Origin of the sequence: Alicyclobacillus tolerans, assembly GCF_048984885.1 — a bacterium.
Taxonomy (GTDB): Bacteria; Bacillota; Bacilli; order Alicyclobacillales; family Alicyclobacillaceae; genus Alicyclobacillus_I; species Alicyclobacillus_I tolerans.
Genome location: NZ_JBMGNK010000002.1, coordinates 871,371 through 1,102,056, shown reverse-complemented (window position 1 = coordinate 1,102,056; position 230,686 = coordinate 871,371). Strand labels below are relative to the sequence as shown.

At 45.0% G+C, this 230,686-nt stretch carries 204 protein-coding genes, 2 tRNA genes, 1 other RNA gene, 6 pseudogenes and 2 riboswitches (2 of these 215 only partly in view); of the genes and pseudogenes, 62 read left to right on the top strand and 151 right to left on the bottom strand.

Going from position 1 to position 230,686, the window contains the following annotated elements; translation table 11 throughout:
* Positions 1-223, bottom strand: the beginning of a protein-coding gene (locus tag ACOJUR_RS05450) for an RNA polymerase sigma factor (RefSeq protein WP_420949470.1). Its footprint begins 365 nt before the window's first position; only the first 223 of its 588 coding nucleotides appear in the window; the start codon lies at positions 221-223; its stop codon lies beyond the left edge, outside the window.
* Between the two features lie 265 nt (positions 224-488).
* Between ACOJUR_RS05450 and acs the strand changes: the two genes are divergently transcribed.
* Complete coding sequence (gene acs / locus ACOJUR_RS05445; RefSeq protein WP_306953166.1) at positions 489-2,444, top strand: acetate--CoA ligase; 1,956 nt, start codon at positions 489-491, stop codon at positions 2,442-2,444.
* Between the two features lie 124 nt (positions 2,445-2,568).
* On the opposite strand, the gene ACOJUR_RS05440 is transcribed toward acs, so the two are convergent.
* The 15 genes from ACOJUR_RS05440 to hisC all read right to left on the bottom strand — a co-directional run bounded on the left by ACOJUR_RS05440 (position 2,569) and on the right by hisC (position 15,893).
* Complete coding sequence (locus ACOJUR_RS05440) at positions 2,569-3,996, bottom strand: NAD-dependent succinate-semialdehyde dehydrogenase (protein ID WP_420950507.1); 1,428 nt, start codon at positions 3,994-3,996, stop codon at positions 2,569-2,571.
* A gap of 77 nt (positions 3,997-4,073) precedes the next feature.
* Positions 4,074-4,484, bottom strand: a complete 411-nt coding sequence (locus ACOJUR_RS05435) for a thioesterase family protein (protein WP_420949469.1) — start codon at positions 4,482-4,484, stop codon at positions 4,074-4,076.
* Positions 4,485-4,516: 32 nt separating this feature from the next.
* A complete protein-coding gene (locus ACOJUR_RS05430) occupies positions 4,517-5,302 on the bottom strand; it encodes an enoyl-CoA hydratase-related protein (RefSeq protein ID WP_072872786.1) in 786 nt (261 codons plus the stop codon).
* A 54-nt stretch (positions 5,303-5,356) separates the two neighbouring features.
* Positions 5,357-6,130 (bottom strand): enoyl-CoA hydratase-related protein, encoded by a 774-nt coding sequence (locus tag ACOJUR_RS05425; protein WP_420949468.1) that lies wholly within the window; start codon positions 6,128-6,130, stop codon positions 5,357-5,359.
* A 3-nt stretch (positions 6,131-6,133) separates the two neighbouring features.
* Positions 6,134-6,442, bottom strand: coding sequence for an EthD family reductase (locus ACOJUR_RS05420; protein ID WP_072872784.1), 309 nt, complete (start codon positions 6,440-6,442; stop codon positions 6,134-6,136).
* 87 nt (positions 6,443-6,529) lie between these two features.
* Positions 6,530-7,846 carry a phenylacetate--CoA ligase family protein gene (locus ACOJUR_RS05415; RefSeq protein ID WP_420949467.1) on the bottom strand — a complete coding sequence of 439 codons (1,317 nt, stop codon included), beginning with the start codon at positions 7,844-7,846 and terminating at the stop codon, positions 6,530-6,532.
* A gap of 36 nt (positions 7,847-7,882) precedes the next feature.
* Positions 7,883-8,353 (bottom strand): 1,2-phenylacetyl-CoA epoxidase subunit PaaD, encoded by a 471-nt coding sequence (paaD, locus tag ACOJUR_RS05410; RefSeq protein ID WP_072872782.1) that lies wholly within the window; start codon positions 8,351-8,353, stop codon positions 7,883-7,885.
* Between the two features lie 29 nt (positions 8,354-8,382).
* A complete protein-coding gene (paaC, locus tag ACOJUR_RS05405) occupies positions 8,383-9,174 on the bottom strand; it encodes a 1,2-phenylacetyl-CoA epoxidase subunit PaaC (RefSeq protein ID WP_420949466.1) in 792 nt (263 codons plus the stop codon).
* On the bottom strand, positions 9,171-9,536 hold the full coding sequence (locus ACOJUR_RS05400; protein WP_072872780.1) for a hypothetical protein: 366 nt from the start codon (positions 9,534-9,536) through the stop codon (positions 9,171-9,173). Before ACOJUR_RS05400 ends, paaC begins: the two co-directional genes overlap by 4 nt.
* A gap of 84 nt (positions 9,537-9,620) precedes the next feature.
* Positions 9,621-10,565 (bottom strand): 1,2-phenylacetyl-CoA epoxidase subunit PaaA, encoded by a 945-nt coding sequence (paaA, locus tag ACOJUR_RS05395; protein ID WP_420949465.1) that lies wholly within the window; start codon positions 10,563-10,565, stop codon positions 9,621-9,623.
* A 6-nt stretch (positions 10,566-10,571) separates the two neighbouring features.
* Complete coding sequence (locus ACOJUR_RS05390; protein ID WP_278247825.1) at positions 10,572-11,141, bottom strand: TetR/AcrR family transcriptional regulator; 570 nt, start codon at positions 11,139-11,141, stop codon at positions 10,572-10,574.
* 140 nt (positions 11,142-11,281) lie between these two features.
* On the bottom strand, positions 11,282-12,598 hold the full coding sequence (locus ACOJUR_RS05385; protein WP_420949464.1) for a dihydrolipoamide acetyltransferase family protein: 1,317 nt from the start codon (positions 12,596-12,598) through the stop codon (positions 11,282-11,284).
* Entirely contained in the window at positions 12,595-13,581 is a 987-nt protein-coding gene (locus ACOJUR_RS05380; RefSeq protein ID WP_304503215.1) for an alpha-ketoacid dehydrogenase subunit beta, read from the bottom strand. The genes ACOJUR_RS05385 and ACOJUR_RS05380 overlap by 4 nt, the downstream gene beginning before the upstream one ends.
* The gene (gene pdhA / locus ACOJUR_RS05375; protein ID WP_420950506.1) at positions 13,578-14,618 is read right to left on the bottom strand and encodes a pyruvate dehydrogenase (acetyl-transferring) E1 component subunit alpha; all 1,041 of its coding nucleotides are present in this window, start codon (positions 14,616-14,618) and stop codon (positions 13,578-13,580) included. Before pdhA ends, ACOJUR_RS05380 begins: the two co-directional genes overlap by 4 nt.
* A gap of 147 nt (positions 14,619-14,765) precedes the next feature.
* Positions 14,766-15,893 (bottom strand): histidinol-phosphate transaminase, encoded by a 1,128-nt coding sequence (hisC, locus tag ACOJUR_RS05370; RefSeq protein WP_420949463.1) that lies wholly within the window; start codon positions 15,891-15,893, stop codon positions 14,766-14,768.
* 262 nt (positions 15,894-16,155) lie between these two features.
* On the opposite strand from hisC, the gene ACOJUR_RS05365 reads away from it, so the two are divergent.
* Both ACOJUR_RS05365 and ACOJUR_RS05360 read left to right on the top strand, forming a co-directional pair.
* Complete coding sequence (locus ACOJUR_RS05365; protein WP_072872775.1) at positions 16,156-17,952, top strand: peptide ABC transporter substrate-binding protein; 1,797 nt, start codon at positions 16,156-16,158, stop codon at positions 17,950-17,952.
* Positions 17,953-18,191: 239 nt separating this feature from the next.
* Positions 18,192-19,964 carry a peptide ABC transporter substrate-binding protein gene (locus ACOJUR_RS05360; protein WP_072872774.1) on the top strand — a complete coding sequence of 591 codons (1,773 nt, stop codon included), beginning with the start codon at positions 18,192-18,194 and terminating at the stop codon, positions 19,962-19,964.
* Between the two features lie 132 nt (positions 19,965-20,096).
* Here the strand turns inward: ACOJUR_RS05360 and ACOJUR_RS05355 are convergent, their stop codons facing one another.
* The 3 genes from ACOJUR_RS05355 to ispG form a co-directional block, all read right to left on the bottom strand.
* Complete coding sequence (locus ACOJUR_RS05355) at positions 20,097-20,849, bottom strand: gamma-glutamyl-gamma-aminobutyrate hydrolase family protein (RefSeq protein ID WP_306953190.1); 753 nt, start codon at positions 20,847-20,849, stop codon at positions 20,097-20,099.
* Positions 20,850-21,064: 215 nt separating this feature from the next.
* A complete protein-coding gene (locus tag ACOJUR_RS05350) occupies positions 21,065-22,654 on the bottom strand; it encodes an APC family permease (protein WP_203114572.1) in 1,590 nt (529 codons plus the stop codon).
* 207 nt (positions 22,655-22,861) lie between these two features.
* Entirely contained in the window at positions 22,862-23,971 is a 1,110-nt protein-coding gene (gene ispG, locus ACOJUR_RS05345; RefSeq protein WP_420949462.1) for a flavodoxin-dependent (E)-4-hydroxy-3-methylbut-2-enyl-diphosphate synthase, read from the bottom strand.
* A gap of 221 nt (positions 23,972-24,192) precedes the next feature.
* Between ispG and ACOJUR_RS05340 the strand changes: the two genes are divergently transcribed.
* From ACOJUR_RS05340 to acnA, 6 genes are all read left to right on the top strand, one after another.
* Positions 24,193-25,260, top strand: coding sequence for a class I fructose-bisphosphate aldolase (locus ACOJUR_RS05340; RefSeq protein ID WP_420949461.1), 1,068 nt, complete (start codon positions 24,193-24,195; stop codon positions 25,258-25,260).
* A 106-nt stretch (positions 25,261-25,366) separates the two neighbouring features.
* Positions 25,367-25,573 (top strand): YjzC family protein, encoded by a 207-nt coding sequence (locus tag ACOJUR_RS05335; RefSeq protein ID WP_072874813.1) that lies wholly within the window; start codon positions 25,367-25,369, stop codon positions 25,571-25,573.
* Between the two features lie 166 nt (positions 25,574-25,739).
* A complete protein-coding gene (locus tag ACOJUR_RS05330) occupies positions 25,740-26,945 on the top strand; it encodes an ornithine--oxo-acid transaminase (RefSeq protein WP_420949460.1) in 1,206 nt (401 codons plus the stop codon).
* Complete coding sequence (locus ACOJUR_RS05325; protein ID WP_306953201.1) at positions 26,942-27,907, top strand: MraY family glycosyltransferase; 966 nt, start codon at positions 26,942-26,944, stop codon at positions 27,905-27,907. Before ACOJUR_RS05330 ends, ACOJUR_RS05325 begins: the two co-directional genes overlap by 4 nt.
* A gap of 103 nt (positions 27,908-28,010) precedes the next feature.
* Entirely contained in the window at positions 28,011-29,177 is a 1,167-nt protein-coding gene (locus ACOJUR_RS05320) for a THUMP domain-containing class I SAM-dependent RNA methyltransferase (protein ID WP_072874816.1), read from the top strand.
* Between the two features lie 105 nt (positions 29,178-29,282).
* Positions 29,283-31,994: an aconitate hydratase AcnA gene (gene acnA / locus ACOJUR_RS05315; RefSeq protein WP_072874817.1), complete on the top strand. Its 2,712-nt coding sequence runs from the start codon at positions 29,283-29,285 to the stop codon at positions 31,992-31,994.
* Between the two features lie 80 nt (positions 31,995-32,074).
* Here acnA and ACOJUR_RS05310 read toward each other — a convergent pair whose 3' ends face one another.
* Positions 32,075-32,581, bottom strand: a complete 507-nt coding sequence (locus tag ACOJUR_RS05310) for a hypothetical protein (protein WP_072874818.1) — start codon at positions 32,579-32,581, stop codon at positions 32,075-32,077.
* A 168-nt stretch (positions 32,582-32,749) separates the two neighbouring features.
* On the opposite strand from ACOJUR_RS05310, the gene ACOJUR_RS05305 reads away from it, so the two are divergent.
* Positions 32,750-33,943, top strand: a complete 1,194-nt coding sequence (locus ACOJUR_RS05305; protein WP_203114579.1) for a G1 family glutamic endopeptidase — start codon at positions 32,750-32,752, stop codon at positions 33,941-33,943.
* Positions 33,944-34,401: 458 nt separating this feature from the next.
* On the opposite strand, the gene ACOJUR_RS05300 is transcribed toward ACOJUR_RS05305, so the two are convergent.
* Entirely contained in the window at positions 34,402-35,568 is a 1,167-nt protein-coding gene (locus tag ACOJUR_RS05300) for an iron-containing alcohol dehydrogenase (RefSeq protein ID WP_420949459.1), read from the bottom strand.
* 299 nt (positions 35,569-35,867) lie between these two features.
* Here ACOJUR_RS05300 and ACOJUR_RS05295 point away from each other — a divergent pair, with 299 nt between their 5' ends.
* Positions 35,868-36,797, top strand: coding sequence for a DMT family transporter (locus ACOJUR_RS05295; RefSeq protein ID WP_420949458.1), 930 nt, complete (start codon positions 35,868-35,870; stop codon positions 36,795-36,797).
* Positions 36,798-36,838: 41 nt separating this feature from the next.
* Entirely contained in the window at positions 36,839-38,122 is a 1,284-nt protein-coding gene (locus ACOJUR_RS05290) for a BaiN/RdsA family NAD(P)/FAD-dependent oxidoreductase (protein WP_420949457.1), read from the top strand.
* Here the strand turns inward: ACOJUR_RS05290 and ACOJUR_RS05285 are convergent.
* Complete coding sequence (locus ACOJUR_RS05285; protein WP_203114582.1) at positions 38,070-39,218, bottom strand: MFS transporter; 1,149 nt, start codon at positions 39,216-39,218, stop codon at positions 38,070-38,072. The genes ACOJUR_RS05290 and ACOJUR_RS05285 overlap by 53 nt on opposite strands.
* Positions 39,219-39,344: 126 nt before the next feature.
* Positions 39,345-39,542, bottom strand: a complete 198-nt coding sequence (locus ACOJUR_RS05280; RefSeq protein WP_072874823.1) for a hypothetical protein — start codon at positions 39,540-39,542, stop codon at positions 39,345-39,347.
* 98 nt (positions 39,543-39,640) lie between these two features.
* On the opposite strand from ACOJUR_RS05280, the gene ACOJUR_RS05275 reads away from it, so the two are divergent.
* Complete coding sequence (locus ACOJUR_RS05275; RefSeq protein WP_420949456.1) at positions 39,641-40,291, top strand: Maf family protein; 651 nt, start codon at positions 39,641-39,643, stop codon at positions 40,289-40,291.
* A gap of 22 nt (positions 40,292-40,313) precedes the next feature.
* Here ACOJUR_RS05275 and ACOJUR_RS05270 read toward each other — a convergent pair whose 3' ends face one another.
* Positions 40,314-41,471, bottom strand: a complete 1,158-nt coding sequence (locus ACOJUR_RS05270; RefSeq protein ID WP_420949455.1) for a trans-sulfuration enzyme family protein — start codon at positions 41,469-41,471, stop codon at positions 40,314-40,316.
* A 136-nt stretch (positions 41,472-41,607) separates the two neighbouring features.
* Between ACOJUR_RS05270 and ACOJUR_RS05265 the strand changes: the two genes are divergently transcribed.
* Positions 41,608-42,570: a DMT family transporter gene (locus tag ACOJUR_RS05265; protein WP_420949454.1), complete on the top strand. Its 963-nt coding sequence runs from the start codon at positions 41,608-41,610 to the stop codon at positions 42,568-42,570.
* Here ACOJUR_RS05265 and ACOJUR_RS05260 read toward each other — a convergent pair.
* Together ACOJUR_RS05260 and ACOJUR_RS05255 are read right to left on the bottom strand one after the other, a co-directional pair.
* The gene (locus ACOJUR_RS05260; RefSeq protein ID WP_420949453.1) at positions 42,514-43,605 is read right to left on the bottom strand and encodes an HD-GYP domain-containing protein; all 1,092 of its coding nucleotides are present in this window, start codon (positions 43,603-43,605) and stop codon (positions 42,514-42,516) included. The two genes, ACOJUR_RS05265 and ACOJUR_RS05260, sit on opposite strands and share 57 nt — an antisense overlap.
* 27 nt (positions 43,606-43,632) lie before the next feature.
* Positions 43,633-44,013, bottom strand: coding sequence for a DUF423 domain-containing protein (locus tag ACOJUR_RS05255; protein WP_420949452.1), 381 nt, complete (start codon positions 44,011-44,013; stop codon positions 43,633-43,635).
* 212 nt (positions 44,014-44,225) lie between these two features.
* Here ACOJUR_RS05255 and ACOJUR_RS05250 point away from each other — a divergent pair, with 212 nt between their 5' ends.
* Positions 44,226-45,365, top strand: a complete 1,140-nt coding sequence (locus ACOJUR_RS05250; protein ID WP_420949451.1) for a glycosyltransferase family 2 protein — start codon at positions 44,226-44,228, stop codon at positions 45,363-45,365.
* A 137-nt stretch (positions 45,366-45,502) separates the two neighbouring features.
* Here ACOJUR_RS05250 and ACOJUR_RS05245 read toward each other — a convergent pair whose 3' ends face one another.
* Entirely contained in the window at positions 45,503-46,300 is a 798-nt protein-coding gene (locus tag ACOJUR_RS05245) for a polyadenylate binding domain-containing protein (RefSeq protein WP_072874828.1), read from the bottom strand.
* Between the two features lie 89 nt (positions 46,301-46,389).
* The gene (trxB, locus tag ACOJUR_RS05240; protein ID WP_072874829.1) at positions 46,390-47,364 is read right to left on the bottom strand and encodes a thioredoxin-disulfide reductase; all 975 of its coding nucleotides are present in this window, start codon (positions 47,362-47,364) and stop codon (positions 46,390-46,392) included.
* Positions 47,365-47,545: 181 nt separating this feature from the next.
* On the opposite strand from trxB, the gene ACOJUR_RS05235 reads away from it, so the two are divergent.
* Positions 47,546-48,205, top strand: a complete 660-nt coding sequence (locus ACOJUR_RS05235; protein ID WP_420949450.1) for a hypothetical protein — start codon at positions 47,546-47,548, stop codon at positions 48,203-48,205.
* A gap of 152 nt (positions 48,206-48,357) precedes the next feature.
* On the opposite strand, the gene ACOJUR_RS05230 is transcribed toward ACOJUR_RS05235, so the two are convergent.
* The 15 genes from ACOJUR_RS05230 to glpK form a co-directional block, all read right to left on the bottom strand.
* A complete protein-coding gene (locus ACOJUR_RS05230; protein WP_420949449.1) occupies positions 48,358-49,107 on the bottom strand; it encodes an NAD-dependent protein deacylase in 750 nt (249 codons plus the stop codon).
* A 35-nt stretch (positions 49,108-49,142) separates the two neighbouring features.
* Positions 49,143-51,587: a GNAT family N-acetyltransferase gene (locus ACOJUR_RS05225; protein ID WP_420949448.1), complete on the bottom strand. Its 2,445-nt coding sequence runs from the start codon at positions 51,585-51,587 to the stop codon at positions 49,143-49,145.
* 45 nt (positions 51,588-51,632) lie between these two features.
* A complete protein-coding gene (locus tag ACOJUR_RS05220) occupies positions 51,633-52,862 on the bottom strand; it encodes an aminopeptidase (RefSeq protein ID WP_420949447.1) in 1,230 nt (409 codons plus the stop codon).
* Between the two features lie 31 nt (positions 52,863-52,893).
* Complete coding sequence (locus ACOJUR_RS05215; RefSeq protein WP_420949446.1) at positions 52,894-55,380, bottom strand: EAL domain-containing protein; 2,487 nt, start codon at positions 55,378-55,380, stop codon at positions 52,894-52,896.
* Positions 55,381-55,565: 185 nt separating this feature from the next.
* Positions 55,566-56,255, bottom strand: a complete 690-nt coding sequence (bshB2, locus tag ACOJUR_RS05210; RefSeq protein WP_420949445.1) for a bacillithiol biosynthesis deacetylase BshB2 — start codon at positions 56,253-56,255, stop codon at positions 55,566-55,568.
* Positions 56,256-56,312: 57 nt separating this feature from the next.
* Positions 56,313-56,663, bottom strand: a complete 351-nt coding sequence (locus tag ACOJUR_RS05205) for a YojF family protein (RefSeq protein ID WP_420949444.1) — start codon at positions 56,661-56,663, stop codon at positions 56,313-56,315.
* Between the two features lie 190 nt (positions 56,664-56,853).
* Entirely contained in the window at positions 56,854-57,750 is an 897-nt protein-coding gene (gene gnd / locus ACOJUR_RS05200; RefSeq protein WP_072874837.1) for a phosphogluconate dehydrogenase (NAD(+)-dependent, decarboxylating), read from the bottom strand.
* A 148-nt stretch (positions 57,751-57,898) separates the two neighbouring features.
* Positions 57,899-58,159, bottom strand: coding sequence for a hypothetical protein (locus tag ACOJUR_RS05195; protein ID WP_072874838.1), 261 nt, complete (start codon positions 58,157-58,159; stop codon positions 57,899-57,901).
* Positions 58,160-58,369: 210 nt separating this feature from the next.
* Positions 58,370-58,507 (bottom strand): hypothetical protein, encoded by a 138-nt coding sequence (locus ACOJUR_RS05190; protein ID WP_165612011.1) that lies wholly within the window; start codon positions 58,505-58,507, stop codon positions 58,370-58,372.
* Between the two features lie 191 nt (positions 58,508-58,698).
* Positions 58,699-59,544 carry a C40 family peptidase gene (locus ACOJUR_RS05185; protein WP_420949443.1) on the bottom strand — a complete coding sequence of 282 codons (846 nt, stop codon included), beginning with the start codon at positions 59,542-59,544 and terminating at the stop codon, positions 58,699-58,701.
* A gap of 2 nt (positions 59,545-59,546) precedes the next feature.
* Positions 59,547-59,714, bottom strand: a riboswitch (cyclic di-AMP (ydaO/yuaA leader).
* Between the two features lie 161 nt (positions 59,715-59,875).
* Positions 59,876-60,862 carry a 2-hydroxyacid dehydrogenase gene (locus ACOJUR_RS05180; RefSeq protein WP_420949442.1) on the bottom strand — a complete coding sequence of 329 codons (987 nt, stop codon included), beginning with the start codon at positions 60,860-60,862 and terminating at the stop codon, positions 59,876-59,878.
* Positions 60,863-60,926: 64 nt separating this feature from the next.
* Positions 60,927-62,189, bottom strand: coding sequence for an FAD-dependent oxidoreductase (locus ACOJUR_RS05175; RefSeq protein WP_420949441.1), 1,263 nt, complete (start codon positions 62,187-62,189; stop codon positions 60,927-60,929).
* Between the two features lie 296 nt (positions 62,190-62,485).
* Positions 62,486-62,560: transfer RNA gene (locus ACOJUR_RS05170), tRNA-Gly, on the bottom strand.
* A gap of 35 nt (positions 62,561-62,595) precedes the next feature.
* Positions 62,596-62,671: transfer RNA gene (locus ACOJUR_RS05165), tRNA-Phe, on the bottom strand.
* Positions 62,672-62,819: 148 nt separating this feature from the next.
* A complete protein-coding gene (gene glpK / locus ACOJUR_RS05160; protein ID WP_420949440.1) occupies positions 62,820-64,322 on the bottom strand; it encodes a glycerol kinase GlpK in 1,503 nt (500 codons plus the stop codon).
* A 485-nt stretch (positions 64,323-64,807) separates the two neighbouring features.
* On the opposite strand from glpK, the gene ACOJUR_RS05155 reads away from it, so the two are divergent.
* Positions 64,808-65,815: a transposase gene (locus tag ACOJUR_RS05155; protein WP_420949438.1), complete on the top strand. Its 1,008-nt coding sequence runs from the start codon at positions 64,808-64,810 to the stop codon at positions 65,813-65,815.
* A gap of 268 nt (positions 65,816-66,083) precedes the next feature.
* Here the strand turns inward: ACOJUR_RS05155 and ACOJUR_RS05150 are convergent, their stop codons facing one another.
* The gene (locus ACOJUR_RS05150) at positions 66,084-67,082 is read right to left on the bottom strand and encodes a fatty acid desaturase (RefSeq protein ID WP_420949439.1); all 999 of its coding nucleotides are present in this window, start codon (positions 67,080-67,082) and stop codon (positions 66,084-66,086) included.
* A 224-nt stretch (positions 67,083-67,306) separates the two neighbouring features.
* On the bottom strand, positions 67,307-67,501 hold the full coding sequence (locus ACOJUR_RS05145) for a cold-shock protein (RefSeq protein ID WP_072874784.1): 195 nt from the start codon (positions 67,499-67,501) through the stop codon (positions 67,307-67,309).
* 472 nt (positions 67,502-67,973) lie between these two features.
* On the opposite strand from ACOJUR_RS05145, the gene ACOJUR_RS05140 reads away from it, so the two are divergent.
* Positions 67,974-68,981, top strand: a complete 1,008-nt coding sequence (locus ACOJUR_RS05140; protein ID WP_420949438.1) for a transposase — start codon at positions 67,974-67,976, stop codon at positions 68,979-68,981.
* A 323-nt stretch (positions 68,982-69,304) separates the two neighbouring features.
* On the opposite strand, the gene ACOJUR_RS05135 is transcribed toward ACOJUR_RS05140, so the two are convergent.
* Complete coding sequence (locus ACOJUR_RS05135; protein ID WP_420949437.1) at positions 69,305-69,847, bottom strand: hypothetical protein; 543 nt, start codon at positions 69,845-69,847, stop codon at positions 69,305-69,307.
* A 155-nt stretch (positions 69,848-70,002) separates the two neighbouring features.
* Between ACOJUR_RS05135 and ACOJUR_RS05130 the strand changes: the two genes are divergently transcribed.
* Positions 70,003-70,173: a hypothetical protein gene (locus ACOJUR_RS05130; RefSeq protein ID WP_420950566.1), complete on the top strand. Its 171-nt coding sequence runs from the start codon at positions 70,003-70,005 to the stop codon at positions 70,171-70,173.
* A 35-nt stretch (positions 70,174-70,208) separates the two neighbouring features.
* Here ACOJUR_RS05130 and ACOJUR_RS05125 read toward each other — a convergent pair.
* Positions 70,209-71,374 (bottom strand): IS3 family transposase gene (locus ACOJUR_RS05125; protein ID WP_420949436.1). Its coding sequence is split into 2 segments (ribosomal slippage): positions 70,209-71,116 and positions 71,116-71,374, totalling 1,167 coding nucleotides; the frame shifts between segments, so codons are not numbered across the junction.
* A gap of 120 nt (positions 71,375-71,494) precedes the next feature.
* Between ACOJUR_RS05125 and ACOJUR_RS05120 the strand changes: the two genes are divergently transcribed.
* The 3 genes from ACOJUR_RS05120 (at position 71,495) to ACOJUR_RS05110 (ending at position 72,726) form a co-directional block, all read left to right on the top strand.
* Positions 71,495-71,719 (top strand): hypothetical protein, encoded by a 225-nt coding sequence (locus tag ACOJUR_RS05120; RefSeq protein WP_420949435.1) that lies wholly within the window; start codon positions 71,495-71,497, stop codon positions 71,717-71,719.
* A gap of 198 nt (positions 71,720-71,917) precedes the next feature.
* On the top strand, positions 71,918-72,370 hold the full coding sequence (locus ACOJUR_RS05115) for a DinB family protein (RefSeq protein ID WP_420949434.1): 453 nt from the start codon (positions 71,918-71,920) through the stop codon (positions 72,368-72,370).
* A gap of 86 nt (positions 72,371-72,456) precedes the next feature.
* Positions 72,457-72,726, top strand: a complete 270-nt coding sequence (locus ACOJUR_RS05110; RefSeq protein WP_420949433.1) for a transposase — start codon at positions 72,457-72,459, stop codon at positions 72,724-72,726.
* 134 nt (positions 72,727-72,860) lie between these two features.
* Here ACOJUR_RS05110 and ACOJUR_RS05105 read toward each other — a convergent pair whose 3' ends face one another.
* From ACOJUR_RS05105 to tnpA (ACOJUR_RS05095), 3 genes are all read right to left on the bottom strand, one after another.
* Positions 72,861-73,082, bottom strand: a complete 222-nt coding sequence (locus tag ACOJUR_RS05105; RefSeq protein ID WP_420949432.1) for an IS66 family transposase — start codon at positions 73,080-73,082, stop codon at positions 72,861-72,863.
* 61 nt (positions 73,083-73,143) lie between these two features.
* Positions 73,144-73,398 (bottom strand): IS66 family insertion sequence element accessory protein TnpB, encoded by a 255-nt coding sequence (tnpB, locus tag ACOJUR_RS05100; RefSeq protein ID WP_420950505.1) that lies wholly within the window; start codon positions 73,396-73,398, stop codon positions 73,144-73,146.
* Between the two features lie 202 nt (positions 73,399-73,600).
* Positions 73,601-73,711: an IS66 family insertion sequence element accessory protein TnpA gene (gene tnpA / locus ACOJUR_RS05095; RefSeq protein ID WP_420949431.1), complete on the bottom strand. Its 111-nt coding sequence runs from the start codon at positions 73,709-73,711 to the stop codon at positions 73,601-73,603.
* Positions 73,712-73,931: 220 nt separating this feature from the next.
* Here tnpA (ACOJUR_RS05095) and ACOJUR_RS05090 point away from each other — a divergent pair, with 220 nt between their 5' ends.
* The 4 genes from ACOJUR_RS05090 to ACOJUR_RS05075 all read left to right on the top strand — a co-directional run bounded on the left by ACOJUR_RS05090 (position 73,932) and on the right by ACOJUR_RS05075 (position 76,213).
* Entirely contained in the window at positions 73,932-74,138 is a 207-nt protein-coding gene (locus ACOJUR_RS05090) for a helix-turn-helix transcriptional regulator (RefSeq protein ID WP_420949430.1), read from the top strand.
* Positions 74,139-74,631: 493 nt separating this feature from the next.
* Positions 74,632-75,159: a transposase family protein gene (locus ACOJUR_RS05085; protein WP_420949429.1), complete on the top strand. Its 528-nt coding sequence runs from the start codon at positions 74,632-74,634 to the stop codon at positions 75,157-75,159.
* A 12-nt stretch (positions 75,160-75,171) separates the two neighbouring features.
* Entirely contained in the window at positions 75,172-75,408 is a 237-nt protein-coding gene (locus ACOJUR_RS05080; RefSeq protein ID WP_420950504.1) for a transposase, read from the top strand.
* Positions 75,395-76,213, top strand: coding sequence for a transposase (locus ACOJUR_RS05075; RefSeq protein WP_420949428.1), 819 nt, complete (start codon positions 75,395-75,397; stop codon positions 76,211-76,213). The genes ACOJUR_RS05080 and ACOJUR_RS05075 overlap by 14 nt, the downstream gene beginning before the upstream one ends.
* Positions 76,214-76,387: 174 nt before the next feature.
* On the opposite strand, the gene ACOJUR_RS05070 is transcribed toward ACOJUR_RS05075, so the two are convergent.
* The 10 genes from ACOJUR_RS05070 to ACOJUR_RS05025 all read right to left on the bottom strand — a co-directional run bounded on the left by ACOJUR_RS05070 (position 76,388) and on the right by ACOJUR_RS05025 (position 92,051).
* Entirely contained in the window at positions 76,388-77,608 is a 1,221-nt protein-coding gene (locus ACOJUR_RS05070; RefSeq protein WP_420949427.1) for an IS256 family transposase, read from the bottom strand.
* Between the two features lie 274 nt (positions 77,609-77,882).
* Positions 77,883-78,137 carry a hypothetical protein gene (locus ACOJUR_RS05065; RefSeq protein WP_420949426.1) on the bottom strand — a complete coding sequence of 85 codons (255 nt, stop codon included), beginning with the start codon at positions 78,135-78,137 and terminating at the stop codon, positions 77,883-77,885.
* Positions 78,138-79,061: 924 nt separating this feature from the next.
* Positions 79,062-79,730: a UPF0489 family protein gene (locus ACOJUR_RS05060; protein ID WP_074693226.1), complete on the bottom strand. Its 669-nt coding sequence runs from the start codon at positions 79,728-79,730 to the stop codon at positions 79,062-79,064.
* 67 nt (positions 79,731-79,797) lie between these two features.
* Positions 79,798-82,563, bottom strand: coding sequence for a TrlF family AAA-like ATPase (locus ACOJUR_RS05055; RefSeq protein WP_420949425.1), 2,766 nt, complete (start codon positions 82,561-82,563; stop codon positions 79,798-79,800).
* Positions 82,564-83,047: 484 nt separating this feature from the next.
* Complete coding sequence (locus ACOJUR_RS05050) at positions 83,048-85,687, bottom strand: restriction endonuclease (protein ID WP_420949424.1); 2,640 nt, start codon at positions 85,685-85,687, stop codon at positions 83,048-83,050.
* Positions 85,677-85,991 (bottom strand): HEAT repeat domain-containing protein, encoded by a 315-nt coding sequence (locus ACOJUR_RS05045; RefSeq protein ID WP_420949423.1) that lies wholly within the window; start codon positions 85,989-85,991, stop codon positions 85,677-85,679. The genes ACOJUR_RS05050 and ACOJUR_RS05045 overlap by 11 nt, the downstream gene beginning before the upstream one ends.
* Positions 85,992-86,014: 23 nt before the next feature.
* The gene (locus tag ACOJUR_RS05040; protein WP_420949422.1) at positions 86,015-87,595 is read right to left on the bottom strand and encodes a site-specific DNA-methyltransferase; all 1,581 of its coding nucleotides are present in this window, start codon (positions 87,593-87,595) and stop codon (positions 86,015-86,017) included.
* A gap of 139 nt (positions 87,596-87,734) precedes the next feature.
* A protein-coding gene (locus tag ACOJUR_RS05035; RefSeq protein ID WP_420949004.1) for an IS3 family transposase occupies positions 87,735-88,999 on the bottom strand; the annotation gives its coding sequence in 2 pieces (ribosomal slippage) (positions 87,735-88,678 and positions 88,678-88,999; 1,266 coding nt in all).
* A gap of 36 nt (positions 89,000-89,035) precedes the next feature.
* The gene (locus ACOJUR_RS05030) at positions 89,036-89,209 is read right to left on the bottom strand and encodes a hypothetical protein (protein WP_420949421.1); all 174 of its coding nucleotides are present in this window, start codon (positions 89,207-89,209) and stop codon (positions 89,036-89,038) included.
* A 22-nt stretch (positions 89,210-89,231) separates the two neighbouring features.
* Positions 89,232-92,051 (bottom strand): SNF2-related protein, encoded by a 2,820-nt coding sequence (locus ACOJUR_RS05025; protein ID WP_420949420.1) that lies wholly within the window; start codon positions 92,049-92,051, stop codon positions 89,232-89,234.
* 422 nt (positions 92,052-92,473) lie between these two features.
* On the opposite strand from ACOJUR_RS05025, the gene ACOJUR_RS05020 reads away from it, so the two are divergent.
* Positions 92,474-92,875 carry a hypothetical protein gene (locus tag ACOJUR_RS05020; RefSeq protein WP_420949419.1) on the top strand — a complete coding sequence of 134 codons (402 nt, stop codon included), beginning with the start codon at positions 92,474-92,476 and terminating at the stop codon, positions 92,873-92,875.
* 99 nt (positions 92,876-92,974) lie between these two features.
* Here ACOJUR_RS05020 and tnpC read toward each other — a convergent pair whose 3' ends face one another.
* From tnpC to rnr, 6 genes are all read right to left on the bottom strand, one after another.
* Positions 92,975-94,561, bottom strand: a complete 1,587-nt coding sequence (gene tnpC / locus ACOJUR_RS05015) for an IS66 family transposase (RefSeq protein WP_420950503.1) — start codon at positions 94,559-94,561, stop codon at positions 92,975-92,977.
* Between the two features lie 64 nt (positions 94,562-94,625).
* Entirely contained in the window at positions 94,626-94,988 is a 363-nt protein-coding gene (tnpB, locus tag ACOJUR_RS05010; RefSeq protein ID WP_072875299.1) for an IS66 family insertion sequence element accessory protein TnpB, read from the bottom strand.
* Entirely contained in the window at positions 94,982-95,326 is a 345-nt protein-coding gene (tnpA, locus tag ACOJUR_RS05005; protein ID WP_072875300.1) for an IS66 family insertion sequence element accessory protein TnpA, read from the bottom strand. The genes tnpB (ACOJUR_RS05010) and tnpA (ACOJUR_RS05005) overlap by 7 nt, the downstream gene beginning before the upstream one ends.
* Positions 95,327-95,590: 264 nt before the next feature.
* Positions 95,591-95,969, bottom strand: a transfer-messenger RNA (tmRNA) gene (gene ssrA, locus ACOJUR_RS05000).
* A 261-nt stretch (positions 95,970-96,230) separates the two neighbouring features.
* A complete protein-coding gene (gene smpB, locus ACOJUR_RS04995; protein WP_072874807.1) occupies positions 96,231-96,698 on the bottom strand; it encodes an SsrA-binding protein SmpB in 468 nt (155 codons plus the stop codon).
* 91 nt (positions 96,699-96,789) lie between these two features.
* Positions 96,790-99,273, bottom strand: a complete 2,484-nt coding sequence (rnr, locus tag ACOJUR_RS04990; RefSeq protein WP_420949418.1) for a ribonuclease R — start codon at positions 99,271-99,273, stop codon at positions 96,790-96,792.
* Positions 99,274-99,572: 299 nt separating this feature from the next.
* On the opposite strand from rnr, the gene ACOJUR_RS04985 reads away from it, so the two are divergent.
* The gene (locus ACOJUR_RS04985; protein ID WP_420949092.1) at positions 99,573-100,946 is read left to right on the top strand and encodes an IS1182 family transposase; all 1,374 of its coding nucleotides are present in this window, start codon (positions 99,573-99,575) and stop codon (positions 100,944-100,946) included.
* Positions 100,947-101,134: 188 nt separating this feature from the next.
* Here ACOJUR_RS04985 and secG read toward each other — a convergent pair whose 3' ends face one another.
* From secG to ACOJUR_RS04960, 5 genes are all read right to left on the bottom strand, one after another.
* A complete protein-coding gene (secG, locus tag ACOJUR_RS04980) occupies positions 101,135-101,374 on the bottom strand; it encodes a preprotein translocase subunit SecG (RefSeq protein ID WP_072874779.1) in 240 nt (79 codons plus the stop codon).
* 67 nt (positions 101,375-101,441) lie between these two features.
* Positions 101,442-102,725: a phosphopyruvate hydratase gene (gene eno / locus ACOJUR_RS04975; RefSeq protein ID WP_420949417.1), complete on the bottom strand. Its 1,284-nt coding sequence runs from the start codon at positions 102,723-102,725 to the stop codon at positions 101,442-101,444.
* A gap of 49 nt (positions 102,726-102,774) precedes the next feature.
* Positions 102,775-104,340 carry a 2,3-bisphosphoglycerate-independent phosphoglycerate mutase gene (gene gpmI / locus ACOJUR_RS04970; RefSeq protein ID WP_072874777.1) on the bottom strand — a complete coding sequence of 522 codons (1,566 nt, stop codon included), beginning with the start codon at positions 104,338-104,340 and terminating at the stop codon, positions 102,775-102,777.
* The gene (gene tpiA / locus ACOJUR_RS04965; RefSeq protein ID WP_072874776.1) at positions 104,337-105,107 is read right to left on the bottom strand and encodes a triose-phosphate isomerase; all 771 of its coding nucleotides are present in this window, start codon (positions 105,105-105,107) and stop codon (positions 104,337-104,339) included. The genes gpmI and tpiA overlap by 4 nt, the downstream gene beginning before the upstream one ends.
* A gap of 23 nt (positions 105,108-105,130) precedes the next feature.
* On the bottom strand, positions 105,131-106,324 hold the full coding sequence (locus ACOJUR_RS04960) for a phosphoglycerate kinase (RefSeq protein ID WP_420949416.1): 1,194 nt from the start codon (positions 106,322-106,324) through the stop codon (positions 105,131-105,133).
* A 153-nt stretch (positions 106,325-106,477) separates the two neighbouring features.
* Here ACOJUR_RS04960 and ACOJUR_RS04955 point away from each other — a divergent pair, with 153 nt between their 5' ends.
* The 3 genes from ACOJUR_RS04955 to ACOJUR_RS04945 all read left to right on the top strand — a co-directional run bounded on the left by ACOJUR_RS04955 (position 106,478) and on the right by ACOJUR_RS04945 (position 110,733).
* A complete protein-coding gene (locus ACOJUR_RS04955) occupies positions 106,478-107,998 on the top strand; it encodes a spore germination protein (protein WP_420949415.1) in 1,521 nt (506 codons plus the stop codon).
* 179 nt (positions 107,999-108,177) lie between these two features.
* Positions 108,178-109,038 (top strand): pyrroline-5-carboxylate reductase dimerization domain-containing protein, encoded by an 861-nt coding sequence (locus tag ACOJUR_RS04950; RefSeq protein ID WP_420949414.1) that lies wholly within the window; start codon positions 108,178-108,180, stop codon positions 109,036-109,038.
* Between the two features lie 159 nt (positions 109,039-109,197).
* Positions 109,198-110,733 carry an ATP-binding protein gene (locus ACOJUR_RS04945; protein WP_420949413.1) on the top strand — a complete coding sequence of 512 codons (1,536 nt, stop codon included), beginning with the start codon at positions 109,198-109,200 and terminating at the stop codon, positions 110,731-110,733.
* A gap of 158 nt (positions 110,734-110,891) precedes the next feature.
* Here ACOJUR_RS04945 and pepF read toward each other — a convergent pair whose 3' ends face one another.
* Positions 110,892-112,757, bottom strand: coding sequence for an oligoendopeptidase F (gene pepF / locus ACOJUR_RS04940; RefSeq protein WP_420949412.1), 1,866 nt, complete (start codon positions 112,755-112,757; stop codon positions 110,892-110,894).
* Between the two features lie 13 nt (positions 112,758-112,770).
* Positions 112,771-114,513, bottom strand: coding sequence for a thymidine phosphorylase (locus ACOJUR_RS04935; protein ID WP_420949411.1), 1,743 nt, complete (start codon positions 114,511-114,513; stop codon positions 112,771-112,773).
* Positions 114,514-114,709: 196 nt separating this feature from the next.
* Here ACOJUR_RS04935 and ACOJUR_RS04930 point away from each other — a divergent pair, with 196 nt between their 5' ends.
* Entirely contained in the window at positions 114,710-116,056 is a 1,347-nt protein-coding gene (locus ACOJUR_RS04930; protein WP_420949410.1) for a lipopolysaccharide biosynthesis protein, read from the top strand.
* A gap of 3 nt (positions 116,057-116,059) precedes the next feature.
* Here ACOJUR_RS04930 and ACOJUR_RS04925 read toward each other — a convergent pair whose 3' ends face one another.
* The 9 genes from ACOJUR_RS04925 to ACOJUR_RS04885 all read right to left on the bottom strand — a co-directional run bounded on the left by ACOJUR_RS04925 (position 116,060) and on the right by ACOJUR_RS04885 (position 122,883).
* Entirely contained in the window at positions 116,060-116,869 is an 810-nt protein-coding gene (locus ACOJUR_RS04925; protein WP_072874769.1) for a class II aldolase/adducin family protein, read from the bottom strand.
* Positions 116,870-116,999: 130 nt separating this feature from the next.
* Positions 117,000-117,278: a hypothetical protein gene (locus ACOJUR_RS04920; RefSeq protein WP_072874768.1), complete on the bottom strand. Its 279-nt coding sequence runs from the start codon at positions 117,276-117,278 to the stop codon at positions 117,000-117,002.
* Between the two features lie 22 nt (positions 117,279-117,300).
* Positions 117,301-118,827 carry a fumarate hydratase gene (locus ACOJUR_RS04915; protein ID WP_420949409.1) on the bottom strand — a complete coding sequence of 509 codons (1,527 nt, stop codon included), beginning with the start codon at positions 118,825-118,827 and terminating at the stop codon, positions 117,301-117,303.
* 65 nt (positions 118,828-118,892) lie between these two features.
* Entirely contained in the window at positions 118,893-119,822 is a 930-nt protein-coding gene (locus ACOJUR_RS04910; protein WP_072874766.1) for a DMT family transporter, read from the bottom strand.
* Between the two features lie 95 nt (positions 119,823-119,917).
* Entirely contained in the window at positions 119,918-121,243 is a 1,326-nt protein-coding gene (gene lysA / locus ACOJUR_RS04905; RefSeq protein WP_420949408.1) for a diaminopimelate decarboxylase, read from the bottom strand.
* A 156-nt stretch (positions 121,244-121,399) separates the two neighbouring features.
* Positions 121,400-121,705, bottom strand: a complete 306-nt coding sequence (locus tag ACOJUR_RS04900; RefSeq protein WP_072874765.1) for a spore coat protein — start codon at positions 121,703-121,705, stop codon at positions 121,400-121,402.
* Between the two features lie 24 nt (positions 121,706-121,729).
* The gene (locus ACOJUR_RS04895) at positions 121,730-122,008 is read right to left on the bottom strand and encodes a hypothetical protein (protein ID WP_083574311.1); all 279 of its coding nucleotides are present in this window, start codon (positions 122,006-122,008) and stop codon (positions 121,730-121,732) included.
* 228 nt (positions 122,009-122,236) lie between these two features.
* Positions 122,237-122,554: a thioredoxin family protein gene (locus tag ACOJUR_RS04890; RefSeq protein WP_072874764.1), complete on the bottom strand. Its 318-nt coding sequence runs from the start codon at positions 122,552-122,554 to the stop codon at positions 122,237-122,239.
* 206 nt (positions 122,555-122,760) lie between these two features.
* Entirely contained in the window at positions 122,761-122,883 is a 123-nt protein-coding gene (locus ACOJUR_RS04885) for a hypothetical protein (protein WP_255567414.1), read from the bottom strand.
* Between the two features lie 157 nt (positions 122,884-123,040).
* Here ACOJUR_RS04885 and ACOJUR_RS04880 point away from each other — a divergent pair, with 157 nt between their 5' ends.
* The gene (locus tag ACOJUR_RS04880) at positions 123,041-123,997 is read left to right on the top strand and encodes a ring-cleaving dioxygenase (RefSeq protein WP_420949407.1); all 957 of its coding nucleotides are present in this window, start codon (positions 123,041-123,043) and stop codon (positions 123,995-123,997) included.
* Here the strand turns inward: ACOJUR_RS04880 and ACOJUR_RS04875 are convergent.
* Positions 123,980-125,248: a LysM peptidoglycan-binding domain-containing protein gene (locus ACOJUR_RS04875; protein ID WP_420949406.1), complete on the bottom strand. Its 1,269-nt coding sequence runs from the start codon at positions 125,246-125,248 to the stop codon at positions 123,980-123,982. The genes ACOJUR_RS04880 and ACOJUR_RS04875 overlap by 18 nt on opposite strands.
* A gap of 67 nt (positions 125,249-125,315) precedes the next feature.
* A pseudogene (locus ACOJUR_RS04870) lies at positions 125,316-127,466 on the bottom strand (thioredoxin domain-containing protein).
* Between the two features lie 263 nt (positions 127,467-127,729).
* On the opposite strand from ACOJUR_RS04870, the gene ACOJUR_RS04865 reads away from it, so the two are divergent.
* Positions 127,730-128,164 (top strand): NUDIX hydrolase, encoded by a 435-nt coding sequence (locus ACOJUR_RS04865; protein WP_420949405.1) that lies wholly within the window; start codon positions 127,730-127,732, stop codon positions 128,162-128,164.
* On the opposite strand, the gene ACOJUR_RS04860 is transcribed toward ACOJUR_RS04865, so the two are convergent.
* The 4 genes from ACOJUR_RS04860 to ACOJUR_RS04845 all read right to left on the bottom strand — a co-directional run bounded on the left by ACOJUR_RS04860 (position 128,161) and on the right by ACOJUR_RS04845 (position 132,306).
* Positions 128,161-128,706, bottom strand: a complete 546-nt coding sequence (locus ACOJUR_RS04860; RefSeq protein WP_420949404.1) for a histidine phosphatase family protein — start codon at positions 128,704-128,706, stop codon at positions 128,161-128,163. The two genes, ACOJUR_RS04865 and ACOJUR_RS04860, sit on opposite strands and share 4 nt — an antisense overlap.
* Before the next feature lie 302 nt (positions 128,707-129,008).
* The gene (locus ACOJUR_RS04855) at positions 129,009-130,487 is read right to left on the bottom strand and encodes a transposase (protein ID WP_420948996.1); all 1,479 of its coding nucleotides are present in this window, start codon (positions 130,485-130,487) and stop codon (positions 129,009-129,011) included.
* 529 nt (positions 130,488-131,016) lie between these two features.
* Positions 131,017-131,532, bottom strand: a complete 516-nt coding sequence (locus ACOJUR_RS04850; RefSeq protein WP_420949403.1) for an IS3 family transposase — start codon at positions 131,530-131,532, stop codon at positions 131,017-131,019.
* Between the two features lie 201 nt (positions 131,533-131,733).
* A complete protein-coding gene (locus ACOJUR_RS04845) occupies positions 131,734-132,306 on the bottom strand; it encodes a GNAT family N-acetyltransferase (RefSeq protein ID WP_420949402.1) in 573 nt (190 codons plus the stop codon).
* Between the two features lie 515 nt (positions 132,307-132,821).
* Here ACOJUR_RS04845 and ACOJUR_RS04840 point away from each other — a divergent pair.
* Positions 132,822-133,001 (top strand): hypothetical protein, encoded by a 180-nt coding sequence (locus tag ACOJUR_RS04840; protein ID WP_420950565.1) that lies wholly within the window; start codon positions 132,822-132,824, stop codon positions 132,999-133,001.
* Between the two features lie 170 nt (positions 133,002-133,171).
* On the opposite strand, the gene ACOJUR_RS04835 is transcribed toward ACOJUR_RS04840, so the two are convergent.
* The 8 genes from ACOJUR_RS04835 to ACOJUR_RS04800 are packed head-to-tail and all read right to left on the bottom strand — an operon-like array spanning position 133,172 to position 139,205.
* Positions 133,172-133,909, bottom strand: coding sequence for a 4'-phosphopantetheinyl transferase family protein (locus ACOJUR_RS04835; protein WP_420950502.1), 738 nt, complete (start codon positions 133,907-133,909; stop codon positions 133,172-133,174).
* Between the two features lie 5 nt (positions 133,910-133,914).
* Positions 133,915-134,610: a hypothetical protein gene (locus ACOJUR_RS04830; protein ID WP_420949401.1), complete on the bottom strand. Its 696-nt coding sequence runs from the start codon at positions 134,608-134,610 to the stop codon at positions 133,915-133,917.
* 25 nt (positions 134,611-134,635) lie between these two features.
* Complete coding sequence (locus ACOJUR_RS04825) at positions 134,636-135,364, bottom strand: SDR family oxidoreductase (protein ID WP_420949400.1); 729 nt, start codon at positions 135,362-135,364, stop codon at positions 134,636-134,638.
* Positions 135,365-135,381: 17 nt separating this feature from the next.
* Entirely contained in the window at positions 135,382-136,620 is a 1,239-nt protein-coding gene (locus ACOJUR_RS04820) for a 1-acyl-sn-glycerol-3-phosphate acyltransferase (RefSeq protein ID WP_420949399.1), read from the bottom strand.
* Positions 136,617-137,273 carry a 3,4-dihydroxy-2-butanone-4-phosphate synthase gene (gene ribB, locus ACOJUR_RS04815; RefSeq protein ID WP_420949398.1) on the bottom strand — a complete coding sequence of 219 codons (657 nt, stop codon included), beginning with the start codon at positions 137,271-137,273 and terminating at the stop codon, positions 136,617-136,619. The genes ACOJUR_RS04820 and ribB overlap by 4 nt, the downstream gene beginning before the upstream one ends.
* A 2-nt stretch (positions 137,274-137,275) precedes the next feature.
* Positions 137,276-138,175: a glycosyltransferase family 2 protein gene (locus ACOJUR_RS04810; RefSeq protein ID WP_420949397.1), complete on the bottom strand. Its 900-nt coding sequence runs from the start codon at positions 138,173-138,175 to the stop codon at positions 137,276-137,278.
* A complete protein-coding gene (locus ACOJUR_RS04805; RefSeq protein WP_420949396.1) occupies positions 138,172-138,933 on the bottom strand; it encodes an SDR family NAD(P)-dependent oxidoreductase in 762 nt (253 codons plus the stop codon). The genes ACOJUR_RS04810 and ACOJUR_RS04805 overlap by 4 nt, the downstream gene beginning before the upstream one ends.
* Before the next feature lie 5 nt (positions 138,934-138,938).
* Positions 138,939-139,205 carry an acyl carrier protein gene (locus tag ACOJUR_RS04800; protein WP_420949395.1) on the bottom strand — a complete coding sequence of 89 codons (267 nt, stop codon included), beginning with the start codon at positions 139,203-139,205 and terminating at the stop codon, positions 138,939-138,941.
* 174 nt (positions 139,206-139,379) lie between these two features.
* Here ACOJUR_RS04800 and ACOJUR_RS04795 point away from each other — a divergent pair, with 174 nt between their 5' ends.
* From ACOJUR_RS04795 to ACOJUR_RS04775, 5 genes are read left to right on the top strand one after another with little or no spacing between them, the layout of a single operon-like run.
* Complete coding sequence (locus tag ACOJUR_RS04795; protein WP_420949394.1) at positions 139,380-140,381, top strand: ABC transporter ATP-binding protein; 1,002 nt, start codon at positions 139,380-139,382, stop codon at positions 140,379-140,381.
* A 15-nt stretch (positions 140,382-140,396) separates the two neighbouring features.
* On the top strand, positions 140,397-141,548 hold the full coding sequence (locus ACOJUR_RS04790) for an ABC transporter permease (RefSeq protein WP_420949393.1): 1,152 nt from the start codon (positions 140,397-140,399) through the stop codon (positions 141,546-141,548).
* A gap of 27 nt (positions 141,549-141,575) precedes the next feature.
* The gene (fabZ, locus tag ACOJUR_RS04785) at positions 141,576-142,058 is read left to right on the top strand and encodes a 3-hydroxyacyl-ACP dehydratase FabZ (protein WP_420949392.1); all 483 of its coding nucleotides are present in this window, start codon (positions 141,576-141,578) and stop codon (positions 142,056-142,058) included.
* On the top strand, positions 142,055-143,089 hold the full coding sequence (locus ACOJUR_RS04780; RefSeq protein WP_420949391.1) for a beta-ketoacyl synthase N-terminal-like domain-containing protein: 1,035 nt from the start codon (positions 142,055-142,057) through the stop codon (positions 143,087-143,089). Before fabZ ends, ACOJUR_RS04780 begins: the two co-directional genes overlap by 4 nt.
* Before the next feature lie 17 nt (positions 143,090-143,106).
* Positions 143,107-144,288 carry a beta-ketoacyl-[acyl-carrier-protein] synthase family protein gene (locus ACOJUR_RS04775; RefSeq protein ID WP_420949390.1) on the top strand — a complete coding sequence of 394 codons (1,182 nt, stop codon included), beginning with the start codon at positions 143,107-143,109 and terminating at the stop codon, positions 144,286-144,288.
* A 39-nt stretch (positions 144,289-144,327) separates the two neighbouring features.
* Here the strand turns inward: ACOJUR_RS04775 and ACOJUR_RS04770 are convergent, their stop codons facing one another.
* The 9 genes and pseudogenes from ACOJUR_RS04770 to ACOJUR_RS04730 form a co-directional block, all read right to left on the bottom strand.
* Complete coding sequence (locus ACOJUR_RS04770) at positions 144,328-144,954, bottom strand: response regulator (protein WP_420949389.1); 627 nt, start codon at positions 144,952-144,954, stop codon at positions 144,328-144,330.
* Entirely contained in the window at positions 144,926-146,623 is a 1,698-nt protein-coding gene (locus ACOJUR_RS04765; RefSeq protein ID WP_420949388.1) for a sensor histidine kinase, read from the bottom strand. The genes ACOJUR_RS04770 and ACOJUR_RS04765 overlap by 29 nt, the downstream gene beginning before the upstream one ends.
* A gap of 658 nt (positions 146,624-147,281) precedes the next feature.
* Positions 147,282-147,692: a GNAT family N-acetyltransferase gene (locus ACOJUR_RS04760; protein ID WP_420949387.1), complete on the bottom strand. Its 411-nt coding sequence runs from the start codon at positions 147,690-147,692 to the stop codon at positions 147,282-147,284.
* Positions 147,693-147,853: 161 nt separating this feature from the next.
* Complete coding sequence (locus ACOJUR_RS04755; RefSeq protein WP_420949386.1) at positions 147,854-148,510, bottom strand: class I SAM-dependent methyltransferase; 657 nt, start codon at positions 148,508-148,510, stop codon at positions 147,854-147,856.
* Positions 148,510-148,695 carry a hypothetical protein gene (locus tag ACOJUR_RS04750; RefSeq protein WP_072874756.1) on the bottom strand — a complete coding sequence of 62 codons (186 nt, stop codon included), beginning with the start codon at positions 148,693-148,695 and terminating at the stop codon, positions 148,510-148,512. The genes ACOJUR_RS04755 and ACOJUR_RS04750 overlap by 1 nt, the downstream gene beginning before the upstream one ends.
* 25 nt (positions 148,696-148,720) lie before the next feature.
* Positions 148,721-149,041, bottom strand: a complete 321-nt coding sequence (locus tag ACOJUR_RS04745; RefSeq protein ID WP_420949385.1) for an ArsR/SmtB family transcription factor — start codon at positions 149,039-149,041, stop codon at positions 148,721-148,723.
* Between the two features lie 206 nt (positions 149,042-149,247).
* Positions 149,248-150,023: pseudogene (locus ACOJUR_RS04740) on the bottom strand (SDR family oxidoreductase).
* A gap of 572 nt (positions 150,024-150,595) precedes the next feature.
* On the bottom strand, positions 150,596-150,820 hold the full coding sequence (locus ACOJUR_RS04735) for a transcriptional regulator, SarA/Rot family (protein ID WP_420950501.1): 225 nt from the start codon (positions 150,818-150,820) through the stop codon (positions 150,596-150,598).
* 134 nt (positions 150,821-150,954) lie between these two features.
* Positions 150,955-151,326: a GNAT family N-acetyltransferase gene (locus ACOJUR_RS04730; RefSeq protein WP_420949384.1), complete on the bottom strand. Its 372-nt coding sequence runs from the start codon at positions 151,324-151,326 to the stop codon at positions 150,955-150,957.
* Positions 151,327-151,856: 530 nt separating this feature from the next.
* Between ACOJUR_RS04730 and ACOJUR_RS04725 the strand changes: the two genes are divergently transcribed.
* The 8 genes from ACOJUR_RS04725 to ACOJUR_RS04690 all read left to right on the top strand — a co-directional run bounded on the left by ACOJUR_RS04725 (position 151,857) and on the right by ACOJUR_RS04690 (position 161,429).
* Positions 151,857-152,882: a polyprenyl synthetase family protein gene (locus tag ACOJUR_RS04725; RefSeq protein ID WP_420949383.1), complete on the top strand. Its 1,026-nt coding sequence runs from the start codon at positions 151,857-151,859 to the stop codon at positions 152,880-152,882.
* Between the two features lie 42 nt (positions 152,883-152,924).
* Complete coding sequence (locus tag ACOJUR_RS04720; protein WP_420949382.1) at positions 152,925-153,902, top strand: phytoene/squalene synthase family protein; 978 nt, start codon at positions 152,925-152,927, stop codon at positions 153,900-153,902.
* Entirely contained in the window at positions 153,899-155,401 is a 1,503-nt protein-coding gene (gene crtI, locus ACOJUR_RS04715; RefSeq protein ID WP_420949381.1) for a phytoene desaturase family protein, read from the top strand. Before ACOJUR_RS04720 ends, crtI begins: the two co-directional genes overlap by 4 nt.
* A 13-nt stretch (positions 155,402-155,414) precedes the next feature.
* A complete protein-coding gene (locus ACOJUR_RS04710; RefSeq protein WP_420949380.1) occupies positions 155,415-156,728 on the top strand; it encodes a cytochrome P450 in 1,314 nt (437 codons plus the stop codon).
* The gene (locus ACOJUR_RS04705) at positions 156,725-157,540 is read left to right on the top strand and encodes a lycopene cyclase domain-containing protein (RefSeq protein WP_420949379.1); all 816 of its coding nucleotides are present in this window, start codon (positions 156,725-156,727) and stop codon (positions 157,538-157,540) included. The genes ACOJUR_RS04710 and ACOJUR_RS04705 overlap by 4 nt, the downstream gene beginning before the upstream one ends.
* Positions 157,541-157,550: 10 nt before the next feature.
* Positions 157,551-158,129 (top strand): glycerol-3-phosphate acyltransferase, encoded by a 579-nt coding sequence (locus ACOJUR_RS04700; RefSeq protein WP_420949378.1) that lies wholly within the window; start codon positions 157,551-157,553, stop codon positions 158,127-158,129.
* Positions 158,130-158,143: 14 nt separating this feature from the next.
* A complete protein-coding gene (locus tag ACOJUR_RS04695; protein WP_420949377.1) occupies positions 158,144-159,313 on the top strand; it encodes a glycosyltransferase family 2 protein in 1,170 nt (389 codons plus the stop codon).
* A gap of 145 nt (positions 159,314-159,458) precedes the next feature.
* Positions 159,459-161,429 (top strand): EAL domain-containing protein, encoded by a 1,971-nt coding sequence (locus tag ACOJUR_RS04690; RefSeq protein ID WP_420949376.1) that lies wholly within the window; start codon positions 159,459-159,461, stop codon positions 161,427-161,429.
* 98 nt (positions 161,430-161,527) lie between these two features.
* Here ACOJUR_RS04690 and ACOJUR_RS04685 read toward each other — a convergent pair whose 3' ends face one another.
* The 3 genes from ACOJUR_RS04685 to ACOJUR_RS04675 are packed head-to-tail and all read right to left on the bottom strand — an operon-like array spanning position 161,528 to position 164,659.
* Positions 161,528-162,850, bottom strand: coding sequence for an ABC transporter substrate-binding protein (locus ACOJUR_RS04685; protein WP_420949375.1), 1,323 nt, complete (start codon positions 162,848-162,850; stop codon positions 161,528-161,530).
* A gap of 31 nt (positions 162,851-162,881) precedes the next feature.
* Positions 162,882-163,769, bottom strand: coding sequence for a carbohydrate ABC transporter permease (locus tag ACOJUR_RS04680; RefSeq protein WP_203115212.1), 888 nt, complete (start codon positions 163,767-163,769; stop codon positions 162,882-162,884).
* The gene (locus ACOJUR_RS04675) at positions 163,748-164,659 is read right to left on the bottom strand and encodes a carbohydrate ABC transporter permease (RefSeq protein WP_420949374.1); all 912 of its coding nucleotides are present in this window, start codon (positions 164,657-164,659) and stop codon (positions 163,748-163,750) included. The genes ACOJUR_RS04680 and ACOJUR_RS04675 overlap by 22 nt, the downstream gene beginning before the upstream one ends.
* Before the next feature lie 279 nt (positions 164,660-164,938).
* Here ACOJUR_RS04675 and ACOJUR_RS04670 point away from each other — a divergent pair, with 279 nt between their 5' ends.
* Positions 164,939-166,312: an IS1182 family transposase gene (locus tag ACOJUR_RS04670; protein WP_420949092.1), complete on the top strand. Its 1,374-nt coding sequence runs from the start codon at positions 164,939-164,941 to the stop codon at positions 166,310-166,312.
* A 146-nt stretch (positions 166,313-166,458) separates the two neighbouring features.
* Here ACOJUR_RS04670 and ACOJUR_RS04665 read toward each other — a convergent pair whose 3' ends face one another.
* The 14 genes from ACOJUR_RS04665 to ACOJUR_RS04600 all read right to left on the bottom strand — a co-directional run bounded on the left by ACOJUR_RS04665 (position 166,459) and on the right by ACOJUR_RS04600 (position 180,412).
* Positions 166,459-167,820 (bottom strand): MFS transporter, encoded by a 1,362-nt coding sequence (locus tag ACOJUR_RS04665; protein WP_420949373.1) that lies wholly within the window; start codon positions 167,818-167,820, stop codon positions 166,459-166,461.
* Positions 167,765-169,369 carry a PEP-utilizing enzyme gene (locus tag ACOJUR_RS04660; protein ID WP_420949372.1) on the bottom strand — a complete coding sequence of 535 codons (1,605 nt, stop codon included), beginning with the start codon at positions 169,367-169,369 and terminating at the stop codon, positions 167,765-167,767. Before ACOJUR_RS04660 ends, ACOJUR_RS04665 begins: the two co-directional genes overlap by 56 nt.
* The gene (locus tag ACOJUR_RS04655; protein WP_420949371.1) at positions 169,366-170,229 is read right to left on the bottom strand and encodes a PEP/pyruvate-binding domain-containing protein; all 864 of its coding nucleotides are present in this window, start codon (positions 170,227-170,229) and stop codon (positions 169,366-169,368) included. Before ACOJUR_RS04655 ends, ACOJUR_RS04660 begins: the two co-directional genes overlap by 4 nt.
* Positions 170,230-170,495: 266 nt before the next feature.
* Complete coding sequence (locus ACOJUR_RS04650) at positions 170,496-171,239, bottom strand: SDR family NAD(P)-dependent oxidoreductase (RefSeq protein WP_420949370.1); 744 nt, start codon at positions 171,237-171,239, stop codon at positions 170,496-170,498.
* A 73-nt stretch (positions 171,240-171,312) separates the two neighbouring features.
* The gene (locus ACOJUR_RS04645; protein WP_203115207.1) at positions 171,313-171,948 is read right to left on the bottom strand and encodes a MarC family protein; all 636 of its coding nucleotides are present in this window, start codon (positions 171,946-171,948) and stop codon (positions 171,313-171,315) included.
* Between the two features lie 172 nt (positions 171,949-172,120).
* Entirely contained in the window at positions 172,121-173,668 is a 1,548-nt protein-coding gene (locus tag ACOJUR_RS04640) for an aldehyde dehydrogenase family protein (RefSeq protein WP_420949369.1), read from the bottom strand.
* Between the two features lie 113 nt (positions 173,669-173,781).
* The gene (locus tag ACOJUR_RS04635; RefSeq protein WP_420950500.1) at positions 173,782-174,372 is read right to left on the bottom strand and encodes a sterol desaturase family protein; all 591 of its coding nucleotides are present in this window, start codon (positions 174,370-174,372) and stop codon (positions 173,782-173,784) included.
* Positions 174,373-174,828: 456 nt separating this feature from the next.
* Positions 174,829-175,605 (bottom strand): SDR family NAD(P)-dependent oxidoreductase, encoded by a 777-nt coding sequence (locus tag ACOJUR_RS04630; protein ID WP_072873929.1) that lies wholly within the window; start codon positions 175,603-175,605, stop codon positions 174,829-174,831.
* Positions 175,606-175,614: 9 nt separating this feature from the next.
* Positions 175,615-176,268: a thiamine phosphate synthase gene (thiE, locus tag ACOJUR_RS04625; protein WP_242650268.1), complete on the bottom strand. Its 654-nt coding sequence runs from the start codon at positions 176,266-176,268 to the stop codon at positions 175,615-175,617.
* Entirely contained in the window at positions 176,265-177,170 is a 906-nt protein-coding gene (thiD, locus tag ACOJUR_RS04620; protein WP_420949368.1) for a bifunctional hydroxymethylpyrimidine kinase/phosphomethylpyrimidine kinase, read from the bottom strand. Before thiD ends, thiE begins: the two co-directional genes overlap by 4 nt.
* Before the next feature lie 24 nt (positions 177,171-177,194).
* Positions 177,195-177,401, bottom strand: coding sequence for a heavy-metal-associated domain-containing protein (locus tag ACOJUR_RS04615; RefSeq protein ID WP_072873927.1), 207 nt, complete (start codon positions 177,399-177,401; stop codon positions 177,195-177,197).
* A 45-nt stretch (positions 177,402-177,446) separates the two neighbouring features.
* Complete coding sequence (locus ACOJUR_RS04610; protein ID WP_420949367.1) at positions 177,447-179,636, bottom strand: heavy metal translocating P-type ATPase; 2,190 nt, start codon at positions 179,634-179,636, stop codon at positions 177,447-177,449.
* Between the two features lie 22 nt (positions 179,637-179,658).
* Positions 179,659-179,937 (bottom strand): metal-sensitive transcriptional regulator, encoded by a 279-nt coding sequence (locus ACOJUR_RS04605; protein ID WP_072873925.1) that lies wholly within the window; start codon positions 179,935-179,937, stop codon positions 179,659-179,661.
* A gap of 259 nt (positions 179,938-180,196) precedes the next feature.
* Positions 180,197-180,412 (bottom strand): hypothetical protein, encoded by a 216-nt coding sequence (locus ACOJUR_RS04600; RefSeq protein ID WP_420949366.1) that lies wholly within the window; start codon positions 180,410-180,412, stop codon positions 180,197-180,199.
* Here ACOJUR_RS04600 and ACOJUR_RS04595 point away from each other — a divergent pair.
* Positions 180,405-182,057: a cupredoxin domain-containing protein gene (locus tag ACOJUR_RS04595; protein ID WP_420949365.1), complete on the top strand. Its 1,653-nt coding sequence runs from the start codon at positions 180,405-180,407 to the stop codon at positions 182,055-182,057. The two genes, ACOJUR_RS04600 and ACOJUR_RS04595, sit on opposite strands and share 8 nt — an antisense overlap.
* Before the next feature lie 99 nt (positions 182,058-182,156).
* Here the strand turns inward: ACOJUR_RS04595 and ACOJUR_RS04590 are convergent, their stop codons facing one another.
* The 8 genes from ACOJUR_RS04590 to ACOJUR_RS04555 form a co-directional block, all read right to left on the bottom strand.
* A complete protein-coding gene (locus ACOJUR_RS04590) occupies positions 182,157-183,263 on the bottom strand; it encodes an adenylate/guanylate cyclase domain-containing protein (protein ID WP_238413642.1) in 1,107 nt (368 codons plus the stop codon).
* 48 nt (positions 183,264-183,311) lie between these two features.
* Positions 183,312-188,618, bottom strand: coding sequence for a trifunctional serine/threonine-protein kinase/ATP-binding protein/sensor histidine kinase (locus ACOJUR_RS04585; RefSeq protein ID WP_072873922.1), 5,307 nt, complete (start codon positions 188,616-188,618; stop codon positions 183,312-183,314).
* Between the two features lie 116 nt (positions 188,619-188,734).
* Positions 188,735-190,012, bottom strand: a complete 1,278-nt coding sequence (locus ACOJUR_RS04580; protein ID WP_072873921.1) for an MFS transporter — start codon at positions 190,010-190,012, stop codon at positions 188,735-188,737.
* Between the two features lie 35 nt (positions 190,013-190,047).
* Positions 190,048-190,512: a Crp/Fnr family transcriptional regulator gene (locus ACOJUR_RS04575; RefSeq protein ID WP_072873920.1), complete on the bottom strand. Its 465-nt coding sequence runs from the start codon at positions 190,510-190,512 to the stop codon at positions 190,048-190,050.
* Between the two features lie 126 nt (positions 190,513-190,638).
* On the bottom strand, positions 190,639-192,654 hold the full coding sequence (locus ACOJUR_RS04570; RefSeq protein ID WP_420949364.1) for a hypothetical protein: 2,016 nt from the start codon (positions 192,652-192,654) through the stop codon (positions 190,639-190,641).
* A 93-nt stretch (positions 192,655-192,747) separates the two neighbouring features.
* Positions 192,748-194,160 carry an FAD-binding oxidoreductase gene (locus ACOJUR_RS04565; RefSeq protein WP_420949363.1) on the bottom strand — a complete coding sequence of 471 codons (1,413 nt, stop codon included), beginning with the start codon at positions 194,158-194,160 and terminating at the stop codon, positions 192,748-192,750.
* 112 nt (positions 194,161-194,272) lie between these two features.
* The gene (locus tag ACOJUR_RS04560) at positions 194,273-194,647 is read right to left on the bottom strand and encodes an ArsR/SmtB family transcription factor (protein ID WP_306955188.1); all 375 of its coding nucleotides are present in this window, start codon (positions 194,645-194,647) and stop codon (positions 194,273-194,275) included.
* 33 nt (positions 194,648-194,680) lie between these two features.
* Positions 194,681-195,961: an MFS transporter gene (locus ACOJUR_RS04555; protein WP_420949362.1), complete on the bottom strand. Its 1,281-nt coding sequence runs from the start codon at positions 195,959-195,961 to the stop codon at positions 194,681-194,683.
* A gap of 400 nt (positions 195,962-196,361) precedes the next feature.
* Between ACOJUR_RS04555 and ACOJUR_RS04550 the strand changes: the two genes are divergently transcribed.
* The 3 genes from ACOJUR_RS04550 to ACOJUR_RS04540 all read left to right on the top strand — a co-directional run bounded on the left by ACOJUR_RS04550 (position 196,362) and on the right by ACOJUR_RS04540 (position 197,268).
* Positions 196,362-196,628 carry an AbrB/MazE/SpoVT family DNA-binding domain-containing protein gene (locus tag ACOJUR_RS04550; RefSeq protein ID WP_083574171.1) on the top strand — a complete coding sequence of 89 codons (267 nt, stop codon included), beginning with the start codon at positions 196,362-196,364 and terminating at the stop codon, positions 196,626-196,628.
* Entirely contained in the window at positions 196,625-197,014 is a 390-nt protein-coding gene (locus ACOJUR_RS04545) for a type II toxin-antitoxin system death-on-curing family toxin (protein WP_420949361.1), read from the top strand. Before ACOJUR_RS04550 ends, ACOJUR_RS04545 begins: the two co-directional genes overlap by 4 nt.
* 71 nt (positions 197,015-197,085) lie before the next feature.
* The gene (locus ACOJUR_RS04540; protein ID WP_420949360.1) at positions 197,086-197,268 is read left to right on the top strand and encodes a hypothetical protein; all 183 of its coding nucleotides are present in this window, start codon (positions 197,086-197,088) and stop codon (positions 197,266-197,268) included.
* Between the two features lie 91 nt (positions 197,269-197,359).
* Here ACOJUR_RS04540 and kynU read toward each other — a convergent pair whose 3' ends face one another.
* From kynU to ACOJUR_RS04520, 4 genes are all read right to left on the bottom strand, one after another.
* Positions 197,360-198,658: a kynureninase gene (kynU, locus tag ACOJUR_RS04535; RefSeq protein WP_420949359.1), complete on the bottom strand. Its 1,299-nt coding sequence runs from the start codon at positions 198,656-198,658 to the stop codon at positions 197,360-197,362.
* 60 nt (positions 198,659-198,718) lie between these two features.
* Positions 198,719-200,527, bottom strand: a complete 1,809-nt coding sequence (locus tag ACOJUR_RS04530; protein WP_420949358.1) for a M3 family metallopeptidase — start codon at positions 200,525-200,527, stop codon at positions 198,719-198,721.
* Positions 200,528-200,634: 107 nt separating this feature from the next.
* Positions 200,635-201,603 carry a tRNA glutamyl-Q(34) synthetase GluQRS gene (gene gluQRS / locus ACOJUR_RS04525; RefSeq protein WP_420949357.1) on the bottom strand — a complete coding sequence of 323 codons (969 nt, stop codon included), beginning with the start codon at positions 201,601-201,603 and terminating at the stop codon, positions 200,635-200,637.
* Positions 201,604-201,617: 14 nt separating this feature from the next.
* Positions 201,618-202,232, bottom strand: a complete 615-nt coding sequence (locus ACOJUR_RS04520; RefSeq protein ID WP_420949356.1) for a DedA family protein — start codon at positions 202,230-202,232, stop codon at positions 201,618-201,620.
* 100 nt (positions 202,233-202,332) lie between these two features.
* Here ACOJUR_RS04520 and ACOJUR_RS04515 point away from each other — a divergent pair, with 100 nt between their 5' ends.
* Positions 202,333-202,971, top strand: coding sequence for a phosphatase PAP2 family protein (locus ACOJUR_RS04515; protein WP_420949355.1), 639 nt, complete (start codon positions 202,333-202,335; stop codon positions 202,969-202,971).
* A gap of 61 nt (positions 202,972-203,032) precedes the next feature.
* Here the strand turns inward: ACOJUR_RS04515 and ACOJUR_RS04510 are convergent, their stop codons facing one another.
* The 5 genes from ACOJUR_RS04510 to ACOJUR_RS04490 all read right to left on the bottom strand — a co-directional run bounded on the left by ACOJUR_RS04510 (position 203,033) and on the right by ACOJUR_RS04490 (position 208,432).
* Positions 203,033-203,908: a hypothetical protein gene (locus ACOJUR_RS04510; RefSeq protein WP_420949354.1), complete on the bottom strand. Its 876-nt coding sequence runs from the start codon at positions 203,906-203,908 to the stop codon at positions 203,033-203,035.
* Positions 203,905-204,312, bottom strand: coding sequence for a hypothetical protein (locus tag ACOJUR_RS04505; protein WP_420949353.1), 408 nt, complete (start codon positions 204,310-204,312; stop codon positions 203,905-203,907). Before ACOJUR_RS04505 ends, ACOJUR_RS04510 begins: the two co-directional genes overlap by 4 nt.
* Positions 204,312-204,848, bottom strand: a complete 537-nt coding sequence (locus ACOJUR_RS04500; protein WP_072873909.1) for an RNA polymerase sigma factor — start codon at positions 204,846-204,848, stop codon at positions 204,312-204,314. Before ACOJUR_RS04500 ends, ACOJUR_RS04505 begins: the two co-directional genes overlap by 1 nt.
* 114 nt (positions 204,849-204,962) lie before the next feature.
* Positions 204,963-206,720 (bottom strand): phosphomethylpyrimidine synthase ThiC, encoded by a 1,758-nt coding sequence (thiC, locus tag ACOJUR_RS04495; protein ID WP_420949352.1) that lies wholly within the window; start codon positions 206,718-206,720, stop codon positions 204,963-204,965.
* 413 nt (positions 206,721-207,133) lie between these two features.
* A complete protein-coding gene (locus tag ACOJUR_RS04490; protein ID WP_420949351.1) occupies positions 207,134-208,432 on the bottom strand; it encodes an IS110 family RNA-guided transposase in 1,299 nt (432 codons plus the stop codon).
* A gap of 183 nt (positions 208,433-208,615) precedes the next feature.
* A riboswitch (TPP riboswitch) is annotated at positions 208,616-208,723 on the bottom strand.
* Between the two features lie 232 nt (positions 208,724-208,955).
* Here ACOJUR_RS04490 and ACOJUR_RS04485 point away from each other — a divergent pair.
* A complete protein-coding gene (locus ACOJUR_RS04485) occupies positions 208,956-209,132 on the top strand; it encodes a transposase (RefSeq protein ID WP_420950499.1) in 177 nt (58 codons plus the stop codon).
* A gap of 4 nt (positions 209,133-209,136) precedes the next feature.
* Positions 209,137-209,475, top strand: a pseudogene (locus ACOJUR_RS04480) (IS3 family transposase); the annotation flags it as partial.
* Positions 209,476-209,651: 176 nt separating this feature from the next.
* On the opposite strand, the gene ACOJUR_RS04475 reads toward ACOJUR_RS04480, so the two are convergent.
* On the bottom strand, positions 209,652-209,840 hold the full coding sequence (locus ACOJUR_RS04475; protein WP_420949350.1) for a winged helix-turn-helix domain-containing protein: 189 nt from the start codon (positions 209,838-209,840) through the stop codon (positions 209,652-209,654).
* A gap of 234 nt (positions 209,841-210,074) precedes the next feature.
* Here ACOJUR_RS04475 and ACOJUR_RS04470 point away from each other — a divergent pair, with 234 nt between their 5' ends.
* The gene (locus tag ACOJUR_RS04470; protein WP_420949349.1) at positions 210,075-210,698 is read left to right on the top strand and encodes a hypothetical protein; all 624 of its coding nucleotides are present in this window, start codon (positions 210,075-210,077) and stop codon (positions 210,696-210,698) included.
* 201 nt (positions 210,699-210,899) lie between these two features.
* On the opposite strand, the pseudogene ACOJUR_RS04465 reads toward ACOJUR_RS04470, so the two are convergent.
* The 3 genes and pseudogenes from ACOJUR_RS04465 to ACOJUR_RS04455 all read right to left on the bottom strand — a co-directional run.
* Positions 210,900-211,238: pseudogene (locus tag ACOJUR_RS04465) on the bottom strand (IS3 family transposase); the annotation flags it as partial.
* A 4-nt stretch (positions 211,239-211,242) separates the two neighbouring features.
* Entirely contained in the window at positions 211,243-211,419 is a 177-nt protein-coding gene (locus tag ACOJUR_RS04460; RefSeq protein WP_420950499.1) for a transposase, read from the bottom strand.
* A gap of 54 nt (positions 211,420-211,473) precedes the next feature.
* Entirely contained in the window at positions 211,474-211,938 is a 465-nt protein-coding gene (locus tag ACOJUR_RS04455; RefSeq protein WP_420949348.1) for an IS110 family transposase, read from the bottom strand.
* A gap of 166 nt (positions 211,939-212,104) precedes the next feature.
* Between ACOJUR_RS04455 and ACOJUR_RS04450 the strand changes: the two genes are divergently transcribed.
* Positions 212,105-212,929, top strand: coding sequence for an HNH endonuclease (locus ACOJUR_RS04450; protein ID WP_420949347.1), 825 nt, complete (start codon positions 212,105-212,107; stop codon positions 212,927-212,929).
* A gap of 1,130 nt (positions 212,930-214,059) precedes the next feature.
* On the opposite strand, the gene ACOJUR_RS04445 is transcribed toward ACOJUR_RS04450, so the two are convergent.
* The 5 genes from ACOJUR_RS04445 to kdpF are packed head-to-tail and all read right to left on the bottom strand — an operon-like array spanning position 214,060 to position 220,856.
* Positions 214,060-216,318: a histidine kinase gene (locus ACOJUR_RS04445; RefSeq protein WP_203115185.1), complete on the bottom strand. Its 2,259-nt coding sequence runs from the start codon at positions 216,316-216,318 to the stop codon at positions 214,060-214,062.
* A 28-nt stretch (positions 216,319-216,346) separates the two neighbouring features.
* A complete protein-coding gene (gene kdpC / locus ACOJUR_RS04440) occupies positions 216,347-216,925 on the bottom strand; it encodes a potassium-transporting ATPase subunit KdpC (protein WP_420949346.1) in 579 nt (192 codons plus the stop codon).
* A 22-nt stretch (positions 216,926-216,947) separates the two neighbouring features.
* Positions 216,948-219,008, bottom strand: a complete 2,061-nt coding sequence (kdpB, locus tag ACOJUR_RS04435) for a potassium-transporting ATPase subunit KdpB (RefSeq protein ID WP_072873906.1) — start codon at positions 219,006-219,008, stop codon at positions 216,948-216,950.
* A gap of 25 nt (positions 219,009-219,033) precedes the next feature.
* Positions 219,034-220,746: a potassium-transporting ATPase subunit KdpA gene (kdpA, locus tag ACOJUR_RS04430; protein WP_420949345.1), complete on the bottom strand. Its 1,713-nt coding sequence runs from the start codon at positions 220,744-220,746 to the stop codon at positions 219,034-219,036.
* Positions 220,747-220,778: 32 nt separating this feature from the next.
* Entirely contained in the window at positions 220,779-220,856 is a 78-nt protein-coding gene (kdpF, locus tag ACOJUR_RS04425) for a K(+)-transporting ATPase subunit F (RefSeq protein ID WP_072873950.1), read from the bottom strand.
* Positions 220,857-221,177: 321 nt separating this feature from the next.
* Between kdpF and ACOJUR_RS04420 the strand changes: the two genes are divergently transcribed.
* Both ACOJUR_RS04420 and ACOJUR_RS04415 read left to right on the top strand, forming a co-directional pair.
* On the top strand, positions 221,178-222,812 hold the full coding sequence (locus ACOJUR_RS04420; RefSeq protein ID WP_420949344.1) for an ATP-binding protein: 1,635 nt from the start codon (positions 221,178-221,180) through the stop codon (positions 222,810-222,812).
* A complete protein-coding gene (locus ACOJUR_RS04415) occupies positions 222,809-223,507 on the top strand; it encodes a response regulator (RefSeq protein WP_203115183.1) in 699 nt (232 codons plus the stop codon). Before ACOJUR_RS04420 ends, ACOJUR_RS04415 begins: the two co-directional genes overlap by 4 nt.
* Positions 223,508-224,031: 524 nt before the next feature.
* On the opposite strand, the gene ACOJUR_RS04410 is transcribed toward ACOJUR_RS04415, so the two are convergent.
* The 3 genes and pseudogenes from ACOJUR_RS04410 to ACOJUR_RS04400 form a co-directional block, all read right to left on the bottom strand.
* Positions 224,032-224,223, bottom strand: coding sequence for a hypothetical protein (locus ACOJUR_RS04410; protein WP_420949343.1), 192 nt, complete (start codon positions 224,221-224,223; stop codon positions 224,032-224,034).
* Between the two features lie 884 nt (positions 224,224-225,107).
* Complete coding sequence (locus tag ACOJUR_RS04405; protein ID WP_420949092.1) at positions 225,108-226,481, bottom strand: IS1182 family transposase; 1,374 nt, start codon at positions 226,479-226,481, stop codon at positions 225,108-225,110.
* A gap of 137 nt (positions 226,482-226,618) precedes the next feature.
* Positions 226,619-227,826: pseudogene (locus tag ACOJUR_RS04400) on the bottom strand (IS110 family RNA-guided transposase).
* Positions 227,827-228,306: 480 nt separating this feature from the next.
* Between ACOJUR_RS04400 and ACOJUR_RS04395 the strand changes: the two are divergent.
* Both ACOJUR_RS04395 and ACOJUR_RS04390 read left to right on the top strand, forming a co-directional pair.
* A pseudogene (locus tag ACOJUR_RS04395) lies at positions 228,307-229,452 on the top strand (IS3 family transposase).
* Between the two features lie 169 nt (positions 229,453-229,621).
* Positions 229,622-230,686, top strand: the 5' portion of a protein-coding gene (locus ACOJUR_RS04390) for a glycosyltransferase (RefSeq protein ID WP_420949342.1). It continues 54 nt past the right edge of the window; 1,065 of the gene's 1,119 nt are visible here — the first part of the coding sequence; it begins with the start codon at positions 229,622-229,624; its stop codon lies off the right edge, out of view.

Below are 230,686 nucleotides of genomic sequence, written 5' to 3'. Positions count from 1 at the left end.
ACCAAGTAGAAAAGCGACTAAGTTCTGGTTGATAGACAGCCTTGGTTCTCCATAATCTGAGAAAAACATCCTGAGTTATCTCACTGGCTAAATCGGGGTTACCACAGCACCTGAGAGCAAACGTATATACCAATGAACTATATTGATGATATAGTCGTTCAAACGCAGTCTTATCTCCATGTTGAAGCGACTGAAATAATAAAGCATCTTCATTCAAATCCACAGTCCCGTTCACTCCCCGATGGATAGCCCAATGCGTCTATTATACGACACGATTCAGCATTCTTTTCTGCCATCCATCAGCCGGGACGGAAATCACTGTATCCCCTTGAAAACATGCATGAAATGGTTCTATGAATTATACGTTAGAAATACTGTACTGGTTTTCTGCTGAAGATTTTTTCAGAATGATCTCACCTATCAAACAAGGATTTTCATATTAACTCTACGAATTTTTGAATATATCTGAATCAAGAGGAGGGAATGGAATGGAAATACCAGTTTTTTTAGCATCTGACGAACATTATCATCCATCTGACAAATATCGTAATTCGTCTTACATACAAAACATGCAGGAATATTTGCAACTCTACCAAGAATCGATTGAACACCCCGAACAATTTTGGAATCGCATTGCAGATGAATTGCGTTTTTTGGATCGAAAGAGTACGGTATGGAGCGGAAGTATGCCCAATTTTTCCTTTTTTCCTGAAAGTCTTCTCAATGTCTGCGACAACTGTGTCGATCGTCATGCCGAAAATCCTGCATTTCGAAATAAGGTTGCACTTTTTTGGGAAGGAGAACCGGGCGACAAAGATTGTTTGACCTACGCTATGCTGCAGCAACAAGTTTCAAAATTCGCCAATGTCCTTCGCTCTCTAGGACTTCAACCCGGCGATGTTGTAAGCGTATACATGCAAAATTTGTTAGAGACTTATGTTGTCCTTCTCGCCTGTCTGCGTATAGGCGTTGTCTACAATACAGTGTTTGCAGGATTTTCAGCCGAAGCACTGCGCGAACGAATTGTCGCATCGAAGGCAAAATTGGTAATCTGCTCTAATGCCAGTTATCGACGTGGAAAAGTTCTGCCTCTTAAGGACACTGTCGATCTTGCCTTACAAGGAGTGGACAGCGTCGAGCACGTGATTGTTTTTCGCCGTATACAAAACTTAGCTACGCCAATGACCACAGGTCGAGATCTCGATTATGAAGAGTTGATGAAAGGTTCCAGTCCTGACTGCCCTGTCACACCTATGGAAGCCAATGCTCCAGGATTATTAATCTTTACCAGTGGCACAAGCGGCAAACCGAAAGGTATTGTGCACGCAGGTGGCGGTTTCTTGTTGGGAACGTATGCTTACAGCAAATATCAGTTAGACTTGCAACCACAAGATATCTACTGGAATACGGCTGACATTGGCTGGTTAACATCTCACATCTTTGTACTCGTAGGCGGCTTGGCCATGGGCGCAACGACATTGCTTTATGAAGGCGCACTGGATTATCCGTATCCTGGTCGACTCTACGAAATGATAGAACGCTATCAGGTCAACAAACTTTTTTCCGCACCTACTGCTTACCGCATGCTGATGAAACACGGTGAAGATCTTGCCAAATCCTATCAGCTTGATCACGTCCAATTGCTTGCTTCCGTAGGCGAACCTCTCAATCCGGAGGCTTGGCATTTTCTGCGGCGCGTATTTGGCCAAGGTCAAGCAGTCATCAACAACACGTGGGGACAGACAGAGACAGGTGGTACGCCTCTTGCTTCGCTACCGGGTGCGGTTGCCATGCGTCCTGGATCCTGCGGTGTACCTTTCTTTGGACACCATCTGGACATTGTTGACCAAAATGGATGCTCCTTGCCGGACAATACTCCTGGTTTTTTGGTCATTCGCAGCATTTTTCCAACATTGGCGCGCGATATTTTTGGCGATCGCCATAGATACTTGCAATCTTACTTTTCACAATTGCCGGGCGCTTATTTCACTGGAGACAGCGCTATCCGTGACTCATTCGGTCACTACTGGGTACTCGGCAGAGTAGATGACGTGATTAATGTGTCAGGCCATCGAATCAGCACCATGGAAATGGAGAGCGCCTTGATTCAACATCCCGCCGTGGTGGAGGCAGCTGTAGTAGGAGAACCTGATTCACTCAAGGGCATGGTGCCTGTTGCCTTTGTGACACTCGACAAAGCCTATTCAGTATCGGAAAACATCGCAGATGAATTGAAAGAAAAGATTGTACAAGACATTGGTGCTTTTGCGCGTCCATCCCAAATATTGTTTGTCGATGTCATGCCAAAAACGAGATCGGGCAAAATTATCCGCCGCATGCTGCGTGAAATTCTCCAAACCGGTGATGTGAAAGGCGATGTTACAGGATTAGAAGACGTCGACGTGCTTGAAACTTTGCTCGAACAGATGCAACGCCCATTGTAAAATTCATCAACATAACAACCGGCATGCCAGCGAAATCGTGCTCAGCATGCCGGTTGGATCAGGTATCTAAACCCAAGATGAAAAATGAGCGGCCACTCTATGCTCAGAGTTACAATAGACAGGTTTAATCAAGCGCAATGGAGACCATTTTGACTTCCAAAAATTCATCCATAGCATGATGTCCGCCTTCTCTTCCCAAACCACTCTCTTTAAAACCGCCAAACGGTGCCTGCGTTTGTGTGAATTCTCCATCATTGACTCCCACCATGCCATACTCCAATTTCTCCGATACACGCAAAGCGCGACTGAGATTGTTAGTATAAACATAAGCCGCCAAACCGTAGTTGGTATGATTCGCACGCTCTATCGCTTCATCTTCTGTCTGAAAGCGAAGAACGGGCAAAACAGGTCCAAACGTCTCTTGCTGGCAGACGAGCATGGTCTCATCCACATCCGTCAAAAGTGTCGGTGCCATAAAATGTCCCTGGCTATAGGCTCCTTCGGTCAAACGGTGACCGCCAACAACGGCTTTGGCTCCTTTGCTCACTGCGTCGTCCACATGCTGCATCACTTTCTCTACCGCAGCAGCATTGACGAGCGGACCAATCTCTACTCCCTTTTCGCGGCCATCTCCAACTTTAGCGGCAAGAATTCGCTCTTTCAGTTTTTCTACAAAAGCATCATGTATACTGTCTTCTACGTACAGGCGATTGGCACAAATGCACTGCTGTCCAGAGGTGCGATACTTGCTTTCAAAAACCCCATGAACCGCTTGATCGAGATTCGCATCGGCGAAGACCAGCACAGGTGCATGCCCACCTAGTTCAAGACTGACCCGTTTAACAGTACGCGCTGCGCCAGCCATCAATAATTTGCCCACACGGGTCGATCCGGTAAAGGCAATCTTGCGCACATGCTCACTTTCCAAGAAAGCTTCTCCGATGGCTGCCGGATTGCCAATGACAAGATTAGCCACACCAGCTGGAAAACCGGCTTCTTCCATTAACTCAAACAAGCGAATCGCAGAAAGAGGCGTAGATTCAGCAGGTTTAAGGATTACTGTACAACCAGCAGCAAGCGCTGGAGCCAGTTTCCGCGCCACCATATTGACAGGAAAATTCCAAGGGGTGATAGCGGCGACAACCCCCACTGGTTGACGCAGGACAAAAAGACGTTTGCCAGGGACGGAACTTGGTATGGTTTCTCCATAAACTCGTTTCGCTTCTTCGGCATACCAAAGAAAATTGTCCGCAGCCCCGAGTACTTCCCCTTTAGCCTCACGCAACGGTTTACCCATCTCCGCCGAGATGCGTTCAGCCAAATCATCGCGATTGGCACGCACTAAATCATGCAATTTAAGCAGATATTTGGCACGTTCTCTAGGTGTCAGACCAGACCACGCAGGAAACGCTGCATGTGCAGCAGCAATGGCCTGATTCGCTTCAACACCGCCACCAAACGCTACCTCACCCACCAATTCGCCGGTTGCTGGATTATGAACTTTCCAAGTGCCAGCGTCTACAGCCGCTATCCATTCACCATTGATATACATTTTGCCAATTTCCAAAGCCAATCGCTCCTTTATTCCGATTCATCATTCACCTTACCCGTCGATTTGCAAAGCCTCAGTCAATGCGATTCCGAGCAAATTCGCATTCCATCAATTCGCTCCAAAATTTTTTCGCGAGGTAAAATAGCTTGTACAACCGAACCGTATCCTACCTGAGCCAATTTGTGCTCTGCGCTAACCTTGCAGATGACTTTACTCTGACTACATTCCGTTACTTCGGCAAGAAGCCGTACACGCGTACCTACCGGAGCTGGCGCCGCATGACGGACTTCCACAGCCGCACCTATTCCTTCTTCATGGGGTTCCAGAAAAGGTAAGATAACTCGTCTTGCCACCCATTCCATATAATAGACAAGAGAAACGGTGGAGAGTGTAGCATGGACACGTTGACCGCCAAACTCAGGACACATGTCCTCCGTCACATCAAATTCAAGCGTTTCTTGATAGCCTACGTAGAGTCCAGACTTCATTTCGCTCCTCCTCTCCCCATGCGTGCGGCGCTTTATTTTCCTTGAAAATGCGGTTTGCGTTTTTCCAGAAATGCCGCAACTCCTTCAGCGTGATCGGTTGTAAGACCTGCCTTTCCCTGCCACTTGGCCTCTGCATCAAGCGCCTCAGCAAGCGGTAAAGAGAGTGCCTGATGCATGGCAGCTTTGGTCATGGCCAGAGCTGCTGTTGGTAAAGTAGCTATCTGATGGGCAAATTGAAAAGATTCCGCAGCAAAATTCTCATGGGTAAAGATACGCGCTACCATTCCCCATTGCTTAGCTTCTGCTGCAGTCAGACGTTCACCGAGAAAGGCGAGTTCCTTGGCTTTATGCAGACCAAATATTCTTGGCAAAAACCAGGTGCCTCCGGAATCCGGCACCAACCCAATTGCAGTAAAGGCCTGAATAAAGACAGCCGACTCTGCAGCCACCAACAAGTCACAAGCGAGAGCTAGATTCGCTCCTGCACCTGCTGCAACGCCATTGACAGCAGCAATGACTGGCTTGGGACAAGCAGCAATGCCTTGCACTACCGGGTTGTATCCCTCACGAACGACTTGTTCAAAATTCACGGGCTGATTTCCCTGTACCGCAGCTAAATCTTGACCAGCAGAGAATCCACGTCCAACTCCTGTCAGTAAGACCGCGCGGACATCATCGTGTTCTGCACACTTAGCGATGAGAAGAGCGAGTTGATGCAGCATGTCCATGGTCAGAGCGTTCAATTTCTCAGGCCGGTTTAGCGTGATGGTAGCCACGCCCTGGGATATTTCAAAAAGAACATCCTGGTGTTCAGCCATCCTTCTTCCCCCATTCTCTGAATGAAGCGTGGCGAGACGGACAGACGTTGACGGTCAACGGCCTGTAAAGCGCGGCGCACGTTTCTCGCGAAAAGCTGACATTCCTTCGCGGCTATCTTCGCTGGAAAATAGTTGATAAAACAGGTTGCGTTCCATTTCCATGCCCGCCAGCAAAGGGATATCGATACCATGCCATACAGCTTCCTTAATGGCTCGAATCGCAAGCGGCGCCCCCTGGGCCAGACGTTTAGCAAAATCTATCGTCTCGTTCAGGCATTCCCCTTCTTGTGCCACACGATCGACAAAACCGAGTTGAAAACCTTCTTCTGCTTTGACAGAATCTCCTGTCCAAAGCAGAGAAAGCGCTTTTCCAGCGCCGATTTTACGGGCTAAGCGTTGTGTTCCGCCTGCACCAGGCATAAGGCCAAGTTTGCATTCCGGAAATCCAAACGTCGCTTTAGGATCGGCAAAAATCATGTCACAGAGCAGCGCCAGCTCAAACCCGCCACCCAAAGCATAGCCACGCACGGCTGCTAAAAGTGGTTTAGGAAACCAAGCCATCCGATCCCAATCGCGAAATTGATTTTTCAATTTCATTTCCATCAAACTGAGGTTTTCCATTTCCGAAATATCAGCGCCTGCAGCCAGTGCACGTTCCCCGCCTGTCAGTACCACAACCCGGACTTCCGGCTGTTCCGACAAGCGATCTAAGCAATCCACAATTTCTTTAATACCCGCAATGGAAAGAGGATTCAGCCCATCTTCGGTGCCGATGGACAGCAGTGCTACACCATCATGCGGGAAGGATACCTTTGTAAACGATTGCATAGTTTACACCTCGACCGTCTCGCCAATCACCATTTGAACAATTTTCCCGGCAAATCCCATCAGATCTTTGGCTGCCGCTTTTCCCTCTGGAGAGCGCATAGCAGACTGCAACTCAGCTTGACTCTTAAAATACATTTCGGCTAAAAGATAGTATTCACTTGGTTGACCCATTGCGTCACTTTCAATCCGTGTCACCTCAATCTTTTCTAACCCAGGCATTTTCATGGCAAGCGGTGCATGTATGTTTTGATAGTGATCCTCAAAAGCTTTTACATCTTCAGGTTGACGATAAATGGCAATTAATTTGGCCATGGTTTTTCCTCGCTTTCGTGGGCTTGGCCCGGTTTTCAAAATTCATAGCTTGCTAATCTATCACTGCATCATCATTCATAGATAGGTTTATGAGTGACGTTCTTCCACCAATCGTACAGCTTTCCCCTCACTGCGCGGCAATGTACCCGGAGGGCAGATTTTCACTTCGACTTTAATTCCCAGTGTATTGTAAAGCTTCTCTGCCACCTGGCGAGAGAAAGCATCTGACTTGAAGGATGCAGCCGCGGCTAATTCAACACTGGCAGCACTCGAATCAGCCACCTCTACATGAACTTCAAGTTGCTCCAAATGGCCTTGATACACACGACGGATCTGATAATGAGCGGAAAGCTCAGGGCACTCAAGAATCACTCGCTCAATTTCTGATGGATAGACGTTGACTCCGCGTACAACCAACATATCATCGCGCCGTCCAAGCAGCCTCTCCATTCGCCTGTGTGTTCGACCGCACGAACACGGCTCACTCTTCAAACGAGTGATGTCTCCTGTTCGATAGCGAATAATGGCCATCGCTTCCTTGCTCAGAGCGGTCAGTACCAGTTCCCCATATTCACTCTCAGGAACGGGATCGCCCGTATCTGGATGACAAATTTCCGCGTAAAAATGGTCTTCTGCCAAATGCAAACCGTTCTGCTCTTCAAAACATTCTATGGCTACTCCCGGTCCCATCAATTCAGACAAACCATACACATCGCAAGCTGTCAATCCATAGATATCCTCAATCTGCTTACGCATAGACTCGGACCAAGGCTCGGCGCCAAAAATACCATAGCGAATCCCAAGACTCTTGGGTTGTATGGAGTGTTGAAGCATCACATCCGCCAATGTCATGGCATACGACGGTGTACAACAAATTCCCTGTGGACGCAAATCTTGCATCAGCGTCACTTGCCTGACAGTTTGGCCGCTCGAAGCAGGCACAACGGTAGCCCCAAGATGTTCTACACCAGCATGAAAACCAAGACCGCCTGTAAAAAGCCCATAGCCATAAGCCACATGAATGGTGTCCTGCGGCGTCGCTCCAGCTGTTACGAGCGAACGCGCCAAGAGATTGGCAAAAACCTGCAAATCATGAGCCGTGTATCCCACCAGCGTAGGTTTGCCTTTGGTTCCAGAAGAAGCGTGAAAACGAGCGATTTCTTCCCGTTCAGCAGAAAAAAGTCCAAATGGATATTGTTCGCGCATGTCTGATTTTTGCAAAGTGGGTAAGTAGCGAATATCAGCAATGGAACGAATATCTTGTGGGACTAAACCGCGACTCTCCATTTTCCGGCGATAAAAGGGCACTTTTTCATAAGCGCGTTGCACTAGCTGACGCAGACGTCGACTTTGCAAATCCGCTAACTCGTCCCGACTCATGCTTTCCACTTGCGGCTCAAACATGGTGACCCACTCCCCAAATAGAAATTTCGTCTTCAGTCAGAGTGTTTTAAAAACTTCAAACGGCTGCTGACAATGGTGACAGTAAGCCACCATTCGGCAAGGAGCTGGTCCAAATCGACTCGTCAATTCTGTCTCCACAGAATCGCAGTAGGGACAAACGGGTTGCGCTAAACTTGGCGGGGCAATGCCATACCGCTTCAGTGCCAGCTTTCCGCGCTCAGTTAAGCGTTCTGACGTCCAAAGGGTGTCATATACAAATTGAACATCAACAGATTCTACGCCATCCAGAGAACGAAGCTCTCTAGCGACGACATCTGCTATCACAGAAAGAGCCGGACATCCGATAAAGGTAGGCAGCAATTCAACTTTCACGCGATTCTCTTCTGTCTCCACACGATGGACGATACCAAGATCGACCAGACTGACGGCTGGCAATTCCGGATCGGCAATATTTTCTAAATGTTTCCACACAGCTTGCGAATGATTGTTACCAAGCGCTGCATCCACATCCGAAGCCTCCTTTCCGGTTGGACTGGTTACCAGGACACTTCTGGAAGCCAACGAGAAACTTCTGTCATGGTACTGAGCAACTCTTGCATATCTTCTGTATGTCGCCCCATGCGACCGCCGGATTGAGGTTCGGGCCATGCTGGACAAACCAACCGCAACGCTTCCAGCCGTTCAGCAACCTCTTTTTTCCATTCATCCCGCAATGAATGAATATCCACACCCAGTAACTCTGGTAAAACGAAGTTTGCCGATCCAAAATCAGCGAGATCGGCTAAAGCAGGGAAACTATGAGCCAAAGCGGTAGTCAGTCGGACGCGCGCTTCACCACCACTGGCTAGACGCTTCATCCAGGCTCGCGCGTGCTCAAGATGGTACTCTTCCTCACGAAGCATCTTCTTTGCACCTACAGCCAACGGTGCAAACGAGCATGATGCGAGCGCTTTCAAACGGATGGCATCCCACTCGTCATAAAGCCATACACGCAACATCGCTTCTGCAAAATCCCCTCGCACTCGTTCCAAGAATACTGCATTGCGCCAGTCTGCTGAAGGGCGTCTAAAGACAAACGCATCCACATCCGTATTTTCGAGTCGAGCAAGCCATTGATAATAAAAGCGCGCATGCCCCAATTCGTCTTGAGCAATCGAAGCAAAGGCGATATCCTCTTCAACACTCGGCGCCAAACCAAGCCACTCTGATGCCCTATGTCCAGCCGCCAATTCATCATCGGCGAGTATCAACAAAACGGTTTGCCAAGCCTCTCTCTGCTCTTTGGGCAATCGTTCAAGAGAGATTTCTGCCGCTGTAGAATCCTTCATGGTGTACGCACATCCTCTATAACTTCTTCAAGTGTCAGCGCTTTCGCTTTAAACGCTTTCCAACGCGCAGCATTATCAGCATAACCGCGAACCTCCCGATAACTGCGGTCAAATTCGCGCTTTAAAAAAGCCCCATCCCCGGAGTCTTTTACGATAAAGGCCGATCGCGGTACAACCCAGAGACTGACTGCCTTGTCACGCCGCAGAAAATTTTCTCTTGCCAGGAGCATGGCCATAGTGTCATCTGGTGCAAGTAAGCTGCCTACGTGTTGATGCGCCTCTTGATGATTGGATTGCACAAACACTTCATAGATTTGTTCGCCAGTAACGGGTGCAGACTCATTATGTGAAGTGTGGCTCATACTGTATCACTCGCTTTCATAGGCCTAAGAAAAATCTCGTAAGAATAGGCCACTTGCTTTCGGACTGCGGAAAGCTGGGACGGCTTAGCCAATCACTCGTGCCCACGCTTGTTCTTCATGTGCTTGACGGCGCAAAGCCACTCGTTCCGCTGATTTGGGACCGTTGTTCTCGCGAACCATGCGACCAAAATATTCCCAATCGGGCGCCGTGTACGTCCACTCGCCTTTCTTCTCGTCATAGGCTAGTTGATGATCTGGAATGGTCAACCCGATGGCACGAATACGCGGTACGTAACGAGAAAGAAATTTCTGACGTAACTCTTCATTCGTGCGTTCACGAATTTTGTAACGAATCATTTTGCGAACCGGATCGGACACCTCAGTTGGGCCAAAAAAGAAAAGCAGGGACGGCCACCAACGATTGAGCGCCTCCTGGAGCATATTTCTCTGCTCCTTGGTTCCTTCTGCCAATGTGAGAATAATGGACTCTCCATGTTGCATATGAAAACTTTCTTCTGCGCAGATGCGGCGCAATACACGCGTGTACGGCGCATATGAACCGTCAAGAAGAGCCGTTTGTGTAATGATGGCCGCACCATCCACCAACCAGCCAATCACTCCTGCATCCGCCCAACTGGGGGCTTCCATATGAAAGACATTGTGAAATTTCACTTTGCCCGTAAATACGTCAGTCATCAGTGACTCCCGCGTGCCTCCAATCGGCGCTGCCAAATCTTCAGCAACACGTAAGAGCAACTGACCATGGCCCATTTCATCTTGAACTTTTGCGAGCAATGAGAGTTTACGAGCTAAAGTAGGAGCTTTGGGAACCCACTCTTTTTCCGGATAAGCCCCCATAATTTCACTGATGCCATGCATGTGGATGAGACGCAGCAAAAGCAACCGATATTCCAGGGGCATCCAATCCGTCGACTCTATTTTCTCCCCCGCATCAATGCGAGCAAGAAAATGCTCCATTTTTTGTGCATCATCCGCAACTGATTGGGCTCTATCGAGCGATGTCGACATGCCGATTCACCTCCGTCCAAGTTTATCTTCATGGTTTGCAGCAATTCCATGCAAAATCAATGCAGAGAATTGATGGGCAATTTGCTCTGGACTATGACTGCCGTTGGGACTGTACCATTGATAGACCCAGTTGGCTACGGACAAAATCAATAAGCGGGCAAACCGCGCGCCATCTGCCGAAAATTCCCCTTGACTTATACCCTGTTGAAGAATTTCATCCCACATTGCTTCATAGCTCAGACGCTTTTCCAGTATTTCTTGACGCCGTTCCTTACCCAGTGCATGCCATTCATGGAAAAAAACGCGGGCTGCTTCCAAGCGATGAGCAATGACACCAATATGCGCCGCCAAGCCAAGACGAAGTTTTTCAGCAGCCGACACATCTTTTTCAAGCACTGGAGTCAATGCGTCTATGAAAGCGTTGGCACCTTCATCTGCAATAGCAAAAAGTAAATCTTCTTTTGAATCAATGTGGGCGTATAAACTGCCTGACAGTATGCCCCGCTCTTCTGCTATTTCGCGAATCGTCGTACCGTGATACCCTTTTTCGCTAAAGAGCTTACGGGCAGCAGCCAGAATAGATTCTCTTGCCTTCTCCTTTGTACCGCTTTCACGTAGACTGTCCTTTGCCGATGTTATCGCACCTCATCTCTTCCCAAACAAGCGCTTGCTTGTTTTTATAGTATGCTGAAGCCACCAGTCTGTAAAGTATTTTTTTATCTCAAGTTCAGCAGCCAATGCTCCGGTTCCTCCAGCAGTTGCTTGACACGATTGGTGAACCGAACTGCCGTAGCACCATCCAAAAGTCGATGATCAAATGAGAGTGACACATTCATCATCTTGCGAATGACCATCTCTCCGTCTCTTACCACTACACGCGGTTCCATGCGGTGCAAGGCAAGAATCGCCGCCTCAGGATGACGAATAATAGGAGTTGCATGTTGGCTTCCAATCCCACCCATGTTACTGATGGTAAAAGTGCCACCAGCAGTATCCCCTAATCCCAACTTGCCTGTACGAGCTTTTTCTGTGAGAGACTGAATTTGCTGAGCAATCTCGAGCACACTCAAATTCTCTACACCCTTTACCACAGGTACCAAAAGTCCCGCATCTGTATCGGTTGCAATGCCCAAATTGACATAAGACTTAAGCACAATCTCGTTTTTTTCTTCATCAATGGAACTGTTGATATAGGGGTACTCACGAATAGCCAAAGCAACTGCTTTTGCCATAAAAGCAAGCAATGTTAAACGGATTTCTTGACTTGCAGCCGCTTTTTTCGCTTTTTGCCATATATCCGATATAGCGTCCATCTCAATTTCATCGGAATGCGTTACATGTGGAATGGTACGCACAGAGTGAACCATATGCTCAGCAATCTTTTTACGAATACCCGTAAATGGAATTCGTTCTTCTCTGGGCACAGAAGTGGCTTGCTGTTGCAAATTAAGTTTAGATTTCTCCTGACCGGTTTGTTCGGACAATTGGCTCGTGTGAAGCACATCTGCTTCCGTAATGCGTCCCTCTTTCCCGGTAGGCACAACGGTCAACAAATCAACTCCCAGTTTGCGCGCCAATTTCCGCACATATGGAGTAGCTCGCACCATCGCCGTTTGGCCTGACATGGGACTGCCATTTACTGTATCTTGTGCCTGAGGAACGTCCCCCAACATTCGGTCAGCTTTCATGGAAGATACAGTTGCCTGCGGGGGAGTTTCTGCCGTTGAAGCTTTGCTTAGAGCGTTATCATCTGCCTTGGAGTGTGTACGAATTTTAACGAGCACTTCGCCCACTGATAAACTGGCTCCTTCTGGCGCCGCTAATTCTACTATCTCTCCGGCTACTGGCGAAGGCAGTTCAGCTGTTACTTTGTCCGTTTCAACCAGTACCAAAGGTTCATCCAAAGCCACTTTTTGCCCCTTTTCAACCAGCCAACGCGCAATGGTAGCTGTATGAACGCCTTCACCAATATCGGCCAGTCGAAATTCATAAATACCCGTCGTCTCGCCATTTTGAATCATTGTAGTGCTCATTCAGCCATCACCACTTCCTTCAGTCCTGCCAAAACGCGTTCTGCTGTTGGTAAATACGCGTCTTCCACAGAAAAAGGAGGCACGGGTACATCAAAACCCGCTACCCGTTTGATCGGCGCCCTTAAACACCAGACCGCCTCATCTGCCAAAAGTGCAGCAATTTCTGCACCCAGTCCAGCTGTTTGATGCGCTTCATGCACAATCACAGCACGACCAGTTTTCTCTACAGAAGAAAGAATGGTCTCCTTGTCAAGCGGCATCAAAGAACGCAAATCAATCACTTCTGCGCTCAATCCTTGCTCTTTCTCCAATTGTTCCGCCGCTCGCAACGCTACAGGTACCATAGCTCCCCAAGCAAACAGCGATACATCTCTACCTTCCGTCAAACGTTCAGCCTTCTCAAGCGACACACGATAGCTGCCTTCTGGAACATCACGTGTCCCTGCTCGGTAAAGCCGAGTTGGCTCAAGGAAAATGACCGGATCGTCCACTTCCATTGCGGATATCAACATGCCCTTAGCATCATAAGGATTGCTTGGCGCAACCACACGCAGACCTGGCGTATGCGCAAATAAACTCTCTAAACTTTCTGAATGTAATTCAGGCCCGCGAATACCAGCGCCATAAGGAGCACGAATGACAAGAGGAGCTGTAAAGCGCCCTCGAGTGCGATAACGCATTCTGGCTGCATGAGCAAAAACTTGTTCTAAACCTGGAAAAATGAAAGCTAAAAACTGAATTTCTGCTACAGGCCGAAATCCGTTTAAGGCCAACCCAATAGAAGAACCAATGATACCCGATTCGGCCAGCGGCGTATCAATGACCCGTTCAGGACCATATTTATCCTGCAGTCCGTCCGTGGCTCGGAAAACTCCGCCGTTGACACCCACATCTTCACCAAGCACTAATACGCGGTTGTCTTCTGCCAATTTGACGTCCAGTGCGTCACGAATAGCTTGAACCATATTCAACATCCGAGTCACGCCAGTCCACCTCCTGCTAACAATTTTTTCTGTTCCTCCAAGTGCGCAGGCATTTTACTATAGACATGGTCAAACATCTCTATGGGCTCAGAGAACGGCATTGCCACCGCTTCTTCCCAAGCATTCACCAGTTCATTTCCCACTTTGGCAATCCATTGTTCTTCGCGATTGTCATCCCATAGACCCTTGGACGTCAAAAGCAAACGCAGACGTTGCACAGCATCGCGCTCGCGGCGCCATTCTTCGTTCATAGCTGCCTGATCGCGATAGCGAGTTGGATCATCTGCTGTCGTGTGCGCGCCAAACCGCTGCGTGACTGCCTCAATCAGAGTAGGTCCGCCACCATTGCGCGCCTTGTGAATAGCTGTCTGACAAGCAAGATACACTGCAACTGCATCATTTCCATCCACACGAATGCCATCCATACCATACGCGGACGCCCGCTTGGCAATTGTAGGGGACGCAGATTGACGAGCAAAAGGTACACTGATGGCAAAACCGTTGTTCTGGCAAAAGAATACCACTGGCAGATGAAAGACTCCGGCGAAATTAAGCGCCTCGTGAAAATCACCTTCTGAAGTAGCACCATCACCGAAATAGCAGAAAGAGACCGTATCTTCGTCACGCAATCGAGCTGCCCAAGCTGCTCCGACACCATGCAGTAAATGGGTAGCAATCGGAACGCACGGCGGGAGAATATTCAACTCGTCCGGTACACTAAAACCGTCCATCTGTCCCATCCAGTAGCGATACACCGTCTGCATAGGCAATCCCCGAGTCATGGCTGCAGCGTGATCGCGGTAAGTAGGAAACATCCAATCTTTATTTGTCAGGCATACGGCGCTCGCCACTTGCGCAGCTTCCTGCCCTTCAAAAGGAGCGTAAGTGCCCATCTTCCCTTGGCGTTGCAGAGCGATACACTTGCGATCGAACAGACGAACGCGCAGCATCTGCTGATACATAGCTATCAATTCTTCATCAGAAACCCGAGATAAAAGTTCCTCATTCGCTTGACCATCTGGTTGGACCACACGCAAAGCAGGTAAAGCGGTCAATTCAGCGGCACTCGTAAAACCCGGATGTTGTAAGAGTTCATTTTCTGCCAACACTCACGGACCACTCCTTTCATCATTGTAAAGATAAGTTCTCAAGGTGAACTGATAAACGCTTCATCTAATCATCTTTCAAGACAATTGGAAAGTTCCATCCTGATAGAGAGAATTTATAGATTCCAGAAGAAAATCGTTTTCTTCGGGTGTGCCGATAGTGATACGTAGAGTCTGAGGATCCGCTTCCAATTGTTGACCCGCTCGTATTACGATCCCTTTACTGAGCAACGCCTGGAACCATTTCATACCATCTTCCTGTACTTTGGCCATCACAAAATTCGCTTGCGATGGATATACATCCCAACCTTTGTCAAGCAAAATCCGACTCACCCGCTCTCTCTCTTGGGCGTTCTCCAGTCGACATGCTTGAACAAAAGCTTGATCGTCTAACGCGGCAAAAGCGGCTACCTGTGCGACTCGACTCGTATTGAATGCATCTTTGACTCGCACCAAGGCTCCCGCAATATCCGGGTGCATCAAACCGTAACCTATACGCAATCCAGCAAGACCATATATTTTGGAAAAGGTTCGGAGAATAACTAGATTGGGGTGATTCTGCAATAGACGCGCGCTTTCCAGAACTTCTTCTGTCACATACTCGATATACGCTTCATCGAGTACCAGCATGATGTTCTCAGGAACCGCTTGAATAAATTCCAGAAGCTGATGATGGTCGACCACAGTACCTGTAGGATTGTTTGGATTGCAGACAAAAACCATTTTCGTTCGTGAGCCCATACACTCCAACATTGCTGCCAAGTCATGAACACCATTTTTGAGAGACACAGTTCGTACTGTTCCACCTTCAATACGTACGTTGGTCGGATATCGCGGGAACGTAATATCCGCCATGACCACCTCATCTCCAGGCTCAATATAAGCGCGAGTAAGGAGTCGAATCAGTTCGTCTGATCCGTTTCCAATGAGTACCTGTTCTTCCGACAGTTGCTCACGTGCTGCTATTTTTGCGCGCAATTCCGGTCCAAGCGCTTCAGGATAGAGCGAGGCACGCTGCATTTCACGCACCACAGCTTCAGTAGCTCGTGTTGAACAACCCCGCGGATTTTCATTTGAGGCTAATTTGATGATACGTGAGATCCCATAACGTCTAGCCACTTCTTCAATGGGCATTCCCGGAGCATACACACCTAAACCGTGCAGTTGTGGCCGCATGGATACAGGATGCTGAGTTGTCAAATTCATCCCCTCCATCAGGAAACAAGCGCTTGCTTGCTTTCCTTAATGTTAACGCTTTCAAAGCAAACTTCGCAAGTCTCTTCACAAAGATAAAAATATATAAAATATTGAGAATACCAGATGAATTCAGAGACAGAATATGATAGATTAAATAACACCATTCTTTCAGAAAGAATGGCCAGCTGTCCTATACAGCAAGAAAGCTAAACGCACGGTCATCCAAGTAGCGTCTAAGCTTATAAAATTTAGAAACCATGGGGGTCAACAAATGTCAAAACGCAAGTCACACACAGCATCTTGGTACAAAAGAAAATCCACTTACACATTGGGCGCAGCTGCCATTGGTTTGATGATGACCGTGGCTGGTTGTGGTACGGCAAGTAACACCAATTCGTCAACCGGAAGCTCTTCCAACAGTCAGCCAACACCCGGAGGTACGATTACTTTTGCGGTGGCTCCACAAACCAATCTGGATTGGTTTTTCCCTATTTCTAACGCCGCTGCGGACAGCGTGGCCAACTTCCAGCTTATCTATCAAATGTATAAACCGCTCATTTGGATTGACAACAACTATAACATCAACTGGAATTCATCGATTGCCAGTAAGATAACTTACAACAAAAAAGGTACGGTATATCATGTTTTCTTAAACCCCAAATGGCACTGGTCTAACGGCCAACCTATCACTTCTAAAGATGTTCTCTTCAGTTGGAATGTGATTAAGGCAGCTAGCGCCAATAACGCACCTAACCCATGGCCGTATGTTGGAGTTGGAACTGGCGATATTCCAAACGGAGTAGCCAGTGTTGTTGCCAACAGCCCGTACGAGGTAACTTTCACTTTAGATAAGCCTGCCAACCAGCATTGGTTTATTTACAACGGTTTAATTCAAATCATTCCAATGCCAGCATCTGCATGGAATAAATATCCCAACAATATCACTGAAGAAATTAAGTATTTGGGCGCCAACGCCACCAATCCTATGTTTGATTCCGTGGTAGATGGACCATTTATGATGAAGAACGCTGTGCCAAACCAATCTTGGACACTCGTTCCTAACCCCAAATACGACGGGCACAAGAGTATTATTCATAAGCTGATTTTTGCTTATGAAGCTTCCAATGCCGCTGAGTTTTCGGCACTTGAATCTGGTACTGTCAATGTCGGATACCTAGACCTAAGCCAATACGGTTCGCGCCAAGCTCTTCTTTCAAAAGGCTATACCATTACACCTGAATACAGTTTCGGATACTACAACACACAATTAAACATGTTCCCGGGCGCAAAAACAGCCCCTATTTTTGATCAACTATACATTCGCCAAGCTATTGATATGGGTATTGATCGCAACGCTATTGATCAGTCAGTCTTCCATGGTTACGGGGCACCAGCATACGGTCCAATTCCAACCGTGCCTAAAACACAATTCCTCGACCCGACCCTGACGCACAATCCTTACCCCTACAACCCGGCGGCTGGAAAAAAACTTTTAGAAGAACATGGCTGGCATGAAGTAAACGGTGTAATGACGAAAGGTAATCAAAAGCTAAAATTCACCATGCTTTATGTGAGTGGTACCACATCAGGACAGGACGAAGCCGAACTCATGGTTCAGGGCTGGGCTCAAGAAGGCATTCAAGTCACCCTTAAACCCATGCCTTTCTCCACACTTATTTCGGTCACAAGCAATCCTAAAGATCCGAATTCTTGGCAGATGGCCACGGGTTCAGGCTGGTTCTACAATGGACCTGGTTTCTACCCAACAGGCGGTCAACTTTATGCAACCAATGCACCATCCGGGTTTGGTTACAGCAATCCAGAAGAAGATGCTTTAATCGCGGCTACCCATCAACCATATAGTACAGACGCTCAAAACATGAAAGCTTTCTTTGCTTATGAAGAGTTCACGGCCAAACAATTGCCTATTATTTGGAATAACAATGTGGCTACATTAGTAGTTTCTGCGTCCAATGTTCACAATGTGCAACAATATTACAATGGCGCAACTGATTTCCCACAAATGCAATATTGGTGGGTATCGGGTCAAAGCAACAGCAGCAATTAATGTGTCTCATTTCTATCTATTTGGTGAATTTGTCATACAAATTCAAAAAAATATTTTGCGAATCATGATGAAATATACGTGATTTTGTGATAGTTTCATATACGGCATGAAAATCAGTCTGCGCCTCCAATTAGGAGGCGTGCTGTTTTGCCGGGCTGCTTGAGAATTACAGCGGCTATTCAAGGGAATCATGATTTACGACACCATAAAAAGGGGCGATATGTGTGAAGAGAAAGCTAATGGCTGTTCGCAAAAGCCGTCGAGCCATGCTCGCGGTTGGCGCACTTTCTACAGGTTTACTGCTGGCTGTCTCAGGTTGTGGAACATCCCCAACCAACAGCAGTCAGGGTGCAGGTTCGAGTTCCAACCTTACACCTCAAAAAGGTGGAACCATAACGTACGCATTGCCTGCTCAAACCAACTTAAACTGGTTTTTGCCTATCACCAATGCGGCAAACGACAGTGTTTACAACACTCAGCTAGTCGATCAATTATATAAACCGATGCTCTGGATCAACAACGACTATACAATCAATTGGAATTCTTCAATTGCACAAAAAATTGTAGCGAATAGTCAGGGTACCGTTTATCATGTGTATCTAAATCCTAAATGGAAATGGTCTGACGGCCAACCTGTCACTTCCAAAGACGTTTTGTTTACTTGGAATGTGATTAAAGCGGCAAGTGCAAGTAACGCACCAAGTCCTTGGCCTTTTGTAGGTGCAGGTACGGGTGATATTCCAAATGGTGTAAAGAGCGTTGTAGCGAATGGGCCTTACGAAGTCACGTTTACTTTGAAAAAACCGGCCAACCAGCAATGGTTTGAATATAATGGCATTATTCAAATTACACCTATGCCGGCGCATGCCTGGGATAAATATCCTAACAATATGACCCAAGAGATTAAATACTTGGGAAGCAACGCAACGAACTTAATGTTTGATACTGTTGTCGATGGGCCCTTTGAACCCGTCAGCGCTACTCCAAACCAAGAATGGGTCATTAAGCCCAACCCAAACTATCCTGGTCATAAGAGCTTGGTAGATAAGATTATCTTCCAGTACGAAGCTTCTAATACTGCCGAGTTTGCCGCTTTACAATCTGGCAACATCAATGTAGGCTATATTGACCCGACTCAATTGGGCGAAAAAGGCGCTTTAACTTCTAAAGGTTACACCATTACGCCAGAATATCCGTTTGGTATTTTCTGGACAGAAATGAACATGTATCCTGGCGCAAAAAATGCACCTATCTTTGACAAATTATACGTGCGTCAAGCTTTGCAGATGGCCATTGACAATGAAAGTGCGGCCAAGGATATCTATAAAGGATACGCTCAACCGCTCTTTGGTCCAATTCCGCCTGTTCCACAGACGAAATTCCTTGATCCTAACTTGCAAAATCCGTATCCATACAACCCAACGAAAGCTAAGCAATTGCTTGAGCAACACGGTTGGAAAGAAGTTAATGGTGTTATGACCAAAAATGGCCAACAGATGAAGTTTACCATGATTTACGCTAGTGGTAGTACTTCTACTGAAGACCAGGCTGAGTTGATGAAAGAAGACTGGGCTCAAATTGGTGTAGATGTCACATTGAAACCTATGCCATTCTCCACCTTCTTGACCGTTACTGCAAACAGCAAAAACCCAACAGGATGGGATTTGGCATTTGGTACAGGTTGGGACTATAACGGCCCTGGTTTCTATCCAACTGGCGGTCAGCTGTTCAAGACGGGTGCACCTTCTGGAACAGGATTTAGCGATCCGCAAGAAGACAAGTTAATTTCCGAAACTCATCAACCATATCCTACGGAACAACAGACCATGCAGAATTTCTTCCAATATGAAGACTACACAGCGCATGTGTTACCGTTCCTTTGGAACTTGAATATTGCTTCTTTAGTGGTAACTTCATCCAACGTCCATAACGTTCTGCAGTATTTGGACGCTGCAACAGCTTTCCCACAAATGCAATACTGGTGGGTTTCCAATAGCTCCAATCAGAGCTAAGGCTACCTAACCGAAATATTTTCTCAGTATCGTCAAAACCTCCCGGTATTCTGCTCAATGACAGAAAATCGGGAGGTTTTCATTCATATTGAGCGTTTAGTTTTAAGAAACTGGACATATCTTGTTTGAAATTTAGAACTTGGTTTTTCTCTCAGCGGCAGCATCTACAAGTAATCGGAAGAGGCCTAAAAAGACAGGATAATCACGCCACAAGTTTTCTGGATGCCACTGCACAGCAAACATCAGCGTTTCCTGATTGTCTGATTCCATGGCTTCCACCAATCCTTCCGGATCAAACGCAACAGCTTGAAATCCTGGGGCTAGTTTTCGAACTGCTTGATGGTGAAAAGAGTTGACACGCAATTCGGATACCTCACCGAGAGCTGAACGAATTTGAGACCCATCTTTCAAATTAACTTGATGAGATAGAAAGTTCCGTGGAGCTCGTTGTGCGTGTTGAATATTTCCTTCCCATTCAAGACGCAAATCTTGATATAGCGTTCCTCCAAGTACAGCGTTTAACATTTGCATACCCCGACATATTCCAAAAATAGGCTTGCCTTTTTGATGCATCGCTTGAATCAAGGTCATTTCTAACCTATCGCGATCGGGGGACAAGTCACCTAGCTCATGTCTCGGTTCTTCTTGATAGACTTCAGGTGCTACATCCTCTCCGCCTGTCAGTAACAGTCCATCTGACAACTCGACCAATTCTTTTACATGATCCATATCTTCTAAATAAGGAACCAAAAGTGGTAATCCACCTGCTCGTTCTACACCTCGAGCATAATCATCTGTGACTGAGGCAGCCTGAAGTGGCATACCTGGAACGCGCGATGGCTTAGTCTCCCTCATACCTGTTAAAAGAATAAACGGCTTGGCCATTGATAGTCTCTCCTTCACAAATCATTCATCAACTGTTTTGTAAATCAAAATGCAAATGATAAATATGACTGCCCTTATCACACTACACCGAAAAGAGCCGCAATGTCGAGAGGCGCTGTAACGCTTCTTCTCCATTTGCGGCCCGATCGCGTAGACAGGATTTTATGGCTGGCTTCCCCGTGTTTATCTTTCTATGCATAGCTTATTTGATGTTGTCAGCCAGGAAGTCCAGTATTCTCATCTACTGAAGCCATATACTCTTCATAGTGACTCGCTTTTTCTTGACGCATATACCAATCGGCAGATTTCACGCCAATCCAGAAGATGATAAAGCTCATGATAGCAACAACAATCGAATCCCAAGGAGCAGGAATCCAATGTTTTCCGCCAAATGTGCCAAGATAAGAACAAATGAGCATTAAGAAAATATAGGCAAGCATCCATATTCCACCAACAATATCTTTACGTGGCTTTTTATAGTGAAAATAAGACCAGAAATATACAATAATTCCGATGATGAGCAAGATGATGGCTTTGCTCAGTTTGTCCCATCCAGCCCAATACGAAATCAGGCCAGAAACTACGAAAGCAATCGGAGCAATAAGGTTGATACCACGGATTTGTGTATCTTTGCCACTCAATCCTTTGCGACGAAAAGCAATCACAGCAACAGCACCTGTCGCATAGCTGAAGCCCGTTAATGAACCCATTACCGCAATTAACGAATGCCAACTGGGAAGCGGTAAAAGTAAAGTGAACCCAAGTAAAATATTAATAAAGAGCGCGACAAAAGGTACTCGATATTTGGGATGCAATCGCGTTACAAATTTGGGGAAGAAACGGTTAACTCCCATGGAATAAGTAACTCGAGCATTCGATGCCGCATAGACAATTGCACTGCCCGTTGGAGATATAGCTGAATCCGCATATAGAATCCACGAAAGCCACGTTAAATTAATAAGCAATGCAATATTGGCAAAAGGCGATTTGAAATTAATAGATCCAAATCCATGACTCAACAATGAATGTGGCAAAGCACCAATAAAGGCAATTTGCAAAAGCAGGTACACCACAATAGAGACGAGCACAACCGTGATCACAGCGCGCGGAACATCTCTTTTGGGATTAGCCGCTTCTCCGGAGAGATCGATGGCCTGACGAAATCCAGTATACGCAAATACGATTCCTGAAGTAGCGATGGCACCAAGCGCACCTGCCAGTCCATACGGCGCAAAACCACCTGCTGCTGGACTGTTAAGGTTTCCCGGATGAAACGAAGTAGCAAGAAGGGCTACAATCGTCAAAAGCGGTACGCCTACTTTAATGGCCGTAATGGTATTATTGACTCGCGCAAACAGGCGTACACCAAAGTAATTGATAACAACAAAAACAAGCATAAGTAATATGGCAAAAGTAATCCCCAAACCGGTTAACGATTTTCCGTTATATAAGGCAGGAAAAAAATGACTGAGATACTGCATAACCGCTGAAGCCTCTGTTGGCGCATTAGCAGAATAGCTAATCCAGGTACTCCATGAAACGATAGATGAGACCAATGTTCCATTTGAATACGTTGGATAGCGAACAATACCGCCAGCTTCAGGACGCGTCGCCCCAAGCTCTGAATAAACCAACCCCACGCAAAGCATGGCAAGTCCACCAATAATCCAGGCCAAAATAGCAGCTGGACCGGCAGCTTGAGCAGCATACATGGCGCTAAACAGCCAACCGGAACCAATCACTCCTCCAATGGAAGCCGCTGTTAGGGACCAAAAACCGAGTTGTTTGCGAAAACCTGCTTCCATGAAACCCCTCCTACTCCTCATTTTCATGGCCAAGCAATGAAGTAAAAAAGGCGGTCGACAGACAAAGTCTAAACCTTTTGTCGACCTGCCTTCTTTTTTTGAGAAACCCGTCTCGAAATCATTTCTGATTGAGATGTCTATGAGTGTGAATTGCTAAAACATAGCGTCTCCTGTTTCTCGAAAAACAGCGTGAAAAATTTTTCCGGATTACACTTTCCGGATCTCCCCTTCTTCGTAGATACTGCCCGTTTCTTCATATCGCTTAGCCATGATAAGTATTTCTTTCTTTAATTCGTCCAGTAATTCCTGCTCCGGAACCTTGCGGACGACTTCGCCGCGCCGGAACAATAATCCTTCTCCACGAGCGCCAGCAACACCTATATCCGCTTCACGCGCCTCTCCAGGTCCGTTGACCGCACAACCAAGTACGGAGACTTTAATGGGAGCGCGAATATTTTCAGTGAAACGTTCAATCTCACTGGCAAGTGAAATAAGATCGATATCGATACGTCCACACGTCGGACAGGAGACAATGGTGACCGCATCAGAGACTATGTGAAAAGTTTTCAAAAGCTCACGGGCAACGCGAATTTCTTCAACCGGATCGGCCGACAAAGAGACGCGCATGGTATTGCCGATCCCCATTTGTAAAAGTGTTCCTAGCCCCGCTGAACTTTTGATAGTCCCGCCAAACAAAGTACCCGACTCAGTGATTCCCAAATGCAACGGATAGGGAAATGATTCTGCAGCCAAACGATAGGATTCAATAGCAAGCGGTACATCAGACGCTTTCATGGATACAATAATGTCGTAAAAATCAAGCTCTTCTAAAATACGAATGTGATGGAGTGCACTTTCTAACATTCCTTCTGCAGTTGGATAGCCATATTTCTCTAATATATGGCGTTCAAGCGAACCGGCATTTACGCCAATACGTATCGGAATTTGTCGCTCCTTACAAGCCTTGACCACTTCCTCCACTCGATCCCGCTTGCCGATGTTGCCTGGATTAATACGTACCTTATCTACTCCACCGCGAATGGCCTCTAAAGCAAGACGATAATCAAAGTGAATATCTGCAACCAAAGGGATGTGAATTTGCTTCTTAATTTCAGGAATGGCAGCAGCCGCTTCTCGTGTGTTGACCGTTACACGAACCACCTGACAACCTGCTTCTTCCAGACGAAGAATCTCAGCAACTGTAGCTTTGACATCCGCTGTCTTCGTTGTCGTCATACTCTGTATGACGACTTGATGATTTCCGCCAATGACCAAATCACCGACACGTACGGGTCGTGTTTTCTCACGTGTATACAAAATAAATGGACTCCTCTCCGTTTTAAACAGGTTCAATCATCAGATTCGACTTACTTGTTAATTCATTCTTTATCAAGAATCAGCGGGACACTGAATGGCCGTATTTGCCAAGTGCCTACTTTCTGCTACATTAATAATCGTACAAAACAAGATTCGGGCATTCAAGACGCAAACTGCTTAAAGCGGATGCAAATGAACCCGGGCGAAGGAGTGGCTCCCCTATGATTGAAAAAATTCGCGAATATTTAGGTCAAGAAGCTGATGATTTACTGGAACATGTCAGCCAGACCATCCCAGCCAGTGATTTATATGCTCCGTCAGCAACAGCGGTTGATGACGTTTTTGCTGCATCCAACCGAAACAACCGTGTGCTAGGCAACTTACAGAGATTGCTTGACACCGGTCGTTTAGCAGGTACAGGCTATGTTTCCATCTTGCCGGTGGATCAAGGGATTGAACATTCTGCAGGTGCTTCATTTGCTAAAAATCCAGCTTACTTCAATCCGGAAAACATTGTGAAATTGGCTTTGGAAGGCGGATGCAATGGCGTTGCATCCACTCTTGGTGTTTTAGCATTGACATCTCGCAAGTACGCACACAAGATTCCTTTTATTGTAAAGATTAATCACAATGAACTGCTCACATACCCAAACAAGTTCGATCAGGTCATGTTTGCCAGTGTTCAGCAGGCTTACGATATGGGGGCAGCTGGAATTGGAGCTACCATCTACTTCGGTTCTGATGAATCCACTCGCCAATTGCAAGAAGTCAGTGAGGCATTTGCACGAGCCCACGAGCTTGGAATGTTTACGATTTTATGGTGTTACTTGCGTAATCCGCAGTTTAAGCAAGGCAAAACAGACTATCATTTGGCTGCAGACTTGACAGGTCAAGCCAATCATCTCGGTGTAACCATTGAAGCTGATATTATCAAACAAAAACTTCCCGAAACCAATGGAGGATTTAAAGCTCTTAATATGGAAGGAAGTTCTTACGGAAAAACCGACGAACGCATCTACACGGAATTGACCAGCCCCCATCCCATCGACTTGACGCGCTATCAAGTAGCCAATTGTTATATGGGAAGAATTGGTCTTATTAACTCTGGCGGCGCCAGCGGCGAGAATGATTTTGCTGAAGCCGTCCGTACTGCGGTTATCAACAAACGAGCTGGTGGTATGGGACTAATATCTGGTCGCAAAGCGTTCCAACGCCCCATGCAGGAAGGTGCTGCGCTTTTGCATGCGATTCAGGATGTCTACCTCTGCAAAGAGGTTACACTCGCCTAAAATGGTACAATGGGTCAATCCTGTTGTACATGCATAGATTCGCCCAACGCCAAAGCATACTGTGAAAAGGACAGTTGCAGTTCCAATGCATGAGGAGGCGTTCCAGATGGGCGGAGAGCATAACCAGTTTGAACCCGGATGGGAAGTACCCAATGACGGCGTATATCGAGAAATTGGCGAACACCCAGACAGTGAAGGAATCCTGCATGCGCGTGAACTCCACCTGCATAAAGGCGATCGGTTTCCACGCACAACCAATGGTAACCGAAAGTGGACACGCGTCAAAAACGGTGACGTGAAACATCGCAACTGAATTCAGTATCTTGGTGCATTGACGCACTCTGAAATCTTTATCTATCCGGCACTGACTGGCACTGGCGTTGGCTGATGGCCAGCGCCAAGCTGCCAAAAGATATTGAAATCAGCAAGGGTTCAAGCTGTGACCCAAAAGGTTGACAGTGTATGGAAGGGGTATGAATATGTCTCAAAACCTATCGAGATCGCAAATCATCATGGAACAGACAGAACGGCTTGGCGCACATAATTATCATCCATTGCCCATCGTCGTGAGCAAAGCGGAAAGAATTTGGGTGGAGGATCCCGAAGGCAATCGCTATATGGACATGCTAAGCGCTTATTCCGCGCTTAATCCAGGGCATAGACATCCTCGCATCATCGCTGCTCTCAAAGAGCAGGCCGATCGCGTTACACTTACATCACGCGCGTTTCATAGTGATAATTTGGGACTCTTTTATGAAAAACTTTGCCGGCTGACGAAGATGGACAAAGTACTCCCTATGAATACAGGTGCTGAAGCAGTAGAAACAGCTATCAAAGCGGCTAGGCGCTGGGCTTATGAGGTAAAAGGGGTAGCTGACCATCAAGCGGAAATTATTGTCTGTCAAGGTAATTTTCACGGTCGCACCGTCACCGCAATCTCGATGTCTTCAGAAAAAGAATATCAGCGTCAGTTTGGACCCCTCACGCCAGGATTTAAAGTGATTCCTTACGGTGACATTCAAGCTTTACAAAACGCGATTACAGAAAATACGGCCGCTTTCTTAATAGAGCCTATTCAAGGAGAAGCTGGTATTATCCTGCCACCGGAGGGATATCTGAAACAAGCTCTGGAACTTTGCCAAGCCAATCGTGTCCTGTTTATTGCTGATGAAATTCAAACAGGATTTGGACGAACAGGTAAAATGTTTGCTTGTGACTGGGAAAATGTAAAACCTGATATGTACATTCTTGGTAAAGCGTTGGGCGGTGGAGTTTTTCCTATCTCCGCTGTATCTGCAAAGAAAGAAATTCTGGATGTCTTCAATCCGGGTTCACACGGTTCGACATTTGGCGGAAATCCGCTTGCTTGCGCTGTCGCCATTGCAGCCATAGATGTCACTTTAGAAGAGAATTTGGCTGAACGCTCACTGGAGCTGGGCAAATATTTTTTGCATAACCTGCAACAAATCCAAAATCGACACATTGTTCAAGTGAGAGGACGGGGTTTGTTTATTGGGCTTGAACTGAATACATCTGCCCGCCCCTACTGCGAAGCACTGATGCAACGTGGGCTTCTCTGCAAAGAGACACACGAAAATGTCATTCGCTTTGCGCCGCCATTGATTATTGAAAAACCGGAATTGGATGATGCACTTACACGTATTCGTGCGGTGTTGCAACAATGAACGTCTGGTTGCCTGGCTGTATCGCTTTTATTCTCTCGTTTATCTGCACTCCTGCTGCTCGCAAATTAGCAATGCGATGGAAATTTGTTGATTTGCCCAACGAGCGAAAAATTCATCAGCAACCTCTCCCGTTACTTGGCGGTGCAGCTATTTTCATGGGTATCTTGGCAGCAGGTATTCTTTATTTTATAAAGTTAAAATCTTTGGCTTCCCCTTATTTCGGTGTTATGGTCGGCGCGTTTTTATTGTTTTTGATTGGCGTCATAGACGATTTTTATAAAACTCGCGGAAAAGATTTTTCCGTAGCTGTTCGATTTATGATTCAAATTATTGCCGCCTTGATGGTACCTGCATTCGGTGGAGTTATCCGTGTGGTCAGTTCACCTTTTGATTCACCCGGCTTTATTGTAATGCCGCATCTTCTGGCTCAAATCATTACTGTTGTCTGGATTGTAGGCGTGATTAATGTCTTTAATTTTCTGGACGGTGTAGATGGGCTGGCAGCTGGCATTGCTGCAATTTCAGGCATCACTTTATTTTTTGTAGCTCTGCTTAAAACTGATCACGCATCAGCTATATTCGCCTTAGCTGTCGTAGGTGCAGCGCTTGGATTTTTGCGCCACAACTTCCACCCTGCCAAGATTATTATGGGGGATGCTGGAAGTACTGTTTTAGGTTATACACTTGGTAGTATTGCTGCTATTGGTTCCTTCAAATCCGCTACAATCGTATCCATTGTCGTCCCTGTTTTAGCTTTGGGTGTACCCATTTTTGATGCCTTACGTGTAGTGCTGATTCGCGCATGGCGCGGTCAACCCGTGTACAAGCCTGATAAATCGCACGTCCATCACAGTCTATTGCGGGCTGGTTTTTCACAACGCCAAACGGTTGCCTTGATTTATCTCCTGAGTGCGTGTTTCTCGCTAGCCTCCATGATAGTTCTCTTGCTATCGGCCCGTTGAAACGGGCCATTCTTGCGCACGTTTGTCTTGATAAAACAATGAATCACTTAACTTGACGGTAACTGCTAACTTTACATGCAGTTGGCTAAAAAGGAGATTGACTATGTTTCAATTCATCGCGACAGCAGCTTTCGGATTGGAATCCGTGGTTGCTCGCGAACTTCACAATCTTGGCTTTGAAAACACACAAACGATGAATGGGTATGTGGAATTTACAGGACCAGTTGCTGCACTTGTCTACGCAAATCTTTGGTTAAGAACAGCGGACAGAGTTTATATTAAACTTGCTGAGTTTGAAGCACGCACTTTTGAACAACTTTTCACTGGAACAAAGGAAATTCGTCTCAAAGATTGGTTAACGTCTGATGCACGCTTTCCTGTTACAGGACGTTCAGTACAGTCTCAGTTACACAGCGTACCTGCATGTCAGAGTATTGTTAAAAAAGCACTGGTAGAAACCATGCGTGAACAATTCGGAGTTTATGAATTACCTGAAAATGGCCCACTGTTTGCTTTCACTTTTGTACTGCACAAAAATCAATGTCAAATTTGGCTAGACAGCAGCGGTATTGGTCTGCATAAACGCGGTTATCGTAAACTCACGGCCACGGCCCCTCTTCGCGAAACTTTAGCAGCGGGATTAGTTTTGCTGAGTCGATGGCAAGGACATCGCCCTTTGCTCGATCCGCTCTGTGGTTCTGGAACCATTGCCATTGAAGCAGCCATGATTGGGCGAAATCAAGCGCCAGGTTTGCGTCGTAGCTTTGCCAGTGAAGAATGGCCGGCTCTCACTCCACAAATTTGGCAAATGGCCCGAGAAGAGGCGCGCGAATCCCGTCGTCAAAATGTGGAATTGAATATCACAGCCAGTGATTACAATGCCGATGTCCTTTCTTATGCGGAATATCATGCGCGTCAAGCTGGAGTAGGAGAAGATGTAAAAATTTATAAAAAAAACATTACCGATGTTCATACAAATGGCGAGTTTGGCTGCATTATTACCAATCCTCCCTACGGCGAACGCATGGGAGAACGGGCAGAACTCCCGAACATCTATCGAGAACTTTCGCGCATGAAGCAAGAAAATCCAAATTGGTCTGTTTTTGTCATTACCAGCGATCGCAGTTATGAACAATACTTTCAAGCACCTATCCATAAGCGTCGCAAACTCTATAATGGACGTTTAGAAACCCAGTTTTACCAGAACATTGGACCTCTGCCGCCTCGTCCAGATGATATCTGGCTACAGACAGGACCGAATGTTCTGTGATTTTTTCCTGTGATATCCCTATCGAAAAAAAGGATATCGATTTTACAAGGAACCTTTCGTCTGCGAAAATATTCTAGAACTCATAGTAGCAAAGGAGTGCTCAACATGGCAGAAAACAATCTGTTCCAAGCCCGCCAAAACCTCCAGGTTGGCAATAAGAATTATATTTATTATTCCTTGCCGGCACTGGAACAGGCTGGAGTTGGCTCCGTCTCGCGTCTTCCTTTTTCCATTAAAATTCTACTGGAAGCTGTTTTGCGACAGGCGGACGGACGAGTAATTACTGAGCAACATGTTCGCGATTTAGCCAATTGGAATGCACCGAAACCACAAAACGCTGATGTGCCTTTTAAGCCTGCACGTATCCTCCTGCAGGATTTTACAGGAGTGCCTGCGGTGGTCGATCTAGCTGCCCTGCGTGCTGCTATGCATACTCTGGGTGGTGATCCTAAACGCATTAATCCCCTCATTCCAGTGGATTTAGTTATTGACCACTCCGTACAAGTAGATGCTTTCGGCTCTGCTGAAGCATTGCAATTTAACATCAACAAAGAATTTGAACGCAATGAAGAACGCTACAAATTTTTGCGTTGGGCACAAACCGCCTTTGACAATTTCCGTGTAGTGCCGCCTGGAACCGGTATTGTTCACCAGGTCAACCTCGAATATTTAGCGAAAGTTGTCCAACAAAAGCAAGAGGGTAACGAAATAGTTGTCTTCCCTGACTCACTCGTAGGCACTGACTCCCATACAACCATGATTAACGGCATTGGTGTTTTGGGCTGGGGGGTTGGTGGAATTGAAGCCGAAGCTTGTATGCTAGGTCAACCTCTCTATCAACTGTTACCTGAAGTTATTGGATTCAAACTAACCGGCCAGTTACCAGAAGGCGCTACAGCTACAGATTTAGCCTTGACCGTCACCCACATGTTGCGTAAAAAAGGCGTAGTAGGAAAATTTGTAGAGTTTTATGGTTCTGGACTTTCCAATATTTCATTGGCCGATCGCGCTACTGTGGCCAACATGGCACCCGAATATGGAGCAACCATGGGCTTTTTCCCAGTAGACAGTGAGACGCTCAACTATCTGCGCAATACTGGTCGTGAAGAAGAACTTGTACAGCTTGTGGAAACTTACTGCAAAGCGCAAGGCTTATTCCGGACTGACAGTATGGCTGATCCAGTATTTACAGACACATTGGAACTCGACTTGGCTACGGTTCAACCCACCATGGCTGGTCCAAAACGTCCACAAGACAGTATCAAACTTAGCGATATGAAATCGACCTTTGAAAATGGCATGCAAACTCCGGTCGATAAAGGCGGATTTGGTCTTGATGAAGCTGGCCGCAAGAAAGAAGTGGCTATTCATCATCCAGACGGATCGACCTCCACCATGAAACCAGGTGCTGTGGCCATTGCAGCCATTACCAGTTGTACCAACACTTCTAACCCATATGTCATGATGGGTGCTGGTCTGTTGGCTAAAAAAGCTGTAGAAAAAGGTCTCACCCCTCCGAAATATGTGAAAACCAGCCTGGCTCCCGGTTCCAGAGTAGTAACAGATTACCTGGAAAAAGCAGGATTGCTCGACTCGTTGGCTCAAATTGGATTCGATGTGGTTGGTTATGGATGTACCACTTGTATCGGAAATAGTGGACCTTTGCCGGAAGAGATTGCAGGGCCAATCCGTGAGAATGATTTACTCGTAGCGGCTGTACTTTCTGGCAACCGCAACTTTGAAGGCCGCATCCACTCTTTAGTGCGAGCTAACTATCTGGCTTCACCGCCGCTTGTAGTAGCTTATGCTCTCGCTGGCAGTGTCGATATTGATTTGACAAGCGAACCACTTGGCACAGGCAAAGACGGTCAACCGGTGTATTTGAAAGATATCTGGCCAAGCAGCAAAGAAGTGGCTGATGCGGTCAACTTGGCAATGGACGCCAAGCTATTCCAAAGCCGCTATTCGGAAGTTTTCCAAGGCAACGAGCGTTGGAACGCACTCGACGTCCCACAGGGAGAGCTCTACGCTTGGGATGAACAATCAACTTATATCCAACATCCTCCCTTCTTTGTCGGTCTTAGTAAGGAACTGCCTCCTGCTGAAAACATTAAAGAGGCTCGTGTACTCGCTTACCTTGGCGACTCTGTCACTACCGACCATATTTCGCCAGCCGGCAATATTGCTGTCAATAGCCCAGCCGGAAAATATTTGGTAGATCACAAAGTAGAGCCTTACGATTTTAACTCTTACGGATCACGGCGCGGCAATCATGAGGTAATGATGAGAGGAACGTTTGCGAATATTCGTATTCGCAATAAGATTGCCCCAGGCACTGAAGGAGGCTATACCACCTATTTCCCGAATGGCGAAGTCATGCCCATTTACGATGCAGCTATGAAATATCAGGAAAACCATTTGCCGCTGATTATTCTTGCTGGTAAAGAATACGGTACTGGTTCTTCCCGTGACTGGGCTGCTAAAGGAACATACTTATTGGGTGTGAAAGCAGTCATTGCGGAGAGTTTTGAACGCATCCACCGCAGTAACCTGGTAGGTATGGGTGTATTGCCATTACAGTTTAAAAATGGTGAGAGCGCTGAAACTCATGGCCTGACAGGCCGCGAAACCTTTACGATTGAAGGCTTAGATGGTGAGTTAACTCCTCGCCAAGAACTCAAAGTGGTTGCCCACAAAGAAGACGGTTCAAGCGTATCATTCCCTGTTACACTGCGCCTTGACAGTCATGTGGAAATTGAGTACTACCGCAATGGCGGTATTCTCCAGACTGTATTACGCAACTTTATGGAAGCGTAAACGACCTACACCTCTATAAGTTTGAGCAGACATGAAATAAGCCTCCCTATCCACACCAACGTGGAGAAGGAGGCTTATTTTCAAGTATTTTTATGGTGGATTTTTGCTGGAGAATACTCTGCAAGTCCGAATTGACCTTCATTCGTACGAATAAGAAAAAACTCGTGTTGCTTATCAGCAACGTACACTGCTCCGCCTGGCCAGTATACCGACCATGTGCCATTCGGTTGAATGGTGCCACTAGCAATTTTCTGGACACTTCCCGTACTGGCAAGTGCAAAGTGTCCATCTTGTAATGAAATGTCACGGGCTGGTACGTGAAAGACTTCTACCTGATGACCATACCAAGCATCATCAGACCAGATATGCAACTCTTTCCCAACTATGGCCACATGAGTTGGCGGTGGATTCTGAATTCGCTTAGGCATGTTTAAGGTCATAGGTTTACCGGCTACACTAGTAGGAAGAATATCGGCAACTTCGTTATTGCTCAATTTGATGTTTTGTTCAGGATGGTATTCGCCACAGCCCGGCAGCAGAAAGGTTGCCAAAAAAACGGCTGCTGCACTCCAAGCATGTCTTCTCATTTTCCATCACTTCCATACACATAGTTGTTGGGGGATTCATTTTACTTTGCCCCAATCGACACAAAATCATCAATTTGGGAAGAGGAATTATCTTTCAAGCACTTTTCGAAGTTTCCGTAGTACAGTAAAATAAAAATTAATCAACTAGAATGAGGGAGGTGCACCAGCATGCTTGGCAAAGCCATTTTAATGTCTGCAGTTGTAGCTGTACCTGCTACAATTGCACTCCAGATGCATGCGTCTTCCAATTCTCAAAGTATAAAACATGCTCCCCTATACGCAACGGATGAAATCGGCAGCAAAAACTGGGCTGGTTATGTCGATATCGCCAAGCCTGGTCAAACCTTTCATTCTGTGACCGGCACTTGGCAGGTCCCAGCCATTGAAGGTGAAGATCAGTCTGCAGCAGCTCAGTGGATTGGGCTCGGTGGCGTGCAATCAAAAGATTTATTGCAAATGGGTACTGTGGAAACCATGGATAATGGACAGGCGGAAAATGTACTTTTTTGGGAGAAATTACCGAATGCAGCGAATGATTGGTTGACTCTTCCGGCTGGAGCAACCGTTTCTGCTTCCATTGCGCCTGTATCGGCTAATTCAAACACGTTCCTGTTAAAAGCTGTGGTATCTGATAATGGACAAACCCAAACATATACAAAGGAAGTAGAAGTATCTCCCGCCTATCAGGAAGCGATGGGTACAAGCGCGGACTGGATAAGCGAAGATCCTTCCGATGTCTCGTTGAATCTCATTCCGTTAGCACAAATGGGTACGATTCGATATACAAATGCAACCGCCAATGGGTTACCTATTCTTCAATCTGATGCATCCACTGAGCCTATGGCTTTAGTTGGCACTGACGGTCAAACGGTTTTGGTTCAGCCTTCACAGCTCTACCAAGGAGATACCAGTTTTTACACTTCAGATACAGGCAACTCTGGAGCCACTACAGTGCCACAAATTACAGTCGTTCAACAAGTTCCAACAGGTCCTTTCCCATCATCTGATAGTTCAGAAGCGTGGCAGCAATGGCAACAGATGCAAAACCAATTGCAACAACAGTTACAACAAGCTTTTGGAAATCCAAACGGAAGCTGGAATTCTTTGCTTCCCTCTAACGGATCAAGCTGGATACAACTTCAACAGCAATGGGTCGCACAGTTGCAACAGGCAGAGCAACAGTTGCAATCATTACTGTCCAATAACAACTGGGGTGCCTTTGGTAATTTAACGAATGCTGGAACTCACTCCAACTACTCGAGTTGGAATCCTCTACAGCTGTTGAGTCAACATGTGCATACTCATGTTGTCCATAATCAACAAGGGAACTGGCAATGGACCATCCAGTGGACCGCTTGGTAATCTAAAATCTCATTTAATAAACAGGACAAATCGATTTCACATCGGATTTTGAAGGCTAGGGCAACCTAGCCTTTTCTATTGAGTCTCTTTTCACACTGGATGGAACAGAGATCTCTTAAAAAATTTCCAGCCATCAATAGATCCACGGTAGCAAACGCCATGTGCGCTGCCTGTATGGTCCATAAGCTTCACCGATATGAGCAAACAAGATGGATTCCTCCACTTTCATCCGGCGAAGTCATCCTATCAAGGGAATAACAGCCCAGACGAACATTACAAGACCAAGATATGCCGTCCATATGGGTAAATCAAAGACTTCTAGTTGTCTGCTTGTCCTACCGACCATACATTATATTATCTACTATGACCGTCGCAATCATGGTCACCCACAAGAAAAAACCTGCCTCCGATTTAACAATGAGGCAGGGGCAGGGGTTAATATATCAATTTATAGCGCGTTATAGCGCAGCTTGCATAATTCTCAATACATCATTTTTGTTCAATTTGCGATACTTCCCTATTTCTCCAAAACGCACACTCTGTTCGGCCATACGCTCCAGATGTTCTGAGCCGATTTGATAATCAGCCAATCTCTGTGGCGCTTCAATCGAACGGTAAAATTCTCGAACCTTTTCAATCCCTTCAGCAGCCAATTGAGATGTACTTTTGCCCGCTGGATTGATTCCGAAAACATGGACAGCGAGATCAGCAAAACGCTCTGGTTTTTCCTGAGAAACAAAATCCATCCAGTGTGGAAATAATATAGCAAGACCGCCACCATGAGGAATATCGTAAATGGCACTGATTTCATGTTCCATTGCGTGATTAGCCCAATCTCCTTCAATCCCCATGCTAATCATGCCGTTTAGTGCCATGGTCGAGCAGTACATTATCGTCTCTCTGGCTTCATAGTTAGTTGGTTCGTCAATGACTTTACGAGCATTTTCAATAATGGTTTTTATTACAGACTCTATAAGGCGCCTTTGCAATGGCGCATTTTCCGTGGGATGAAAATAGTGTTCATAACAATGCGCAAGCATGTCACAGATACCATAAATTGTCTGATCACGAGGTACTGTAAATGTATTTTCTGCATCACAGAATGAAAATTTCGGGAATGTATAAGGAGAACCGCCGCCGAGTTTTTCTTTGGTTTCCCAATTTGTAATAACTCCACCAGAATTCATTTCCGATCCGGTGGCTGCTAAAGTAAGAATGGTTCCAATCGGTAAGGCATCTTTAGCAACTGCCTTGCGTTGATAGATGTCATACACTTCACCATCAAACTTGACTCCCATAGCAATCGCTTTAGCGCAGTCTAAAACTGAACCTCCACCTACTGCAAGAATGAGGTGTACGCCCTCCGTTTTGCAGAGATCGATGCCTTTATGAACTGTTGTCAAACGGGGATTAGGTTCGACACCAGCGAGTTCAACCCACTCAATGCTACCTTCTCTAAGCAGGTGGATAACTTTGTCGTACAGTCCAAAACGCTTGATACTTCCACCGCCGTATAGCAACAACACTTTGTTTCCATATTTACGAATTTCCTCAACAAGATGCTGTTCCAATTGACCTTTCCCATAGTAAAGTGCTGTTGGATTTTGAAAACGAAACGGGTTCATAAAATCTCCTCCTGATTTTGCAAATGGCAAAATGGTTACCTTTTGCAAGCTAATAATTAGTTTATCATGTTTTGGTCTCCAGACCAAAACATGATTAAAGGCGGCAAATAGCTGCTTTCTTCTGTCTGTCTAAAGTTGTCCTTCACTTCATATACATGAAGATAGTCGTCTGCAAGTTTTGCATCCACTGTGAACTGGTCTCAACTCAAGCAAATTGAATGGAGTTCCAGATCCAATTAAGCGTGGCTTTCAGGCCCGTGAATCCGAGGCTTACAGGCCTGAGAAAGCGAGGATACCGCGTGTCAGGAGTGATGTTTGCAGTTTTGTCAACACTCTGCTATTCGTTATCCTATGTCGTTCTGCGCCGCGGTCAGTCAGAAACTGCCATCACTGACGCCGGTCTATTACCTGTGCTCATCGTGAGTACTCTCCTTCTGGACGGTTTTTGGCTGATTAACTATTTGACGCATCAGCAAATGCTCTTATCCGTTTTACATGCGCCTCTATCTTCCTTTCTATATTCCTTGCTCTCTGGAATCTTAGGTACATTTTTAGGAAGATATTTTCTCTATCGAGCAATTGCTGCGGTCGGTGCAACGCGAGGAATAATTGTCAAATCACTCTCTCCCATCTTCACAATGGCGATTGCCTTTCTTTGGCTGAGAGAGCAACCTGATATCGGTCAACTTGTCGGGATCGGCCTTATCGGTTTAAGCATTGGACTGCTTTTCCACGAACAAAAAATAAAGCCTTTACGCGGAATGACCTGGTCTTTTTTTACATCCGGAATGAGCCTTGCTTTCTTTGCAGCAACATTTCAAGGAATTGGCCACAGTGCACGCAAACTAGCTGTACTCCATAACTTCCCCAGTCTAACCGCAGCCGCGATGGACTGTACAGTAGCCACAATCGTCTATTTTTTGGTCAGATTGATCTACCCACCCTTGCAAAACCATTGGTCGTCCTATCCTTGGCGACAAACTGGCGCTTACTTTGCGACGGCAGGTTTTCTTTCTGCTGTTGGCATCTTATTTTTCTTTGCTGCAAGCCAAAATATTCCGATTTCTACTGTGGCGGCTATCAGTGGAGCGGAACCCTTGTTGGTGACTTTATTCTCCATTCTTTTCTTATCACAATTGGAATCCTTCTCCGCCTACTCAGTATTTGCAGCTTGTCTGGGTACATTAGGCATTTTAACCATTGCCATAGGACCGCACCTCTTCCCGTGATACAATAATGGTTGGATAAGAACAAGGTGGAGTGAAAATGTTTGCTAACAAAAAATGAACATGCTGATGTGATTATTATAGGCGGAGGTCCTGCAGGCTTAATGGCTGCCGTAGCGGCTGCTGAAAAAGGCGCGCGAACCCTATTGCTTGAGAAGGGAGAAAAATTAGGACGCAAACTAGCTATTTCAGGCGGCGGTCGATGCAATGTAACAAACGCCAAGCCCTTACCGGAGCTAATGGAGAATATCCCTGGAAATGCCAAATTTCTTTATTCCACTTTGCATCGTTTCAATAATCAACATATCATGCAATTTTTCCAAAATCTCGGGATTGAGCTGAAAGAAGAAGATCGAGGAAGAGTTTTTCCAGTGAGTAATAGTGCATTGACCGTTGTTGCCGCTCTGGTCAACGAAGTACGCAGGCTAGATGTGGACATTCGCTTACGTACACCCGTGAAACAACTCTATCTGAGAGAAGGCAAAATTTGCGGCGTAATACTGCAAAGCGGAGAAACTTTACGATCACCAGCCGTAGTCATTGCCACTGGAGGATGCAGTGTACCTGCCACAGGCAGCACAGGAGACGCGTATCCGTGGGCAATCGAGGCTGGACACACCATTGTTGCGCCTTTTCCTACCGAAGTACCGCTGGTCTCTAACGCTCCTTGTATTCAAAATCGCAGTTTACAAGGTCTCTCTTTACAAAATGTAGAATTGACTCTTCTCCATAAACGCGGAAAAATTTTGACGGTACAGAACGGAGACATGATTTTTACGCATTTCGGCGTCAGTGGTCCTGCCGCTTTACGATGCAGTCACTATGTATCCGTCACCAAACGAAAAGATCCTGCAGATTCATTGATCCTTGCTATTAATCTGGCTCCTGTGTTCAGCAAGGAAGAAGGGCTGGCTAACTGGGCGCAGCGTCGACAGCGTTCGCCTCGCAGGCATTTGCATCATGTATTGACGGAAATGATGCCTGAAAGACTGGCCACTGCTGTTTTAGAGCGTGCCAAAGTGCAAGGTAATCGGCCCATGGCCGAGATTTCCAATGGTGAATTGGAAAAAATCGAGGAAATCATTCATTGTTTTACTCTCCCCATTCAAGGTACGTTGTCTCTTAGCAAAGCCACAGTAACTGGAGGAGGGGTCTCTGTCAAAGAGATTGACCCCAAAACTATGGCTTCCAAACTCTGCAACGGTCTCTATTTTGCTGGAGAAGTGATGGACGTACACGCCCACACAGGCGGATACAATATTACAGTAGCCTTTTCTACTGGTTGGACAGCTGGAGAGAGTGCCGCATACTACGCAACAGCAACATAATGTAAACGTAAGCTACAAAGAAAAAGGCAGCTGACAGCCAAAGAAGCGGTTGCAGCATGCGCTGCGACAATAGGCTGCCTCCCCACCAACTTCCAACAGCACTGCCAAGATTAGCACCGGCCACACGAACTCCAAACATTTGCGCATACTCGGTTTCTGCTAAAAAACGGAGAAAGGACGCATCTACAATTGGTTGCGGAATGGAACTAGCCGCCGTACGGACAAGATAAAGTCCAGAAAAGGACCAAAATCCCGATACCCACGCAGAAGCTGCAGTGGTCCCCGCTGAAAGAGCAAAAGCCATGGATAGAGTAGGAAATTCACGAACTCGACGAATTAACGGCCCTACTGTTGCAGAACCTATAGATACCATAAACATAGCCAGTGCAGAAACAATCGATATGGCTTCAGGGGAGCCACCAAAATTCTGATGTAAAACAAGCGTCATAAATTGAGACAGTAAACCAGGTGCTAGGCCAAACAGAAAGGAGAATCCACTCATCCAAATGATTCTCCGCGAAGGTTTGCGAAAAGCGCGATGAGCCTTTGCATCAGGAGCTCTCACGAACAATCGAATGACTGGAGCTATGAGCGCAATCGCTGTACCGAGTAAAAGAACATGACGAAATCCTAAAATTGGCGAAAGAAAACCAGCAAGTACGTTACCTGCGCCCATGCAAAACATGTACATGGCAACAAACCGACTGAAGATATGTGCCTTCTCTGATGAAACCGTCAGAGAAGAAAGAACTACATTCTCTGTCGAGACCAAAAGTGATCCACCAATTCCCGCCAAAGCTGTACAGACAGCATACACCCATTGTAAATTACCAAGGCCAATGCCCAAATATCCGAGAACAATAATCAGTGTTGCTAATTTCCAAACTTTCGAAGCTCCAAGCCTGTCAGCAACACCACCCAAGAGTAAAGCAACAAAAGCTCCACAAAGCGCATTAATCGAAAACAACACGCCAATACGAGCGTCTGTCAAACCTTGATGTGCATAAAAAAAAGGTAGCGCATATTGTGCCATGCCAATACCTAGACTCAACAAAGTCTCACTGCCTAGATAGAGCATCAATGGACGGGAAATCATAGTTTCTTTCTGTCCTCCTGTCCATCTTCATTATGAAAGTAGTATTGCCAGTATGAGATGGGACGGCAAGATCCATCCGCGCTAAAGTGGCGCGAAAATGGACTACCAAGCCGTCTGCTGTCTAACTTAGTCGTTTAGGTTATGCTGTACTGACGAACCGTAGGAACCACCCAATTTTCGACTGTACTTTCCGTATTTAGGATTCCCGTGCGGTCGATGTTCTCCGCGATGTTCACCGCGCGCCATAGCTGTGCTGGCTTCTGGAGAGAGAACAGGACCTACTGCTTCATCTCCACGTCCTATGGATTTGCGTCGAGTCGTCATTGTACAGGCCTCCTTGACTAAAAATCGACAAGCAGTCTCATTGTGTGCAAAACAATGTAGAATCATGATAATTTCTTTATAAAGGAGCACGATAACTGATGAAAAATAACAGCATCAGGATTCATTGGCTACTAGGTTCTAGTTCACAACGCCGCCAAGCCATATTGGATATGCTCGGACAAACATATCACATACGTCCTAGCCATTTAGACGAATCTTTCGCAAAAGATTACCCACCAGAAAAACAAGTCAAACTGCTTGCAGAAGCTAAAGCTCACGCCGTATATCAACAACTGCAGGAAGAACACTTTCTCATCCCAACACCCAATCATCAGCCCTGGTGGATAGTGACTGCAGACACTTTGGTCGATCTCGATGGAACGGCTATCGGCAAGCCCAGCGATGCCAACGAAGCTCTGGCGACACTGATGGCTCTCAGCGGACGAAGCCATCTAGTCTGGACATGTATTGCTATTTACGATCTGAAAAACCACCTACTCGTCAGTGAAACAGACTGCGCTAAAGTAACTTTCGCAAACATTCAGCGAGAAGATTTTGTCCGTTATATTGCTACAGGTGAACCTCTCGACAAAGCGGGCGCCTATGCTGCTCAAGGCATGGGTGCACAGTTTATTGAAAAAGTGGAAGGTGATTTTTTTACCGTAATGGGTCTATCACCAAGAGTTTTGTGGTCTTTGGCTAAACGTATAGGATATCAAGAACCTTTATTTTCAACTTTCAAATCGTAGCCAGCCAAACAGCACAAACGCGTCAAGATGAAGTTATTTGAGCAGCTTCCGTCAAGGCGTTTTCTAAGTCCATCTGCAAATCCACCGCATTTTCCAGGCCTACGGAGAGACGAAGTAAGCGCTGGGTAACCCCACAAGCTTCGCGTATCTTTTCAGGAATATCCGCGTGAGTTTGCACAGCAGGATAAGTGATAAGGGTTTCCGTACCGCCAAGACTCTCAGCAAACGTAATCAATCGCACCTGTTTTAAAATAACAGGCACCATCGATTCATGTATGACTTCAAAGGAGAGCATGCCGCCAAAATCGCTTGATTGCTTTTTCTGTACAGCGTATCCAGGATGAAGTTCTAAGCCTGGATAATATACACGCGCTATCAACGGATGTCCCGACAGATACTGAGCAAGAACAGAGGCTGTTTTAGAATGACGCTCCATACGGAGAGCTAAAGTTTTCATACCGCGCAAAAGTAACCAAGAATCGTCAGGGCCGAGCGTGGATCCGATAGAATTTTGTATGAAATAAAGATCATTACCTAATTCTTCCGTTTTCGTCACAACAAGTCCTGCCAGTACATCGTTATGTCCTCCGAGAAATTTAGTGGCGGAGTGTACAACAATATCTGCACCATATTGCATTGGCCGTTGCAAATAGGGCGTCATAAAGGTGTTGTCCACAATATAAAGAAGATGATGAGTTTTACAAAGGTCACCCAAGGCTTGTAAATCAGCGACTTTTAAAGTGGGATTGGTAGGCGTCTCAACAAAAAGACCGCGTGTCTGCGATTGTATAGCAGCTTGCACTTCTTCCAAGTTACTCGTATCTACGTAACTTGCCTCTATCCCTACTTTACGTAAAAACTTTTCTACCAGCCGATATGTGCCTCCATACAAATCATTCGAAAAAATCAAATGGTCACCTGGCGAAAACAACTGCATGACAGCATGAACAGCAGCCATCCCAGAACTAAACGCAAACCCTCTCGCTCCACCTTCCAAATCCGCAATAGCGCGTTCTAAAATAGTGCGTGTAGGGTTGCCTGTTCGTGTATAATCAAAGCCGGTACTTTGCCCGAGCGCTGGATGCGCATATGTAGTTGCTCGATAAACAGGTGCCGAAACACTTCCTGTAACAGGATCCTGACGGTTCCCTAATTGTGCTAAAAGGGTGTCCAAATTCATGCCCGCTACTCCTTCTTTACCGCAACAGCATACGATTTCATCTGTTGCTTTTAATGAATTTCATTGAAATTGCAGGAACTATTTTTCTGCAACGCCCTGTTTGGCATCAGTTCGCTTGCTGAGGAGCGTAGTACAAATGCTTAAAAAATTTTCAAACCAGCGATTTCAGTATAGCGCACTTCTGGTTGTTGCAGTGATTGCGGTATCTTTCTCATCCATTTTTATAAAAATGTCAACCGCTCCTGCCAGTGTAATTGGATTTTATCGAATGCTTATAGCTTCACTTCTCATCATACCCTTCGCTTGGCGCGAAAGAACGCTATGGTCCAAATTATCTTGGGTCGATCTCGTTTCTATCGGATGTGCCGGTGTGTTTCTTGGCTTCCATTTTGTCTTTTGGATTCTTTCTTTAAAATATACTTCCGTTTCTTCATCCACGCTTATTGTAGCATTACAGCCCGTCCTCGTAGCATGTGGAGCCTTTTTTCTCTTCGGTGAACGATTAAATCGTTGGCAACAATGCGCTTGTTTCATTGCACTATGCGGAACGTCACTTGTGGGTTACAATGATTTACAATTGAGCCAAAACGCCTTTTTGGGAGATATTTATGCATTTCTTGGCACAATATTTGCTGCTCTTTACATGCTCGCTGGCCAAAAGGCGCGAACAAATGTCAGCGTCTGGACCTATAATGTCAGCGTATTTTCTATAGCCGCCCTGTTACTAGCCTTAGATACTTTGATTCACCGTTCTCCCTGGTTCCACTATTCATTCAATAATTGGATACTCTTTTTGTTACTCGCCCTTGTCCCCACTCTGCTCGGTCACGCTCTCTTTAATTTGGTTTTAAAGAAACTTCCGGCTTCAGCTGTTTCTATGACCATTTTGGGTGAACCCCTTGGGGCTATACTACTTGCTTGGCTGCTGTTAAATCAATGGATTCACTGGCAAGAAGCAATGGGCGGCATATTGTTGCTTACTGGAGTCTATCTATTCTTGCGGAAAACATCCTTATTGAAGGATACTCTCCCTTCAACCAACTCAGGAGACGGTGGATTGGATAACATTGCTAATCACCATATGGAGACAGACGGATAAATCTATATCATACGGCTCGACATCTCGACCTGATTCTCGCAAAATTCGTACCACCGGCCGCAATAGATTTTGTGGATTGTTTCTTACCACCACTCCCTCAAAAATACCGTTTAAAACAACAGGTACACCAGGTGGATAGACATTGACATGTTTAACAAAAAGTCGAATAAATTCAGGATCAAAATCTACTCCAGAGCCCGCATAAAGCATCTCTACCGCTTCATGCGGCAAAAACGCCTTGCGATAAACACGATTTGAAGTCAGCGCGTCATAGACATCCGCCACTGCCATAATTCTTCCAAACTCGTGTATCTCCATTCCTTTCAAGCGGCGCGGATATCCTTTTCCGTTCATGCGTTCATGATGTTGAAGCGCACAATGAGCAGAAAGAGAGTGAATGGATGGCTGCTGAATCAGTAGATCATAGCCAATTTGACAATGTTGCTCTACCAGCGTGCGCTCTTCATCCGTCAATCTGCCGGGTTTGTCCAGAATACTTTTATCGATGGCTAATTTCCCAATGTCATGCAACATAGCACCCACGCCCAGTTCTTTGACTCGCGATTCACTGTATCCATTCCCTACTGCGATGGCTCCGGCATAGAGTGACACGTTCATGCAATGACTGTATAAAAAATTATCACTCGTATAAAGAGACGTCAGATGCGTCAAAACCACCTGATTTTTCAGAACGTGATCGAATAATAGTCCAAATAATTCTTGAAAAGTATCACCTAATCGAATATCACGTGTATAAGTTGGATCTTCAAAAGATTTTTGAATTTTCTTGAAAGTACGCTCGATTTTGTTTAAAACTTCAGCTTGCAATTCTTGAGATAAAGCGTCTGACACTTCAATATCTTCGGTTCTTGGATCTTCTATGAATACATAAGTATGCCCATAGTTCTCCAGCTTTTTGATATAGGATGAAGTTAATTCGACATGCTTTTGAAGTAATATTTGACCACTTTTACCGAATACAGGTTGAGCGAGCAATTCTCCGGGTACAAGTGATGAGACAGCTTTCATGCGCATGGCCGATATTCACCTCGATAGGCGCGATTAGGTGTTGAGATGTTGAAGAGCTAGGACAAACAACAATGCCCAACCTAAGAGAAAAAAAATGCCACCAACAGGTGTTACAGCTCCCCAACGTTTAACTCTTGTCCACGTTAAAAGATAAAGACTTCCTGAAAATAAAATGATACCCACCAAAAAACACACTTCTACCCAAAGTGTAAGAAGTTGTGGTTGCCAAAAGTGCAAAGAAGAAACTCCAATGATGGCAAGCGCATGATACATTTGATAAGTGACCCCAGTTTGAAATACCTGCAATTCGGACACATCACGCTTTTGCCTCAAACCATGCGCCGCAAAAGCTCCCAATGCCACAGCCAAGAAAGCCATAATTGCACCTACGGCTAAAAAAAACAGTGGGAACACCTCTTTTCAATGATTCATGATGTCATTAGACTCTCTTACAACCAGCTGATCGATGGTTTTCTATGCAAAGTTGAAAACTCCTGCCAAGCTGGGATTCAAGAATGAAAAGACTGCTTTACAATATCATTCTTCTCCTGAATATGGTAGGATGCCCTCAAAGATATAAAAGAGATGGGGTAAGCGATTTGATTGTTCACCTGATTCTGCCTACTGTGAGCTTTCTGGCAGGCATATATTTGCTTTTTACCATGGTTCGTCCCATCCCGCGCCATCCCCAGCCGCTTCCTGCTGTCATTGGCGCAAATGTAGCACCTATGCTGCGCAAAAAGTATCCGATGCGTATCTCTGTCATTATTCCAGCACGCAACGAAGAAGAAAATCTTCGAACCAACTTGCCGTTGTGGATGAGTGCTCATGAACTCGATCCAGATTTAATTGCAGAAATTATTGTGGTGGATGATTCATCTACAGATCGAACTGCTTTTATTGCAATGGCTGCTGGGGCTAAAGTTCATTCCTTGCGCCACTCACCGCGAGCCTGGTACGGTAAAACTTGGGCGCTTATTTCTGGCGCAACACGAGCTAAAGGAGATTGGTTGCTGTTTGCTGATGCTGATGTATATATTGAGCCGGGCCATTTGCTTCAATGGCTGCGCAATCTTCCACCTACGGCAGCTTATTATACCGTACAACCCTCCCATAAACATCAGGAGAGTTTTGAGCAATTGACCCTTCTTGCCAACGCTTCAACCGTCTTAATGATGAGTAAAGGAGCGTTGCCTCCTCGCCAAAGCGGTGGGTTTGGACCGTTTTCTTTAACGCCCAAAGAAGTTTACTTTCATGTGGGCAGTCATCTGCTCGTACGTTCAGAAATTTTGGAACAGTATCGATTTGCCCAAAAAATGAGCTTTTATGTCCCAGTTATCAATTTACTTGGAGGAAACACGATTTTTCAAAATATCCATAAAAACCTAAACGAATTATGGACAAGCTGGGTTAAAACCCTGGCTGCTTCTGCCTTAGCGGAAGGTAATCGATGGCGATCGTTTCTAATTGTCCTGTGGATTATGGGTCTACTCAGTTTTTGGCCCATTTGGTTAAATTCACAGCAACCCACAAAATCCCATTTTATTGCTTTTAGTATTGCCTACTTTGCAGAAGCGGCTCTTCTGCTTGCCCTATTACGCCGATCCGGTTCTTTTTCCGTAATCAGCGCTTCACTCTTTCCAATTTCATCATTACTGTTAGTCATCATGTTTCTACATTCAGTTTGGAAGATAATGATTGTCAAACAGGTGGAATGGAAAGGCAAAGTATGGAATATAAAGCGGCAAGAAAATATCAAAACATAAATCGTACATTGACATAATGCTATCTCCATACACGGCCTTCACCCAAGTAGGATGAAGGCCGTGTCATTGTCAATTCTCCAAAAGCCATACAGTCAATCGAGTTTATCTAAAAACAACCGATTTATGCGTAAAGAGGTTTAGGAATAGGGGCGATACGGTTGACCCATCATAGACATGCCCATTTGTACCGCTTGACCAACACGATGACCAGCTTGTTCAGAGGTCATGTTGCCGATACCATGCTGTAAATCCTGCTGAATATGCTGTTGAACAACTTGGGGAGAGGTGCCATATTCAGATAGCATGGAATGTCCGTGATTCATTTGAGGATAAGGGTGTTGAGGAGAATAATGACCTTGCGTGTAGAGGTTGGAACTCATGATAGGTCCCTGTTGACTCGACATTTGGCCTTGATAACCTACTGGAGCGGCTTGCATAACCTGATGCAGTGCAGGTTGAGAGTAACCTTGCTGATAGCCGCCAGCCATCATCATGGAACCATGTGACCCAGATTGTGCCATGGGCATTCTCTGTTGACCTAGGTCCTGTTGCATATGTTGTTGTACAACATGTGCAGGAGTACCATACTCAGAGAATGTGGAATGTCCATAATGTGCTCCACCTTGTTGGCCCATTCCATATCCCATGGAAGTTGGCATCGGCTGATGCCCTAAATCCTGTTGCATATGCTGTTGTACAACATGTGCAGGAGTACCATACTCAGAGAATGTGGAATGTCCATAATGTGCTCCACCTTGTTGGCCCATTCCATATCCCATGGAAGTTGGCATCGGCTGATGGTAACTTTGTGTTTGTTGACCATAATAGCCTAAATCTTGTTGAATATGGCGCTGCACAGTTTGAGACGGAGTAGCAAACTGACTGAGTGTTTGCCCCTGCATACCATATCCACCTTGTTGATACGATTGGTTCATAAAATCCTCTCCTTTGCGGGAATATGCGAACCAAACAAAGTATGTGTTGGCGCGCACATTCCTATGCAGAGGATTTTTTTTATGCTATATTACATCTTTGGAGCTTCCTGTAAATCAATGGACCAATCATGAAAAGCGCTACCTTCAAGAAATTTTTCCGCATCCATAGCCGCTTTACAACCACTTCCGGCTGCAGTAATCGCTTGCCTGTAGTGAGGATCCATAACGTCTCCACAGGCAAAAACACCTTCCACACTGGTGAGACTGGTATTTCCCCGCGTCACGATATAGCCAATGTCATTGACTTCTAACTGATTTTGCAGAAAATCCGTATTCGGTTGATGCCCTATAGCTACAAATACTCCATCCGCTTCAATAAGACGCTCTTGGCCAGATTCGTTATCCTGAACTTTGAGACCCTTCATTTTACCGTTCTCGCTCACAACTTCAATAGGAGTAACATTTAACACCCAGGCGATTTTTGGATTGTTTCTTGCTCTCTCCTGCATAATTTTTGAAGCTCGCAATTCATTGCGCCGATGGACAATCGTGACTTTTGAGGCATGCCTTGTCAGATAAGTAGCCTCTTCCATTGCCGAATCGCCGCCACCTACCACAATAATTTCTTTATTGGCAAAAAAGCGGCCATCACAGGTAGCGCACGTGGAAACACCTCGACCAATCATATCTTGCTCGCCAGGAATATTCAGCATTTTAGCAGAAGCACCCGTAGCGAGGATAAGAGCATCCGCTGTGTGTGAACTGCCATCATCTACTTTGACAGTAAATGGACGCTTTGATAAATCCACTTCTACTGCTTTACCAAACTGAAAAGTCGCCCCCATGCGTTCTGCCTGTTTGCGCATATTTTCCATTAACACCGGGCCGTCAATACCATCAGCAAATCCTGGGAAATTTTCAACTTCCGTCGTCAACGTCAATTGACCACCGGGCTCATGACCTTCCAAAACAAACGGATGTAAATTTGCCCGTGCGGTATAAATAGCCGCTGTATACCCGGCTGGTCCAGTCCCCAAAATCATCACTTCGTGGTGAGTTGTCATAGTAACCATCCTTTCACATCCATTGACTACTTACAAATTGTAACGCAAGACTTACACTATCGCTAGAATTTCTTTATTTTTGACATTCGATCACGATAAACATTAGTTAGTGTACTTCCCTATTTAAATTTCTTTTATTAATTGCCTTTTCTTTTTCTATTTCCATATGATATGTTATCAGATGAAAGTGTTTTCTTTCATTATCCCTATTTATTTATCAAATATCACAATCAAAGGAGGTATTATCATGTCATTTCCATCCTCACCCTTCTGGCCCATCGCCATTGGTTTCCTTGGACTTTCCATTAACTACTTTGTTCAAGGTGGCTCTACTCTCTTCAATGGCCCAAACTGGAGCAAAGATAAGGAAAAGCATGAGAAAACGTTAGGTTTATGGGGTATCTTTCTTGGTGGTTTTGCCCAATTATTAACAGGCATTTACCTTATGGTGGGCATGTCTTGGTTTCCCGTATACGCCAATGCTGCTCCGCTGTATATGGCAGCCCTCGCATTTACTATTTATGGTATCCATTGGCTTGTTCTCGGTTTACGCCGTTATAAAGGAACAGACTCTGGCCCTGAAGCGTGGATGGCTATTCCTTTAATGTTCTTAAGCGTACTTGGTATAATTTCCTTCGGCGGTAATGGTGATATTCCCGCTGCTATATTGTTTGTGGGTCTGACATTAATCTATATCAGTGAAGTGTTTGCACGTTTTATGAACAGCGGATTTTGGAATAAATCAGTTGGTTTGTTTCAATTTCTCACTGGCATTTGGTTACTTTATCTGACCTACGGCGTGACCTTGAATTTTGCTAACCATGCACACTGGTGGGTATAAGATTCTTGTGTCTATTGCACTAAGGTTGCTTTTACATTCAATGTCAAATCATAGGCAAGCATTACCTTAACAAATATCAAGAAAGAAGTAACCTCCAATTTCGCTCATCACCATGAAATTGGAGGTTTTTTATTTATCTACATAACTTGCCCTTATACCATAGCCAACAATCCGGGTAATACTTCGCCAATTTTGGCATGCAGAACGATTTCTGCCTCAGCATCCAGAGGTGTAGACTCCTCATTAAGAATATAAAGTGGACACGACGCCTGTCTGGAGAAAGGCAGACTGGCAACCGGTTCAACAAGTAAAGAAGAGCCTAGGACGAGCAATAAATCAGCCTGCTCTATCAAAAGTGCGGCTTTCGTATAGTCAGGAACCGGATCGCCAAAAAGTACAACATCGGGCCGCAATGGATAGCCGCATTCACCCTTCAAGGTTAGCGAAGTGCAATAAGGAGTCTCATCTCTTGGCAAATCAGCCATATGGTAAGCAGTATGACAAAGCGGGCAATGAGCAGTGCGCAAATGGCCATGCAGCTCTATCACATGACGATTGCCTGCTAGTTGATGAAGTCCATCCACATTCTGCGTCAACAGAACAAGACCGTGCCTGCCTCCTTCCTCAAGTGAAGCTAACGCATAATGTCCCATATGTGGTTTAGCCTGCAGAAAGTAAGGAGAGAGAAAAGTTTCTCGAAAGACAGCCCAAAAATCATCTGGATTCTGCTTCCAATAAGAAACTGACATTTTCTCCATACGATGGTTTGCCGACCACAATCCAGAGGCAGAGCGAAAATCAGGAATACCCGATTCCGTACTCATACCAGCGCCTGTTAAAACCACAAGGCGTCTAGCGCGCGCTATTCCATTGGCCATCCTCTCTGCCGTCTGCCAATCCATGGACTGTTTCCGCCTTTCATTTTCAATGAGCACGGTTATTCAAGTACCGGACCTTCCGATTCACTTGGACGGCCTAGCTCAGCATGAACTTTTCCAACCCAACCTATTTGCCCCTCATAATTTCCGATGGTGACCTGTAATCCACTGACTTCGGGTACATCTTCTACAAGTTGAGATAACCGGGAAAAAAAATCGGTTAAATCACTAACCCAACCGTCATAGTAAGCCAATGCTGATTTACCGCGCTGTCGAGTGTGAGCATCAGCAAACCACCCAGCAACCAAACGGGCTAGTGCATCTGCATCGAGATCTGTTAAAGGCAAAAGGCGAACAGCGTAAACCCCTTGAAATGCGCCAATCCCTTCCGGGTACGTGCGTAAAAGATTCCCAAAAAGAGGATCGGATTCAACACGAATGCTGCAACGAACTCTGCATTCTTCTGGAAGCTGCTCTAAAGTAAAGCCAGCCATTTCAACCAGTTCTCGAAGTTCTCTTTCTTGCAAAGTGCGATGTACATTCGAACCCAGTTGTTGACGAACATGGTTGCGTACCGTCTCACCGTCAAAATCGGCTAAATCAACAATTCGTCCAACAGGAGATCGGCGATAATTTTGATATTCTACTACCCGCGCCAACGCTCGCACAGCGCTTTCTGGGAAAGGATAAATGGGAACGCGATAGGCGGTATCAACAGGAATGTAACGTACCAGATAGTCCCCTCGAAAAAGAAAATTGGCAACTACAGGTTTGGTAAATTTCTCACCTTGACCTAGTTTTTTAGCGCGCACTTCACGCAGTGCATCAGCAATCGCTTCTGCTACCTCATCCTCTTCCGATGGTCCCACGGGTGTATAGAGAACAAGCACTGCATCTACTGAGTTGTCTTCAAGAACTACAGGCAGGACTTCGCGATAACTGTCTGCCAACGCCTCAAAGCCCAGATTAATGACCGGGTGCATCAATCGCAGGCGCTCGCGAGTCAGCATATCCGCAGTCAACACTGCACCTCCGGAAGTATTGGTCACAATAGCGACTCTATCTCCGAATGCCCAAACTGGTGTGGAAAGAAGTGCAGTAATATCAAACATTTCCTGCAGCGAATCTGCGCGAATAATCCCCGCTTGACGAAATAATGCTGAGATTGTTTCATCATCGTGTACCAATGCTGGACCAATACGATGGGAAGCAAAGAGGCTGGCTGGACTGCGCCCGCTTTTTACAGCCAAGACAGGCTTATTGCGTGTCAAACGACGTGTAATGCGCGAAAACTTCTTAGGATTGCCAAACGTCTCTAAATAGAGCAAAATGATATCCGTTTCACTGTCCGTCTCCCAATACTGCAGTAAATCATTACCCGATACATCCGCTCGATTGCCAAGGGATGCAAACGAAGAGACGCCAACTCCAACTTTACTGGCATAATCTAAAATGGCTATGCCCAACGCTCCGGAATGACTGGCTATAGCCACCCGTCCCGATTTGGGCATCTCTGGTGCAAATGAAGCATTTAAGCGCACTTGTTCAGACGTATTCAAAACTCCTAGCATATTGGGTCCCATCAAACGACAGCCTGCTGAACGCAACTTATCCAAAAGGGCTTGTTCCAACTCTGCTCCAGCGGCATTCACATCAGAAAATCCCGAGGATAGAATCATGACGGCTTTCACACCTGCTGACAAGCAATCATCCACAACATCCTCTACACCTGCGGCTGGCACAGCAATGACAGCGAGATCAACAGAGTCGGGAATATCTTTGACACTTGGATAAGCACGTACACCTGCAATCGCTTTGGCTGTTGGGTGAACAGGATAGAGCACACCTGTAAATTCGGCAGTCAGTAGATTGCGAAGTATTTGATGACTCATGGATTTAGGATTGCGCGACGCACCTATTAACGCTACGGTTTTCGGTTGAAAAAAAGGATGAAGAGAAGCTGCTGTGGCCAGTTTCTCACGTACTGCTTGCAAATTACGGCTTTGTTCGTGACGCCCAAGTCTCCAAATCAAATGGACGCTGTTCCCATCTGATTCAGATACCATTTCAAAGCCACTGGCGCGAAAAACTTGCAACATTCTATAATTGTCCCGCAGGATATGAGCTTCCAGATTGCGAAAACCAGAAAGCCAGGCGGCCTCTGCCAAGTGAGCCAGCAATAAACTGCCTATGCCTCGCCCTTGAAAACCATCTTTGACAAGAAAAGCTACTTCCGCCATTTCATCATGAGTAGCTTTGTAATTGCCTAACGCAACAACCTCATCTTCATGGAGACAAATCAGCGCCAGAGCCTGTTTCCCATCCCCCATCATGCTGATGATGGTTTTGTCGTCCACTTCCTTAATCATGTGGAAAAAACGAAAATAAAGACTTTCAGGAGATGTCTTCGCGAATAGCTCTCGAATGCGTGCAACTTCTTCTTTCGTATTGCGGGCCCGCCGCAACTCAGCCACTCTTCCGTCGCGCAGTATGACGCGAGCCAATGAGAACACCCCCTGTATTCACGCTAAGAAATTTTTTCAAAAACCTTAAATAACCCATTCACCGTTCTGAAACAACGGAACAATCTGATTGTCTTGAGTCACCCCATCAATATTCAATTGGTTGGAACCAATCATAAAATCGACGTGGTTTAAACTATCATTGACACCCATGTCAATGAGTTCTTGTTCTGATTTACCTTTACCATTCGTAAGGCAAGTTGGATACGCCTTGCCAATAGCCAAATGACAAGATGCATTCTCATCAAACAACGTGTTGTAGAACAATTGTTGTAATTGGTAAATAGGCGAGGATATAGGCACAAGCGCAACTTCCCCCAAATAGTGTGATCCGTCATCCAACTCTATGATTTCTTTTAATGTCTCTTCACCACGACTTGCGTGATATTCCACAATTCGGCCACCTTCAAAACGCAATTGAATATTTTCTATAATGACTCCATTATGGGAGAGAGGCATTGTACTTACCACTGTACCTTCCACACCATATTTATAAGGCAGCGTATAAACCTCTTCCGTAGGAAGATTAGCAGTAAAAGTTGTGCCTTGAGCATTGACACTGTCAGCCGCCTGCCAACGGTGAGTTTCCGGCAATGTAATCCACAAATCCGTTCCAGGAGCCGTATAGTGAAGTTTGGCAAAATGTTTTTCATTTAAAAACGCCGCACGTTGTTTGAGCCCATTCAGATGAGTTTGCCAGGCTAGAATTGGATCTTCCGCATTCATGCGCATCACTGTAAAGATGGTGTCCCAGAGTTTTTCAATGGCTTCATCCGTTGGCAATTCGGAATACATTTTTTTAGCCCAATCAGCCGTCGGCATAGATGCAACAAGCCAAGTGATTTCATCTTCCATAAATTTCTGATTGATATGACGAAGTTTTTCTCCGATTGCCCGCTGACGAAGAGACAGGCGTTGGGGAGGCACATCTTTAAAAACATCTGGGTTATCTGCTGCAATATGTAACGAAGCAGAGTTTTCTTCCATTACTTCATCCGCACGAGCAATGAACCAACGAGGAACATGCTGTAAATTTTCTTCACTCTCCATTTGTAGCTGAACCCGTTCTGTCAACGCATCATGCCAGTGTATAGAGACTCTTGAAGCTCCAGCAACATAAGCACGCTCCGTCAAAATTCGAACAAAGGGAGCCGTTTCAATCGGCGCGTTAATCACCAATGGCTGCCCCGATTGAATGTTTAAACCTACTCTCAACAGCACGTCCGCATATTTTTTCAATTGTTCTTGACTTGGCATGTAAATCTCTCCTTTATGTTTAAGAAGACTTTCAATCGATGTAGCCCTCTTCTAAAAGCATTCTGTTCATTCGCTCAGAAGAGACAGGCGGTGAAAAGTAAAATCCTTGCAACACATCACATCCGAGCGTTTGTAAAATTTCAAGCTGTTCTTCCGTTTCCACACCTTCTGCCACCACATTCAGGTGCAAATTGTGTGCCATCTGCACCAATGTGCTGACAATGGCCTGCTCACGCCAATCATCTTTCATGCGATGGATAAAAGATTGATCAATTTTAATACTAGATGGCATAAATTCTCGTAAGTAGCCAAACGACGAGTAACCCGTACCAAAATCGTCAATCGAAATATCCACACCAAGTTTAAGAAGATGCTTGAGTATAGAAACGAGATCGCGCTGATTTTGCATTAACACACTCTCTGTAATTTCTATGTCAAGAAGACTGGGTGGCATGTCTACCGCTGACAGCGTTTGTTGCACTTGTTCAAGCATATTGGCATGCAAAAATTGTTTGATGGATACGTTGACAGATACCTTTACATCCTGCAAACCTCTCGCACGCCACTCCATCATTTGTCGGCATGCCTCCCGCATGGCGAATTCCCCTAAATTCACAATAAAACCTGTTTGTTCTGCCAAAGTGATAAATCGACTGGGCGGAATACTTTTCCCATCCCCTCGAACCCATCGCAAAAGCGCTTCCATAGCCACAATGCGCCTTGTACGCATGTCAATTTTAGGCTGATAGTAGAGAACAAATTCTTGTTGTTCAAGCGCTTTACGCATCTCTGCATCCAGTTGAATGTTATCCAACCAACTGCTGTGCGTCAGCGACTGATAGCGACGCAGACAATTGCCCCCCGCCTCTTTAGCAGCGTAAAGAGCAACATCCGCATGTTTGAGCAGTCCTTCGCTCTCCTCACCATCCCGCGGATACGCTGCCAGTCCCATGGAAAGAGTTAGATATACCGCTTTTCCCTGAACAGTCAATGGAGTTTCAAATTGTTTTAAAATACGGTTTGCTGCGGAAAAGGCTTGGGATTCGCTTTCAAACAATATACCAAATTCATCACCGCCCATGCGCGCAACCACACCATTCGAAGCCACTATACGAGAAAGTCGATCGGCTACTTCACGAATCACCGAATCTCCAAAACTGTACCCGAAGGAGTCATTCACATACTTAAAACGGTCAATATTGAGCATAAGTACAGCAAATTCCATATTCTTCACAGTTGAACGCATGGTTTCTTCCACAATCGATAAAAATCGATTGCGATTGGGAAGCTGAGTCAAGGGGCAGACATAAGCGACCCGAGCCAGATAATCATACTGCTGTCGACGCTCTGTCACATCACGAATCAAGGTGACAATAGCAGGATGGTTGTTTTCATAAAACAGTTTGCAAGTAGTCTCTCCAATAAATTCTGTACCGTCAGAACGAAGTAAAACCAGTTCATGTTTCACAAAGGAATGCGTATTTCCACTACTCACCAATTGTTGCATCTCACTTGCAAGAAAGTCTCTTGCGTCGGGACTACAGTAAGAAAAAACAGATTGCGTCCGAGCTTTTTCATTGACTACTCCAAACAACTGACAAGCTGCTGGATTTAAATAATCCAATTGACCCTCATGATGGATGACTATGGGGTCAGGAATTAACTCCAGAACGGTGTAAAATTTCTTTCGCTCATTTCCTAGTTCCTGTTCCTTTAATATGTATTCTGTCATATCATAGGAAAGCCCATCCATTCGAATCAGGTTACCTTCTTCGTCAAAAACTGGCACACCATGGGTAGCCATAAATCGAACTGAACCATTCTTGTGAAAGACACGATGAATAATTTTGCTCTTGTTTCCCTGACGTACACTGTCCACAAGTTGTTCACGTAACCAATCATCTTCAGGATGAAAAATACTACGCCACAAATCTTTAGACAAAACCAGTTCCTCAGATGTGTAACCAACAAGCCGCTCTACTCCAGATGAACAGAAAAGAATCTCATCTTTGATTAAATTGACTGACCACATTACCATTTCCAGACTTTCCAGCATGGCCGACAACCGAGAACGAATACTCCTCAATTCACGCGAAATTTGATTTTCTTGACTGACATCACGAAAAATACCAAGCACTCCGATGACTTGTCCCAATCTCCAATGTGGAATCACCGACACAGCCATATCGATGATATGCCCATCCGCATGGCGAATGGATAGCTGAAATGATTTCTTCTTGCCCTGCATAACCGTGAGTATCTCTTTTTTGATATCTTCGCGGCTTCCCGTCCATTGCAAAAATTCACTCAAATCATGACCTACTACCCAATCTTTTTGATAGCCAAAGAGCGCCAATCCAGCGGGATTGATGTCCAAAATACAGCCTTCTTCATTGAGACAACACAGACCATCCGGATGATGGACAAAAAATTGTTCAAAGAGATTCTCTTCAGACTGATGACTGTAATTAGGAACCATTAACATTTGTTTTTTGTAAAATAGATTTGCGTCCGACATGGCGCATTGACCCCCACTACCCAACTTTTCCCCTGTATACACTCTTCAAGAAATTTCGACGATTTTTTATAACTTTCCTGCAGTTTTTGATTTAAAATATAAAATAAACAAAACAAAAATGGGATCTATTGTAAAATAGACTCCCATTTCTGACATCTTTGAATGATATTCAAATTATGCTGATATCACCAGAGTGTTTCAGGCAAACGATCTGCATCATACAACCAAAAGACTTCTTTTTTCATCATTTGATCCATACGCTTTTTCCAGGCTTCATCTGGTTCCGTATTTTCACTCCAGCGCTTCATCATGGCTTCTGATTGTGAACGATGCGCACGAATGGCCGCCACTTTGGTTTCCAACACATCGGCTATCTCAATCTCAACATCCGGTTTTCCTAAAGTTTGCATACGATTGTGCGTAATGGCATGAGCATAGATGAGGGGACGTTCATCTTTAGGAAGCATTTTGACAGCAAGAATCGCCGCATATCCAAGCGCATCGTGATCGGGATGAACACCGTATTTGGGAAAATGCGTAATCAGCAACTGCGGTTTGAAACGAATCATCTCTTGACGGATACGGTTAGCCAATTCATGAGCATCTTCAAATTCAACCGTTTTATCGCGAAGACCCATTTTTTGGATTTCTTGAATTCCTAACACTGCACAAGCTTCTTCTAACTCTCTAGCACGCACATCGGGCAGTGTTTCGCGAGTTGCAAAAAATGGTTTCCCCATATTGCGTCCCATTTCACCCAAAGTGCCACACATGTAAAGTATTTGCGCACCTTCTTTGGCAAACTTTGCAATTGTACCACCACATCCAAACGTTTCATCATCAGGATGAGGCAACACAACCATTACGCGTTCCATTTTACCAACTCCTCTCTTTTCTGGACGGTCTCAGAACAGTTTCACTTTTGGCCTATCTCAGACACGAAAGGGTGTTTTGCTGATCTCCAGAGAAACAGCCAACCTGCCCTCATTGTCGTAACCTGCAAAGAGCAATTTCCCGTCAGACGTTTCTTCCCAATCCGTCAGTCCTTCTGCATATATCCAGCCACCGTCCATTTTCATACCCGCACGATAGGGGCCAAGACCGGTAATGGAGGCACGCGAAAATTTCACTTTTACATTGCGAATATAAGCACACACGGCCATGCCGCCACTGGGATTGTTCCCGGCGTAAGCTCCGTTGGTAGTTTCCAGATGCAAATAGACTTCTTGGCCGACGAACGACTGCAACTTTTCATCAGCGAGCACCCGTTGGATTGGTCCCATCCCGTCTCCTCCTTATGCCTTTCCATGAACTCTATCTAACTATAAGTATGTTACCTAAGAAATTCAACCTGTTCGCTGGACATCATATTCTACAAAATATACAACTGCCAAGGAATGCACCCGTGGCAGTTGATATAGAAATCCATCTTTTCATTTATTTATCTCGATCGCGCTAGAAAGATATGGATGGTTATGCTTTTTCCACAGCATGTCCACCAAACTGATTGCGTAAAGCTGCAACCACTTTGCCGGTAAACGTATCATTTTCACGTGATCGATAACGCATCATCAAGGCCATGGCTATCACAGGTGTAGGAACTTCCAAATTCAAGGCTTCGTCAACCGTCCATTTTCCTTCTCCTGAAGAATGCATAACACCGCGAATAGAATCGAGTTGCGGATCTTCTTCAAACGCCTTCTCTGTCAGCTCCATCAACCAACCGCGAATAACAGAGCCATGCGACCAGACGTGCGCCAAAGCTCTGTAATCATACTCAAAACCACTGCGGTGCAGCACCTCAAATCCTTCTCCAATAGCTGCCATCATGCCATATTCAATTCCGTTGTGCACCATTTTACTGTAGTGTCCACTTCCGACTTTGCCCGTGTACAAATAGCCTTCGTCCACTGCCGTATCGCGAAAAAGAGGTTCAATCTGTGCAAATTTCTCTTTATCGCCGCCTATCATATAACAGGCTCCATGGCGCGCACCCGAAGTGCCCCCCGAAGTTCCCACATCAAAAAAGTATATGTCTTTAGAGAATAAATTTTTCGCTCGACGCAAGGTGTCTTGGTAATGTGAATTACCTCCATCGATAACGATATCCTCAGCATCTAAATGAACAACCACTTGCTCAAGCACTTCATCGACAATTTTTCCCGCCGGCACCATAACCCATATAACGCGTGGTTGGTTGAGAGAAAGTACCAAATCGGCAATGGTTTCTTTCGTTTGACCACCAGATTGTTCAAAAGTACGTCTTGCATCCTGGCTAATATCGTAGGCTATGACTTCATGACCGTGATCCATCAAATTTAATCCGAGATTATGTCCCATTTTGCCGAGACCAATTAGGCCAACTTGCACAGTGACTTCATCCTCTCTGCACTCAATTTACGCACTGACCGATTATATCAATCCATGTCACTTTTTTCCTCACTGCAAAATCAGCACGATTTTCATTTAGATTGCCAAACCGCAGGTCATACCATGCACTGCTAACTTTAGCAAGTATTCAAAGCTTTAGCGCTCCAATGGGTCGAGTTATTTTTTTCCCTCTTAAAAAGCGCCCTAGTTCATCTCTTCTAGCCAAATAACGTTGTCCACATTTTTCACACTTTAAAATTTCATTCGTATAATGACGAAAAGACCCTTTAAATGGCTTGTCCGCTTTGCCACTCGGGCGTATTTGACGCATATATTCATGAATATGGTGCTCAACGACTGTTAGCGGAGATTTACATTCACGACATTGAGGAACTTGATAAGAAACCAAGTTGGCAAACCTCCCTACATAAAATCAATATCAAAAGATGAATGCGATATTTTTTTGCTCTTTCTCCATTAAGTCCGCTATGTAATCAACATTTTACTGACGCATGTTATCGATTCGCTTTGTTTTGACATTTTCCTGTCACAACCAACGTTTCCAAACAAAAATCGGGAGAGACAACCCTGTCTTCTCCCGCCGGCGCTAGTTTTACACTTAATACAGTGCACCGCAGGCTCCACCGCAGCCACAGCCACAACCTGCTGCTTTGACAGTTGGGACAAGCAAGAAGAACAAAACAAAGATAATGAGAAATACGACTGCCCACTGTGTGTATCCACCAAATACACCCATGATTGACAACCTCCTTCTCGGCACATTTCACAGTATGGTATGACTTGTTGCCAAAAGCCTGAAACGGTTTATGCCTAGCATAAAAGGAGTTGTCCATGCATAAATAAGGAGTGCATTCACAAACGATGCACTCCGAACCCTTTTTTCAAATCAAATACAGCCAATTTCAATCACATTTCAAGACCATTAGATTAGTATATTCTTGTAGCACCAATATAATGGGGAGCCCAATAATACTCATTGTAAAGCGAAGCGATTTGAACACCTGAAGTTGGAGTTTGTGCGCTGATGAATTCACCGTCACCTAAATAAATGCCCACATGGGAAGGTCCATGTCCGTCCGTGTCAAAAAACACCAAATCGCCCGGTTGCAAGTCAGATTCAGAAATATGTACACCCTCTGCAAATTGTCCATAGCTGGTTCTATCAACATAGATACCAAAATGCGCATAGACAAACTTGACAAAACCAGAGCAATCAAAGCCACTGGGACTCATTCCACCATACACATAAGGGTAGCCGACATACTGCCTGGCGTACTGGGCAATCTCTTCTCCTAATACGGCCTCTGACAAGTTGGTCGACATGGGTCCACCACTACGAGCACTGAGATTATCCGTAGCATAAGATGAAGATGGGCCGTTTAATTGAATTTTTTCTCCTACATGCAAGATGGAATTGTTGGTGAGGTGATTCCATTGCTCAAGCTGACTGAGGCTAACACCATGCGCTTGACTGATGGACCAAAGACTCTGTCCGGGTTGAACGGTTACCACTTGTGTAGAAACTGTTGCAGGTTGCAAGTCGCCAGCAACATCACTGGTCTCTACTTCCAAATGCTGACCAGGAAAGATCAGGTCTCCACTGAGATGATTTAAAGTTTTCAAGCTGGCAACAGATGTGTGATAGCGTTGAGCAATAAGGTAGAGGGAATCTCCGGGTTGAACTGTGAAAGATGTGGTGGCGGCAAAAACGACAGATGTGTTCATGGCTGCAAACGCAGCAAAAGACAGCGCAAATTTAACTGTTTTTTTCACACTTAAGCTCCCTGTGCACCTACGAGGTTAGTTGACGGGCTCGGGCCGCAGCTTGTGAGCGCCCTACCAAAAAAGCATAGAAAAAATAGAATATTCAGCTCTTTAGGATTCGCCCCAAAAAAGAATGTCCCCCGTCCCCCGACGCCAAGAGGGTTCGGCGTTTTATGTCGACGTCTGGCGGAAGTATACCGAAATATCGCTTGGTTGGTCAATCCTTTTTACCATAAATTAGCCACCTCATGAAAATTTTTTTCTATTTAAATAGACTTGCCTTGATTGGACAAGAAGAAAGAGCCATCAAGAAGTTGGATTGATCGCTGTTGGACAGTGACTATTTACCATCCCATACTTCAGGATTAACCATGTGCGGTGGCTTTTCGCCAAGCAAGGCGCAGCGTAAATTTTCTGCTGCCAATAGTGCCATTGCTTTGCGTGTTTCCACTGTCGAACTCCCGATGTGAGGTAAAGTGACAACTTGGTTCATATGTAAAAATGGATGATTTGATGGCAAGGGTTCGTTCTCATAAACATCAAGACCTGCTCCGCGAATCCAACCATTTTGTAAAGCGAAAATCAAAGCCTGTTCATCTACTACTTTCCCTCGGGCTACATTAATCAAATATGCGTTTGGTTTCATTTGCTCTAACTGTGATCGACCAATCAAATGAACCGTTTCTTCAGTCAGTGGGGTCAATACAACTACAAAATCACTCGTCTGCAAAAGATGGGCTAAATGAACATAGTGCACATGCATGGTGTTCTCAATATCTGACCGGCGTCTCCGATTGTAATACAGAACGCGCATACCAAAACCCAACGCTCGGCGTGCTACAGCGGTGCCGATTCGTCCCATGCCTACAATTCCTATTATCCTCCCATACACATCTGTACCCGCCAGCAAATTCGGAACGTTAGCATGCCATTGCCCAGATTTGACGAAAGCATCCGCCTCAGGTATGCGTCTTGCTGCGGCGAGAAGTAAGCCAAAGGCTAAATCTGCTGTAGTTTCAGTCAGAACATCAGGAGTATGGGTGCCAACCACTTTCTGTTTCGCCATTTCCGATAAGTCGAAATTGTCATACCCTACAGCTATGTTGCTTACTACTCTTAAATTTGGTGCTTGATCCAATAAATTCTTGTCAATCGGAACGCGTGGATATACAAGCAGGCCATCCACATCTTGCAATCGTTCCAGCAATTCAGACAAAGGCGTAACAGCATTTTCTTTGGGGGTATAGACAACTTCAAAATCTTGCCGCAGCATGTCAATCGCTTCTACAGCTACCGTATCAGGCACGTATACTTTAGCTTTGCGCACAGCGAATTCCCCCATTTTCTGAAGTTCTGCAGATAGTCTTTCTAGCTTGCTAGCCTCAACGGGATTATATCAAAGCTCCCTGCTGAATCAGTTCCTGACGAATAGCAGTGACATCATACTTCTTTGTAGCCGCGTAATAGGCAGCTGCTACTCCGGCAGCATGGCCAGTGGCAAATGCAGTACCCATGACTCGAACAGATGCAAAAGCTAATGCATCACAAGAAATAATTCGGCCGGCACACCAAAGATTTTTGAAACCACGTACGGTGAGTGAACGCAAAGGTATGTCGTAGTATGCTTGATTCTTAATGGAAAGATATTCCGCTGGTTTTCCCGGTCGATGAATCTCAATGGGCCAGCCACCCCGTGCTACTGCATCATCATGTCGAATACCGTTCACAACATCTTCACCGGAAAGTATGTAATTGCCAAGTACGTGTCTGGTTTCACGCACTCCCATAGCTGGACCTGTTTGCACTAAATAAGCGTTCTCAAATCCTGGGATATACTTGCAGAAGACGTCCATATACTCCCACGCCTGTTTTCTTGCAGAAATTTCTGCTTTGGTCAATTGAGCAGATTGCAAGGCATCCACGTCCTCATCCGCAAACATCGCCAAAACATCCCCAGACTTAGGCAGACGCAAAAGCATACCACGCTCTTTACTTAAATGATGATAACCTTCTTGCTTGGCCTTCTGAATAGCTTGCTCGAATATGGACTTGTCCAGCGAAACTGATGGATGGACTCCACCAATACGCATCACCAATGTACTTGCTTGTACCATGCCTTCCGGACTACCCTGAACAACTTCTGCTCCGGACAAGGCTGACAAGTCAGCATCACCACTTGCGTCGACAAACGCCTGCGCTGATATCCTCAATTTTCCCGCATGATCGTAGCCAATGACCGTTGATACGCAGTCTCCACTGCGCTCCACTTCAATCACCTGACAATGTAGTAAGGGCGTCACACGATGTTGAAGAACGAGATCGTCCAATGCCAATTTCGTTAATTCACTATCGAGTGGAACTATAACGTTTCCAGTGCGAGGATTGCGATAAGGCTCCCGATATACGCCATATCTACGCAGCCGTTCAAGCAATTCATTTCCTACTCCACCTACGACTTGCAATAGAGGATCTTGCTGAGCAAAGAAACCACAATAGGTTAACACGGAACTATGCGTCGCGGCACCGCCAAAGTAAGGATTTTTCTCCAGAAGCAAAGTGGATGCACCCATTCGCGCTGCGCCTACCGCTGCCGCTACTCCTGCCGAGCCACCGCCCACCACGACCACATCATACGTTACATTACGGTCGTGCACTCATACTTCCCCCAATCATTTGCACTACTTCATCCTATGAATCCTATTCTTTTTTATGACCTAGTCATAATTCTAACTCAATTGTCTGCAAAATGGAAAACAGACACTAGGCATATATGGATCATTATGGGAGAGAAATAAAAAACAGCTTCCTGAGTCCAAGAAGCTGTAGGGAGTCATAACGAGCATTATTCTTTTGGAGCGGAAGACGGGATTCCGACGCGTGGGCGACAGTCCACGCTAGTCCCCGAAGGGGGGAACCCTTGGGTGAGAATCCTGCTTGCCGCGACTGCTTTTGGAGCGGAAGACGGGATTCGAACCCGCGACCCTCGCCTTGGCAAGGCGATGCTCTACCCCTGAGCCACTTCCGCACATTTCATCTCTTACGCTCTGCCTTACACGACACTGGTGGCTCGGGACGGAATCGAACCGCCGACACGAGGATTTTCAGTCCTCTGCTCTACCGACTGAGCTACCGAGCCTTTTAGAGTGACTTTACAAACATATCACAAAGCCCTTTTTAATTCAACTGCAATTTGGCTTTCACAAAGAAAGCCGCAAACCTGTACCCTTGACAAAAGTCGGTTACCTGGTTGCGGCTCATTCGTCTCTCAACCAAAATTCATCACATTATTCTTCATCACTTTCCCAATGCATGGTTCTCTTCACTGCTTTCTGCCAGCCCTTATATAAGTTCGATCGCGTTGTTTCCGCCATTTCTGGCTTGAATACTCGATCAAGATCGACCGTTTTAGTCACTTCTTCCTTTGTCCAAAATCCTACAGCTATACCTGCTAAATAAGCTGCACCAAGCGCTGTCGATTCAGTGATGCGTGGACGTTCCACAGGTACACCAAGAATATCCGCTTGAAATTGCATGAGGAGATTATTGGCTACTGCACCTCCATCAACTCGTAATGATTTCAACAAAATGCCGGAATCCGACTGCATGGCATCAATGATATCCTTTGTCTGATAAGCTAATGAGTCCAATGTGGCACGCGTGAGATGCTCTTTCGTAGTACCGCGTGTCAACCCGAAAATGGCTCCTCGCGCATACATATCCCAATAAGGTGCTCCTAACCCTGCAAAAGCCGGAACGACATAAACTCCGTCGGAACTTTCCACTTTGGAGGCAAAATACTCCGAGTCTACTGCACTATCGAAAAACTTGAGACCGTCCCTGAGCCATTGAATCGCCGCACCGGCGATGAATACGCTTCCTTCCAGCGCGTAGGTGACTTTACCGTCGATTCCCCAAGCGATAGTCGTCAGCAATCCAGATTTTGAATCTACCGGTTTTTCACCTGTATTCATTAACATGAAACAGCCAGTTCCATAGGTATTTTTAACCATACCAGGCTCAAAACACGTCTGACCAAATAGTGCCGCTTGTTGATCTCCCGCAATACCTGCAATAGGTATATTGGCTCCACCAAAAGTTCGTTCATCTGTATAACCATAAACTTCACTTGACGGACGCACTGTTGGTAACATAGCTTTGGGAATATCTAGTTCTTTGAGCAATTCCTCATCCCAATCTAAAGTATGAATATTAAACAACATCGTACGGGAAGCATTGGTATAGTCTGTCATATGCACTTTACCCCGCGTCAGATTCCAAACAAGCCAACTGTCTACCGTACCAAAGAGCAGTTCACCACGAGCAGCTCTTTCTCTTGCACCTTCAACGTGATCGAGAATCCATTTAATTTTGGTCCCTGAAAAATAGGCATCCACTACCAGACCCGTTTTTTGACGGATGATCTCGGTTAATCCACGTGCTTTTAGTTCGTCACAGATAGAGGCTGTTCTGCGATCTTGCCAAACAATGGCATTATATATCGGTTTTCCTGTCCCCGAATCCCAAACAATGGTTGTTTCTCGCTGATTTGTAATACCAATAGCAGCTACTTCTTCTGGAGAGACAGCAGCCTTTTCTAGCACCTCACGAGCGACTCCACTTTGACTGCCCCAGATTTCCATAGGATCGTGCTCAACCCAACCAGCATTGGGGTAGATTTGATGAAACTCCTTCTGAGCTACGCTGTATAGATTGCCGCTTTGATCAAACAAAATCGCTCTTGAACTTGTGGTTCCTTGGTCAAATGCCAGAATGTAAGATTTTTCCAAAATTATTCATCCTCTCTGAATGAGGTTGGCTTTTATCAAGACTCACTGAAGCTATATTAGTTCCTATCTACCAAAAAATAAAAAAGACAGTGGCATGTAAGCCTTTTGGCTAACACTGCCGCCGTCTCCTAAACTCACGGGCAAAAGATTAACTTGATTGGAGTGTACATGAATAGAAGATAGTTGTAAACCGCTCGCGATCACTCAGCTAAAATCTTACCGAAAGGGTATCGGCTCACTCAAACAGAAATCTTACCGAAGGGATCGATGTGCGGATGTCCATGCAGAGTCGGCAAGAGTACCTGAGTACGATGCGCGTGCGTTACCTTAAGGCACGCACTAGGCAAGAGAAATCGCAGATTTTGGATGAGTTGGAGCGGACCCTGGGATACGCGCGGAAGTACGCGATTGCCACTATGAAACCCAAACCGGAGCACGATAAACCGCCCGCTAAGCGTACTCGCTCTCTTCGGTATAGGGATGTGATGCCCATCGTTCAAATCGTTTGGGAAGCACTCGACTATCCTTGTGCAGAGCGCTTGCATCCCGTGCTGATGTGTACTGCCGCACAGTTAGCCAATCACGGCGAGGTCAAGCTGACTCAAGAGGCAATCCGTGACTTGCAGCAAATGAGCCGTGCGACGCTGGCCCGTCGTATCGCCAAATGGAAGCGTCCCGGTCCCAAGCACATCCCTGCCGACAGACGCCCGTCCGCGCATCTGCGCTCGGAAATTCCAGTGGAACGCTATGACTGGGACGAGGACAGACCTGGTGCGTTGGAAATCGACCTCGTCGAGCACAACGGCGGATCGTCCTTGGGACACTTCGCTTACACCCTCTCCGTCGTCGACGTCGTGACGGGATACAGTAGACGCGTTGCGGTACTTGGCAGGGGCCAGCTTGGTGTCATGGCAGCGCTGGAACGCATACTAACGGAATGGCCATATCCGGTGTGGGGAATCCACAGCGACAACGGCAGCGAGTTCATCAATGCTCACCTGGTTCGTTTCACGAAGGCGAATGGGCTGTCGCTCACCAGAAGCCGACCTTACAAGAAGAACGACAACGCTCACGTGGAGCAAAAGAATCGATTCTTGGTCCGCGAAATCGTAGGTTACGAGCGTTTCGACACTCCAGAGCATGTTCAATGGCTCAACACGGTTTATGCGTGGCTTGACGTATATGCCAACGCCTGTCTGCCCATGCGCAAGGTCATTGAGAAAAAACGTAACGGCAGTCACGTGCAAAAGAAATACGACTCAGCAAAAACTCCTTTGCAACGGGCGTTCGATGCTAGTGCCATCCCAACGAACAGCCAAAAGTACTGGAGTGAGTGGGCACAGTCCCTCAATCCACTACAGCTACACCGACAACTGGTGACACTGCTGGCACAGGGACTAGGCGGGGCGAACCTTGCTCCTGCTCCGCTGCCCGCACCGGTTTCCAGGGGGATCGACAACGACAAACGAAACGGCACTCGGGACTCCTATTGAGGCCAAAACATTCGGTCTGTGGATTTGATGGACAACTCTTCAAGTTGCCCACAAGCTCCACAGACACAAAAAAAGGGGAAGCCGCTTCGCTCCTCCCCTCTGGCCTACGGCCATTCACCCCTCCCACTTCAACGAAATAGGGAATGGGTTAGATTTTTAAATGAGTTAGCCATCTCTCTTCGGTAAGATTTTTACGTGAGTTGACACGGAGGGTTTTTTAATAATAGAATGCATTATCTTTCACTGAAATCAGCAGTCCACCGAGAACTTATTGTACACCTTTAAAGCCTACGAATTTCTTTTTCTCCTCGTCCCATAGCCTGAAACGTAAACACTTTAAACTGGAGCGCAAACCTACCGTAGTAACTTCCTGAAGATATGTGAATTGGTCATAAACGCGTTGAAGATTGTAATTAGGTACTCTTGGGCCGAGATGATGAATATGGTGAAAACCAATATTTCCTGTTATCCATTGCAACACTTTCGGCAATTTATAGAAAGAACTGCCTTGAAGCGCAGCGGTCACATAATCCCAGTTTTCTGCCTGTTCAAAATAGCTGTTTTCAAATTGATGCTGAACATAAAACAACCAAATTCCCGCCATTCCTGCTAAATAAAGAGTTAGACCTTCAACCAACAAAAATCGTTCCCAACCTAAGGCCCAGCATCCGAATGCCAAAACTCCCAGCAGAACTCCATTCGTCAGGTAGGTATTGAAACGTTCTTTTCGCCCAGCTCCTTTTCTATTGAAACGGTACTGTATGAGAATCAGGAAAAGAGGACCAAGACCAAACATGATCAAAGGATTTCTGTATAGTCTGTAGAGAAGTCGTTTGCCATGAGATAGTTCTCGATATTCATTCACAGTAAGTGTCGTGATATCACCCATGCCTCTGCGGCTCAGATTTCCATTGCCAGCATGGTGTACACTGTGTTCATACTTCCAGTAGTGATAAGGAAAAAACGTGATCAAACCAATGAAAACGCCGACTATATCATTCGCCTTTCGACTTCTAAAGAAAGCATGGTGACCACAATCGTGAAAGATGATAAACGCCCGAACCAAAAAACCGGCTGCCGGAATCGTTAAGAGAATGGAGAGCCAAATAGAAATAGAAAAGCTGAGATAGGCTCCTGTCCATAATAGTAAAAGTGGCACGATGGTATTCAATAATTGCCACAAACTTTTTGAAATACTCGGATTTTGATAAGTTTCTAAATCTTTTAGCCAATTATGATTAGTATGATTTGAAAACATGGTTCTCATCTCTCTTTCTCATGCTACAGGAAACCGACTAGGTATCAATCGCTCTAATGGAGGGATACGAGGAATAGAAGGAATTGATCATAAGAGATAGCCAATTCTACAAGATTCTTCTCTAGAAGTGAGTATACCGGAAGGTGTCGATGAAGCGCTGGTATATAAAGAGAAATGGACCGCCCTGAGCAATCATGATGAATGATTCGAGGACAGTCCATTCATAGATGAAGTTAGGCTACGTTTGCTGCTTGAGGACCTTTTGGACCCTGAACAATATCAAACGTTACACGTTGACCTTCTTCAAGAGTCTTATATCCGTCTCCTTGAATGGCGCTAAAATGCACGAAAACATCGTCTCCGCCTTCAACTTCAATGAAGCCAAATCCTTTTTCTGAATTAAACCATTTCACTGTTCCTTGATGCATCCTAAATTCCTCCGTAGTGCTCTTTTGGCACAAAATTTGTTCAATTCGTTTTAGTATAAAAACCGTTCAAATCTGCACCCACTATGAGGCGCAAAATTGAACGGCTCAGAATGTTTACACATATAAACGATCTCGCTTGAACAATAAAAGTATACACCTAATCAGCCATAAAGTCAAGATAGCGCGATCACTCAGCTAAAATCTTACCGAAAGGGTATCGGCTCACTCAAACAGAAATCTTACCGAAGGGATCGATGTGCGGATGTCCATGCAGAGTCGGCAAGAGTACCTGAGTACGATGCGCGTGCGTTACCTTAAGGCACGCACTAGGCAAGAGAAATCGCAGATTTTGGATGAGTTGGAGCGGACCCTGGGATACGCGCGGAAGTACGCGATTGCCACTATGAAACCCAAACCGGAGCACGATAAACCGCCCGCTAAGCGTACTCGCTCTCTTCGGTATAGGGATGTGATGCCTATCGTCCAAATCGTTTGGGAAGCACTCGACTATCCTTGTGCAGAGCGCTTGCATCCCGTGCTGATGTGTACTGCCGCACAGTTAGCCAATCACGGCGAGGTCAAGCTGACTCAAGAGGCAATCCGTGACTTGCAGCAAATGAGCCGTGCGACGCTGGCCCGTCGTATCGCCAAATGGAAGCGTCCCGGTCCCAAGCACATCCCTGCCGACAGACGCCCGTCCGCGCATCTGCGCTCGGAAATTCCAGTGGAACGCTATGACTGGGACGAGGACAGACCTGGTGCGTTGGAAATCGACCTCGTCGAGCACAACGGCGGATCGTCCTTGGGACACTTCGCTTACACCCTCTCCGTCGTCGACGTCGTGACGGGATACAGTAGACGCGTTGCGGTACTTGGCAGGGGCCAGCTTGGTGTCATGGCAGCGCTGGAACGCATACTAACGGAATGGCCATATCCGGTGTGGGGAATCCACAGCGACAACGGCAGCGAGTTCATCAATGCTCACCTGGTTCGTTTCACGAAGGCGAATGGGCTGTCGCTCACCAGAAGCCGACCTTACAAGAAGAACGACAACGCTCACGTGGAGCAAAAGAATCGATTCTTGGTCCGCGAAATCGTAGGTTACGAGCGTTTCGACACTCCAGAGCATGTTCAATGGCTCAACACGGTTTATGCGTGGCTTGACGTATATGCCAACGCCTGTCTGCCCATGCGCAAGGTCATTGAGAAAAAACGTAACGGCAGTCACGTGCAAAAGAAATACGACTCAGCAAAAACTCCTTTGCAACGGGCGTTCGATGCTAGTGCCATCCCAACGAACAGCCAAAAGTACTGGAGTGAGTGGGCACAGTCCCTCAATCCACTACAGCTACACCGACAACTGGTGACACTGCTGGCACAGGGACTAGGCGGGGCGAACCTTGCTCCTGCTCCGCTGCCCGCACCGGTTTCCAGGGGGATCGACAACGACAAACGAAACGGCACTCGGGACTCCTATTGAGGCCAAAACATTCGGTCTGTGGATTTGATGGACAACTCTTCAAGTTGCCCACAAGCTCCACAGACACAAAAAAAGGGGAAGCCGCTTCGCTCCTCCCCTCTGGCCTACGGCCATTCACCCCTCCCACTTCAACGAAATAGGGAATGGGTTAGATTTTTAAATGAGTTAGCCATCTCTCTTCGGTAAGATTTTTACGTGAGTTGACACGGATAGTTGTCTCAGCAACTTCCGTCCAGCAGAAAATAAGGGTGATTTTTCATTTTATCGTCTGGGATACTAGTCATACCAAGAATTTATTGACTCAAACCAGGTGCGAAACTTGATTAATTTCTTAACAAATTAACTTCTACTTTTTCTAGAAGAGATAGAGGTATATCTCCTGTTCCCATCGTATCAATGGATAATTTCCCATCCCAAACGTAAATGTCCGTTCCCTTTTGAGAATTATTTTTTTGTCCACTTATTAAAGCTGTATATCCGTCTAATTGAATTTCTTTTTGATACCCATCTATTGTTATTTTATTACTTTGTTCAGTTATAAAAATGGCTTGGTGAAATTTTTTATTACCATATAAAATTGTAACTTGATCTAATTTCCTTGATTGACTTACTGGTGGATGAGAAATTTGAATATTTTCAAGTATCCAGTTCGTGTCTAAATCGGTAGGTAATTTTATATGAAATGGCAGTTCATGATTATATTTATCTATCAATGTATCCCATTTTGAACCCATAGGCTGATTAGTGTTTTTAGTATGAGGATGGTTCAGTTGTATGCCACATCCGTATACAAAAAGTAGTGGTAAAATAATAGAGAAAACAAATAGGCATTTTTTTAAATTTATTTTATGGATACAAAAAATCATTTCTAAGCATCTCCAATCTATTCTGGTTTACATTTTCATTTGAAATACAAAAATATAAATAAAATTTATTCAGGCTGTCGAGAAAGTTTCGACAGCCATTCTTTATGTCTCTTTTATTCTAAATATATGTATTTATGTTATAATATTCATAACCAATGTTGGGTGGTGATGACGTGTACCAGTCAAAAGACGGTCGTCAGTTGGAGTTCGAGTTTGTATCTATTGAAGAACTTGTCCCTGAGGACCATCTTCTTCGGAAGATTGATCGTTACATCGATTTGGTATTAAGTCAATATAGTGGACACCTCAAAACAGAGAAATTGTAAGTTTTAATATTCTGACACGATTACTTTTGTCTCGCTTAGCTTGCCTTGACTCTCGACACTTGGAAATATCTTCTTTCGTACTTAGCCGGTGCTAGAAACCCGATAGATGAGTGTACCCGCTCCCGGTTGTACCAGACCTCAATGTATTCGAAGATCCGTCGTATGGCTTGTTCCCTTGTTTTGAACTTTTCCAGATACACGAGCTCTCGCTTGATGATGCTGTGAAACGACTCAATACACGCATTGTCAAAGCAATTACCCTTGCGGCTCATGCTACCAACCATCCCGTACTCTTGCAGCTTTTCCTGGTAGTCATGAGAGGCGTACTGGCTCCCACGGTCCGAATGATGCAGCACTGGTTCTGTTGGCCTCTGGCGTTTGCAGGCCTGCTCCAGCGCTCCGATGCACAGCTCTTTTGTCATCCGTGCATCCGCACGCCAGCCCACAATCTTGCGGCTATATAAATCCTCCAAGCTGGCCAGGTAGAGCCATCCCTCATCCGTTGGGATGTAAGTGATGTCTGCCATGTATACTTGGTTAGGACGCTCTGCTACGAACGTTTGGTTTAGCACATTATCCTGTACCGGGTAGTCGTGGTTCGAATACGTCGTCGCCTTGTACTTGCGGACTGTGCGGCTCCTAAGCCCATTCTCCCGCATGATGTTGGCCACTGTCTTTTGAGCCACCCGTTCGCCCTCATGGCGCAGGATCTGCGTGATCTTAGGACTGCCATATAGACGACGGGATTTCACGAATATCTGATGGACTCGTTTCGTGATTCGCTTCCGGCGCTTGGAACGCTCACTCTCAGGACGCCTGAGCCAAGCATAGTACCCGCTCCGAGATACCCCCAATATTTTGCACATCTTCTCAACCGAAAATTTGGAGCGGTGTCTGTGGATGAATTGGTACCTTATTTCCGGTCGTTTGTGAAGATGCGCACAGCTTTTTTTAAGATCGCATTCTCCTCTCGCAGTTCACGGATTTCCCGCTCAAGATCCCGTAGGGCCTTCGCTTCCGGCTTGAGGTTCCCGCTCCCGACGAACGGGGTAGAAGGATCCTCCTTGTATTTTGCCATCCAGCCATACAACGTCTTTTGCGAAATACCGAGCTCCCGAGCCACCTGGCTCGCTGGTTTCCCGCTCTCCAAAGCCAATTGAACTGCGTGAAGTTTGAATTCCTTGTCGTATTTCTGTGTCATGTGGCTCACCTCGAATCGCCTTATTCTTACATTCTCGATTCGTTGTGTCCACTATTTCATCCTAACACCAGGTAACAGATCTGCCCCAGCATACGTTTTGAGATCAGTTGGCATGGTAAGGTGTACTACGTTAGCAAAAATATCTCAAAGGTTGGTAATCAAATCGGCGTTGTTGAAGAAAAAATAACAGAATACCATGTGTTAAATTCGAATAAAACAATATCAAATTTCGCTCCAGTTGGAACGAAACTATTCAGCGTGTCTGGAAGAAGTACAAGCGAAGCGATTGCAGTTGAATACCCACAAGGACGATATTGTGAGGCTGTTGCTTACCAAAATCAGTAAAACACTCTTGGACAAACGGAGACATCACCCGAAGACCAGTGAGCCTTGGTTCTTGAATGATGATGTGCTCCGTTGAGCGGCAGCCTTCTGACGCTCTTGGGCAGGAGTGTTTAGTAAGAAAGTATCGAACAAATGTTCCTTATGTTTCAAGTGCATGGTAATATAATCCTACAAGAGCTTGAAAGCGGAGGTGGTTTCATGAGTAAAATCACGAATGTTCAGTTCTTCAAGCATTATTCGAAACTGACCAAGGGATTGCTAGATAATTTAACCGACGAGCATCTACAGTACCGTCCACATGAATCGATGAAAACGTTGGGCGAAGAGCTTCGACACATTGCAGACTCAAAGGAAATTTACTTACGAGCTATGACTGATGGCGTCGGTCCATCTTGGAAAGAAAAACGAATGGACCCAGAAATAGCTATAAGTGTAGAGAAGTTGAAAGCGTATTATGAGGACCTCGACAGGCGGTACGATGAGTTATTTGCCACGAAAATCGATTGGGCAAAAGAAGTCCCGTGGACAGGCATGGGCGATCTCGACATGGAAGCCTGTTTGGATTGGGTTACCCATTTTGAATGCACCCACCAAGGTATTGTGAGTGTTTATCTCGTAGGTTTGAACATCAACTACGATATAGCAGGTTAAGCATGGATCTCTCACTGGGCTTATGCAACACAGCATAAGCCCTTACTCTTAAGCCCCGAGATTGGATTGGACAATCTCCATAAACAGTGAGACCATGGGTTCAGGAGGTTGTTCAAGTGGAGCGACGGAAATTTACACCTGAGTTCAAACGCCAAGTCGTTGAGCAGGCCAACGCTGCTGGTCATAACACGGTGGTCGCCAGCAAGTGCGACATCCGCCCGAATTTGGTGAGCAAGTGGGTTCGCCAATATAGGGCCGGTCAACCCATGAGGGGCAGCAACGCACAGGGCAACGCAACGCAACGCAACGCACGTAACACAACAAGAGCACGCCCAGCTCGTAGCAGAAAACCGTGAGTTGGATAAGGAAAATGCTCAACTGAAACAACTCTTAGGTGAGAAAGACCTTGAAATCGCCATTTTGCGTAACCTACTAAAAAAACAGAGCCCTCACTCCCTCAGATGATTAGCCTTTTCTCACGAATGCTCGCTCATTCGCAGGATTTCATTAACCTAGTTATAAGATGGAGGCGTATCTGGTTGTCTGTCGTGCGTTCGCTGGACTTCCCGAACTGCCGATGACGGGCCAGACGAAGCTGTTCCAGCAGCAGGTTGACCTGCTTTTTCAGTTCCGCGATTTCCTGTTCCTGCGCATCGCAGCGCGCGTGTAGAGCTTCCAGTTGGTTGGTGTTCTCCGTCGTCGTGTTCGTCATGCAAAAGGATTTCGACACACCTGCCGAAATCCCTTGACAGATCCTTCTGTGTTTACCGGTCTCACACCACTTTTTTCGCGGTAACCCTTCGGTGCGCTTTCGGCTGTTTGAGCGGAAGGCCATCCAACAGCCAGTTCATCTCCCGGCGGGTGATGACGAGGGTCTTGCCGTCGCTTGTGTCCGGCCACCAAAACCGTCCGCGTTCCAGTCGTCGATAGATTTGCGCATGTCCGTGCCGCCGCAAGCTAGGTGAACGGGTAGCTCCCCTGGTCCAGCACCGATGTTCAGCATAGCGATGCCAGGGTGCGCACCACATCGCGCAACAGATCAGAGTGATAACCAGACGTGACCTCGATGACAGCAGGACCGACGCGTACGGGCAGCGGCTTGTCCGCCACTTCAACCACGGATTCCTCCATACGCACCAGGATGAAACGCGATTCGGCGCTATCCCGTTGACGGCCGTTGTGGTCGGTGTCCGCCTTAAAATTGCCAACCCCATACCACAGCTGATGCTCCTAGACCTGATGCGCAGCACACCACGCTGCGCCTGTCAATCCGCTGGCCCGAAAGTCCGCCACACGGGCACGCCAAAGCTCGCGAAGTGCTTCCAATTCGGCTTTTGTCACGGTAATCCCTCCATGACTGGAATCTGGAGGGAATCATCTCGCAGAAGATGGACAAACGCTAGGTGTTCGCTATTTGACGCTCACGAAGCATAATGGTGTGGTTGATTTAGCAAATTCCTTCAGATGGAAACTTGATTTTCTCACCCAATGTAAAGTAAACTTTACAAGTAAAACTTACTTTACATATCGTGAAATAGCTCAGGGACTAGGAGGTGGGCGTGTGGATAATAAAATTAAGGAATTAAGGTCTCAAAGAGGCTGGTCGCAAGAAGCGTTGTCCGAAAAATTGAAGGTATCAAGGCAAACGATTGTGTCACTTGAGTCACGACGATACTATGCTTCCTTGGTATTAGCGCACAAAATTGCGCAACTCTTTGAGATGAGGATCGAAGACATATTCATATTCGAAGGAGATGAGAATTTATGATATTACATACAATTGTTAAGCTATTAATCGTGTTGGCTCTTGTGGTAGGAATAATATGGCGTAGACGTTCAGGTCTTAAGTCAAAGCGGTTTTTCGACGAAAGATCTAAGCAAGTAATTCTAAAAACTCAATCAATTGCTTGGAAAGTGCATTTGGGAATTTTATGCGCATTGGTGCTCCTTGTTAACACAGGGTTGGATCGATTTTTGCTAAGTAGCACAAGATACCTCATTCTCGGAGAAAACCCTTTGCAACTCTGTCTCATTGGTTTGCTCGTCGTGGAGATTATTATTTACGCAATCATTTGGAAAACACAAAACAAGATAAATTAAGCGCAGGATTCGTTCAAAAGAACAGATTTCCTGTTCAGGGAATCTGTTACCACCAACCCAATTGTGGTTCTTTCGCGTTTTTGGTGATGGATTCAAAATCCCCTTTCATTCGACAGCATTTTTAGATCTAACACGCTACGATTTGCGTAGAGGTGATAGATATGAACAAGCTTCTCTCCAGCGTCTTTCCAGAGCTCATCGTATCGCATGGATATTCCACTTCATCTCTCGTTGTTTTGCACCTTTCATCGACCTCCTCTGGTAATCGCTGTCCCGACTGCGGACACTGGACCAGTCGTGTCCATAGTCACTACCATCGAACAGTCGAAGATATCCCCATGTGTGATATACAAGTTGTGTTACGTGTAAGGGCACGAAAGTTCTTCTGTACAAACCCGCACTGTCATCGAAGAATATTCTCCGAACGCTTCCCTGGCTTTCTAGAATCATCTCAACGAAAAACAACACGATTAAACAAAATCATGACGCAAATTGGATTTTCGCTCGGTGGAAACCCTGGCGTCGCCCTTTGTCAGCGCTTGGGCCTTTCAGTATCCAAGGATACACTGCTCAGAAGGGTGCAAGAAAAGTCGGTCAAAGCTGATGACGAAGGCATTTCAGTTGTCGGCATCGATGACTGGGCTTATAAACGCGGTCAACGTTATGGCACCATTATCGTGGATTTATAACACCACCGACTCCTGGATTTGTTGCCGGATCGCAGTGTATCCAGTGTTGCAGATTGGTTGCGCACACATCCTGGGATACGCATCGTAAGCCGCGATCGTGCTGGGATATACGCTGATGCTATACGGCAAGGGCTGCCTTCCGCCAAACAAATCGCTGACCGCTGGCACATTCTGAAGAACTTGGGAGACGCGGTGGAACGGTTCGTTAGCCGACAACGGTTACCCACTCGAGAACATGGAAGACCTTGATCCTGTTGAACGCGCTCCAGAGCCTACAAGGCCGTCAAATCAAGAACAAGATAAGCTCAAGCGTCGCCAGATGAAATGGGAGCTAGTTCAACGTGTTCAACATTTACATGAAAAGGGACTGGGGATACGCGCGATTGCGCGGGAGGCGGGCTTGAGTCGAAAAACGATTCGTAAGTATTTGTCGTGGACTGAATGGCCCGTTACTCGTCGAAAATCCGAAGGTACTTTGTTAGATCCGTACCGACAAGAAATGACCGACCTAGTCCAGCAATCTCTGTCTGGTCCGGTGATTTTCGAAAAAATCCGTGAGAAGGGTTACGCCGGCTCTCGTTCAACTTTGTCCCAATATATCGCAAATCTTCGACGTTTACAGAAAAGTGGCGATAAGCCCGTCATCCGACATCATCACGTCAGTCCAAGATCAGCTGCGAAGTTACTGACTCAAAAACGAGAATACGTGAAGGACAATGACATTCCTTATTTGAATACCCTTTTGGCCGAAGTCGACGGGGCTAGTATGGTGAACGAACTGGTTCAATCCTTTTATAGACTGATGAAAAGGAGAAATGGAGCTGGATTAGACGATTGGCTGGACAAAGCGATGAGTTGTGGTATCCACGAACTTCGGAATTTTGCCAGAGGGATACGAAAAGATTACGATGCAGTCTACGCAGGTATTTCGCAACCGTGGAGTAATGGTCAAGTGGAAGGCCAAGTGAATCGACTAAAAACCCTAAAAAGACAGATGTACGGCAGAGCAAGTTTTTCATTGTTGAGGGCTCGGGTGCTAAGTAGCGCATTGTGACCAATTTACTTCTCCGTGCGAAATTTGTCGATTGCTATACTGATGGACAAGACTCTTCACCAAAAACGCGAAAGAACCTTCAGATTCCACCTTACGGAGGACACCCTTGGCTTAAGCTAATGGCTACTGCTACCGGGTCTGTCAATAATTTTGTGTAAACTCCTTTGAGTGACCTTAGCGGACGTACTGTTCTATACGATCCGGAAAGTATATCGTCAACTGACTGAGAATCTGCCCCCAGTTCTGAATCCGCATGGTCCAGCGTTTCGTAACCTCCGTCGTGGCCAGGAATAGCATTTTGGTGAGGGAATCGTCCGTCGGGAAGATGCTCTTTCCCTTGGTCACCTTACGAAGTTGCCTGTGGTAGCCTTCAATCAGATTCGTTGTGTAAATCAAACTGCGCATCTCCATCGGATATCGGAAGAAAGTGGCGAGTTCATCCCAGTTGCTTCGCCAGGACCGCACGACAAGGGGATATTTGCTGCCCCAGGTCTGCTCGAATTTATCCAGTTCTTCCAGGGCTGCATCCTCAGTGCTGGCTTTGTAGATGGGCTTTAGTGCCGCTGTTACGGGCTTGTAGTCCTTATACGACACGTACTTGAGCGAATTACGGATTTGGTGAACGACGCATTTCTGGATGTCGGACTTAGGATAACAGGCTGCAATTGCTTCACTGAAGCCTTTCAGGTTGTCGACGCAGGTGATGAGGATATCTTCAACACCACGGCTCTTCAACTCGTTAAGCACGTTCAGCCAAAACTTCGCAGACTCGTTCTCTCCGATCCAGATGCCAAGCACGTCCTTTTGCCCTTCAAGGTCAATGCCCACAACCATATAGGCAGCTTTGTTTATCACCTGGCCCTCCTGCTTCACTTTGTAGTGAATGGCATCCAGAAACACTACTGCATACACACTCTGTAGTGGCCGGCTTTGCCATTCCTTCATCATCGGAAGAAGCTTGTCCGTGATGTTGGAGATGAGTGTGGGCGATACGTCTAGTCCGTACAATTGGTGAAGATGGGCCTGAATGTCTCTGGTGCTGACACCCCGTGCATACAAGGCAATGACCTGTTCCTCGATGCCGACGGTGTTGGTCTGATTCTTTTTAATGATTTCAGGCTCGAATTCACCCTTTCGGTCTCTGGGGACTGAAATCTCTACGTCACCGTATTCGGAGGTAAGAGTCTTGCGACTATGCCCGTTGCGACTGTTATCTGTCGTCTTGCTTTTCGTGTCATGCTTGGCGTAGCCTAGATGCGTCTCCAGTTCGGCCTCAAGCATTCCTTGCATCGTGCTAGCGAACAAATCTCGCAGTGCGGCTTGAACGTCTTCCGTGGACTTCAGGTCATTCTCCTTGATGAATTGCTGTATGAATTCCTTCGAAACCTTCGTCATTTTGATGTCCTCCCAATCTGTTACTCCCGTTAGGGGATTGGGAGTTTACACAAAATATTTTACACCCTCCTGCTACCTTCACCATTCCGGACTTTCACCGTATAGACAGCGCCAATGCCGGGCGCACATACAGCAACCCAACTCTCTTCAGAAGAGAGTTTGGTTCTTCAGTTCGATGACATCATATAACAATCATTCACGCGTCAGCGGCTTCCTGCGAACACCCGTTATCAAAGAAACAAGGTGCCCGTCTTCGCAGAAACGAAAACTCCCCTTACCGCTCGGGCAAGATTTTAGGTACCAAATATAGGACATCCACTCTTACTGCAGAACCCCACATCGGTTCATAATGAAACGCTACCATAGCTGTTGGGTTGTACAGCAATTGGTAAGCTTGCAGTACCTCTTGAGCTAACTGCTCGGGCGTTTGGTCATTTTGAAGTACGAAGAACCGTGAATGTCCTTCGACTGTATAAAAGGGTGATTGTGTGGCTTCCTGTATGGACTCATCCGACCCAAGTAGATACATTCTATTCTGCCTCCATTAACTCATTTTTCGATAGTCTGCTGACCCTCATATTATACGATCACTTGGTGACCAGCAACACTAAAAACCCAGTCCCATCAAGGAGACTGGGTTCCGAACCACAGTTTTGGTCGTGGTTTTGCAGGTTTTGGTGGAGGCGAGGCTCCTCGGCCTGAAATCCTCAGGTACACGATATATGTGTGACGGGGGATTGATGGCCGTGAAAACCCACTCGCAGTACAGTATTTCAGACCTTGAGCGTTCAATCAAGAGCACAGTGTTACAGCACCAGAATTACAACTCTCACACCTGGATGGAAGTGAATCATCTTCTACAAAGCGAAGAGACGGTATCCGTTTACTGTGATTGTAGCGTTATAAATGAAGGCTTTCACCTTGGTGTTTGTATCGTTGGTGTTGGTACGTGCCGTTTATATGGCGCATCCATAATCACACAGTTCCGCAGTACACCGTTCTGGGTGAAATCCATGCCCTCCGGTTTGCTATCGGTTGCGTACGGGATTTTCTGGCTGCTGGTGGTGCGGACAAGGAGATACAGTCAATATGCGTGTTTTCCGATGTCGATCATATTGAACATCTTCTCCGTGTCAATTCAAAGCGAGCACATGAATCGATTCGCAAATCGATTCGTCGGCTGAGACGGACTGTGAAACATTTCAACAAGCAGTTCACCCAATATACTTTGAGTGTGCATTACGTTGGAAATCCCAATAAGAGAAACCTGTACTATCGAAGTGCCCACCGAACCGCAAGGAGGATAGCTGGTATCAGAAAATGACTGCATACGTATCCCGGTATATGCGGTAAAACAGGTGCCTATAGGCGATTGGACACCCATTGATCAGAAACTTGTAGTGGCGGACAGTGGGCCCCCATCAGAACCCAAATACCTTTAGTGATTTCTGCTTCACTCCGGGATCGGCCATTCCTCCGCCGTGTTTACGTCCAACTGGAAGACACCCGAAAACAGCTGATAGATGTGCTCACACTGCTCATCGCCGCCGCAATACATTGGGGACAACGCCACCGTTACAAAGTCCCACTGCCTTATATCTCGGAGATATTGTAGTGACTTCAGGATCTCTTCATCCGAAAACAACATCGGCTCGAATACGTTGTTGCTGGCGTTGAAATAGTCTAAATCGAGATCCAATATTACTGACCGGGTGAGATATCGATCCAATTTCCCACTGGAATACATTCGCTTGAAATCCTCGAGATATGGCACATGGATGCCGCTAAATTCACGTCCTGGCGGAATGTGCCTAGCGATGTGGCGCATTGCCAACCGGCGAGCTTCAAATGGGTCTGCATCCTCTGGGTATCGTGCAACAAAAAAGATTTGGTCTATGGTTCCTCGAGCAAAGCCCGGCCAAATGAAATTTGCAATGTCCATCCTCTCGGCCGCAAAATAAGCATCTTCCAACCCCTGAATGTCGTAAAATCCCGCAACTTCAACCCCGTCGTAAAGATCATCAAGGTGTGCATCGAGGTGAACCAATGTGGCTAATGGCCGAATCCAACCTCGTTCCCGAGCAATCTCCCAACGGTAAAAAACCCAATTATGATCGGGCATTATGAAGATTCTTCGGTCTGGAAAGCATATCCGCTTTGATATATCCACAGAGCCACACCTCGGCCACTTAAAAACCGTACTTCTCCTGACGCAGTTTGAAAGCGGAGTCGCCGCCCTCCATTACGGTCGTGATTGCATCTTTAACTACGGGTACATCAATAGAACCTTCGCTCAGAACAGTACCCTTGGAGTGATCGGCACTATTAGAATATCCGAACTGAACAACCAATTCAGCGTCACCATTCACTACAAGATTGGCGTTGTGGCTTGAAAAAATCAGTTGCCTTTTTCGTTTCGCATCCCATATCTTATTGGCTATTTGAGATATCACAGCGTTATCAAGGTCATCCTCAGGTTGGTCAATGATGAGCGGAGGTCCCTCAATCGAGAGCAATACTCCAAGCAAGGCACTTGCCTGTTGTCCTGCGGAAGCGTCCGTGAAATCAATCGCCTCCCCACCCGGCACCCTGTACTTAAATATCGGCTTTTGCTTTAGACGGTACAACAGAAGGGAAGAATACTTGTCTAAGTCCAGCCTCAGCGCTAAACGGCGAATTTCTGTTTCGATAAATACCCCCCTTAGATTCTCTAGGTCGGGAAGGTCGTGGGATTCGATATTTTCGGAGGTCAACTCGCAAACGGTTCGGAGCTCGGCTAAAACAGATAACCACTTGGCGAAGGGATCTTCCGATTCAAGCAGTATATTGCAAAGTGAATTTATCTTCTCAGATGTAATATTTGCTCCCTGAAATGTCTCACGGATGAACGTAGACAAGTCACTCATGTCGGCAACAGGTGCCAGTGCAGCTTCAATTTGTCCCCCAGACAAAGCTGTCAGAGACGCACATTGGTGCTGATACAGTTCTCTTTCCTCAGCATAAATCTGCTTCAGATCGTACAACTTCCTTTTTAAGTCCTCTGATGGGTTACCGAGTGCTTTAAGCTTATCTTCTGTCGTTTCAATTAAGCTTTCGGTTTGGACGATACGATCTTCTATATCTGAAAGCTGCTTCAAGGTCTCGTGGTAGGCTTTATTTCTTGCTAAGGCACTCTGGTATTTCACATCATGTTCATCACATGAGTCTTTGATGGTTGCCAACGTTTCCTGCCAATCAGGATCTGGCATTGAAAGACTGTTAATTGTCGATAGTTTCTCTTTGAAATCAAGAACCTTTTTGCCTACCTGCTGGATTGCGAGCCTAATCAATACCTCATTCGAGGATCCGGATGGTGCCATCGGTTCCAATCCATCAACTTCTTCACATACCTCTAGTAGCAGCCGTTGTTGCTCCCGCACCCGATTAACATAGGCGTATACTTTTTCGACAAAGGTCCTGTCTTGCATAAACTGCTGATGCAATTTTAAGGTCTGCTGGTCTTCGGGAGACAAATCGACCATCTGTTCCCGCAGCGCCTTGCTCTGTTCCCTCAACGAGGCGAGAGAGGAGCGGTGCTCACTGAGTGATCGGAGGTAACGCTTATACTCTCTGTCCGCCACCAAGTCTTGCCGTACCCCTGTGGAAGTCCCTTCGAATTTGTCTTTCAGACTCCGGAGCTTCTCCTGAATGGGAAGTTCAATGAACCTCCTTAGTTCTTGCACATTTACGCCCACTGTACTCAATTGTTTTTGGCTATATGCTTGGATTGGTAACAGCGATCGAACCTCATCGGCAGTGGCTAATCTCGGTGTGCTGTCTGCAATAGACAATTGGATTGAATGATCGACCGTAGACCGCACAACGGCGTGCGGAACTCCGTTGATACTCCAACGAACTGTGACAACACCTCCTACATTCTCCAGGGTGTTTTTCACTAGATCCGTCCGTTTTTTCTCAAAGGTAGGCAAATCCGTTTCAAATTCAACAGGTTGGTCGCAAAGTCCCCACCTAATATATTCAAGGAGGCTGGATTTGCCTGTACCACGTCCCCCAATAAGAGCATTAAATTGGGGATTCATTTTTACATCCACAGGACCGAGGAAGCGACTTGCTGAAACCTCAATACCGTCGATATGGACCTTTGGAAGCGAGGGTGTGTCATGTGAAATGCGACAATCTTGGGATAGGCATGCTTGACGGATCGCTTCAGTGGAAGGTCTTGTCCATTTGACCCATGTACTGAATCGGCCTAGCTCTGAGAAATCTGCATCTCTGGCGTCGGATGTTTGAAATACACCGTATGCACGACTGGACCACTCAGGAATCTTTCCTTCAAGAATACGTCTGTCACTCGCTCGAATCGATTCGTAGGTGACCCCCTCAACATAGCCACCGACGCAAGGTAATTTTGAGAAAATCGTGTGATTTCCACGACGCATAAAAGTTTTGTGACCATCGGGCTTAACATTCGGAAGTACGATATAGCGCTCTACGAGCTCAGGAGTCTCATTCAATCTGCTGACAATATCTTGTACCGAAAGGTCCAATTGTGTAATCGCACAGGTCTGAGCTTCTGAATCCAGGGACGGTGTAATACCTAGCTTTGGAAGCACACTCCTATACGCAGTAATATCTATGTCGGGATCAAATAGAAGAAGTAGCTGCGCTGATGGCCTGGCAATGGAAACTTCGACACCGGGAAAAACCGTTACAAGCACTCCATCGGTTTGTTCTGCTTCCAGAGCAGCTTCCTTTATGTACTGGAAAAACACGACATCATGATGATCCGTAATCGCCACAGCGTGAAGCCCCGTATCAATACAATGTCTTATAAAATCTTCGGCATAGGACTTCCGTTCGCTTTCAGTGACCGCTCGAGTTCCATTCCAGTTGATATCACGAGGTGAATGAACCTGGAAATCACAACGATGAAAGTGAGCTCCATTGTCACGCACAATGTAACCTCCCAACGAATTATAAATCCAAACAAAATTCTACTTATTCTTCCGCCTATGGCCAACCCCCAACGACAAATTTGTTATGATAACATTGGAGATTTTGAAGGTTATCCCATTGTGGATATGGTAGTGTCCCCCTAGAACAAAACAGTTAATGGCGCAGGGAGCGGATTTGAAGATGCAGGTACACTGGGAGCTAAGACATCAAAATATCACTCTCTACGAGCTAAGCACGGAAACTGACCATTTTAGTTCCAGCCGTGACACATTCGGATCGAAGTTGACTTTCAGTCTTCAGGTGGAACCAAACTTTGCGTACCTGGTCTCGGTTCCACACGTATCCTCGCTGAAATTCAGATAGAGCAATATGGCCTAGATCGATTTGATCCAGAATCGTAGATATTTTCAGTACAACACCTCCATGGTAATAAGATATGCAGTTATCATTGACGAAGGAAAGGGGCGCAAAGAGCCCCTTTCATCATACCTCCTGCGCACTCTTGACCACACGATAATCGACGTTGAGAGTGTCGAAATGGGCTTCACCACACTTGATTTTCGCCTGTTCGCTGTCCCGAAGATCACCAAGATACGTCGAACCCTTGGTCTCCCGAACCAGATACAGCTTGGTGCCCTCGTCCTTTGACTGCTTCACAATGGCCCAGTCAGGGTTGTACGAGCCGATGGGCGTATCGACCTTGAACCAGCCCGGCAGCTTTACGAAGAACCGTATGTCCTCTCTCGTATCCAAGGCCTTGGCAAATTCAAGCTCAACGTTTGAGTCAACCTCAATGTGATCGTACACCGATTTAGTCACTCTCACGATTCGGCTCTCATACAGACTCAATTCCTCTTCAAACCCGCCGTCATCTTCCTTGAATTTCTTGAGCATCTCATACTCCTGGCCCGTCAGCTCATACCTGATGCCTTCAATCATCAGACTTTGTAACGTCTCACGGATGGCACGGGTTGCAAAATCAAGGAACTGCTGCGGATTCACAAACACATCGCTGAGCCGACCGGATTGAATCAGAATTTCCGCAATGGTGCCACGGGTCAACTCCGTTTGCCTTTGGATATATCCAATGAGATCTGGGACTTCGCTGCCTGGTGTTACCGATTGTTGCCGAACACCAAGCATCTTCGTAGTTACACCCTGTTCTGTAATTTCAATCCCACTTTTTACAGCATGTATTGAAGGCGTGCTGATCGCCGTCATTTTCTTGACTGCTGAAGCCGCCTGTTCAATGAGTTCCTTCGTGTCGTATTCAACAGAGTACCGAGTCTTGTGTTTGATGCGATTCCACAGTTCAACGAAATCTTTGTTTTCACGAAGATCATTGCGGCGGCGAACGGTACGGCGCTCCCGCTTGTTGTCCGGTTTCGGAAATTTATCGCCTGTCTCATCTTCGATCTCGGTTTGCAACGAGCGTGCGAAGTCGTCATAACTCTCGTTTGCAATCACCGTCAGGCGATTGATGGGATGATCCAAGATGCGTTGCCCCGTTTCGTCAACCGGAAGGCGAAGGCCTCGACCGATTTCCTGCCTCTTTTTGATCTCGGATTTGGTTTCATTGAGCGTGCAAATCTGAAACACATTTGGGTTGTCCCAGCCTTCCCTGAGAGCGGAATGGCTGAAAATAAACCGAAGAGGCTCTTCTCTCGAAAGGAGACGCTCCTTGTCTTTCATGATGAGTTCATACGCCTCATCATCCGCCTGCGTATTCCCTGACGTATCCTTTGCGTTCCCTTTCCTATCGGTTGCAAAGTAGCCATTATGCACTTTCTCGACAGGTGGCAGTCCCAATACCGAATATCTCGGGTTCCGAGCCAGTTCCGTGTATGCTTTATCAAACCATTTTCGAATCTTACCGTCTTCTTCGGCATAGTTAGCTACCCTATCTATGAAAAATAGCGAAAGAACCTTGAGGCGCTTGCCTTCAGGGAACTCCTTGTAGACTCTAAGTTCCTTTTCCAGATGTTCTTTGACCGTCTCTTGTATTTGTACCCGCATCACATCGTCCTGGTGTGCGCCGATGGCCTGTCCCACGTAAATGGTGATTCCATTCGTGAAGGCAATGTACCCGTTCCCTGCGTCGATGTGATCGACAATGTATCCCTGGTAGGCAGCCCGGTTATTTGATACGTCATATAAATCCGTGCCGTTTCGGCTCACGCTGACCGTCTTGCGTGATGGGCCATTATCACCCTGCACATCCATCGTCAGTTTAGCAGTGATCTTCGTTTTGGTCGGCGTAATGGACTCGAGACGAATGAAAGGGTGGTTGAAGTCCGGATCGTCAATCACAGAATCCACTTCAATCCGCTTGACCAGCTTCATTTCGTATGCCTTAACAGGGCCAAGGCGATACAAAAGGTTATACATTTTTCGATGCGTTGCACTGTATCGAAGCGTGCAAAGCGGATTCAGACTAGCGATGGCCTCCTTCGCCTGGGTGCTCTCCATGTTTTGCGGCTCATCCAAAATAACGATGGGACGAGTGCTTTGAATGAACTTAATCGGCTTATTACCTGACAAACGATCGTTTTCCCGGTAAATGACATTGTTCGACTTCTTGTTGAAAGCATCAATGTTGATGACAAGAATTTGAAGTTGATTTGATGTCGAAAATTGCCGCAGAGAAGAAACCCGTTTTGAATCGTATACCCAATAATCGAATGGCTGCCTGCCATAGATGTCTTCAAAATGCTCACGAGTGATCTCGAGGTTCTTCATGACACCTTCACGAATGGCCACGCTTGGCACCACAATGATGAATTTCGTGAAGCCGTACTTGGCGTGCAACTCGTGAATCGTGCGTAAGTAGACGTACGTTTTACCCGTTCCTGTCTCCATCTCAAGGGAAAAGTCCATACCGTTGTATGGTTCCGCCTGAGTAATGCCATTTCTTGTTTGGATCCGCTCCACGTTGCTCACAATAGTTTTCCAGTCAATCAACAGCTCATTTCCAAATCCAAGCTCCGTCAGGAGACCGCCAAATCCAGCATCCAGGCGCAGTTCAAACAGGCCGGCAGCCTTAGGTTGACCGTCAAAAATGTCAACCACGGATTGGATGGCGTCCAGTTGGTACTGTTGTTGCTTATCAAACTTAATTTTCACTATTGACACCCTTTAACTCCGAAGTAAGCTCATCCAATAACGCTTTGACATCCTGTCTAACACCGTAGGCACGGTCGTTTAACAAAGGTTCTATCTCGAGTATTGCGTCTTTTCCTAATATCTTTACAAGTGCATAACTTGCTGCCGAACGTACGTGCCAGTCATTATCCGACAAAAGAGGTCTTATAATTTCCAATTCCGAGTTCGTTCCTACTTCACCAAGCCTTTTAACCGCTTTAGGCCTCTGAAATTGTGGCCCCTTTTCAATAAGATCGATCAGGTACTGAATATTAGATGTATCCATATGTTCTCTCTCCTTAGGCAAGCTTAAATTGTCCGGAATACAACCCCGTGGACCTCCATTTGAAGTTTGACGTTCGTCTTAAGGTTGTCATTACCCTCGAATGCACTGTCGAGACATACTACTTGTCCAGGCCTGTACTGGAGGATTGACTCAAACAAGCCACGTGTCACCTTTGACTCAAGGCATATAATTAGTGCTCCTTGCTCGACGAGGTAAATTATGTTTCCAGCTTTCTGAACCTCTTCGATTTTTATAGCTAATGAAAGTCCTGACTTCAGGATCACCTCGTACAAAAGATCAATGTTGGTACGTCCAGAAATGATATTATCAGTAAATAAGCGCAAATGCTCTTCAAGCCGTTTTTTTTTGTTTACATTTAAATCCCATACCTTAAAATTACTAGAAGACAGTTTGAAAACACGTACTCCTTCGCTACTACCTTGGCCTTTTTTCAGGGATCTCCTTATACGCTCCTTCATGATGTCAGTTATATATGGATAGGACGGATCACCGGTAGGTTCAGGTAACTGTACCATGATAAATTTTCGCTTTGAGCCAGTTTCCTGATTCATTTCAAGAACAGCCTGTCCTGTTGTTCCAGAGCCAGCAAAAAAGTCCATTACATATTCGTCGCCTTGGGTGGTAAACCCAATTAAATGTTTAATCAATTCAACGGGTTTCGGGTTGGGAAATATGTTCTGTTCAAACATCTTTAGGATCTGCTCACTTCCGGAGCTAGTCGTACCTTTGTCGGTCAACATTGACTCCTCAAGGAAAATACTTCTCGGTTTTTTTCCTTGAGGTAACCTCTGCTTGAACTGAACAGACCAACCATTTTCGGTCTTAATAAACCTTATTTCCCCTTGTTCAACGTCCGATTTGAAACGCTCCTCAGATCGCAACCAGCTTATGGGGTTTCCGTATTCTTCATATTGCAAAACCGTTCCATCTGGACACGTAATAGGATAATATTGTTTCCCAGATTTTCTCTTAAACGTGTCCCAATAAAATTTCCCTTTTTCATCTTGCTCCTTGTAACGTTGTAAATACTCCGGTTTATATGGCTCAAACAAGTGATGAAGAGATACCTCGTTCTTTGCGTACATTACAATGTACTCATGCTCTACAGCAACATATTTTGCGTCATTACCGCCGCCCTTTTTATTTTGCCATACAAAATCAGCTATATGGTTTTCCTCTCCAAAGATTTCGTCACACATTAATCGTAGTTTTGCAAATTCAATTTCATCGATGCTTATAAAAATAACCCCATCATCAGCTAACAAGTTCCTCGCTAAAAACAATCTCGGATACATCATGTTCAACCATTTAGAGTGAAAACGCCCATCTGTCTCCGTATTTGTTGAAAGCTTGATACCATCGCCATCGACCTGCCCCGAATACCGCAGATAATCTTCCAAACCTTCACGGAATTTGTCCGGGTAAATGAACTCATTCCCGGTGTTGTACGGCGGATCAATATATATCATCTTAATCTTTCCATGGTAGGACTTCTGAAGCAGCTTCAGGACCTCGAGGTTGTCGCCCTCTATAATGAGGTTCTCGCTGGTCTCAAAGTTTACGGATTCCTCCGGAACAGGCAATAAGGTCCCAACGCTCGGGGTCTGGATGTTTCGGATTGCCTCGCTCTTGCCAGACCAAGACAGCCCGTAGCGTTCACGCCCGTTGTCAACCGGATTGACACCCGTAAGTTGGACATAGCTCTCTTTTTCTAGCGTTTTCTTAGACTTTCACATTTTCTTTCGGTTTTAATCCGGTATCACAATGCTTTTTGTGAAACTCGACCGGCGATAAGTAGTGCAGGCTGGAATGCATCCTTCTTTCATTGTAATATTCCATGAATGAAACTACTTCCCGATATGCCTGTGTATAACTCTCAAATTCAAAGCGAGAAAAACAGTCATCTTCCAGTATCCTGTGAAAAGATTCGATATGAGCATTCATATTTGGTGTCTTTGGCGGTATCCGCTCATGCTCCAGCCCAAGTTGTTCACATGTGGATTCAAACAGGTGACTGACAAACTGTGGCCCATTGTCGGAACGAATTACAGGCAACTCGGATTTCCCGTATAATTTTCGTTTCCAGAGCGCACTTTTCAGTGTATTTGCAGCATCTGTAGCCTCGCAGCGCAACCCAATATGGTAGTCCACAATTTGTCTGTCATACACATCAATATACGACAGCACGAAGAAGAATCGATCTTCACCCGTAATATAGCCATACTTAATATCCACTTCGAACAATTGATTCGGACCCGTGATATCTCGGTTTCTAGCCAATTTCCGAGGATGCTTTTCCTTCAATTTGCGTTGTGGCTTAAGGATCTTCAATTCCTTGCAAAGCCGATATACCTTTTTCTTGTTGATAACCAACTGGTACTTTCTCTTTAATAAATAGGTTAACTTGAGATATCCATAGGCAAAACCATCTCCTTCTATTTCATTCATAATCCATTCCTTGGCCTGCTCGTCACTTACCTTGCTGCCATCTTGTGTATAGGTATATTCGGTTACAGGACGCCCTCCAGCAGTCGTTCTCGGCTGTGGTTCATGTGTCTGCTGATAGTAATAGGTGGACCTAGAAACCCCCACGATGCGCAGCACGATGGTGACTGAATACCCGGCTGTGATCCACTTGTGTGCAATAGCTATTTTATCCGCAAGTGAGGGTTGGCTTTTTTTAACAGGTCACGCAAAATGTGATTTTCGAGTGCCTGATCAGCTAATGCCTTTCGTAATTTATCATTCTCAGAAGCCAACTCTGAACGCTCTTCAACGACCTGTTGGTAATCATCTGAAGTGACATGTGTTGGTATACCTTTTGATTTTCCAGGCGTTATACCTGTCTTCTTAAACTCACGAGTCCATCTACCAACCATATTGGCATTTAGATCGTGCTTCCTTGCCACAATAGTAGGACTACCAGTTTCCAGACATTCCTGGACGATCTGTTGCTTGAACTGTGATGAAAATTTCCGTCGTTCCATAAAGACAACCTCCTGTTGCTTCTAGTCTCCTATACTTTAGAGAGGTTGTCCAACCTGATTTCGGGGCTTAAGAGCAACGAACTCTCCAAGTGCCATTTTCAAACGATCAAAATCAATTTTCCCCTCTGTAAATACCTCCGGAAACTCTTCACGGATGCGTGCAATCTTCTCAGCCAAAATGTCTTTCGACGTGAGTGGAAGCTTGTCCACGTTGCCTTCTCCCCTTCCCATGTCATACAACCGTCCAGCGAACGATAAACAAAGGTTTTAAGCGATGGGTCTGCTTCAATTGACGCTCAATGTTTTCGATGAGCTCGTTGCGCTTCGCATCAATGGCGTCTTGTGCTTCGTACAATTTCCGTCGTTTTTTGTTTCGCTGGGTCTCTATGTCACGTTGCGCCTTTTGCGCCGCCAGTTTATCTGCGAGAGAAATCGCAGTGGTGGAAGCACGACGCAATTCCCGAATTTGTTTGTCGAGGTCTTTAATTTCCTGTTCCAATCCAAACTTCAAATCATCCGCCCATCGGTCCATCTTCGCAACTTCCTCATCAAAGAATCGCCCGTTCTTTTCCTCCACAAGATGCAGCTTCTCCTTGACGATTTTCGCTTCAAGTTGCTCAACCGAGGCTGGTGGTATGGCAGAAGGATCTATCTGCCTCACCATGGCCTTTGGTTTAAATAGTTTCAGACAGGTCTCTTCGTCCACTATTCCTCCGTCATCAGTGATCCCGGAGAAAACAAGAAACTCTTCGAGTTCGAGCGATTCCACTGCCAATTCGGTGATTTGGAGCCACCCTGATTTGCCCTTTAACGCCTGCACGGTGCTAATCAGGCCTTCATAGTCAGAATAATGAATGGCCAGTTCAGCGGGTGGCAACTCCCTCGTAACGGCCCGATCCACAAGGGCTTGGGCCAACGGATGGTCTATCCGAAAGAAGTTGTCGCCATTTACCTCTGCGGCTTTCCAGTCAAGATGATACATCCCAGACGGTGCATCATTTCCCGAGTACCTGAACCGGGGTGTCGAGTCATCGAACAACGCATCATTTGCGAGTTCTACTTTAGCAAGTGACAGCAGGTATTGTTGCTGTTCCGACAACCGTTCGGTCGCTTGCCCCTCATACACCTTGAGTCGGGCATGTACATCCTCATCGAAATTGTCCAGTAGCGCCCGCCGGGTTTCAGTCAAACGGCTTTCAATCGACGACTCCAATTCCTTTTGCAGGGCGTCAAAGGCAGCATTGATTTCCTCGACCGTTCGGCACTCTTGGTACACTTGAGCGATTCTCTTTTCGAGGTCGACTCCAGATTCCAGCGCTCCAAGGACTTCATCGCTGGCGCCAAAAATCCCACTAAACAACTGAAATTTTTCCGCCAATAATTCGTATACCCGTTGATCGGCTTCGTTTCTCTTGTTCAAAAAGTTTACAACAACTACATCATGTTTCTGTCCATACCGGTGACAACGGCCAATTCGTTGTTCAACACGCTGCGGGTTCCACGGCAGGTCGTAATTGACAATTAACGAACAAAACTGGAGATTCACACCTTCAGCAGCGGACTCCGTGGCGATGAGGACGGTCGCTCTATCCCGAAATTCCTCGATAAGTGCCGCACGAATGTCTGCGCTTCGGGACCCGGTGATGACGGATTCACCCTCGTGTCGCTTCAACCACTCTTGGTATATGTGTGTCGACAGGGGATCGTTGTTCATCCCGTTGAAGAGTACGATTTCGCCTTCATAGCCGTTATCCGTCAGGAGTTGGAACAGGTATTGCTGCGTACGTCGAGATTCTGTAAAGATGACCGCTTTCTCCCTCGCACCAAGGGATTTTGCCTTATCCATCGCTTTGTCCAACACAGTGAGAAGCGCATCGCCCTTCGCATTGTTCCGGATGCTTTCTGCCAAATCAGCGTACCGTCGTAAAAGCGATAACTCCTCCGCAAGAAGTTGCGGATCGACACGTTCTTCCTCCGTTGTGTCATCCCATTCATCTTCCAGTTCATCCATTCCCTCGTAGTCATCTGTCACTTCTTCAACGTTCATCGGTTGAAGATTTTCCAGGCGCCGGATGAGACCACGAAGCGTTCCCGCAATCGCAAAAGTCGATGACGCAAGCAGTTTGCGCAATACGAGCGTCATCAGGCTGCGTTGACTCGCTGGCAATGCCAAGAGGACTTCACGGCGAAGGTATTCTGTTACCTCTTCATAGAGCCGGTGTTCATCATCACTTGGAGTAAACTCCTGTGTGATAGGGATCCGGTTCGTGTACCGGACATATTCCAGCACTTGTTTCCGCAAGGTTCGAGTGCAAATGGGGGCCAGTCTTTCCCGCAGTAACCGATTTCGCTCTTCGGACGATTGTCTCGCAAACTGAGCTTGAAACGATTTATCATCTCCAAAGACGTTCGGATCCACGATACTGACAAGCCCATAAAGCTCCATCAGACTATTTTGCAGCGGCGTAGCCGTAAGCAAAAGCTTTTTCGTACGGGCCAACGTCGCCTGAATGTTCTTCGCTAATTTGTTGATGGACTTGTATACGTTCCGCAGGCGGTGGGCTTCATCCAGAACTGCAAGATCCCAAGATACCTGTGATATAAATTCCGACTTTGCGGCCGCAAAGTGATATGAGCAGATGACTACCTGATTGCGCAGATCAAACGGGTTCGAATGGCCTTGACGCAACAGGCTGTTGAAAGACTTCGCTTCCAGGATGACGGACGGCAGATGGAATTTCTCCTCCAGCTCCATCGCCCACTGCTTACGCAATGTGGCTGGAACGACGACAATCAGCTTTCGACGGCGCTCCGCCCAGCGCTGTGATAACACCAGACCTGCTTCAATCGTCTTGCCGAGACCAACTTCGTCGGCGAGAATGGCGCCTTGTGACAGTGGTGACCGCAATGCAAATAAAGCCGCATCTATCTGATGAGGGTTCACATCCACCCTTGCGTTTGCAGCTGCTCTTGTGATTCTATCAAAGTCGTCTGTAGCAGCACGCATCGTTAGCAGATGCGCCCATAGTTTTGAATGATATGGCGTCGACATTGCATTTTCCCTCTCAAATGAAGATCCCGTACAGTTTGCCTTCTGACATTTTACTACAGGCTACCAAAATCTACGATAGTGATGGATGGTACACACGTCAAGCATCCCTAAAATGAGAGGCGATGTGGAGAGCATCCCGCCTCATCTATGAAGAGGGATTTTTCTTTCTTATTTCCCCTAGTCCTCTTAAGCCCCGATTTCTGCATTGGAGGCAGCCCTCGGAAAACCGCAGCAGACATGAATTTCGAAAGGAATGCTCAGATGGCATGTAAACACGGATTCTCCAGTAACCATCGGACTTTTGTATCCGATTCTTTATTACCCCTACTCCTCAATACCGGTCCAAACAGCTTTCGGGTCTGACACTTGCATCCTCCATTTGAGGCTTGATAGGTTTTCCCTCAATCAAAAGGGTGATTAAAATGTACGCCAAAGCCTTAACTGTATCTCAAGCGCAAGACCGGATGCTTCCTGTGTTGAAGGGGCCACCAGTACAGTGTGCTCTGTGTGGACGTGTTTTTGACCGGATCACACCTGGGCACCTCAAAACGCATGAACAATATTTGCGCTCCAAAAGAGGGGTGAAATGGTTTCGGCCAAAACCAGAACGTAAGGAAGAGAACGACGACGCAGAAGCACATTTCTCGCCAGATAACGAGCACGAGCCGAGTCCGTGGGAATCACGTCCCGAGACGTTCATGGAAACGTACCAGCGCTTATTCGGTTCAAAGGATCGGCTTACTGCTTGCATCAAGAAGTTGTTTGATCTATATCAACCGCATCGAGGCAAGTGGTTGCTCATGGACAAGCCCGTATTGCCGTGAACGTCAAATCCCGCCCACCTTGCACTCCCCCCTCATGCTGTAGCAAAGTCGTATATGAAAGCAAACCCCGCCGGGGAGCCAGCGGGGCACCTTCACATGCTATGCTTTTTTCGGTCTCCTGCGGATTCGCTCAGGCAGACGCTCCGACCACGGCAGCAACTCGTTCATTGCCGTCTGGTCGTCCGTCTGGATGTTCGGTAGCCGTTCGAAAAGGTACTCCAGGTACAGGTACGGGTTCAGTCCGTTCTCCTTGGCCGTCTCCACCAAACTGTACGTGGTGGCACTTGCTCTCGCGCCCCGTGGGGTGTTCGCGAACAGGAAGTTTTTTCGTCCGATCACGAACCGCTTAATCGACCGCTCACTCCGGTTATTGTCCAACTCCAAATGCCCGTCTTCCAGGAACGTGGTAAGTTTAGACCACTGGTTGAGGCAATAAGAAACCGCCTGCCCCAAGGCGCTCTTGGGCAGCAACTGTTTGTTCTGCTCCTGAAGCCATGCCAAAAACTCGTCCAGCACCGGCCGGCTTAACCTCTGCCGCTCTGTGTGACGTTCTTCTGGGCTCGCGTCCTTCAGAGCGCGTTCAATCTTGAACAACCGATTGCAGTATTCCAATCCTATCCTGACAGCGGTCGGTTTCTTTCGCTCCTCTGCCGGCAGCGCGGTGTGTGACTCATGAAACTTGCGCCTGGCGTGTGCCCAGCACCCGACCAGCTTCACCCCTGGAAGGTCGTTGTACCCGCTGTACCCGTCCACGTGCAGGTACCCCTCGAATCCTTCGAGAAATCGCTTCGGGTGCTCTTTCGAGCGGGTCTCCTGATAGTCGAACAGGACAATTGGCGGTCCATCTGCACCACTGCGGTACAACCACATGTACGATGTCGTCTCAGCCGGTCGTCCTGACTCATGCAGCACTTGCAGCGTCGTCTCGTCCGCATGAAGATACCGCCGCTTGCGCAATTCCTCGTGCAACTGGTGGTATATGCGTTCGAGCCATCGTGTCGCGCCTAGTACCACCCAGTTCGCCAGCGTCTGCCGGGTCAACTGCAGACCCTGCCGGGCAAACTGCTCCTCCAGCCGGTACAGCGGTAAGCCGTCCACGTATTTCTTGTCCATCACATACGCCAACATCGATGCGGATGCCAGGCTACCCGGTATCGGGGGCTTGGGCATCTGTGCCTTGACCATGGGCGTTTCGGTCCCATGCTTGTCGCACGTCCGGCATGCGTACTGTTGTTGCACGTGTTCACGTACCTTTGTCTGTGCCGGAATGTGGATGAGCTCGCGACGGATTTCCACACCCGCCTCGTCCATCACCTCGCCACAACACGGGCACTGACGTTCCTCCTCCGACAGACGGTACTCCACCCGTTCCACCGGAAGGTCTGCCAGCATGGCATCCCGCTGGCCAGGCTGCTTCTTGCGTCGCTCATAGGTCACCGTCTCGAGGGTGGGTTCCGTTGCCTCCGGCTGCGCCTCAACCTCGGCCTCATTGAATACCAGATCCAAGCGCATCTGGTCATTCGCTACGCGTTCGCTGGACTTCCCAAATTGCCGATGACGGGTCAGTCGAAGCTGCTCCAGCAGCAGTTTGTCCTGCTTTTTCAGCTCCGCGACTTCCTGTTCCAGCGCCTCGTTGCGCTGTTGAAGGGCTTCCAGTTGGTTTGGGGTCTCCGTCGTCGTGTTCATCATGCAAAACGATTTCGACACACTTGCCGAAATCCCTTGACAGATCCTTCTGTGTTTATCGGTCTCACACCACTTTTTTCGCCGTAACTTTGGGGTGTGCCTTTGGTTGGTTGAGTGGCAGTCCGTCCAACAGCCAGTTCAGCTCCCGACGGGTGATGAGGAGGGTCTTGCAGTCCCTGGCGCCCGGCCATTCAAACCGTCCCCGCTCCAAGCGGCGGTAAAACAGCCAGAAGCCGTTGTGTTCCCAGTACAACAACTTCAATTTGTCCCGCTCCCGGTTACAAAACGCGAATACCGCTGGAGAAAACGGGTCCAGCTGAAAGGACTCCTGCACGAGGGCCGCCAAACCGTCGATGGACTTGCGCAGGTCCGTGCTGCCGCAGGCCAGATACACGCGCAACTCCGGTGCGGTGTCGATGTTCAGCATAGCGATGCCAGAGTGCGCACCACATCGCGCAGCAGATCCGAGTCGTAACCAGGTAAGACCTCGATCACAGCAGGCCCTACGCGTACGGACAGCGGCTTGTCCGTCACTTCAGTCGCAAATTCGTCCAAGCGCACCGGGATAAAACGCGGCTCAACATCATCGCGCCCCTGGCTGTCGTGGGCGGTGTCCGCCTTAAACTTGCCGACCCAATACCTCAGCTGGTGCTCCTTGACCTGATGCGCGGCACACCATGCTGCTCCGGTTAACCCGCTGGCCCGAAAGTCCGTCACACGGGCGCGCCAAAGCTCGCGAAGTTCTTCTAACTCGGCTTTTGTCACGATGATCCCTCCATGACTGGATTCTGGAGGGGATCATCTCGCAGAAGAAGGACTAACGCTAGGTGTGCGCTATTTGACGCACACGATGCAAGCGGGGACGAACAAGCAGCGTCGTGAGATGATACGTGCTTTCGTGTCACATATGATCTTTGATCCGGAAACCCGCCAGATGCAGGTTTATTTCTGGCCGAGCCCCTTGATGGGCCCGGATCCTTACATGAAAAGAGCGAAGCAAATTTTTCTGTGCTTCGCCCGGATTTCGGATGGTGGAGGCGACGGGAGTCGAACCCGCGTCCGAAGATTTTGCCACGTGAACATCTACGGGTGTAGTGCAACCTTTGCATTTCCTCCAGCTACGCGGTTGCACACGCTTAGACTGGAGTAAGTCTGCTTATTTTCACTCACAGGCTGCAGACAGAGCCTATGAGCTATCCCGCTCAGTTGACGTCACAAGGTAAGCACGGGCGACTTACAAGGTGACGGCCTGGTGCAAATTAGGCAGCCAGGGCGAGGGTATTGCTTGTGGTGTAGTTCTTCTTAGCTTTGCCAGTTATTCTTAGGTCTGCGTTTTTTACGTGGCCACGCAGCCCCACGACCCGCCGTTACACGCTCAAACAATCCCCGTCGAATCCATAACGCCCCCGTGACGGGACGTCTGGAACGAACGATATGTTTTGTCAAAAGGCTCTACACCAAGCCTTAGCGTTCAGACGTTACATTTCATATACTACGTGACAAACGGACATTTGACAAGTTGAAAGTTAGAGCAATCTATACAACGATATCCAATTCAAACAAGACTGTGTTGGGTACATAAAAGCCTCACGGCTATTCCTCTAGTGCATTCCTAACCATTTTTGTTTTTCTGGAAACTCGTTTCCAGAAGAAAACAACCGCTCGTTTTTCAGCTTTTTTGGCGATCCCGAAGGGCTCGCTGAATTTCACGATTAGCATCTCTTTGCTTAAGAGATTCTCGCTTGTCATACGATTTTTTACCACGAGCTAAACCTAATTCCACTTTGGCAAAGCCGTTACGCAAGTAAATTTTTGTGGGCACCAAGGTATAGCCACGTTCCCTAACCATACCAATCAACTTGCGAATTTCCTCACGATGTAGCAAACATTTGCGAGTACGCATGGGATCGTGATTAAAACGATTCGCCTGTTCATAAGGAGCTACATGCATATGGTGAATAAACACTTCTCCGTTCTCCACTCGCGCATAAGCATCTCGCAAATTCACAGAACCTTTGCGAATCGATTTAATTTCCGATCCCGTCAAGACCAGTCCTGCTTCATACGTATCTTCAATAAAATAATCATGGTAAGCCTTACGATTTTGCGCGAGCACTTTATCCGATCCTTTGGCCACAAAACTCACCTCAATCTGTCCAGGATTCTCGCGCGATTTCACGTGCTTCCCATGTTACTACAGACAGATTGGCTGCCACAAGCGAAACCCTCTACCGCTTTTTCTTGCGACGGCTTTTTCCCGCCCAAGCAGGCCCTTCATAACCCCCGTGAGAGACACTGGCATGACCAATTTCTATACTGCTACGTCTTTTTTGACTGCGCTTCGCTTTGTCATTCGGACGATCCGTCTCTCTTCTTGCCGTTCCGTATGCCGATGAGTTATTCCCATGTGTATCTGCCAACAATCGTTCTCGAGTTCGGCGACGTCCACGAGCCTCTCCTTCTTCGCTGCGCAAACGCCTTTCTTCTATAGCTCTTCGACGTTCCGTACGAGAAAGATCTTCATCGTAAATAATCTCTCCACCTCTACCTGACGAAACAAACGTAGCTTCGCGCAAATGCTCCAACAGTTCAAAGTCAATCGACAAAGTCTCCTTGTTGGCCGCAATCGCCTGCACCCGAACCGGATCGCCCAATCGAAAAACACGTCTTGTACGTTCACCGACCAGCGCCATCAAACGTTCATTGAGCGCATAGTAGTCATCCGTTAAATACGAAATATGGATCAAACCTTCTACACCGTTTTGCAATTGGACAAACAAGCCAAAACTTGTGACACCTGAAATCAACCCATCAAAAGGCTCAAATAGATGAGCTTGCATATACTCCACCATTTTAAGTTGATCGCATTCACGCTCAGCATCTTGGGCAATGCGTTCTCGTTCACTGGACTGGACAGCAGCATCAGCCACAAAAGCAGCAAGCGCGCCTTCACGTTCTGCGGAAAATGGGGCCAGCAAACTCTCGCGAATAATTCGATGAATGACAAGATCTGGATAGCGCCTAATAGGCGAAGTAAAATGAGTATAGTATTCTGCTGCAAGGCCAAAATGTCCCGTACACTCTGGTGCGTAACGCGCTTGACGCATACTTCGCAACATCAGCGAAGAGAGCATACGCTGCTCGCGCTTGCCTTGCAGTTCATTCAATACATCTTGCAAAGCACGCGGATGAACACGATTGCCAACTCCACGAATAGAATATCCGAAATTATGCAAGAACTGATTTAAGTCGAGCATTTTGCCCATATCCGGCTCTTCGTGAATCCGATAGACAAACGGTACGCCAAGCCAATGAAAATGCTCTGCCACAGTTTCATTTGCGGCCAACATAAACTCTTCAATAATTCGTTCAGCAATAGAACGTTGACGCGCTACAATATCCACGGGCGCTCCTAGCGGATCGACCACAACTTTGACTTCATCAAAGTCAAAATCCACCGCACCGCGACGCATTCGCTTTTCACGCAGAATCAATGCCAACTCTTCCATAAGCTCAAAATCGGGCAACAAATCACGGTACCGTTGCATAACCTCCTCGTCCTCGCGGAGCAGAATTTTCCGTACATTGTTGTATGTCATGCGCTCCCGCGTATGAATAACACTGGGAAAAATATCGTGACTAACCACTGCTCCTTTTTCATCAATCTCCATGATGCAAGACAAGGTCAGCCGATCCACTTGTGGATTAAGAGAGCAGATATCGTTGGAAAGTCGTTGCGGCAACATAGGAATGACACGGTCAACCAAGTAGACACTCGTTCCCCGGCGATAAGCCTCTTTATCGATAGAACTTCCCTCTTTCACGTAATACCCTACATCCGCTATATGAACTCCTAATTCAAAATGACCGTTTTTAAGCCGCTTCACATGGACTGCATCATCTAAATCTTTAGCATCCTCGCCGTCAATCGTGACAATTCGTTCTGAACGTAAATCCCGTCTGCCTTCATAATCTTTTTCCGAGAGTGTGCGCGGAATGCGTTCGACAGCAGCCAACACTTCATCCGAAAATTTTTCTGGCAGGTTGTATTTACGTACTATCGTAAGAATATCCATGCCCGGCTCGTCAGGATGTCCTAACACTTCGACAATTTTGCCAACAGGGCCGCGTGTAGCTGTAGGGTATTCCAAAATTTCTGCTACCACTACATAACCGTCATGTGCGTCCAGCAAGTGGTCAGGTCCAATCCACACATCCTGCGGAAAACGTTTGTCAGCCGGAGTGACAAAGCCATGTTTCTCATGTTTGACAAAGCGACCTACCACACGCTCAACTTGCCGTTCCAGAACGCGAATAACTCGTCCTTCCCTATGTTTCGCCGATCCGGTTTTCATTTTGTTCTCAGCTTCAACACGAACCATCACTTTGTCGCCACTCATGGCACCGTTCATTTCCGTACCTGGAATATAGATATCCTCACTGCCATCCTCGGCAATCACAAACCCGTAACCACGCGCCTTCATTTGCAGACGCCCAACCACTAAATTCATTCGTTCTGGCAATCCATAACGATCACTACGGGTGCGCACGATTTGACCCGTTTCTTCCATAGCCGCCAGCAGTTTTACAAATTCACGGAAATCATCTCCGCTCTCCACGCCAAGTGCGTCAGTTAATTCCCGTACAGAAAGCAAGCCGTTTGCCTCATTTTCTAGATAATCCAGCAGTCGCGACTGCCATTCATTGTTCAATGTCCGTCACTCCTTTTTGACCGCCAGCCTCTGTCTCACACCTGGTACTCTTACAATTCCCCTGTTTGGGCTAAAGTTCCTGCCATCTGGTCTTTGTCCACTCTATGCAGTATGGCTCAGAGACGACTCTTTCAAGCCATACATTGTTGACATACAGAAAAATCCAATCCTTTTCCTCAAACTCCGATAGAAAAAACCGCCCAGAGGGCGGTTCCAGGCTGTCGAGAAAGTTTCGACAGCCATTCTTTATGTCTCTTTTATTCTAAATATATGTATTTATGTTATAATATTCATAACCAATGTTGGGTGGTGATGACGTGTACCAGTCAAAAGACGGTCGTCAGTTGGAGTTCGAGTTTGTATCTATTGAAGAACTTGTCCCTGAGGACCATCTTCTTCGGAAGATTGATCGTTACATCGATTTCTCGTTCATTCCAGAGAAGGTCCGTCCTTATTACTCCGAAGACAACGGACGACCTGCGGTGGATCCGGTTGTACTCTTCAAAATGATCTTTCTGGGGTACCTTTACGGCATCCGTTCTGAGCGCCAGTTGGAACAAGAAGTGAAGACGAACGTTGCGTACCGTTGGTTCCTGGGATTAAAACTTACTGACCGGGTTCCGGACCATACCACCCTGTCATGGAATCGGTGTATTCGCTTTGCAGGCACCGGCATCTTTCAAGACATCTTTGACGAAATCGTTCTCCAAGGTATGAAGCACCGACTCATTTCTGGACGAGTCCTGATGACAGACTCCACACACATTAAAGCTAATGCAAATAAGCACAAGTTCGAGCGGAAAGTCGTTGAGGAAAAAGTAAAAGGCTATCTTGCTGAACTTGACCTTGCCATCGCTGCAGATCGGAGCGCTCACCAAAAAAAGTCCTTAAGCCCCAGGAAGGAGGTGTCCAAGGAGCGCGAAGTAAAGGTCAGCCTCACAGATGCGGACAGTGGATATATGTACCGCGAAGGCAAGCCGGAAGGATTTTACTATCTCGACCACAGAACCGTTGATGCGAAGTACAACTTGATTACAGATGTGCATATCACGCCAGGCAATATCCATGATTCAATTCCATACGTAGGGCGACTTGAAAGACAAATTGAACGTTTTGGTTTCAATGTTGAAGCCGTGGCGCTCGACTCTGGTTACCTAACAAATCCGATATGTAACGAATTAACTGAACGTGGTATCTTCGCAGTGATTGGTCACCGCCGATTTCATCCCACAAAGGGTTTAATGCCCAAATGGAAGTTCCGATACGATAAGAAAACGGATTCGTACCTATGTCCAGAGAAACACCCACTTACTTACCGAACGACAACTCGTGAAGGCTACAGGGAGTACAAATCCGACCCAGAAATTTGCAAGGCATGTTCCATTCTGACTCAGTGTACACGCTCCCGCAACAAGCAAAAAGTTTTGGTACGACACGTTTGGGAGGATAGCAAAGAGAGGGTCCGAGAGAACCGATTAAGTAAATCTGGGAAACGCCTATACCGACTCCGAAAGCAAACCATTGAGCGAAGTTTTGCAGATGCGAAACAACTTCATGGATACAGATACGCGAGGTTCCGAGGCAGGGACAAGGTGCTCGAACAGGCACTGATGACCGCTGCCTGTCAGAACATGAAAAAAATCGCTCTTCACCTAGCAAAACGAGCTAGATGAAGAGCGATTCACATTTCCCATTGATACAAACCTGTGTAAATCGAACTACAAAGATATTGCTTGAATTGAAAAAGACCACTCGCAGTGGTCTTTCTCGACAGCCTGAACCGCCCAGAGGGCGGTTTTTGATTTTGCGCAACTTTTCATTTTGGGGGTTGCGTTTCCCCAACGATTCTATCAACCATACGTCAATGCGGATGATTGGAAAAATAGGCAATGAACAATGTCAACAGGAAAAAGAAGATAGCCAGTACCACGGTCACGCGGCCAAGTAAACTGTCGAGCCCTTTCGGCTTGCGCGTGTTTGCCTGATCGGACCCACCTGTAATGACGCCGGACAAACCTGCACTACGACCGGACTGCAGGAGAATGACTGTCACAAGCAGCACACAGAGAATGACCAACACGACTTTTGCGGCTGCCAGCATATCTGTCACCTCCTGTCCAAAACCGCAAACACTAATCAGAGTATTCCTCTGATGAGTGTATCATAACTCAACCTTTACGGACAAATGCGGATTTTCCAGCATAACGTGCTGCGCTGCCCAGTTCTTCCTCAATACGAAGCAACTGATTATATTTAGCCACCCGATCCGTTCGGCTAGGTGCGCCTGTCTTAATCTGTCCAGCATTGGCCGCCACAGCTACATCAGCAATTGTTGTATCTTCCGTTTCACCGCTCCGATGTGAAATGATTGCTGTGTATCCAGCTCGTTTCGCCATCTCCATACATTCAAAAGTCTCTGTTAAAGTACCGATTTGATTGACTTTCACAAGAATGCTATTGCCTACTTGCGACTCAATACCTCGTTTCAGACGTTCTGTATTGGTAACAAATAAATCGTCACCGACCAACTGCACTTTTGATCCCAGAGCACGAGTGAGATTGGACCATCCTTCCCAGTCGTCTTCCGCTAGACCATCTTCTATGGAAAGAATGGGATAGCTACTGAGCAGTTTCTCATAGTACGCAATGAGATCGTCCGAAGAACGAGTTACACCTTCTCCTTTAAAAACGTAATGACCCTTCTCAAACAACTCTGTTGAAGCCACATCAAGCGCAATCGACGCTTGCTCGCCCGGTTGATAACCTGCCTTTTCAATAGCCTTTACAATCATGCGAATCGCATCTTCATTGGTCTTTAAGTTGGGAGCAAAACCGCCCTCATCACCTACTGTTGTAGCCAGCCCCTCTGCAGAAAGCACCGATTTAAGAGCGTGAAAAATTTCGGCTCCCATGCGAAGCGCTTCACGAAAAGTAGGCGCACCATGCGGAATGACCATAAATTCCTGAATATCTACTGTATTATCCGCATGTTTACCACCGTTGAGAATATTCATCATCGGTGTCGGCAAAAGATGTGCGTGAAAACCGCCGAGATAGCGATAAAGTGGTTGGCCAGCTTCCATGGCAGCAGCCCTAGCAACAGCCATTGAGACACCAAGAATAGCATTAGCTCCTAATTTTCCTTTGTTCGGTGTACCATCCAACTCACAAAGCAGACTATCGATGGCGATCAAATCGTCAGCTTCTTCACCAATCAGTTCAGGAGTGATGAGGGTATTGACATTTTCTACTGCTTTGAGCACACCTTTGCCACCATAACGGGACTTGTCTCCATCACGCAACTCCACTGCCTCATGTGCTCCTGTCGACGCACCGGACGGTACAATTGCACGCCCAACGGCACCGCTCTCCAATTCCACTTCAACTTCCACTGTTGGATTGCCTCGAGAATCCAATACCTCGCGAGCTTGAATATCAAAAATCTCTGACATAGTTTAATTCCTCCCAAATTAAATTTCATTTTGCTGTTATACTTCACCTTCAAGAATGTATAATGAGCGTCTTTCCTTCCATTTCTTTGGGTGGCTCAACGCCAAGTAAATCCAGCATAGTCGGGGCAATATCAGCTAAGATGCCTGATCGAAGAACGAGTCCCGGTTCAGTCACAATCATGGGCACCGGGCTGACGGTGTGCGTGGTACAAGGGCCGCCTGTCTGCGGATCAATCATGATATCTGCATTACCGTGATCAGCCGTAATCAACGCAACCCCATTTTTTTCCTCGATGGCCTGGTAGACTTCGCCAAGACACTCATCCACTGCCTCAACAGCGCGAATAGCCGCTTCCAAACTGCCGGTGTGTCCTACCATGTCAGGGTTGGCAAAATTTAAAATCATCACGTCGATTTCACCAGACAGAATTCGCTCTTTGGCCCGTTTCGCTACCTCATAGGCACTCATTTCGGGTTGCAAGTCGTAAGTGGCTACCTTCGGCGAAGGAACAAGAACACGTTCTTCTCCGGCAAAGGGTGTCTCTTTACCGCCAGAAAAAAAGAAAGTCACGTGCGGATACTTCTCGGTCTCAGCAATACGTAGTTGCGTCAGCCCCGCCTGACTCACCACTTCTCCGAAGGTATGAACAGGTGAGGTTGGAGGATAGGCAATAGGAGCATGAATTTCATCCGCGTATTTTGTCATAGAAACAAAATGCACCTTAGGGGGCTTTGGACCTCGATCAAAGCCTTGAAAATGTTCATCGGTCAAAGCCATGGATAATTGAATAGCGCGATCGGGACGAAAATTAAAGAAAATGACAGCATCTCCATCCTCGATATTGCCAAGTGGCTGTCCTTGCACATCAACATGAACGAGTTGTTCCATAAATTCGTCAGTAATCCCGGCAGCATACTTGTCACTCACTGCACTCAACAAGTCTTGTGTTTTCTCGCCTTCTCCGTAGACTAAAGCGCGATACGCTCGACCCGTTCGCTCCCAGCGTTTGTCACGATCCATAGCGTAATAGCGGCCTTGGACGGTGCCTATCACAGCGTTACCTGCCTGTTCAACTTGTTCCTGAAGCTGCTGGAGATAACCCAGGCCCGTTGTAGGAGGTGTATCGCGACCATCGAGGAAAGCGTGAACCACCACTTGGGGTACATTACGGGCATACGCCATGCGCAATAACGCAAACAGATGATGGATATGACTATGCACGCCGCCATCCGACACTAACCCCATCAAATGCAGTTTTCGTTGATTTCGACTGGCAGAACGCATAGCTTTTAGCAGAATTTCATTTTCAAAAAATGATCCCGTTTCAATTTGTTTGGATATTTTCGTAAAATCCTGATATAAAACCCGTCCTGCGCCTATATTGGAATGGCCAACTTCAGAATTGCCAAACTGCCCTTCCGGCAGTCCTACCGCTTCACCGCTAGCTTCTAGAGTTGTGTGAGGAAACTTGGCCCATAAGGAATCGAAATTTGGTTTTTTGGCCAATCGCACAGCGTTGCCTTCACTACTTTCCCGCAGCCCAAACCCATCTAGTATGACCAGCGCAACAGGTCCTCGGCCAGAGGGAATGGCTTTTCTTTCGAACTCGCTCACCGTTGTCCACCTTCTATCGCTTTTGCCATGCCAACAAAACTATCAGCTTCCAAGCTTGCTCCGCCTACCAGTCCGCCATCGATTTCAGGATGCCCGACAAATGAAGCAATATTATCTGCTTTTACGCTTCCCCCGTAAAGAATGCGCACATGGTTAGCCACGGATGAGGAAAATTGGTCAACTAGAATTTGGCGTATCCAGCCAATCACCTGTCCAGCATCGTCCACGCTGGCTGTCTTGCCCGTACCAATTGCCCAAACAGGTTCATACGCAATAACCAGCGTTTCTACTTCACCAGATTCAAGATTGGCAAGACCGCTCAATACCTGTTCCTTTACCACATGTTCAGTTTGACCTGCTTCTCGCTCGGCTATCGTTTCACCTACACAAAGTATAGGCGTCATGCCCGCTTTCATAATGGTGGATACTTTTCTGGCAATCATCTCGTTGCTCTCACCAAAAATCGCTCTGCGCTCAGAATGTCCCGCAAGGACAAATTTCGTCCCGAAATCTACAAGCATAGGCGCAGAAATTTCTCCTGTATATGCCCCGCTCACTTCATGGTATACGTTTTGTGCCCCCAGTTGTACCTGTGCGGGCAACATAACTCGCAATAAGTGCAGGCTAGTATAAGGAGCACAGATGGCGTATTCGCAACCTGGCTTGAGATGCATGGATTGTTGGCCTAAACGTTGAGCAAAATCACGTGCTTCCTGCAACGTTTTGTTCATTTTCCAATTGCCAATCAGCATGGGTACGCGCGACATCCCATCACCTGCTCTCTACAATGTTAAGACTGCTTATCTTCAATAATAGCAACGCCGGGTAGAACTTTGCCTTCCAAAAATTCAAGTGAAGCTCCTCCACCGGTGGAAACATGCGACATCCTGTCCGCCAAACCAGCTGCTTCAACAGCAGCAACGGAATCTCCACCACCTACAATGGTTGTTCCAGATACAGAAGCGAGCGATTCGGCAATTGCAAAAGTACCCTTGGCAAACGCAGGCATTTCAAAAACACCCATAGGACCATTCCAAAGCACAGTCTTTGCCGTTTGAATCACCTGTTGATACTGTTTAACAGTCTCTGGGCCAATATCTAGCGCCATATCATCTGCCTGCAATTCACCTACAGACTTCACAGCATACTCAGCATCTGCTGCAAAAGCCTTGGCAGCTACGACATCACTTGGCAAAAGTAAAGGTTTCTTTAACTCCTCTGCCCGCTGAAGTAGCCGTAACGCAACCTCTCTGGCATTTTCTTCAACCAGCGAGTTGCCCATATCATGGCCTTGCACTGCGAGGAACGTATTCGCCATTCCCCCGCCAATCAAAAGAGCATCTACTTTTTGAATTAAGTTTTCCAAAACAGCAATTTTGTCAGAGACTTTAGCACCGCCGATAATAGCAAGGAAAGGTCGATCCGGCGACTCTAGCGCTTGTGTCAAAACCTCGACCTCACGTTCCATAAGAAAACCTGCAACAGTAGGCAAAAAACGCGCTACTCCAGCAGTCGAGGCATGGGCACGATGTGCAGCACCAAAAGCGTCGTTGACAAAAACATCTCCTAACAAGGCAAGCTGTCTGGCCAGTGATTCGTCATTTTTTTCCTCACCCGCATAAAAACGCACATTCTCCAGCAATAAAATGGTGCCTGGCGGCATATGTTGTACAGCATTTTCAACCTCTTCACCAACAGAATCAGAGACAAAATTCACCGAAACGTTAGGAAGATATTTTTGCAAAGTATGCGCTACAGGACGTAAAGAGTACTTTTCAACACGATTCCCCTTTGGTCGACCCAAGTGACTCATTACAACAACCTTGGCATTTTCTTGTAACAAATATTGCAAGGTTGGCAATGCTGCTCGAATACGCGTATCGTCTGTTACATTTCCTGAGTCATCCATCGGCACGTTAAAATCCACGCGAACAAGCGCACGTTTGCCTGGCCAATAAATATCTTTGACCGTCTTTTTTTTCAAAATCGAACCCCCTTGTTTAAATTCCACACTCACTCCATTGTACCAAAGGCAAAACGTCAAGCAACGGAAAAATTCGCGAAATCGTCATGAATACGCTTTCTTTATTAAGAAAAAGCTAAACGGTATATGGAAACAAGGAGGCTGCTCTCATTTATGACAACCACCATTCATCCCCCTAAAATAAGCAGCCGTTTGAACGAAAACGTTGACTATCTGAACGAGCTGTTGGGAATTGGTCAAGGTCCAGGACATAGTTGGGATATTATGGCTAAACCGTTTGGGTATGGGAATTTACAGATGATGTCGTATGTCCTCAACGGATATTTTCTCACTATGAATATGGTATTGATTTTGCAGGAACTAGAGAAACACGTGCTGATGTTTCAGAATGAACACCCTGAGCAAATCCACAATATAGAGGAACTGTGCCACTATCTTAACAAGCATGTTGGTTTTGTGCAGGTACAGATGGTGGATAAAATGCAAGATGCCGTGCGCTTTATTCTTTCTGGTCCTCTGGTGACATTTATTGAAGGCTATCATCAAGCTCTTCTGATTGACACTCGTATTTATCCCATGCGAAGTATTACTGAATCGGAAGTAGAGCGTGTTATTCGTGGCCCTCGAGACGCGTTTGTGGAAACAATGCTGGAGAATACTGCACTGATTCGCCGTCGCCTGCGGGAACCTTCCTTGCGAACGGAGTTGATGCAAATTGGCACTCGCTCCAAAACTGACGTCACACTCATGTATTTAGCGGATATATCCAACCCCCAAATGGTCGATCTCGTTCGTCAGCGGTTGCAAAGCATTCAGTCAGAAACCATTACCATGGCTGAACAAGCTGTGACTGATATGATTATCGACACCAAATGGAATCCTTATCCGAGCGTTCGCTATACAGAGCGCCCTGACGTTGCGGCAACAGCTCTGGTTGAAGGTCATGTGGTGATTATTGTAGATACTAGTCCTGAGGTCATTATTGCACCCATCACCTTCTGGCAATTGGTGCAAAATCCAGAAGAATACCATAGTTATCCAGTTGTTGGAACTTATTTGCGATGGCTGTCCATCATTTCTGTTTTGGTCAGCATCATGCTGCCAGGTCTTTTTCTCTGGGTGAATTACGCGCCTCGACACGTGCCGCATATCTTTCATTTTTTTATTGCAGACAACAACTTGCCGCTTCCCCTCTGGATGCAGTTGATTCTTGCTGAAGTAGCGCTTGATGTTTTGCGTTTGGCTGTTATGAATGCCCCTACTCAAATCAGTAGTATGGTATCAATTATTGCGGCCCTCGTTTTTGGATCTCTAGCGGCTAAAATCCAAATGCTTCATCCGGAAGTACTCGTTTATATGTCCATTGTCCTCATATGCCAATTTGCCATCTCTTCTTACGAGTTGGCCACAGCCAATCAAATGTCGCGCTACTGGATTCTTGCCTGTACACAAATCGGGCACCTGTTTAACGCTTCTGGAATTGGATTTGCTGTAAGTTGTGTTGCCCTGCTCATTTTTCTCGCCACGCGCAAATCGTTTGGCATTCCCTATTTCTGGCCTGTTATTCCCTGGCGTTGGCGTGGAGGTTTAACAGAAATCCTTTTTCGCAGACCTACTTCACGCATTCAAGGTCGTCCACATATTTTAAAAAGCAAATTGCCTCCCAATAAATAAAAAATAGGATCAACGTAAGGGTACTCCCGCCAAACAGGCAACAGCAGGAGTACCCGCTTCTTCTTTTTTTGAACGTGGGCAAGCGGACAAATCCCTATGAATAGATATACATAACAGAAACAAAATGCCCCGTCACACTTTACAAGAAGCTGCCATTGGACGAGGGAGGTGGATGTTAGATGGGAATTGGTGTCATTGGTTGCGGAAATATGGGAAGCATGCTTGCCAAAGCTTTCTCCCAAACCGTTGAAAAACAAGTTTGGGTATATAATCGCACACCTGCCAAGGCAGTCGAATTAAGCAGGCAATATCCGCATATTACTGCTGAACTTGACTTGTCAAACTGGATCCAAAACTGTGAAGTTGTATTACTTTGCGTGGGAAAAAAAGATTTGCCCCATTTGCTGGCCCAAGTAGCCCCCATGCTTCAAGATCATCAACTCTTAGGAACGACATGCACAGCTTTCTCTTTAGCCGAACTCGGTAAACACTGCAAAGCAACACCTTTTCTCTGTGTCCCCAGTCTGACACAGCATGTGAACAAAGGTTCCATATTACTATCTGTTCCGCCCAGTCATACTTCGTCGGTTACTCAACTACAAACGCTTTTTGCTGCTATTGCCAAACCGATTTTCATTCAAGAGTCGCAAATTCGAATTTTCTCTGATTTAACTTCTTGTGGCCCTGCATTTTTTGCAGAAATTCTGCTTACATGGTCAAAAGCAGCAGCTAATACACGACGCATCACAGAGAATGAAGCCAGAGAAGCTTTGCTGGCTACGGTAGAAGGAACATTAGAACTTTTACATTCGGGAATGACCATGGAGGAGATTCAATCTTCCATCACCGTACCGGGAGGTGTCACTTCCCGAGGATTAGATGTACTTCACGAACCTTTGCTCCAAGTTTTTCGAAGGCTTCACGAAGCAACCCAAGCTTATGCCAAACAAAACAACAAACCATATCAGAACTGTGGTTGCGAACCTCCAGATGATCCGCAACTAGCTTGTCAAAAAGTATGGCCGCACGCAAAAATTTAAACGTGCGGCTTTTCCGACACATAAAGAACAACTCGAATCTTGATAACCTTTGTCGAATCAGGGGAAATCATAAAATTGACTCTTGCTACCTGATATAACCTCGCAGATAATAAAAAAGGAGAGATATTCCAAATTGTAAGAACTGAAGGTGGCTAAACCTTGAAAGAATTACTTACTTTTGAAAATATCAACGAGATCATACATAATGAAAAATGTGCTTCCTTTTTTCCACTTTCAGACGAATTTTTTCCGCAAAAAACACAGCGACAGACTGACCCAACCAATCCAGCCATTCAAAACTGGTTAGAGAATAAGCTCAAAAACGCCTTTCATGATTTCCTCAAGCATCTTCCGGAACTAGATTGGCCAACCGATCTTGTCATCTGTCTAATTTCCGATACAGGTAAAATGATTCACATACATGGTGAGACGAAATATCAATGGTTGCTGTGGAAAGAAGGCATCCACCCAGGAGAAAAAATTCCTGTCTGCACGCTCGAAGATATGTCCAGAAGAGATAACGGAATACGACATTCACCTTTTTCAAAATGGACAGGTCAGATATGTATACGCAAATTGTCTGTCGGAGAAAGTCGATCCTTGCGAATTGGCTACCTTGCCTGTCTAAAAGCTGACAACTCTAGAGAAGAATCCTTGGGTTGGCAAGCTGACTTTTTAGTCGCAGGTATACAAACTGCTTATGAATCACGTTGGCAAGAAATGCAATCTTTGTCCTGGCTGCCATTGTTTTTCTCGCAATACAATATACACGCACTTTTGCACAGCGAAGACAACGACTTAATTTACGAGTATCACCCTAGCGCTATTCTTCCTGAAATCCGCGCACAAATGAAAAAATTTGCTCTAACGTGGAACAAGGAAACGAAGTGGAGTTGCTCAGGCAGCCATTTTCGCGTCCATCAATGGGTTTGGACTTCTCTGGACTCCGCTTCCACCCTTCGATTGACACTTTTTATGGATAATCAAGAAGAAGTCAAAATGCACCAAAAACTTGAGGAACTAGAAAAGCTTTCAACACTTTCCTCATTGGCAGCAGGGATTGCTCATGAGATACGCAATCCCCTCACAACCGCACGCGGTTTCTTGCAACTGTTCATGCAGCGTACCGGCTCGCCGCAAGATCAACATTTTTTACAAATCACCATTAAGGAACTCGACAGAGTCCAACTTCTACTGAAAGATTTTATGTGTCTTACCAAACCACAGGACTCCCATTTCACGATGGAAAATATCAACGATATTGTTCAATCGGTAAAAGAATTTTTAAAACCAGAAGCAACTTTAAAAAATATTGATTTAACGGATGAATTGCCAGAAACACCTGTTTATACACTGGCTGATAACTGTCAATTAAAACAAGTTTTAATTAACCTTGTCCAAAACGCAGTTCAAGCTTGTAAATCAGGTGGTAAAGTAACCATTGCGGTCGAAGAGTATCCTAACCATGTAGAAATCAGAGTAAGGGACAACGGCTGTGGTATTGCCGATGTAAGCAAACTTTGTCAAGCTTTTTATACCACCAAAAAAACAGGAACAGGATTAGGACTCTTGGTAAGTCGCAGAATGATAGAAGCCCATCACGGATGTATTCGATTTCATTCCAAACCCAACGAAGGTACTACGGTCATTGTCCAATTACCGTTGCCTCATAGCGTCTCTGCACTGAAAGGCTAATCATCGTCCAAGAGGGAAAATCAAATACATACGATGATGTAGACAAACCAGACAGCCAAACCTTTGGAAGTAAAGCTGTCTGGCTATCTTAATCTGCAGTAGCGCAAAGACCTGCCATTCGGCAGGCCTATGCGCACTTTCATCAAGCACATGAACTCTTATAAGGCAACATTTAGAGTGGAAGCCAACTCGTCAACCAAAGTGTCGAACCGTTGTAAAGCCTTTTTAACAGGTTCCGGTGAAAGCATATCTACGCCCGCCTTCTGCAACAGAGCAATCGGTTCATCCGAACCTCCACTCTTAAGAAATTGCAAATAGCGCTCTACTGCTGGTTCCTTCTCTTTGAGAATCTGTTCAGACAAATCGAGTGCTGCGGATAAACCTGTGGCGTACTTGTACACGTAGAAAGCATTGTAGAAATGGGGAATTCTGGCCCATTCCATAGCTATCTGATCATCCACATGACAAACGGTTCCAAAATATAATTCAATCAATTTTTTATAGGTCTGCTTTAACCACTCTGCTGTTAAAGCCCCACCCTCTTCGACATGAGCATGAGCCAACATTTCAAACTCAGCAAACAATGTTTGTCGAACTAGCGTAGTGCGAATGGTTTCTAAGTGATGATTGATTAAAGCTGCTCGTTGCAAGTTGTCGCTTGTCTTCTTCAACAGATGGTGAAATAGAAGAGATTCATTGCAGGTTGAAGCCACTTCTGCAACAAAAATGGTGTAATGCGCGTAAACGTGTGGTTGATTTTGATAGGAGAAATACGTATGCATAGCATGGCCTAGCTCATGAGCCAGTGTAAACATTCCATGTCGATTCTCGGTGTGATTGAGCAAGATATAGGGATGTGCCGGATAGGCACCTGTTGAATAGGCTCCGCTTCGTTTACCACGATTTTCGTAAACGTCTACCCAACCATCTTCCAATATACCCTTGCGAGCTACTGCAACATATTCTTCACCAAGTGGCTGCAAGGATTCTAAGACGGTTTCGACTGCCTCTTCATACGAAATCTTCGACTCCACATCCGCTACAAGCGGTGTATAGAGATCGTACATATGAAGTTTATCGAGCGAAAGGACTGATTGACGCAAGCGCAGATACTTGGACAAAGTAGGAATGGAAGCATGAACCGCCTCAATCAGACGGTCATACACGGCAACAGGCACATTATCGGGAAATAGTGCCGCTTCGCGAGCGGATGGATAATGCCTTACTTTGGCGTAGAAAACGTCTTTTTTAACGCTGGCTTGATAGGTTGCTGCAAGCGTATTCTGATATTTTTCATACGCAGTATATACCGACTCAAAAGCTTGACGACGCACTTCGCGGCTACTGCTTTCCAATAATGTCAAATATCGCCCGTGCGTCACCTGCAATATTCTTCCTGATTCGTCCTGAATCGGATCGAACGTCAAATCTGCATTGTTAAACATCGAAAAAATGTTACGTGGCGATCCGGCCATTTCTTCAGTGTAAGCCAGCAACAACTCTTCATTGGCAGGCAGTACATGTGGCTTTTGTCGGGTAATTTGTTCGATGGCAAAACGATACATCTGTAAAACAGGTTCTTCCGTATAAAAACGTTCAAGAACATCAGCAGGTATAGCAAGCAATTCTGGGACAAGAAAAGCCGATATACTTTGAACTTGCACAATAAGAGAAAGCGCCTGCTCGGAAAGCGCTTGATAAACGCTGTTGCGGCTGTCTTCATCGGCGCGCATATGCGCATACGCATAAAGGCGACTCGCCTTCTGTTCGATTTGATCAGACAATTGCAAGGCGCAAAGCAAATCGGCAGCTGAATGACCTAACTTACCAGCGTATGCTGACAATTTTGGAAGTTCCGCTTGCAGTCTTGCCGCATCCTGTTGCCAAAGTTCATCTGTCTCATATAAATCTTCCAGTTTCCACTTATAGCGGCTGTCTATTTCTGCCCTTTCTGGCAAAGCTCTAGTCTCATCACCAGTGTTTTCATCGTTTGCAGTAAAATGTGCATCCCGAGAGATAAGCATGAATTTTTCTCCTTTAACAATCTCTCGAATGAGAGCGTAATTGTGAAGAACCAAAAGATCCTGGTAACAATTCGCCTACGCTGGTCTGAACTCTTTTTCCTTGTAAATTGCTCAAATAAACAGGTGTATCTGGAGAGCAGAACTCCACCATAACTTGACGGCAAGCTCCACAAGGAGCAATCGCTTCTTCGGTATCTCCTGCCACAGCTATAGCTACAATCCTATCGTGCTCGACTCCAATTTCGGAAACAAAACGAAAAATAGCGCTGCGCTCTGCGCAATTGGTCAATCCATAGGAAGCATTTTCGACATTGCAGCCGCTGATTATTCGCCCACTGGCAAGCCTCAGGGCCGCCCCCACTGGAAACCGCGAATAAGGGACGTACGCTTGCTTCATGGCTTGTTGAGCAGTTGCTAAAAGCTGCGTATCCACATCTTCCACCTCTGCCACAACTCGCCCAATCACAATCGAAGGTGGGATTTTGGAGGTGTGATTTCCCCACTCAAAGAGATGCAAGACATCGTTCTGCACAGCCAACGCTTCCTGCTCAGAACGAGCATGAATTTCCACGAGCGGTTGATCAGCTTGAAGTTCTGCACCAACTTTGTGTAAAAATACCAGACCCGTACGTACATCAATTTTATCCGTTTTGGTAGCTCTTCCAGCACCAAGACGCATCGCGATTTCGCCAGCAGCCAATGCGTGAATTTTCTCGATTGTTCCTGATTGCGGAGCATGAATTGTAAGCACAAACGGAGCCCTCGGCAATATCTTTTCTGGTTCGATCACGACATCGCCAATGCCTCCCTGAGCGTCAATCCACTGACGCATCTTCTCTAAAGCCTGACCATTCTCAATGGCTTCCTTCATTTTATGCCGCGCCTCACTCGGACTTTTCGTCAACCCTGCCAGTAACATCATCTCAATTCCAAGTGCATAACAAAGTTCTGTAAAATCGTCCGGCCCGCAACCTCTTAAAGTGTCTATCGCTTCTTTGACTTCAAGCGCATTGCCAACCGCATAGCCAAGAGGTTCATCCATACGGGATAAAAGGGCTACTACTTTTTTTCCTGACTGCGTCCCTATTTGCACCATCTGACGAGCCAACACCTGAGCATCCGCCTCATTCTGCATAAAAGCGCCCTCGCCTACTTTGACATCAAGGACAATCCCGTCTGCTCCACTCGCTAATTTTTTGCTCATGATGGAAGACGCAATCAGCGGCAAACTGGCAACCGTACCGGTTACATCACGCAAAGCATAGAGCATTTTGTCAGCCGGTGCCAGATTTCCACTTTGACCAGCTAGAGCAATGCCTATAGCCTCTACCTGCTGTACAAATTCCGCTTGGTTCAACTCTGTACGAAATCCCGGAATCGACTCCAGCTTGTCAATCGTCCCCCCCGTATGGCCCAGTCCGCGTCCTGACATTTTGGCAATCGGTACACCCATGGCAGCAAGCCAAGGCATGAGTGCAATGGATGTTTTATCGCCCACTCCACCCGTACTATGCTTATCCACAAGAAAACCCAGATTTTTGGGATACGTGAGTCGATCTCCAGAGTCAGCCATAGCCAATGTCAAGGAGGTGATTTCTTGTTCATCCATTCCCTGAAAAACAATGGCCATAAGCAGGGCACTCATTTGATAATCTGGAATATCACCTGCTACATACCCTCGAATCAATTGAGTAATTTCCTCTCCAGACAAATGTCCCCCGCGCCGTTTTCGCTCAATCCACTCCACTACTCGCATACATGCCCTCCTGCCCTATCTTTTCCAAACTGACCAAGAATGGCGCTCTTCAAGCAGATTATCACATTTTCAAGAATTTCCGCGAATTCGACACACAATCCTGGGCCATAGCTGTGTTACACTGTAGGCCAGATTGAACGTATGCAAAAATCTGTCGATGCCGTCTAGGGGCAAAGACTGATGGAGTGACCCTTTCTTGAACAATCGTAAAGCCACATTTTTTTCTTTCATTTACCGAGGTCTATCATCTGCAATCAGTTTTCTGACCATTATTGCCACAGGTCGATTTCTCGGGGTAGCCGATAGGGGTCAGCTCCAATTCAGCCAGGTGTTGCTCAATGGCAGCCAAAACTTTCTTGGCGGTTACACCAATTGGTATGGCTATGCTCTGCCAAAACGCGGAGAAGACACGGAAAGCATTATTCAGACCGGGAATTTGATCTTGTGCGTGGCATCCATTTTCATTTGGATTGTTTTAACGCCTCTCACATGGTGGCTGGTAACCCACCATATATTGCTCGAAGCCTGGGGCTGGATGGTCATTTGTATGCCACTCGCCTTTCTTTTCAACTACGCAACGCGAATTCTCAATGCTCTGCACGATATTACTTGGTTGAATCGCTCCAACCTAGCCCAACCCCTTGTGTTCTTACTCGTCTATCTTGTCTTGCTGGCCATACATCCAGGACACGAAGCCGATCGATTATTTTACAGCTACTGTATTTGGAGTGCCTCTTGGGTCTTTGCAGTGATACTGTCTTTAACAGCCGCATATCATCGTGTCGCGCAAAGAGTCGGAAGTTGGAAAAAAGCGCTCGGCATAGGATTTTCAAAAGTTGAATGGCGAGGAACTGTATCATACGGGTCGTGGTCTTCAATTTCCAATATAGTGCATTATTTCAACTATCGAGTCGATTATTTTTACGTGCTGAGTACACTCGGAAAAACCATTTTTTCTATTTATGGCACGGCAGTAGGTGCTGCCGAAGTGCTGAATACACTCTCACAATCCATCGTTTCCGTCGTCTTTGCAAGAATGACCGGCGCAGCTCATGATGATGCCATCTCAGTGACAACCAAAGCTTCACGGCAAAGTCTGATTACTTCAACCGGTTTTGCATTTATCATTGCATTAGCTTTTCCTTTTCTCTTTATGCTGCTTGGCCATCATGGTGCATACTTAAAAGCCATCCTGCCCTTCTGGATTCTTTTGCCTGGACTCATTTTTAAAGCGGCAAGCAACATTTTATTGCAATATGCTACCAATTCGCTCGGCCAGCCCAAAACAGCAATTTGGATGAACGGTTTAGCTGTTATCATCAATCTGGCTTGTTGCGTTCCACTCGTACACTTTTTTGGCATGGTTGGCGCAGCACTAGCCTCTACCTGTGCCTACTTTTTTGGTTTTGTGGCTTATTGCTTTTGGTTTGCGCGCGTCACGGGAACATCGCAACGCGCGCTTTGGCAACTGCGAAAAGAAGATTTTATTCCCTATTGGGAAATAATTTTACTAGCGAAAAAGAAATTTGCTCGATCCGCTTGATCACTACTCCAGCAAATCAGGCTGCTCACGCACAATCCGCGCATAAAGCGGTTGAAAGGAGAACCAGCCAGCGAGTGCCGAACCTACTTGCTGGCTCGTTTTCCGAGCATACTCTGGTTCAATTTGCGTAGGCTTTCCTACCGCCTCAGCGAGCAACTGCGCTTGGCAGGAACGTTCCATGGTAATAAACCACCATGCTGCCTCATCCACAGAGCCACCAACGGTAAGCAATCCATGATTGCGCAGGATGGCTGCTTTTTTCTTACCAAGAGCCTGACCAATTCTCCGCCCTTCTTCCACATCATAAACAACACCCGTATAGTCGTCGAATAGAACGTGATCGTCATAAAAAGCACAAGCGTCTTGCGTAATGGGGTCCAGTAGACGACCGAGTGAAGACCAAGTTTTGCCGTAGATAGAATGCGCGTGAGCGGCTGCAACTACATCAGGACGAGCTTGATGAACTTGCGAATGGATGGCAAAGGCAGCAGCGTTAACGGGCCGATTGCCTTCTAACACTTTCCCATCATGACCGACTAAAATCAGATCTGAAACTCGAATTTGTCCAAAATGCATGCCAAACGGATTGACCCAAAAGCAATCTGTATGTTCTGGATCGCGTACTGTAATATGTCCTGCTACACCTTCGTCAAAACCAAATCGAGAAAATAGACGAAATGCCGCAGCTAATCGCTGTTTACGATAGAGACGCTCTTCCTCAAGGGTTTCAAACCGTGGTGGTGCATATTGGCTGACATCCACCTTGTTGTCACCTAGAGCTGCTCGAGAGAATAATTTTTCCTCTGTACTCATACTCGATTTCCCCTTTCTTCTCCATGCTTGGAACTTGTCTACAAAACTCCTCACCAGCTCAATGTATGCGATTTCACACAGTGTATGAAAAAAGCGGGATTCATTTTTGAACGATCCCGCTTGATTCATCTCAAACTTCTTCTTCTGTTTGTATTTTTTTTCGACTGGAGGGCACACTTCGAGCCCAAGCCACGCCAAACCAAATCCAAACAATTAATGTGACACAAGTCCAAAGATTGATAAGAAATTCAAATGTACTTGGACTGCTTAAATAGAACACGGGAAAAATATAATGATTCATCTGCCCCGCATCCCACTGATATTTTTCAAAGTACAGATAAAAACTGTAAAGAAAACAAAATCCTGCAAACGTCGCCGCTACACGAGCATGTCGACTCATTAAACTCATCTGCCTTTCCTGCTGACTTCACTTACGCAAAGACAGGATCTTTTAAATCCTCCAATTTTAATAAGGAGGCTTCATCCACATCTTTGTGTAATGAATTGCCGTGGGCATCCATAGTCACTATGGCTGGAAATCCTTTCACTTCCAGATGCCACATCGCTTCTGGAACGCCAAATTCATCAAGAAAGTCCACACCGTTTACTTTGTTCACGCATCGAGCGTAAAATTGGGCCGCACCGCCTATTGCGTTTAAGTAAACAGCCCCCGATTTCTGCAAACCAGCCAACGTTTTAGCGCCCATGCCACCTTTACCAATCACAGCACGCAAACCAAATTTTTCAATAATATCTGCTTGGTAAGGTTCTTCACGAGAGGATGTTGTGGGACCAGCAGCAGTCACATGCCATTCTCCCGCATCGTCCTTCATCATAACTGGACCACAGTGATAAATTATACCGCCTTGCAAGGATACTGGTGAATCATGCTTCATCAAATATTTGTGCAGTTCGTCTCGTCCTGTATGAATTTCTCCTTCAATCAGCACAACATCTCCCACTTTTAAAGAACGGATTTGTTCTTCAGAAATGGGCGCTTTTAAGACGATGGCCTGATCGGTGGAAAATCCGCCTGTTGGGCGCTCCATTTTTTCTTCCTTGTCTCGATAAAGCCAAGAACGTATCTCACCGCTTGTGGCGTCAAGGACAACACCCAGGCGGCGAAAGGCCCAGCAGTTATAAGCCACGGAAACATAGAAAGAAGCTGGAATACGATTCATGACACCAATTTTACAGCCAAGCAACGTCACTTTACCGCCAAATCCCATAGTGCCAATTTCCAGGTGATTCGCGTTATCCATAATGTATTGTTCCAATTCGGCAAGGGTGGGATTTGGATTGATATCATCCAGCGGCCTGAATAACTGCTCCTTAGCCAATTCATACCCTGTTGTCCGATCTCCACCAATTCCTACGCCAATAAAGCCAGCGCTGCACCCTTGTCCTTGCGCCTGATAGACAGCGTGCAAAATACATTTACGGATGCCTTCTAAATCTCTACCTGCTCGTCCGAGACCTGGCAATTCCACCGGAAGTGCGTATTGAATGTTTTTATTTTCACAGCCACCGCCTTTTAAAATCAGGCGGACTTCCACCTCATCGCGCTCCCACTGGTGATAGTGGATGACCGGAGTACCAGCGCTAAGGTTGTTACCGGAGTTTTTTCCTGTTAACGGATCGACCGAATTAGGACGTAATTTGCCAAGTTTTGTTGCTTCCTCTACAGCCGCCCGAATATCTTCAGTCATACGTAACTGATTAAAACCAACAGGACAATGAACAATAAAAGTAGGCATACCAGTATCCTGACAGATAGGTTGTACGTCTTCTTCCGCAGATACAATATTGTCTACAATCGTGTCGATCGCAATACTTGCTCGAGTTCCAATTTCTTCCTGTAGCTGTGCTTTTTTTATTGCCCGTCGTACATCGGGAGGTAAATTGGTGGACGTTTGGGTAATTAATTCGAGCAGACTTTCCTGCATTTGGGTACTCATGCTTTGTCGCCTCTCTTTATTGGTATCCTTCCTGCGGATAAAATTCCAACTCCTATTATATCACTTCACATCGCTTGCGCTTTGTTCACGACCGCTTTTTCCATTTTCTTACTTCTGAGTTCAGAATAGCGCATCAGAGCTGTGCCGCCAAGAATTAACACAGCAGAAAAAACGAGACCTATAGCGGGTTGCAGACCAAACCACAGCCATTGTAGCAAAGCTCCAAATACCGCTTGCGGATAAAACGTGATGGCTGCCGCTATTCCACCAGGAACTCTGCGCAATCCAAAACCGTAAAGAGCATAAGCTGTCATGGAAACTATCAACACGATATATCCGAGTTCCCACCAGCCAGTAAAGCCCAAATGAACAAGCGTATACCAGTAGAACTGAAGCGGATGGAAAAATGGCAGTATCACGCAAAGAAAAGCAGCGCCAAGAACGGTAGTTCCCACAAGAACGTCAAACAGGTTCGCTTTAACAAAAAGCGGCTTAGAAAGAACGGTATAAATAGAAAACGCCAGCATAGCCAATACAACTTCGATAATGCCGATGGTAGATAATCCACCTTGCCATTCGTTGATCACAAGAAGCAATACACCGCCAAAACTGACGACCATCCCCACATAGCCCATCCAGCCAATGCGTTCGGCAAACATCCACCTAGCTAACAGAGCGGCCACAAGTGGAGCAGCGTTGACAAACAACAAAGATGCAACAGGTGAAATATGGCGCAGCGAAGCATAGTAAAAAAGCGGATATAAGACGGAAGAGGATATGGCAGCGCCTAGCAGTAACAGCTTGTCTTTGACTGACCATTGCCAAACTGCAGCCAGTTTAGGCCACCAAGGCAAATACAGAAGGGCACTGAATACAAACCTATAAAGTGTCAAAGCGTCAGGCGATATTTCAGCCTCAACAGCTTTGCCGACTACAGCGTGACTTCCCCACATCATGGCAACCATCAGTAACGCCAAAAGCGGCCAGACGCGCATTCGATTCACTCCTCAAGAATAAAAATGCGCGCCTGCTTAGCGCGCATGCAACCCAAGGGTATTATCTCTTTTTTCTCTAACACCAGCAAGCAACTTTATAGTGAAACATCATTGCGTATTAAATCTTCCCATGTTTCCCGTCTAGCAACCAGACGCGCTTGGCCCTCACGAACAAACACCACAGCTGGTTTGGGCAGTCGATTATAGTGACTTGCCATGCTGTAATTGTAGGCGCCTGTAGCAAATATTGCGATTAAATCACCAGGTTCTGGATTCGGCAATGGTACATCCCAGGCAATCATATCGCCGCTTTCACAACATTTTCCGGCAATTGACCAAAGCGTATCAGCCGCTTCGCTTGCCCGATTGGCCAACATAGCTTCATATTTAGCTCCATAGAGAGCTAGGCGCGGATTATCGGTCATGCCACCGTCAATCGCTACATAATTGCGTACTCCATCCACTTGCTTTCTCCAGCCAGCCCGATAGAGCGTCGTTCCTGCATCACCTACTATGCTTCTGCCTGGTTCCAGTTCCAATGCAGGAAATGGTATGTCAAACTGAGTAAAGATACGTTTGATGGCCTCAGCTAAGCCTAATATCATCTTCTCCAGTGGCTGGGGAGTATCTTCACTCGTGTAACGAATTCCCAATCCACCGCCCATATTCAGTACCTGGAGTGAATGGCCAAGCAGTAACCCTTCCTTATATAACTCTGCCATACGTTCCACAGCATCATGAAAACCGCTAGCATCAAAAATTTGTGATCCGATATGGGCATGTAACCCTGTCACACGAATCCCCGGTAAAGTTGCAGCTAATCGCAAAGCTTCAATCGCTTGACCACTTTGCCAGTCAAAACCAAATTTGCTGTCCTGCTGACCGGTGGATATATATTCATGCGTATGCGCTTCAACTCCCGGTGCAATCCTCAATTGAATATCCACTTGACCATTTGCTTCTTCTGCTAAACGCGAAAGAGCCAATAATTCATCTTTATTATCAACAATAATAAGCCCCACTTCTTGCTTGAGCGCCAAACGCAATTCATCCAATGACTTATTGTTCCCATGAAAATGCAAATAGCTTGCTGGTACTCCAGCAGCCAAGGCAGTCATCATTTCGCCAGCGGAGACCACATCAATAAAGCAACCTTCTGAATAAGCCACATGACACATAGCTTTACTGCAAAAAGCCTTACTCGCATACGTCAGACGATAGTTCAATTCTGTTTTTTTCAGAGCGTCCAGATAACGGCGAATGTTTGTCCTGATTTGTGTTTCGTCATAAACAATTAAAGGCGTCCCATAAGTATTTGCTAATTCAACTGCATCACATTGCCCAATCCAAAGATGGCCATTATCTCCAACCCATTGACCCTCACGCAATCGTTCATCCAATAACAAGGCATTGTCTGACATCTCATCACCCGTTTGTATAAATATGTGCTTTATTGAAAGTTTCTCATATCCTACAGACTTTTGTCCATGAAAAAACGCACCTTTCTTTTGAAAGAACAAGAAAAGTGCGCAAAATTTCGTATTGAAAGGTGAAATAAATATTCTCTTCGCCAATGATTATTGAAGAGGAATTTGGGATACTTCCTGAATCATGTTTTGAATTTGACCTTGCGCCTTTTGCAGTTTGTCGGCAGGAGCCTGTTCAATCGGATACCAACCTTTTTTCTGCATCACATGAAAAATCTGGCGAGCCATTTGGTGAGTTTCCGTCAAAACGGTCATTAAATCACTGTGAAGATGATCGCATCCTGCTTCACGAACAGCTGTGTTGAATGAGTCTGTTAAATATTTGCATGTGGACAAAGCATCGGTCAACGCTTCGCGATCGGCAAATGGAACATTCGATGTAGATACGGAATTCATCGCAATAGCACACTCCTGTCTGATTCAGTGCTGAGAAGAAGCCATCTTTTGAGCTGCATTCGTGCAGTGACCTGCGAGCAATTGCGCATGCCTGATGTGCGTTTGAGCCATTTGTCGGAGCAAGGACTGCACTTCGGTATCTTGGCAGGAGGAAATGTTATGCATACATTTTTTAGCCGCATTTGTCAGCCAAGAAATCTCGTCTTGCAAATACTGCACATCTTTCACTGCCAGTGTACCTGGTGCTAGAGATTGCGCATTCGCCATATTCATGGACGATGTGGTTTGCGTTTGGTTTTGCATTGAGTAAACGCTCCTTTACCTGCTTTTCGAAATAACCTGATTACCATAACTAAAAGGTCACTTCATACCCAGTATGGGCGTAGAAGCGACCTTTATGCATGATATCCGATTTGTGACAGACTACTCTTCGAAATTTACTCTCGTTTCATACAAAAAAATGCTTCTAAATCCACAAGAAAAGTGGAAATAGAAGCTTCCCAAATGAAAACAGATGGACAGTTCTTTCAATCAAGCGTACGCAGCAACCAGAAATTGGTGAACCTGTTGTGCCGATTTGGCGTCACGACTCAGCAGACGATTCTTCAACTCGCCGTTTTCAAAGACCAGAAACGTGGGTATACCCAAGACTTCATATCTTTCAGCAACTTCTGGAACCTCATCGCGATTGATACGATAAAGTTGAAACTGCGAGGCAAATTCTTCTGCCCATTTGGGCATATCACCTTCAATACGCCGGCAGTCTGGGCACCAATTAGCGTAAACCTCTACAATCACATGCCCGCTTGCAATAGCTTCCTCGAATTGAGTCAAAGTGGTCAGTTCCATTCTATTTCCTCCTCGCTATCGCGGATTTTGGTCTATCCCGCGCCGCGGGGTCGCTACTTCGTTTTTATAACGAAAGTATTTTTCTCCGAGTGGATCCGCGATTTCAAATTTCCATACGCTTAAACAAACCTTTTCTGCCAACTCTCTTATTTTACATCAGTTTGTTCAGCATGGGAAACTGACCCACAAAAGAACTGAACTTTGGATTATTTTTTCGGCATTTGTTTGCCTGAACGGCGTTTCTCACCAACAATCTTCTCTTCATGCTCTTCGCGTGGCAGTGTTTTATTGGCATCGTTATGTGCAGGTTTTCCGTGTTCTTGTGTCATTTTGTCTCCTCCAGTCTACTGCAATTCATTTTTGAATGGCTGAGCGTAGTATGGGACAGCATGAGACAAGTTATGAAAAGATTATGCTATACTCAACAATGTAACTTATCAATTTAAAGATGCTTCTTTCATGTTATTTTAGAAAGGATTGATCACCTTGTCGTTACAACTGCATGGAATCCATCACGTAACCGCTGTGTCGGCCAATATAAAAAAGAATTATCAATTCTATACGCAAATCATGGGTCTTAGATTGGTTAAACGAAGTGTCAACCAAGATGATGTCAGTGCTTATCATTTATTCTACAGTGGAGACGCACGTGGGATTCCAGGAAATGATTTAACCTTCTTTGACTGGGATATTCCCAAAGAACAGAGAGGCAGTAACAGCATTACCAGGATTGGCTTACGTGTCCCTACACTGGAAGCGTTAAAATTTTGGCGTAACTGGTTAGTGGAACATAGAATCACTAGCAATACGATTCAAGAGATAGACAATCGTCCCACACTTTTCTTCAATGACATTGAAGGTCAGCGATTTGCGCTAATAGTGGATGAATCTGAATCCAATCAACACGTCGCCTGGGAGAAAAGTCCTATTCCCGCCGCTTATCAGATACGCGGGCAAGGGCCTATTTGGCTTTCCGTTCAACATATGCGCTATCTGGACGCTATATTGTCCCAGGTTCTACACATGCGTCAAGTCAGACAGTATACGCAAAAGGAGAATTTGCAGACCTTCGTTTATGAGATGGGACCAGGAGGACCAGCTGCTGAACTTCACGTACAGGAGGAACCTCATCTGCCCCCATCGCAACTGGGTGCCGGAGCCGTCCATCATGTCGCATTTCGCACACCCAATGAAGAAGAATATCAACAATGGATTGAGAAAATTCGCAGTTTGCGAATTCCAAACAGTGGTCCGGTAGATCGTTTTTGGTTTCGCAGCCTGTATTTCCGCGAACCTAACGGAATTTTGTTTGAAATTGCTACGGACGATCCCGGTTTTGCCATTGATGAAAACCCAGAAACGCTTGGTGAAAAAGTTGTCCTGCCACCTTTTCTCGAACCAAAACGCGCAGAAATTTTGGCAAATTTAAAGCCAATTGACTGACCGGAAATTATCTTGAAGCATTGGGACAAACTGGGGAAAACGCTGTTCATACTGCCAGGGAGCGATACCAGCCAGAGAAAAATATTCAACAAGCTGCAACTTGAGCTGTAAGCTGCGCGCATCTTCAAACCATAATTCATGAATGCGCCCTTTTTTGTCTTGATAGGCAAACCAGGGAGTTAGGCTTCGCCGGTCAAATTGAATTGGGATATTTTCTCGAATAGCGATTTGTACTGCATCTTGAACACCGATTACCCCGGCGACTTCACCCGTTTGAAAAGGAACAAGCCAGTCATAAGCGTAACGGATGAGTCCTAACAACAGTTGCTGACGAGGCACTTGACTCAGTGCATATTCAATGGATGACGCAACATTCATAAACGGAGCGATAGGACCAGGTCTTCCTGTTCCCCAGTGCCAGTTGTAGGCCATGACGATAAGATAATCTGCATAAGCTTGCAGAGCACTATAATCGTAAGATGCCAAGCCAGAAGCATTCGGATTATCATTCAACGTGATCGGCATCATACAAATGAGAAGAGGAATGTTGCGTTGCTGCAAGTATCCGGACAATTGTTCAATGAATATAAGAAAGGATGTATGTAAGGAACCTGGAATCATTTCAAAATCAATGATAACTGCTTTGTACGCTTTTCTATCTAAGATATCGAGCAAAGTGTTCAAATATTTCTGCTGCTCTGAGTCGAATTGAAGCATGATACGAAGTGCGTCGGCACTAAATTGCTCACCAATCCAATTGGAAAAAACGGCTGCTGGTACACTTCGGGTCTGTTCAAACGCTTGAAGAGCGGAAGCGTCGTTAGCAGGTACAATTTGTCCATTTGAGGTCATACCCTGACTAAAAAGGCCGATGCTTGTGGATACAGGCGCAAATTTTTTTACATTTTTTGCGTCCTGATCTGGTGTTGTGAGTTCAAGAAAACCGGCTACAACTACCCCTCCTTTTTGTTGACTCGGAAGTTCGAGAATGTCACCCGGTTGCGGATTGACTATCCCTTTATTGCTGGAACGTAATGTTTCAACAGTTAAACCATACCGCTCGGCAACTCCAGAAAAAGTATCCCCTGGCATCCACACATAACTTCTTCCGCCTGGCACAACCAATGTCTGGCCAGCTACCACTTTCTCACTGGGCAGTGCGTTCTGAACCGCGATTTCTTCAACATCGACGCCCATTTTTTTAGCTATGGATGATAACGTATCCCCATTTTGTACAACAACTAAGCGCATCCCCACTCCCCCCTAAGAGGAGCATATGCGGATGCGCAACGTCTGTTGACGATTAGTTTTTGAAGAATCAGGATGGACTGGCAAATTGACTCAACCAACTCGCGATATCTGTCACGGGGGCCTGGCAAGCAAAGTTACTGCACTGATAACCTGTAGTTTTCCCTTCTACTGTAGTGAAGGAAGGAAGTCCATCCCATATATTCGATTTTTCTTCGCGTTGATCCCAGAATAGAGTCACTGAATTGGGCAGAAAAACATGTCGAAGCGGCTCTAACATAGCCTGAGTAGCCGGATGATCACGTAAGCCGACAACGACAAACTCATTCACAGGAAAGCTGAACCAAAATCCTGTAGATAAAAGATGGATATGCGCTTCTGGATATGCACGAGCATCTTGCAGGAACGTTTGCAAACATTGTTCCGCTAACTGAATCCACTGAGTATCACCCGTCAAATACCCGACACGGCACATCTGTACAGCAAGTACACTATTCCCCGAAGGTATAGCTCCATCTTCCGCAATCTTGCTTCGTACAGGAACGTCTTGAATTTCATGTGCTGAAAGGAAGAAAGCTCCACCTGACTTGTCCCAATAATCTGTCACAACTTCGTGTAAAAGCGTAAGAGCCTTTTCCAAATAACGTTTGTCATAAGAAGCTTCGTAGAGTTCTACAAGCGCCCATATATAAGTTGCATAATCTGTAAGATAAGCGCGATATTTAGCTTCTCCTGCTCGATAGCGTGCCATCAGGCCAGTCTCTAAATGTAAATTTCCCCAGAGGAATGCCTCTGATTGAATGGCTAACTCAAGCAAATCAGAGTCTTCCAATATACGCGCCCCTATGGCCAATGCAGCAATCGCCAAACCGTTCCATCCGGTTAGAATTTTATCATCCAGATGAGGCCGTGTTCTGGCCGATCTCGCTTTGAGCAATAGGGGGCGAGCCTCACGCCAATCCTGGGACCATTTTTGTATCTGATATGGATCACGTTCGTTTTTGAACATATCGAGATCAGCATGCTCCCAAAAGCCATGCAATACATTTTTCCCATCAAAATGCCCTATATCTCGAATGCCAAACATCTCAATAACCGACTGGGCCAATTCTTCTGGCAACACGCTTACAATTTCTTCTTTATCCCAACTATAAAATTTGCCTTCTTCCCCTTCTGAATCAGCATCTTCTGCAGCATAAAAAGCACCTTCTGGGGAAAGAAGCGAATTTTTCATATAACTGAATATTTCTTGCGCCACTTCTGCGTAGCAACGTTTGTTTGTCATTTGGTAGGTTTCCAAATAAACCATAGCCAGAAGGGCATTATCGTATAACATTTTTTCAAAATGGGGAATTTCCCAGCGAGCATCGACTGAATAACGGGAAAAACCAAATCCAATCTGATCAAAAATTCCTCCCATTCGCATGCTTTGCAACGTCTTTTCCACCATTTGAAGTGCCATTGGCTGATTTTCAAAAAGCGAATATCTTAACAAAAACAAGAGTTGATGTGGCATGGGAAATTTGGGTGCATCACCAAATCCTCCATATTGCGAGTCAAAACTATCTGCCAGTTGCTCATACACTGTATGCAACAGCGTTGAATCCCAGCGCCTATACTCTACTTTCGATTTCTGTCTTTGCGACTCTTCCATAGCTTGAATCATACGCTGTCCGGATTTTACAAGCCTATTCCGATCTGTTTCCCACAATCGTGTAAAATGCTCCAATAACTCCATTAATCCGATACGACCAAACATGCGACGCTTAGGAAAATACGTCCCCGCAAAAATCGGCAGTTTTTCAGGTGTGAGAAGAACGGTTAATGGCCATCCACCCTGACCTGTAAATGCTTGGCAGATCGACAAATAAACGTGATCGACATCCGGCCGTTCTTCGCGATCTACTTTTACTGAAATGAAATAACGATTCAGATAAGCTGCAACTTCTTCATCTTCAAAAGATTCATGTGCCATGACGTGGCACCAATGACAGGTCGATAAGCTACTCCACTTTCAGCGTATATTGCTATTCGTAGCCCCGCAGGGCTACGAATAGCCGATGGACAGGAAGACGGGCTTGGATTCCCGGGCGGCTTTTTGGAACGCCTCTGGCCCCCAGGGATACCAGTCGACCGGATTGTGGGCGTGCTGCAGGAGATATGGAGATTTCTCGTGGATGAGGCGGTTGGTGTGTTTGTGGACACCGCTTGGGTGGGTCACGGTTGGGTCATCCTCTCTGCTTTCTGGATGGGTTTACCGTTATTGTACACCCACGAGGCGGAAAGTATTGATTTATGTGCGTACGGCGCGTATGTTCACATAAACGCCGAGGAGGCTTATTTTTAGCAGCACTTTGGCATATTTACACCGCATTTCGTGACAGCTTTACAGCAGTTTCGCGCCCATTACTGCAATAGCAAGTCTGGCAACGGCTTTCGTAAACTTACAATTTTATGTATGATGTACGAAAAGGAGTGAGCACCTTGTTCGTGGTCAACGTTGAAGCCGCCATATACAAAGATGACAGGTGGTTGGTAATACGAAGAAGCCTGAAGGAATCACATGCTCCAGGCATGGTTTCGTTAGTAGGCGGTACAGTGGAACATGAAGGAAATCAGAGTGATATCTTGGAACGTACTCTTCGACGGGAAATTGTAGAAGAGATTGGCATTGAAGTATCTGATGTCATTCATTATGTCCACAGCACATCGTTTGTGGCGGATGACGGTGACAATGTTGTTGACGTGGTTTTTCTCTGCGAATACCTGAAAGGTGAAGCGGTTTGTAAGAGTCCTGATGAAGTAGACGCTGTACTCTGGCTCCCCATTGAGCAAGTTCTCCGAGACGATGCAACTCCGCCGTGGACGAAGGAAAGTCTGAAACTTGCCTATGCCATGAGGAAAAGACTTGGGAGCTAAATAACTTCTCTCCATACCCTTTGTACTGTAGATTCATTCCCATCGACTGATACCAAGAAGACATCGGGGTTGCTCAATCTAGCCCATTCATCGAACCCAAATTGTGCATCGAAATGTCTGAGCAACAAAGTCATTAAATTTCCGTGGGTAACAACGGCGTTGCATGTGGATTCAGTTGAGACAAAATCATTTATGGCACGAACAGCACGTTCCATGGCATGCTTACTGGACTCTCCACCGTCAAATGACAAATCGAAGTCATCGAACGTCTGCCGAAGACAGTGCAACCAGTTATCCATATTTGAGTTACTCAAAACTCGTTCCGACAAACGGTTATCGACCGTCAGTGGAATATTGTTCCGTTGAACAAACGGAGCGATACTTTGCTGAGCACGCAAATAAGGACTGCAAATGACTCGCTCAATTCCTATTTCTTGAAGAAAAGTGGCAAGTAACTCCGCTTGTTCAAATCCTTTGGCAGTCAACGGCGCATCCTCCGACTGACCTGCCGCTTCACAATGACGAATAACATAAATTTGCATTAACATCCCCCCAGTACACGACGTTTTGCTTCTGTCGTTCTTCTGCTTCTTTAACTCAGTACGACCGCGTTAGGCAGTCGAATTTTTATGCGAATGTTAATCAACTGTGCTTCGTAAGAGCCGATGCCAAAATTGCTTTCGTTGTCAAACGGAGCAACGAGAAGTAAACTCTAATCGTCCAAAATTAGAGGAAACTCACTGTGATTCTGCTCCATGACTGTGGATATGTTCGTCATTGGCAAAATGGACGCACGAAAACTGTGGATAAGGTCTGCCAATCAAGGTTTTTGTGATGGCTGTTGTCATTGAGCCCGCTTCAGTCGACTTCGTGTCCACCCGCGGTTTACTGTTCCAGTTTGAGTGTAGGCGCAGTATGCCATCACATGCATACAGAGCATGCACTGGTCAACGTGAGCCTCTACCGCCTTACGTCCACGTTTGTGCACACGCCGTAAACTGTATCCATCTTTCAGCATCCCAATAATTCGCTCAATCCCTGTACGGGCGTCATACAACGTATCGAATGTACGGCTGTGCTGTGGGAACTCAGGGTCTACCTGAGGTGTTGTCTCAAAATCAACCCGAAGCACCCGACCCTGGGTGGCACCGCTACAGCACTGGATGTGTTTGTGGTGCGGGCAGACAAGCCCTTTCTGTTTCGCCTGAGGATTGTGAACTGGACACGTGAATATGTACTGCTCCTTTTTGAGGTCGGATCCTTTTAACTCCATCTTGTGTCCAGCAATGCAATGTGGCACCCCGTAGCGGTCAATCATATCAATTCCACGGACATCGCTCGGTTTGTCCTGGCGACCCCTGGGATTAATGGGAGCAACCAGTTTTGCCCCAAGTACATCCCTTGTTGCCTGCTGGTTCCTTGGACTCTGGTAAATCCCATCGGCAAGTACATATTGCACAGACTGTACCTGTTCCTCAAACTCAGCTTTGAATCGCTCAAGTGTAGGTAGCAAGGTAAAGGCATCGTATTCCTCTCCCTTGCACACTTCTCGGGTGAGTGGAAGTTGTCCCTTGGCGCCACTGAGTAACGAAACTTTGTGGCCAATGTAGGATACGGCGTTACTCTTACGAACAATGCCTACGTTATCGTCCGTGGGGACGGCAGGGCAATCACAGTCTTCTTTGTGGCGACAGGTTTTCATCTGTTTTCCGTAGGTCGCCTCCGCTTCAACATGCGTTGTATCGGCGACCAAGGTATCCTCAACCTCTAACACACCCTGCTTCAGGTTGAACGCAACGACCAGCCGTCGAGCCTTATCCCATAATCCGAAGTTTGTCATGATTTCGTCGAAGCGGGCAAACGAGCGGTAACTGGGGAGTTTGCCTGTAAACCCGCAAGCTTCAGCAAACAACGGGTTGGAGCGAACCTGTAGGTAGACACTCTCAGCCATGCTCTCAACGTATAGCAATCGGGCCAACTCGAACGCCCGCATCATAGGCATAAAGTCGTGAGGCTTGCGGCCTGAACGACTTCGCGTGACTGTCGACGTATTAACCGCCTGTTCCATTGGTGTGGGGAGTTCTAGCCCAAGAGCAGAGTTGGTGACGTTGCTGGTTCCGTCCGACCGATTTATCCGTTCCTCACGCAACGAGTCATATAGATGCCAGTAGTATTCCTGCTCAATATTTCGAAAGATGTCCCAAGGGAAAGTCAGTGCGGGGATAACAAACGGAACATCCATATACTGTTCCCATTGACGGGGAATCAAGGGGAAAGGAACCAAACCAGATTGCGCGTGTTGTGATATACTGGATTTCGCCATGGAGCTTCTCCTTTGTTGTGAATGGGTTTTGGTCGACTTAATTCTACCAAAAGAGGGTTCCGTGGCGTATTTATATCTAGCACCAACTCGACGATTTTCATCCACCATGATTTACCTTGTATAAACATTCAAATACTATCGATAAACATACAATTCACATGACTTGGATAGACCCATGGACTCTCTGAAACGCCTGTAATAAAGTTCTCTGATCATTCCGTTTTTCTTTGGCGAAATAAAGTGAGTCGTATCTTACATTCAAGATACCTGTTGTAACGGCAATTATTTAATTTTGGCACTGGCTCTAAAGATAAGTCCCCTTACGTGCGATAAGTACTAGATGTTTACGATCCAATCAAACCAGCGTCCGTATCCGTCTGTTTCTGCAATGATTTCATTAAATTCCACACCGTTAATGAAATAATCTAAATGTAATTTCCCTAAATCTGGTATTAAGTCAATAGAGTGGACACCTCAAAACAGAGAAATTGTAAGTTTTAATATTCTGACACGATTGCTTTTGTCTCGCTTAGCTTGCCTTGACTCTCGACACTTGGAAATATCTTCTTTCGTACTCAGCCGGTGCTAGAAACCCGATAGATGAGTGTACCCGCTCCCGGTTGTACCAGACCTCGATGTATTCGAAGATCCGTCGTATGGCTTGTTCCCTGGTTTTGAAATTTTCCAGATACACGAGCTCTCGCTTGATGATGCTGTGAAACGACTCAATACACGCATTGTCAAAGCAATTACCCTTGCGGCTCATGCTACCAACCATCCCGTACTCTTGCAGCTTTTCCTGGTAGTCATGAGAGGCGTACTGGCCCCCACGGTCCGAATGATGCAACACGGATCCAGTCGGCCGCTGGCGTCCCCAGGCCCGCTCCAACGCCTTGATGCACAGTTCTTTCGTCATCCTTGCCCCCGTACTCCAACCCACAATTTTGCGGCTGTATAGGTCCTCCAAGCTTGCGAGGTAGACCCAGCCCTCATCGGTCGGAAGTAGAGTAAGAAGCTTGGAATTTCTCCGTTCTGGAGTGTCCACTATATTGACTTAATACCAAACATGGTGATTCACTAGTTTCTCATGGTCTATGTTCTAGATTTCCCCAAGTGCACCAGGGACTCAGCCTCTTATGGGACTAAACTACCCCATAGTCCCACAGTGACACCGTAACACCACCGAATTTTTATGCAATCGTCACGGCACTCCGCTTACTTCCCGAAGATAATGTCCCCCGCTTGTTCAGGAGAGTCTGCCGTTTAACTGCTGCCACTTTGCACGGCGTAACACATACTCTACTTCTGTCAGATCTGAATCGTACTTGGGATTGAAACGTGGATACAAACGAACAAGTTCAAATCCTGCACTCTCCATGGATAAACAGGAGTTTGTGTTTCTTTCCCATGCTGACGCTCGTATCTCTTCTACGCCAAGGTCTGTAAATGCGTAATCGTAAACGAGTGACCTCGCCTCTCTTGTGTATCCTTTTCTCCAATAAGGTTTTGCAATGCGTTGTGCGTCAAATGTGACCAGGCGTTGTTCGTTCGATATAAATGGGACGCCAATCCAGTATATCCCGACCATCTTATCTGTTTTAGACTCCCTGATACACCAAGAAAAAATCTCAGGATGATTGGCATAGGTTTCTAAAACAACATCCTTGACTTCATCGACATCGATAGGGATATTGTTACCTGTCCACAAATGCATTTCAGGCTCTTGCATTGCCTCATACCATTCTGGAGCATCTCGTTCAACGTCAATTGGACGAAGTGTCACAAGTCGTCCTATAAGACTTTTCATTGGCGTACCCATAGGTTCCCTCCACATGGGGTTCTTGCGTCGCTATCCTGCCCGAAATCGGCGTAAGCAGTCTTTAAAGACTTGAATACTTATGCTGATAGATGACTGAATGCACCATTGAATGAATGTCACGGAGTGCGTATGGCTCGCCCTCTCGACATCCTCCTCAGTATACACGTTGAAGATACCGTCTGATGAGTGGCGTGTTTGGACAATATCAACACTATCAGGAGTTTTTTTTGCCTCAAACCCGATTTTGATTGATTACAGGAATGCTGCCCGATCGTATTATGAGGTCAGCCAGAAATTCTGGTTGACCTCTTTCATTATAGAGGTTTATTACTACGGTAGCTGGGGTCGGATGTTCGCCCCCGTGGGTCTTTGGACTCGTGCGCTAAAATGTTCACCCCCTACTTTTAGAAGCATGATTGATGCTGGTTGGGGCGTCGATCTCGTATAACAAGCGAAGCTATGAACTGCAAGATGGATAGGTCTGCCGGTGAATTCTAAGGTGAGGAGATGGCGGTGTGAATCCAGTCATTGGTCTGGATCTAGCCAAAGGAGAAAGTTTCGGTCAAATATTTCTAGACAAAGCCAAGCCACATGGGAATAGTTTTTGTATTCAGAATACAAGCGAAGGACTCGCTCATTTCCACGAGATGTTACGTGAAGTAGAGTCCCTTTCTGGAACTCGGCCTGGTTCATGATAACTCAAGGTATACTTCATTGGCACCAACGTAGATAATGGTTTAATTACAATTAATCATTTTAGAACTGTTGCACTGGCGACACATAAGCCTTTGAACTCTAACTTATTGCCCGCATCTTTCAGTCTCTGTTCGAAGTTTCCCATAGAGGATTAAATCGTAGAGACTTATTATGAATACATTACTGATTCATCATTCTCAACATGTGGATCTGGCCAAATGCACAATACAACCACGTACTCCCCGACCCATACCATGCGTCCGTGAACATTTGGCGTATTGGCTGCGAATGCCCCTAGTTGTGAAAACAACTTTGCTTGAAACCGACAGTTTAGAAAATCGACATCAACAACACAATCATGGAAATCGAGGTCCAGGTGGAGGACGGGATATATGCACTTATAGAAGCTTTCACGGATGGAAAATAACATGGTTATGGTTTGTTCGACCGACACCCAAGGATTCACCACGACGTTTTCGATGTCCTCTTTACGACACACGCGCTGTACAAATTCGAATGTTCGGTAGGAAATGCGTTCGATGTCCACGCCGAGTCCACGATAATCCTGACGTCTACCAGCAACAGCAATTGCAACGCCATCGGTATGCGAAATGCTACCGACAATGCCTTCTGGCCATACAGGTGAGCCATCTGTAGCTCTCACTAACCACCGTGCATCGCGAGGAACTTCCAAACGGCCAAGTACTTGTGCGGCACATTGTCGTCCAGCTTTGAATTCTATTCGGCGTTTTTCATTCCTATACAAGGTCGTAGTGGACTGTTTCGAGATGTTGGAGTTGCCAATGGATATCGCGGTACCTTCAGAGAATCGTAGAATGGTTCCTTCAACTGGCAAATCCGACCACAACTTTCTAACTGCAACCTCTAAATCTATGCTCATCACCACTTTGATCAATTCACCGGATTCCCATCAATACTACGGCCCAGTCTTTGTCGTATCTCTGTAAAATACGTTGCCACAACAGTCAGAATGAACACAATCGTCCCGAAAGTTGCGTCCAACCATACTTTCCAGGCCGTCCAGTGGCGAACGAAAATAAATGTCGGCAAATAGGCATAGTCAAGTGGAGGACGCGTGACAAACGGCGGGTAGCCAAGCAACGCAAAGTAAATTACGTCCTCGACAAACGTGACATGCAGTGCAATGACACCTACCAAGAGCCATACACCCCGACGCGAGTAAGCTGCGTTCGGAATGAAATGAATCATCGCCAATGTACGGTTAGGAACAGCGGCGCCCCACAATAATACCCAGTAGGTAATAAGCATAGCCTCACCGTTGTGGCCCCAGTGCCACGGAGCGATCGGGAGTTTATTCCAGAGGTTCGACAAATGTTCACCCATCGCAACGATATCCAATATACTATCCGCGACGAGTAAAATGACGTTGAAAATGCCAAATCGGGCGACAGATGTCGACAACGGAATCAACACGTAACTAAGTACCAACCACACTCCGGCGACAATCGGAAAGATATCCAATCGGCCTTTTGCAAAATAATTCAGAATAACTACGGCAATCGTCAGTCCAAGCAAATTTCGGTAATAGACTGTCGTATACCCTGGGTAATTCTCGACTGAACGCATGAAGTCATTACTCCTCTCGAAGGCCCTAGGTGAGTGAATACCCTCCATCAACAATCAGGACATGTCCCCTAATCATTTCAGCGGCAGGGCTGGTCAAGAAATAAACGGCATGCGCAATGTCCCGCGGGTGCACGGCGCGACCAGCGGGCGTTGAGGTTCTCGCTTTTTCAAATAGCTGTTCACGATCTGGATAAGTATCCAGTGCAGTTGTCTCAACCACCCCGCCTGAAACTGCGTTGACCCGAATTCCGTCTGTAGCCATCTCAACCGCCATGTACCGTGTGAGCGACTCCAGCGCCGCTTTGGCCACACCGATGGGGCCATAGTTCGGAATTACCTTACTGGAGCCAAGACTGGATATGTTGACAATGGACCCCTTCACCTTTGCGAGCAATGGTCTCGCTTGCAAACTCAGCCAGAGTGGACCTTTAACGCATGTATCCTGCGTGAAGTTCCAGTGACGCAACTTGAGCTCGTGCAAAGCACGAAACGCACCGGACGCAGCGTTATTCACAAGTACGTCGAGATGACCGTACCGCTCTCTAATAGCGTTTACCAGTTCCCTGGATGCGTCTTCATTTCGAACATCCACCGCTTGGATCTCGACGCTACTAGCGCCTTGTTGTTCAAGCTCCTTCTTAGCCAGCAAAGCGGCTTCCTCATTCTGCAAATAGGTTAAAATTAAATGGGCTCTGTCTTCGGCATATCTGTCCGCAATTGCCCTTCCGATTCCTCTTGAGCCGCCCGTGATCAAGACGAATTTCTTCTCAGTCATACGTCTCCCCCATTCTGTGCAAGTGCAACTTCCTCCATCGTTGCCTCATCGATACTATTAATTTGACCTAACAGTTCGATAGCCTCGTAGTAGCGGCGCTCGTCTCCCTCACAACGAGCATCCGTCTGCAATAGTCGTCGCACCCAGTTCCGGGCCAGTGCATTTTGCGAAGACCGGTAATAGGAGCGAGCAAGGTAAAGAATTCCACGGCGCCAAGAAGGATCAAGTGCAACAGATACTCTATGACCCACCAAAGCTTTTTGCTGACTTCCCCCTAGGAAACGCGGTAGTTCCCCCATCAATACGGCCCAAGCGTGCCACGCAAGTGGATAGTGTGGAATAAGGCGAACCGAGCGCCCGAGTGCCATGCGACTACATAAAGCGTGGTACAGCTTTTGGAAAATCCCGTTTGATCGCATTGCAAGCTGCCCATGTGCCCGTCCCCGCTCGACTAACGCGTATGGACTCTTATATCCTTTTAGCAAACGGAGTGACGAGTAGAAATGATTAACTGCCTCCTCAGGGGCAAAGTGAAATCCACGTTCATTGTTTTCATGGGCAAACGCGATCTTGCCCTCCAAATTAGGCCAATCCACAGTCGCATCATTCGTGATCATTCTTAAAAATGTTGGTAACTGGCCTGATAGCCTGGCGATTTCCAAAGACAGTTTCATAACAAATTCACGTTCTCCGTCCCGATTCGGTGTTGGTGGTTCCAAAGCCTCTCCATTCACTAGGACGATGGTGCGTTTGTGCTTTGGCCACTTCTGTCCAACTGGCAACACATCATTCACACCCAACAATCCAACCGGAACCACTGGAACCTGGGCCTTAGCCGCGAGAGAGGCTACGCCTCGTCGCGGCGCACGCATGTATCCATCTCTACTCCGTGTGCCCTCCGGGTAGACAACGAGAATTCCCCCCTTTTGAAGCACTTCAAACGCGGTAGAGAATCCTTCGGTGTCTATTCCTTCTCGCTCGAGTGGGATACCGCCGCCGATGCGGTTGAACCAGCGTGACACTGGCGTTTCAAACAATTCGTTCTTCGAGATGAATCTGGGCCACGGTAAGCCTTGCAATAGCATCCAACGGATTAAGACAAAGTGATCGAAATAACTAGTATGATTCGCACTGATGATAAACGGTGGTTTCGGTAAACTAGGACCCGTTTGCGCCAGTACTCTCCGGCCGATCCATGCTTTGACAATGGTGAGTATAAGTCTATTTCGAATCACTGTGTGCTCACTGCCACTTCTTCGTGGCTAAACTGTTCTAATACACGGCGAGCTTGAACGATATCAGCTACCGAAACCAACGGTAAGTTGAGTTCTTTGGAAAATCCAGTGAGGTAAGGTATGCGTGCCATATGACCGTCGGGATGAAGCACTTCGACAATGATAGCTGCCTTCTTCAGACCTGCCATAACACACAAATCCGTCGATGCTTCAGTGTGGCCGCGGCGCGTAAACGTTCCACCTGGTTTCGCAATGAGAGGGAACATGTGACCAGGACGACGTAGATCTTCCGAGCGGCTAGCTGGATCCAGCATGACCTGAATTGTGCGAGCACGATCGAAAGCGGATATACCAGTTGTCACGCCGTGAGACGGTGCTGCATCGACTGATACGGTGAATGCCGTTCCGAGGTCATCCTCGTTTCGAGTGACCATGTAGTCGAGACCCAGGCGGTCGGCATACGATTGGTCGACGGCGATACAAATTAATCCCCTTCCATAGATGGTCATGAAGTTTATGACCTCCGGAGTCGCGTGTTCAGCGGGTATTACCAAGTCTCCTTCGTTTTCACGGTCATAGTCATCGACAATAATGACCATCTTTCCCTCTTGAAACGCTTTGATTGCTTGCATAACATTTTTACTGTACTCCACATTTAAACCTCCCCATGGGTACTAGCCTCATAAAAGATTGGGCTTTCTGCTTCCACAAATGTCTGCTCATCAAACAACTCGGCGGCGTGACCATTCTTGATGGCCATTTCAACGTACTTGACCAGCACCTGAATGTCTCGCTGATCACGATGAATGTCCGCGAGCTTTTGAAAATTTTTTAGTCCTTTAGAGAATTTCTCGCCTGAGTCCACGGAGTGTTCGAGATGCAGGTTGGAGGATTTTGGAGACAGAACAATTTCGGCACCGATTCGTTGGGCACGGTAACCAAAATCCGTATCCTCAGCACCCCAGGTCGTTGCGAATTCTTCGTTAAAACCACCAACCTGGTCGAACGTGTCGCGTGAAACAGCAAGGTTACTGGTGCACGATTGCAGGAAGCGATAGTGGTGAAAAGGACTCTCCTCTAAGGCATAGAACGTCCAATTCTCTGCGGTCGTCAGGCGAGCTTCCTTCCACATTTCTCGCAGATTGTGGACCGATACCGGCATGGTCAGCCAATTCTCAACGCGATCGATTGGCAACGTCCATCGCTTTCCGCGTGAAAGCACACGACCGCTTTTGCAACAATCTACATGGGCCGAAATAAAGTTTGGAGATGGCACCATGTCATCGTCGTTAAAAATCAGTATTTCACCGTTACTAGCCGAAACCGCGGCGTTTCGAGCTGCTCCTGCACCTTTACGGTTTATATGGACAACGTGAAGTGGATAAGGCATTCTGATTTGGTGTAGGTACTCTGCGGTCCCATCCGTGGATCCGTCGTCACAGATAATAATTTCTAAATTTGAATATTTCTGATATTTGAATGACTGCAACACTACTCGCAAACGGCTCAATTTATTGAAGGTCGGCATTATTACTGATACAAAGGGCTCCGTCATGCGGTCATTCCCCCGTCCACAGTGAGCACAGCACCATGGATGTAGTCGGCCGCGTCCGACGCAAGAAATTTGATCAATTCAGCAATTTGCTTTGGTGATGCGAATTTTCCGAGTGGTACCTGCTCTAGGTACTTCTTTCGAATATCGGTCGGGATATGTTCTGTCATGTCAGTTTCCACAAAACCAGGAGCAATAGCATTTACCAAAATCCCAAAGCGTCCAAGTTCTTTGGCAAATGATCGCGTGAGAGCAATTATGGCTGCCTTTGTACTGCCATAGACGCTTCGTCCTGGTGAGTTTAGAGTGGCAGCAACCGATGCCACATTTACGATCCGACCGCGATGATGATACATCATCTCACGCCCGATGGTCGTCATCGCCGTCCAGGCCGCGAATACGCTCACTTCGAATTGCTCTCGAAGCGATTCGTACGTTGTTTCGACACACAGCGCGTCTTCACTAATGCCTGCGCTGTTGACCACAAAGTCTACCAGACCGTGATCTTTCAGGATTTGCTGTAAAGAGTGTTTCCACGCATTTTGATCACGCAAATCAACCTGTACGGGCAGTGGAACTGACCCAGCAGATTCGATCATTGTAGCCAGTCGGCAGGCTTCGTCAACGGATCGATAATAGGTAAAAACAATTTTGTCTGCGATACCCGCTAGTTCAGAAATAACGGCTTGTCCAATGCCACCTGTTCCTCCCGTCACGAGGGCACATTTCGGATGCCCGTAAACAGCAGAACGTCTATTCATTCCGGTTACACCTGCCCGATAGGATTACTAGATTGGCAAAAATCGAAAAGAGTGCGTAAAGTTTTGAATGCCTGAGTATCCTTTTGAGTGATCTTAATTTGATAGGTTTTTTCGATTCCGATAGCAATCTCCAATAAGTCGATGGAGTCTAATCCGAGATCATTTTGCAGCGAGTCATTCTCACCGATTTCCTCCGCCTCCATGTCCAAGTTCAGGCGCTCAATGATCAACTTTCTCAACCCGTCCAGTGTAAGTTCCAGTTTTTCTCCCATAACTCTAATCCCTTCCTCAAGTGGTATTTTATTAACGGAAAACATTGTATTGGAAAGTCATTTGGTACGCCCCCGTAAAAAAGACAGGTTATCAACTGTTGTTTCTTACGTCCTCCTAACAGCGAAATCAACCTAAAATATGCCATGTTAACTCTGAAGCTAGGAGGCATTCTCGTGACAATTGCACAAACAAAGGTGTCCGCACCTGTTGGCTCTTCTACAAGTGGGGCAGCAAAGGCGCTCGTACTTAATGGACTAGTCAAGAAGTTTGGACCGACGATATCTGTGAACGGTGTTTCACTCACTGTTGACAGAGGTGCGTTTTTCGGTCTATTGGGTCCCAACGGTGCTGGTAAGACCACATTGATATCCATGATTTCCGGTCTTATCCCAATGGACGGAGGAGACTGCCAGGTATTCGGATTCGATTCGGTGCGTAACGCAACGAAAGTCAAGCAATTACTCGGTGTTGTACCGCAAGATTTGGCGATTTATCCCGAGTTGAACGCCTACGACAACCTCATGTTCTTTGGTGCAATGTACGGGCTGCGAGGCCGAGCGTTACGCCAGTCCGTCAATGATTCGCTCGTTCGCGTTGGCTTACAAGACCGGACAAAGTCGATGGCCGTCGGTAAATACAGCGGTGGTCAAAAACGACGTCTCAACATCGCGGCTGCGCTGCTTCATCGCCCGAAGTTGTTGATTCTTGACGAACCTACAGTCGGTGTCGACCCGCAATCTCGCAACCACATCTTCGAGACGCTTCGTGAGTTGAATTCAGAAGGTATGACTATTATCTATACAACCCACTACATGGAAGAAGTTGAAACGTTGTGCTCTAAAGTGGCTATCATCGACCACGGTCAAATCATAGAATCAGGCAACTTGAGTGACATCCTTCAAAAGCATGGTCAGTCGGTCATTCGAGTGAAGTATCCAACCGAAGTGCTTAACCAAGCACTAAGCTCCATTCAACACCTGCTAGTTCCGGAAGTACAGGTTGAAGTGAAAGACGGCTCGCTGGAATTAACGGCGGATGGCCTTGTGCAAAACATGAGCGTCTTGAACGAGGTACTCCGCGTTACAGGACAGTCACCACAAAACATCGATGTATTTCCTCCATCGTTGGAAACCGTGTTCATCAAACTGACTGGCAACCGTCTGAGAGACGAATAAATGGAGGCGTGACAAATGAAAGTATTGTACGTATTTTGGAAAGACCTATTGATTTTATTGAAAGATCGAGGCACCTACATCAATCTTTTTGTGTTGCCGCTCATGTTTAGCATTGTTTTGACATTGGCCTTAGGTGGCGTCTTTGGTGGCGGTAAGAGTGAGACGTCTACCATTCAGGTCCCGATTGTCGCTTCCACCTCAGCTGCAAAGACTGTTGCGAAAGCGGTCGAACATATCTCCGATATTCACTGGATTACGGATCAAATGACTGTGACGAAGGCAAAGAATCTCGTGGAAAATGGAAAATCCCTAGGTGCCGTCATCGTATCGAACGATGGGAAGACGGTAACGTTTTACGAGGATCCAGACCAACTGACCAACTCCAAGCTCATGTTCGGTCAAATCAAAGCGTTTCTCGCAGCTGACACTTTGACCATTCAGCATAAAGCGATTGCAAATCTCGCCATGCATGCACATTCGCCCACTCTTGCCAGCCAACTGTCTTCAATTCTAACGTCTAAGCCGTTGAACGCGGTGGCCAAGATTATTGGTAACCAAAAGTCTCAAACTGTACAACCAACAGCCGCACAACAGTACATTCCTGGATTTACCGTAGCATTCCTATTCTTCATCGCCTCGACCATTGCGCAGTATATGTTTATGGAACGTGAACGTGGAACACTGCGCCGTTTGCTCACGAGTCCAGTACGCAAATATTCGATACTCATTGGGAAATTGCTGCCGAACATCGTGATTGGCTTTGGTCAGGTCATCATCATCTTCGCAGTCGGTAAATTCATGTTCGGAATGCAACTTGGTGACCTCTCGGCGATTCTTATTCTGACCTGCGCTGCGGTAGCCGCCGCTAACGGGTTCGGTTTGATGATCACGTCGCTCAGCAAGACACAGGCGCAAGCGACTGGTTTGGCGACGTTGCTAGTATTCACCTTAGCCACCGTGGCGGGTTGCTACGTGCCACTGTTCTTGATGCCAAGCTTTATGCAGGACATTGCACTCGCAACCCCACAGGGATGGGCGATGTCCGGATTCCAGGACATCATCATGAAAGGTGCTGACATCGCTCAGGTCTTGCCGAACATTGGGATGCTCTTCGGTTTTGCACTCGTATTCTTCTTCATCGGCTTAGCCAGATTTCGCTTTGATTAGTAAAAGGTCTATTAAGGAGGAATCGTCATGACACATTGGCAAAACTTACGCGTCCAGGACTACTTCCCGCACGAGTACCCGTTCTTGCTCATCGACAAGGTGCTGTATGTTGAAGAGAATCGTGCTGTTGCAGTGAAGAATGTTACGCGTTCCGAACCGTGGTTCACCGGTCATTTTCCGAACAACCCCATCTTTCCCGGCGTTCTGCTACTGGAAGCGATGGCACAGACAGGGCGTTTCCTCGACTCCCTGCACAAGGCAGTCCTGAATCCACGGTTGGCTCGGATCGAAAACGTAAAGTTTCATCAAGTAGTCCGACCGGGCGACACTGTCGTCATGGAAGCCGAGCGGATTGCTCATTCCGGCGCACTCTATAAATTCAAAACGATCGCCAAAGTGGACGACACCATGGTCGCCCACGCCACCTTCTGGGTCTATTCTCCCGACGCCATGGAGATGGAGGACTGTCTCAACACTTCGTATGCAGGAATGGAGGTCTTCTCTTTATGAGAGTCGTGATAACGGGCATTGGTTTTTTCACATCAGCAGGCTCGGTGCCAGCGGATTTGCTGATGTCCGCTACTGCGGAGGTACGGGAGAAACCGCAAGTCTTAGCTGGCGGGATCACAGGGTACCGGATCGATGAAAAGCAGGCCGTCAGGTTTGTACCTCGGAAACACCTGCGCAAAATGGATAGGCTCAGCATTATGACGACAGCAGCTATTTCAAACGCACTGTCGGACGCCTGCATTGAAGTACCGAACGACAATGTCGGATTGGTACTCGATACCGGGTTTGGCTCAGCAGGATCGGTGTCACTAGTGCTCGAAGGGATTTTCGGCGACGAACCGAAGGTATCACCGCTGTTGTTCCCTAACGTAGTTGCAAACGCGGCAGCCGGACAAGCTGCGATCGCGTTCGGTCTACGAGGTCCGAGTTCCATGCTGGGTGGTTTAGGCTCACTCCTGTATGCGTTCGATTTAATTCGTTCGGGCAAGGCCACGCAACTGGTCGTAGGCGGATGTGACGAAATAACCAAAATTTATGCCCGCAGTTTGGTCGAACAAGGGATATTGTCAGATGCCTTCTTCGTCGGGGAAGGGACTGCGGTATTTGTCTTGGAAAGCGATGCGTTTGCCAAGACTCGAAACGCACGAATCTACGCCGAAGTACAATCCGTGGAAATGAAGGTAGATTTCGGGTACAGGCCAGAAGGTGAATCCGCTTATGCAGGATCCGGAATCGATACGGTCATCGATAGATCTGTCGGCACGGACACCATTGATGTGTTTATTGGTGCCGGGCTCGAACATCAATCTCTTCAGAAACTCGAACGACAATATTCAAGTAAGTTAGGTGTGCGGAAAGCAATCTGGCCGAAATCCTGGACAGGAGAGATGTTTGCCTGTTCCTCCGCATTAAACATCATTCTGGGTAGCATCCTCCTGTACACTCACGATACGTATCACCGAGTCCTGTCAGTAAGCTACGATGTCACGCGAGGTCAATCGATGGCAGCAGTATTGAAACGTTATGATTAAGTTGGAGGAGATAGTACATGAGACGGGCTGTGATTACAGGTATTGGAGCAGTAACACCGTTTGGTATTGGTATCCCGGCACTCAAAGAAGGTATGCTGTCAGGAAGAACCGTATTTGCACCTGTTCGAAAGTTCTCTGGAAAAAAGTACGGCATTGACAGTGCTGCCGAAATTGAAGAGACTGACGAAATTCGCAAATTAGAGGGGTCACGCCCGTCTCGTCTACTTCAAAGTGCGGCCAACGAGGCCATTATAGATAGCGGGCTCAATGCCGAAGCCTTGACAGAGAGGACTGCACTGGTTCTCGGTACAACACTCGGGTCGGATGAAATTAGCAATGCCATGTGGCAAGAACGGTTTGGAGATGTACCTAACCTGGCGGCCGTCATGCGATCTATGTGCGAATGCGGTGGGCGGATCCTGGTCGAAAAATACCGGCTCCCCGGTCCAGCCATCACCATCGTAACCGCTTGTGCAGCTGGTACAAATGCCATCGGCATGGGACTCGACCTGATCCGGATGGATCGTGCAGATAGGGTTATTGTTGGTGGACTCGATACGCTAACAGAGCTTATTTATGGAGGATTTTCCAGCATTGGCGCCATCGATGAGGTGTGTCGTCCATTTGTGAATGATAACATGCGTAGCGGTACAGTGCTTGGCGAAAACGCGGCAGTGTTGGTGATGGAAGAGATAGGTCACGCGGTAGCCCGCAACGCGCGCGTATATGCAGAAGTACTCGGATATGGTTTGTCGAATGACGCTTATCATATGACTGCACCTGCTCCCAATGGCGTAGGCGCAGTTTTGGCAATGACCCGATGTTTACAAGACGCTGGCCTCAAATCTGAACAAGTGCAGTACGTCAATGCACACGGCACTGGTACCGCTCTGAATGATCCAGTGGAATTGCTCGCCTTGAAACAAGTCTTCGGCGACCAGCTCTCTGAAATCCCTGTCAGTTCATTGAAGTCACAGATTGGCCATGGTTTGAGTAGCGCTGGAGCCATTGAAGCCATCGCGACCGTGCTCGCCTTGTACCACGAATTTTTACCACCAACGGCACATCGTGAGGCTACTTTGGACAGAGGCGTTAATTTTGTGCAAGGCTCTCCAATTAGGCGACGTATCAACATTGCGATCTCCAACTCATTCGCGTTCGGTGGACATGCCGCATGTGTCGCTCTCGGACGGTGGTAGGCATGCGATAACGTCTTTGTCAAAAAGACCGTTTAAGCCTCAGTCCACAAGCAATCCCTCTTCACGCGCGCGCACCAATGCTTCCACCCGCGACGATGCTCGAAGCTTACTTAGCACATTGCTGATGTGGTAGTGTATGGTGCGCTCGCTAACGTAAAGATGCGACGCAATTTGCTTGTTGCTCATCCCCTGCGCGACCAGATGAAGCACTTCCAATTCTCTAGCAGTTAACTCTGTTGCATTCCCAAACAGAGCATCACGACCAGTGTTCAGAACCTCTCGCGGGAACACCAGATTGCCACGGGAGACTTGCAAGATGGCTTCAACAAGCTCTTTTCCACTACATGTCTTGTAGAGATAACCCGATGCGCCTAGCTTAAATGCGGTCCGAATGTACTTGGGCTCATCATGTCCGCTTAGCACCAGAACTTTTGGCGGATTCCGTTCATCCATGAGCTTGCGCAACATATATAGACCGTCATTACCCGGTAGATTAATGTCCAGTATCACGACGTCTGGTTGAATATGTTCTAATGCGATCAATGCCTCTTCAGCGTTTTCTTCCACGGTTAGTAGTTCAATTCCCTCATTGCTCTCCTCTAATATTTTAATTGTACCTTCTCGGAAAAGGCGATGATCATCGACTAACATCACTGACACGTTCACTAGGCTGTTCTCCTTTGTTCAATAGTTCAGTTCGCGCCCCTGTCGTTGTCATCGGGACAACAACCTTCACCTCGGTTCCGTGAGGTTGAATTCGTGTGATACGCAATTGCCCGCCAAGTCCTTCGACGCGCTCCCTCATGCCTACGACACCAAAATGTCCTGCATCTACGAGTGACAAGAATTCATTTTCATCAACGGCAAAACCTATGCCGTCATCCACCACCATGACATACACGGCATCAATTCCACAGTGCAACTTGACAGTAACTCTTTCGGCGTTTGCGTGCCGTTGCACGTTTGACAAAGCCTCCTGCACGATGCGGTACAACACCATTTCAGAGTCTGAATTAATTTGATTTCGTTGTCCCATCACCTCTTCTGACACTGTGAATTTACATTTTATACATGACGAATTATGGTTTATCCGATCAATGAGCACTTCTAGTGCATTCGCCAAGCCCATTTGATCGATGTTATTAGGACGCAAGTCTCGACACACTTCGCGCAATTCATAGGCAATATCACGCCCTAAGTCACCAATATAGCCCAGCCTTTTTACGAGGTTCTCCTGTTCATCTGTGGAACTGACTTCACACTGACGAATCAGATGAAAGAGCGACTGCAACGCACCGTCGTGCAACTCGCGAGATAACCGCGCACGCTCCTGCTCTTCACTTTGCATTAAGCGAAGATGCAAGATTCGGCGTTCCTGCTCTGAAACTTCCAAGCGTTTAATTCGAGCATTCAAGTCCTCCACCAACTGGAAATTGACCAATGCCACTGCCGCTTGATGGGCAATGGTCATCAGCAGATCTCGATCAATGGTGCGCAACTGAGTCTTACTTCTCTTACACGATAGTAAAATCGCGCCGACATTTTGCTCCTTCACGGTCATCAAAAAAATGTGCGTGACCGTCGGCGGATATGCGTTTACTTTCGACAAATCTATATCTTCTAGGGTTCCTATCGCCGTGAGAATTGTCGGAGGAGTGGTTAGGTGTGAGACCACGGCGCATCCATCCAGATTCAAGCATTCGGTCAAACGAATTGAGAGCATCTTAGCAAGCTCAGTGGCATCTTGAAATGACGTGATATCCGCAGCTAGTTTACTCAAGAGCCCTCGGAAATCATAGAGGTCGCGATACACTACAAAGTCGGTTAACCTTCTTGATAAGAAAACCGCAGGGATAAAACTCAATGCCACGACCACTGATATACCTATCACGAGTAGGACATTTTGCGACTGTGTACCAATTCGGGCAATGACGTAGAATATTCCAATATATGTTGCAGTAAGTGCGACTATTACTATTGAATATACAAAACCTCGCTGAAGTTCAACGTCCATGAAACGCCCACGGAAAATGGCTACAAATACTGTTATGGGTAGGATGAGTGACGACAACAACCATATTGGAGAATTGTTGATTCTGAAACCGACAAGACCGATGACTAACAGTATAGCAAATTGAAACAGTGCACCAAAAAACACTACTGATATTTGCCACTTTCTATGAGCATTAGGTTCATATAGCCAGAGATAAACGATTAGCCCTACAATGCAGATCGTGTCTGCTACGATGAACACATAGCCAATTGGGAGAGGCATATAAATCAATTTGCCAGTCAACCATTCAAAAGCCGTTAGACCCAGTACGCTACCGCTCAAACAGTACACCACGTATAGGACCTTCCGGACCCGGTCTTTCAGCGACGACATCGTAGACACCGAGTTCACGAAGAACGCAGACAGTAAGGCTCCTGTTATCTTTGTAACGTTGAGTGCCCCAAACTTATGGAGGCAGGCCAAAAGTGAAAATAACACCAAGTTTGACGCTGTGACGTTGAGGAGCAAGCAAGCCAACGAGGAATGCTGCGATGAGTACAAATATGTGGAGGACCCGACCATCCAAAATACCATCGAAACTAGAACCACCGCCGCACGCACACTGAATCGAGTTTGCGGAGGCAGTGCGTATTGTGTATAGACGAGTCCAGTAAGGATGACTAATGAGGCACTGTAATATACAATGTGCCTATACATCTTTTGTACCGACAACTGTCCCTCCAGCATAATTATCACTTTCCTTTATGGAACGAACAATTGAACTATTCTGTTCAATGTGCTCTCAGTAATTCTATAATTGAAAATATCGAAAATGTAGTCCAAATCAAAGCCCCAAATGATAGCTAACTCGGGATCTCTTGTGGAGCTAGACTGACCGATTGCGCAAGATTCCGAAAGTATACGCCACCGTATCATCATACAACAGATGGAGCTCAGGGAATTTGAATTTTTGCTCCCTTATGCGACAGAGGAAAGTGAATTACACCAACGCTTTAGTGAAAAGTATCTCCAACGGCTCGTTCCGCAGCAACAAACAACCTGCGTCTCGATACCCTAACTTTCTATAGAAGTGCTGAGCGTCTTCATTCGACAATGTTGATGTCATCACGAGGTCGAAACCTTTCTGTTTCATGTCATTTTCCCAGAACAGAATTACTTGCTTCCCAACACCATTTCCTCGATGTTGCTCGTTAACCCAAATCATGTTCAAGAATGGTGTATTGTCCCAGAAGTACCCATATCTCAACCATCCGATGCGACTATCGTCTTCGTTTCGCAGTATGAAAATCTCTTTTTGCTTTATTTTTGTTGAGATCAAGCTCTCCAAAATGTGATGGTCTCGGTCTCGTATGTATTCATAATCCGACTCCGTTGCATAAACAATCTTCAAAATTCCTCCCCCCTTTTTTCACCGACTAACACCGAGTTGTTCTTCAACAAAGCTGCCCGTTAACGATATAACCCAAAAAATCCCTGTTTAGATATTTATGCAATCATGAGGAAGGAGCTTTCTTCGGCATCAGGCCCCGAAAGTTCAAGAATAGATTGTGATCAGTTTTTCCTTAAAGTAACCTGATACAGTCGCCTTGGCAATCCGCCCTCTTCAAATTCATGAATGTCAACAATCTGATAACCATATGTCAACTCTTCAATTTTGGCTTTATCAAAAAAATGAACAATAAAGCCCCCTACTTCATACATGTCTTCTCCTCGATGAATGCCTTGCCCATAGTGAGCATCCCCTTTATGACGTACCGTATAAATGTTGTACCCACTAGGACGAAGAACTTTTCTAACCTGATCATTGAGGCTAGACAGTTCGGAAGTCGTCAAAGCCATACAATACAACATATGTGAATAACAACCGTCAAAGGAGTTATTTTGTATCGGAAATGGTTGGCGTACATCATGTTGTGTAACGGTAATTCGGTCTAATACATCCTGGTTATACGCTTTTTGTCGTATCCTATCTACGCCTTCTTTGGTATATTCAAGAGCGTGTACCGTAAATCCATTTCGGGCAAAGAATAACGTGTCACGCCCCTGTCCTGCACCTAACTCTAGAATATGTGTTTGACCATGAGACTTAAATATCTCAGCAGCTCTCACGGCTGCTTCGCTTGGTGAATCCCCAAACATTTCCTTATTCTTCCCGAAAGCCTGTTCCCAATAGGGGTGTTGCCCATTTAAAACATCAGATCCCTCCATCAGAAATCCTCCTTGTTTCTTTGCTGTTTTAGTTCTTTAATATCAGGACGTAATCCACGGATTTCACGCATCACTTCAGATAAATCATTATAGTGATGGTTATTGTGCCTTCCCATTATGATACGTCTCATAAAGAACATCATCATGACCATCATTAAAATACCTAGAATCGGTACAGTATGCATACTCCCCCATCCGCCGTACCCACCATCATTGTTGTATTACCTCCTGTTCGCTGCAATAAATTCCTTTTTTCGAAATATCTCTTGAAATAAATTCATGACAGAGTCGAACCATATCAAGAATGATTTCATTTGATAAACAGTAATATCGAGATGTAGCAAAAATCTCCTGACGAACAATACCAGCCCGGCGAAGAGCTTTTAAGTGATGAGATGTCAATGGTTGGGACATCCCAACCGTCTCTGATATTTCATTGACGCTTTGACATCTAGTGGATAACCCTTGGATAATCCTTAAACGGTTTGGATCGGAGAGAGCCTTAAAAACATCATGAGCATCGCAGATCATGTATGGGATACCTCCCCCAAAATACAAACTTATTTTTATATTAATATATATTGATATATTATACAATCGAAGATAACTGACCTAATTCGCAAGATTCCGAAAGTGTACGCCATCATATAATCATATTACAGGTGGGCTCAGGGAACTTGAATTTTTGCCCCCTTTAGTTGAAGAACAAACTGCAGGGGGCGACCGAGAATGCTACATCACCAGAAGCCACCATCGGAGTGAATAATTTGCCGGTAATCCATTCGGACTCATCACTCGCAAGAAAAACGATTAACTTTGCCACATCACGTGGTTCCCCAATTCGACCCATCGGGAATTTTGGCAATAAAAACTCTTGTAATTCGCTACTCATCCACCCAGAGTCTGTCGGTCCAGGATCTACAGCATTAACCGTGATTTTAAGTGGTGCCAATTCGAGAGCGACTGTTTCGGTAAAAGTGGAAATCGCACCTTTTGTTGAAACGTATGCCAAATTGCCCGGCTCAGGTGATTTGTCTTGCCCTGACACCATGTTAATGATTCGCCCACCATGTTTGCCCTCGATTTGGCGAGCAAACTCTACAGTTAAAAGACACGTTCCTCTTACATTCACACTGTAATGAGCATCGAGAATTTCCGCACTAATCGAACGAAAATCCACGTCAACAGAATGTGTCGCATTATTAACAAGAATTGATGGAGAACCTAATTTCTCATGAACTTCATCGAGCAGTTGTCTCGGGGCATCTGGTTGCGATAAGTCCAATTCCATCGATTCGCATCGGACTCCAAGGCTTCGGATCTCCTTTATCAAATGCTGTGACCAAGCGGAATCATCCTCAATGAAATACTTCATCTGGCGGTCATACCTTGACCAATGAGTAAAAAAAATATCTGCTCCTTCTCTGGCTAATTCTCGACATATTGCAGTACCAATTCCGTTTACTCGGCTGGCACCAGTAACAATCGCAATCTTATTCGTTAATCGTTTCATAAAAAGCATCCCCTTTTTAGAAACGCTGAACAAGCACTATTGGAGATGTAGTTCACCAAGCAAAAAAGACGAATACCGACATAGGCATTCGCTTGGCGTTTGGTATTTATAGCACAAGACCCCAGCGTTCCTATAATGGTATGAGTGAATATGGACACAATTAACCCCTTCAACCAAAGGAAGCAACTATATCCATGCAGTTACTCAGCCATTAAAGGATATCTCCCATTAAGGTCCATGCTCCTTCTGTACATCTCCACCACTACACGGTACCTTTTTGGGTGAATTTGGTAAAGAGTCAAAACGGATTATCTTGCACATTCCCCTCTATAACCTTTCGTTTTCTCCCTCATTCTAGCTCATTCGCAGTTTTTCATGTCTGACTATTATGGGCAAAGCCACAATCCATCCATCAATCCCAGGAAATTGTTTTGAGATAGCTGTCACTATTGCAATGACCAGTGCAGACACTATCACTATTACAAGAATCGCAATCATTTCTCCTCACCCCGTACAGCCTTTAGAAGCGATGTTAGCCCTTGGAGGATCCGATTATGCTCCTCTTCCGAAACTTACTCTAACCTAACGCTAAGATGGTCGACATCAAGACTCGTATGTTGAAGCACCACCAATCGACCAGCCTCCGTCAATTGCACTTCAACGACCCGTTCGTCGTCACTGCGCCTATGCTTCTCAAGAAGCTTCTTCTGTCTCAGTCTCCGTACTATTTCCGAAGCGGTATTCTGGGCACAGCCCAGATGGCTGGATATCTGCTGGATGGTGGTGGAACCGCTCATCTGGACGTACTGGAGTGCTCGTACAGCTTGGTGAGATAACTCCATGTCAAAGGTTCGATGACAGTGGAAATAGATTGCGGAAGAGGTCATATAAGAATGATTGGCTCATAAAGGAGACTTCTAAACGGCGAGGATTATCCGAATACCGGATCAACGATGCTAAACAAACAATTACGTTGACCAGGCAAGCAGGTAGCCCCAAAAACCATCACCGGAGAGACCATCTTTTCGCTGAACCCTGATTTCGATAGCCGTGCCATAAAGGAAGTCTGCTCGCTTGGCACATCAGTCCGGACTCTCCCATTCCAATCTAAACAAAGGCTTTGAACAAGATGCAGAGCCGCCTCTTGATTCTCTGCAATCACGGGTCCAACAACAAGAAGATCGTTTCTTTTCACAGACAGCGCAAAGCCACAAACAGTATCACGTTCGTCACGTAACACCATGCCTGCGTGCATGTTACGGTACAGTGCTTTATAGACATCATGTCTGTCTGCTCCAAACACGGTTTCTCTTCAGCCCCATTATATAATTGGACAAGCCCTGATGTTTGTAGAAGGATAGCCTCAGGAGGGATTGTTCATGGTCAGGCGTTAGTTTGTTTTCCCAGAAGTTTAAGGAACAAGGTTGTGAAGGAAAGTTTGGAGTCTGACCATGTGTCCATCGTTGCTCGCAAACATGAGTTTCGTGCTAATGTTAGGACAAGTATATCAACATGAACCTAGCATTCAAATAGATAATTAGAATCTTTCCGAAAGACAGATTTTCACAACCAAAACTGTATATGATTTTGACAAATAAATTTAAAAAAATTAGAATATCATTAATCTTCACTATTGCAGGAAATACCTTTGATATGACAATATTGGATTACATTCCTGTGAACGGTACTCTCAATTCACACCATACCATTCAACATCAACAAAATCTATCAATTCATTTCCTTTTAAATTCATTTCATAAGCTTATACCCAAAATTAAAGTTGAGTACATGTGATAATCATCTGGTCTAAAAACCATTGAGAAGGTGGAGTATATGCCTAAAACTGCAGCGTCCCTTGTCCAAATGCGAAAAGCAATCGACCATACGCTATGGGTACTCACTAGTCGACTCGGCGAAAATCAATCTCAACTTTCTCAAATGACTCGATACCATTTAGGTTATGACAACAATGCCGGTGCGGGCTACAAATCAACAGATAGTTGGAGTAAACGGACACGTCCTATTCTCCTTTTATTAGTCTATGCCGCCCTGGTCAGTGAATGGGTGCCTGCTATCCCCGCAGCTGCCGCCATTGAATGCGTACACAGCTTCTCCCTCATTCATGACGATATCCAAGATGAATCGCCTATACGTCGAGGTCGTCCTGCAGTTTGGAACGTTTGGGGTGCTCATCGAGCCATAAATGCAGGCGATGCCTTATTTGCATTAGCATTCGAATCGTTAAATCTGCTACGCTCTGACTTTCCAGCAGAGAGCGTATTGGACATCTATGAAACATTATCAATGACATGTATCTCACTAAGCCACGGACAACAACTAGACATGGAATATGAACAAATTGACGATGTTACTTTGTCACAGTACTTTAAATTAATAGAACTTAAAACCGGGACATTGTTTGGTCTTAGTTTTGAGATTTCCGCTATTCTCGCAGGTTGTAGTCCTGAAAAACGTTTGATCTTGCGAAAAGCCGGGAGAAAACTAGGAGTTCTTTTTCAAATCCAAGATGATTTTCGAGATCTTTTTGAAGTTGAAAGGAACCTTGGCAAACCAACTGGACAGGATACACTGAGAAGGAAAAAAACTTTACCCGTATTACTAGGGCTTAAAGCACAAAAACATTTTTATTCACTTTGGAACTCAGAAGCTCTACAAAGCGAAATGACACAGTCCGATTGGCAGATAGCGCTTATGGAAGACGATATTTTAGAAGAATCTCTATCGATTCAACGAAACTTGCAAACAGAAATCCTCCAATATCTTGAACACGTAGAATGGAACGAACCATGGAAGAGTGAACTATTCCAATGTCTTTACAGATTGATGGAAATTCACTAAATCATACAAGAAATCCTGCGAGAGAAGGCGATTCGTCTCGTGTTGTCAGGGGTCCATTCCATTGAAAAATTGACAAATCGTGCAATTCAAGAAATTCAACAGATGCAGGTATACAAAGAAGATTACCTGTCTATCCAGGAAAGCGTAACTGATTTATCGCAGATCATCCAATCTAATAGTGTGACGTTTTCCCTAGCTGCCAAGGTTCTACCGCGCAGGAAACGTCAAGCCATCTATTCCTTCTATGCATTTTGCCGTACTGCTGACGATCTCGCTGATTTACATGATCTCTCAGGTAAAGAAACTCTATCCTGCTGGCTTGAGACGATTTCAAATCATTGTCCATCGGCTAAGCCACATCCAATTCTTGAAGAATGGCTTAGAACAAGTGCAGAATATCGAATTCCACTTACATTTAGTTCTGATCTTTTACAAACTTTATTGCAGGATTTTGAGCAAACTCGATATGAATCGTTTGATGATTTAATTCATTATTGTTACGGTGTGGCCTCCACAGTTGGCCTGATTTCCATGCACATCTTCGGATTTTCGAGTCTAAAGGCTGTTCAATACGCTATTGAACTTGGCATAGCTCTACAAATCACCAATATCTTGCGCGATGTACGTGAAGATTTCGAGCGAGGACGCATTTATTTACCGCAAGACGAACTGGCTCATTTCCAGATTGATGAAGCGGCAATCAATCGTCAGAAGGTATCAAGCAACTGGAGAAGCTTTATGCAATTTCAAATTGCGAGAAACCGTCAACTGTACAAATCCGCTTTGCCAGGTATTGCGTATCTCCATATGAGTGCACGTTTACCAGTTGCTCTTTCAGCAGTTTGGTATCGAGACATCCTTCGTGATATAGAGCGACATTCATACGATGTATTTTCTCGACGCTCTCACGCCTCATGGCGGCGCAAGTTGATCACGGCGACCGTCGAAGCTTTACCCTTAGTCGTCAGATACGCTGCAAAAATGGACAAGAACATCCACGAAGGGCGGTTAAATGTGTGAAGAAAAAAGTTGTCGCAGTCATTGGCAGTGGATTTGGCGGTTTGGCAACAGCCATTCGTCTGGCTTCACATGATTTGGAGGTTCATCTATTTGAAAAACATCCTGACCCAGGTGGACGAGCGCGCACATTTCATATGGACGAATTTCGATTTGATGGCGGACCTACAGTACTGACTGCCCCTTGGATGTTTGACGAATTATTCGAGCTGGCCAATCAAGAACGCAGTAAGAATATTACTTTTTTACCTGTCGATCCGTTTTACCATATCTTTGACTGGAATGGACGAAATTTTGTCTATAATGCCGATATCCCCTTTGTAATGGAGCAAATCAGAAAATTTCGCGCCAGTGATACCGACGGCTACCTGAACTTGCTTAAAGCTGCCGAACCCATGTTTGAAAAAGGTTTTCTTCAATTAGGCCAAGAACCTTTTCTGAAATTAAATTCCATGTTAAGCATAGCACCGAATCTTTTACGATTGCGTGCTCATGAATCTGTCTATCGTTTTGTTTCAAGACATATTGAAGACAACTTTCTAAGAATGTGTTTCTCTTTCCACCCTCTTTTTATTGGCGGTAATCCGCTTCGAGTCTCTTCCATTTATACCATGATCCATCTTATCGAACGCGCTTGGGGTGTATGGTATCCAAAAGGTGGCATGGGACAACTCATCAATGCGCTCGTCCAACTCTTTCAGCAAATGGGCGGAAATATTCATTTCCAAACTGAAATACAGCGTATTACAACCCAACATGGTCGAGTCACCGGATTACTCTTAAAAAATGGGGAAAAATTCTCGGCAGATTATGTTGTCTCCAATGCCGATGTTCCTACCACATATTTGTCATTATTGGAAGACCGGGATCGAGCATGGAGACATCATCGCCTACGCTATGAACGATTTTCCAGATACAGTATGTCGCTTGTTGTATGGTATTTTGCGCTCAACAAAAAATTTACGGACAATCCACTAGGCCATCATAATATTGTTTTTGGTCCAAGATTTGGCGGCCTGATCCATGACATCTTTGTTTCTCATCGACTGGCAGAAGATTTTTCTATGTATATTCATCTGCCCACACGTACTGACCCCTCCATGGCTCCAGAAGCACATGAGACGATGTATGTGCTGGTTCCCGTTCCGAACCAGCTCTCCAACATTGACTGGTATGAAGCGTTGCCTAGATTAGAAGAACGCGTCACGCAAGTGATTGATCAACATTTTATGCCTGGATTGAAACGTCATATTGTCAAGCGGCATGTGATTGATCCCAATTATTTTGAGCATGAACTGAACACCTATCTTGGAACGGGATTTTCACTTGAACCGCATCTGACTCAATCCGCTTGGTTTAGGCCGCATAACGCATCAGAAACCGTAAAAGGTTTATACCTAGTGGGAGCAGGAACCCATCCTGGCGCTGGTATTCCAGGAGTACTGCTGTCGGCCAAAATTGTACATAAGCTGATTCTTGATGATATTGAACAATGGAACTAAGGAGGTCAACAGAATGACCGATCATGAATGGGGCGATATTCCTTCCACACGTGATTTGCAAGCAAAATCCGGGCTTTTAGCGCTAAAATCTATGGTCAAGGCTCCCGGCTGTCCATTGGAAGGATTGCACACCATTCATACTTCCTTGGGACACGATATCTTTCGATTGCAAATTCCCAAATTTTCGACCGTAATTGTTGCCTCCCCAGAAAACGCCAAGCGCCTCTTGGTCACTGATGCTGTTTCTTTTACAACAAGAATGGAGACCGACCCAGTAACGAAACTTTTCGGAGACGGGTTGCTCGTCCTTGACGACCATAGACATGCAGAGGTCAAATCATTGCTAATGCAAGCGACACCAGAGTCTAAATTGGAATATTTTCTTCAAGAAACCGAGCGTTCTTTAGATAGAACAATTCAGAGTTGGATACGTTCTCAAACAATCAATGTCAACTCTGCAGTAAGGAAATACGCTTGGGAAACACTGGAAAACGTGTATTTTAACCATCAATTATCAGAAGAGGAAAAAAGAACTTACTTTCCACTACTTATGCAGGCTGTTCACTATATTGGCCCCGGATGGTGGTTGCTTTCCGGAAAATCTTCTCTGCCAAAATCGTTATTACGATTACGCCATCACCTTGAAACTTTAGCTCAACAAGCTGTAAAAGCTCCATCTGCCCCAGTCAAAGCAATTGATTTTCTCTCTCAATCCCTGACCGATGCATATGGTGAATCATTTGTCACTGATCAACTCATGACCTTGCTCATTGCTGGTCACGACACTGTGACCTCACTCTTGGCTTGGTCTATTGCACTGCTAGCAAAATTCCCAGAATGGCAGAAACGCATACGTAAGGAAATTGGCAACGAAATGGGAGATTCATTGGCTAATGTCCGTACTGCAAATCAATTACATTTTTTAGATCAATTTATAAAAGAGGTGTTACGTCTTTATCCACCCATTCATTCTGGAATCCGCACCAAGCGGTGCCCAAGAACACAAGAGAGCACACAGAGCCTCCAAGAGCGTGTGATGTTGAGTTACTATTTGCTGCATCGGCATGAGAACTACTGGGAGCGTCCACTGGAGTTTGATCCCATGCGATGGCATGAACATTTTCGACCAACACCATACACCTATCTGCCCTTTGGAGCTGGCAAACGATTCTGCCCAGGAGCAACTTTTGCCAAACTGCAAGTCAAGTGGATGTTGGCTCGCTTGTTGCAACAAGCTTCCATCCAAGCAAATCGTCACATTCCGCGTCAAAAAATGCGAGCAGCTCTTGAGCCACAACGATTCGTCGTAGAGGTGTTTCCCATATGAGCTACCTTTCATTCCTGCTTACTTTTATTTTAAGTGCTAATATTTTGTTGTTTCTGTTGTTGCAGAAACGAAAGAGAGGAGCCAAGTATGATTCACCAATTCAGTGGAATCATCGAAATCGGCGATTATTATTCATCCTTCTCTTCATAATTATCATTCTCTACACAACCCCTTGGGATTCATTTCTCATTCACAAGGGCGTATGGAACTATCATCGCAATCAAGTGATAGGAATCACGGTCTATGGTGTGCCTATTGAAGAAATTACCTTCTATATTTTACAGACTATACTGATCTTACAGTGGTTTACGTTGATACAATTCAATATTCCTGTTTTACATCCTCAAATGTATTCCAAATGGAAAACACGATTAGCATCCATCATCATCTGGGTTTTTTGGTTTGGTATTGCGATCACGCTCTGTTTTGTCTTGAATCACAGACTCTCGTCTCACCTTACATATCTATCCCTACTTGGCAGTTGGGCTCTTTTTCCGTTAGGAATTCAAATGCTATACAATGCTAAGCTTCTCTTGGCGAATAGCAAACTGCTCTTTTGGGTTATTCTCCCACCCACTCTCTACCTTTCGGTATGTGATAGTGTTGCTATTCACCAAGGGATCTGGTACTTTCATCAATCTCGCATTCTTGATTTAACTGTCTATGGTGTTCCTATTGAAGAAATCATTTTTTTTCTGTTGACCAATACTCTTGTTTCCTGGTCAGCCATTCTTGTCTGGCCCAAAGAAAAATCAATTCCTCCACGCAATGTAAAGATTCTTACAGCATTTTCAGATGCTCCACATAAATGAGGGGAAAAAATTGAAAGAGAATCTGCTTGCCCAAATCGTGTTGCTTATAATCGGAGGTTTTTTTCTAGGTTCGTTACCTTGGTCAGTCTGGCTATCCAAGTTCAAATCTGCTGACCCCCGCTTGGTTGGTGATGGCAATCCAGGGGCTTTTAATACTTGGAAAGCTTCAGGAAAATGGATTGGAACGATTGTGTTATTACTGGATATAGCGAAAGGATATTTGCCCGCACATGTGGCTCAACTGGAACTCTCTTGGGGATGGTGGATCCCCTTTATTGCCAGTTCGCCGATTTATGGACATCGCTGGAGCCCATTCTTACGTGGTAAAGGAGGAATTGGTTTGGCTGCCTACATAGGTTTATGGTCGGCAATGCCAGGGCCTTGGGCGTCTTTTGCACTGGGTGTATTGTTTTTAATATTTATCATGATCCTGCGTCAAGACAGATTCAAATCTGTTACCCTAGCTACCCTTTTATTCGCTCTTTATTTACTGTTTTCACCTCACGCATTGATTCTTTTGTCAACTTGGTGTTTGACAACACCGCTGCTTTGGTTTGGCTACAAACGGCCAAAAACTGTGTTACATTGATCAAGGTGACTCTTATGACAGATAATCTGATGCTCGTCTACTATATCTGTATTGCAACTGTTACTTTGCTTAATACCTTCTTCTGGCCGCGCCTGACCTGCTCAAAGGACAAAGAAACTATCTTATCTTCCAAGACAAACTATTATCCTCATATTGATGTACTCATACCCGCTCGTAACGAAGAAAACAATATTCAAACATGTCTCCAGTCTCTATTGACTCAAACCTATACAAACTATTCGATTACAGTACTTGACGATAGATCCACAGATACGACTTCTGCTCTTGTCCAACAATTCATTCATCAATCTCCATCAGGAAAATTAAAGTTAATACATGGAAAACCACTCCCTTCCGGTTGGGTCGGAAAATCATGGGCATGTCAACAACTGGCCAACGCCAGTCATGCAGACATTCTTGTCTTTGTGGATGCCGATACCATCCATCAACCCACATTTCTTCAAGCCATGTCTGAAAAATTTAGCAACCCCAAGATAGACCTCGTTTCTGTCTTTCCCTATCAAAAAACTCAAACCGTAGGCAGTGCCTGGCTACTATCCATGCTCGGATGGAGTCTACTTACTCACCTTCCTCTTTTTCTCATTGCCCGATCTCGATGGAGAGTCTTTTCTTCCTTTCCAATTGCCATTGGTCAAGTACTCGCTTTTCGTCGCCAGGCCTATGATGCCATAGGCGGACACTGTGCTGTCAAAACCGAGTGGGTAGAAGACATTGCGCTGGCTCGTCTAAGCGCGAAACTTGGCCTTAACCTTCTATTTCTCAACGGGATTTCTCAAACATCCTGTACCATGTATGAAAACGGGCAACAAGCATGGCTTGGATTCAGAAAAAATTGGAGTTTGATTGCCGGAAAACCTATGATTGCCCTTATCATTTGGATCTGGTTATCTATTAGTTTCACGTTACCTTACTTCTTGTTGATAACCTCGTGCGTATCGAACCTTGTTCAATCATCTATTCTTGTGGCTTTCGTTGGCATTGGAACAAGTGTACTAACTTGGATGTGTACTCGCCGAATCATTCAGATTCCTATTTGGATGGTTATTTTTTTCCCATTTCTCATCCTGACATCCCTATGTCTTTGTATCGATTCCGCCCGTGCTATTCGTAAAGGAAAAATCATTTGGAAAGATAGAGAGATGAAGAGCAAGTATCCAGTTTGAAATTATAAAGTTGATGTGCTAATTGAAAACTGCTTTTTCCTACATACCGGATCGAACAAGATTGAATTTTGAATCTAATAGGTATATTTTTTATGTATAGTTATATTTTGTAGATTATTTTAAAAATGGAAACGAGGTAAATATCATGTCCACTTATTTTCGTTTTCCAAAATTAAAAATTGAAAGACTCATTCTTTTGCAAATTTCAGTTATGGTTCTATTTCTCGGCTTAATTGGTGGATGGATCATTCATCGAGGTGTTGAGATTGTCCAAGCCCAAAATCAATCCTACGCAGATGCTCAAACCATCGATACTTTAGAAAAAGTATTCAATCAAATCGTCACAGCAGAATCCAATCAACGCAGCTATCTTATTACGAATAATCCTATTTATTTAAATTATTACCAACATTATTACAATCAAATTCAACCGATTCTACATTCTCTTAAACCAGCCTTATTATCCAATGGTTTATCTCTTTCGCAAGTGGATCATTTTGAGTCAATGATTCATTTAAAATTATCTTTTCTAAGTTCGGAAATACAGAATCAACAAAATGGATTTCATCAAAAAGTTTTACAAACTATACATCAAGAAAACCGTAAAATTCCATTAAATAATATTTATTCCATGGTTCAAGTTATGCAAAAACCTTTTTTACATAACGAATCTAGTAATCGTATGTTAGCATCAGAATATTTAAAAAATAGCATTCTCTGGATTATTATTGCTGGATCACTTTTTCTTTTTTTTGCATGGTTAAGCTATATGCACATTTTAGAAAATCTACGGACCAGAGAACGCCTGAATGAAAAAATCAAACAAATTTCAAGTTTGGATGGACTGACCGGATTACTCAACCGTTCCACATTTCTTGAAAATGCAAACTCTATTTTAGAACAAAGTAAACAAGACAATGAAATGGTTGGTATCTTATTTATAGACTTGGATGGTTTTAAAAATATCAACGATACCTATGGACATGCTACGGGTGATGAGGTTCTAAAGAAAGTCGCTTCTAATTTTCGAGAAGCTATTCGCTCTATGGATTATATTGGACGCTTTGGAGGCGATGAATTCGTTATCCTGGTACGCCACGCAGAAATAGAGGGCGAACTCATTACCATTGCTCAAAAAATTATGGACACATTTTCTGATCCATATTTGAAAAATATTTCCACAAAATTAAGTGCTAGTATTGGGATTTCCGTTTTCCCAAGAGATGGAGATCATTTGCAAACTTTGCTGTCTCACAGCGATCATGCTATGTATAGAGTCAAGCAAACGGGAGGCCATCGGGTTGAATTTTTTAGTTCAGCACTTAACGAGAATATTCGATATGAACAACAACTGAAAAACGATCTCTACGGTGCAATAGCTAGAAATGAACTGGAAATTTATTATCAACCTATTATCCATGCAACCAGTCAAACTCTTTGTGGTTCAGAGGCATTAATTCGTTGGAATCGCGGAAATGGAGAATTGTTAACCCCCGGACAATTCCTTCATTTGGCAGAATCGTCAGGCTTATTATCCAGAATCACAATGCATGTCTTAGAAAAATCGATTACACAAACAAACATGTGGCTAAAACAACTAAGACATCCTTTTTTACTTTCAGTGAATTTGTCAGGACAAGATATTCGTGACATTGATTCTTTTTACAATTTCCTTGATAACCTACTAAAAGTCCATTCTTTTCCACCTCATATGCTTCAATTAGAAATTACGGAAAACGATTTGCTGAAAGGGGAGGCTGTAGAAGCATTACAAAAACTCCATTCTCTTGGAGTTCGTCTGGCCATTGATGATTTTGGCACAGGCTATTCTTCATTAGCTTATTTGCATCGCTTCCCTTTTGATCACATAAAAATTGATCGTAGTTTTATTCAAACGTTACCCCATAATGAATATCATGAGCGTTTGGTTCGCGCCATTATTACAATGGGAAAATTGCTAGGACTTACTGCTGTGGCGGAAGGAGTTGAAAGCGCAGAACAGGAGAAATTTTTAATTCATTGCGGTATCGAATACCTACAAGGTTATTACTATAACCCTCCCCTGTCCTCTAATTGTTTTCAAGAAACTTATATTCAACCTTTATATGAATCATAAGCAATAAGCATTGAATCAAAAAGCACTTCCATCCTATCTCAAAGAATGGAAGTGCTTTAAGTTTTCATGAATGAATTTTAGAATCCTTTGCAGGCTTTTTATTGTGCAATAGCTTGATTAGCTTTTTCTACATTCTGCTGTAAGGCTTGCATGACCGATTCATGCTTAACAAGCACATCATCAACCGCGTTCTGTTCATAATGCTGAAGTTCTAAATAAAGCGGAGTAGGTGGTGCTTGTACTGCGAACGATAACTCTGAAACCGGAACGTACGCATTGGGATGCTGGTGAAAGTAATTTTCCATGGTAGACGAGCTGAGTGCGGCCTTTAATACAGGTAAATATCCTGTATGCATACTCCAATACTCTGTTTGGGCCGGGGCTGTCATCCACTCCATAAAAGTCCAAGCAGCCTTCTTTTCAGCAGCCGGAGCTGCCGCTAGTATAGCCATATCCGCTCCTCCGGATGTTACAACCGGTTGCGTAACATAAGGCATTGGAATGGCTTTAAAGGTAACACCTGTTTGCCGAATTTGTCCCATATCTGCTGCAGATCCACAGTACATCGCCGTTTTGCCGTCTCCAAAATCAGCTATGGTTTCATCCCATCCATTCGCTGAAGCGTGATACTTAAGAGTTCCTTGCTGCTCCATTTGCTTCATAATTTTCAAAACTTTTGCTGCTTGGGGAGAATCAAAAGTCGCTTGAGTCATGCTGCTGTTCATTAATGTGCCTCCGGCAGAGAGCACGTTCTGTTCAAATGTCCACCAACCGCCTGCAGGTTCAAAGCCATACACTTTTTTGCCTGGTTTACTCAATTTCTTTGAAATGATCAAGGCATCCTGCTGGACTTGAGACCAAGTTTTGGGAGGGGTTAATATCCCAGCTTCACGAAACATGATAGGATTATAGTAAAAAGTTTGCACACTGCGATTAAAGGGCAATCCATAAACAGTTTGATTGTACATCGTATTATTGAGAATACCGGGTACAAAATCAGAAATTTTATCGTGTTGTGAATTTGTCATGTAAGTAGTTAAATTTTGCAAAGCTCCATTTGCAGCATAAGTCGGTAATGAATGAACTTCTACTTGTACCATATCTGGCACTTTGCCGGAAGCAATTGCTGCCAGTAATTTTTGTTGCAATGTACTGCTGGGATCTGAATAACTGCCTTCATATATTGCATTGACATGAATTTTAGGATGTGTTGCATTAAATTCACTGACCAAATGTTGTAGTACGCCGCCTAATTGCCCCGACATACCTTCCCAAAACGTTACTTGAACAGGTTGATTGTTTGATGCGTTTGAAGAGCTTGATGACTGATCTGTTGACTGGCTTGTACCACAACCTACAACCCCCATCGTCATAGTTGTACTGGCCAACAGAAAAAATCCCCATTTTGATAATTGTTTCAATGCTAATTCTCTCCTTTTATCCAAAATCTATTTACTCTTTTATACCTGCAGAGGATATACCCTGAACCAAAAATCGTTGACCTACAAAAAAGATAAGCAGAACAGGTACAATTCCTATCAAAGTGCTCGCCATCAAGACATTCCACATTGTTCCACTTCCATCACTCGCTATTAAGTAAGACAAGCCAACTGGAAATGTGCGCATACTATTACTTTGTGTAACAATAAGCGGCCAAAAGAAATCGTTGTAATGAAATACAAAATTGAGAAACGCTATTGAGAGTAGAGCGGATTTATTGAGAGGCAAGATAATCCGCATAAAAATCCAAAAATGCTCTGCCCCATCTATTTGTGCAGCATCGAGAATTACCTGTGGTACCTGACGGAACGACTGAATCAACCAAAACGTGGCAAATGCCGATCCGATAAAAGGAACAATTAAAGCCTGATAAGTATCTATCCATCCCAGATGTTTCATTATCAAAAAAACTGGGATAAATGTAACTTGTCCAGGTATCATCAGAGTCACTAGTAGGAGCCAATAAACCAGACGTCTTCCACTGAAGGAAATGCGGGCGATAGCATAGGCAGCAAGCGACGAGGTCATCAGTTGCCCGATGACAATAGCAACGGATACCAGTAGAGAATTGATTACATACCTTGCAAAGTAAGGCTGCTCCCATGCCAGAAAAAAATTTCTCCACTCCGGGTGAAAAGGAAACCATTGTGGTGGAAAAGACAAAACAAGACGATTGGGCAGCAAGGAAATTACAACCATCCACCAAAAAGGAGCAAAGAATACAATGGCCAATACCCCTGTAATCACTATTCTCCAGGACGATGAATAGCGAGCGGTACGACTCGTTTTTTTTGGCCATACAGTCTCACGCAAAGTCATCACATCTGATGGTGTACCCATTTGCTCTCCCCTCGAAATTGCAGATAAGTCAAGCCAAGCAAAAACAAGAACAAAAAGATGGACATAGCCGAAGCGATTCCTATATGAAAAAACTCAAATCCTTGCTCGAACAAGTCATACACAAGTGTGGTTGTACTATCGGCCGGTCCACCTTCCGTAAGTACATAAATTTGATCAAAGGATAAAAATGAGAAGATGAACGAAACGGTTACAACAAAAAAAGTCGTAGGAGAAATCATAGGCAAAGTGATTTTCCAAAAAGTTAAAAACGGAGTAGAACCGTCTACTGCAGCGGCTTCATAAAGACTGTCAGGCACATTTTGCAGTCCATGGAGAAAGAGAATTGCGAAATATCCTGTAAATTGCCATACATAAAGCAACACAATCACCCATAAAGCCTCGTGATAATTACTGAGCCAGCCTTGTGGAGGCAATCCAAACAATCGGAAAATAGCATTCATTAAACCATCGCTGGAACTAAAAAATCTGAACCAAACGACTGCACTCGCAACTGTTGGAACAACATACGGCATAAAAAATATTGTTCGAAATAGACGAACGCCATGAAACGTTTTATTCATACACACTGCTATGAAAAGAGCGAATGGGACTGTTATGCCTGTTGTACCAATTAAATACAGCAACGTCCGAAACACGGATTGCCAAAAACTCGAATCCTGAAGAATCAGTTGATAATTATGAAAACCAACCCATTTCTTTACAGGATCGATAAGATTCCACTGTAAAAAAGAGAGATATAGAACATAGAGAATAGCCCCTACCCCAAAAAGACTTACAAAAAACGTTGTAGGCAATACAAATAACCAACCTGTCAATTCTCTTTTCCATCGGTAAGGAAACTGAAAACGATGTTTCTTCTCTCTGCCCATTGACCTCACCAAGGACAAACTTCTCCATCTCCTTTTATTTTTAATTTAAGCTGATATCTCTTCTCATCCCCCTCTGTCAGGATCATGCCCAGTCTAACTACGCTCTGTAAAAATTCAGCATACATCCCGTAAAGAAACCATAAATTTTATGTAAATTTGCCTGCCAATAAAAAAAATGATGCAAAATGCATCATCAGGCTGTCGAGAAAGTTTCGACAGCCATTCTTTATGTCTCTTTTATTCTAAATATATGTATTTATGTTATAATATTCATAACCAATGTTGGGTGGTGATGACGTGTACCAGTCAAAAGACGGTCGTCAGTTGGAGTTCGAGTTTGTATCTATTGAAGAACTTGTCCCTGAGGACCATCTTCTTCGGAAGATTGATCGTTACATCGATTTCTCGTTCATTCCAGAGAAGGTCCGTCCTTATTACTCCGAAGACAACGGACGACCTGCGGTGGATCCGGTTGTACTCTTCAAAATGATCTTTCTGGGGTACCTTTACGGCATCCGTTCTGAGCGCCAGTTGGAACAAGAAGTGAAGACGAACGTTGCGTACCGTTGGTTCCTGGGATTAAAACTTACTGACCGGGTTCCGGACCATACCACCCTGTCATGGAATCGGTGTATTCGCTTTGCAGGCACCGGCATCTTTCAAGACATCTTTGACGAAATCGTTCTCCAAGGTATGAAGCACCGACTCATTTCTGGACGAGTCCTGATGACAGACTCCACACACATTAAAGCTAATGCAAATAAGCACAAGTTCGAGCGGAAAGTCGTTGAGGAAAAAGTAAAAGGCTATCTTGCTGAACTTGACCTTGCCATCGCTGCAGATCGGAGCGCTCACCAAAAAAAGTCCTTAAGCCCCAGGAAGGAGGTGTCCAAGGAGCGCGAAGTAAAGGTCAGCCTCACAGATGCGGACAGTGGATATATGTACCGCGAAGGCAAGCCGGAAGGATTTTACTATCTCGACCACAGAACCGTTGATGCGAAGTACAACTTGATTACAGATGTGCATATCACGCCAGGCAATATCCATGATTCAATTCCATACGTAGGGCGACTTGAAAGACAAATTGAACGTTTTGGTTTCAATGTTGAAGCCGTGGCGCTCGACTCTGGTTACCTAACAAATCCGATATGTAACGAATTAACTGAACGTGGTATCTTCGCAGTGATTGGTCACCGCCGATTTCATCCCACAAAGGGTTTAATGCCCAAATGGAAGTTCCGATACGATAAGAAAACGGATTCGTACCTATGTCCAGAGAAACACCCACTTACTTACCGAACGACAACTCGTGAAGGCTACAGGGAGTACAAATCCGACCCAGAAATTTGCAAGGCATGTTCCATTCTGACTCAGTGTACACGCTCCCGCAACAAGCAAAAAGTTTTGGTACGACACGTTTGGGAGGATAGCAAAGAGAGGGTCCGAGAGAACCGATTAAGTAAATCTGGGAAACGCCTATACCGACTCCGAAAGCAAACCATTGAGCGAAGTTTTGCAGATGCGAAACAACTTCATGGATACAGATACGCGAGGTTCCGAGGCAGGGACAAGGTGCTCGAACAGGCACTGATGACCGCTGCCTGTCAGAACATGAAAAAAATCGCTCTTCACCTAGCAAAACGAGCTAGATGAAGAGCGATTCACATTTCCCATTGATACAAACCTGTGTAAATCGAACTACAAAGATATTGCTTGAATTGAAAAAGACCACTCGCAGTGGTCTTTCTCGACAGCCTGATGATGCAAAATGCATCATTTTTTGGATGGACTTCTAAATTTTAAACACTATAGATTTTCTTCGCACTGGCAAAAACCATCATCAATCCGATCAAAGACATACCAGCCATTCCCAGAAAGACCACGGCCGTATGTTCATAGTAAGAAGCAATTACCACAGAGGCTAAGATACTCCCCATATAGCGAAAGGTCGAATAAACTCCAGAAGCAGAACCAGAATCTGTTTTATCCACAGACTTAAGAGACAATGTTTGCATGGAAACGATGCCTGCACCTGATGCTGCACCACCAAGAATAAACAAGATGACCCAAAGTGGAATACTGTCTATTTTCATCATGGATAAACAAACCCAAAAAAACAAAGAACTCAAGACGGCAGCCGCAAAACTCGTACCTATCGCTCCGATTGGACCCATACGTAATGACAAACGAGCTCCTGCTCCAGAAAGAATGGACATACTTAGAGAAAAAATAAACAAATACATACCCACTGAGCGAAGAGACACTTGAAAACGATTCTCCAGTACAATCGGTGTAATCAACAATGTGGCATACATCGTAAAATTACTTAAAAGAATGGATAGATTTGCTACAGTAAAACCGATATTGCGAAACAACTTCAACTGAATCAGAGGATATTGAGTCGTTTGTTGGCGCCTAAAGAATAGAGCCATCCAAACAATCCATAGCAATGCTGAGGCCCACATAAACGGTATTTTTTTCATGACAAAGAGAACACCGCCGAGCAATGACCCGAGAAGAAATAGAGCTCCCAGCCAATCAACCACGGCAGCTTTACCACGACTTTCGGGAATAACAAAATACCCTACCATAAAGCTCATCACAGCAAAGGGAATATTGACAGCAAACAACCAACGCCAACTACCAAGATTTAATAATGCTGCACCTAAGATTGGACCTAGCGCCGCACCTAATCCGAGCACAAGTGACATTATACTCAAAGTGCGATCAAGCCGATGTTCTGGCCAATTCACTCGAATCAATGCGCTGGCAGCGGGCGTCATAGCTGCTCCACCCATTGCCTGAAGAGCGCGAAATATAATAATTGCTATCAAAGAATGCCCAATCATACAACCGAACGAAGCCACTAAAAATAGCGCAACACCACTCAGAAAAATTCTTTTTCTCCCCCAAAGGTCATTCATTTTTCCTGAGAGAGGCTGAACGCTTGCCATCACTAACAAATAGACGGTGACTAGCCATGTGATTGCAGAAAGTGGCACATGCAGACTGTGAGCCAAAGGTGAAAGTGCAACAGAAATCATGGTGGAATTGATGGGCACCAATACGATGCCCATCAATAATGAGAAGAGTAGCAGGCGTTCTTTAAGATTCAAGAGTAATCGTTCCTTCTGTCCCATTAACTGTAACCACATCACCATCACGCAGTGTGGATGTAGCTATTTTGGTACCGAGAACAGCCGGTATTCTGTACTCTCGGGCTACCGTACCCGCATGAGACAGAATGCCGCCAGCATCAGTTACAATAGCGCCAGCAACTGAAAAGAGCACTGTCCATGGAGGCGTCGTTGTTTTACATACTAGAATATCACCGTGATTTAACTTTCCAAATTCATCCTGGTTTTTCACAATTCTCACAGTTCCTGTGTGAACTCCTTGTGAAGCAGCGTATCCTTTGATACAAGTCGATGTATTTTCTTTTAGAAATTTTGGTAAACCAAACAAGCGGTCTGCCAACAAATCTTCTACTTCCGTAGCTGACGGCTCTGGTCCAAGATGAGGAACGGGTTGTTCATTTTGGTATAATTGGTAAGCTTCTTTTTCCCTTTGTACTTTGTTCATTAAATTTTGAGGATTTTGTAATGCTTCACATATCTCTTCATAGTAAAGAAAGTGTATATCTGTCGGTTGATCGATCACGCCGAGTGAAACCAAAGTTCTTGCAATATTTAACAGCACGGGCCGATATACTGCTGGCAACATTGTATCAATATAGAAATGATGATCTTCATCAAGTCCCCAACATTGAAGAGCAATTTGATACATCTGCAAAAATTCTTGACGTAATGGGCTATCCGGAATTTGTTCCAATAATTTGTTCAATGCTTCTTGACGTCGGCGCACAAGAGCATCAAATTCGGCATTAAAATGATAATTTCTTTGCAGATAGGAACGAATCAATTCCCAAGCGTACTTTGGATTTTCTCTCCATGTCTCATAAATAAATTCATGCGAATAAGAAGTGCGATATCCATAAACGTCTAAAAGTGATTTCATCTGATGAACAAAATACTGACCATCAGGATCTTTCTGCAACATTCCATCAATATCGTCAAGATTGACGTTGGCTATAATTTCTACAAGTGCTGGAAACTGACGCAATTCATTCGCAAGTTCCCAAAATGCCCGATCCGTTTCTAATGTTTTGCTCATGACACCCACCAGCAAGTCATAAACTTCTTTTCCTGGTCGATTCGTTAGACGTTGATAGAGATCTTCCAAAATAAAACCAACATCAAGGCGAGGCAAGATCACATCGAAATGTATTGCCCAGGCAGTTGTGTAAAATTGATGCATTTCCTTGAGTAGAGAAAGTGCCTCATCTGCCTTAAGATACCCATGCACTTTGTCTTGCAATTTTCTATAAAAAGGAAGAAGAATAGTGTCAACTTTGTCCTGATAGTATTCCATGATAACTGGCATCCGTTGCATAAGCACACGTTCATGTTCCTTAGCGCGAATATCGAGATCACCAGCATAAGGCGAATTAAATTGGTAAAAACGTCCTCTATAAAGACGACAAACAAACCGTTCAATAGGCATTTTCATCAAGTCAAAAGCGATTCGAGTCCCTTCCTCCTGATTGGGCAACTGAAATGAAGCAAAAAGAGGAGTAAGAACATGAGAAAAATGGACATCATCTTGTACAAAAAAGTCATGTTGGTCTTTCTCAGAATATATATAATTCATACAGCAGTTTTCTCCTTTGTTGTTGTAATAGGACGAACTTGCAACAAGTAGAGTTGACCTTCTTGAAATGAAAATTCGACATCGACAGGCGTCTGATATTCTTTTTCCAGATTTTCTGTCAACTTACAGACTTTCAATACTTCCTCCTCCGTAATACACAAACGTTGTTGTTCCAGCCAAGTCGTATCGATCTCACAAACACCTTGATCTTGCAATACACATTTCAATTCTTTGCTGCCTATCTCAGCATGAAGTTTGCCCGTTGTTTTTTCATAAAGAAATGTGTCCGGCGTTACCAAACCAGATACAATCGCTTCTCCAAGTCCATAACTGACATTGACAATTACCGAATTTTCATGAGTAACAGGATGAATGGAAAAGGCTACTCCTGATGTGTCCGCATTCACCATACCTTGAATAATCAAGGGCATTTGAGAGCCGTGCAAGGAAATATGATTGGCCTTCGCGTACGCATTCACACGAGCATAAGAGATAGAGTTCCAACAATGTCTTAATGCTTGAAAAAACGCTTCCTGATTGCGAATATTGAGAACGGTTTCATATTGACCCGCAAAGGAAGCATGAGAAAGATCTTCAGCCGTACAGGAAGATCTCACAGATACAGCACCATAGCGTTCCATCAACCTATTGAAAGCTTGAAGCATGGCAACTTGCATATCAGCTGCCTTGCTTTCCGCTTCAGCGGAAGTGATACTTTCATGCACTTTACCCGCCACGACAAAACCATCAGGCACGCAATATCCCCGCTGCATGAGTCTGGATAGTTCGAAGGCTTTTGAACCACAACCTTCTTTACCAAGCTGGTCTGCTGCTTCTGTCAATGAAACGACCCATTCCATAGCATATCCTCGCTTTATCACATGTTTTTCACCATTCACCAGAAGGTAATATGAATTCTACACACCGCAAGTGTGCCAAGCGTTCCAAATTTCGTCTCGTGTGTTCCATATAATGCTTTAGGCATAACAAAAACGCCCTGTTACCTTAGAAAAGGCCATAGGCGTTTGGGTATTTATGATATTTTTAATTTAGTGAACTTCAAGGAAATTCATGAATCTCATAACCAACTCACAACTTTGTGACTATAAAATAAAAATTGTTACACTCAAATTGTGAGTCCTCCATCCACCGATATATCACAACCTGTTATAAATTGACTATCGTCACTGACATAAAAAGCAATAACTCGTGCAATATCTTCAGGCTTAGCAATTCTACCGAGCGGAGTTAGTTTAGCCATATTTCTTTTCATTTCTTCTGATTGAAATTTTGTTCGCTCCGTTTCAACTAATCCCGGTGAAACTATATTTGCAGTAATTCCATATGTTCCAAACTCCTTGGCAATATATTTTCCAAAAGTAGTAAGGCCCGCTTTGGCTGTACCATGGGCAATAAAAGGCACTTGTGGATGCTGGGCCAAACCTGTGGAGACATAAACAATTCGTCCATAGTGATTTTCAAGCATATGTGGGAGCACGGCCTGAGATAAGATAAATGCTGCTTTTAACTCGTCATTAAGTTTCTGAGAAAATTCCAACCAACTCATTTCCAAAAAAGGCTTCCTCACAAAGTTCATGGCTGCATTGCTAACCAGGCCATCGATTTTGCCACACTGACGAATAGTAGTTTCGACCAAATATTGTACTTGTTGCTCATCTCGTATATCCGCCTGCAACGCTAATGCGCGGCCGCCTTTTTGCTCAATTTCATGGACGAGTCTATTGGCCGATTCACGGTTTGAAAGATAGTTCAAAACTACAAAAGCGCCTCGATGAGCAAGAAGGCGTGCTGTCTCTGCACCAATCCCACGTCCTCCGCCGGTGATGAGAACGACTTTACCTTCCACCATTTCACTCCCAATCTTCTATACATTTGCATCCTAAACACATTTATATTTATGATTGGATTTTTTACAAATTTTTTTATGTGTGTAGCCATCCTGGAAACAGTTTATCCAAACCGGACACTGCCATTTGAACCGCGATAATCGCCAAAAGTAAACCCATCAATCGAGTAATAACATTCATTTCCGTCTTACCTAAGTGCTTTCCAATAAAACCAGAATAGTAGAGAATAACATAGGTACCTGCAAGTACGATCACGACAGCAATAAATACAGATAGCGAATTCATGAGCAACTTTCCGCCACCAGCTAATGCCATAACAGTAGCAATCGTTCCAGGACCAGCAATCAACGGGGTAGCCAATGGGGTGACAGATATATCATCTTTATTTGCACTGTCTTCATGTTCATCCGCGTGGGGAGTATGTGCATGTGAGGGTTTAGCTTGAATAAGATTATAGGCTATACCAAAAATTAAAATACCACCGACAACACGAAACGCATTGACAGTAATCCCAAACAATTCAAAAATATAGTGTCCTAAGACAAGAAATATCATAATAATTAAAAAAGCTATCAGAATAGCTTTTCGAGCAATTTTTCTTTGTTTGTTTAGATCATAATTTTCGGTGAGGGACAAAAAAATGGGGACATTGCCAATTGGATTCATCACTGCGAATATACCGACTAAAGCATGTACCATATAGCCTAGCACGGATTACTCTCCTCCTTATTCAGTTACGAGATTAAGCCGGACAAGGGAATGAATGATTCACCTCCAGAACAACTCCAGAATATATAGAGTTAACATAGATTGTACCACAAATTCATCTTCCAAAAATTCGACTTCCTTTTTACACCAAATCTTTATACCGATATAGAAGAAACTATTTATAATTGCGCTTGCGAGATAAGTTCAGTAACTTCATATACGCTTGTAATAATTTAAAAGGGTTTTTATGCTTTCCGTACCAACTTGCAATAAGTTGAGAGAGTGGTTGAGATTTTCCGGCATAAGGGAACCAATGCATTTCCGAAGGACTTTTTCCTTCAGACAACAATATAGAAGTTTGAATAGAAAAAGCGTACAAACCTTCCGCCCCATGATATTTCCCGATCCCACCTTCTTTGGTTCCCCCATAAGGAAGATAGGGATTAGCAATGCTGATAATCACATCGTTAAGACACACGTTTCCTGTTACCAATTGAGCCGCGACCCTTTTGGCTCTTTGCAAATCAGCTGTCCAAACACTTGCACCTAATCCTAATCGACTCTGATTGGCTAGTTCAATGACCTCGTCCTCTTGATCAAACGGTAAAATAGGAAGTATGGGACCGAAAGTTTCTTCATTTAACAGAGAAACATGATTGGGAACATTCGTTATCAGCATGGGAGCTAATTTCCTTGAATTCTCCAGCCAATGATCTGGATGCTCTCCCGCCAATAATGTAGCCCCCTGCTGGAGAGCCTCCAACACTTGGGATTTAACCTTCTCGATTTGTGCCATTGTTGTCATGCTACCGAGATCAGCATCTATATCTTCACCCTGACATAACTGAGCTAATGATTGGATTAAAAGTTCTTGAAAAACAGGTAAAATACTTCTTTCTACATATAATCTTTCTACAGATAAACATACTTGTCCACTATTGCAAAATGCCCCCCACAGAGCACCACGTACAGCTCTTTCTAAATGAGCATCCGCAAAAACAATCATCGGATCTTTGCCGCCAAGCTCCAATGTGGTCGGTATGAGTTGTTCAGCAGCTAAGGATTGAATTCTTCGGCCAGTCGCTACAGAACCCGTAAAATGGATAAAATCAGGATGTTTTTGAATTAACTCCCTTCCCGTTTTGCCATCTCCCAAAATAACTTGAACAACACCTTCGGGAAAACCGACTTCATGAAATAAAGATTGCATCAACTCTGTAACACTTGGCGTCCACTCTGACGGTTTAAGCAGAACACAATTCCCTGCTGCCAGAGCTTCAATGACAGGCACCATAGCTAGTTGAAAGGGGAAGTTCCATGGAGAAATGACCAAAACAATCCCTCTCGGCTGAAATTGAAGATACGATTTTTTCCCAAATAATATCATGGGAGTTTTTCTTTTTTGTGGACGAAGCAATTTTTCAGCGTGTTTTTCCAAAAAACGCAGCGATTCAAGAACCATCATGACTTCACTTGACAGCGCCTCCAAGAAGGGTTTTCCCGTTGCTTGATGAATCACATTTGCAATCCGATCACGATTCTCGGCAATATGGTAACGAAGTTTTCGCAACCAGACTATTCGCTCTTGAACGCTATAATTTTTCCATACAGAAAACTGTTTTCTAGCTCTTTGATAAATCGATTCAAGATCATCTTCCGTTTTGGGTTGCCATGCATATTCGGAAACTCGGTCATCAATGGCAGAGGCAGAAAGGTTAGACAATATATTCATTCTCCTCTTGATAAAATAGAAACAGAGTATATTGGAGTTAGAACTATTACCTGTTTTTATCCATCTTTTCTATGATAATAGATAGAATTTACAGATATCTTATCTCAGAAGTGACTTTCTGTCACTTGTTCTTTGATCCGATGCTCCAAATCCCTAGCTGTTTGACTTTTTTCTACCAATTTTTCATCTGGATAAGTTTGAAAGACATAATCCAGCACTGTATGAGTTACTCCGTACCAATAGTTCTCATTTTTATAATGATGCCACAAATGCGATTTTTTTAGTTTTTTGCCCCATTTCGTTTTAGGAACCAAGGGGCGATGCGCAACAAAATGTCTCCATTCATAATAGAGAAGAAAAATACCAACACCAGTAGCAAAAAAAATCGCTTCTTGCCAGCGATGACTGATAATCATAAGAATTAAAGATGCAACAGCAATATTAGGTAAACTGTACCATAAAGGTAAAAATAATAAGTGTAAATCTCCAGGATTCGCATGATGATCATAATGGATTCGTTTTAAAAATTTGAGCAATATTCGATTTTTCGGAGGTTTCATATGAAACAAGAAACGATGTGTCGTGTACTCCGCTAATGCGTATGCCACCATACCAGCCACAATAAAAATGAGGGTCAGCCAACCTTGCCAATGTAAAATAGAGACTATGCAGCCTGTGATTGTAAGAAATAACATGACAAAAATATCAGGAAACTTAATAAACAATTTCAATTCTTTACTCACCACAGATGACCGCCCCGTTATCCTTATGGTCTTAGTACAAAGAATAGGAGTTCACTAGTTGTCCTGTCAATCGGCATCCCCAATTCCCCCAAAGATTGGACGGACACTACTGGAACTCTTCACAGGTTTTCTTCGCGAACTTAACAATGGATAAGAAGAAGGTATTTGACACAAAGTTGTGTTCAGGATCGTCTAAACAGGCGTAAAGTCGAAAGGAGCGATAATGTTATTATCCAAACACGGACTTTCAATCATATGATTCAAGCAACTGATACTATCTGATAGTACGCTCAAAACGACTATAGTTTGGTAAAAAGGAAACAAAATATATTCATGAAAGTATGTTGGCAATCCCGTTTATGCTTTGAATATCGTCGTTCATACAAAATAAACCTATCTTCAAAAATCTTATGAATTACCGAAACGTTCTTTGTACCAGTTTGCAAATTCTGTGGCTATCATGCGTTCACCAGTGATTCCGTCCGATTGATCTGAGGCAAGAAAAACAATCGGATCAGCCATAATATTCGGATGTAACAGCGGTACTTTCAATTGTTTTTTCATCTCATCTGGGATCATGCCTGTTTCCGTTGCACCGCCCGGCAATAACATATTGACGGTGATACCGTAGGGCAGCAGATCTTCTGCCATGATATAGCTGAGTGATTCTGCACCAGCTCTTGAAGGTCCATAGGGAATAAAACCACGTCGGCGCATTGTTGAATGATTCATGGAAATGTTAATGACTTTTCCATACCCCTGTCTAACCAACAAAGGAGCGAATCCACGAGAAACAAGAAAATATCCTGTAAGATTCGTATCAATGACATCTCGAAATCCTTGCGGAGTCACTTCAAAAAAAGGCTGTGGTTCCAACATGAATCGAGAATTGACTGTTCGCATGCCAATTCCTGCATTGTTCACAAGAACATCGATTTTTCCCCATGTTTGAACTACCCAGCTTACGGCATCGCTGATAGATTGTTCAGAGCGAACATCCATGGGCAAAGAATATGCATCATAACCAGCATGTGTCAAACGTTTTACTTCACTGTCCAACCGATCTGTTGCACGAGCTGTCATTGCAACCGATGCCCCAGCTTTCAACAACGCCTCTGCCATGGCCAGCCCAAGTCCACTGGAAGCACCTGTAACGACTATACGACGACCGTCCAAAAGATTCATTGTCCTCTTTTAACCTCCACTTATTTCCATTCGATGAATAAGTTCCATAGACGCCATTCTGGGATCATCTGCAGACATCACTGCCGAAACAACGGCTATACCATCGGCTCCCGCCTTTAATACAGAACTCGCTCTTTCAACGTTGATACCGCCTATGGCTACAACTGGAAGCGACACAGACTGTGTAACGAGGGAAAGTCCCTCAAGTCCCGTAAAATCCGCATCTGGTTTAGAATTCGTAGGATAGACCGCCCCCACTCCCAAGTAATCCGCCCCTTGCTGTTCAGCTGCTAAGGCTTCTTCTACTCCAGCTGCTGAAACCCCAACCAATGCATCTGGAAATAATTTTTTTACTTCCATACACGATAAATCATCCTGTCCCACGTGAATCCCATCAGCGTCGCACAGAAGCGCAATATCTACACGATCATTGACAAAAAAAAGCACATCCGCCTCTCTGGTCATTCGCCTTATAGCATAGGCGAGATCGACAAAATGACGTCCTAAATCTGCCTTGCGGCGCAGTTGGATGGCGGTAGCACCACCTTGTATCGCAGCTGCAGTCGTATCGAGCAAGCTCTGCGTATCTTTTCTTTCATCGGTGACCACATAGAGTCGCAAACGACGGCGCAACTCTTCTTTCGTCATCTGAGCTAGCTTCATACTGAAATCTCCTCACAGCGCATCCATCCGCCATCTTTTCTGATATACGAGTAACCTGCCACTACGCCTTCCGCTATACGAATCGCTACAGAATGATTGGTCGGACCGTAGCCATTCCCCACATCCCAATCCGTCGCAGCTTCGATAGCATCTTGGACAAACGACTTGGCAGATGCGATAGCATTCAGGAAATTCATTCCTCTCGCCAAGCCTGCAGTTATTGCAGCAGAAAACGTGCAGCCCGTTCCGTGGGTTTTGTGACTAGGAATACGAGGAGAATGAAAACTTGTAAAATTTTCACCATCAAAAACGAGATCAACCACATGCGAAGATGGCCCGTCCCCTTCATTTGCATGGCCGCCTTTGATGATCACGATTCGAGGACCCAGGCTAGCCAAATCTTGAGCAGCTTGGAGGCATTGTTCGAACGTTGTAATGGGATAACCACATAACGTCTCAGCTTCAGGCAAGTTTGGCGTCAAAATATCAGCCAAAGGCAGCAATTGCTCTTTCATGGCTTGGATGGCTGAATAGGATAACAAAGACTTTCCACTTTTAGAAATCATCACTGGATCAACAACAATATTGGTTACTTTGTACTGTTGCAAAGTTTGCGCAACAACATGAATGATGTTCTCATTGCTCAGCATTCCTGTTTTTAACGCATGTGTTCCAATATCGTCCAGTATAGATTGCAACTGTAGTTGAACAAATTCCGGTGTCATTTCTATGATGCCCAGGACGTCTAATGTATTTTGAGCCGTCAAAGCCGTAATGCAAGAGGAACCATAGACATCAAATGCAGCAAACGTCTTTAAATCAGCTTGAATTCCCGCTCCGCCGCCACTGTCTGAACCTGCAATCGTCATGGCTCGCACAACACTGCCGTTGTTTAGATACATAGGTGTATCCCTTCCTATCAACCATCAGTTAGTATCGTAGCCAGCTTCTTCAATGACTTCTTTCAACATGGATATATCCGTTTTACTTTCATCAAATTGCACAGTCGCTTGACCGGCTTCCAATTCAACTTGTACATCCAGTACGCCGTCAACACTTTTCAGCGCTTTTGTAACGGCATTCACGCATCCTCCGCAAGTCATACCTATCACCGAAATCATAGCTGTCGCCATATGATATCAACTCCTCATGATGATTTGCATTAAATTTTGTTTTTTTTATAGTTTAGCACGACGCAGCAGCAAACTGTTGGTCACAACACTGACAGAACTGAGCGCCATTGCCGCACCAGCAATGATTGGACTAAGAATTCCTAATGCAGCAAGGGGAACCCCCAACATGTTATAGAAGAAAGCCCAGAACAAGTTCTGCCGAATTTTACGCATGGTCAGACGTGATAATTGTATTGCTAATACAACAGCTGCCAAATTGGAGGTCATCAAGGCAATATCTGCAGTTTCAAGCGCCACGTCTGCTCCGTTACCCATAGCCATACCAATATCCGCCGCCGCTAGTGCGGGAGAATCATTGATGCCATCACCAACCATAGCCACAACTCGTCCCAGCTCTTTTAATTCCAACACTTTTTGTGCTTTTTCTCCCGGCAGTATTCCAGCCATAACCTGCTGAATACCTAATTGCCGTGCTACAGCGTTGGCTGTTTGCTCATTGTCTCCCGTTAACATCCAGACATCAATGCCCAATTTTTGAAGTGCTTCAATAGTAGATTTCGCTTCTGGTTTCAGCGTATCTGCAATTCCAATGAATCCCTGAAAATGTCCATTGACTGACACACAAATAACAGTTTTTGCTTCTTTTTCAAGCTGTGAAATTGGATGGATCTGAAACCCTTGAACCTGTTCGTCTTCCATTAATTGAGCATTGCCAATCAGAATGGAAACTCCATTCCATTCGCCAGCGATTCCTCTTCCAGGAATGATTTTTGCTTTCTCTGCATGGCCAAAATCTATTCCTTGATCCTTTGCATATTGAACTACAGCCTGGGCTAGTGGATGATCACTTTGCGACTCAACTGCAGCTGCAATACTCAACAGGTGAGATGTATCCGATTGAGACAGGGTCATGATGTTTGTAAGGGTTGGTTTACCTAAAGTTAAGGTCCCTGTTTTGTCGAAGACTACGGTGTTGACTTGATGAGCCTTTTCCAAATGCTCGCCACCTTTAATGAGAACACCATGCGCTGCCCCCAATCCCGTACCAACCATGATGGCTGTTGGTGTTGCCAAGCCTAGAGAACATGGGCAGGCAATGACCAATACTGCCACAGCTGCAATCAACGCGTGACTCCAGGTACCAAAAATACCCCAAAGAAAAAAAGTCAAAATAGCGATACCTAGTACAGTGGGAACAAAAACTCCTGATATCTTATCAGCCAGACGTTGCACAGGGGCTTTCGAACCTTGAGCCTCTTCAACTAGACGAATGACTTGAGAAAAAACTGTATGCTCACCGATTCTGGTTACTTTCATTACAAAGGAGTCCATTTGATTCATTGTTGCAGCCAACACCTCATCGCCAGCCTGCTTCGCAACTGGAACTGACTCCCCTGTAAGAAAGGATTCGTCAATATGAGCAGTTCCTTCTACAAGTATCCCATCAGCTGGAACTTTTTCTCCAGGATAGACACGAACGAGATCGCCCAACTGTAACTCTTCGACGGCAACATCTCTCACATTGCCATCCTTCACTACATGTGCATGTTTAGCAGCCAAATCGGCCAATTGTTCAATGGCAGAACTAGATTCCTGTTTCGCTCTGGTTTCCAGCCATTTGCCCATAAAAATCAGTGTAATGACCGTGGCAGAACTATCAAAATAGGTCACTGGATATCCTAAAATGGTTCTGATTGCGCTGTATACGTATGCTGTTGTCGTTCCCAGAGCAACCAGCACATCCATGTTGGCGGCTCCGCCGCGAAGAGCGTGGTAAGCTCCTTTGTAAAATCTCCAACCTACATAAAACTGAACTGGAGTTGCCAGCGCAAAACTCACCCAATTCGACATAAATGGCGATTTGCCCAACAACATGACAAACATCTGCACAACCAGCGGCAATGTCAAAATAACAGATAACCCAAGTATTCTCTGGTCTCGACGATAGGCTAAACTTTTCTGTTTTCGTTCTTCTGCATCATTGAGTTCTTGAATGGGAATCGCTGTGTAACCTGCTTTCTCAATCTTGGACAAAATTTCTTTTTCATCTATCAGGTGAGAAAGATATTCTACCTTTCCTTTTTCTGAAGCCAAATTGACACTGACCTGGGTAACGCCATTGGCCCGACCTAAGACTTTTTCAATTCTGGCTGCACAAGCAGCGCAGGTCATACCTTCAATTTTAAACTCTGATTTTCTGGTTAAAACTTTCTCTTTGCGGATTTGTTGTTGCATAGTTCAAACAGACTCCCTCCTGTTACTTGGAAAACTGACGGATCACTTGCATTAATTCATCAATCTTTTCTTTTTCTGATGTGCGCTCATGCAGAGCGTCTGCAACACATCCTCGCGTGTGTGCTTCCAATATGGCAAGCGCCACTTGATGGGTTGCACTCTTAATGGCAGCTAACTGATTGAGCAAATCTATACAATATCGATTATCTTCAATCATTTTTTGAACACCGCGCACTTGTCCTTCAATACGTCTCAATCGTGCTAACAGATTATCTTTATCTTTTTCATAAGAATGACTCATTACTCCTCACCTCTCTTTTACATTACCCCTGTAGGGTATATTCGTCAAGTTTGGATACTCTATATTTTAGAGTATCCCTGTTACATCAACTCAGCGTTCAAGGATGACACAATCGGTACATAATATGGAACGCATGGAACACGACTCCTCGGTATAGTGAGCAGTGGTTAGATTTCACTGGCAGGATTGCCGAGAAATTTGAACTCTCTAGTTACTTTACTGAGGAGGTATATAGAAACATGAGGAACATCAAATGGCTTCAGGCTGGGGCTGCCGGAGTTGCAACACTTGCTTTGCTGGCGACTGTCTCATCGCCAGTATTTGCTGATACCGGTAGTACGGTAAGCAGTTCTACTTCATCCACTTCATCCACTTCATCCACTTCATCCACTTCATCCACTTCATCCACTTCATCCACGGCAACACATTGGACAGTCAATGCGGGACCCATGACCAAAAGCGGTGTTATGGCCATGTCATTCTTCCCTAACGTCATTACCATTGATGCTGGTGACAGCATTACTTTTGAGGGTGTTGGACATACGGTTTCTTTCCCTGGAATAAATGGAACACTTCCTTCAGCGTTATCGCCTCAGGCTCAACTTCCTGCTGGAGGCAGTACGTATAACGGCTCTACTTTCACATCATCTGGATTGCTAATGGGAAAACCCTATACTCTGACCTTTACCAAACCAGGTGTTTATCCGTATTACTGCTTACTTCATCCTGGCATGATGGGCGTCGTCATTGTCAATCCAGCAGGAACACCGTATCCATTGACACAAGCGCAATACAATGCGCAAGCACAAGCAGAGGAGCAAGCTGATTTTAATTCGGCCAATCAATCCATTGCTGCCTTCAAGTTGAAGACTCAAAAGAATGCCAATGGCACGACCACCTATTTTGCGCAGACCGACGCTAAAGAATCTCAATCCTATGCTATGAATCTCTCTACTGTAAACAACAGTGGTGTCAAAGGTTCAGCATTGATTGCTTTTGCACAGCCACCTTCTCAATCCAATTCGTATATTACGTATGGAATTTCCGTGAAGTTGGCAGGATTGAAACCTGGCCATACGTATACCGCCATGCTTTGTGAAGGAAAAAGCGGTAGTGGCGTGATGGTGCCTCATTCAAAATTTGCCACTGTGATTGTGAACAGTGACGGTACAGGAACTGTAACGGGATCGGTAGAAGCATCTGGCCTTCCTCAAGGCGTTTGGAATCTTGATATATATAACTCCAGCAAACAAGTGGTGGCCACAGGACTAATCAATCATCCGTCTTGGGCATATGAACGTTTCCTGCCAGATACTTTGAACATCCATACTGGGGATACGGTCATCTGGACACAAACAGGCGTCAATGAAGTACACACGGTAACTTTTTTGCCTAAAGGCTGGTCTGACATTCCTAATGAAAGTCTCATGCCACCTCCGTATGGCGGACATATTTATGCGGGTACTGGATATTTTAACTCCGGCTTTCTGGTACCAGGCGCTACCTATGAATTAACATTTATTAAGTCTGGAAGTTTTGCTTACCGATGCCTTTTGCATGACGTCATGGGCATGTTGGGAACTGTAAACGTGACTTCTCAGCCGAATGTGGTCACGGCCGCTTGGAACAACAGTGTGGAAAACATGCCTTTAAAAACCATTGATGGCAGCACTTATGTTCCCATCTGGTACTTAATGCAGTTACTAAAATCAGCAGGAATTCAAACTTCTTGGAACGGTTCCAACTGGAACATTACTTCTGATACTGCATTCGGTTCAAATTCTGTCAGCCAAGCAAGCGGCAATGGTAATGTTCACCTCTATGTGAACAACCATATGATGTCTAGTATGAAAGGGAAAGTATGGAAAAATTACGGACAAGGAACAATGTATATCCAAGTAGATGACCTCTTGAATGTCATGAAGGCCATGGGCATGAATCCAACGTTCATTGGAGGAACACTGGATTTCACACCGAGCGCCCATGCTGGTTCTATACCATCTGTGCCGAGCGGACAATCATCCAACGGATCGAGCGCAGCTTCTACAAGCTCAACATCCAGTACAGGAACAAGTTCCAGTTCTTCAAACCCAATGAGCCATATGGGTTCAATGAACTAAGAAATAAACAATGGCCCCTCCCTAATCACGGAGGGGCTATCATAAATGCGACTGTTCGTTGGGTCGAATAAGGTAGGCGCCAAAATATCTATGATGGACTTATGTTTGCTTGCGTCCCATTACCTCGTAAAGTTCTATGGCTTCTTCTTTACCAGGAACAGAAAACGGACCACAGACACGCGCCTGCACGATATCACTTACTCTCTGATAAGTGCTTGAACTGATAAACACCGCGTTGTCATGACCTTTGGTCAAACGTTCAATCCGAGAAGCCATATTGACTGTATCACCAATAACTGTGTATTCGACGCGTTCTTCCGTGCCAATATTGCCAACGACAACTTCGCCTGTATTGATACCTATTCCTATTTTTAAATTGCCGCCTAATTCCATACGGTGGCGTTCATTGAACTGATGAATCTTCTCTACCATATCGAGTGCACAAAGTACTGCATTCTCTTGATTATGCAAATAAGATACAGGGGCACCAAAAATAGCTAATATGCCATCACCAATAAACTTATTGACTGTTCCGTTGTGAGCTTTTACACAATCCGTCATCAGCGAGAAATAGTCGTTTAAAAACGCCACTACTTTACGTGGCTCAAGCTCTGCAGCACGGGCTGTAAAGTCACGGATGTCACAGAGGAGAACAGAAACAATGCGCAGTTCACCTTTAAGTATGGAACTGTCCTCGTCTTGACCCAGAACCTCAGTCACCACATGCTCAGGTACATATTTTTGAAAGAGTTTCATCACTCTTTCCTGATCTTGAACACGCTGCTGCAATTCTTCGATTAACCGCTTGTTTTGATGTTGGAGGCGAACCATCTCTGCTGCCCCTTGCAATGTCATTAAAAGTTCGCTTTCCACCCATGGTTTCGTAATATATCGATAGACTCGTCCCGTATTAATGGCTTTTATAATCGCCTCGACATCACTAAAACCTGTAAGAATCATGCGTATGGTATCAGGAAACTCCGGTATAATAGCCTCTAAAAATTGCACACCCATCATTTCCGGCATTCGCTGATCCGTAATCACAATGGGAATCTGATGGGTGCGAAGTAAATCCACTGCTTCTCGAGCAGAAGTCGTTGTATAAATTTGAAAATGTTTACGAAACGCAGCTCGGAAGGATATTAAATTATGCTCTTCATCATCTAAATACAATATGGAAATCGGTAAATCGCTTTTCTTCATCATTTTTCTACCCCACTTACCATTCCGTTGTATCTATATTGACACATGTTCTTATTGCAAAACGTTTCCTGTTTGGCGTATAGGAAGCGTGATCGTAAAGGTTGTACCTTGCCCTAAACGACTATCGACTTCAATCCGACCGTGATGAAGTTCTATGATGCCGTAGCTAATAGACAATCCAAGCCCTGTTCCGAGACCAACTTCCTTTGTAGTAAAAAACGGTTCGAAAATACGTCGCATCACTTCTTTAGATATGCCGACTCCCGTATCGGAAATGCGAATCTGTACAAATTCTTCGATGTGACGAACAGAAATACGTATTTCACCTTGATCGGGAATAGCCTGAATGGCATTCGACAAGAGATTCATATAGACCTGATTCAACTTACCCGGATAACATTCTATCTCTGGAACCTCTTCATAGTCTCGAACAATCCGAATTCGACGTTCATAGCTACGATGAAGCAATGTAAGTGTCGAATCAATACCTTCAGTGACGCTGGCCAGTTTTACATCATCCTCATCCAGACGAGAGAAGGCTCGCAAGCCTTTCACAATTTCCGCTGTCCGACTACCACCCTCTTCAATACCAGAAACAAGCTGCAAGACTTCCTCTACCGTGTAATCGAGATCGATCTGTTCTTCCTTGTTCATAATAGCTTGGAATTTATCTACAAGACCTTGCTCTCTAATGGCTTCTCTGTACGATTTTAAGAGTTCAATGAGATCTTCGATATCGCGGCGAAGCGGAGCCGTGCTGGACACAACAAAATTGATAGGATTATTAATTTCATGGGCCACACCTGCCGTAAGTTGACCCAGTGAGGCCATTTTTTCCGACTCAATCATCTGTTGTTGGGTTCGTTTCAGTTCGTTGGTCCGCTCAATCACCAAACGATCCAAGCTTTCATACATCATGGCATTTTCCATAGAGATTGCCATCTGTCCAGAAAGCAATATCAACAGTTCAATACGATCTGATGTAAATACATGTGTGGCCAAACTATTTTCCAAATATAGAATAGCAACAATCTTCCCTTGCTTCAGAACGGGCAAACAAAGAATCGATTTGGCACGTTTCTTACGTATATGTGGATCGCGCACAAACCGTCCTTCCCTGCTGGCATGATGGAGAATAACTAATTCCTGAGTGCGCAAGGCATACTGAACCACTCCGAATGACACATCATCAGACATGTGGACCAGAACTGTTTTCTGTATATCCGCTGTTCCATCGGCGGTCGCTGAAGCGGCTATGACCCACTCTTCATCCTGTTTGAGAATCCAATACCCGCTCTCCGCACCTGCGCTCTCGATGGCAAACAACAGCAAGGTAGACAACAATTGATCGAGGCGAATTTCACTTGAAATAGCTTGCGACACTTTGAGAATCGTTGCTATATCAAGTTGCCTGCGTTTCGGTTCTTTGGTACTAGATGAAATCGCACTGGAAATGAGTCCAGGGAATTTGTCACCACTCTCGCCAAGGTTCAACAGATACCCATAAGTATCTTCCAATTGTTGAACTTTTCCGTGTGCTCCCCATCGGCTGTAAAGGTAGCGAGCCTCTGCCAGATAGACTTGAGCAATTTTAGGCTGTTTCCGGGCAAGAAACAGTTTGGCTGCACATTCATTGGCAATTGCCTCATTTTGCAAATAGCCATCTCGTTTAGCGGTTTGAATGGCAGCCTCGTAAAGGTCAACTGCACGATGCCATAACCCAGATAATCGGGCTGATTCAGCTTTAAGCAATAAATATTTGTGTTCATAGTTCTGGGGACAAAGCTCAGACCATATTTGAAACAATTTTACAATTCTCCGCAATCTATTCATTGCAGGAACTACCTGAGTATCCGGTGCAGCCGCTAAAATCAGCCCATAATAAAACGCGTGCTCTGGTACCAGAAAAGTAGAACAGTCAAGACTGGACTTGAATAATTGATACCCTTCTTCCCCAGCTGCAACGGCTTCATGTGAACGATTAAAAAGATAGGCACGAACGCATTGCAAAAAACTTTCAGTCAATTTCACATCAGATGCAAAACCTGCAAATTGTTCTACCTCTATCCATTGCCGATTCTTTGTCCAATCTGGATTTTGAAGTTCTTCAGCAACGATTTCTAACATACGACAGACTTGGATAGGAAACGGTAACGAAAAAGATTCAGCAACCGTTCGCTGCTTTTGAAGTTCACGAGTCAAAGTATCGAGTGTTTCCGCACAGGAGAAAAGCACGAGCATCTTACATCCACTATGCAAAACCGCAAAACTTTCTGCCCCAATCGATTTAATGCCTTCAAAGTATTCATCTAAAGCGTCTACCGTGGACATTAAATGGTTGCGCCAGTGATTAAGCGTCGTGGCAAACGTCACGGAAACATTCATTTTGGCGCGCATATATTGGCCCTCAGCACCATCTCGAAAACGTTCCACCACTTCTCTGGCAAAATTCCCCCAGCGATAAGCGTCTTCAATATCTTCTTTTCGCCAAAATTGTCTGAGATGAACTGGAGCTAGAAAACCTATGGCCGAATCCGGGCAAAAACCATATTTAATGGAAAGTTCAGCCACTTTCAACCAAAGATAGGATATCCACTCTGGTTGGCTTGTCACAGAATTGGAAGTCACCTGTACAATACGGAGAACGATTTGCAAGGCTTTATCGGCTTTAGGTGATGAAGTCAGCATTCGTTCTTCACCAACAGCAACCAATTGCTTAAATGTGCGATATTGTTCGAGCGCTACTCTGCGACTCATACGCTTTGGCAGTTTGATACCATATAATTGTACGGCCGATCTCGCTGTGTCCATCATGGAAGCATACTCATAACGCATGGTAAACACATTCAACTTACACATATGAGCTTCCAGCTTATCGAGTGGCGTCTGTGCGTGAGCTAACACCTCTTCGGCCATCGTAAGCGTATGGTCGTAATGATTACAGAGAAATTCGTGTTTCATTCGCTCAATATACAATTGACTCGTGAGACCATATCGTTCTTTCCAATCGAGTTCATCAAGAAATGCTGCTCCTGCAGTAAAGAAGCGATTAGCCTCGTCAAACAATGCCAACCGATTGGCTTCCCTTCCGGCCAGCAAATTGATTTCTGCAGCTTGTTGGCGTATTTCACGTGCCTGAATAACGTCTATTGCAGCATTAAAATGAGCGGCCAATTCAAATACTCGCTGCACCAGCTCTTCAGATGACAACTTTCGCAAATAATACTGAGCAATCTTAAAATGCGTATGTGCCTTAACAACGGGATCGAGCAAGGAATAGACAGCTTCTTGAATACGCGCATGGGCAAATTGCAGGATTAGAGTTTTATCCCAGGTGGTATCTTCCAGTTTCGTCAGGAAAATTTGTTCTGAGGAATTTGCTGTGCGAACGGGTTCAATAAACCCGTACTCCAAACACTCCAGCATACGTTCATACGCCTTTTCTAAAGGAACTCCAGCGATGAATGCGCAGTCGTGTATTTCAAATTTTGCTCCAAAACAGGCGGTTTGACCTAGCCATACTCGTTCTTCTTCAGGCAACTCCGACAAACTTTGCGACAGAAAATCAACGACATTGTCGGTACAATGAATACGTCTTACGCCTTCTATATCCCATCTCCATACTTTTTCATGGTTGTCATACCATAAAAAAGAAGAACGGTAAATAGAATCTAACAATTGATGCACAAAGAACGCATTTCCCGATGTCTTTTCTACCATAATCTTGGCTAGGGGAAGAACGCGTTCTTCATTCGTCAACAAAGTATCCGCCAAAAGTTCAGCTACCGCCTTCACGCTGAGTGGACGAAGTTTGCAGTAAGACACGAAAAAAGAACCTCTGCCACGTGCGAAAAGCGACTCCTCTATTACGTCCTCTGTTCGATATGTCATCAGAAACAACATATGGTGAAACTCCACGTCGCTTGCCATGGAACTCAAAAACTTGCGCGTGTAGGAATCCGCCCATTGACAATCGTCCAGATAAACCACAATCGCCTCTTGACTATTGGCAAAAGCACGAAATAAATTTTTTAGGATGCGCTCCATTAGAACCGCATAAGCAGCTTCATTCAAAGATGGGATTACTCCTTGCCCCCCAAACACCTGTTTGGCGAAAGGAATCAAGCCCTGAACATAAGGGACATCGTCCTTCAGTATGGAAACCAAACGATCTTTCCATACATTTACAACATCGTCAGGCAATTCGAGAAGCCCCTCAAACAATTGTCCACAGCTTTGTAAAATAGCAGAATAAGGAATATTTTGATCATCCTTGTGAAAGGTTCCTCCAACCACATAAGAAGACATTTCACGCAACTGATTTGAAAACTCAGATAAAAGCATAGATTTGCCCATGCCTTCTTCACCGCGAATGATAAAAAATTCCACTCCTCCTGCGGCTGCCCGTTCGTGCGCTTGAACAACCTGTTGCCAGACATCGTCACGCTCATATAATTTTCTGGATGGATGAAAACCCATGACGGCATCTTGAAGACCTATAGGAAAGTGAGGAATATTACCTTTATCCTTCCAGTGCTCTAAGCAGATTTGCAAATCCGCCCGAACACCGTAGGCACTTTGATAACGATCTTCCGGATTTTTAGAGAGACATTTGAGAATAATGCTCGAAAGCACACGGGGTATGGTTTTATCCACTATATCGGGTGACTTTGGTTCACGTGCTAGATGCGCGTGAATCATCTCAAGCGCGTCAGAAAAATCAAATGGAGGATGTTCTGTAAACATTTCGTACAGAGTGACCCCAAGAGAATAAATATCTGTCCGATAATCAACACTTCGGTTCATTCGTCCTGTTTGCTCAGGTGACATATAGGGTAGTGTACCCGTCAAGGCATCGCTGCGTACTGCCTCCACTTGTTCTCGCAAAAATCTTGTGGACTCACCAAAATCGATGATTTTGACAGATTTGTGATCGGATTGCACCAATATATTCGCAGGATTTAAATCACGGTGGGTAATTCGTTTGGTATGGATACGCTCCAAACATTCGCAAAGAGAAATAGCAAGTTCTAGTTTCTCAGCAATACTGAGCTTATGCTTGCGCAAATAGCCAGACAACGATTCTGTTCCGCTATCTTCGAGAATCAAAACAGGCACATGTTCCACTTGCAATAGACGATATACCCGAATGGCACCTTCGCCATTCAATTCTTGAAGTATTTCGTATTCATGAGAATACTTAGCAATTTCTGAAGGTTGAGGATAACGAGTAGCTGGCATTTTTAGAATGACTGGGCGCGAAGTACTCGACTCTATAGCTCGTAGGACAAGAGTATGCGAAGACTCGTTTAGTGTCTCAGTCACATCGCACCCCGGAATATGAAAAACGAAAGGCAATGGAAACGCTCCCCTATAGCGTTTTTTACAAGGCTTCCTATACCCCTTCATTATCGTTTTTCTCTGCGCAAAACACAATGCAAATATCAATTTTTTTACAAATAATCCACTATCAATTATACGTTTGAATGACCCTCCACCTCTAACGACACACTTTGCGACACCACAATAGCTCGCCGAGCATTGATAAAACAGATCACGGAAAGTACAGCCAATGCTAACGCTCCTGTGTATAGCCAACCTGAACTCATCTGAGCAATCAACGATGGACCAATTGCATATCCCGCAAACATTCCCAAGAACAGAGAAGTATTTAAAGCAGCAAAAGATGTAGCCGGTTGTTCTTTATCCACTGCGTCAACCATGACCTCATTGATTTTGGGCATCGCAGTAACCTCACCAAGTCCGTAGAAACAAATGCCTATATACCAACCAATGACTGATCCGGAAAATCCGGCGACCACCAGTCCAATACCTAGAACAAGAATACCTGTGGATAAGACTCCTAAAACACTCTTTTTCTTTGTGATACGAGCAAGAATAGGCGTGAGAAAAAGTGCTATGGCTGCAACTTCTGTATTAATAAATCCATAAAATTTCGATCCTTCTGTAAATTTCTCCGACATATAAAGCGGTACGGTGGACGTCAGCTGTGCTTCTAGCATGATGTAGAAAAAAAGGGCAAAAAAAGTCCACCGCAATCTACGATTGGCCTGCAACATGCTCATGGATTGAAGAAAAGAAGGTGGTCTGACGTTTTTTGTAGCAGAAGCCTCACTTCCGCTTGGTTTTTGTGTTTTTAAGGGAGAATCCAGTAAGAGTAAGACACAGAGCGACATGACGACCATCAAAATAGATGACACCACAAACACGTTGGCTTTCGCGCCTGCTCCAAGCAGTAAAGCAGCAACAGGCGGGCCAACGATGATGGATAAATTATTTAGCCAGTATAGATAAGTCTGCGCTGTACCCGCCTGTTCCTCGGCGACACGCCCTTTCAAGAGTGCTTGCGCGCCACTGCGAGTAGTAGCCATACACAGTCCCAGTACAGCTGAAAGTATAAAAAGTTCAAAAAATGAACGAAAGAAGGCGAAACCTGCCATACAAAATCCGGAAAGCAAAAGCGCAGAAGCATATGCCTTGCGAATACCTATGAAATCCGAAACATAGCCTCCAACAACTCCAAACAAAGCACCGCATAGCGGCATGATGGCAATCAGGACACCAGCTTCCAAAGAAGAAAAATGCAGAGCCTGATGATAGTAAAGAATGAAAAACGGCTGTGCCATGTAAGTGGATAGTGATGTCACAAAAGCAGCCGTCAGTATGAGCAATACGGAAGGCTTTAAAACACTAGGGGTTTTTCGGATTACGTGACCTTCTAATTGGGCCATTTGATTTTATCTCCTATCCCTATTCCAGAATTTTTCTACACTATGAATTGATTCATACGGCGCAAACGCTCTGAAAGCACGCAACCGATATCAAACAAAATCCCCAAAGCGAGATGTGGATTTGAATCACTTAAACGTTCAAATGCCGACCAAGGAAGCATACGCATTTCTCCATTGGTAACAGCTCGCACAGTTGCCGATCTCGGTTTTCCATCGAGAAAAGATTGTTCACCAAAAATGCACCCAGCAGCTAATCTGCTTAAACGTCTATCTTCGCCTTCTGTTGAGAAGAGCACAACTTCCAGTTCACCTGTCAATACAATGTACAAAGCGCGATCAATTTCTCCCTGTTGCAATACCAAATCACCTTGTTTGAATTGCACTATCTCTGTCTGAGCAAGTAAAGCAGACCAGTCTTCAGCGCTACGATTGCGCATAAAACGTACAACATCTTCTTCGCCGAAGTTTTCTTCATTGTCAAAAGCAGATAAATTTAACATCATCTTCACCTCCTGTTTCTCTCTATCGATTACAGACTACTTCTGATATCGAATGTACCTGAATTAACTGTTTCATACATTCCAACATTGTCTCAAACAAACACAATTATCTCTCTCCAACAAATTTTAAGAACGAAGCGCGAGCGTAAAATGATGATGAGCTTGTGCCAGTACTCTATAGTACGTCGTGCGGCTCATAGCCAAGCGGTGAGAAATCGCAATCACCGTACCTGGCCGATCCATATAAGTGATGCGCAAAAGTCGTTGCTGCTCACGAGTGAGCGGAGGTGGAATTTGGTCGGCAACAAGAATACCAACCAATTTATCTCGCAGTTCACTAACAGTGAGATTCATCTTTCTTTCGCGAACAAACGTATCTAAATATTCCAAATGATGAAGATGCTGCAAAATTTCCCGCACATCATCCTCACTCAAAATAAGCTCATGCTCATGGGCTGTGCGCAATTCCACCCCATTCTCAGATGGATAATGAACAGATAAAGCATGAGCTTGTTGAAGTTCTTCTTTTTTCAGTTGCAAAGTATAAAGTGGTATACCCGAATTTTTTTGAACGCCAGAAACGGATACGTTTTTCAACCATGGATGAAAACGAAGATACGTAGGTATAGAAGCTTGCCCCAAGAAAATTAACGGTTGTACATGGGAATTTTGACTAGCAAGCTGGTAACAGAGAAATCTTGTTCGCCACTCATCCAACGTACTATCCAGAACGTCAGGAGAATGCACCATCAGTAAGACCAAAGGGGCTGCATCAAGTGCCATGCCTAGCTCTTTTTCCAAATGGGAAAGTTTAGCCATCTGCGCTCTGACTCGTTTCGGAAGATGTTCATAATGAGACACAACCATTTGCATAGCTGCAATTTGTCCTTCTCTATCTTCCAGAACACGGATACATTGAGTATTTTGCTCGGCCATTTGTTCAAACCAATCGACCATCTCTTCCTGTCCGCCTGATGCATCCAGAGAATGTGGTATTTTTTCTAACCAGTCCATTAACTGCTGCCTTTTCTCTTTACCTGATGGAACAATAATTTGATAGAAATCATCTTGATAAAATAAAGAGTTGGTCTGGGGAAAAAGCAATTGTTGATGAGTTTGAGCCTCACTGAGCAATAAACACAATTGAGAGAACCAGTATCTTTTTCGTTCTGACGTTGATTCCTGTTCGATTCTCTCCAAGAACAGTAAAACTGCTTTTTGACTCCATTCTTGTGCCCGTCGCGGCATTCTATGATGAAAATCCAATCTTAATAGATAAGCTACTACTGGATGAATAACGAGATCACCCAATTGATGCTGAATATAGGAAAGGTTGGAGACACGACGGTAGGTCAACCAACTGACTTCTTTCCTAAGAAAGTCACACATATCTTCTTGGTTCCCTTCCAGCATAAACGCGAGAGAACACAAAACATCCATTGTATCCGTATCGTCAATGGAATCTGTCAATATTGCGAAAAGATTAGGAAATCCTTCATTAGTAAATCTATGTGTTGGATTCGCATCCTGATAAACAAAATCTGTCAGAATCATGGGATGACCTGCACTTAGCCCAATCATCTGATGAATAACCAGCGAATCTAAATGAGGTGAAAAAGAACGTAAAAATTGTGTAGCCTCTTGACGAGTAAAAGGTTCCAGATACATGTCATGCCATGCAGTCAACAACCAAGTATGACAATATTGATGGATGGAACTTCTGGATCGTTTGATTAAAACAAGGAGAAGATTGTGTTTTGGCATACAGCGAATCCATTGATTCGATATATAATTTTCCGTTTCAGATTGGGTATCCAAATGATCTACAAAGAGGATGAAAGGTTCTTGTAAACTATTGGAATGGACATCTGCTGGAGAATCCATAGATTGGGATACAATTCTGGACTTAGATATCTCTTGAAGACAATGCATGACACGTTCGCTGTCTAACAAAGCACAATCTATCCACTCAGTTTGTGCAGCATTTTCACTTGATACTTCTTCAAAATAACGCATCAAAAATGTTTTCCCTACTCCTGGTATTCCGGATACAAATAGGACTGTCGTCCGTCGATTCTGACTAGAAAGCCAATGCAAAAACCATTCTTTCTCTACTTCTCGTCCTATCAACTTTTCACCCATTGACCTTTACCCCCGCACACATCCATAGCCTGCCAACCATATTGTAAGACAGACTAGGGATAAGAAACTAGTTTGCAAGACACAGTTATCCGCTTAATCTGACAAAATATTTGGATTGAAACAAAAGATATTATCTGGGTCATATTGACGTTTTACAGCAGAAAGTCTCTCGTAGTTATGGCCATAAGACGCTCGCACAACTTTTTGAGGATCATGTTCAAGACCTGCCATATTGAGATAGGTTGCTAAAGACGGTTGCTGACAAGATAATTTTTGATGAAATTCGTCCACCCATCCTTTCCCCTCTTCCATTGTGCTTATGCCTGGCACAGCAAGCGATTCCATTATGACAAGCGCTTCGGCATCACGTTGGCCAAAGGCAGTTTCATGGGCTGGGATTTCTGCCATACGTCCTCCCAGAATCCATACCATACCCATGGATGTTGGTCCTGCTTTATCGAGTGCGTTTGTGATGGTTGAAATGGAGATATCGTCTATTGACCTCAAATAAATAGATTTACCATACGCAGGAATTCCTACAGGAATGCGTTCATCCAATTGGGTGTGAAGATGTGTGTAATTAACCGGCCCACACAAATCGAGCAGTGGTTCTGCAATTGAACGCAGCGGAGCAATTTCACGTGCAGCATATTCCATGTCCTCACTTGCATGCATTCCACTTAAACTGACGATTTTCTTTCCTATCAAAAAATCTGGGACGTGGGGAAGTGGAGGAATAGTGTGAATGGCAATATTAAAACTGACATCATGATGGCCCTCTCGCAAATAATTGCGACAGACTTGTAATATTTTTGTTAAATCCACTATGGAATACATCAGATGAATACCGTAAACCATAGGCCCTATTGGACGTGCTTGAAATGTAAACGAAGTCGCTATACCAAAGTTTCCACCACCCCCACGAATGGCAAAAAACAAATCCGAGTTTTCAACTTCATTGACACGAATCAGATGACCATCCGCTAACACTATCTCCGCTTCTAAAAGATGATCACAGGTTAAACCATACTTACGCCGCAGATAACCCATACCACCGCCAAGTGTCAAACCTGCAATGCCAACTTTCGAAACATCGCCAGTTGGAACAGCAAGACCGTATTTCTGTGTTTCCCGAATCACGTCGCCAGCCTGCGCGCCACTCTGAACCTTAACGGTCTGACTTGCTAAGTCTACTTTTACTTCACGCATTGCTGACGTATCAATCAACACACCACCTTCACAGGTGCCATAACCCGCAATATGGTGGGTTCCCCCACGTACAGCCACAGCAAGTTTTTGAGAACGTGCAAAACGCACCGTTGTCATAACATCTTTTTCATTTTGACAATTCACAATAACCGCAGGCCGTTTATCAAATAATCCGTTCCATACTTTACGACGTTCATTGTACTGGACATGTTCTGGAAACAGCACTTCCCCTGAAATCATACTCTCTAACTTATCTCGACTCATCTCTTCTACAGTGATGAAGTTCTTGCCTAACATTGACACACACCTCTCCAATGAATCTCACTTGTTGAGAACATCGTATATCGTGCCAATGTTTCAAAAATCCCGACGTATGTTTCTATCGTACCAATTCATCAACAACTAGCGTTCAAAAGTTGGCCTTTTCATCCTCTTTGTCCAAGTCTTTTGGAATCATAGACTGAATCCAGCGTTCTAATTTTTTTAATGTGTCCACTCGACAATAATAGTAGTGCCACGTTCCTTTTTGTTCATGGCCAACCAAACCGGCCTGCCTTAAAATAGACAAATGCCGCGATACCGTTGATTGGGGTAACTTCAACAACTTACTCAAATCTTGTACACAAACACCATTGACCGTTTCACCATCCAGGTGACAAAAATATTGTTTTTCGCCTAGTATTTTCAAAAGAGATCGACGAATTGGATCTGCCAATGCTTTACAAACCACGTCAATCTTCCCTTGACTGTCCAACCATTCATAGGTCTCGTTAACATGGAACATCTATAAAATCACTTCCCTCAATGAAATACACATTTATTCAAAACCGTTCTTTTTCATAAAACGATGGGGATGCGTCTCCTTCATTCGCAATAGGACAATCATCATGGAGGCCAAGACTATCAACCCAATCACAAACAAGCTAGACTGCATACCCATGGAATGAATGGTCATACTGAGCAGAAGTCCACCAATCGCATATCCGCCATCACGCCACAAGCGATAGACACCGAGTACACCACCACGAATTGCAGGTGGAGCAACGTCTGCTACTGCTGAATTTAAATTGGGATAAAGTAGCGCCATACCAAGCCCCATGCTAGCCGCTGTTATAAGCCACTCTATCAGACCATCCACCCATCCAAAAATCAAAATACCAAGTCCCAAGAACGCCATACCTATCACAATGGGCGGTTTTCTTCCTATATAATCAGATAAAATTCCTGTCCCAAACTGAGCAAATCCCCACACAACCGTGTAAGTTCCTCCAATCAGTCCGATATCCACAATGGATACGTGTAATTGTGCTAAATATAGCGGTAACATGGCCCAAACCAGTGTATCTACTAGCTTGTTCACCATTCCAGCTTGACTACATGCAGATAATGTTGGATTGGCGATAGTGGTTGTCCAGAGAATATGCCAAACGCCAGATTTTTCAACACTTTTCTGCTGTTGTTGCAAATTCAGAGATGATGAAATACTCGCTTCTTGAATGACGTGACCACGAGTTTCTCGGATAATCCCTATACTGATACCAAGACCCGCCAGCAAAACTATTGCACCATATACAAAAGGTGCTTGTACAAGTCCATCATGCGCTGCAATCATTCCGGTTAAAGTTGTCGAAATCGCTACACCAATATATCCTGTCGCTTCATTAATACCCATGGCCAGGCCCCGCTGCTTAGGTCCAGCGAGATCGAGCTGCTGCGTCACTGTCATGGTCCACGCAAAAGCCTGATTGGCTCCGAGAAAAATATTTGCAATAATGACAGACGTCCAAGTGTGAACAAATAAAAGAAGCAAAATCATTGGAATCGCAAGTACCCATCCACTTATCAGAACAGGTCTCCGACCGAATCTGTCAGAAAGTTGACCTGCTACCAGATTGAGTACTGCTTTGGTTACGCCAAAAGCAATGATAAATGCAAAAATAACGGTGATTGAAGTAATGTGATAAACATTTTTACCTAAGAGGGGAATGATGGTCCGCTCTAACCCTACTGTCATACCAACCAAAATCGTCATCATAACCAACCAGAGAAATTGACGCAAATTCGGCATAAGACCGAGCGAATTATACTGTGCGTCCATAGATTTCACTCCAATACGCTAAAGAATCACTCCCAAACATTATATCTGTATTTCCGGATTTATAAATATATCATCACCGTATCCATCGTTAAGATGAGGCCGGCATGTATGAACGCATTCATAAGGATGACGAAACCCATGCTTGGGTTCCAGCCATTCGTGACTGCCGAAAAGACACTTACTGGGATAGGTGTTTGAAGAAGCACATAGATACATAAACGAGGAAGAAAGTGCGAATGACAAGCTTGGAATGGGCTAGATTTTTTCAACCTCAAAATCACACATCATGATCCCGATGTTTAAGTGGTTCTGTGTACTTTTTTTGTTTGAGCGTTATAATCGTTATAACATGTATAACGTTCCCTGAGTAACGTAAAGATAGGAGGAGAAACCTTTGCCAATGGGGGCAGTACCGATGGAACCTGTACACCGGAAAGTCACGAAAATCGGGAACAGTTTAGGTGTGACCTTTAATAAAGAACTGTTGAAGAGAATTAATGTAGACCTTGGTGATGATCTTGAAATCATCGTAAACGAGAATGAAGGTGAAATCGTGCTTCGGAAATCTCCCAAAGTTCCACAAGGACTTGATCCGAGATTTTTTGAGGTCTTGCAAGCTAATGTGGATCAATATCGTAAGACCATCGAAGGTTTGAAAGACAGATGACCCAATTTCTGACCGAAGAAGAAGTGATTGCGATAAATCTTTGGGTAATACAGGAGTTTTCGTCAGGTGAACAGACCGGAGTGAAGTCTCCAGATTTACTCAATTCGGCGGTAAATCGGTCTAAACAATCGGTGTTCGGTGAGGATGCTTACCCAACGATTTTTGCAAAGGGAGCTGCACTTTTTGAATCGCTAGCGCAAAATCATGCGTTCCATAGTGCCAATAAACGCACGGCTTTTCTATCTCTGCTTCAGTTTCTAGGGTACAACGGGTACACCTTCGTAATGGACCAAAACGTAGCTGAAGACTTCGTGGTCGATGTGGTGAACCATCACTACACGTTTGAGCAGATTGTTGAAATCATTGAATTGCATAGCCACAAATAAGCTGGTTCTGGTGCAAAAACCACTTGAGTGCTACGATCGCCGTATCCATCGTTAAGATGAGGCCGACATGTATGAACGCATTCATAAGGATGAAGAAACCCATGCTTCGGTTCCAGTCATTCGTGACTGCCGAAAAGACACTTACTGGGATAGAGGCTATTCATATGCTACAAAAGAAGCAGGTTGATATGCAGCGCACGCCTGCTTGTTCCATTGTCCCGCTCATCGATTACCTGTTTGAAACATTCGCCTAATCAATGGATCGCAAACGGGCCAATCTACGCTGCTCGCAATCTTTGCACCAGAACCAAATATTTCAAATCAAACAATGCAATCCATTCACACTTAGGCAATCACCTCACGTTGTTTTTCAAACGCTTCATAACTTTTGTTTTCCATAACTTGTATGATTCGTTCGACCGCTTCTAGAACATCAGTAAATGAGGTATAGAGTGGGACAGGTGCTAACCGAACAACGTCTGGTGCGCGATAATCAGGAATGACTCCCACTTGCTTCATTGCTTTACATATTCGAATGGCCTCAGGATGAATCAAACACACATGTCCGCCTCGGCGTTCCGGTTCGCGAGGATTGCCAATTTGAAACCCATAAGGTGAAAGATAGGTTTCTGCCAAATCGATGAGAAATTGCGTGAGTTGAAGTGACTTAGATCGAATGGCTTGGATTCCAGCTTGCTGAAAGATTTCCAACGAACCCAAAAGTGGGGCCAAGCTAAGCACATGCGGCGTTCCAATCTGAAATCTTCCTGCCCCTTGAGCTGGCGTGAAATCATGTAACATATCAAACTGTACTTCTTTGTCCGATCCAAACCATCCAGCCAATCCCGGCAACCTATGATGATGTCGAGGATGAACATATAGACCTGCCACACTACCTGGACCAGCATTGAGATATTTATAGTGGCACCAGAACGCAAAATCAACGTCCCATGACTGTAATTCGTGCGGCATAATGCCAATCGAATGACATAAATCAAAGCCAATCAGAATACCACGTTGTCGTGCTGCTTGCGCTAATTGTGGCATAGAAAGGCATTGACCGCTCCGATAGAATACGGAAGGGAGGAGCACCAGCGAAACATCATCTGTCATGGCTAGCGTAATATCTTCTTCTCGTACGGTCAGACCATCGTGACTCTGAACAAGGACAAGAGCATCTTTAGCCTCTAGTCCATGAAGCCGCAAATGACTCTGAATGGCGTAGATATCGGAAGGAAAATCTAGTGAAGTCGCTACAATTTTATACCGTTGGCTGGTGGGTTGATAAAAAGTGGCGAGCAACTGATGTAAATTGACCGTGGTCGATCCGGTTGCAATAACATTCTCCTTGTCTGCACCTACCCAATTTGCCAATTCTCTGCTCAATTCCTCAGACAATTGAAACCAAGGGTGCCTCCCCTGGCTCCAACCGTCAATAGCATATTGTCTCCAACTATCCAGCATCGAAAGTACCGCCCGTTCTGCTGGTTTAGATAACAATCCAAGAGAATTGCCATCTAAATAAATACTTTCTTCGGGAAGATAAAACTGTTGACGAAACTCCGACAACAAATCCGCCTGATCAAGTTTAAAAGCAGTTTGTTGAAGTGTTTTTGGTAAATAACACCCGTCTTGCTTCTCCATCGCTAACCATCCTTTTCTTGAAAAACCATCTATTGACCTTGGCAAACGAATATAAGTAACTTATGGATATAGGTTTTCCAAATCGTCAATTCGTTTTCCCACATAAGAGATAGCCTCTTGAAACGGCTGTTCAGTATTCATATCGATATCCATTCTTTGAAAAGCGTCTAAGGCGTGCACGCTTCCACCTAATTTTAAGATTTCCAACCAATTCGTCATCACATTCTCACCGCGTTCCAACCGAGCAGCCAGTACCGTAGATGCTGTCAAGCCAACCGCATACGTATAGGGGTAGAGACCACTGTAGTAATGAGCCTGTCTCATCCATGTCATCTCCGCGCCCTCATCCAAATGAACACTGTCACCCCAAAAATCTTTTAGAATGTCCAGTTGAACAGTATCCAGTACTCCCGCAGTTAACGGTTGCCCCTCATCAGCTAAACGATATAACCTGCGCAATAACTCAGCTTCAATCAAATGAGTAACAAAATTGTGGTGAAAAGTAAGTAGTTGCATACTGTGAATTTCAGCTACTGCTTGTTCGCCATGAGAACTTCGTAAATAATGCGCCAAAAGATGCTCATGAAAAGTGGAAGGAGCTTCAACAAACAGACGGCTTGAGGAACGATTTTGTTGAACCTGATGCTCAGCAGCCAAGACAGCGTGTCCAGCATGTCCCAGTTCATGCGCTACGATAAACATGTCATACAAGGTATGGTGATATGGAGCAAAAACATACGGATGCACACCGGCAATGGGATAACAATATGCGCCTTGTAATGCGCCTATATTATCGCCGCGATAAATCCAGCGTTCATAAAAAGCTCTCTCTATCAACTTCTGATAATCTTTACCGAGTAGAGAAACCGCTTCTGGTATACTCTTCGTCGCTGTTGAAAACGGAACATGTTCAGAATGCGCAACCAAAGGAGCCTTGACATCCCAAAAATGCAATCGCTCCATTCCCCAAACGCGACTGCGCAGACGCGCATATCTGCGCATTTGTGGAGCCAGCTCCTTCATAAACACGTTTAAAACTCGTTCAAAAAAAGAAACGGGTACTTGATCAGCCCAATCGCCAAAAGCTGTAGATTGATGTAATAGCATATCAGCCGTTGACGAATAGCCTCTCAATTTTGCTAGAGTCACATTTTTTTGGATTTCCGTTACCAATGACATAGCCAATGTATGGTGATAAGGTTTTAGACCCGCTACCAAAGATTCGTAAGCGCGTTGCCGAAACTCCTTGTCTGTAGATGATTCGGCACGGATTAATACACTAAAGGGTGTCACAGCAAATTCCTGTCCTTGTTCATCTGCCACAAGAGCAAATCTCATGTCAGCACCAGTCGTCGTTCTGTATAAGGTAGAAGGTGAAGACAGTACATCCCCCAGCGCCGCCAATGTATGTTCAACTTCCGGATGCAAAACGTGCGCCTTGCTTTCTGCCAATTCTCTTAAAAATAACTGATACGATTTACACTCTTCTGATTCCGCAAATCGATGCAATGTTTCTTGAGAAAGCTTTAATAATCCATCCCGTTCACGCGTCAATTGTTCTTCTACCTTCATTCGAACATTTCGAGCTCGGGCAAATAAAGCTTGATGAATAGGATCCGTTCCATCTTCACTAAATCGCAGCATCGCGTAACCCATCACTCTGTTACACTGCTCTAGCAAAGCATCACGAGCATGCAAATACTGCATCAACCGGGACTCATTCCACTCCATTTTTTCTGTATTTTCTCTCATTTGCTCTATAGTGTGATCGATGAGTTCCACTGCTTGTTGAAACTCATCTTCATTTTTGAAAATATCTTGCAGATTCCAAACTTCTTCTTCACGTATATCTTGACGTCGAACGCTCATCAAAAGCCTCCTCAACAGAAAAAGAATTCATACTTCTATAAATGTATTCATTTTTCAAACTTTATCTCCTTTAGATTTTTTTCGATTCATAGATAAAAGAAAGAAACCTAATAGGTCACATTGATACGCAGCCGTTTCTGACACTCCACAGACAATCGAAGTGGAGACTGCGGTATACGGGATATAGAAAAACAAGATAACAGTTCAGTTAATGGAAGCGGATCGGCCGTATCCGTTAGCCCTAATAGCCAACCTATCACCCCTATAATCTCCTCAGGATGAACTCCTGCCTGTCGCATGCCCAACAATGTGGCTGTTGAATTACGTTTGGCTATACGACGACCATATTCATCAAGCAAAAGTGGAGTATGTGCAAATGTGGGCGAGTCATATCCGAGTGCGCGGTATAACAACAGTTGGCGAGATGTCGAAGCCAGCAAATCAGACCCCCGCAACACATGGGTTATGCCCATAGCTGCATCATCCACTACGACTGCTAGTTGGTAAGCCATCAACCCATCTGAACGACGGACAATAAAATCGCCGCCTTCCGATGGACGGATGTTCACTTCTCCATACACTTCGTCCACAAAACCAATGTTCTGCTCAGGCACGCGAAACCGATAAGCAGGTGCTTTATGGCGGGCTTTTTCCACTCGTTCATGAGGCTTTAAATGACGGCAAATTCCTGGATATCGCGGCTCATCAGCAAACCATCCATGGGGCGCAATAAGCACATCCGCCAGTTCAGAACGACTGCAATAACATGGATAGAGCAAAGCTTGTTCTAAAAGCTTAGCAAACGCTGCATCGTATATCGTTTGACGATCGCGTTGCCGATAAGGCATATAGGGACCTCCGATATCTGGACCCTCATCCCAATCAAGACCAAGCCATTGCAAATCTTCTACAAGTTGATCGACAAATATCGATTTACACCGTTGCTGGTCAATATCTTCAATTCGCAGCAAAAATTCCCCACCCTGTGACCTAACATGCATCCAAGCAAGTACCGCGGTCAAAGCATTGCCTATATGCAGTAACCCTGTTGGACTTGGTGCAAAGCGTCCGCGCAAGATAACCTCCTCCCTTATCCATTTTTCTGTCCATGACGCCGTTTTGCCGTTCGCCATCTCCACCATACAACGAGCATCATCACTATGCCTATGCCCAAAACAACATACCACTCTCTATGACGTTCATCAGTCCACAAAACTCCTAAAAAGCGGCCTTCCAAAAGAAAAACAGCAGCCCAGAGAAAAGCACTAATGGAATTTAAAAGGGAAAATCTTATCATAGGCATACGTTCAAGACCAGCAATGTAAGGCACCAATACACGAATCACACTCACAAACTTTCCCCACAGCAGAATACTGATTTGATACTGTACAAACTTGTTTTCAGCCTTCTTTAGACGCGCTTCTGTAACACCCACCCAGCGTCCAAATCGCAAGATGACGGGACGACCCAAAAAATAACCTATCCCATAAGCGATGGTCGAACCAGCAATATTACCAAAGGCAGATACAAGCAATAGCGGAAGAAAAGAAAACATACCCTGCGACCATTCCACTCCAGCTAGAGTCAGCGTCGTTTCTGCAGGAAACGGAAAACCAATCATTTCCGCAAGTAAAATGATAAATAATCCCCCGTAACCGTACAGATGAAGAAGATGTTGGATGAAAAATACCCCCCTGTTTCTCAAACAAATAAATGCTGAGAAAAAAATTTATAGCCAAATGAACTTCTTACAAGTCCTGACTGTCTGTAATACTGTGACTATTTATAGAAAGAGGAGTGAATTCATGTTTCACGCGGCTTTACTCAATCCATTTGATACTGTTCTCTATCATCTCATCAACGGTCTAGCTGGACATAGCGTTTTACTCGACCAAGTCATGATTTTTTTTGCCAAGGATGCTCCAGAGATTTATGCGTTGCTCTTTCTTATTGCTTGGTTTACTCTTCCCAAACCAGATATCCAACGTCGACACGCTCTGATTATGGCAGGATTGGCAGGCATATTGGCATTGATCATCAATCTGATAATTTCACACATCTGGTTTCGGCCACGACCTTTTACTGTCTTTCCAAAAGGTTCGTTTAACCAGCTTATTCCTCATAGCAATGACGCTTCTTTTCCGAGCGATCATGCAGCTGGGAGCTTTGGTTTTGCAGCCGGCTCTTGGGGACATAATAGTCGATGGATTAGTCGAACCTTTACCGTTATCGCGATTATTGTTATGGTTGCCCGTGTCTTTGTTGGTGTACACTACCCAACAGATGTCATTGGCGGTATGATTATCGGTATTTTTTCGGGGAAAGTGTTGTGGAAGTTTTCGCGATGGATTTTTCCGCTTTCATCTTTCATTGCCAAGATTTTTCGATTTGGTCCCAAAACTACTGCAGTAACAAAAGAAGAAAAGCATTCTTCTACTCTATAATTTAAAATGAGATAACCATTAAAAAATGCGTGAAAAAGCAATGGATTCCTAAATACTCCCTTTAGGATGCCATCGCTTTTCCGCGTTTTCCTCGCTTCCTCCAAACTTCTCCTAACCATAGCGCTATCGTCCCTATTCCAATCAGCCAAAAGATACAAAAGAAAAGCAGACCAATCCAAGGAAGATTGCAGAAAGCCAACATCAGGCTAGAGCCCATCATTGCTCTTACCCATTCTGGACGTTTCTGATTGGATTCTCGCCAAAATAAATCTCCTATCCAAAGAGCAACAACAGATAAACCCAAAATCCCAGCAATTACGAACAACAAAACAGCAACTGCAGCAAGAGGAATGGCTATTAGTGTTACGGCCAAAAGCCCACTGACAGCCAGACAGATTACGGTCATCAGCAAACCAGCAATTCCCGCCGTGCGAGCCGAAGATTTTAAAATATTAAACGGTACCACTGTGTATTCTTGAAATACCCATGCAACTATTGTCGTTATAAGCAGCAAACCCATACTAAGCACAAGCATACCCATCCACAAAAGCAAAGCAAACATCCCGCCCAAAAGTACCCCGTTCCAAAACGGAGTGGACAGTGAAAGATGATATAACTGGTGAACATGCGCACCGTGATCGAGAAAAATTTGACCGCCTAAATCCACCAAGATATCTGCGCTTCCACTCGATGTCACGTGCACATTACCATTAATGACTGCCAAAATCTCATAGACATGGCCTGACAAATTGACGTTGTGTCCAAGAATAAGCGCATCGTCTACAACTTGACCGCGCGCAATGCTTGTATTTTGTTGACGGAAGATGGTATACGCGCTGCGCACAGCGTAAACATTTCGCAAATGAAAAAAGGGTACCAGACAGACAAGGACTGCCACAGCGCCAATGGCCAACCCCATCCACCAACGTTTCTTCATAGTAGAACCTCGCTTTGTAGGCCTCGTAACAACTTTTTCAAACCATAAACTGACCCCAATAAACAGACGACACACAAGAACGCAAACACACCCAGCCAACCATAACTCAATGGTATAGGCAAATGGCTTAACCCGTGAAAAATATCATATACAAGCGTTAACAAGGCCCTACATATCAGTCCGAAAGGTGACAACAGCAAGGCTAGACAACAAACTGATCCCACGGAAATGATCAGTATGTAGATTATAGCCAATCGTTGAATCTGCTTTTGACGTCGAATATCCCAAATTTTTTGCATCACTTGCTCATGCAGATGAACAGGAGCAACCAGGGAAAGGAGATACTCCTGAACATCCACATCCACATCGTCCGTAAGTTTTTCGTCTTCTGAGGAATATTTCATTACAAAGTTCCCCTCTCTTCTTTTAAGATTTCACGCAGACGTGAGCGTGCATAATGCACGCGCGAACGAACCGTTCCAATGGGTATATCCAGCAAAACAGAAATCTCATCATATTCAAGTTCATGTACAGCACGTAAAATAGTTACGATTCGATGCTCTTCCGATAATTCACGCAAAGCCCGTTCTATATCCATACGAGTATCTATTGCTGGATGGGGATCGTGTGGCGTGGAAATTTTCTCAGAATCCAATTCAACACTGGGCCATTTTTGTTTGGCCTTCAAACAGTCAATTGCTGTACGAATTGCAATACGAATTAACCAAGTAGAGAAGGCTCGTTCGTCTTGCAATTTCTTTAGAGATTGAAAAGCTTTGATAAACGTTTCCTGGGTTACATCCTCCGCATCTACCCGGTTTTGCAAAATCCCATAAATTGTACTATAAACGTAATTCTGATAATTTTTCACAATACAACTGAACGCTTCATAGTCTCCCCGACGTGCTTTGCGAATGAGGTGAATATCTTCAAAATCCAAATAGACACCACCTCCATTCGCAACACATCGACTATTTCTCCAGAGACCCTGTGTCATCCTTGACAACCTTACAGACATGAACAATAAAGAAAAAGTTCATTGCTAAACATCAATTTAGGCCTGATAAATTTGACTTCCTGATTCACGAAATTCTTTTGCCTTTTCATCCATACCCGCACTTATGGCAGATTCTACACTTAATCCTTTAGCTTGCGCATATTCTCGTATGTCTTGCGTAATTCTCATGCTGCAAAATTTCGGTCCGCACATCGAACAAAAATGGGCAGTTTTAGCGGGTTCAGCAGGCAATGTTTCATCGTGATATGCGATTGCACGCTGTGGATCCAACGAAAGATGGAATTGATCACGCCAGCGAAATTCAAAACGCGCTTTCGATAATGCATCATCCCGCTGTTGAGCATGCGGATGACCTTTTGCCAAGTCTGCCGCATGTGCAGCAATTTTATAAGCAATGACACCTTCCTTTACATCATCTTTATTAGGCAATCCCAAGTGTTCTTTGGGAGTTACATAACACAGCATAGCAGTTCCAAACCAACCAATCATGGCTGCTCCAATCGCCGATGTAATATGGTCATATCCAGGCGCGATATCCGTGGTTAGTGGACCGAGTGTATAAAAAGGTGCTTCATGACAAACTTCCATTTGCCGATCAACATTTTCCTTAATTTTGTGCAGAGGGACGTGTCCTGGCCCCTCAATCATAACCTGGACATCGTGTTGCCAAGCTATTTTTGTCAATTCACCAAGTGTTTCAAGCTCGGCAAACTGAGCTTCATCATTCGCATCAGCAATAGAACCTGGACGCAAACCATCTCCAAGCGAAAATGATACGTCATACGTCTTCATAATTTCGCAAATCTCTTCAAAATGCGTATATAGAAAGTTTTCTTGATGATGCGCCAAACACCAGGCAGCCATAATCGAACCGCCTCGAGAAACTATCCCTGTAACACGTTTGGCGGTCAGTGGTATATATCGCAGCAATACTCCGGCATGGATGGTAAAATAGTCCACACCCTGTTCGGCTTGCTCTATTAACGTATCTCGATAAATTTCCCACGTTAATGCTTCCGCTTCTCCTCCCACTTTTTCGAGAGCTTGGTATATTGGTACTGTCCCTATAGGTACAGGAGAATTACGAATAATCCACTCGCGAGTAGTATGGATATTTTTTCCTGTCGATAAATCCATGACTGTATCAGCACCCCAAAGTGTAGCCCATTTCATCTTATCTACTTCTGCCTCAATTGAAGAGGCTACAGCAGAATTCCCAATATTTGCATTGATTTTTGTGTAAAAGTTGCGACCAATAATCATTGGTTCACTCTCGGGGTGATTGATATTGGAAGGAATAATAGCGCGTCCGGAAGCAACTTCCTGACGGACAAACTCGGGATCTCTTCCTTCACGAATTGCGATAAACTCCATCTCGGGCGTCAATATTCCTTTTCTGGCATAATGCAACTGGGTTACATTGTGACCCTTTTTGGCTCGAAGAGGTTTACGAAGCAATCCAGGAAATATCTCTTGCTGAGAAGAGCCCGAAGATGCTTTTATACCATTATCAATAGGGAGAACTTGGCGCCCTTGATATTCCTCAACATCACCTCTTTCTAAAATCCATGGACGACGAATAGGAGCTAAGCCAGTTCGAATATCGGTATCACTATGAATATCGGTATAGGGTCCACTGGTATCATAAACTCGAATTGGCGAGTTTTCTTGTTTTCCAAAACGTCCCGTAGAAGGAGATAACTGAATTTCTCTCATAGGTACTTGCAAATCTGACCGCGTTCCTTGGATATACACTTTTTTACTACAAGGAAAATAATCAATTTTTTCTGTCATCATAAACACTCTCCCACTAAGAATTAATGTTTTCTTCTATTTACTCACTCATTCTCACGATTACGTACCTTGACAACTTGAGAGGAAGCGTCGGAATGTTAAATGTGCCAATTTTCAAACGGATACTCCGTGGCAGGAACAGAGATTGGCGTTAATTTACCAATACATGGAACATAATGATGTTCGCACCTTTGGATGTCCACGCTGTCCCTTGCGGTTTACCCTCCCATGTCACACTGGGTCTGTGCCCTCACATTCCTTCGTACTACCTCTCAAGGGGTGGATGCCGTTTCTTGCTCCTTTACTGGGTCGTTGCCCTTACGGTGTATGTTTCTACGGCTTATCCGTGCTTCTGTTTGTCTTGGTGTTCATCGTTCATAAGCAAGTAAATCGAACTGACGAGTTTGATTCGATTAAGCAGCCATCTGTATTTGGGACTTCCGAATGGGTCCCAATAAATCCTCGGCGTTGTACTGAACTTGCCTTGTGCCCAATGTGTGCAGAACACGAATGAGCTTTCCACACAGCGCAATGAGCGACTGTTTCTTTTTCAACGGATTACACGCTCGTGTCGTGTAATAGTGGTGCAGAGCCTTAAATTCGGGGTTCGTGGCAACCATCGGTAATACCGCTCGGAAGTGTAATGCCCTCAGCCGAGAACGACCACGTTTGGAGATGCCAGTTTTCCCTTTTCTCTTGCCAGAACTGTTCTCTTTCAGATTGAGACCGGCTAGCCGAATGATCTGCTGCCCATGGTCATATCCTTGGAGATCGCCGACTTCAGCCAGGAATCCGGCAAGTGTCGTGACACCCATCCCTGGCACACTCAGCATCTCTTCAGTGCCTGGAATCTGGTTCAGCAGTTGTTCCACCTGAACCATGATTTCATCACGCTGCCGTAAAAACATTTCATATTGCTCCAGCAGAGCCGTCAGTTCCAACCGAGCAGCCATGAGCCCCTCTTTAAGACCAATGGACTTCTCAGCGGCTGAAACGAGCCGTTTCGCTCGCTTCATGCCTACAGCCCGCCTTACACCGCTACTCTTCCACTGATTCACAATCTCGCTGGCGCCTAGCGAGGTGAGGTCCTGTGGAAGCGGGGACTTACGCAGTGTAATGAGAGATGCCTTGCCTTCCCAGTCCTTAAAAACCTGGGTATATTCCGGAAAGAACCGGTCGAGCCAGTTCTGAATCCGCTGCTGTACCTGACCTAAGTTCACCATTACCTTCTCTCTCAGGTTCATGAGGATCCGCAAATCCGCATAAACGCCAGTCGGAAGTTTAGGTTCGGTGTACTTGCCGTCTTTCACCAGATTTGCAATGACCTTGGCATCCTTGTAGTCATTTTTCGTGGGACAGTTATCCTCCAACTCTTTGCTCTTGTTAACGTGGTGCGGATTCAACAGCACGAATCGTACATCCAACTCTTGGATGAAGGCGCCTAACGGGAACCAGTAGTGTCCGGTCGGCTCAACTCCAAAGACGATATCCGTCTTGCCATGCAGCCGTTGTAACTCCTTCATCCACGTTACGAGTTTCGCCAGACCCTCATCATCGTTGGCAAAAACGCATTCCTTACCGAGCTCAATCCCACGAAAATCAATGGCTCTCGCTACATGTGTTTCCTTTGCAATGTCAGCTCCCACAATCAGGGTACAATCGGTAATTTGTTGAATTCGTTGATTTTGCTTCTGCTGCATCTTATACTTCACGTTGAGCGTCCTCCTCAATTAGGGAATGAATGTATCCTGCATTCGGAACCCAGCATACAGGAGGCGCTCTTTTCATTTCAAACCCGAAATTAATTCATTACAGGAATGGCTCCTTGGATATAAAATTTTGAATATGAAAAAAGACCGCCGGATAGTGTTTGCGGCGGTCTGCACAACCTAAAGGTATAAGTGCAATTGAATTCCTACGCTGGCATTATCCAGATCAGGTTGACGGTCGGTGTCCACAAACACCCTCTCAGCCCGGTTTGCCGAGCTCCCGTTTGCATGAAATTGTAAACTCAACATACCACGGTTTGTGACATTCGACAATCTTTAAAATTGGTGAATGTTTAGAGGTTGGGTTTGAAGCTGCCCTCCTGATTCGATTTCAATCGTGGAAGAAGTGGTAAAAATAAATTTTCCTTGACGCAGATTAGATAATAGAGGGAGTAGTGGTGTTAGGCTATAAAGATGGACACAACGAATCAAGAATGTAAGAATAAGGAGATTCGAGGTGAGCCACATGACACGGAAGTACGATAAGGAATTTAAACTTCACGCAGTTCAATTGGTTTTGGAGAGTGGAAAGCCAGCAAGCCAGGTGGCTCGAGAGCTAGGCGTATCGCAAAAAATGTTGTATGGCTGGGTGACGAAGTATAAGGAGGATCCTGCTACTCCGTTCGTCGGATGCGGGCCGTGAGGTTCAACGTCCGACAGGATCCTTATTTTATCACTCGGATCGTGGCAGCCCATACACCTCTCATGACTACCAGGACAAACTGCGAGAGTACAAGATGATTGGAAGCATGAGTCGCAAAGGTAACTGCTTTGACAATGCGTGCATCGATTCGTTTCATAGCATGATCAAGCGAGAACTCGTCTACCTGGAAAAGTTCAAAACCAGGGAGCAGGCAATACGGCGGATCTTCGAATACATCGAGGTTTGGTACAACCGGGAGCGGATTCACTCATCCATTGGATTCCTGACATCAGTTGAGTACGAAAGAATATATTTCCAAATATTGAGAACCAAAGCAAGCTAAGTGGGACAAAAGTAATCATGTCAGAATATGAAAACTTATAATTTCTCTATTCTGGGGTGTCCATTCTCTTGAATTAATACCAATCCGATGCGATACCCCTCACTTTACACTGTCTAAATTACATGGTGTAATCCTATATCGGACAACTTACCTCTAAGCCGCGTAATATTTACAGACTAAGTATTATTGTCACCAAAGTTCACCTCATCCCAAACTGCCGACAACAGAGTATCGCGCGAAACTGTCTTTCCTTCAGACTCCAATAGAACCCGAAGTAACCCCAGTTCAGTTACGGTGAGTGATTTAGAATTGCCTCGCCAAGAGACTTGTCCGCGTCGAGTATCCAGACTAATTCCGTGTTTCATGATCTTATCCCGAGGCGTAAGGAACACCTTTAGCAAATCCCTCGTCAATCAATAGTTCGGTGGTTTATACTGACTATTAGCATGGTTCGAATTAAGACTTACTATGCTTGTTAGATAAAGATCTAGTTAAAGAAATAGATGAGAGTTCTTCTAAGTGTTAAGTCATTCTATCTTCTTATATAACAGGGGAATTTTAAGTTAAAGAGTGAATATATGTCGAGAGGATGATTCTAAGTGAATCGAAAGCTGTATCAATATGGAATGATTATGGTTGGAGTTGTTGCTACGCAAATCTTATCGTCAATGACTGTCTATGCGGCATTCAATTCCAATTCTAACACAACACCTGCTGCTGGGAATCTGGCCACAACAGGTAGTCACACAACCCCAGCAGTCGGGACACAAGCTCCAATCATTCATTATGCACAAACAAAAATTACAATTACTGGAAATTTAACGATAGATCCTGTACACATTGTTTCTAATGACCCTTGGACGGGAAAGGCAACAAGCTGGGTTCCTGTATTTTATTTGCAAGAGGTTTTAAATTCAGTTGGGGTTCAATCCAAGTGGGATAATGGGGATAATCTAGACATTTCGTATATTTCCAATAAACATAAAGTTCATTTGAATGGTACTTCAATTTCGGGATCCATTCCTTTAGGACAAATGCAATTTTCCATTGGATCAGATGTAGATGGTTTATTAAGATCTCCCAAATTGGTCGCAAAAGACCCGTATAGCGGTGTATATACGACCTATGTGCCGATTTATTATGCAAGCGTATTTTTGAAAAAAAATTTATTCATTAATTCAACTTGGAACGGATATAAATGGGACCTTTTTTCATCTAAATAATTTTAGAGTTACCCAAGCTCAAGGATTAAATTGAGCAAAATCATCCTTATTAAAGGACAGAATAGCTATGTTCATTAGATTGACATAAGGATTATAGATAGAGTCAGCTGGAATTGCCATGATATTAAGTTAATAAAACAGATAATCTCATAAAAAGAAATTGTATGTATTCATTTTGTAACATGATTACTTTTGTCCCACTTAGCTTGCTTTGGTTCTCAATATTTGGAAATATATTCTTTCGTACTCAACTGATGTCAGGAATCCAATGGATGAGTGAATCCGCTCCCGGTTGTACCAAACCTCGATGTATTCGAAGATCCGCCGTATTGCCTGCTCCCTGGTTTTGAACTTTTCCAGGTAGACGAGTTCTCGCTTGATCATGCTATGAAACGAATCGATGCACGCATTGTCAAAGCAGTTACCTTTGCGACTCATGCTTCCAATCATCTTGTACTCTCGCAGTTTGTCCTGGTAGTCATGAGAGGTGTATGGGCTGCCACGATCCGAGTGATAAAATAAGGATCCTGTCGGACGTTGAACCTCACGGCCCGCATCCGACGAACGGAGTAGCAGGATCCTCCTTATACTTCGTCACCCAGCCATACAACATTTTTTGCGATACGCCTAGCTCTCGAGCCACCTGGCTTGCTGGCTTTCCACTCTCCAAAACCAATTGAACTGCGTGAAGTTTAAATTCCTTATCGTACTTCCGTGTCATGTGGCTCACCTCGAATCTCCTTATTCTTACATTCTTGATTCGTTGTGTCCATCTTTATAGCCTAACATCATTGTTATAACTTCTTAAAGTCGGGGTTTTGTGCAACCAAGTGGAGCATCGAAAAAAACAGGTGCTTGCGTAACAACGAGTTTCCGCGCTTGGAGAGCTTGATCTTTCCTTGTTGCGCTTCGTCGTGGAGAAATTAACTCGTACAACCTCAATACCCTTCCGATTCAGCCAATTCGCGATACTAAACCAGTAATGACTCGTTGATTCCATTCCAGCAATGACATCATTCATACCATGAGTTTGTTGCATCATAAGGATAATGTGATAGAGTTGTTCAAAACCACTCAGGAAAACGGAGAACTCAATCGCTCGTTTCGCCAAGGTAACTTCACGAAAAGTCGTTGCTTGAGCTACATGCTTTTCCTTCGCAATATCGATTCTGGCTACCAATGTTGAACTGGAAATCCTTTCAATCCGTTGATTCTGTACAGTAATTTGTCTAGACTTCATCTACGACGCCTCCTCGATGGGTTTTAGGGCTTTAGACCCCGCATACATTCATCGTTTCGTAGGCGTTTCTATTAGACAAAGTCTATATGTTAGCGTATACAGGAATGTTTAAGAGATAAGTTATTATTGCATTGATATCGCGTTGTAGCTGAGGAGAGATTGTACCATGTTTATCGAAGGTGAAGAGTACCGTAGACGTGAATTGCATGCAAAGTTCGGAGGACAACAGCAAGGTGGAATTTCAATTCCAACTCGGTTCCCATTCATTATGATTTTTACCGGCGATTCGGGCAGTGAGTTTGGATATAGCGATGGTTGGCAGAGCGACGGGGCCTTTTATTATACCGGCGAGGGTCAGGAAGGGGATATGGAATTTACCAAGGGCAATAAGGCAATTCGTGACCATGTCAAAGATGGTAAAGACCTGCACTTGTTCAATTATGTACGGACGGGATTCGTTAAGTATCTTGGACAAATGCAGTATGTCGGTCACCATAAGCGAAGGAGTCACGATAAGAATGGGAATGACCGAAAGGCAATTGTATTCGAGTTGATTAAAATTCAACAATTAACTAACCAGTCAGAAGAAACTGAGGACCCTGTCATTTCTCAGATAGATTCACTTTACGAACTTCGACAAGCAGCACTAGATTCGTCATCGGTTCAGTCCACTGTGTCAGCGCGTATTGTTCATACACGTAAACGTAGCGAAGCTATCCGATTATATGCATTGAAGAGATCTCAGGGAGTCTGCGAAGCTTGCAATGAACCAGCACCGTTTCTCACTGTTAGGAATGAACCATATCTTGAGGTCCACCATCTGCGTCGCCTATCTGATGGCGGTCCTGACCATCCAGAATGGGTTGCAGGGATTTGTCCAACTTGTCATCGCCGGGCGCACTATGCTATCGATGCGCAGAAATTCAACTCTGGCATCGCTCAAAAAATAAAAGACAAAGAGAGAGAACCTAACCCTATACAACGTGGATGACGGCGTTGAAATAAGATAGAAAGTCGCAACAATGACGCTTGTGACTCTTCCATAGAAATCATCGACAAAATCAGAGTCCAGTAAGAGACTAGCTTATGAAAACGATGGTTCACCTTTTATCTAGATGGAAAGCCTCGGACGGACATCATCCGTGATTACAAGTTAACTCTATTAGCACTGGATAAGTGGATATTGCAAAATTAAACTTAAAAATTGTTTCAAGGTGAGTTATCATGAACGAGGCTCGGCTCCACGTCACAATTCCACAGGTTAGTTAGGAATACTGGTAGTTGTGAAGCATCCTTGCCAATCAGAGCTACATTGTGATGGAGCCGATACTATGAAGAATTGCACAAAGTATGTTGGTTTAGACGTTTCAAAGGACTTTATCACAGTGGCCATCGCAGATGAAGGGCGAGAATATTCTATGTGAATGTCTCCTCCGTTGCTTGTGATGACATCTACATGAAAATACCTAAGGCTTCCGTGAATCGGCGGGCGCACTCTGTGCGAAAACGAAATACACCAGAATTGCTGCAATCGTCGGCAAACGCATGAAGCCAAAAGACAAAATGCAACCACGGAACCCAACGAACTGGTAACCCCAGGCGTGCCTGTAGACACCGACGTGATGGCTGTATCATATAAAAAAGGAGCCTATCTGCTTGTCAGCAACCGTTACAATGCGCCTTCTGAGGTAGTGGAGCATGGCTGAAAGCGCTGGTGTATGGAAGTCATGTTTCTTCGCACGGTAAAGCAAGAACTCGGAATGCTGGGTTGCCATTCACCAAACGAAAACCATATTCACGCTCTCATGACACTGTTATTCACGGCTGAAACGCTAGTTCGGTACATACCCTGGTAACAAAAAAAGCTGGAGAAGAAGATTACACACGGCCAAGTGATCCGCAATCTAATCTGCATCCGTTGTCGTATCCGTCAAGCCGCTCGCCAAAATGAGCAAGACTCGATCGTAATCGTTCTTGACACAACTGCGGAATGTTTTAAAAGACTCATCTACAAGTTTTGGCCAACTAAACTGGAATTGAGATGGTTTGAAGCTACCGATACCCACATATATGGTTAAAAGACGAAAGTTCCTTTTCTCAGGGATAGAATTTGAGCAAAGATTATTTTTTTTCTGGAGCACCTTGTGTATAGGAAACAATATGTAAATCAACGAATTCAGCGTGATCGAGAATGTCATCAATAGGACTTCTTTTCCACCTTGCTAATCCATATTCACGACGAATGGGTTGCCCCATAACCAATTGAGATACCCCTAATGCTTTGGCAATTTCTACAATAGTTGTGCCTACCTTTTTAGGTAGAGAATGTCGAATCAAAAACGTCGCAGAAAATTGTTCTGCCAGAGATTGAATGTTTTGAAAGTCTGCTTGTTCTTTGTCACTCAAGGTTTCACTCGTTTGAACTACAAGTACATATAATTTAGCTTCCAGCCTATCAGCAACTCTCCAGCCTCGTCGTATTAATTTTTCTGAATGTGAACGATAATTAACACAAACCAAAATACTTTCCGATTCCATTGCCCTGATTTGATGTCGATCTTGCTTCGCATGTAATTTCTGATCTACATCATCTGCTACTTCTAGTAAAGCTAGTTCACGTAATGCAGCCAAATTGGTAGATTGAAAAAAATGTTGTATAGCCGATTCAATTTTATCTATATGATAAATTCTTCCTTCCATTAATCTTTGTTGCAACGTTTCTGGTGTCACATCAATGAGCTTAATCTCTGTAGCTAATTTCATAAACCAATCAGGAATTCGTTCGCGTACCTTGACACCTGTGATATGTTCAACGCTATCTTTTAGACTTTCTAAATGTTGAATATTAACTGCTGTCACTACATCAATGCCGTGTTCGAGTATATAAAGTATATCCTGATATCTTTTTTTATGAATACTTCCAGGAATGTTTGAATGAGCAAGTTCATCAATTAAAACAATTTCCGGTCTTCTTTTTAATATGGCTTGTACATCTAACTCCGGATATCCTCGCCCCTCATAGCGAATAATTTGCTGAGGAATCACTTCCAAATTGCCGATTTGTTGGCGTGTATCCTCACGACCATGTGTTTCAATTAGTCCTATAACGACATCTTTATTTTTAGCTTTCCAGTCATGAGCATCTTGAAGCATCCGATACGTCTTGCCGACTCCCGGAGCGGCTCCAATATAAATCGTTAGGTTCCCGTATAAATTTCGAGAACGTGCAATTCGGTTACTCGCTGAATAACGCGCCGCTACTTCGCCAGGCGTTAAATCCCGCCATCCAACAATTCTCAAGTCTGTATATCGTAATTTACGAAGCAAATAGCGAACAGGTTGATGCCATTGCCACTGAAGAAGACGTTGTCTTGAGGGAGCCGGTTGCCCCAAAACGATTTGCGTAACCTTGTATCGATCCGCCATTTTTAAAATTACTTCCCCTATGGGACGATCATTTTTGGATTCAACCAACCATTCTGCACCATTTTCTTCGGCTAATTGCCGTATTTTCTCCATTTCTTTTTTTTCTTTGTCAGAAAGTAAATCTTCCGCTGTATCCGCAATCGCCAAGACATAGAAATCCGCCTTTAAGCGAATAGCCATTCTTTGGCCTCTTTGAATCAACAAAATAGCTCTTTGATAATGGCTGACACAAACCATAATGACCTCACGCACGCCAACCGGTCCGGGTATTTTCTGTCGTGAATAGGATTTCTCCAACCGTTCTTCCACATCATCAGCAACAGTTCGAAGTGCAAGTTCACGTAATCCAGATAAATTTTCTTTCTTAAAAAAATGCTGAAGAGCTTGCTGAATTTGATCTTTAGGATAGATACTGCCGTCACGTAAACGCTGTCGCAACGTTTCCGGCGTGACATCTATTAATGACACCTCTTCAGCTCGACGCACAAATGATTCCGGTATCAGTTCTCGCACCTTTATGCCGGTAATTTGTTCTGCTTCCTTATGTATTCCCTCAATATGTTGAACATTGACTGCAGTCAGAACAGAAATTCCGTTATCCAACAAAAATTCAACATCCTGATAACGCTTAGAAAAAATTGAACCTGGCGCATTACTGTGCGCCAGTTCATCAATAATGACAAACTCAGGTCTGCGCCTTAAAATCGCTTGTAAATCTACTTCTTTGTAGATAGATTGCCCTACCTTTATCTGTAGTGGAGGAATCATTTCTAATCCATCCAATTGTCGATAGGTTTCCTCTCTTTGATGTGTCTCAATGAATCCAATGACTACGTCATTTCCTCTTTCAAGTAAGAATTTAGCTTCTCGCAACATGGTGTATGTTTTACCAACCCCTGGAGCGGCTCCAATAAACAATTTAAGCACGCCTTTGCGAGTAACATCTTTTTGCATCCTAACACCTCGTCTTTAACTATGGATTTTACTCTTTTGAGTTTTGTAATTTCTTTTCAATAGCTAAATTTAATTGCATCACATTGAGCATAGGCACCCCCCAAATACCGAATGTTGGATGGATGGTGTCCTTTTTTATCAATTGTTCTAACCAGTTCTTCGAAAGGCCAGTAGCTTGAGCGATCCGGCTAATTTGTAGTTGCGCATCTCGTAACGTTATATCCGGATCCAGGCCCGATGCTGAAGATTCCACCATACTTGTGGGTATCTCTTGAATAGGTATATTGGGATTTTGTTTCTCTATTTTTTGGATATTTTGTTGAATTTCTTTAAGTAATGCTGGATTCGTTGGGCCCAAGTTAGAACCTCCAGAGCCATCTGCATTATATTGCACTGCTGAAGGGCGAGGTTGAAACAGTCCTGGTTGATTTACTGCTTGTGCAATAAGCATAGAACCTACTTTATGATGATGAAATGTAACTAAACTTCCATTAGCTTGCCATGGAAAAAACCATTGCCCAATACCTAATACTGCTAAGGGATAGAAAATTCCTAAAATCACAGCAAACACTATCGTGAAGCGAATAGAACGAATAATATTGACCATCCTGGCACCCCTTCTCGTCTTTTTAGGAAAACCAACCCGTTGCTGTCAATATCACATCAATGAGCTTTATGCCCGCAAAAGGAACTATGACCCCTCCCACTCCAAAAATGAGTAGATTACGAATCAACATCTGGGTAGCACTCATTGGGCGATACTTAACACCACGCATTGCAATTGGAATCAAAGCTGGTATCACCAACGCATTAAAGATAAGCGCAGAAAGAATAGCGCTTCTTGGACTAGAAAGGTGCATAATATTCAAAACTTGTAGTGAGGGAATCATCGTTACAAACATGGCAGGTATGATGGCAAAATATTTCGCTACATCATTAGCAATGGAGAAAGTGGTCAAAGCTCCACGCGTTATCAATAACTGTTTACCAATGGAAACTACTTCAATCAGCTTGGTCGGATCAGAGTCGAGATCGACCATATTTCCTGCCTCTTTAGCAGCTGCCGTACCAGTATTCATAGCTAGGCCCACATCCGCCTGAGCCAAGGCGGGCGCATCATTCGTACCATCTCCAGACATAGCCACCAATTTTCCCTGTTCTTGTTCTCGCTGGATTAACTGCATCTTATCCTCAGGCTTAGCTTCTGCTATAAAATCATCTACTCCAGCTTCTTTAGCAATGGTTGCGGCTGTCAACGGATTATCTCCCGTACACATAACTGTTTTAATCCCCATTTTGCGCAGCTCAGCAAATCGTTCGCGCATTCCCGGCTTAACAATATCTTTCAGATAAATCAAACCGTAAATTTCTTTATTCACCATGACTGCCAAAGGCGTACCGCCATCTTTGGCAATCAGTTCAGTGTAGTGATCCAAGTCTTCCGGGATTTCCCCGCCCTGTTCTTGAACATATCGTTTGATGGCATCTACTGCCCCTTTACGGATAATGAAGCCATTCTTAAGATTTAATCCGCTCATTCGTGTGTCCGCACTAAATTCAACATTCTCCGCATCAACATAATCCTCACGACGCAATTGAATATCCATAGTTTGACCAAGCTCAACCACAGAACGACCTTCGGGCGTTTCATCAAACAAAGAAGATAGGACTGCTTGCTCGGCTAATTCCTTTTCTTCATGACCACCAACAGGAATAAACTCTGAAGCCAATCGATTACCTATTGTAATTGTTCCGGTTTTATCCAAAATCAACGTATTGACATCTCCGGCAGCTTCCACCGCTTTACCAGATTTGGCAATAACGTTAAAGCGAATCACGCGATCCATTCCAGCAATGCCAATAGCCGAGAGCAAAGCTCCTATGGTTGTGGGAATTAGGCAAACCAACAGAGCAATGAGCGTGGCAATGTTTAAGCTTTTCCCCAAATAATCAGCTACAGGGGGCAGACAAACAATAACAATGAGAAAAATGAGTGTTAACCCTGCCAATAACACAGATAACGCTAACTCGTTGGGAGTTTTTTGACGAGTTGCTCCTTCCACGAGTCCAATCATCTTATCCAAAAACGATTCTCCAGGATTGACAGTTATACGTATCAAAAACTCATCCGACAATAATTTAGTTCCACCTGTGACAGAACTAAAATCTCCACCAGCGCCACGTATCACTGGAGCAGACTCACCTGTAATGGCGGACTCATCAACACTCCCAATACCTTCCAAAACTTCGCCATCGGCAGGGATAATCTCATTCGCTACAACTTTGACAATATCACCCTTTTTTAAACTACTGGCAGGGACTTGAGCAAATGTGCCATCTGGCTGCTGCAGGCGGGCTATAAGCTCTGTTTTGGTTTTACGCAGTGTCTCCGCTTGCGCCTTCCCTCTTCCTTCAGCAATTGCTTCCGCAAAATTACCGAATAGAATTGTAAAAAACAAAATTATTGTGACTGCCAAATTATATCCACGAGCTGATGCCACATGTCCCAAAGAAACTTTGGAAGAAAAGGCCCAAGGGTCTATAGTCAGCCAAAACGTAATCAACATGCCGATCTCGACTACAAACATGACAGGATTGCGAAATAATATTTTCGGATGGAATTTTTTGAAGGACTCCAGAAATGAACTTTTTAAAATTTCTGCTGAAAGCGTACCCTTTGTCACTGACATTCTATAACCCTCCTTCTGCTCATTTTTAGTGGACGATATGAGAAACCGTATGCATCATCTGTAACTGTTCGCCAATGGGTCCAATGGCTAAGAAGGGGAAAAATGTCAAAGCTCCAACAATTACAAATACTGCCACAAAGACACCTCCGAATGAAAAAGTGTCTGTTCTCAACGTACCTTCCGAAGCAGGGATAATAGGTTTAAGAATCATTGACCCAGCAATAGCAAACATCGCCAAAATGGATATATAACGTCCAAGCAACATGACGACTCCAAGCACCAGATTATAGAATTCCGTATTTCCGTTTAGCCCTGCAAAAGCCGATCCATTATTGGCTGCTGCCGAAGTGAATGCGTATAAGACTTCTGTAAATCCATGCAATCCTGGATTTAAAATAGACGCTCTGCCAACTTGGGTAGCTATAGCAATCGCTGTTGGAACAAGTATGACAAAGGGATGAACCAACATAGCGACTGTAGCCAATTTGACTTCCCGAGCTTCAATTTTCTTTCCAAAAATTTCCGGGGTTCGACCCACCATCAGTCCAGAAAGAAATACTGTAATGATTAAAAACATCAAAATATTTAAAAGACCTACTCCTTTACCGCCAAAAATGACGTTAAACATCATGAATAATAGAGGTACAAGTCCGCTGATGGGCATTAAACTGTCATGCATAGCGTTTACGGCACCCGTAGTATACGCGGTGGTTGCAGCTGTAAATAGACTGGTCAAAGGAATACCAAAGCGAACTTCTTTACCCTCCATATTGGGACCATGAATGCCAAACGCTTGATGAACTAGAGGATTACCAGCCGCTTCATTCCCATAAATAATAAAAGTACCTAACATCAGAATGGCTGTTAAAAAAACATAAAGGACTATAGCCTGCTTACGGTTTTTGAGAAATAGGCCAAGCGTCCATATCAAACCTGTTGCAGTAACTCCCATTGCCAAAATTTCCAGAACACTCGTTAATGCTGTTGGATCTTCATATGGATGAGCGGAATTGGCATTAAAAAAACCTCCTCCATTGGTCCCTAGCTGTTTAATGGCTTCCAAACTCGCCACGGGTCCTCTAGCAATTACCTGAACATCTCCCGATAATGTGTGTACAATAGCGGCCCCTTGTAAAGTTTCCGGAACGCCGAGAGCGACTAAAACGCAGGCCAGTAGAAAAGACATCGGTAGGAGCAACCGGGTATGAGCGCGAATAATATCCACCCAAAAATTACCTAAATTATCCGTTTTACTGCGAACGATTGCCCGAACAAATGCTATTGCCGCTACTAAGCCTGTAGCTGCTGAAGTGAACTGTAAAAAAGTAATACCTAGCATTTGTCCTAGGTAGGACATGGACGTCTCACCAGCATAATTTTGCCAGTTTGTATTGGTGATAAAACTGGCTGCTGTATTAAAAGCGAGAGCAGGAGACATTCCTGGAATTTTGTCTGGATTAAGAGGTAATCGACCTTGTAAGCGAAAAATAAGATAGGCAAACAACAGCATGACAAAATTCACCAACATTAAGGCACGTAGATATGCTTTCCAATCCATTGACACAGATGAATCAACGCCAATCAATCGATATAAGAACCGTTCCACTGGCATAAAAAGACGATCCATTCGACTGTGTTGTAAGGAAAAAATAGTATAGATATATCGACCTAACGGTATTCCAAATAAAAACATCAAAATCAGCACCAGTAAAATTTGTAGTATTCCTTCTACAGTCATTCCGTTCACCTCCTAAAGACCTCTTTAACCTTTCAAAATTTTTCCGGGTGAAAAATAACGTATGTTAAATACCCCATAAGCAAAATGGCTAACGATAGCAGAAACCACATATTCGCAACTCCTTTGCTCTATGTCCTGTCAAACCAACGATAAACCAAAATAAAAAACGCAAAAATGGCACAAAACAATAAAATGGAAATTAAATCCCCCATTTCCGCCCACCCTTCTAAAGCGTTTTTGCATCATTCCACTTTTTCACTCAATCTGTCGTTCGATTACAGACCTGAGTTTACGTGGCTTCTTCATCAATTTGGATGATAAATTTAGCTGTTAGACATAAAAAAAACGTAAAAATTGACTCTTTAAGATTCATTAGAGATATAACTAGAGAGGAAATTGTGGAACGATAAAAATTCGAGAGGGAAAGACGAATGAAAAGTTTCTCTCCTAAGTGGCAGATTTTAGACTCTACTCATAAAGGCAATCGAAAAAGTTATATAGCATTTATCAAAAAAATCCCGATCATCCGTTATCTAATCAGCAATAAAAATCGCTTGACAGCCTATACAGTTACGATTGGAATGAACGGGGTACTCACTTTACTTTTGTTTATCATCGGATTTACGTACGATCGCGTTAACATTGCCATGCTTTACCTTTTACCCGTTCTTATAGCATCGGTAACCTACGGACTGGGTCCTGGCATTCTGTCAGCATGCTTAGGCCTACTACTGTTTGATTTCTTTTTTATCCCTCCAATTTTCAGTTATTCCGTAAGTGATTTACGCTTTCTAGTATCTTTTGCAGTTTTTTTAACTGTTGCCATACTCACGGCTAGTTTAGCTTCACAGATGCGCAGACGTGCTGAAGAGGCCAAAAGACGAGAGGCAATCGCCAATACTTTATACTCATTAAGTCGTCAATTGGCAGCGAACAGTCAAATCGAGGCTATCATCAACCTCATTCTACAGTTTGTAGAAAATGCTTTTGATACTCAGGCCATGATTGCTTTATCTCAAGAAAAAGAGTTCAAATATTATTTTTCTACGACACATGACCAACAGGTCATGGCCAAAACCGACCAGTATATTCTAAAATGGGTATTTCGTCATGGACAAACAGCTGGTCTCGGCTCAAAAACTTACCAATCTGCTGCACTTTTATACATCCCCCTTAAAGCGGATGAAAATAATTATGGTGTACTCTGTATCGGTGAACCGGGAAATTATACCATTTCAACTCATCGCGATCACATTGAGATTTTACACGCCATTGCTGGATTGGCCGCCATCTCTCTTGCACGTATTCACTATGAAGAGCAAGCCCAATTAGCTCATTTAGCTGCAGAGTCGGAACGTCTGCGGACAGCGCTTATCAACTCTATTTCACATGAGTTAAAAACCCCTCTGACCACCATTATTGGTGCATCAGGCGGCTTAATCGACTCATTTGACAAGCTGTCTATTGAAGATAGTTTGGAGCTGATATCTACTATTCGTGAAGGCGCCATGCGCATGAATCGTCTGGTCTCTAACTTAATCGGCATGATGAGAATTGAAAGCGGTATGATGCAGCTTAAACGAAGAGAAACGGATATTTTAGATATATTGGGAGTTGCCTTAGCGGATTTGAAAGAAATTCTTCAAACTCATCCCGTCCATATCTCAACAGTTGGCGATATTCCCGAAATGTATCTTGACGAATTGTTATTGGAACAAGTATTAGTCAACATTATCAGCAATGCTGCAAAGTATTCTGAACAAGATTCGCCTATTGATATTTCGATTCAAAAGGATGTTCAACATTTACATATAGAAGTGCGCGATTATGGTATAGGCATACCTGATGATGAAAAGCACTTGATTTTTAATAAATTTTATCGGGCTAGTAATACAACACATATTTCGGGAACAGGCCTAGGATTAGCAATCTGTCATTCTGTGATTGAAGCCCACGGTGGAAAGATTCGTGCTGAAAATGCATTTCCTCGTGGAACGCGTATAATAGTGCAACTGCCCATTCAATTTGTTCATTCCCAAAAAATTCGCAAGGATGATAAAAATTGAACCAGACTGGTGCTAAAATTTTAATCATTGATGATGAACCTGCTATCCAAAAACTATTGCGACTCACGTTAAAAGCCCACGGCTATCAAATTATAGAAGCTTCTAGTGGTGAAAAGGGCATGATGAATGCAGGCATGAATCGCCCAGATCTTATTATCCTTGATTTAGGGTTACCAGATATGTCAGGGCTTGAAGTATTAAAAAATCTACGTGAATGGACGCAGGTTCCAATTATTGTATTAACTGTTCAGGAAGATGAAAGAGATAAGGTAACTGCCCTCGATCTGGGTGCAGATGATTATATGGTTAAACCTTTCGGCATGAATGAGTTACTTGCTCGAATCCGTGTTGCTCTGCGCCATGCAAGTCAAACAGTCGATGAACCTGTAATTGAGTTGAAAGGGATTCGCATTGACTTTGTGCAAAGAAAAGTGGAACTGCATGGAAAAACTATAAAACTTACACCCATTGAGTACGATTTACTCAAAATTTTAATGCAAAATGCCGGTAAAGTAGTGACCCACAAGCAACTTTTAACACAAATATGGGGAAATGTTGACTACAATAATTCAACCCATTACTTACGAGTTTATATCGGTCATTTGCGAAAAAAAATAGAGACCGATTCTACTCAGCCTCTCTACATTGTCACAGAACCAGGAATTGGTTATCGTTTTGTAGCAGAACAAGACTAGTGTACAAGTTAATTTCTCTAGACAAAGCTCCCGTTGAAAATCAATTTCTACTTTTTGGAGTCCATATTTATCATCACTAGCATGAGTTATTTGCCACTTTTGAGATTATAACGAAGTTAAGAATCTCTCTATGTTCTTTCGTTTTCTCACCCATTCTCGCTCATTCGCAGTTTTTCATGTTTGACATGACGGACAGATGACACAGATGGAGCGGGAAGAGTCGTTGGATTTGCCATGTGGGTGTGCGAAAACAAGGGGTAAGCCCATGATTCCCAAATATGGTTTACCATTGGATGTCTACATACACCTTTGCGGCTTACCCTCTCATGTCTCTCAGGGTCTCTTCTGATCCCTTGTCATTCCATCGTTCTGCCTGTCAAAGGGTGGATGCCGTATTCTGCTGACCGCTAATGCATTAAAGCTCGCAAACCATCTCTCTATATTAATATATTAGCGAATTCAAGTCCTCCGAAGACATTCGCTCCTGTCGCCACACCCAAGAACCAATCGAATTATTGTTAGGGTCAATCCTTTTCAAACCCATAGTCCCGCTCAACTTTAGTCACTCTGGTTTTGTATCTTAAATACCATTGAGACTTCCCCAGTCTTTGGGCGATCAAATGCCGTTCATTCTCTTTCCAGTTTTGAATAGAATCATCAGATGTGAAAATCACTGCGAAATAAGGTGGTTTTGGTGTTTGATCGATTTCACTCACGATGACACCCCCATAAGAGCTTTTAGTGTTAGGCTGAAATATTTGACACAACGAATCGAGAATGTAAGAATAGGGAAATTCCAGGTGGGCTAAATGGAAATCAAATACAATAAAGAATTCAAACTTAATGCAGTTCGATTTGCTATGGAGAGTGATAAGCCGGCGAGCCAGGTAGTCCGGGAACTAGGTATGTTGTAAATGACTTTGTTTGGCTGAATGGCCAAGTATAAGGATGATCCTGCTTCCCCGTTCGTTGGCAACGGAAAACTCAACTCTGAGGCGAAGACCATGCGGGACCTGGAGCGGGCCTAGGAACTCCAGCGGCCGACAGGATCCTTATTGCAACATTCGGACGGTGAGAGCCCCCATACTCCTCTCATGACTACCGAGACAAGCTGCAATATTATGAGATGGTTGGTAGTATGAGTCGAAAAACAATTGCTAGGACAACGCATTCATCGAGTCCTTTCACAGTATCACCAAGTGTGAGCTCATACACATTAAGTTATACGCAACACGAAACGAGACATCTTTGAATATATAGAACTTTGGTATAATCGAAGAAGGATTAATTCCTCCAACGGCTACTTCACACCAGTATAATTTCAGGCTGCAAATTACTACTAGAAGGAAAGTAGCTAAGAGGCAGCTATGCTACCCACTAATAAATGGATGAATTTTGACACTTCAACCATTTGAGGTGTCTACCCTATCCTAAAATAAACGAGTACTAAGTCCCGAGAAGCGTATACAGAACTAGCCTCATCAGAGATGAGGATCAGGCTGTCGAGAAAGACCACTGCGAGTGGTCTTTTTCAATTCAAGCAATATCTTTGTAGTTCGATTTACACAGGTTTGTATCAATGGGAAATGTGAATCGCTCTTCATCTAGCTCGTTTTGCTAGGTGAAGAGCGATTTTTTTCATGTTCTGACAGGCAGCGGTCATCAGTGCCTGTTCGAGCACCTTGTCCCTGCCTCGGAACCTCGCGTATCTGTATCCATGAAGTTGTTTCGCATCTGCAAAACTTCGCTCAATGGTTTGCTTTCGGAGTCGGTATAGGCGTTTCCCAGATTTACTTAATCGGTTCTCTCGGACCCTCTCTTTGCTATCCTCCCAAACGTGTCGTACCAAAACTTTTTGCTTGTTGCGGGAGCGTGTACACTGAGTCAGAATGGAACATGCCTTGCAAATTTCTGGGTCGGATTTGTACTCCCTGTAGCCTTCACGAGTTGTCGTTCGGTAAGTAAGTGGGTGTTTCTCTGGACATAGGTACGAATCCGTTTTCTTATCGTATCGGAACTTCCATTTGGGCATTAAACCCTTTGTGGGATGAAATCGGCGGTGACCAATCACTGCGAAGATACCACGTTCAGTTAATTCGTTACATATCGGATTTGTTAGGTAACCAGAGTCGAGCGCCACGGCTTCAACATTGAAACCAAAACGTTCAATTTGTCTTTCAAGTCGCCCTACGTATGGAATTGAATCATGGATATTGCCTGGCGTGATATGCACATCTGTAATCAAGTTGTACTTCGCATCAACGGTTCTGTGGTCGAGATAGTAAAATCCTTCCGGCTTGCCTTCGCGGTACATATATCCACTGTCCGCATCTGTGAGGCTGACCTTTACTTCGCGCTCCTTGGACACCTCCTTCCTGGGGCTTAAGGACTTTTTTTGGTGAGCGCTCCGATCTGCAGCGATGGCAAGGTCAAGTTCAGCAAGATAGCCTTTTACTTTTTCCTCAACGACTTTCCGCTCGAACTTGTGCTTATTTGCATTAGCTTTAATGTGTGTGGAGTCTGTCATCAGGACTCGTCCAGAAATGAGTCGGTGCTTCATACCTTGGAGAACGATTTCGTCAAAGATGTCTTGAAAGATGCCGGTGCCTGCAAAGCGAATACACCGATTCCATGACAGGGTGGTATGGTCCGGAACCCGGTCAGTAAGTTTTAATCCCAGGAACCAACGGTACGCAACGTTCGTCTTCACTTCTTGTTCCAACTGGCGCTCAGAACGGATGCCGTAAAGGTACCCCAGAAAGATCATTTTGAAGAGTACAACCGGATCCACCGCAGGTCGTCCGTTGTCTTCGGAGTAATAAGGACGGACCTTCTCTGGAATGAACGAGAAATCGATGTAACGATCAATCTTCCGAAGAAGATGGTCCTCAGGGACAAGTTCTTCAATAGATACAAACTCGAACTCCAACTGACGACCGTCTTTTGACTGGTACACGTCATCACCACCCAACATTGGTTATGAATATTATAACATAAATACATATATTTAGAATAAAAGAGACATAAAGAATGGCTGTCGAAACTTTCTCGACAGCCTGAGCCTCATCAGAGATGAGGATGTCTTTGGATAGTAATTCCATTTCAGTGTGATTAGGCGACTGGATGTACCATGACCTCGAGACCGAGTGTCTCTAGCTTACGGATGGCTTGTCTGACGACTGCATCTTTCTTACGAGTTTCATAATAGGTCGGCCCCAATTCAATGTAGGGTTGACGTCGCTTTAACATGTAATACACCATACTTAAGATGCTATGTGCCACCGCAATAGTCGCTCGGCTACTTCCTCTACGGGAAGTAATTCTATGGTGCTGGGCTGAGAGATACGTTTGTTTCGTTCTTGCTGCACGGGCCGCTTCCACTAGGGCTGTCCGAAGCTTTTGATTTCCCTTACGAGTTTTCCCTGACTTCCGTTTTCCTGCACTTTCGTTATTTCCTGGAGCCGCCCATGAACACAGATGAGCGGCGGATGAAATTGATCCATGTCTGTCCCGATTTCCGCAAGGATTTGCTCTGCTGTTCGTCGACCGACACCAGGGATGGTATCTATTAACTCCAAGTCTTCCTCAAAAGGGGCCATTCGCCTTTGAACCTCTTCATCGAGTCGGGTAATCTCTTCATCGAGATAATCGATGTGCCGTAGTTGCGCAGCCAGCATCATTCGTTGGTGGTCTCCCATCAACCCATGTCATGCTCGCTGCAAATTAGCCTTTTTCGATTTCAATCGTCCTCTCGCCCATTCCAAAAGTGCTTCAGAGCTATTCTCTCCCTGAATCATCGCCTCGAGCATGGCACGCCCAGACTTCCCCAAGGTGTTACTCGCTACGGAAGACAGCTTGATGTTGGCCCCTTCTAGCACCTTCTGTATCCGATTTACTTCTCTTGTTCGTTCGTTTATCAGGCTCCGACGGTAACGAATGAGTTCTCGCAGTTCACGTTGGGTTCGGTCCGGGATATAACTGGCTTGCCATACCCCATCGCGAAGCAAACCAGCTATCCACTCAACATCCTTCACGTCCGTCTTGCGCCCCGGGACGTTTTTCATGTGATTTGCGTTAACCACAATCACTTGAAAGTCCTCTGATTTCAAGATGTTATAGATGGACTTCCAAAACGAAGCAGTGCTTTCCATCGCTACATGCGTACACCCGTGTTGTTTCAACCAGTCGACCATTTCTAACGTGTCTACCGTCATGGTGGAGAAGGTGCGAATTTCCTTGGCTTCCGACGTCACGACGCATGCAACTACCATCTTCTTATGCACGTCGAGACCACAACAACGTTCGTAGACGACATCCATATTGATCCTTTCTAGCGGACTGTATCAATTGAAGGGCTGGTGCAACGAACATAAAGATCATTCTATCCTGCGTGCTTCCCTAAAGGGAGCAACATACTGTGGTGCACCGGGTCGTCGTAGTCAGTCTATTGAGCGGGCTCATGGCACCAGTTTGGAACGACCTGCCTTCGCCAGCCACCAAAGTGTCATTCAACACGAGCCTATTTTCATCCTTCTGCTGGTGCCGCTCAGGCGGCATGGTCGTCTATTGACTTAATACATCTGGCTTGGAAAAACACGAAATAGGTTCAAGTTTGTACTTAAGCAAGACGAATTGAAAAAAAGGTCGAGCCCGATTCAAAAAAATTTGCAAATAAATACAGGAAGGATTTCGTTGTGGAGGTAATAGAGAGAATGATAATATTGATGTTAGGCTCTAATGGTGGACACAGCAAATCGAGAATGTGAAAATAAGTAAATCATCGATTTGAGGTGTCTGTGTTGGAACGTAGATATGATTGAGATTTTTAAATTGAATACGGTGAAGTTGGTGTTGGAGGAGGGGAAGACAGCCTCACAAGTGGCACGGGATCTGGTTATGACTTCAATGACGCTTTATGGGTGGATTGCTCAATATAAAAGCGATCCGAAACATCCCTTTGTTGGCAGTGGGAATTTGAAGCCCCAAGCCCAAGCGACTTGGGATGTAGAGCGTGAGAACCGTGAGCTGAGAGAGGAAATAGAAATCTTAAAAAACGCAGTGCGCATCTTCAGCAACGACCGGAAATAAGATATCAGTTCATCTACGACCATCGATTCGAGTTTTCGGTTCAGAGGATGTGCAAAGTGCTGCAGGTATTTCGAAGCGGGTACTATGCATGGCTCAAACGCCCAGATAGCGAACGCAAACAGCGATGTCGCAAGCTTACAAAACGCATTCATCAAATCTTTCTGTCCTCTCGGCGATGATACGGGAGTCCGAAAATTACACGGATTCTCCATGCAGAAGGATGTCGAGTTGGTCAGAAAACAGTGGCTGGAATGATGCGTGAGAACGGGCTAAAAAGTCGTACCGTACACAAATACAAGGCGACCACCCATTCGAAACACAACCACCCGGTGCATGACCATGTGCTTAACCAGACATTCCAAGCAGAGCGTCCAAATCAGGTCTGGATGTCGGATATCACATATGTTTGGCCCACCGAAAGATGGCTATATGTTGCAAGCATCATGGACTTATTCACACGGAAAATTGTTGGGTGGAAAGCCGATTCACGGATGACGAAGGAACTCGTCATGGCTGCGTTAGAGCAAGCCTATAAGCGTGAAAAACCGGATGATGGTGTACTGCATCACTCGGACCGTGGAAGTCAGTATGCGTCAAGGGAATACCGGGACAAGTTGAAGGAATACCAGATGATCGGCAGCATGAGCCGCAAAGGCAATGGTTACGATAATGCTTGCATCGAGTCGTTCCACAGTGTCATTAAGCGGGAGCTAATTCATCTTGAAACATATGAAACAAGGGCAAGGGCAAAGCGAGACATCTGGGAATACATCGATCTTTGGTACAACCGAGTGCGGATTCACTCGCCAATCGGCTACAAAACGCCAGTTCAATACACTCCATGTATGACCAAATGATACTCAAGGCGGCTGGCTAAACAGGTTAAGTGGTACAAAACTGAATACTTAGACATTCTCTGTTTGGTCTGTCCAACCTATTTACTTAATACAATATTTATTTCGTTATCTAACGAACCCGCAACATTATATAACTAAATTCCTTTTAGGATAGAGGGTGTAAGATATAGTGGATTTGTCGATCGTTGTACCAACCTACAATGAACGAGAGAATGTTGTGATTGTGGCCGAAGCAATTCGCAATTGTACTTTAGATTATAATATCGAAGTTATTTTTGTTGATGACAGTACTGACATTAGTTCAATTGATACTTTAAATAAGTTAAAGTTAAATTACAATTGGGTTCGTGTTGAACATCGTGAAAATGAAAGAGGACTTGGTAGTGCAGTTGTTAAAGGCTTTGAGTTAGCGCAAGGACAATATATTGCAGTAATGGATGCAGACATGCAACACCCACCCGAAATCCTAGTAAACATGTTAAAGAGGATTAAAATTGGCGAGTATGACATCGTCATCCCTAGTCGGTTTATTCCTGGTGGAAACGATGGTGGTCTATCCGGTTTTAGAAAAATAGTTTCATGGACCGCACGTATTATAGCGCAACTCTTACTAAAAAGAGTGCGGAAAGTAACAGATCCGACGAGTGGTTTTTTTCTATTTCGAAGAACCGTCATCGATGGAGTTAAACTACATCCAATAGGATGGAAAATTCTTATTGAAATATTGGTTCGTGGGAATTACAAAAGTGTACTAGAGATACCTTATCATTTTAAACCCCGTATTAACGGACAATCTAATATGTCACTAAAAGTGCAATGGAAGTATATTTGCCATCTTGCACTTCTGCTTAGGGATAGTCCCGAAGATAGGCGTTTTTATTTGTTTTGTCTTGTTGGTGCGTCAGGAGTTATATTGAATCAAATCATTTACATTTCGTTATTACATTTAAAGTTAAATGTAATTGTTTCGAGTATAATTGCAGCAGGTCTGGTTCTTATCTCAAATTTTTTGCTCAATGACCGCTTTACATGGAACGACTCCCTTGCTTCACATAAAGCTAAACGCTTTCTGCGATTTGCGGCTATCTCCCTTATTGGAATTGCAATAAATGAAGCGGTACTTGCCTCACTTGTTTACTTTCTTGGTGTTCATTATATTCTTGGAAATCTTACCGGAATAGCCATCGCCACTTTGTGGAACTTCATAATAAATCACAAGGTCACATGGCAGATG

Coding starts and splice junctions, on each gene's coding strand:
- acs (WP_306953166.1), top strand. CDS start 489: ATGGAAATACCAGTTTTTTTAGCATCTGACGAACATTATCATCCATCT.
- ACOJUR_RS05440 (WP_420950507.1), bottom strand. CDS start 3,996: ATGTATATCAATGGTGAATGGATAGCGGCTGTAGACGCTGGCACTTGG.
- ACOJUR_RS05435 (WP_420949469.1), bottom strand. CDS start 4,484: ATGAAGTCTGGACTCTACGTAGGCTATCAAGAAACGCTTGAATTTGAT.
- ACOJUR_RS05430 (WP_072872786.1), bottom strand. CDS start 5,302: ATGGCTGAACACCAGGATGTTCTTTTTGAAATATCCCAGGGCGTGGCT.
- ACOJUR_RS05425 (WP_420949468.1), bottom strand. CDS start 6,130: ATGCAATCGTTTACAAAGGTATCCTTCCCGCATGATGGTGTAGCACTG.
- ACOJUR_RS05420 (WP_072872784.1), bottom strand. CDS start 6,442: ATGGCCAAATTAATTGCCATTTATCGTCAACCTGAAGATGTAAAAGCT.
- ACOJUR_RS05415 (WP_420949467.1), bottom strand. CDS start 7,846: ATGTTTGAGCCGCAAGTGGAAAGCATGAGTCGGGACGAGTTAGCGGAT.
- paaC (WP_420949466.1), bottom strand. CDS start 9,174: ATGAAGGATTCTACAGCGGCAGAAATCTCTCTTGAACGATTGCCCAAA.
- ACOJUR_RS05400 (WP_072872780.1), bottom strand. CDS start 9,536: ATGAGCCACACTTCACATAATGAGTCTGCACCCGTTACTGGCGAACAA.
- paaA (WP_420949465.1), bottom strand. CDS start 10,565: ATGTCGACATCGCTCGATAGAGCCCAATCAGTTGCGGATGATGCACAA.
- ACOJUR_RS05385 (WP_420949464.1), bottom strand. CDS start 12,598: ATGAGCACTACAATGATTCAAAATGGCGAGACGACGGGTATTTATGAA.
- hisC (WP_420949463.1), bottom strand. CDS start 15,893: ATGAATTTGACAACTCAGCATCCTGTATCCATGCGGCCACAACTGCAC.
- ACOJUR_RS05365 (WP_072872775.1), top strand. CDS start 16,156: ATGTCAAAACGCAAGTCACACACAGCATCTTGGTACAAAAGAAAATCC.
- ACOJUR_RS05360 (WP_072872774.1), top strand. CDS start 18,192: ATGGCTGTTCGCAAAAGCCGTCGAGCCATGCTCGCGGTTGGCGCACTT.
- ACOJUR_RS05355 (WP_306953190.1), bottom strand. CDS start 20,849: ATGGCCAAGCCGTTTATTCTTTTAACAGGTATGAGGGAGACTAAGCCA.
- ACOJUR_RS05350 (WP_203114572.1), bottom strand. CDS start 22,654: ATGGAAGCAGGTTTTCGCAAACAACTCGGTTTTTGGTCCCTAACAGCG.
- ACOJUR_RS05340 (WP_420949461.1), top strand. CDS start 24,193: ATGATTGAAAAAATTCGCGAATATTTAGGTCAAGAAGCTGATGATTTA.
- ACOJUR_RS05335 (WP_072874813.1), top strand. CDS start 25,367: ATGGGCGGAGAGCATAACCAGTTTGAACCCGGATGGGAAGTACCCAAT.
- ACOJUR_RS05330 (WP_420949460.1), top strand. CDS start 25,740: ATGTCTCAAAACCTATCGAGATCGCAAATCATCATGGAACAGACAGAA.
- ACOJUR_RS05325 (WP_306953201.1), top strand. CDS start 26,942: ATGAACGTCTGGTTGCCTGGCTGTATCGCTTTTATTCTCTCGTTTATC.
- ACOJUR_RS05320 (WP_072874816.1), top strand. CDS start 28,011: ATGTTTCAATTCATCGCGACAGCAGCTTTCGGATTGGAATCCGTGGTT.
- acnA (WP_072874817.1), top strand. CDS start 29,283: ATGGCAGAAAACAATCTGTTCCAAGCCCGCCAAAACCTCCAGGTTGGC.
- ACOJUR_RS05310 (WP_072874818.1), bottom strand. CDS start 32,581: ATGAGAAGACATGCTTGGAGTGCAGCAGCCGTTTTTTTGGCAACCTTT.
- ACOJUR_RS05305 (WP_203114579.1), top strand. CDS start 32,750: ATGCTTGGCAAAGCCATTTTAATGTCTGCAGTTGTAGCTGTACCTGCT.
- ACOJUR_RS05300 (WP_420949459.1), bottom strand. CDS start 35,568: ATGAACCCGTTTCGTTTTCAAAATCCAACAGCACTTTACTATGGGAAA.
- ACOJUR_RS05285 (WP_203114582.1), bottom strand. CDS start 39,218: ATGATTTCCCGTCCATTGATGCTCTATCTAGGCAGTGAGACTTTGTTG.
- ACOJUR_RS05280 (WP_072874823.1), bottom strand. CDS start 39,542: ATGACGACTCGACGCAAATCCATAGGACGTGGAGATGAAGCAGTAGGT.
- ACOJUR_RS05275 (WP_420949456.1), top strand. CDS start 39,641: ATGAAAAATAACAGCATCAGGATTCATTGGCTACTAGGTTCTAGTTCA.
- ACOJUR_RS05270 (WP_420949455.1), bottom strand. CDS start 41,471: ATGAATTTGGACACCCTTTTAGCACAATTAGGGAACCGTCAGGATCCT.
- ACOJUR_RS05265 (WP_420949454.1), top strand. CDS start 41,608: ATGCTTAAAAAATTTTCAAACCAGCGATTTCAGTATAGCGCACTTCTG.
- ACOJUR_RS05260 (WP_420949453.1), bottom strand. CDS start 43,605: ATGCGCATGAAAGCTGTCTCATCACTTGTACCCGGAGAATTGCTCGCT.
- ACOJUR_RS05245 (WP_072874828.1), bottom strand. CDS start 46,300: ATGAACCAATCGTATCAACAAGGTGGATATGGTATGCAGGGGCAAACA.
- trxB (WP_072874829.1), bottom strand. CDS start 47,364: ATGACAACTCACCACGAAGTGATGATTTTGGGGACTGGACCAGCCGGG.
- ACOJUR_RS05235 (WP_420949450.1), top strand. CDS start 47,546: ATGAAAGTGTTTTCTTTCATTATCCCTATTTATTTATCAAATATCACA.
- ACOJUR_RS05230 (WP_420949449.1), bottom strand. CDS start 49,107: ATGGATTGGCAGACGGCAGAGAGGATGGCCAATGGAATAGCGCGCGCT.
- ACOJUR_RS05220 (WP_420949447.1), bottom strand. CDS start 52,862: ATGCCAAGTCAAGAACAATTGAAAAAATATGCGGACGTGCTGTTGAGA.
- ACOJUR_RS05215 (WP_420949446.1), bottom strand. CDS start 55,380: ATGTCGGACGCAAATCTATTTTACAAAAAACAAATGTTAATGGTTCCT.
- bshB2 (WP_420949445.1), bottom strand. CDS start 56,255: ATGGAACGCGTAATGGTTGTGTTGCCTCATCCTGATGATGAAACGTTT.
- ACOJUR_RS05205 (WP_420949444.1), bottom strand. CDS start 56,663: ATGGGACCAATCCAACGGGTGCTCGCTGATGAAAAGTTGCAGTCGTTC.
- ACOJUR_RS05190 (WP_165612011.1), bottom strand. CDS start 58,507: ATGGGTGTATTTGGTGGATACACACAGTGGGCAGTCGTATTTCTCATT.
- ACOJUR_RS05155 (WP_420949438.1), top strand. CDS start 64,808: ATGCCCATCGTTCAAATCGTTTGGGAAGCACTCGACTATCCTTGTGCA.
- ACOJUR_RS05150 (WP_420949439.1), bottom strand. CDS start 67,082: ATGAGAACCATGTTTTCAAATCATACTAATCATAATTGGCTAAAAGAT.
- ACOJUR_RS05145 (WP_072874784.1), bottom strand. CDS start 67,501: ATGCATCAAGGAACAGTGAAATGGTTTAATTCAGAAAAAGGATTTGGC.
- ACOJUR_RS05140 (WP_420949438.1), top strand. CDS start 67,974: ATGCCTATCGTCCAAATCGTTTGGGAAGCACTCGACTATCCTTGTGCA.
- ACOJUR_RS05135 (WP_420949437.1), bottom strand. CDS start 69,847: ATGATTTTTTGTATCCATAAAATAAATTTAAAAAAATGCCTATTTGTT.
- ACOJUR_RS05130 (WP_420950566.1), top strand. CDS start 70,003: ATGTTGGGTGGTGATGACGTGTACCAGTCAAAAGACGGTCGTCAGTTG.
- ACOJUR_RS05115 (WP_420949434.1), top strand. CDS start 71,918: ATGAGTAAAATCACGAATGTTCAGTTCTTCAAGCATTATTCGAAACTG.
- ACOJUR_RS05105 (WP_420949432.1), bottom strand. CDS start 73,082: ATGACGAACACGACGACGGAGAACACCAACCAACTGGAAGCTCTACAC.
- tnpB (WP_420950505.1), bottom strand. CDS start 73,398: ATGTGGTGCGCACCCTGGCATCGCTATGCTGAACATCGGTGCTGGACC.
- ACOJUR_RS05085 (WP_420949429.1), top strand. CDS start 74,632: ATGAACAAGCTTCTCTCCAGCGTCTTTCCAGAGCTCATCGTATCGCAT.
- ACOJUR_RS05075 (WP_420949428.1), top strand. CDS start 75,395: ATGGAAGACCTTGATCCTGTTGAACGCGCTCCAGAGCCTACAAGGCCG.
- ACOJUR_RS05070 (WP_420949427.1), bottom strand. CDS start 77,608: ATGACGAAGGTTTCGAAGGAATTCATACAGCAATTCATCAAGGAGAAT.
- ACOJUR_RS05065 (WP_420949426.1), bottom strand. CDS start 78,137: ATGTATCTACTTGGGTCGGATGAGTCCATACAGGAAGCCACACAATCA.
- ACOJUR_RS05060 (WP_074693226.1), bottom strand. CDS start 79,730: ATGCCCGATCATAATTGGGTTTTTTACCGTTGGGAGATTGCTCGGGAA.
- ACOJUR_RS05045 (WP_420949423.1), bottom strand. CDS start 85,991: ATGGATACATCTAATATTCAGTACCTGATCGATCTTATTGAAAAGGGG.
- ACOJUR_RS05025 (WP_420949420.1), bottom strand. CDS start 92,051: ATGTCGACGCCATATCATTCAAAACTATGGGCGCATCTGCTAACGATG.
- ACOJUR_RS05020 (WP_420949419.1), top strand. CDS start 92,474: ATGTACGCCAAAGCCTTAACTGTATCTCAAGCGCAAGACCGGATGCTT.
- tnpC (WP_420950503.1), bottom strand. CDS start 94,561: ATGAACACGACGACGGAGACCCCAAACCAACTGGAAGCCCTTCAACAG.
- tnpB (WP_072875299.1), bottom strand. CDS start 94,988: ATGCTGAACATCGACACCGCACCGGAGTTGCGCGTGTATCTGGCCTGC.
- ACOJUR_RS04985 (WP_420949092.1), top strand. CDS start 99,573: ATGTTGGGTGGTGATGACGTGTACCAGTCAAAAGACGGTCGTCAGTTG.
- secG (WP_072874779.1), bottom strand. CDS start 101,374: ATGCTGGCAGCCGCAAAAGTCGTGTTGGTCATTCTCTGTGTGCTGCTT.
- eno (WP_420949417.1), bottom strand. CDS start 102,725: ATGTCAGAGATTTTTGATATTCAAGCTCGCGAGGTATTGGATTCTCGA.
- tpiA (WP_072874776.1), bottom strand. CDS start 105,107: ATGTCGCGCGTACCCATGCTGATTGGCAATTGGAAAATGAACAAAACG.
- ACOJUR_RS04955 (WP_420949415.1), top strand. CDS start 106,478: ATGACAACCACCATTCATCCCCCTAAAATAAGCAGCCGTTTGAACGAA.
- ACOJUR_RS04950 (WP_420949414.1), top strand. CDS start 108,178: ATGGGAATTGGTGTCATTGGTTGCGGAAATATGGGAAGCATGCTTGCC.
- pepF (WP_420949412.1), bottom strand. CDS start 112,757: ATGCTTATCTCTCGGGATGCACATTTTACTGCAAACGATGAAAACACT.
- ACOJUR_RS04935 (WP_420949411.1), bottom strand. CDS start 114,513: ATGCGAGTAGTGGAGTGGATTGAGCGAAAACGGCGCGGGGGACATTTG.
- ACOJUR_RS04925 (WP_072874769.1), bottom strand. CDS start 116,869: ATGAGTACAGAGGAAAAATTATTCTCTCGAGCAGCTCTAGGTGACAAC.
- ACOJUR_RS04920 (WP_072874768.1), bottom strand. CDS start 117,278: ATGAGTTTAATGAGTCGACATGCTCGTGTAGCGGCGACGTTTGCAGGA.
- ACOJUR_RS04915 (WP_420949409.1), bottom strand. CDS start 118,827: ATGAGTACCCAAATGCAGGAAAGTCTGCTCGAATTAATTACCCAAACG.
- ACOJUR_RS04910 (WP_072874766.1), bottom strand. CDS start 119,822: ATGCGCGTCTGGCCGCTTTTGGCGTTACTGATGGTTGCCATGATGTGG.
- lysA (WP_420949408.1), bottom strand. CDS start 121,243: ATGTCAGACAATGCCTTGTTATTGGATGAACGATTGCGTGAGGGTCAA.
- ACOJUR_RS04900 (WP_072874765.1), bottom strand. CDS start 121,705: ATGAATTCCGTATCTACATCGAATGTTCCATTTGCCGATCGCGAAGCG.
- ACOJUR_RS04895 (WP_083574311.1), bottom strand. CDS start 122,008: ATGCAAAACCAAACGCAAACCACATCGTCCATGAATATGGCGAATGCG.
- ACOJUR_RS04890 (WP_072874764.1), bottom strand. CDS start 122,554: ATGGAACTGACCACTTTGACTCAATTCGAGGAAGCTATTGCAAGCGGG.
- ACOJUR_RS04885 (WP_255567414.1), bottom strand. CDS start 122,883: ATGACACAAGAACACGGAAAACCTGCACATAACGATGCCAATAAAACA.
- ACOJUR_RS04875 (WP_420949406.1), bottom strand. CDS start 125,248: ATGCGCTTAGTTGTTGTACAAAATGGGGATACGTTATCATCCATAGCT.
- ACOJUR_RS04860 (WP_420949404.1), bottom strand. CDS start 128,706: ATGCAAATTTATGTTATTCGTCATTGTGAAGCGGCAGGTCAGTCGGAG.
- ACOJUR_RS04855 (WP_420948996.1), bottom strand. CDS start 130,487: ATGGCGAAATCCAGTATATCACAACACGCGCAATCTGGTTTGGTTCCT.
- ACOJUR_RS04845 (WP_420949402.1), bottom strand. CDS start 132,306: ATGGGTACGCCAATGAAAAGTCTTATAGGACGACTTGTGACACTTCGT.
- ACOJUR_RS04830 (WP_420949401.1), bottom strand. CDS start 134,610: ATGCGTTCAGTCGAGAATTACCCAGGGTATACGACAGTCTATTACCGA.
- ACOJUR_RS04810 (WP_420949397.1), bottom strand. CDS start 138,175: ATGACGGAGCCCTTTGTATCAGTAATAATGCCGACCTTCAATAAATTG.
- ACOJUR_RS04805 (WP_420949396.1), bottom strand. CDS start 138,933: ATGAATAGACGTTCTGCTGTTTACGGGCATCCGAAATGTGCCCTCGTG.
- ACOJUR_RS04800 (WP_420949395.1), bottom strand. CDS start 139,205: ATGGGAGAAAAACTGGAACTTACACTGGACGGGTTGAGAAAGTTGATC.
- ACOJUR_RS04790 (WP_420949393.1), top strand. CDS start 140,397: ATGAAAGTATTGTACGTATTTTGGAAAGACCTATTGATTTTATTGAAA.
- fabZ (WP_420949392.1), top strand. CDS start 141,576: ATGACACATTGGCAAAACTTACGCGTCCAGGACTACTTCCCGCACGAG.
- ACOJUR_RS04780 (WP_420949391.1), top strand. CDS start 142,055: ATGAGAGTCGTGATAACGGGCATTGGTTTTTTCACATCAGCAGGCTCG.
- ACOJUR_RS04775 (WP_420949390.1), top strand. CDS start 143,107: ATGAGACGGGCTGTGATTACAGGTATTGGAGCAGTAACACCGTTTGGT.
- ACOJUR_RS04755 (WP_420949386.1), bottom strand. CDS start 148,510: ATGGAGGGATCTGATGTTTTAAATGGGCAACACCCCTATTGGGAACAG.
- ACOJUR_RS04750 (WP_072874756.1), bottom strand. CDS start 148,695: ATGCATACTGTACCGATTCTAGGTATTTTAATGATGGTCATGATGATG.
- ACOJUR_RS04745 (WP_420949385.1), bottom strand. CDS start 149,041: ATGATCTGCGATGCTCATGATGTTTTTAAGGCTCTCTCCGATCCAAAC.
- ACOJUR_RS04735 (WP_420950501.1), bottom strand. CDS start 150,820: ATGAGCGGTTCCACCACCATCCAGCAGATATCCAGCCATCTGGGCTGT.
- ACOJUR_RS04725 (WP_420949383.1), top strand. CDS start 151,857: ATGCCTAAAACTGCAGCGTCCCTTGTCCAAATGCGAAAAGCAATCGAC.
- ACOJUR_RS04710 (WP_420949380.1), top strand. CDS start 155,415: ATGACCGATCATGAATGGGGCGATATTCCTTCCACACGTGATTTGCAA.
- ACOJUR_RS04705 (WP_420949379.1), top strand. CDS start 156,725: ATGAGCTACCTTTCATTCCTGCTTACTTTTATTTTAAGTGCTAATATT.
- ACOJUR_RS04695 (WP_420949377.1), top strand. CDS start 158,144: ATGACAGATAATCTGATGCTCGTCTACTATATCTGTATTGCAACTGTT.
- ACOJUR_RS04690 (WP_420949376.1), top strand. CDS start 159,459: ATGTCCACTTATTTTCGTTTTCCAAAATTAAAAATTGAAAGACTCATT.
- ACOJUR_RS04680 (WP_203115212.1), bottom strand. CDS start 163,769: ATGGGTACACCATCAGATGTGATGACTTTGCGTGAGACTGTATGGCCA.
- ACOJUR_RS04675 (WP_420949374.1), bottom strand. CDS start 164,659: ATGGGCAGAGAGAAGAAACATCGTTTTCAGTTTCCTTACCGATGGAAA.
- ACOJUR_RS04670 (WP_420949092.1), top strand. CDS start 164,939: ATGTTGGGTGGTGATGACGTGTACCAGTCAAAAGACGGTCGTCAGTTG.
- ACOJUR_RS04665 (WP_420949373.1), bottom strand. CDS start 167,820: ATGGTGATGTGGTTACAGTTAATGGGACAGAAGGAACGATTACTCTTG.
- ACOJUR_RS04660 (WP_420949372.1), bottom strand. CDS start 169,369: ATGAATTATATATATTCTGAGAAAGACCAACATGACTTTTTTGTACAA.
- ACOJUR_RS04655 (WP_420949371.1), bottom strand. CDS start 170,229: ATGGAATGGGTCGTTTCATTGACAGAAGCAGCAGACCAGCTTGGTAAA.
- ACOJUR_RS04650 (WP_420949370.1), bottom strand. CDS start 171,239: ATGGTGGAAGGTAAAGTCGTTCTCATCACCGGCGGAGGACGTGGGATT.
- ACOJUR_RS04635 (WP_420950500.1), bottom strand. CDS start 174,372: ATGTTATTTCTTACAATCACAGGCTGCATAGTCTCTATTTTACATTGG.
- ACOJUR_RS04630 (WP_072873929.1), bottom strand. CDS start 175,605: ATGAATCTTTTGGACGGTCGTCGTATAGTCGTTACAGGTGCTTCCAGT.
- thiE (WP_242650268.1), bottom strand. CDS start 176,268: ATGAAGCTAGCTCAGATGACGAAAGAAGAGTTGCGCCGTCGTTTGCGA.
- thiD (WP_420949368.1), bottom strand. CDS start 177,170: ATGTATCTAAACAACGGCAGTGTTGTGCGAGCCATGACGATTGCAGGT.
- ACOJUR_RS04615 (WP_072873927.1), bottom strand. CDS start 177,401: ATGGCGACAGCTATGATTTCGGTGATAGGTATGACTTGCGGAGGATGC.
- ACOJUR_RS04610 (WP_420949367.1), bottom strand. CDS start 179,636: ATGCAACAACAAATCCGCAAAGAGAAAGTTTTAACCAGAAAATCAGAG.
- ACOJUR_RS04605 (WP_072873925.1), bottom strand. CDS start 179,937: ATGAGTCATTCTTATGAAAAAGATAAAGATAATCTGTTAGCACGATTG.
- ACOJUR_RS04595 (WP_420949365.1), top strand. CDS start 180,405: ATGGCCATGTCATTCTTCCCTAACGTCATTACCATTGATGCTGGTGAC.
- ACOJUR_RS04600 (WP_420949366.1), bottom strand. CDS start 180,412: ATGGCCATAACACCGCTTTTGGTCATGGGTCCCGCATTGACTGTCCAA.
- ACOJUR_RS04590 (WP_238413642.1), bottom strand. CDS start 183,263: ATGATGAAGAAAAGCGATTTACCGATTTCCATATTGTATTTAGATGAT.
- ACOJUR_RS04580 (WP_072873921.1), bottom strand. CDS start 190,012: ATGGCCCAATTAGAAGGTCACGTAATCCGAAAAACCCCTAGTGTTTTA.
- ACOJUR_RS04575 (WP_072873920.1), bottom strand. CDS start 190,512: ATGTTAAATTTATCTGCTTTTGACAATGAAGAAAACTTCGGCGAAGAA.
- ACOJUR_RS04570 (WP_420949364.1), bottom strand. CDS start 192,654: ATGGGTGAAAAGTTGATAGGACGAGAAGTAGAGAAAGAATGGTTTTTG.
- ACOJUR_RS04565 (WP_420949363.1), bottom strand. CDS start 194,160: ATGTTAGGCAAGAACTTCATCACTGTAGAAGAGATGAGTCGAGATAAG.
- ACOJUR_RS04560 (WP_306955188.1), bottom strand. CDS start 194,647: ATGTTCCATGTTAACGAGACCTATGAATGGTTGGACAGTCAAGGGAAG.
- ACOJUR_RS04555 (WP_420949362.1), bottom strand. CDS start 195,961: ATGGACGCACAGTATAATTCGCTCGGTCTTATGCCGAATTTGCGTCAA.
- ACOJUR_RS04550 (WP_083574171.1), top strand. CDS start 196,362: ATGGGGGCAGTACCGATGGAACCTGTACACCGGAAAGTCACGAAAATC.
- ACOJUR_RS04545 (WP_420949361.1), top strand. CDS start 196,625: ATGACCCAATTTCTGACCGAAGAAGAAGTGATTGCGATAAATCTTTGG.
- ACOJUR_RS04540 (WP_420949360.1), top strand. CDS start 197,086: ATGAACGCATTCATAAGGATGAAGAAACCCATGCTTCGGTTCCAGTCA.
- kynU (WP_420949359.1), bottom strand. CDS start 198,658: ATGGAGAAGCAAGACGGGTGTTATTTACCAAAAACACTTCAACAAACT.
- ACOJUR_RS04530 (WP_420949358.1), bottom strand. CDS start 200,527: ATGAGCGTTCGACGTCAAGATATACGTGAAGAAGAAGTTTGGAATCTG.
- ACOJUR_RS04515 (WP_420949355.1), top strand. CDS start 202,333: ATGTTTCACGCGGCTTTACTCAATCCATTTGATACTGTTCTCTATCAT.
- ACOJUR_RS04510 (WP_420949354.1), bottom strand. CDS start 203,908: ATGAAGAAACGTTGGTGGATGGGGTTGGCCATTGGCGCTGTGGCAGTC.
- ACOJUR_RS04505 (WP_420949353.1), bottom strand. CDS start 204,312: ATGAAATATTCCTCAGAAGACGAAAAACTTACGGACGATGTGGATGTG.
- thiC (WP_420949352.1), bottom strand. CDS start 206,720: ATGACAGAAAAAATTGATTATTTTCCTTGTAGTAAAAAAGTGTATATC.
- ACOJUR_RS04485 (WP_420950499.1), top strand. CDS start 208,956: ATGACACGGAAGTACGATAAGGAATTTAAACTTCACGCAGTTCAATTG.
- ACOJUR_RS04475 (WP_420949350.1), bottom strand. CDS start 209,840: ATGAAACACGGAATTAGTCTGGATACTCGACGCGGACAAGTCTCTTGG.
- ACOJUR_RS04460 (WP_420950499.1), bottom strand. CDS start 211,419: ATGACACGGAAGTACGATAAGGAATTTAAACTTCACGCAGTTCAATTG.
- ACOJUR_RS04455 (WP_420949348.1), bottom strand. CDS start 211,938: ATGAAGTCTAGACAAATTACTGTACAGAATCAACGGATTGAAAGGATT.
- ACOJUR_RS04450 (WP_420949347.1), top strand. CDS start 212,105: ATGTTTATCGAAGGTGAAGAGTACCGTAGACGTGAATTGCATGCAAAG.
- ACOJUR_RS04445 (WP_203115185.1), bottom strand. CDS start 216,318: ATGCAAAAAGATGTTACTCGCAAAGGCGTGCTTAAATTGTTTATTGGA.
- kdpC (WP_420949346.1), bottom strand. CDS start 216,925: ATGGTCAATATTATTCGTTCTATTCGCTTCACGATAGTGTTTGCTGTG.
- kdpB (WP_072873906.1), bottom strand. CDS start 219,008: ATGTCAGTGACAAAGGGTACGCTTTCAGCAGAAATTTTAAAAAGTTCA.
- kdpA (WP_420949345.1), bottom strand. CDS start 220,746: ATGACTGTAGAAGGAATACTACAAATTTTACTGGTGCTGATTTTGATG.
- kdpF (WP_072873950.1), bottom strand. CDS start 220,856: ATGTGGTTTCTGCTATCGTTAGCCATTTTGCTTATGGGGTATTTAACA.
- ACOJUR_RS04420 (WP_420949344.1), top strand. CDS start 221,178: ATGAAAAGTTTCTCTCCTAAGTGGCAGATTTTAGACTCTACTCATAAA.
- ACOJUR_RS04405 (WP_420949092.1), bottom strand. CDS start 226,481: ATGTTGGGTGGTGATGACGTGTACCAGTCAAAAGACGGTCGTCAGTTG.